Annotated in this window: 227 protein-coding genes, 5 tRNA genes and 7 pseudogenes (2 of these 239 only partly in view); 127 read left to right on the top strand and 112 right to left on the bottom strand. The window is 56.7% G+C overall.

Annotation, left to right across the window (positions count from 1 at the left end; all coding sequences use genetic code 11):
- Nucleotides 1-811: the 5' portion of a sterol desaturase family protein gene (locus tag ACZ1GS_RS11010; protein WP_472695233.1), read on the bottom strand. Its footprint begins 47 nt before the window's first position; only the first 811 of its 858 coding nucleotides appear in the window; the start codon lies at nt 809-811; the stop codon falls past the left edge of the window.
- A gap of 136 nt (nt 812-947) precedes the next feature.
- Here ACZ1GS_RS11010 and ACZ1GS_RS11005 point away from each other — a divergent pair, with 136 nt between their 5' ends.
- Complete coding sequence (locus tag ACZ1GS_RS11005) at nt 948-1580, top strand: Crp/Fnr family transcriptional regulator (protein ID WP_472695232.1); 633 nt, start codon at nt 948-950, stop codon at nt 1578-1580.
- Between the two features lie 33 nt (nt 1581-1613).
- On the opposite strand, the gene ACZ1GS_RS11000 is transcribed toward ACZ1GS_RS11005, so the two are convergent.
- Both ACZ1GS_RS11000 and ACZ1GS_RS10995 read right to left on the bottom strand, forming a co-directional pair.
- Nucleotides 1614-2561 carry a hypothetical protein gene (locus ACZ1GS_RS11000; protein ID WP_472695231.1) on the bottom strand — a complete coding sequence of 316 codons (948 nt, stop codon included), beginning with the start codon at nt 2559-2561 and terminating at the stop codon, nt 1614-1616.
- A 76-nt stretch (nt 2562-2637) separates the two neighbouring features.
- A complete protein-coding gene (locus ACZ1GS_RS10995) occupies nt 2638-3324 on the bottom strand; it encodes a TIGR02117 family protein (RefSeq protein WP_472695230.1) in 687 nt (228 codons plus the stop codon).
- A gap of 29 nt (nt 3325-3353) precedes the next feature.
- Here ACZ1GS_RS10995 and phhA point away from each other — a divergent pair, with 29 nt between their 5' ends.
- Nucleotides 3354-4250: a phenylalanine 4-monooxygenase gene (gene phhA, locus ACZ1GS_RS10990; RefSeq protein ID WP_472695229.1), complete on the top strand. Its 897-nt coding sequence runs from the start codon at nt 3354-3356 to the stop codon at nt 4248-4250.
- A 22-nt stretch (nt 4251-4272) separates the two neighbouring features.
- Here the strand turns inward: phhA and ACZ1GS_RS10985 are convergent, their stop codons facing one another.
- The 4 genes from ACZ1GS_RS10985 to ACZ1GS_RS10970 form a co-directional block, all read right to left on the bottom strand.
- Nucleotides 4273-4674, bottom strand: a complete 402-nt coding sequence (locus tag ACZ1GS_RS10985) for a 50S ribosomal protein L11 methyltransferase (RefSeq protein WP_472695228.1) — start codon at nt 4672-4674, stop codon at nt 4273-4275.
- Nucleotides 4675-4696: 22 nt separating this feature from the next.
- Entirely contained in the window at nt 4697-5257 is a 561-nt protein-coding gene (locus tag ACZ1GS_RS10980) for a 50S ribosomal protein L11 methyltransferase (RefSeq protein ID WP_472695227.1), read from the bottom strand.
- 27 nt (nt 5258-5284) lie between these two features.
- Nucleotides 5285-7159 (bottom strand): ABC-F family ATP-binding cassette domain-containing protein, encoded by a 1875-nt coding sequence (locus tag ACZ1GS_RS10975; protein WP_472695226.1) that lies wholly within the window; start codon nt 7157-7159, stop codon nt 5285-5287.
- A 70-nt stretch (nt 7160-7229) separates the two neighbouring features.
- Complete coding sequence (locus ACZ1GS_RS10970; RefSeq protein ID WP_472695225.1) at nt 7230-8390, bottom strand: JmjC domain-containing protein; 1161 nt, start codon at nt 8388-8390, stop codon at nt 7230-7232.
- A gap of 96 nt (nt 8391-8486) precedes the next feature.
- Between ACZ1GS_RS10970 and ACZ1GS_RS10965 the strand changes: the two genes are divergently transcribed.
- Nucleotides 8487-9038 carry a pseudouridine synthase gene (locus tag ACZ1GS_RS10965; RefSeq protein ID WP_472695224.1) on the top strand — a complete coding sequence of 184 codons (552 nt, stop codon included), beginning with the start codon at nt 8487-8489 and terminating at the stop codon, nt 9036-9038.
- 7 nt (nt 9039-9045) lie between these two features.
- Here ACZ1GS_RS10965 and ACZ1GS_RS10960 read toward each other — a convergent pair whose 3' ends face one another.
- The 3 genes and pseudogenes from ACZ1GS_RS10960 to ACZ1GS_RS10950 all read right to left on the bottom strand — a co-directional run bounded on the left by ACZ1GS_RS10960 (nt 9046) and on the right by ACZ1GS_RS10950 (nt 11924).
- Nucleotides 9046-10425 carry a peptide MFS transporter gene (locus tag ACZ1GS_RS10960; RefSeq protein ID WP_472695223.1) on the bottom strand — a complete coding sequence of 460 codons (1380 nt, stop codon included), beginning with the start codon at nt 10423-10425 and terminating at the stop codon, nt 9046-9048.
- Nucleotides 10426-10523: 98 nt separating this feature from the next.
- Entirely contained in the window at nt 10524-11207 is a 684-nt protein-coding gene (locus ACZ1GS_RS10955; RefSeq protein WP_472695222.1) for a spermidine synthase, read from the bottom strand.
- Nucleotides 11204-11924: pseudogene (locus ACZ1GS_RS10950) on the bottom strand (SDR family NAD(P)-dependent oxidoreductase). The gene ACZ1GS_RS10955 and the pseudogene ACZ1GS_RS10950 overlap by 4 nt, the downstream one beginning before the upstream one ends.
- A gap of 237 nt (nt 11925-12161) precedes the next feature.
- Here ACZ1GS_RS10950 and sdhC point away from each other — a divergent pair.
- The 4 genes from sdhC to ACZ1GS_RS10930 are packed head-to-tail and all read left to right on the top strand — an operon-like array spanning nt 12162 to nt 15641.
- Nucleotides 12162-12560, top strand: a complete 399-nt coding sequence (gene sdhC, locus ACZ1GS_RS10945) for a succinate dehydrogenase, cytochrome b556 subunit (RefSeq protein ID WP_472695221.1) — start codon at nt 12162-12164, stop codon at nt 12558-12560.
- Between the two features lie 4 nt (nt 12561-12564).
- Nucleotides 12565-12954: a succinate dehydrogenase, hydrophobic membrane anchor protein gene (sdhD, locus tag ACZ1GS_RS10940; RefSeq protein WP_472695220.1), complete on the top strand. Its 390-nt coding sequence runs from the start codon at nt 12565-12567 to the stop codon at nt 12952-12954.
- Nucleotides 12954-14786, top strand: coding sequence for a succinate dehydrogenase flavoprotein subunit (gene sdhA, locus ACZ1GS_RS10935; protein ID WP_472695219.1), 1833 nt, complete (start codon nt 12954-12956; stop codon nt 14784-14786). Before sdhD ends, sdhA begins: the two co-directional genes overlap by 1 nt.
- 39 nt (nt 14787-14825) lie before the next feature.
- Nucleotides 14826-15641, top strand: a complete 816-nt coding sequence (locus ACZ1GS_RS10930; protein ID WP_472695218.1) for a class I SAM-dependent methyltransferase — start codon at nt 14826-14828, stop codon at nt 15639-15641.
- Nucleotides 15642-15648: 7 nt separating this feature from the next.
- Here the strand turns inward: ACZ1GS_RS10930 and ACZ1GS_RS10925 are convergent, their stop codons facing one another.
- Genes ACZ1GS_RS10925 through ACZ1GS_RS10915 form a run of 3 tightly spaced genes read right to left on the bottom strand, consistent with a single transcriptional unit; the run spans nt 15649 to nt 17896 of the window.
- Nucleotides 15649-16188, bottom strand: a complete 540-nt coding sequence (locus ACZ1GS_RS10925) for a hypothetical protein (protein WP_472695217.1) — start codon at nt 16186-16188, stop codon at nt 15649-15651.
- Between the two features lie 52 nt (nt 16189-16240).
- Nucleotides 16241-16729: a hypothetical protein gene (locus ACZ1GS_RS10920; RefSeq protein WP_472695216.1), complete on the bottom strand. Its 489-nt coding sequence runs from the start codon at nt 16727-16729 to the stop codon at nt 16241-16243.
- Between the two features lie 15 nt (nt 16730-16744).
- Nucleotides 16745-17896 carry an alpha-hydroxy acid oxidase gene (locus ACZ1GS_RS10915; protein ID WP_472698124.1) on the bottom strand — a complete coding sequence of 384 codons (1152 nt, stop codon included), beginning with the start codon at nt 17894-17896 and terminating at the stop codon, nt 16745-16747.
- Nucleotides 17897-18025: 129 nt separating this feature from the next.
- On the opposite strand from ACZ1GS_RS10915, the gene creD reads away from it, so the two are divergent.
- On the top strand, nt 18026-19447 hold the full coding sequence (gene creD, locus ACZ1GS_RS10910) for a cell envelope integrity protein CreD (protein ID WP_472695215.1): 1422 nt from the start codon (nt 18026-18028) through the stop codon (nt 19445-19447).
- Nucleotides 19448-19453: 6 nt separating this feature from the next.
- Here the strand turns inward: creD and ypfJ are convergent, their stop codons facing one another.
- Nucleotides 19454-20359 carry a KPN_02809 family neutral zinc metallopeptidase gene (gene ypfJ, locus ACZ1GS_RS10905; RefSeq protein WP_472695214.1) on the bottom strand — a complete coding sequence of 302 codons (906 nt, stop codon included), beginning with the start codon at nt 20357-20359 and terminating at the stop codon, nt 19454-19456.
- 166 nt (nt 20360-20525) lie between these two features.
- Here ypfJ and ACZ1GS_RS10900 point away from each other — a divergent pair, with 166 nt between their 5' ends.
- From ACZ1GS_RS10900 to ACZ1GS_RS10880, 5 genes are all read left to right on the top strand, one after another.
- Entirely contained in the window at nt 20526-21854 is a 1329-nt protein-coding gene (locus ACZ1GS_RS10900) for an amidohydrolase (protein WP_472695213.1), read from the top strand.
- 4 nt (nt 21855-21858) lie between these two features.
- Nucleotides 21859-22260 carry a hypothetical protein gene (locus ACZ1GS_RS10895; RefSeq protein ID WP_472695212.1) on the top strand — a complete coding sequence of 134 codons (402 nt, stop codon included), beginning with the start codon at nt 21859-21861 and terminating at the stop codon, nt 22258-22260.
- Between the two features lie 162 nt (nt 22261-22422).
- On the top strand, nt 22423-22842 hold the full coding sequence (locus ACZ1GS_RS10890) for a rubrerythrin family protein (RefSeq protein ID WP_472695211.1): 420 nt from the start codon (nt 22423-22425) through the stop codon (nt 22840-22842).
- A gap of 108 nt (nt 22843-22950) precedes the next feature.
- Nucleotides 22951-24291 carry a (Fe-S)-binding protein gene (locus ACZ1GS_RS10885; protein ID WP_472695210.1) on the top strand — a complete coding sequence of 447 codons (1341 nt, stop codon included), beginning with the start codon at nt 22951-22953 and terminating at the stop codon, nt 24289-24291.
- Between the two features lie 2 nt (nt 24292-24293).
- Nucleotides 24294-24887, top strand: a complete 594-nt coding sequence (locus ACZ1GS_RS10880; RefSeq protein ID WP_472695209.1) for a DUF3501 family protein — start codon at nt 24294-24296, stop codon at nt 24885-24887.
- 33 nt (nt 24888-24920) lie between these two features.
- On the opposite strand, the gene ACZ1GS_RS10875 is transcribed toward ACZ1GS_RS10880, so the two are convergent.
- Nucleotides 24921-25292, bottom strand: coding sequence for a hypothetical protein (locus tag ACZ1GS_RS10875; RefSeq protein ID WP_472695208.1), 372 nt, complete (start codon nt 25290-25292; stop codon nt 24921-24923).
- A 317-nt stretch (nt 25293-25609) separates the two neighbouring features.
- On the opposite strand from ACZ1GS_RS10875, the gene ACZ1GS_RS10870 reads away from it, so the two are divergent.
- The 5 genes from ACZ1GS_RS10870 (at nt 25610) to ACZ1GS_RS10850 (ending at nt 34022) form a co-directional block, all read left to right on the top strand.
- On the top strand, nt 25610-27001 hold the full coding sequence (locus tag ACZ1GS_RS10870; protein WP_472695207.1) for a helix-turn-helix domain-containing protein: 1392 nt from the start codon (nt 25610-25612) through the stop codon (nt 26999-27001).
- Between the two features lie 131 nt (nt 27002-27132).
- Nucleotides 27133-28521: a TIGR03013 family XrtA/PEP-CTERM system glycosyltransferase gene (locus tag ACZ1GS_RS10865; protein ID WP_472695206.1), complete on the top strand. Its 1389-nt coding sequence runs from the start codon at nt 27133-27135 to the stop codon at nt 28519-28521.
- Between the two features lies 1 nt (nt 28522).
- On the top strand, nt 28523-30619 hold the full coding sequence (gene prsK, locus ACZ1GS_RS10860; RefSeq protein ID WP_472695205.1) for an XrtA/PEP-CTERM system histidine kinase PrsK: 2097 nt from the start codon (nt 28523-28525) through the stop codon (nt 30617-30619).
- 1 nt (nt 30620) lies between these two features.
- Nucleotides 30621-32000, top strand: a complete 1380-nt coding sequence (gene prsR / locus ACZ1GS_RS10855) for a PEP-CTERM-box response regulator transcription factor (protein WP_472695204.1) — start codon at nt 30621-30623, stop codon at nt 31998-32000.
- Nucleotides 32001-32003: 3 nt separating this feature from the next.
- A complete protein-coding gene (locus ACZ1GS_RS10850; RefSeq protein ID WP_472695203.1) occupies nt 32004-34022 on the top strand; it encodes a tetratricopeptide repeat protein in 2019 nt (672 codons plus the stop codon).
- Nucleotides 34023-34040: 18 nt separating this feature from the next.
- On the opposite strand, the gene ACZ1GS_RS10845 is transcribed toward ACZ1GS_RS10850, so the two are convergent.
- Together ACZ1GS_RS10845 and ACZ1GS_RS10840 are read right to left on the bottom strand one after the other, a co-directional pair.
- The gene (locus tag ACZ1GS_RS10845) at nt 34041-34385 is read right to left on the bottom strand and encodes a GntR family transcriptional regulator (RefSeq protein WP_472695202.1); all 345 of its coding nucleotides are present in this window, start codon (nt 34383-34385) and stop codon (nt 34041-34043) included.
- 80 nt (nt 34386-34465) lie between these two features.
- Nucleotides 34466-35056: a nitroreductase family protein gene (locus ACZ1GS_RS10840; protein WP_472695201.1), complete on the bottom strand. Its 591-nt coding sequence runs from the start codon at nt 35054-35056 to the stop codon at nt 34466-34468.
- A gap of 161 nt (nt 35057-35217) precedes the next feature.
- On the opposite strand from ACZ1GS_RS10840, the gene ACZ1GS_RS10835 reads away from it, so the two are divergent.
- From ACZ1GS_RS10835 to ACZ1GS_RS10825, 3 genes are read left to right on the top strand one after another with little or no spacing between them, the layout of a single operon-like run.
- A complete protein-coding gene (locus ACZ1GS_RS10835; protein WP_472695200.1) occupies nt 35218-36813 on the top strand; it encodes a peptide MFS transporter in 1596 nt (531 codons plus the stop codon).
- Between the two features lie 36 nt (nt 36814-36849).
- Nucleotides 36850-38256, top strand: coding sequence for an amidohydrolase (locus ACZ1GS_RS10830; protein ID WP_472695199.1), 1407 nt, complete (start codon nt 36850-36852; stop codon nt 38254-38256).
- Entirely contained in the window at nt 38253-39548 is a 1296-nt protein-coding gene (locus tag ACZ1GS_RS10825) for an amidohydrolase family protein (protein WP_472695198.1), read from the top strand. The genes ACZ1GS_RS10830 and ACZ1GS_RS10825 overlap by 4 nt, the downstream gene beginning before the upstream one ends.
- Nucleotides 39549-39550: 2 nt before the next feature.
- Here the strand turns inward: ACZ1GS_RS10825 and ACZ1GS_RS10820 are convergent, their stop codons facing one another.
- Nucleotides 39551-40543 (bottom strand): aldo/keto reductase, encoded by a 993-nt coding sequence (locus ACZ1GS_RS10820; protein WP_472695197.1) that lies wholly within the window; start codon nt 40541-40543, stop codon nt 39551-39553.
- Nucleotides 40544-40556: 13 nt separating this feature from the next.
- The gene (locus ACZ1GS_RS10815) at nt 40557-41948 is read right to left on the bottom strand and encodes an alanine/glycine:cation symporter family protein (RefSeq protein WP_472695196.1); all 1392 of its coding nucleotides are present in this window, start codon (nt 41946-41948) and stop codon (nt 40557-40559) included.
- 104 nt (nt 41949-42052) lie between these two features.
- On the opposite strand from ACZ1GS_RS10815, the gene glmM reads away from it, so the two are divergent.
- The 8 genes from glmM (at nt 42053) to ACZ1GS_RS10775 (ending at nt 49012) form a co-directional block, all read left to right on the top strand.
- On the top strand, nt 42053-43393 hold the full coding sequence (gene glmM, locus ACZ1GS_RS10810; protein ID WP_472695195.1) for a phosphoglucosamine mutase: 1341 nt from the start codon (nt 42053-42055) through the stop codon (nt 43391-43393).
- Entirely contained in the window at nt 43393-43620 is a 228-nt protein-coding gene (locus tag ACZ1GS_RS10805; protein ID WP_472695194.1) for a DUF1272 domain-containing protein, read from the top strand. Before glmM ends, ACZ1GS_RS10805 begins: the two co-directional genes overlap by 1 nt.
- Before the next feature lie 9 nt (nt 43621-43629).
- Nucleotides 43630-43824 (top strand): hypothetical protein, encoded by a 195-nt coding sequence (locus ACZ1GS_RS10800; protein ID WP_472695193.1) that lies wholly within the window; start codon nt 43630-43632, stop codon nt 43822-43824.
- Entirely contained in the window at nt 43821-44570 is a 750-nt protein-coding gene (gene thiD / locus ACZ1GS_RS10795; protein ID WP_472695192.1) for a bifunctional hydroxymethylpyrimidine kinase/phosphomethylpyrimidine kinase, read from the top strand. The genes ACZ1GS_RS10800 and thiD overlap by 4 nt, the downstream gene beginning before the upstream one ends.
- On the top strand, nt 44563-45132 hold the full coding sequence (locus tag ACZ1GS_RS10790; protein ID WP_472695191.1) for a ribonuclease HII: 570 nt from the start codon (nt 44563-44565) through the stop codon (nt 45130-45132). Before thiD ends, ACZ1GS_RS10790 begins: the two co-directional genes overlap by 8 nt.
- Nucleotides 45133-45361: 229 nt before the next feature.
- Nucleotides 45362-46519 (top strand): DNA methyltransferase, encoded by a 1158-nt coding sequence (locus ACZ1GS_RS10785; RefSeq protein WP_472695190.1) that lies wholly within the window; start codon nt 45362-45364, stop codon nt 46517-46519.
- Between the two features lie 34 nt (nt 46520-46553).
- Complete coding sequence (gene folP / locus ACZ1GS_RS10780) at nt 46554-47669, top strand: dihydropteroate synthase (RefSeq protein ID WP_472695189.1); 1116 nt, start codon at nt 46554-46556, stop codon at nt 47667-47669.
- Between the two features lie 59 nt (nt 47670-47728).
- Entirely contained in the window at nt 47729-49012 is a 1284-nt protein-coding gene (locus ACZ1GS_RS10775; RefSeq protein ID WP_472695188.1) for an FAD-binding domain-containing protein, read from the top strand.
- On the opposite strand, the gene ACZ1GS_RS10770 is transcribed toward ACZ1GS_RS10775, so the two are convergent.
- Nucleotides 48994-50154, bottom strand: coding sequence for a hypothetical protein (locus ACZ1GS_RS10770; protein WP_472695187.1), 1161 nt, complete (start codon nt 50152-50154; stop codon nt 48994-48996). The two genes, ACZ1GS_RS10775 and ACZ1GS_RS10770, sit on opposite strands and share 19 nt — an antisense overlap.
- Nucleotides 50155-50422: 268 nt before the next feature.
- Here ACZ1GS_RS10770 and ACZ1GS_RS10765 point away from each other — a divergent pair, with 268 nt between their 5' ends.
- A complete protein-coding gene (locus tag ACZ1GS_RS10765) occupies nt 50423-51190 on the top strand; it encodes a hypothetical protein (RefSeq protein WP_472695186.1) in 768 nt (255 codons plus the stop codon).
- A gap of 134 nt (nt 51191-51324) precedes the next feature.
- Here the strand turns inward: ACZ1GS_RS10765 and ACZ1GS_RS10760 are convergent, their stop codons facing one another.
- From ACZ1GS_RS10760 to ACZ1GS_RS10750, 3 genes are all read right to left on the bottom strand, one after another.
- On the bottom strand, nt 51325-53949 hold the full coding sequence (locus tag ACZ1GS_RS10760; RefSeq protein WP_472695185.1) for a putative bifunctional diguanylate cyclase/phosphodiesterase: 2625 nt from the start codon (nt 53947-53949) through the stop codon (nt 51325-51327).
- 73 nt (nt 53950-54022) lie between these two features.
- The gene (locus tag ACZ1GS_RS10755) at nt 54023-57034 is read right to left on the bottom strand and encodes a S8 family peptidase (RefSeq protein ID WP_472695184.1); all 3012 of its coding nucleotides are present in this window, start codon (nt 57032-57034) and stop codon (nt 54023-54025) included.
- A 372-nt stretch (nt 57035-57406) separates the two neighbouring features.
- Nucleotides 57407-58660: a threonine ammonia-lyase gene (locus ACZ1GS_RS10750; RefSeq protein WP_472695183.1), complete on the bottom strand. Its 1254-nt coding sequence runs from the start codon at nt 58658-58660 to the stop codon at nt 57407-57409.
- A 59-nt stretch (nt 58661-58719) separates the two neighbouring features.
- On the opposite strand from ACZ1GS_RS10750, the gene ACZ1GS_RS10745 reads away from it, so the two are divergent.
- The 4 genes from ACZ1GS_RS10745 to ACZ1GS_RS10730 all read left to right on the top strand — a co-directional run bounded on the left by ACZ1GS_RS10745 (nt 58720) and on the right by ACZ1GS_RS10730 (nt 62685).
- Nucleotides 58720-59598: an NAD(P)-dependent oxidoreductase gene (locus ACZ1GS_RS10745; protein ID WP_472698123.1), complete on the top strand. Its 879-nt coding sequence runs from the start codon at nt 58720-58722 to the stop codon at nt 59596-59598.
- An 8-nt stretch (nt 59599-59606) separates the two neighbouring features.
- Nucleotides 59607-61277, top strand: coding sequence for an amidohydrolase (locus ACZ1GS_RS10740; RefSeq protein WP_472695182.1), 1671 nt, complete (start codon nt 59607-59609; stop codon nt 61275-61277).
- 203 nt (nt 61278-61480) lie between these two features.
- Complete coding sequence (locus ACZ1GS_RS10735; protein WP_472695181.1) at nt 61481-61720, top strand: hypothetical protein; 240 nt, start codon at nt 61481-61483, stop codon at nt 61718-61720.
- A gap of 215 nt (nt 61721-61935) precedes the next feature.
- Nucleotides 61936-62685 carry an arginyltransferase gene (locus ACZ1GS_RS10730; protein WP_472695180.1) on the top strand — a complete coding sequence of 250 codons (750 nt, stop codon included), beginning with the start codon at nt 61936-61938 and terminating at the stop codon, nt 62683-62685.
- A 145-nt stretch (nt 62686-62830) separates the two neighbouring features.
- Here the strand turns inward: ACZ1GS_RS10730 and ACZ1GS_RS10725 are convergent, their stop codons facing one another.
- The gene (locus tag ACZ1GS_RS10725; RefSeq protein WP_472695179.1) at nt 62831-64258 is read right to left on the bottom strand and encodes an RcnB family protein; all 1428 of its coding nucleotides are present in this window, start codon (nt 64256-64258) and stop codon (nt 62831-62833) included.
- A gap of 162 nt (nt 64259-64420) precedes the next feature.
- Nucleotides 64421-64906, bottom strand: coding sequence for a GAF domain-containing protein (locus ACZ1GS_RS10720; protein ID WP_472695178.1), 486 nt, complete (start codon nt 64904-64906; stop codon nt 64421-64423).
- 228 nt (nt 64907-65134) lie between these two features.
- On the opposite strand from ACZ1GS_RS10720, the gene ACZ1GS_RS10715 reads away from it, so the two are divergent.
- From ACZ1GS_RS10715 to ACZ1GS_RS10705, 3 genes are read left to right on the top strand one after another with little or no spacing between them, the layout of a single operon-like run.
- Nucleotides 65135-66364, top strand: coding sequence for an efflux RND transporter periplasmic adaptor subunit (locus ACZ1GS_RS10715; protein WP_472695177.1), 1230 nt, complete (start codon nt 65135-65137; stop codon nt 66362-66364).
- Complete coding sequence (locus ACZ1GS_RS10710; RefSeq protein WP_472695176.1) at nt 66364-67074, top strand: ABC transporter ATP-binding protein; 711 nt, start codon at nt 66364-66366, stop codon at nt 67072-67074. Before ACZ1GS_RS10715 ends, ACZ1GS_RS10710 begins: the two co-directional genes overlap by 1 nt.
- Nucleotides 67071-68321, top strand: coding sequence for an ABC transporter permease (locus ACZ1GS_RS10705; RefSeq protein ID WP_472695175.1), 1251 nt, complete (start codon nt 67071-67073; stop codon nt 68319-68321). Before ACZ1GS_RS10710 ends, ACZ1GS_RS10705 begins: the two co-directional genes overlap by 4 nt.
- A gap of 41 nt (nt 68322-68362) precedes the next feature.
- Here the strand turns inward: ACZ1GS_RS10705 and ACZ1GS_RS10700 are convergent, their stop codons facing one another.
- The 3 genes and pseudogenes from ACZ1GS_RS10700 to arfB all read right to left on the bottom strand — a co-directional run bounded on the left by ACZ1GS_RS10700 (nt 68363) and on the right by arfB (nt 70251).
- A complete protein-coding gene (locus ACZ1GS_RS10700) occupies nt 68363-68749 on the bottom strand; it encodes a hypothetical protein (RefSeq protein ID WP_472695174.1) in 387 nt (128 codons plus the stop codon).
- A gap of 134 nt (nt 68750-68883) precedes the next feature.
- Nucleotides 68884-69636, bottom strand: a pseudogene (locus ACZ1GS_RS10695) (DUF1996 domain-containing protein); the annotation flags it as partial.
- Between the two features lie 213 nt (nt 69637-69849).
- On the bottom strand, nt 69850-70251 hold the full coding sequence (gene arfB, locus ACZ1GS_RS10690) for an alternative ribosome rescue aminoacyl-tRNA hydrolase ArfB (RefSeq protein ID WP_472695173.1): 402 nt from the start codon (nt 70249-70251) through the stop codon (nt 69850-69852).
- Nucleotides 70252-70611: 360 nt separating this feature from the next.
- Here arfB and ctrA point away from each other — a divergent pair, with 360 nt between their 5' ends.
- Nucleotides 70612-71319, top strand: a complete 708-nt coding sequence (gene ctrA, locus ACZ1GS_RS10685; protein ID WP_472695172.1) for a response regulator transcription factor CtrA — start codon at nt 70612-70614, stop codon at nt 71317-71319.
- Between the two features lie 82 nt (nt 71320-71401).
- Here the strand turns inward: ctrA and ACZ1GS_RS10680 are convergent, their stop codons facing one another.
- The 5 genes from ACZ1GS_RS10680 to ACZ1GS_RS10660 all read right to left on the bottom strand — a co-directional run bounded on the left by ACZ1GS_RS10680 (nt 71402) and on the right by ACZ1GS_RS10660 (nt 75338).
- On the bottom strand, nt 71402-72172 hold the full coding sequence (locus ACZ1GS_RS10680; RefSeq protein ID WP_472695171.1) for a metallophosphoesterase family protein: 771 nt from the start codon (nt 72170-72172) through the stop codon (nt 71402-71404).
- A gap of 108 nt (nt 72173-72280) precedes the next feature.
- The gene (locus tag ACZ1GS_RS10675; RefSeq protein ID WP_472695170.1) at nt 72281-73462 is read right to left on the bottom strand and encodes a saccharopine dehydrogenase family protein; all 1182 of its coding nucleotides are present in this window, start codon (nt 73460-73462) and stop codon (nt 72281-72283) included.
- Nucleotides 73463-73517: 55 nt separating this feature from the next.
- Nucleotides 73518-74072, bottom strand: a complete 555-nt coding sequence (gene dcd / locus ACZ1GS_RS10670; RefSeq protein ID WP_472695169.1) for a dCTP deaminase — start codon at nt 74070-74072, stop codon at nt 73518-73520.
- A gap of 76 nt (nt 74073-74148) precedes the next feature.
- Complete coding sequence (locus tag ACZ1GS_RS10665) at nt 74149-74805, bottom strand: GH25 family lysozyme (RefSeq protein ID WP_472695168.1); 657 nt, start codon at nt 74803-74805, stop codon at nt 74149-74151.
- Between the two features lie 50 nt (nt 74806-74855).
- Nucleotides 74856-75338 carry a UPF0262 family protein gene (locus tag ACZ1GS_RS10660; protein ID WP_472695167.1) on the bottom strand — a complete coding sequence of 161 codons (483 nt, stop codon included), beginning with the start codon at nt 75336-75338 and terminating at the stop codon, nt 74856-74858.
- A gap of 176 nt (nt 75339-75514) precedes the next feature.
- Here ACZ1GS_RS10660 and ACZ1GS_RS10655 point away from each other — a divergent pair.
- Nucleotides 75515-77015, top strand: a pseudogene (locus ACZ1GS_RS10655) (replicative DNA helicase).
- 2 nt (nt 77016-77017) lie between these two features.
- Here the strand turns inward: ACZ1GS_RS10655 and ACZ1GS_RS10650 are convergent.
- From ACZ1GS_RS10650 to ACZ1GS_RS10615, 8 genes and pseudogenes are all read right to left on the bottom strand, one after another.
- Complete coding sequence (locus ACZ1GS_RS10650; RefSeq protein WP_472698122.1) at nt 77018-77197, bottom strand: DUF1289 domain-containing protein; 180 nt, start codon at nt 77195-77197, stop codon at nt 77018-77020.
- A 68-nt stretch (nt 77198-77265) separates the two neighbouring features.
- Nucleotides 77266-78060: a phosphoadenylyl-sulfate reductase gene (locus ACZ1GS_RS10645; protein ID WP_472695166.1), complete on the bottom strand. Its 795-nt coding sequence runs from the start codon at nt 78058-78060 to the stop codon at nt 77266-77268.
- Nucleotides 78053-78478, bottom strand: coding sequence for a DUF934 domain-containing protein (locus ACZ1GS_RS10640; protein WP_472695165.1), 426 nt, complete (start codon nt 78476-78478; stop codon nt 78053-78055). Before ACZ1GS_RS10640 ends, ACZ1GS_RS10645 begins: the two co-directional genes overlap by 8 nt.
- Nucleotides 78471-80103 (bottom strand): annotated as a pseudogene (locus tag ACZ1GS_RS10635) (nitrite/sulfite reductase). The gene ACZ1GS_RS10640 and the pseudogene ACZ1GS_RS10635 overlap by 8 nt, the downstream one beginning before the upstream one ends.
- Before the next feature lie 2 nt (nt 80104-80105).
- Nucleotides 80106-80402, bottom strand: a complete 297-nt coding sequence (locus tag ACZ1GS_RS10630; RefSeq protein WP_472695164.1) for a DUF2849 domain-containing protein — start codon at nt 80400-80402, stop codon at nt 80106-80108.
- Entirely contained in the window at nt 80399-81202 is an 804-nt protein-coding gene (cobA, locus tag ACZ1GS_RS10625; protein WP_472695163.1) for a uroporphyrinogen-III C-methyltransferase, read from the bottom strand. The genes ACZ1GS_RS10630 and cobA overlap by 4 nt, the downstream gene beginning before the upstream one ends.
- 66 nt (nt 81203-81268) lie before the next feature.
- Nucleotides 81269-82717: a succinylglutamate-semialdehyde dehydrogenase gene (gene astD, locus ACZ1GS_RS10620; protein ID WP_472695162.1), complete on the bottom strand. Its 1449-nt coding sequence runs from the start codon at nt 82715-82717 to the stop codon at nt 81269-81271.
- Between the two features lie 141 nt (nt 82718-82858).
- Nucleotides 82859-84259, bottom strand: a complete 1401-nt coding sequence (locus ACZ1GS_RS10615; protein WP_472695161.1) for a protein adenylyltransferase SelO family protein — start codon at nt 84257-84259, stop codon at nt 82859-82861.
- A 61-nt stretch (nt 84260-84320) separates the two neighbouring features.
- On the opposite strand from ACZ1GS_RS10615, the gene ACZ1GS_RS10610 reads away from it, so the two are divergent.
- The 6 genes from ACZ1GS_RS10610 to ACZ1GS_RS10585 all read left to right on the top strand — a co-directional run bounded on the left by ACZ1GS_RS10610 (nt 84321) and on the right by ACZ1GS_RS10585 (nt 89199).
- Complete coding sequence (locus ACZ1GS_RS10610; RefSeq protein ID WP_472695160.1) at nt 84321-85184, top strand: alpha/beta fold hydrolase; 864 nt, start codon at nt 84321-84323, stop codon at nt 85182-85184.
- 27 nt (nt 85185-85211) lie between these two features.
- Nucleotides 85212-86351, top strand: a complete 1140-nt coding sequence (locus tag ACZ1GS_RS10605; protein ID WP_472695159.1) for a glycosyltransferase family 4 protein — start codon at nt 85212-85214, stop codon at nt 86349-86351.
- 89 nt (nt 86352-86440) lie between these two features.
- A complete protein-coding gene (locus ACZ1GS_RS10600) occupies nt 86441-87844 on the top strand; it encodes an NAD(P)H-dependent flavin oxidoreductase (RefSeq protein WP_472695158.1) in 1404 nt (467 codons plus the stop codon).
- 71 nt (nt 87845-87915) lie between these two features.
- Nucleotides 87916-88245 carry a PilZ domain-containing protein gene (locus ACZ1GS_RS10595; protein WP_472695157.1) on the top strand — a complete coding sequence of 110 codons (330 nt, stop codon included), beginning with the start codon at nt 87916-87918 and terminating at the stop codon, nt 88243-88245.
- Nucleotides 88246-88339: 94 nt separating this feature from the next.
- Nucleotides 88340-88795, top strand: coding sequence for a GNAT family N-acetyltransferase (locus ACZ1GS_RS10590; protein WP_472695156.1), 456 nt, complete (start codon nt 88340-88342; stop codon nt 88793-88795).
- Between the two features lie 80 nt (nt 88796-88875).
- The gene (locus ACZ1GS_RS10585; protein ID WP_472695155.1) at nt 88876-89199 is read left to right on the top strand and encodes a hypothetical protein; all 324 of its coding nucleotides are present in this window, start codon (nt 88876-88878) and stop codon (nt 89197-89199) included.
- On the opposite strand, the gene ACZ1GS_RS10580 is transcribed toward ACZ1GS_RS10585, so the two are convergent.
- Nucleotides 89192-89602 (bottom strand): hypothetical protein, encoded by a 411-nt coding sequence (locus ACZ1GS_RS10580; RefSeq protein ID WP_472695154.1) that lies wholly within the window; start codon nt 89600-89602, stop codon nt 89192-89194. The genes ACZ1GS_RS10585 and ACZ1GS_RS10580 overlap by 8 nt on opposite strands.
- Before the next feature lie 296 nt (nt 89603-89898).
- Between ACZ1GS_RS10580 and ACZ1GS_RS10575 the strand changes: the two genes are divergently transcribed.
- Entirely contained in the window at nt 89899-91059 is a 1161-nt protein-coding gene (locus tag ACZ1GS_RS10575; protein WP_472695153.1) for a PAS domain-containing protein, read from the top strand.
- A 49-nt stretch (nt 91060-91108) separates the two neighbouring features.
- Here the strand turns inward: ACZ1GS_RS10575 and ACZ1GS_RS10570 are convergent, their stop codons facing one another.
- Together ACZ1GS_RS10570 and ACZ1GS_RS10565 are read right to left on the bottom strand one after the other, a co-directional pair.
- Nucleotides 91109-92374, bottom strand: a complete 1266-nt coding sequence (locus tag ACZ1GS_RS10570; RefSeq protein WP_472698121.1) for an ammonium transporter — start codon at nt 92372-92374, stop codon at nt 91109-91111.
- Between the two features lie 167 nt (nt 92375-92541).
- The gene (locus ACZ1GS_RS10565) at nt 92542-93540 is read right to left on the bottom strand and encodes a 2-hydroxyacid dehydrogenase (RefSeq protein WP_472695152.1); all 999 of its coding nucleotides are present in this window, start codon (nt 93538-93540) and stop codon (nt 92542-92544) included.
- 148 nt (nt 93541-93688) lie between these two features.
- Here ACZ1GS_RS10565 and ACZ1GS_RS10560 point away from each other — a divergent pair, with 148 nt between their 5' ends.
- Nucleotides 93689-94147 carry an SH3 domain-containing protein gene (locus ACZ1GS_RS10560; protein WP_472695151.1) on the top strand — a complete coding sequence of 153 codons (459 nt, stop codon included), beginning with the start codon at nt 93689-93691 and terminating at the stop codon, nt 94145-94147.
- 352 nt (nt 94148-94499) lie between these two features.
- The gene (locus tag ACZ1GS_RS10555) at nt 94500-95192 is read left to right on the top strand and encodes a PEPxxWA-CTERM sorting domain-containing protein (RefSeq protein ID WP_472695150.1); all 693 of its coding nucleotides are present in this window, start codon (nt 94500-94502) and stop codon (nt 95190-95192) included.
- Between the two features lie 96 nt (nt 95193-95288).
- Here ACZ1GS_RS10555 and ACZ1GS_RS10550 read toward each other — a convergent pair whose 3' ends face one another.
- Entirely contained in the window at nt 95289-96479 is a 1191-nt protein-coding gene (locus tag ACZ1GS_RS10550; protein ID WP_472695149.1) for an acetyl-CoA C-acyltransferase, read from the bottom strand.
- 161 nt (nt 96480-96640) lie between these two features.
- Between ACZ1GS_RS10550 and ACZ1GS_RS10545 the strand changes: the two genes are divergently transcribed.
- From ACZ1GS_RS10545 to ACZ1GS_RS10530, 4 genes are all read left to right on the top strand, one after another.
- Nucleotides 96641-97438, top strand: a complete 798-nt coding sequence (locus ACZ1GS_RS10545; protein WP_472695148.1) for a prepilin peptidase — start codon at nt 96641-96643, stop codon at nt 97436-97438.
- Between the two features lie 140 nt (nt 97439-97578).
- A tRNA-Leu gene (locus tag ACZ1GS_RS10540) sits at nt 97579-97663 on the top strand.
- Between the two features lie 293 nt (nt 97664-97956).
- Nucleotides 97957-100488, top strand: a complete 2532-nt coding sequence (locus tag ACZ1GS_RS10535) for a TonB-dependent receptor (protein WP_472695147.1) — start codon at nt 97957-97959, stop codon at nt 100486-100488.
- 262 nt (nt 100489-100750) lie between these two features.
- Nucleotides 100751-103612: a TonB-dependent receptor gene (locus ACZ1GS_RS10530; protein WP_472695146.1), complete on the top strand. Its 2862-nt coding sequence runs from the start codon at nt 100751-100753 to the stop codon at nt 103610-103612.
- Between the two features lie 228 nt (nt 103613-103840).
- Here the strand turns inward: ACZ1GS_RS10530 and ACZ1GS_RS10525 are convergent.
- The 7 genes from ACZ1GS_RS10525 to ACZ1GS_RS10495 all read right to left on the bottom strand — a co-directional run bounded on the left by ACZ1GS_RS10525 (nt 103841) and on the right by ACZ1GS_RS10495 (nt 111296).
- Nucleotides 103841-103916, bottom strand: a tRNA-Thr gene (locus tag ACZ1GS_RS10525).
- A gap of 54 nt (nt 103917-103970) precedes the next feature.
- Complete coding sequence (locus ACZ1GS_RS10520; RefSeq protein ID WP_472695145.1) at nt 103971-104843, bottom strand: hypothetical protein; 873 nt, start codon at nt 104841-104843, stop codon at nt 103971-103973.
- A gap of 84 nt (nt 104844-104927) precedes the next feature.
- Nucleotides 104928-106175 carry a mechanosensitive ion channel gene (locus ACZ1GS_RS10515; protein ID WP_472695144.1) on the bottom strand — a complete coding sequence of 416 codons (1248 nt, stop codon included), beginning with the start codon at nt 106173-106175 and terminating at the stop codon, nt 104928-104930.
- Nucleotides 106176-106311: 136 nt separating this feature from the next.
- Nucleotides 106312-107301: an NADPH:quinone oxidoreductase family protein gene (locus tag ACZ1GS_RS10510; protein WP_472695143.1), complete on the bottom strand. Its 990-nt coding sequence runs from the start codon at nt 107299-107301 to the stop codon at nt 106312-106314.
- A complete protein-coding gene (locus ACZ1GS_RS10505; RefSeq protein WP_472695142.1) occupies nt 107298-108680 on the bottom strand; it encodes a serine hydrolase domain-containing protein in 1383 nt (460 codons plus the stop codon). Before ACZ1GS_RS10505 ends, ACZ1GS_RS10510 begins: the two co-directional genes overlap by 4 nt.
- 19 nt (nt 108681-108699) lie before the next feature.
- A complete protein-coding gene (locus ACZ1GS_RS10500; protein ID WP_472695141.1) occupies nt 108700-110013 on the bottom strand; it encodes a replication-associated recombination protein A in 1314 nt (437 codons plus the stop codon).
- 101 nt (nt 110014-110114) lie between these two features.
- Complete coding sequence (locus tag ACZ1GS_RS10495) at nt 110115-111296, bottom strand: glycosyltransferase family 4 protein (RefSeq protein WP_472695140.1); 1182 nt, start codon at nt 111294-111296, stop codon at nt 110115-110117.
- Between the two features lie 64 nt (nt 111297-111360).
- Between ACZ1GS_RS10495 and ACZ1GS_RS10490 the strand changes: the two genes are divergently transcribed.
- Nucleotides 111361-111648 carry a hypothetical protein gene (locus tag ACZ1GS_RS10490; RefSeq protein ID WP_472695139.1) on the top strand — a complete coding sequence of 96 codons (288 nt, stop codon included), beginning with the start codon at nt 111361-111363 and terminating at the stop codon, nt 111646-111648.
- Entirely contained in the window at nt 111552-112022 is a 471-nt protein-coding gene (locus tag ACZ1GS_RS10485) for an MOSC domain-containing protein (protein WP_472698120.1), read from the top strand. Before ACZ1GS_RS10490 ends, ACZ1GS_RS10485 begins: the two co-directional genes overlap by 97 nt.
- On the opposite strand, the gene ACZ1GS_RS10480 is transcribed toward ACZ1GS_RS10485, so the two are convergent.
- From ACZ1GS_RS10480 to ACZ1GS_RS10430, 11 genes and pseudogenes are all read right to left on the bottom strand, one after another.
- Nucleotides 112010-112969: a hemolysin family protein gene (locus ACZ1GS_RS10480; RefSeq protein WP_472695138.1), complete on the bottom strand. Its 960-nt coding sequence runs from the start codon at nt 112967-112969 to the stop codon at nt 112010-112012. The genes ACZ1GS_RS10485 and ACZ1GS_RS10480 overlap by 13 nt on opposite strands.
- A gap of 30 nt (nt 112970-112999) precedes the next feature.
- On the bottom strand, nt 113000-113500 hold the full coding sequence (gene ybeY, locus ACZ1GS_RS10475) for an rRNA maturation RNase YbeY (protein ID WP_472695137.1): 501 nt from the start codon (nt 113498-113500) through the stop codon (nt 113000-113002).
- Entirely contained in the window at nt 113487-114515 is a 1029-nt protein-coding gene (locus tag ACZ1GS_RS10470; RefSeq protein WP_472695136.1) for a PhoH family protein, read from the bottom strand. Before ACZ1GS_RS10470 ends, ybeY begins: the two co-directional genes overlap by 14 nt.
- Nucleotides 114515-115853, bottom strand: a pseudogene (gene miaB / locus ACZ1GS_RS10465) (tRNA (N6-isopentenyl adenosine(37)-C2)-methylthiotransferase MiaB). The gene ACZ1GS_RS10470 and the pseudogene miaB overlap by 1 nt, the downstream one beginning before the upstream one ends.
- Nucleotides 115854-115861: 8 nt before the next feature.
- Nucleotides 115862-116662 carry a lysophospholipid acyltransferase family protein gene (locus ACZ1GS_RS10460; RefSeq protein ID WP_472695135.1) on the bottom strand — a complete coding sequence of 267 codons (801 nt, stop codon included), beginning with the start codon at nt 116660-116662 and terminating at the stop codon, nt 115862-115864.
- Nucleotides 116634-117056 (bottom strand): Fur family transcriptional regulator, encoded by a 423-nt coding sequence (locus tag ACZ1GS_RS10455; RefSeq protein WP_472695134.1) that lies wholly within the window; start codon nt 117054-117056, stop codon nt 116634-116636. Before ACZ1GS_RS10455 ends, ACZ1GS_RS10460 begins: the two co-directional genes overlap by 29 nt.
- A gap of 111 nt (nt 117057-117167) precedes the next feature.
- Nucleotides 117168-117587 carry a Ros/MucR family transcriptional regulator gene (locus ACZ1GS_RS10450; protein ID WP_472698119.1) on the bottom strand — a complete coding sequence of 140 codons (420 nt, stop codon included), beginning with the start codon at nt 117585-117587 and terminating at the stop codon, nt 117168-117170.
- A 122-nt stretch (nt 117588-117709) separates the two neighbouring features.
- Nucleotides 117710-118210 carry a ribosomal protein S18-alanine N-acetyltransferase gene (gene rimI, locus ACZ1GS_RS10445; protein ID WP_472695133.1) on the bottom strand — a complete coding sequence of 167 codons (501 nt, stop codon included), beginning with the start codon at nt 118208-118210 and terminating at the stop codon, nt 117710-117712.
- Between the two features lie 3 nt (nt 118211-118213).
- A complete protein-coding gene (gene tsaB / locus ACZ1GS_RS10440) occupies nt 118214-118849 on the bottom strand; it encodes a tRNA (adenosine(37)-N6)-threonylcarbamoyltransferase complex dimerization subunit type 1 TsaB (RefSeq protein WP_472695132.1) in 636 nt (211 codons plus the stop codon).
- A 7-nt stretch (nt 118850-118856) separates the two neighbouring features.
- Nucleotides 118857-119450, bottom strand: coding sequence for a malonic semialdehyde reductase (locus ACZ1GS_RS10435; protein ID WP_472695131.1), 594 nt, complete (start codon nt 119448-119450; stop codon nt 118857-118859).
- Nucleotides 119451-119495: 45 nt separating this feature from the next.
- Nucleotides 119496-120068: a NifU family protein gene (locus tag ACZ1GS_RS10430; protein WP_472695130.1), complete on the bottom strand. Its 573-nt coding sequence runs from the start codon at nt 120066-120068 to the stop codon at nt 119496-119498.
- 124 nt (nt 120069-120192) lie between these two features.
- Between ACZ1GS_RS10430 and ACZ1GS_RS10425 the strand changes: the two genes are divergently transcribed.
- Nucleotides 120193-123120 (top strand): M16 family metallopeptidase, encoded by a 2928-nt coding sequence (locus ACZ1GS_RS10425; RefSeq protein WP_472695129.1) that lies wholly within the window; start codon nt 120193-120195, stop codon nt 123118-123120.
- On the opposite strand, the gene ACZ1GS_RS10420 is transcribed toward ACZ1GS_RS10425, so the two are convergent.
- The 6 genes from ACZ1GS_RS10420 to ACZ1GS_RS10395 all read right to left on the bottom strand — a co-directional run bounded on the left by ACZ1GS_RS10420 (nt 123113) and on the right by ACZ1GS_RS10395 (nt 126928).
- Nucleotides 123113-123742 carry a peroxiredoxin family protein gene (locus tag ACZ1GS_RS10420; RefSeq protein ID WP_472695128.1) on the bottom strand — a complete coding sequence of 210 codons (630 nt, stop codon included), beginning with the start codon at nt 123740-123742 and terminating at the stop codon, nt 123113-123115. The two genes, ACZ1GS_RS10425 and ACZ1GS_RS10420, sit on opposite strands and share 8 nt — an antisense overlap.
- A gap of 82 nt (nt 123743-123824) precedes the next feature.
- The gene (locus ACZ1GS_RS10415; protein ID WP_472695127.1) at nt 123825-124226 is read right to left on the bottom strand and encodes a GFA family protein; all 402 of its coding nucleotides are present in this window, start codon (nt 124224-124226) and stop codon (nt 123825-123827) included.
- A 33-nt stretch (nt 124227-124259) separates the two neighbouring features.
- On the bottom strand, nt 124260-125561 hold the full coding sequence (gene hslU / locus ACZ1GS_RS10410) for an ATP-dependent protease ATPase subunit HslU (RefSeq protein ID WP_472695126.1): 1302 nt from the start codon (nt 125559-125561) through the stop codon (nt 124260-124262).
- Nucleotides 125562-125615: 54 nt separating this feature from the next.
- Nucleotides 125616-126158 (bottom strand): ATP-dependent protease subunit HslV, encoded by a 543-nt coding sequence (gene hslV, locus ACZ1GS_RS10405; RefSeq protein WP_472698118.1) that lies wholly within the window; start codon nt 126156-126158, stop codon nt 125616-125618.
- Nucleotides 126159-126228: 70 nt separating this feature from the next.
- A complete protein-coding gene (locus tag ACZ1GS_RS10400) occupies nt 126229-126537 on the bottom strand; it encodes a putative quinol monooxygenase (RefSeq protein WP_472695125.1) in 309 nt (102 codons plus the stop codon).
- A 142-nt stretch (nt 126538-126679) separates the two neighbouring features.
- Complete coding sequence (locus ACZ1GS_RS10395; protein WP_472695124.1) at nt 126680-126928, bottom strand: hypothetical protein; 249 nt, start codon at nt 126926-126928, stop codon at nt 126680-126682.
- A gap of 256 nt (nt 126929-127184) precedes the next feature.
- On the opposite strand from ACZ1GS_RS10395, the gene ACZ1GS_RS10390 reads away from it, so the two are divergent.
- The gene (locus ACZ1GS_RS10390; protein ID WP_472695123.1) at nt 127185-127403 is read left to right on the top strand and encodes a hypothetical protein; all 219 of its coding nucleotides are present in this window, start codon (nt 127185-127187) and stop codon (nt 127401-127403) included.
- A gap of 34 nt (nt 127404-127437) precedes the next feature.
- Here the strand turns inward: ACZ1GS_RS10390 and ACZ1GS_RS10385 are convergent, their stop codons facing one another.
- Entirely contained in the window at nt 127438-128724 is a 1287-nt protein-coding gene (locus ACZ1GS_RS10385; protein WP_472695122.1) for an MFS transporter, read from the bottom strand.
- A 206-nt stretch (nt 128725-128930) separates the two neighbouring features.
- On the opposite strand from ACZ1GS_RS10385, the gene pgsA reads away from it, so the two are divergent.
- From pgsA to ACZ1GS_RS10370, 3 genes are read left to right on the top strand one after another with little or no spacing between them, the layout of a single operon-like run.
- Nucleotides 128931-129482 (top strand): CDP-diacylglycerol--glycerol-3-phosphate 3-phosphatidyltransferase, encoded by a 552-nt coding sequence (gene pgsA / locus ACZ1GS_RS10380; protein ID WP_472695121.1) that lies wholly within the window; start codon nt 128931-128933, stop codon nt 129480-129482.
- A gap of 9 nt (nt 129483-129491) precedes the next feature.
- Nucleotides 129492-129755 carry a molybdopterin converting factor subunit 1 gene (gene moaD, locus ACZ1GS_RS10375; RefSeq protein ID WP_472695120.1) on the top strand — a complete coding sequence of 88 codons (264 nt, stop codon included), beginning with the start codon at nt 129492-129494 and terminating at the stop codon, nt 129753-129755.
- Nucleotides 129752-130195, top strand: coding sequence for a molybdenum cofactor biosynthesis protein MoaE (locus tag ACZ1GS_RS10370; protein ID WP_472695119.1), 444 nt, complete (start codon nt 129752-129754; stop codon nt 130193-130195). Before moaD ends, ACZ1GS_RS10370 begins: the two co-directional genes overlap by 4 nt.
- Before the next feature lie 3 nt (nt 130196-130198).
- On the opposite strand, the gene ACZ1GS_RS10365 is transcribed toward ACZ1GS_RS10370, so the two are convergent.
- A complete protein-coding gene (locus tag ACZ1GS_RS10365) occupies nt 130199-131122 on the bottom strand; it encodes a hydrogen peroxide-inducible genes activator (protein ID WP_472698117.1) in 924 nt (307 codons plus the stop codon).
- A 153-nt stretch (nt 131123-131275) separates the two neighbouring features.
- On the opposite strand from ACZ1GS_RS10365, the gene epsC reads away from it, so the two are divergent.
- The 3 genes from epsC (at nt 131276) to ACZ1GS_RS10350 (ending at nt 133836) form a co-directional block, all read left to right on the top strand.
- Nucleotides 131276-131980 carry a serine O-acetyltransferase EpsC gene (epsC, locus tag ACZ1GS_RS10360; protein ID WP_472695118.1) on the top strand — a complete coding sequence of 235 codons (705 nt, stop codon included), beginning with the start codon at nt 131276-131278 and terminating at the stop codon, nt 131978-131980.
- Nucleotides 131981-132072: 92 nt separating this feature from the next.
- Nucleotides 132073-132348, top strand: coding sequence for a DUF2794 domain-containing protein (locus ACZ1GS_RS10355; RefSeq protein ID WP_472695117.1), 276 nt, complete (start codon nt 132073-132075; stop codon nt 132346-132348).
- A 129-nt stretch (nt 132349-132477) separates the two neighbouring features.
- Nucleotides 132478-133836: an OprO/OprP family phosphate-selective porin gene (locus ACZ1GS_RS10350; protein WP_472695116.1), complete on the top strand. Its 1359-nt coding sequence runs from the start codon at nt 132478-132480 to the stop codon at nt 133834-133836.
- Nucleotides 133837-133906: 70 nt separating this feature from the next.
- Here ACZ1GS_RS10350 and phoB read toward each other — a convergent pair whose 3' ends face one another.
- From phoB to ACZ1GS_RS10315, 7 genes are all read right to left on the bottom strand, one after another.
- Nucleotides 133907-134602, bottom strand: coding sequence for a phosphate regulon transcriptional regulator PhoB (gene phoB / locus ACZ1GS_RS10345; protein ID WP_472695115.1), 696 nt, complete (start codon nt 134600-134602; stop codon nt 133907-133909).
- Nucleotides 134603-134606: 4 nt separating this feature from the next.
- Entirely contained in the window at nt 134607-135332 is a 726-nt protein-coding gene (gene phoU, locus ACZ1GS_RS10340) for a phosphate signaling complex protein PhoU (protein ID WP_472695114.1), read from the bottom strand.
- A gap of 29 nt (nt 135333-135361) precedes the next feature.
- Entirely contained in the window at nt 135362-136192 is an 831-nt protein-coding gene (pstB, locus tag ACZ1GS_RS10335; RefSeq protein WP_472698116.1) for a phosphate ABC transporter ATP-binding protein PstB, read from the bottom strand.
- 53 nt (nt 136193-136245) lie between these two features.
- Entirely contained in the window at nt 136246-137514 is a 1269-nt protein-coding gene (gene pstA, locus ACZ1GS_RS10330; protein ID WP_472695113.1) for a phosphate ABC transporter permease PstA, read from the bottom strand.
- Nucleotides 137507-138889, bottom strand: a complete 1383-nt coding sequence (pstC, locus tag ACZ1GS_RS10325) for a phosphate ABC transporter permease subunit PstC (protein WP_472695112.1) — start codon at nt 138887-138889, stop codon at nt 137507-137509. Before pstC ends, pstA begins: the two co-directional genes overlap by 8 nt.
- Nucleotides 138890-138968: 79 nt before the next feature.
- Nucleotides 138969-140012, bottom strand: coding sequence for a substrate-binding domain-containing protein (locus ACZ1GS_RS10320; protein WP_472695111.1), 1044 nt, complete (start codon nt 140010-140012; stop codon nt 138969-138971).
- Nucleotides 140013-140165: 153 nt separating this feature from the next.
- Nucleotides 140166-141434 carry a sensor histidine kinase gene (locus tag ACZ1GS_RS10315; RefSeq protein ID WP_472695110.1) on the bottom strand — a complete coding sequence of 423 codons (1269 nt, stop codon included), beginning with the start codon at nt 141432-141434 and terminating at the stop codon, nt 140166-140168.
- Between the two features lie 258 nt (nt 141435-141692).
- On the opposite strand from ACZ1GS_RS10315, the gene ACZ1GS_RS10310 reads away from it, so the two are divergent.
- The 4 genes from ACZ1GS_RS10310 to ACZ1GS_RS10295 all read left to right on the top strand — a co-directional run bounded on the left by ACZ1GS_RS10310 (nt 141693) and on the right by ACZ1GS_RS10295 (nt 144428).
- A complete protein-coding gene (locus tag ACZ1GS_RS10310; RefSeq protein WP_472695109.1) occupies nt 141693-142136 on the top strand; it encodes a hypothetical protein in 444 nt (147 codons plus the stop codon).
- A gap of 107 nt (nt 142137-142243) precedes the next feature.
- Nucleotides 142244-142540, top strand: a complete 297-nt coding sequence (locus ACZ1GS_RS10305) for an HPr-rel-A system PqqD family peptide chaperone (RefSeq protein ID WP_472695108.1) — start codon at nt 142244-142246, stop codon at nt 142538-142540.
- Nucleotides 142537-143406 (top strand): HprK-related kinase A, encoded by an 870-nt coding sequence (locus ACZ1GS_RS10300; protein WP_472695107.1) that lies wholly within the window; start codon nt 142537-142539, stop codon nt 143404-143406. Before ACZ1GS_RS10305 ends, ACZ1GS_RS10300 begins: the two co-directional genes overlap by 4 nt.
- Nucleotides 143406-144428 carry a nucleotidyltransferase domain-containing protein gene (locus ACZ1GS_RS10295; protein ID WP_472698115.1) on the top strand — a complete coding sequence of 341 codons (1023 nt, stop codon included), beginning with the start codon at nt 143406-143408 and terminating at the stop codon, nt 144426-144428. Before ACZ1GS_RS10300 ends, ACZ1GS_RS10295 begins: the two co-directional genes overlap by 1 nt.
- A gap of 11 nt (nt 144429-144439) precedes the next feature.
- On the opposite strand, the gene ACZ1GS_RS10290 is transcribed toward ACZ1GS_RS10295, so the two are convergent.
- Nucleotides 144440-145129 (bottom strand): HAD hydrolase-like protein, encoded by a 690-nt coding sequence (locus tag ACZ1GS_RS10290; RefSeq protein ID WP_472695106.1) that lies wholly within the window; start codon nt 145127-145129, stop codon nt 144440-144442.
- 111 nt (nt 145130-145240) lie between these two features.
- Between ACZ1GS_RS10290 and glmU the strand changes: the two genes are divergently transcribed.
- From glmU to queE, 12 genes and pseudogenes are all read left to right on the top strand, one after another.
- Entirely contained in the window at nt 145241-146590 is a 1350-nt protein-coding gene (gene glmU, locus ACZ1GS_RS10285) for a bifunctional UDP-N-acetylglucosamine diphosphorylase/glucosamine-1-phosphate N-acetyltransferase GlmU (RefSeq protein ID WP_472695105.1), read from the top strand.
- 37 nt (nt 146591-146627) lie between these two features.
- Entirely contained in the window at nt 146628-146828 is a 201-nt protein-coding gene (locus ACZ1GS_RS10280) for a CopG family transcriptional regulator (protein WP_472695104.1), read from the top strand.
- On the top strand, nt 146828-147193 hold the full coding sequence (locus tag ACZ1GS_RS10275; protein WP_472695103.1) for a PIN domain-containing protein: 366 nt from the start codon (nt 146828-146830) through the stop codon (nt 147191-147193). Before ACZ1GS_RS10280 ends, ACZ1GS_RS10275 begins: the two co-directional genes overlap by 1 nt.
- A gap of 18 nt (nt 147194-147211) precedes the next feature.
- On the top strand, nt 147212-149035 hold the full coding sequence (glmS, locus tag ACZ1GS_RS10270; protein ID WP_472695102.1) for a glutamine--fructose-6-phosphate transaminase (isomerizing): 1824 nt from the start codon (nt 147212-147214) through the stop codon (nt 149033-149035).
- 70 nt (nt 149036-149105) lie between these two features.
- Nucleotides 149106-150335 carry a bifunctional alpha/beta hydrolase/OsmC family protein gene (locus tag ACZ1GS_RS10265; RefSeq protein WP_472695101.1) on the top strand — a complete coding sequence of 410 codons (1230 nt, stop codon included), beginning with the start codon at nt 149106-149108 and terminating at the stop codon, nt 150333-150335.
- A 7-nt stretch (nt 150336-150342) separates the two neighbouring features.
- A complete protein-coding gene (locus ACZ1GS_RS10260; protein WP_472695100.1) occupies nt 150343-150735 on the top strand; it encodes a GFA family protein in 393 nt (130 codons plus the stop codon).
- Between the two features lie 102 nt (nt 150736-150837).
- Entirely contained in the window at nt 150838-152025 is a 1188-nt protein-coding gene (locus tag ACZ1GS_RS10255; RefSeq protein ID WP_472695099.1) for an acetylornithine transaminase, read from the top strand.
- Nucleotides 152022-152948 carry an ornithine carbamoyltransferase gene (argF, locus tag ACZ1GS_RS10250; RefSeq protein ID WP_472695098.1) on the top strand — a complete coding sequence of 309 codons (927 nt, stop codon included), beginning with the start codon at nt 152022-152024 and terminating at the stop codon, nt 152946-152948. Before ACZ1GS_RS10255 ends, argF begins: the two co-directional genes overlap by 4 nt.
- The gene (hslO, locus tag ACZ1GS_RS10245; protein WP_472695097.1) at nt 152948-153844 is read left to right on the top strand and encodes an Hsp33 family molecular chaperone HslO; all 897 of its coding nucleotides are present in this window, start codon (nt 152948-152950) and stop codon (nt 153842-153844) included. Before argF ends, hslO begins: the two co-directional genes overlap by 1 nt.
- Nucleotides 153845-154004: 160 nt before the next feature.
- A complete protein-coding gene (locus ACZ1GS_RS10240; RefSeq protein WP_472695096.1) occupies nt 154005-154412 on the top strand; it encodes a hypothetical protein in 408 nt (135 codons plus the stop codon).
- A gap of 205 nt (nt 154413-154617) precedes the next feature.
- A pseudogene (gene queC / locus ACZ1GS_RS10235) lies at nt 154618-155308 on the top strand (7-cyano-7-deazaguanine synthase QueC).
- Entirely contained in the window at nt 155305-155949 is a 645-nt protein-coding gene (queE, locus tag ACZ1GS_RS10230) for a 7-carboxy-7-deazaguanine synthase (RefSeq protein WP_472695095.1), read from the top strand. Before queC ends, queE begins: the two are co-directional and overlap by 4 nt.
- 14 nt (nt 155950-155963) lie before the next feature.
- Here the strand turns inward: queE and ACZ1GS_RS10225 are convergent, their stop codons facing one another.
- Nucleotides 155964-156227 (bottom strand): hypothetical protein, encoded by a 264-nt coding sequence (locus ACZ1GS_RS10225; RefSeq protein WP_472695094.1) that lies wholly within the window; start codon nt 156225-156227, stop codon nt 155964-155966.
- A gap of 45 nt (nt 156228-156272) precedes the next feature.
- Nucleotides 156273-156920, bottom strand: a complete 648-nt coding sequence (lipB, locus tag ACZ1GS_RS10220; protein ID WP_472695093.1) for a lipoyl(octanoyl) transferase LipB — start codon at nt 156918-156920, stop codon at nt 156273-156275.
- Nucleotides 156921-157004: 84 nt separating this feature from the next.
- Here lipB and ACZ1GS_RS10215 point away from each other — a divergent pair, with 84 nt between their 5' ends.
- A complete protein-coding gene (locus tag ACZ1GS_RS10215) occupies nt 157005-157763 on the top strand; it encodes a hypothetical protein (RefSeq protein ID WP_472695092.1) in 759 nt (252 codons plus the stop codon).
- On the opposite strand, the gene ACZ1GS_RS10210 is transcribed toward ACZ1GS_RS10215, so the two are convergent.
- The 3 genes from ACZ1GS_RS10210 to ACZ1GS_RS10200 are packed head-to-tail and all read right to left on the bottom strand — an operon-like array spanning nt 157756 to nt 159807.
- Nucleotides 157756-158334, bottom strand: coding sequence for a GNAT family N-acetyltransferase (locus ACZ1GS_RS10210; RefSeq protein WP_472695091.1), 579 nt, complete (start codon nt 158332-158334; stop codon nt 157756-157758). The two genes, ACZ1GS_RS10215 and ACZ1GS_RS10210, sit on opposite strands and share 8 nt — an antisense overlap.
- A 4-nt stretch (nt 158335-158338) precedes the next feature.
- Complete coding sequence (hemF, locus tag ACZ1GS_RS10205; RefSeq protein ID WP_472695090.1) at nt 158339-159199, bottom strand: oxygen-dependent coproporphyrinogen oxidase; 861 nt, start codon at nt 159197-159199, stop codon at nt 158339-158341.
- Nucleotides 159196-159807 carry a tRNA (cytidine(34)-2'-O)-methyltransferase gene (locus tag ACZ1GS_RS10200; RefSeq protein ID WP_472695089.1) on the bottom strand — a complete coding sequence of 204 codons (612 nt, stop codon included), beginning with the start codon at nt 159805-159807 and terminating at the stop codon, nt 159196-159198. The genes hemF and ACZ1GS_RS10200 overlap by 4 nt, the downstream gene beginning before the upstream one ends.
- An 18-nt stretch (nt 159808-159825) precedes the next feature.
- Between ACZ1GS_RS10200 and petA the strand changes: the two genes are divergently transcribed.
- The 5 genes from petA to ACZ1GS_RS10175 all read left to right on the top strand — a co-directional run bounded on the left by petA (nt 159826) and on the right by ACZ1GS_RS10175 (nt 165269).
- Nucleotides 159826-160404, top strand: coding sequence for a ubiquinol-cytochrome c reductase iron-sulfur subunit (petA, locus tag ACZ1GS_RS10195; protein ID WP_472695088.1), 579 nt, complete (start codon nt 159826-159828; stop codon nt 160402-160404).
- Nucleotides 160405-160415: 11 nt separating this feature from the next.
- Nucleotides 160416-161687, top strand: a complete 1272-nt coding sequence (locus tag ACZ1GS_RS10190; RefSeq protein ID WP_472695087.1) for a cytochrome b — start codon at nt 160416-160418, stop codon at nt 161685-161687.
- Nucleotides 161688-161707: 20 nt separating this feature from the next.
- Nucleotides 161708-162562, top strand: coding sequence for a cytochrome c1 (locus ACZ1GS_RS10185; protein WP_472695086.1), 855 nt, complete (start codon nt 161708-161710; stop codon nt 162560-162562).
- Nucleotides 162563-162752: 190 nt separating this feature from the next.
- On the top strand, nt 162753-164534 hold the full coding sequence (locus ACZ1GS_RS10180) for a hypothetical protein (RefSeq protein WP_472695085.1): 1782 nt from the start codon (nt 162753-162755) through the stop codon (nt 164532-164534).
- 156 nt (nt 164535-164690) lie between these two features.
- The gene (locus ACZ1GS_RS10175) at nt 164691-165269 is read left to right on the top strand and encodes a PEPxxWA-CTERM sorting domain-containing protein (RefSeq protein ID WP_472695084.1); all 579 of its coding nucleotides are present in this window, start codon (nt 164691-164693) and stop codon (nt 165267-165269) included.
- Nucleotides 165270-165338: 69 nt separating this feature from the next.
- Here ACZ1GS_RS10175 and ACZ1GS_RS10170 read toward each other — a convergent pair whose 3' ends face one another.
- The 4 genes from ACZ1GS_RS10170 to ACZ1GS_RS10155 all read right to left on the bottom strand — a co-directional run bounded on the left by ACZ1GS_RS10170 (nt 165339) and on the right by ACZ1GS_RS10155 (nt 169928).
- On the bottom strand, nt 165339-166211 hold the full coding sequence (locus tag ACZ1GS_RS10170; RefSeq protein ID WP_472695083.1) for a DUF1295 domain-containing protein: 873 nt from the start codon (nt 166209-166211) through the stop codon (nt 165339-165341).
- A gap of 2 nt (nt 166212-166213) precedes the next feature.
- Nucleotides 166214-167443, bottom strand: coding sequence for an acetyl-CoA acetyltransferase (locus ACZ1GS_RS10165; RefSeq protein WP_472695082.1), 1230 nt, complete (start codon nt 167441-167443; stop codon nt 166214-166216).
- A 12-nt stretch (nt 167444-167455) separates the two neighbouring features.
- Nucleotides 167456-168913: a carotenoid oxygenase family protein gene (locus ACZ1GS_RS10160; protein ID WP_472695081.1), complete on the bottom strand. Its 1458-nt coding sequence runs from the start codon at nt 168911-168913 to the stop codon at nt 167456-167458.
- Nucleotides 168914-169019: 106 nt separating this feature from the next.
- Nucleotides 169020-169928, bottom strand: coding sequence for a winged helix-turn-helix transcriptional regulator (locus ACZ1GS_RS10155; RefSeq protein WP_472695080.1), 909 nt, complete (start codon nt 169926-169928; stop codon nt 169020-169022).
- 243 nt (nt 169929-170171) lie between these two features.
- On the opposite strand from ACZ1GS_RS10155, the gene ACZ1GS_RS10150 reads away from it, so the two are divergent.
- Nucleotides 170172-172382, top strand: a complete 2211-nt coding sequence (locus ACZ1GS_RS10150; RefSeq protein ID WP_472695079.1) for a putative bifunctional diguanylate cyclase/phosphodiesterase — start codon at nt 170172-170174, stop codon at nt 172380-172382.
- Nucleotides 172383-172412: 30 nt separating this feature from the next.
- On the opposite strand, the gene glpK is transcribed toward ACZ1GS_RS10150, so the two are convergent.
- A complete protein-coding gene (gene glpK / locus ACZ1GS_RS10145) occupies nt 172413-173894 on the bottom strand; it encodes a glycerol kinase GlpK (protein WP_472695078.1) in 1482 nt (493 codons plus the stop codon).
- Between the two features lie 145 nt (nt 173895-174039).
- On the opposite strand from glpK, the gene glpD reads away from it, so the two are divergent.
- The 3 genes from glpD (at nt 174040) to ACZ1GS_RS10130 (ending at nt 176457) form a co-directional block, all read left to right on the top strand.
- Nucleotides 174040-175548: a glycerol-3-phosphate dehydrogenase gene (gene glpD / locus ACZ1GS_RS10140; RefSeq protein ID WP_472695077.1), complete on the top strand. Its 1509-nt coding sequence runs from the start codon at nt 174040-174042 to the stop codon at nt 175546-175548.
- Nucleotides 175549-175601: 53 nt separating this feature from the next.
- Nucleotides 175602-175675, top strand: a tRNA-Gly gene (locus ACZ1GS_RS10135).
- A 215-nt stretch (nt 175676-175890) separates the two neighbouring features.
- Nucleotides 175891-176457 (top strand): hypothetical protein, encoded by a 567-nt coding sequence (locus ACZ1GS_RS10130; protein WP_472695076.1) that lies wholly within the window; start codon nt 175891-175893, stop codon nt 176455-176457.
- Nucleotides 176458-176901: 444 nt separating this feature from the next.
- Here ACZ1GS_RS10130 and ACZ1GS_RS10125 read toward each other — a convergent pair whose 3' ends face one another.
- Nucleotides 176902-177306 carry a hypothetical protein gene (locus tag ACZ1GS_RS10125; RefSeq protein WP_472695075.1) on the bottom strand — a complete coding sequence of 135 codons (405 nt, stop codon included), beginning with the start codon at nt 177304-177306 and terminating at the stop codon, nt 176902-176904.
- Nucleotides 177307-177555: 249 nt separating this feature from the next.
- On the bottom strand, nt 177556-177951 hold the full coding sequence (locus tag ACZ1GS_RS10120) for a hypothetical protein (RefSeq protein ID WP_472695074.1): 396 nt from the start codon (nt 177949-177951) through the stop codon (nt 177556-177558).
- Nucleotides 177952-178180: 229 nt separating this feature from the next.
- On the opposite strand from ACZ1GS_RS10120, the gene ACZ1GS_RS10115 reads away from it, so the two are divergent.
- Nucleotides 178181-178603: a hypothetical protein gene (locus ACZ1GS_RS10115; protein WP_472695073.1), complete on the top strand. Its 423-nt coding sequence runs from the start codon at nt 178181-178183 to the stop codon at nt 178601-178603.
- Nucleotides 178604-178669: 66 nt separating this feature from the next.
- Here the strand turns inward: ACZ1GS_RS10115 and ACZ1GS_RS10110 are convergent, their stop codons facing one another.
- Nucleotides 178670-179569 carry a LysR family transcriptional regulator gene (locus ACZ1GS_RS10110; RefSeq protein WP_472695072.1) on the bottom strand — a complete coding sequence of 300 codons (900 nt, stop codon included), beginning with the start codon at nt 179567-179569 and terminating at the stop codon, nt 178670-178672.
- Between the two features lie 110 nt (nt 179570-179679).
- Between ACZ1GS_RS10110 and ACZ1GS_RS10105 the strand changes: the two genes are divergently transcribed.
- Together ACZ1GS_RS10105 and ACZ1GS_RS10100 are read left to right on the top strand one after the other, a co-directional pair.
- The gene (locus ACZ1GS_RS10105) at nt 179680-180456 is read left to right on the top strand and encodes an aldo/keto reductase (protein WP_472695071.1); all 777 of its coding nucleotides are present in this window, start codon (nt 179680-179682) and stop codon (nt 180454-180456) included.
- Complete coding sequence (locus ACZ1GS_RS10100; protein WP_472695070.1) at nt 180453-180689, top strand: hypothetical protein; 237 nt, start codon at nt 180453-180455, stop codon at nt 180687-180689. Before ACZ1GS_RS10105 ends, ACZ1GS_RS10100 begins: the two co-directional genes overlap by 4 nt.
- A 78-nt stretch (nt 180690-180767) precedes the next feature.
- Here ACZ1GS_RS10100 and ACZ1GS_RS10095 read toward each other — a convergent pair whose 3' ends face one another.
- On the bottom strand, nt 180768-181220 hold the full coding sequence (locus ACZ1GS_RS10095) for a PaaI family thioesterase (RefSeq protein WP_472695069.1): 453 nt from the start codon (nt 181218-181220) through the stop codon (nt 180768-180770).
- A gap of 163 nt (nt 181221-181383) precedes the next feature.
- The gene (locus ACZ1GS_RS10090; RefSeq protein ID WP_472695068.1) at nt 181384-182031 is read right to left on the bottom strand and encodes a PEPxxWA-CTERM sorting domain-containing protein; all 648 of its coding nucleotides are present in this window, start codon (nt 182029-182031) and stop codon (nt 181384-181386) included.
- Between the two features lie 349 nt (nt 182032-182380).
- Between ACZ1GS_RS10090 and ACZ1GS_RS10085 the strand changes: the two genes are divergently transcribed.
- The gene (locus tag ACZ1GS_RS10085) at nt 182381-182602 is read left to right on the top strand and encodes a hypothetical protein (protein ID WP_472695067.1); all 222 of its coding nucleotides are present in this window, start codon (nt 182381-182383) and stop codon (nt 182600-182602) included.
- Nucleotides 182603-182702: 100 nt separating this feature from the next.
- Here ACZ1GS_RS10085 and ACZ1GS_RS10080 read toward each other — a convergent pair whose 3' ends face one another.
- Nucleotides 182703-183656 (bottom strand): glutaminase, encoded by a 954-nt coding sequence (locus ACZ1GS_RS10080; RefSeq protein WP_472695066.1) that lies wholly within the window; start codon nt 183654-183656, stop codon nt 182703-182705.
- Nucleotides 183657-184182: 526 nt separating this feature from the next.
- Here ACZ1GS_RS10080 and ACZ1GS_RS10075 point away from each other — a divergent pair.
- The 3 genes from ACZ1GS_RS10075 (at nt 184183) to ACZ1GS_RS10065 (ending at nt 187023) form a co-directional block, all read left to right on the top strand.
- Nucleotides 184183-184788: an EF-hand domain-containing protein gene (locus tag ACZ1GS_RS10075; RefSeq protein ID WP_472695065.1), complete on the top strand. Its 606-nt coding sequence runs from the start codon at nt 184183-184185 to the stop codon at nt 184786-184788.
- Between the two features lie 103 nt (nt 184789-184891).
- Nucleotides 184892-185608, top strand: coding sequence for a response regulator (locus ACZ1GS_RS10070; protein ID WP_472695064.1), 717 nt, complete (start codon nt 184892-184894; stop codon nt 185606-185608).
- Nucleotides 185605-187023, top strand: a complete 1419-nt coding sequence (locus ACZ1GS_RS10065; protein WP_472695063.1) for a HAMP domain-containing sensor histidine kinase — start codon at nt 185605-185607, stop codon at nt 187021-187023. The genes ACZ1GS_RS10070 and ACZ1GS_RS10065 overlap by 4 nt, the downstream gene beginning before the upstream one ends.
- Here the strand turns inward: ACZ1GS_RS10065 and ACZ1GS_RS10060 are convergent.
- The 13 genes and pseudogenes from ACZ1GS_RS10060 to flgB form a co-directional block, all read right to left on the bottom strand.
- A complete protein-coding gene (locus ACZ1GS_RS10060) occupies nt 186962-187882 on the bottom strand; it encodes a flagellar motor protein MotB (protein ID WP_472695062.1) in 921 nt (306 codons plus the stop codon). The genes ACZ1GS_RS10065 and ACZ1GS_RS10060 overlap by 62 nt on opposite strands.
- Before the next feature lie 2 nt (nt 187883-187884).
- Nucleotides 187885-188749: pseudogene (gene motA, locus ACZ1GS_RS10055) on the bottom strand (flagellar motor stator protein MotA).
- A gap of 87 nt (nt 188750-188836) precedes the next feature.
- Entirely contained in the window at nt 188837-189655 is an 819-nt protein-coding gene (locus tag ACZ1GS_RS10050; RefSeq protein ID WP_472695061.1) for a flagellin, read from the bottom strand.
- 14 nt (nt 189656-189669) lie between these two features.
- Entirely contained in the window at nt 189670-191001 is a 1332-nt protein-coding gene (gene flgK, locus ACZ1GS_RS10045) for a flagellar hook-associated protein FlgK (protein ID WP_472695060.1), read from the bottom strand.
- Nucleotides 190998-191165 (bottom strand): rod-binding protein, encoded by a 168-nt coding sequence (locus ACZ1GS_RS10040; RefSeq protein ID WP_472698114.1) that lies wholly within the window; start codon nt 191163-191165, stop codon nt 190998-191000. Before ACZ1GS_RS10040 ends, flgK begins: the two co-directional genes overlap by 4 nt.
- Before the next feature lie 106 nt (nt 191166-191271).
- Nucleotides 191272-192339, bottom strand: coding sequence for a flagellar basal body P-ring protein FlgI (locus tag ACZ1GS_RS10035; protein ID WP_472698113.1), 1068 nt, complete (start codon nt 192337-192339; stop codon nt 191272-191274).
- A 70-nt stretch (nt 192340-192409) separates the two neighbouring features.
- On the bottom strand, nt 192410-193069 hold the full coding sequence (locus tag ACZ1GS_RS10030) for a flagellar basal body L-ring protein FlgH (RefSeq protein ID WP_472695059.1): 660 nt from the start codon (nt 193067-193069) through the stop codon (nt 192410-192412).
- Between the two features lie 11 nt (nt 193070-193080).
- Entirely contained in the window at nt 193081-193869 is a 789-nt protein-coding gene (flgG, locus tag ACZ1GS_RS10025; protein ID WP_472695058.1) for a flagellar basal-body rod protein FlgG, read from the bottom strand.
- Between the two features lie 13 nt (nt 193870-193882).
- The gene (locus ACZ1GS_RS10020) at nt 193883-194629 is read right to left on the bottom strand and encodes a flagellar basal body rod protein FlgF (protein ID WP_472695057.1); all 747 of its coding nucleotides are present in this window, start codon (nt 194627-194629) and stop codon (nt 193883-193885) included.
- 22 nt (nt 194630-194651) lie between these two features.
- The gene (locus tag ACZ1GS_RS10015; protein ID WP_472695056.1) at nt 194652-195482 is read right to left on the bottom strand and encodes a flagellar hook-basal body complex protein; all 831 of its coding nucleotides are present in this window, start codon (nt 195480-195482) and stop codon (nt 194652-194654) included.
- Nucleotides 195483-195511: 29 nt separating this feature from the next.
- A complete protein-coding gene (locus ACZ1GS_RS10010; RefSeq protein ID WP_472695055.1) occupies nt 195512-196162 on the bottom strand; it encodes a flagellar hook assembly protein FlgD in 651 nt (216 codons plus the stop codon).
- A 2-nt stretch (nt 196163-196164) separates the two neighbouring features.
- Nucleotides 196165-196569: a flagellar basal body rod protein FlgC gene (gene flgC / locus ACZ1GS_RS10005; RefSeq protein WP_472695054.1), complete on the bottom strand. Its 405-nt coding sequence runs from the start codon at nt 196567-196569 to the stop codon at nt 196165-196167.
- A 3-nt stretch (nt 196570-196572) separates the two neighbouring features.
- Nucleotides 196573-196917, bottom strand: a complete 345-nt coding sequence (gene flgB / locus ACZ1GS_RS10000; protein WP_472695053.1) for a flagellar basal body rod protein FlgB — start codon at nt 196915-196917, stop codon at nt 196573-196575.
- 231 nt (nt 196918-197148) lie between these two features.
- Between flgB and ACZ1GS_RS09995 the strand changes: the two genes are divergently transcribed.
- The 7 genes from ACZ1GS_RS09995 (at nt 197149) to ACZ1GS_RS09965 (ending at nt 202507) form a co-directional block, all read left to right on the top strand.
- Complete coding sequence (locus ACZ1GS_RS09995) at nt 197149-197784, top strand: MotA/TolQ/ExbB proton channel family protein (RefSeq protein WP_472695052.1); 636 nt, start codon at nt 197149-197151, stop codon at nt 197782-197784.
- The gene (locus tag ACZ1GS_RS09990; protein WP_472695051.1) at nt 197784-198275 is read left to right on the top strand and encodes a hypothetical protein; all 492 of its coding nucleotides are present in this window, start codon (nt 197784-197786) and stop codon (nt 198273-198275) included. Before ACZ1GS_RS09995 ends, ACZ1GS_RS09990 begins: the two co-directional genes overlap by 1 nt.
- Before the next feature lie 24 nt (nt 198276-198299).
- Nucleotides 198300-198809, top strand: a complete 510-nt coding sequence (locus ACZ1GS_RS09985; protein ID WP_472695050.1) for a flagella basal body P-ring formation protein FlgA — start codon at nt 198300-198302, stop codon at nt 198807-198809.
- 74 nt (nt 198810-198883) lie between these two features.
- Nucleotides 198884-199171, top strand: coding sequence for a flagellar biosynthesis anti-sigma factor FlgM (gene flgM, locus ACZ1GS_RS09980; protein WP_472695049.1), 288 nt, complete (start codon nt 198884-198886; stop codon nt 199169-199171).
- 44 nt (nt 199172-199215) lie between these two features.
- A complete protein-coding gene (locus tag ACZ1GS_RS09975; protein WP_472695048.1) occupies nt 199216-199485 on the top strand; it encodes a hypothetical protein in 270 nt (89 codons plus the stop codon).
- Between the two features lie 146 nt (nt 199486-199631).
- The gene (gene flhA / locus ACZ1GS_RS09970; protein WP_472698112.1) at nt 199632-201764 is read left to right on the top strand and encodes a flagellar biosynthesis protein FlhA; all 2133 of its coding nucleotides are present in this window, start codon (nt 199632-199634) and stop codon (nt 201762-201764) included.
- 11 nt (nt 201765-201775) lie between these two features.
- Nucleotides 201776-202507, top strand: a complete 732-nt coding sequence (locus ACZ1GS_RS09965) for a sigma-70 family RNA polymerase sigma factor (RefSeq protein ID WP_472695047.1) — start codon at nt 201776-201778, stop codon at nt 202505-202507.
- Between the two features lie 236 nt (nt 202508-202743).
- On the opposite strand, the gene ACZ1GS_RS09960 is transcribed toward ACZ1GS_RS09965, so the two are convergent.
- Nucleotides 202744-203559: a flagellin N-terminal helical domain-containing protein gene (locus tag ACZ1GS_RS09960; RefSeq protein ID WP_472695046.1), complete on the bottom strand. Its 816-nt coding sequence runs from the start codon at nt 203557-203559 to the stop codon at nt 202744-202746.
- A 309-nt stretch (nt 203560-203868) separates the two neighbouring features.
- Between ACZ1GS_RS09960 and ACZ1GS_RS09955 the strand changes: the two genes are divergently transcribed.
- From ACZ1GS_RS09955 to ACZ1GS_RS09870, 18 genes are read left to right on the top strand one after another with little or no spacing between them, the layout of a single operon-like run.
- Nucleotides 203869-205161 carry a sigma-54 interaction domain-containing protein gene (locus ACZ1GS_RS09955; protein WP_472695045.1) on the top strand — a complete coding sequence of 431 codons (1293 nt, stop codon included), beginning with the start codon at nt 203869-203871 and terminating at the stop codon, nt 205159-205161.
- A gap of 8 nt (nt 205162-205169) precedes the next feature.
- Nucleotides 205170-205505: a flagellar hook-basal body complex protein FliE gene (gene fliE, locus ACZ1GS_RS09950; protein ID WP_472695044.1), complete on the top strand. Its 336-nt coding sequence runs from the start codon at nt 205170-205172 to the stop codon at nt 205503-205505.
- 3 nt (nt 205506-205508) lie between these two features.
- Nucleotides 205509-207245 (top strand): flagellar basal-body MS-ring/collar protein FliF, encoded by a 1737-nt coding sequence (fliF, locus tag ACZ1GS_RS09945; protein WP_472695043.1) that lies wholly within the window; start codon nt 205509-205511, stop codon nt 207243-207245.
- Nucleotides 207238-208266, top strand: coding sequence for a flagellar motor switch protein FliG (fliG, locus tag ACZ1GS_RS09940; protein ID WP_472695042.1), 1029 nt, complete (start codon nt 207238-207240; stop codon nt 208264-208266). Before fliF ends, fliG begins: the two co-directional genes overlap by 8 nt.
- Entirely contained in the window at nt 208259-208882 is a 624-nt protein-coding gene (locus tag ACZ1GS_RS09935) for a hypothetical protein (protein WP_472695041.1), read from the top strand. Before fliG ends, ACZ1GS_RS09935 begins: the two co-directional genes overlap by 8 nt.
- Entirely contained in the window at nt 208876-210207 is a 1332-nt protein-coding gene (locus ACZ1GS_RS09930; protein WP_472695040.1) for a FliI/YscN family ATPase, read from the top strand. Before ACZ1GS_RS09935 ends, ACZ1GS_RS09930 begins: the two co-directional genes overlap by 7 nt.
- Nucleotides 210204-210644 (top strand): hypothetical protein, encoded by a 441-nt coding sequence (locus ACZ1GS_RS09925; RefSeq protein WP_472695039.1) that lies wholly within the window; start codon nt 210204-210206, stop codon nt 210642-210644. Before ACZ1GS_RS09930 ends, ACZ1GS_RS09925 begins: the two co-directional genes overlap by 4 nt.
- Before the next feature lie 59 nt (nt 210645-210703).
- A complete protein-coding gene (locus tag ACZ1GS_RS09920) occupies nt 210704-212431 on the top strand; it encodes a flagellar hook-length control protein FliK (protein WP_472695038.1) in 1728 nt (575 codons plus the stop codon).
- Nucleotides 212432-212452: 21 nt separating this feature from the next.
- A complete protein-coding gene (locus tag ACZ1GS_RS09915) occupies nt 212453-213040 on the top strand; it encodes a flagellar basal body-associated FliL family protein (RefSeq protein WP_472695037.1) in 588 nt (195 codons plus the stop codon).
- A complete protein-coding gene (locus tag ACZ1GS_RS09910; RefSeq protein WP_472695036.1) occupies nt 213040-213927 on the top strand; it encodes a FliM/FliN family flagellar motor switch protein in 888 nt (295 codons plus the stop codon). Before ACZ1GS_RS09915 ends, ACZ1GS_RS09910 begins: the two co-directional genes overlap by 1 nt.
- Nucleotides 213924-214259, top strand: coding sequence for a flagellar motor switch protein FliN (gene fliN, locus ACZ1GS_RS09905; protein WP_472695035.1), 336 nt, complete (start codon nt 213924-213926; stop codon nt 214257-214259). Before ACZ1GS_RS09910 ends, fliN begins: the two co-directional genes overlap by 4 nt.
- A gap of 2 nt (nt 214260-214261) precedes the next feature.
- Entirely contained in the window at nt 214262-214519 is a 258-nt protein-coding gene (locus ACZ1GS_RS09900) for a flagellar biosynthetic protein FliO (RefSeq protein ID WP_472695034.1), read from the top strand.
- Entirely contained in the window at nt 214516-215277 is a 762-nt protein-coding gene (gene fliP, locus ACZ1GS_RS09895; RefSeq protein WP_472695033.1) for a flagellar type III secretion system pore protein FliP, read from the top strand. The genes ACZ1GS_RS09900 and fliP overlap by 4 nt, the downstream gene beginning before the upstream one ends.
- 13 nt (nt 215278-215290) lie before the next feature.
- Complete coding sequence (locus ACZ1GS_RS09890; RefSeq protein ID WP_472695032.1) at nt 215291-215566, top strand: flagellar biosynthetic protein FliQ; 276 nt, start codon at nt 215291-215293, stop codon at nt 215564-215566.
- 8 nt (nt 215567-215574) lie between these two features.
- Nucleotides 215575-216357 carry a flagellar biosynthetic protein FliR gene (gene fliR, locus ACZ1GS_RS09885; protein WP_472695031.1) on the top strand — a complete coding sequence of 261 codons (783 nt, stop codon included), beginning with the start codon at nt 215575-215577 and terminating at the stop codon, nt 216355-216357.
- Entirely contained in the window at nt 216357-217499 is a 1143-nt protein-coding gene (locus ACZ1GS_RS09880; RefSeq protein WP_472695030.1) for an EscU/YscU/HrcU family type III secretion system export apparatus switch protein, read from the top strand. Before fliR ends, ACZ1GS_RS09880 begins: the two co-directional genes overlap by 1 nt.
- 57 nt (nt 217500-217556) lie before the next feature.
- Complete coding sequence (gene fliD, locus ACZ1GS_RS09875; RefSeq protein ID WP_472695029.1) at nt 217557-218912, top strand: flagellar filament capping protein FliD; 1356 nt, start codon at nt 217557-217559, stop codon at nt 218910-218912.
- 38 nt (nt 218913-218950) lie between these two features.
- Nucleotides 218951-219331: a flagellar export chaperone FliS gene (locus ACZ1GS_RS09870; RefSeq protein WP_472695028.1), complete on the top strand. Its 381-nt coding sequence runs from the start codon at nt 218951-218953 to the stop codon at nt 219329-219331.
- 4 nt (nt 219332-219335) lie between these two features.
- Here ACZ1GS_RS09870 and ACZ1GS_RS09865 read toward each other — a convergent pair whose 3' ends face one another.
- The gene (locus ACZ1GS_RS09865; RefSeq protein WP_472695027.1) at nt 219336-219923 is read right to left on the bottom strand and encodes a DUF4126 domain-containing protein; all 588 of its coding nucleotides are present in this window, start codon (nt 219921-219923) and stop codon (nt 219336-219338) included.
- A 147-nt stretch (nt 219924-220070) separates the two neighbouring features.
- Between ACZ1GS_RS09865 and ACZ1GS_RS09860 the strand changes: the two genes are divergently transcribed.
- Nucleotides 220071-220835: an NUDIX hydrolase gene (locus ACZ1GS_RS09860; RefSeq protein ID WP_472695026.1), complete on the top strand. Its 765-nt coding sequence runs from the start codon at nt 220071-220073 to the stop codon at nt 220833-220835.
- A 39-nt stretch (nt 220836-220874) separates the two neighbouring features.
- On the opposite strand, the gene ACZ1GS_RS09855 is transcribed toward ACZ1GS_RS09860, so the two are convergent.
- Nucleotides 220875-220951, bottom strand: a tRNA-Arg gene (locus tag ACZ1GS_RS09855).
- A 105-nt stretch (nt 220952-221056) separates the two neighbouring features.
- Here ACZ1GS_RS09855 and ACZ1GS_RS09850 point away from each other — a divergent pair.
- The 3 genes from ACZ1GS_RS09850 (at nt 221057) to ACZ1GS_RS09840 (ending at nt 223038) form a co-directional block, all read left to right on the top strand.
- Nucleotides 221057-221794, top strand: a complete 738-nt coding sequence (locus tag ACZ1GS_RS09850) for a queuosine precursor transporter (protein ID WP_472695025.1) — start codon at nt 221057-221059, stop codon at nt 221792-221794.
- Nucleotides 221795-221888: 94 nt separating this feature from the next.
- On the top strand, nt 221889-222440 hold the full coding sequence (locus ACZ1GS_RS09845) for a redoxin family protein (RefSeq protein WP_472695024.1): 552 nt from the start codon (nt 221889-221891) through the stop codon (nt 222438-222440).
- A gap of 76 nt (nt 222441-222516) precedes the next feature.
- The gene (locus ACZ1GS_RS09840; RefSeq protein ID WP_472695023.1) at nt 222517-223038 is read left to right on the top strand and encodes a 2'-5' RNA ligase family protein; all 522 of its coding nucleotides are present in this window, start codon (nt 222517-222519) and stop codon (nt 223036-223038) included.
- Here the strand turns inward: ACZ1GS_RS09840 and ACZ1GS_RS09835 are convergent.
- Nucleotides 223031-224266 carry an NAD(P)/FAD-dependent oxidoreductase gene (locus ACZ1GS_RS09835; RefSeq protein ID WP_472695022.1) on the bottom strand — a complete coding sequence of 412 codons (1236 nt, stop codon included), beginning with the start codon at nt 224264-224266 and terminating at the stop codon, nt 223031-223033. The two genes, ACZ1GS_RS09840 and ACZ1GS_RS09835, sit on opposite strands and share 8 nt — an antisense overlap.
- 176 nt (nt 224267-224442) lie before the next feature.
- Between ACZ1GS_RS09835 and ACZ1GS_RS09830 the strand changes: the two genes are divergently transcribed.
- From ACZ1GS_RS09830 to ACZ1GS_RS09820, 3 genes are all read left to right on the top strand, one after another.
- A tRNA-Met gene (locus ACZ1GS_RS09830) sits at nt 224443-224519 on the top strand.
- A 244-nt stretch (nt 224520-224763) separates the two neighbouring features.
- A complete protein-coding gene (locus tag ACZ1GS_RS09825) occupies nt 224764-225831 on the top strand; it encodes a glucokinase (RefSeq protein ID WP_472695021.1) in 1068 nt (355 codons plus the stop codon).
- A 28-nt stretch (nt 225832-225859) separates the two neighbouring features.
- Nucleotides 225860-226064: the start of a hypothetical protein gene (locus ACZ1GS_RS09820; RefSeq protein ID WP_472695020.1), read on the top strand. Its footprint extends 224 nt past the window's final position; only the first 205 of its 429 coding nucleotides appear in the window; the start codon lies at nt 225860-225862; the stop codon falls past the right edge of the window.

Genomic DNA, 226064 nt, shown 5'->3' with positions numbered 1-226064 from the left:
CAAAGCCACCTTCCCGATTTTCAGGGAAGAGAGGCCAGGCAAGCTGCTGACCGAGGGTCGCGGGAGCCAAATTTTCAACGCCGTAGCTATCCGGATAACGGCGGGTAATTTTCGCGGTGCCAAAAAGGACATCCCAGAAAAACAGGAGATTGCCATAATTGCCCTTATAGTGGGTTGCGCCATCGGCGAGGTGCCGACCATGATGGGCGTGATGCGTAGCGGGTGTCGAGATTGTTCTCTCCACGACCCACATGATCGGCGAAAGCCATTTGATCTTGTATAGCGGCGCATCCCACGCCACGTCGCTATGGGCGCCGATAATGACCGCCATCTTGACGACGATATAACCGACATAGACCCATCCGAGTCCAAGATAGATGAGAATGCCGGAAAACCAGATGCCTGGCATGATCGAATAATAGAACAGGTTGTTCCGATAAACCAGGCGGATGCTCATGTAGCGCGCATTGTGATGGGCGCGATGGAGATTGTAGAGAAACGGAATGCTGTGCGACAGGCGGTGCCACCAGTATTGGGTCATATCGTCAAAAATCAGAAACAGCGCGATCGCCGCCAGCAGCGGGATATTGGCCAGCGCGCCGGCCCATTGCGGCGCAGCAGCACCCATCAGAAATTGAGCTGCAACAATGATCATCGGCTGCGTGAAGATCAGCAGGACCGCAGAGCCGATAATTTCGACAAAGGCATCGTTCCGGGTCTGTTCCGGCTTTTGGAACAAATGCGTGCGAATCAGCTCGAGCGTGCCGAACAGCGCAAAAATCCCAATAATGGCAAAAACTTCCGGACGCATTTCTTCTCTTTGGCAATTCCGTAAAACTTGATTTCGAAAGCCGTCTAACAGATAGCCGATAGTGCAAATGCTAAGAGGTTTACAATTGGCGGCATCAAATTCCAAAACTCGGTCTTTGTCGAGCGCGGCCGGCTTTGTGACTGCGCTTCCGGACGAAGTTCGCCAGCGGTTGCTGAGTCACGGGCGCGCCCGCGATTTTTCCAAGGGGGAGTTGATCCAGCAACGCGGCGATCCGGGCCATGCTTTCTGGTATATCGCGCGCGGAACGGTGCAGATCGGCCGTTTCTCGGTGGATGGAAATCTGAATCTGTTTGCATTGTTGGGCGTTGGCGACAGCTTCGGCGAACAAGCCTTTCTCGGCGAGTTCCCGCGGCTGGTCGACGCGATTGCCGGCAGCGATGCGACGCTTATCCGTATCGGAGAAACCGAATTGCAAGCGGCGATCACCGCAGATGTCACCGTCGCACGCATCCTGTTGAAAGCGATGGCCACCATGGTGCAACAAGCCTTTGATATGGTGGAAGAAGGGCGCAAGGTTTCAACAGTGGAGCGGGTATCAAGAGCACTGTCCCGTCTGCGCGCCACGGATCCGTCAGATCCTGTTGTCGCGGTGACGCAGCAGGAATTGGCCGATTTGGTGGGCGTCTCCCGGGTGTCCCTGGGAAAGGCTTTGGCCAAGCTGGAGTCCGCCGACATCATTGCCAGACGCTATGGCCGGATCAAAATTATCAACCCGGATCGCTTGAACGCCGGGTTGCCGCTCGACTAAAGTCAGTCGCTCGGCCCCTAGCCACCCGTTGGCCTATTCTTCCGGTTTCACCGCCAGGGTAATCTCCCGCACGAACCGCTGCTGCATGTCGGATCGTTGCAGGCCTGCGGAAACATCAGACGGTGCGCCGTACATGCTGCTGAGCAGAACCAGATCCCAATCGCTAATCGATGCTGGCGGGGTGTTGTCTGCGGCAAGGCTGTCAAACAGGGAGAGGATCGAAAAGGCCGCTGGCTTGGCGCCCGCGCCTGACTTGACCTCGAGATAGGATCGCATGGCGGCATAATCGGCAATTTGCACGGTCGTCAAACCGACCAGAGCATCCTGTTCCAGGACCAGATAGGAATGGCGCATCGCTTCCATGGTGGGCGTCTTGATTTTGGATTTTACCGTTGAATAAACCGGGGAAACCGTGGTTTTCGCCTGTTCCGTGGGCAAATCGACAACATCTTCGGTGCGATGGACGAAACCGGACGCCGCGGTGACCGTATCCACGCGCTTCCAGCTAAAAGCTGGTCCGTCCAGCTTCAAAAGCTGATCGCGCTGATAGACAGGCATGGTGCCGAAAATATTCTTGTGCTTTTTCCGCAGATCGGACACCGTCTTCGGACCATTTTTGACAATGGCGACGAATACGTTCGGTGTGCAATCCTGTTGGGCCACGCCCATGTCTGCGGTCCGTGCAACGGCGCGCATCCGCTGCTCAATTGCGCTGTTATTCTCTTTTGACAAACCGGAGACGAGGGGGCAGATGGCGTCCGAGAAGCGGGCATATTGTCCCTGGTGCCGGCCGCCGCGCGGCACCGCGATGGACGTGTCGATAAACTGCGCCACCGCTTTCTTCACATCCGCTGTTGTTCGCAATCCGGTCACGATAATATCATTCTCGCTCGACGGTTCGACCGTGGCGGTTGCCGAGGCGACGGTCGCGGGAAGGCTCAAAGTCAGAGAAGCGGCGGCGAGCGGAACGAGGAACTTCATGACAGGATGCCTTTCTTTGGAGATGGGCCGAGGCTAGCCCGGAAAACCGTCATGTAAAGCATCAAATGTCATAGGCTTAATCTGTTTCTTCCAGGAACCAGCGCATCACACCGCCTTGAAAAGGGGTCCACAGACCGGTCCGGATGCCCGACCGCTTCAGCACGTCATTGGTCCAGTTATTGCAGGTAAAAAAGGCGTTATAATGGCCTTTTGCATCGTAAAACAGATCATCCGCTCCATAACCGCGCGAAGGAATGGCGGCACCGGATGCGTCCCGGACGAACCGCGCTTCGATCAGTTCCACCATCTTCCGATATTCTTCGCGACTGACGGTGAATCCCCGGCGATAATGGGGATAAGCCTGTGGATATCTCAGGTGATAAACATGCAGCAAGACATGGTCGCTGCCAAATATGGCGCTGGCAGCGTCGCGAAACCGCAAGTCCTGCCAATATTCGGCGTTGCGATACACACCTTCATGGCCCCAGCCGATCAATATATGACTGCCATATCGCGAGGGGTCGGCGAGATGGTCTGCCCGGATCAGTGGGCTCCAATCATGAACATCACTTTGCAACGGCATCACAATTCCGGTGTGCAAGCCATTGGTTTCTATAAACAGTTCAATACCGTCTTCCGGACTTTTCCAATCGGGATTGGAGGGAAAAATGCTGCCAAAAAGCGCCGCCAGCAGATAAAGCGCGACAATCGCCAACAACCCTTTGGCGATGCGTTTTGGCCATTTTGTCGTGAAAGTTGCCATTGAAACCTTATCTGCTGTAGAGTCATCCCATGCTGACATCGCCCGACCCCGAATCCCATGTCTATGACAAGCCACCAGCGCACGCAAATGCCGACTGGACGATAGACCAGAACTGGTCCGCCTATAGTGCGGAAGAACATCAGACCTGGGATACGCTTTTTGCCCGCCAGCGAAAAATGCTTCCCGGTCGCGCGGCCCAGGCGTTTCTGGACGGGATGGATATTCTCAATCTGTCAGAGCCGGGCATTCCCGATTTCAACGAACTGAATCGGATATTGATGGATGCCACCGGCTGGCAGGTGGTCGCCGTGCCCGGACTGGTGCCGGACGACGTCTTTTTCGAACATCTCGCTAATCGGCGTTTTGTCTCGGGCAATTTCATCCGCAAGCCCGATCAGCTCGACTATCTGCAGGAACCGGACATTTTCCATGACGTATTTGGTCATGTGCCGATGCTCGCCGACCAACGCTTTGCCGACTATATGGCCGCTTACGGGCGCGGCGGTTTGCGTGCGCTAAAATTTGGCACGCTCAAGCAATTGGCGCGTCTCTACTGGTACACGGTCGAGTTCGGGTTGATCCAGGAGGCGGACGGCTTGCGGATCTACGGCGCCGGCATCGTGTCGAGCTATGGCGAGAGCAAGTTCGCATTGGATGATCCCAGCCCCAACCGGATCATGTTTGATCTCGAGCGGGTGTTGAGAACCGAATATCGGATTGATGACTATCAGCAGAATTATTTTGTCATTCCCAGTCTCGACGAATTGCTGCGGGTCACGGTCGAAACCGATTTCAAGCCGGTCTATGAAAAGATTGCCGCTATGCCCGATATCGCGATAGCCGAGATAGCGAACGACGATATTGTGCTGACAAAGGGCACGCAGGCCTATGCCGAGGGCCAGACCGGCAAGGCTGTGGTCATCTGATCAGCGACATTCTGGCGCAGAGTCAGCATTCACCAAAATAATCCGCGGCGAGCGGAGATTTGCCGATCATGGCTGTGCGCTTCGGTCCATATTGCCGAGCCTTGACCAGCGTCAGGCAGGGCCATTCCTGATCGCAATGAACCTTGCGCAGGCGAAAACCGAGCCGGATATAAGCGTGCAAGACATCCGATTGCTGCCGCTCCAGCAAGCCGGCCAGAATCAATCGCGTTCCCGGTGCGGCTGCAGCCGCCAATTGCGGCGCCAGCGCGACCAGCGGACCGGCGAGAATATTCGCGATGATCAGATCAAAGGGCGCGCGCTTTTGAATATCGCGGTGATCCAGTCCGTTGCTGGTGATCATCTCAATCGCATGGGGCATGGGGCCGGTCCGCAGGCCATTGGCCGCGGCATTGGCGAGGCTCACAGAGACCGCAACCGGGTCGATATCACTCGCCAGGATTCTGCGCGGTGGGCCACAAGTGCCGGGCGGCAATCGCCAACAGCCCGGTGCCTGTACCGATATCGGCAATATTGCGAAATTGCCCTCCGGTGCGTTTGAGGCGATCGAGCGTCTCGAGGCATCCCAAAGTGGTTTCGTGATGCCCGGTGCCAAACGCCTGGCCAGCGTTGATTTCAATATTCCGGACTCCGGTTTCGGTACTTGGCGCACTGTCGGAGGTGTGGACATAAAACCGTCCGGCGCGCAGCGGTTCAAGGCCCTGCTGACTCATCGCGACCCAGTCTTCATCGCCCAGTTTTTCGACCACTGGCTGCTGTTTCGCGGCGATCGCTGAAGGCGACCAGCCGCGCATCTCGCTCAGCAAGGCGCTGTCCGGTTCCGTGTCGCAATAGATATCGATCATCCAGTCGTCAGGCCGGTCGGCGCTGGCTTCGCGGGTGACGATTGTCGGCGCGCTATCCTCTCCGGGCCGGAGCAGCGCATCTTCGGGTATGGCTTCGGCTTCGGTCCGCGAACAGGGCAGGCTGATTTTCCAGCAATCGGTCATCGCACGACCCGGGTGGCTGTTGTGGTGTCAGGCATCGGCCTGTTCGAGGGCTTCATTGGCTTCCATCCACAGCTGTTCCTGTTCCTCCAGCGCGGTCTGCGCCTTGGCCCGCAACAGCATCAGTTCGGTCATGGTCTGGCCGCTATATTCGGCCTCGGCAGAAGCCGGGTCAAACATCGCACGATCAATCGCCGAAATCGTTTTGCCCAGCGCTTCGAGCTGTTTCTCGGCCTTGCTCGCGGTTTTGCGCAGTTCGGATTGCTGCTTGCGCCGTTCCGCAGCCTGTCGGCGTTCTTCCTTGCGGTGGCCGCCGCTGGTTGCGGCGCCCGGTTTGCTATCCTGATTCCGTCCGAGAACAAAATCGGTATAATCATCCAGCGTGCCGGCAAATTCCTCTGCCTTGCCGCTATCCACCATGATCAGCCGATCAGCGGTCAGTTCGAGCATGTGCCGATCATGGCTGACCAGCACGACCGCGCCATTATATTCATTCAACGCGTGGACCAACGCCTCACGCGCGTCGACATCGAGATGATTGGTTGGCTCATCGAGGATTAGCAGATGCGGCGCGTCGCGCGTGATCAGCGCCAGCGCCAGCCGCGCGCGTTCGCCGCCGGACAGTTTGCCGACCTTCACCGTGGCCTTGTCGCCGGAAAAACCGAACCGTCCCAGCTGGGCCCGCACCGCACCGGGTTTCGCATCCCGCATCAATCGCGTCATATGCTCCAGCGGGGTGTCGTCAACATCAAGTTCTTCGACCTGATATTGGGTGAAATAACCCACCGTAAGCTTGCCGGACTTGTTGATCGCACCGGCTTTGGGGGCCAACTGGCTGGACAGCAGGCGCGCCAGCGTGGTCTTGCCGTTGCCGTTGCGGCCGAGCAGCGCCGTGCGATCATCCGGATCGAGCCGCAGGTTCAGCCCGGACAGCACGATATTCTCTTCATAGCCGACAGCCGCCTCATCCAGCGTTACCAGGGGCGGCTTGAGCTCCGATGGGCTAGGGAAATGGAAACTGAGCGAAGGGTCGTCAATCGCCGCTGCAATCGGTTCCATGCGGGCGAGCGCCTTGATCCGGCTTTGCGCCTGTTTCGCGCTATGCGCCTTGGTCCGCCAGCGATCGACAAAGGCCTGCAGCTTGTCGCGTTCGGCCGTCTGCTTTTCGCGCGCCGCCGCCATTTGCGCCTGCCGTTCGGCCCGCTGTTTCTCGAACGCGTCATAGCCGCCGGGATAGAGCGTGGTCTTGCCATGCTGCAGATGCAAAATATGATCGACGACATTGTTGAGCAGATCGCGTTCATGGCTGACCACCAGAATCGTCGCGGCATAGCTGCGGAGAAAATTCTCCAGCCACAGGGTGGCCTCAAGGTCGAGATGGTTGGAGGGCTCATCGAGCAGCAATATTTCGGGTTGCGAGAACAGCAAAGCCGCAAGCGCGACCCGCATCCGCCAGCCACCGGAAAAACTGTCCATCGGCTGTTGCTGCGCCGCTTCGTCAAAGCCCAGTCCGACCAGGATGCGGGCGGCCCGCGCCGGCGCGCTGTGCGCATCGATCATGTTCAGCCGTTCGTGAATTTCGCCAATCCGGTGCGGATCGGAAGCGGTTTCGGATTCCGCCAGCAGCGCGCTGCGTTCGGTGTCGGCCGCCAGCACGGTATCGAGCGGCGATTCCGATCCCGCCGGCGCTTCCTGGGCGATATAGCCCATGCGCGCATCCCGCGGCATGTCGACACTGCCATCATCGGGATCGAGCAGCCCGGCGACAATTTTCATCAGCGTCGATTTGCCCGCCCCGTTGCGCCCGATCAGGCCGACGCGCGCGCCCGGGGGCAGGGCGGCGGTCGCCCCGTCGAGAATGACTGTGCCGCCAAGGCGCACCGTGATGTTGCTGAAGTTAAGCATCGGCTGCCGTTAGCGGAGCCAGAGAGATTCGGCCAGCCTTACTCGCTATGGCTACCCTGGTGGTCTGCGCTCATCCGTTGTCCCAGATCAGGCTGCCTTGATTGCACAGTTGCACGACCAGCGCCGTGATGGCGTCCGACCGGAGCAGGGTGGTATCGATCGGCGCGGTGATCGATTGGCACAGCTGTTCGGCAAAGGCGGCGCTGTCCGCGTTGCAGGCAAAGCTCTCACCATCGACAAACAGGGTGAGCGCTGCATCCGTGTCGCGGATAAAAGTGAACCGGCTGGCAGGATTGCGCTGCAACAACTGTCCTTCACCGATCTGTTGCCGCAATCGCGCGCGATCAATGGGCTCGTCCGTACGCCAGTCGGCATCCGGATATTTGGGGGTGCTGCTATAGGCGCCGAACCATCGGGCAAAGGCCGCGCGATCGCCCAGCTTCTCGGTCACCAGCGCGTGGAGCTGATCGAGGGCGGCGGGGGTGATTTCCCCGGGATTGGCCTGCGCGGGCAGGCCAGGATCGCCATAGCGGTCATCCTCGGTCATCCCGGCGAGCAGATCGTCGGCCCAATAGCCAATCAGTTCGCTGCGCGATGGCGCGCGAAAACCGATGGAATAGGTCATGCAGTCATCCCCGATGGCGCTGCCGTCATGGGCAATGCCGGGAGGAACGTAGAGAATATCGCCGGGTTCGCAGATCCATTCTTCGGTCGTCTGGAAATCGGCAATCTGCCGGACGTCGCAGTCGGGCACCAGGGCGGTGCTGTCATCGCACCGCTGCCCCAGTTTCCAGCGCCGCCGGCCCTGGCCCTGGACAAGGAACACATCATAATGATCGAAATGCGGCCCGACGCCGCCGCCATCCGCAGCGTAACTGACCATCACGTCATCGATCCGCCAGTCGGGAATGAAGCGAAAGGGGGCCATCAGCGCCGCGACTTCCGGGAGATAGTGATCCACCGCCTGGACCAGCAACGTCCAATTTTCGCGGCCCAGATCGGCAAAGCGGGATTCCGAAAACGGCCCGTTTTCAAGCTTCCATTCGCTAGGCCCCACGCCACTCTGACCCGTGATCAGCCGGGATTCGATCCCGTCCTCACACGCCAGTCCTGCAAGAATATCCGGTTCGACCGGGTTCTGCCAGTCTGCCCACGGATTGCGGATCAGCAAGGGTTTTTGCTGCCAATAGTCCCGCAGGAACATCTCATGATCGAAAGCTGTCAATTGCATGCGGCCCCTATACGAGATTGCGCTGCATATTCACCCCATAATCGCCTTTCCCGCAATGCCATTGCCGATTGCCTTGGGGGCTGCCAAAGAAGCGGCATGGCTTGCCTTGTCCTCTTTAACAAACCCTTTGGGGTCTTGTCGCAGTTTACCGACAAGGGCACGGAAACCGCGCGGCAGACCTTGTCGGACTTTATCGACATGCCCGGCGTTTATCCGGCTGGCCGGCTGGACCGGGACAGCGAGGGCTTGATGCTGCTGACCGATGACGGGAAACTGCAGGCGCGCATTGCCGATCCCAAACATAAAATGCCCAAAACCTATCTGGTTCAGGTCGAGGGGGATCCGCAGGACGCTGATCTGAAGCCGCTGCGGCAAGGGGTCCGTCTCAAGGATGGCATGACCCGGCCGGCCACAATAGACCGCATCGCCGCCCCCGATCTATGGCCGCGGGATCCGCCAATCCGGGTGCGCCAGACGGTGCCGGACTGCTGGCTGCAGGTGACGATCAGCGAAGGGCGTAACCGGCAGGTCCGGCGCATGACGGCGGCGATCGGATTTCCAACGTTGCGGCTGGTGCGCTGGCAGGTAGGCGACTGGTCGGTTGCCGGTCTGGAACCGGGCAAATGGCAGCGCGTGCCAGCCGGTTAGGCTGCGATCAGGGCGCTGTCTGTCCCTGATCCAGCTGGGCGATCTGGCGTTTCAGGGCCGGGCCAAGAAGCAAGAAAAGCACCGATCCGCTGATCGCGAACAGCGCGTTCATCACCCAGAATCCGGCGGCGCCCATCGTCTCGTAATAGCCGGCAACGAAGCCGGATCCCACACCGCTGACAAAAGCCGTGAGATAGACGACCGCGACCATCATTCCATTGACCGAATCCGGCGCGCAGCGAGAGACGAACGCCAGGACGGTCGGCCAGGTCCACATGAACGCAATGCCGGAGCAGGTGAAAGCGATCAGCGGAAAGATGATGTGAACCTTGCCGTCGCCCGCGAGAAACGACCCCAGCGCCATCATCGCCGGCGACACCGCCATGACGGCTGCGCCAATTGCCATTTTGCCGAAATCGCCGGGTTCTCGTCCGCGCCGGGCCTGCGCCCCCCACAACCCGATCAGCAACGGAACAATCAGAACCGACGAGAGCGAATCAAGAGACGAGAACCAGGGAGTCGGAACCGAATTTGAAAAGGCGTTGAGATCAACTTCTCCGGCAACCCAGATCAGGCCAACATTGAACATCTGATCATAAGCCAGAAACTGGAAAATGATGAGCACCAGCACAACACCGATCAGCATCAGCATCTGGCGTTGCTGCCGGTCTAGCGGACGACGCGGTTCGGCGCTTCGCGGCCCGGCAGAGGAGGCTGCAAAATGGCGCATGCCGGCGAAATAGATTATCGCTGCGACGATCATGAACAGTCCGGCCGTACCAAAGCCGACATGCCAGCCATAGATCTGCGCCAGCAGACCGCAAACCAGCGGCCCCGCGATCGCACCGATATTGATCCCGGTGGAAAAAATGGTGAAGCCCCGGGTTCGTCGGGCTTCGTCCTCTTTCGGATAGAGATGGCCGACTTGCGCGGCGATATTGCCTTTCAGACAACCCGATCCGAGCACCAGCAGCAACAATGCGACCAATACCGTCAGCTCAAACGCCATCGCAAAATGGCCGAGGGTCATCAGGATGATCCCGATCATCACCGTCTTGTTGGCGCCCAGCCAGCGGTCGGCAATCAGGCCGCCGAACAGCGGCGTGAAATAGACCAGGCCAGCATAAAGGCCAAAAACCTGACTGGCAAAAGCCTGGGTCGACAGCGGCCCGGTGACCGATTCCACCGCCGCCCGAAATCCGGCCATGCCGGCGACATTCTCGATATGACCGGGCAGCAACAATTCCTGCACCATATACAGGATCAGCAATGCGCGCATGCCGTAGAAAGAAAACCGTTCCCAGGCTTCGGTCGAAGCGAGAAAGATCAAGCCTTTCGGATGGCCCATGAACAGGTCTTCTGATGCTAGGCTTGCTGCGGTGCTCATTTATCGTCTCCCCCAAGACGGCCTGCTCGGCGAGCGGCTGCCTGCCTCTTATGGAACCGGTTGCCAAGAAGCAAGAGCGCTGCTGCTCTGGGGGCTGCTCAGACTTTTGTTGCCAGCCAGATCACATGATGGGCGCCGCGATCGCGATGCGCGCGCACCGGAACCACGTCCACCTGATAGCCGCACGCTTGCAGGCGGTTGGTGAACCGGTCATCCGGGGCCGACGACCAGACCGCCAATATGCCGCCAGAGCGCAGGCTGCGATGGGCTTGCCGAAGACCGGCCTTGCCATAGAGCCGGTCGTTGGCGGCATGGGTAAGGCCGTCGGGCCCATTGTCGACATCGAGCAGGATCGCGTCATAGGCGTTGCTGTCTCCGGTAATCAGATCGAAGACATCGCCGGTGACAATCTGCGTACGCGGATCGTCGAGACTGTCGCCGTAAAGCGCTTGCATCGGGCCGCGCGCCCAGTCGATTACGGCGGGAACCAGCTCCGCCACCACGATGGCCGCCTCGGGACCAAGCAACGGCAATATCGCGCGCAAGGTGAAGCCCATGCCCAGACCGCCGATCAGCACCTGCGGCGCTTTGCAAGTGTCGAGACGCGCGGAGGGCAGGGTTGCAAGCGCCTCCTCCGACCCGCTCAACCGGCTGTTCATCAGCTCGTTATTGCCGAGCATGATCGAAAATTCCGGGCCGTTTTTGAGGTCGCGCTGAAACAGGCGCAATTGTTCTCCGCTGCCCGGGATCGTCGCCGTGTCGATCAGGATCCTGGGGATCAACGCACGAAGCTCGCGCCATTGGCATCGAGCACGGCGCCGGTCATCGAAGCGGGCGCGTCGAGGGCGCAATATTTTGCCATCGAGGCGATTTCTTCGGGCTGTGCCACCCGGCCAAGCGGAATGTCCTGCAGCAATTTGTCCCCGCCGCGGCTTTCCAGATAATCTTCCGCCATGCCGGTCATCGTGAAGCCGGGGCAAATGGCGTAGGCCAATATGCCCTGTCCGGCATAGGCCCGGGCAATTGTCTTGGTCATCGCGACCATGCCGCCTTTCGATGCCGCATAATGCCAATGATCGGGGCTGTCGCCGCGATAGGCGGCGCGGCTGGCAATATTGATGATCTCGACCCGGCTGGTCCCGGTCCTGAAAATGGCGGACCGCTAGCCGGCAGAGTTGCGCGGATGCGGTCAAATTGATCTGCATCGTGCGGTTCCAGCTGTCGAGCCAGTCCGCTTCGCTGTCGCCCAGCGGATTGGGATCGAATATGCCAGCATTGTTGATCAGGATATCGATGGTCCCGTCCAGCCGGCTCAAGGCTTCTTCCCAGAACCTGGTGACCGCCGGAGCGGTGTTGAAGTCCGCGCCAAGCAGGCCGTCTTCTCCGCTTGTGCTGTGACCAATGGCCGTGGTGACCTGCGGATCAAAGCTTTCGAGTATGGCTTCACCGATGCCGCGACTGGCACCGGTTACGAGGATATGCGATTTTCTGTTTGTCATGCTGGTGCGAATAGAACGACCGGTGCAAAAGGTCCAACCCGCGATGCGATAACGGCTCACAAATTTGCTAGCAGTTTCGCGATTTGCACCGGCGATTGTCCTATTCGCATCATAAACTCGCCACTGGAGCAAGAAAAAGCGGCGCATCCTGTTTGCACTGGCGATTGTTTTCGCTAAGGGATTGGTTCGTTTACAAAGACTCTGCCGCGGGCCGAGTCTGTGATCAGGGGACTAACATTGGTACAGCCAAAGAACCGGCCACTATCGCCGCATCTGGGAATTTATAAGTGGGGCCCGCATATGCTGGTCTCCATTTTGCACCGCGCCACCGGCGACGGGCTGGCGCTGCTCGGTGCGCCGCTGCTGGTCTGGTGGCTCTACAGTATTTCGGCCGGACCGGAATCCTACGAAACCTTTACCGGCATCATGACTTCGGTGCCCGGTTTCATCGTCATGATCGGCATGACCTTCGCCCTGTTCGAACATACATATTCCGGCCTGCGCCACTTCGTGCTTGATGCCGGAGCGGGCTATGAGCTGCAGTCGAACAAGCTGTGGTCCTGGATCGTCCCGATACTGGCGATCCTCTCGACCGCCATTTTGTGGTTTGCCATTTACGCCAAGTTGATCGGATAAGACTATGGGATCAGGAACAAATATTGGCCGCGTACGCGGTCTGGGTTCGGCCAAAGAGGGCGCACATCACTGGATTTTGCAGCGGGTCACTGCGGTCGGCAATCTTGCGCTGATCGGCTGGTTGCTGATTTCGCTGCTGCGACTGCCCAACTATGATCACGAACTGCTCGTCGGATGGCTTTCGTCGCCACTGGTTGCGGTTCCGATGATGCTCATGCTGGTCAGCATATTCTGGCACTTGCGGCTTGGGTTGCAGGTGCTGATTGAGGATTATGTTCCCGATCATGGCCTGAAATTCGGCCTTATTCTCTTGCTCAACTTTTTCGCCATTGGCGCGCCAGCGATTGGAATTTTCGCGGTTGCCAAGGTCGCCTTTTCCGGAGTGGCTGCATAATGACTGATGAAAACACACAGCCTGCCTACAAGATTATTGACCATACATTTGACACCGTGGTTGTCGGTGCCGGCGGGTCCGGTTTGCGGGCCACCATGGGATCGGCTGAAGCCGGCCTGAAAACCGCCTGTATTACCAAGGTCTTCCCGACCCGGTCGCACACGGTTGCGGCGCAAGGCGGCATTGCTGCCTCGCTCGGCAACAACACGCCCGATCACTGGTCCTGGCACATGTACGATACGGTCAAGGGCTCCGACTGGCTCGGCGATCAGGATGCGATCGAATATCTCGTCCGTGAAGCGCCCCAGGCGGTGTACGAACTGGAGCATGCCGGTGTCCCGTTTTCGCGCAACGAAGACGGCACAATCTATCAGCGCCCGTTTGGCGGCCACATGCAGAATATGGGCGAAGGCCCGCCGGTCCAGCGGACCTGTGCGGCGGCTGACCGGACTGGTCACGCAATGCTCCACGCGCTCTATCAGCAGAGCCTGAAATATGACGCGGATTTCTTCATCGAATATTTCGCGATCGACCTGATCATGGAAGACGGCGAGTGCCGTGGCGTGATTGCCATCTGCCTGGAAGACGGTTCAATCCATCGGTTCCGCGCGCATGCGGTGGTGCTGGCAACGGGCGGCTATGGTCGCTGCTATTACAGCGCAACCTCGGCCCATGCCTGTACCGGTGACGGTGGCGGCATGGTCCTGCGCGCTGGTCTGCCGCTGCAGGACATGGAATTTGTCCAGTTTCACCCGACCGGAATCTACGGTGCCGGCGTGCTGATCACCGAAGGCGCGCGCGGCGAGGGCGGTTATCTGACCAACTCCGAAGGCGAGCGGTTCATGGAACGCTATGCGCCAAGCGCCAAGGATCTCGCCAGCCGCGACGTGGTGTCCCGCTGCATGGCGACCGAAATTCGCGAAGGCCGCGGGGTCGGGCCGGAAAAAGATCATATCTATCTCCATCTCGATCATATCGATCCCGGTGTGCTGGCCGAGCGGCTGCCCGGTATTACCGAAACCGGAAAAATTTTCGCTGGTGTCGATCTGACGCGGCAGGCGCTGCCGGTTGTTCCGACGGTCCACTATAATATGGGCGGTATTCCCTGCAATTATCATGGCGAAGTGATCAATCCGACCAAGGATGATCCGGACGCGGTTGTGTCCGGTCTCTACGCGGTTGGTGAAGCCGCCTGCGTGTCGGTCCATGGTGCAAACCGCCTGGGTTCCAACTCGCTGATCGATCTCGTGGTGTTTGGCCGGGCCACCGGCCTGCGCCTGAAAGACAAGCTCAAGCCGGGCACGTCACACAAGCCGCTGCCGCAGGATTCAGCGGATCTGTCGCTGTCCCGCCTGGATCACTTCCGCTACGCGAAAGGCGATACGACCACGGCAGAATTGCGCACCGAAATGCAGAAGACGATGCAGAAAAACTGTGCCGTGTTCCGCGACGATGAATTGCTGGCCGAAGGTGTCAAGGAAATGCAGGCGGTCAACAAGAAGTTGACCGATGTCAGCGTCACCGATCGCTCGCTGATCTGGAATACCGATCTGATCGAAACGCTGGAGCTCGACAATCTGATGGGCCAGGCGGTCGTCACCATGGAAAGCGCTGCCAACCGCAAGGAGAGCCGCGGCGCCCACATGCAGGAAGATTATGAAGACCGGAATGACAAGGAATGGATGAAGCACACGGTTGCGACATTTGACGGCTGGGGCGGCCCCGACAAGGCACGCGGCACCGGCAAAGTCGCGATCGGCTATCGCCCGGTCCATGATTTCACCCTGACCGACGAAGCGGAATATGTGAAGCCGAAGAAGCGGGTTTACTAGTTCCCGATCATCCCCGCACGCTGCTGGAGCAATCCTGTCATGTCCAATGAAGAGCAAATCGACTATTGGAACGACAAGGCGGGCCGGAAATGGACCGAGCAGCAAGCGGCGTTGGATGTCATGCTGGCACCGGCCGCCGATCTGCTGCTGCAAACCGCCGGAATCCAGTCAGGCGAGCGCGTGCTCGATATTGGCTGCGGGACCGGGCAGACCAGTGTCATGGCGCTCGACGGCGGCGCGAACGTCACTGGTGTCGATGTGTCCGAACCGATGCTGGCCCTGGCCCGCGAACGGACCGCCGGGCATGCGGAGATGGTGCTGGCCGATGCGGCGACTTATCAGGCTGGCGAGGGTTTTGACCTGATCCTGTCGCGCTTTGGCGTGATGTTCTTTGAAGATCCGCTGGCGGCCTTCACCAATATCAGATCCAATCTGAAACCCGGCGGACGGATGGTGTTCGTGTGCTGGCAAAGCCCGAAAATCAACTACTGGGTGATGGTTCCGATGCAGGCGATCAAGCCGCTCTTGCCGGAAGCGCCCGAAACCGATCCACATGCGCCCGGTCCGTTTGCCTTTGCCGACCCGGAGCGCTTGGCGCAGATATTGAACGACGCCGGATTCCGGGACGTCGCCATCAGCCCCCATGCGATTGACGTGGCCCTCACCCAATCGGGCGGAGTGGATGGGGCCGTGGCCTTTTCCTCGCAAATCGGTCCGGCATCCCGCGCGCTCGACGAAGTTGACGCAGCGCTCCGCGCCCAATTGCTGGTCGCGCTAAAGGCGGCGCTCGCGCCCTATGATAAAGACGGCCGGGTCGCGTTGGATGGTGGGATCTGGCTCGTGCAGGCGCGCTAAGCCGGCATCAGAAACCTCTGAAATTATAAGCCAATGTCAGTTCAACCGGTCGCGGCGGGGCCAGGCATCCCTTGGTCACGGCGACGCCTTTCAGAAAACTCCGTCGCGCATTGCCGGCCGCAATCGCCGCGATAAAGCGGCGCTGGGCGGCATTGGCTCCGGATAGTTCCCGCACCACGCCGCGAAACGGGATCAGACCGCCGATCAACTCTCCCGCCACCCGGCTGACGCCCTGTTCGCGTTTTTCGGTGCGGCTTTCTTCCTGGATCTGATTGATATCCGGACCCAGCACACCATCCAGTTCGGCAATCTCGATCTGCAACGCGCGGCAGCCGCGCAGATTTTCCAGATCATAGGGATGGTCCTGCACCAGCAGCAACTTGTCCGGAATCTTGTCCTGGCGCAGATTGACGTCCTTGACCGGCTGCATCACCGCGTTCTCGGCATGTTTCTCCATCGGACTGTCCTGATGCGGCATGGCGGCATTGGCCGCGCTGGTGAACAGGATTGCCATCGCGGACGCTATTGCGGCTTTGCTGACGGACATGGCTAGTCCTCCCTAGCTGCCCCCTAGGTTGCGATGCCCCGCTATGTCTGGCCTATGGTCGCGCCGGTGCCTTGCAGCCCCGTTCGCGGCCAATGCCTTTCAGAAATCCTCGCCGCACTGTCCCAGCATAAACCGCGCGATTATAGCGCCGGCGTTCTGCATTGGCGCCCGTGACTTCACCAATCAGACCGCCAAAGGGAATGATCGATCCCACCGCGCTGCCAGCGACACGGCCGGCGGTTTCTTCCCGTTTCTTGGCCTTGCTTTTGTCGACCCGCTCATTGACATCGGGGCCGAGCACCGCATTGAGTTCCCGCACTTCCTGCTGGATCGCGGCGCAATTGCGCATGCCGCGCGTGCTATAGGGATTGCCCTGAATAGCTTTCAGCTTGGCCGGGATTTCCTTGCCGTCAAACGGTTCGGTAATCGTGTTGGCGACTTCGACTTCGGTCGACTCTTTCTTGGCCCCTTGCTGCGCCAGCGCCGGAGCTGTGCAGAGCAGGGTTCCCAGAGCTGCCGTGACTATGACTGGATATTTCATGCCCAATTCCTTCCCCTATCGCCAGCGCAGATTGTCGCGGCTCAACTGATCCACTGAGGTGACACCCATCAGCTTCATGTCCCGTTCTATCTCAGACTGCAGCAGCGCGAGGATTCTTTCAACCCCGTCCTGGCCGGCCGCGGCAAGGGCATAGAGATACAGGCGCCCACCGGAACAGGCTTTCGCCCCGACGCTGAGCGCCTTGAGCACGTGACTGCCGCGGGTAATCCCGCCATCGCAAATGACATCGATCTTGTCGCCGACCGCGTCGCAAATCTCGGCCAGTTGATCAAAAGGCGCCCGTGATCCGTCCAGCTGCCGGCCGCCATGGTTGGAAACCATGATCGCCGTCGCGCCGATATCGACCGCCCGCTGGGCATCGGCGACCGACATAATGCCCTTCAGACAGAATTGCCCGCCCCAGTCCTTGCGAATATCTTCCGCCATCTGCCAGTCGAGTGTCTGGTCTAGCATGGTATTGAAATAGTCCGCGACCGACAGCGCCACGTTGGTGCCTTCGCCGACATGGTCCTTGAGATTGGACAGCTCGAATTTTTCCCGGAACAAATAGTTCAGCGCCCAGGCCGGTTTGGTTGCATAGCTGAAAAAGCTCGCCGGCGTGATTTTGGGCGGACTGGTAAAGCCGGATCGCAGACAGCGCTCACGATTGCCGCCGACAATCGTGTCGACGGTCAGCGTGATCGCATCAAATTGCGCGGCCTTGCAGCGTTCAACCATCGACCGGTTGAGGCCCTTGTCCTTGTGCACGTAGAGTTGAAACATTTTCGGCGTGTCAATCGCCGCACCAATTTCCTCGATGCTGACCGTGGCGAGAGAGGAGATTCCGAAGAACGTTCCGTGTTTCTGTGCCGCGCGCGCAACCGCTCGTTCGCCTTGCCAGTGAAACAGGCGCTGCAGCGCGGTGGGCGACAGAAAGAGCGGCAATGCCAGCTTTTTCCCCATGACCGTCGTGCTGGTATCGATGGATTCGACGCCCGCCAGGACATTGGGCACCAGATCGCAGCTTTCATAGGCCGTGGTGTTTCGCCGCCGGGTGATTTCGTCATCAGCAGCGCCGTCAATATAGTCAAAAATCGGAAAAGGCAGGCGTTTTTTTGCCAGGGACCGAAAGTCGTTCACATTGTGGCAATCGGTCAATCTGTTAATTCGTCGCACGTAAGCCTCGATTCGTCGCTCGGACGGTCGAGCTTGCAGATTATGATTAGAGCAATGTCCAACGCTTGCAAGAATTTGCGTCGGCGGACGGACAAACTGGATGAAGAGGGAAATACAGATATGACGGAGACTGTTCCGGATGAACCAGCACCCATGCGACCCGAACGGTCGCCCGGCGCTAAATTCCTATTGGTTTTGCTGACTGGCTTTTTGCTGGCCATCCCGCTCTTTGCGAGCTGGCTGCTGGTTTATGATCGCCAGAGTCAGAGCGAGCAGGCGGAACAGTCGATCGTGACCGGCTGGGGCGATAAACAGGTTTTTGCCGGCCCCAAAATTGTCCTGCCCTATAAGGCAAAGGTGACCGAGTCCGTCGAACAAGACGGCAAAACAGTCACTCGCACCAACCTGGTGACCAGAGAGCTCTATATTTCGCCGGAGGTGATGACCATCGACAGCGCGATCGCAACCGAAGTCAAAAGCCGGTCCATCTATGAAGTCGTAATCTACAATACCAATGTCACCGGTTCGGCGACATTCAAGCTGCCGGAAGATTTTGACCGCTCCGGTATCGATCCGGCGGATATTGATTTCGCGCGCGCTGAAATCCGGTTCGGATTGTCGGATGCGCGTGGGTTGTCAGCCGAAAACGAACTGGTTGTCGATGGTCAATCCCTGGTTTTGCAGCCGGGTAAGGGCCTGGGTGAAACCGGAAATACCGGCTTTTTCTCGTGGCTCGATGCGACCAGGCTGGAAACCGACAGCATGGCCGTCTCCTTTGATGTCAAATTTCGCGGTACGGAAAGCCTGACCATGGTTCCCGATGCCGGGCAGACCAACTGGACCGTGACTTCCGCGTGGCCGCATCCAAGCTTTACCGGCGGGTTCCTGCCGGACAATGAAGTGAGCGATGCTGGTTTCACCGCGAAATATGGTATTTCCAATCTGGCGCTGGGCACCAGCTTGACCTCCACCCAGGCCGGGCAGCAAGTCTATCCGCAGAGCGGCAGCCGTCCGTATAGCAGCTATGATGGCGGCGGTGCCGGCGTCAGCTCCAGCGTGACGGTGAACCTGATCCAGCCGGTCGATCTCTATGATCAGGTGAGCCGGGCGACCAAATATGGCTTTCTGTTCATCGGCTTCACCTTTGTCGCATTTCTGCTGTTCGACCTGATCGGCGGCGTGCGAATTTCATCGGTGCAATATATTCTGGTCGGCGTAGCACTGGTGCTGTTCTTCATCCTGTTGCTTGCCTTTGCCGAGATTATCGGCTTTGCGCTGGCTTATGTGGTGGCATCCTTTGCGACCATTGGCCTGATCACCGCTTATGCGGCCTCGGTCCTCTCAAGCTGGCGAAGGGCATCGATTATTGGCGGATTATTGGCTGCGCTTTACGGCGTGATCTATATCCTGCTCAGCCTCGAAGCCTATTCGCTGCTGATCGGATCGCTGCTGATCTTTGCCGCTCTGGCCGGGGTCATGTATGTGACCCGCCGGCTCGACTGGTCGAGCAGCTTGCGCAAGACGGGAACGGCGAAAGCCTGATCCGCGCTAGCGAACCGCGCCTCGTGCGAATGTGTCGCACGAGGCCGGGTCGCCGGTCTGCATCCCGCGTTTCAGCCAGGTCATGCGCTGTTCTGACGTGCCGTGGGTGAACATGCTTTCGACCGGACTGCGTCCGGCATTGCGCATGATGGTGTCATCGCCAATGGCATGGGCGGCGGTCAGACCTTCCTCGACATCACCGGGTTCCATCCGGCTGGCATTTTGGGCCGCCCAGACGCCGGCATAGCAGTCCGCCTGCAATTCCATCCGCACCTGCAGCGCATTGCCATCGGCTTTGCTCGAGCGGGCCTGTTGCTGGCGCACCTGACTGGCGACGCCGCTGAGATTCTGGATATGATGCCCGACCTCATGCGCAATGACATAGGCTTTGGCGAAATCGCCTTTCGCGCCCATCCGGGTTTCGAGCTCGTTGAAAAAGGAGGTGTCGAGATAAATGCCCTGATCAGCCGGACAGTAGAACGGACCCGCCGCCGAGCTGGCTGACCCACAGCCATTGGAGCTGACGCCGCCCTGATAGAAATTGATCGTCGTGGGACGATATTGCGAGCCATTGGCCTGGAACAGTTTCTGCCAGGTTTGCTCGGTTGATTTCAGCACCCGTCCGGCAAAAATCTCTTCCGGCGTGTCATAGGCTGTGGCTGCACCGGTCGGTGCAGAGGAACCGGAGCCGCCGGTCAACAGACTGGTGCCACCCCCAAACATCATGAACAGTGCGATCGCACCACCGATCAGCAGGACTGTGCCGCAACCCATTTTGCGTCCCAACAGCATCGGCAGAAAGCTGAGCAGCAAGCCCAGTCCGCCGCCACCGCCGCCACCAAATCCCCGACCGCCACCGCTGCGGCCATGGTCACGGGCATTCTGGCTCGGGTCGAGATCGTCTAATCGCATGGGTCATTCTCCTGTTGTGACCAAGAGTGCGCGAATAATTCTGAAACCGCAAGTATCGAACCGCAATCGGTTCGGGACAGCATTGCCCATTTTCCGACTGACAAGCGGCGCGGCAGCGGTTAGGTTCACAGCATTGTGTAATTTGTAGCATTGAACAGGGGATATTATGCGCAAGATTTCGACGGCCATCGCGATGATGGCAACGTCCATGCTTTGGAGCACGGCGGCGCGGGCAGATGATTTGAACGCAGCCATTCAGGCGGATTTGCCATCACTGATGGAAATTTACCGCGACCTGCATGCCAATCCGGAACTGAGCGGCGAAGAAGTCCAGACCGCAGCGAAGCTTGCCAAAGAGGCCCGGCGCCTCGGTTTTGATGTCACCGAAAATGTCGGCGGTACTGGTGTTGTCGCCGTCATGAAAAACGGGGCGGGGCCAACCGTGATGATTCGCGCGGACATGGATGGGCTGCCACTGGTTGAAAAAACCGGCTTGCCGTTCGCGTCAAAAGTCAAAGCGAAAACCCGCGAAGGCAATGATACCGGCGTGATGCATGCCTGTGGCCATGACACCCATATGACGGGCTGGGTTGGCACTGCCCGCCAACTGGTCGCCCGCAAGGACCAGTGGTCGGGCACCTTGGTGATGATCCTGCAGCCGGCCGAAGAAACCGGCGAGGGGGCCAAAGCGATGCTGGCAGACGGGCTCTATACCCGTTTTCCGAAACCGGAATATGTGCTCGCCTTTCATGACGCTGCCGGTGCGCCCGCTGGATTTATCGGCTATGCCCCGGGCTATGCGCTGGCCAATGTCGATAGCGTCGATATCGAAGTCAAAGGTGTTGGCGGCCATGGCGCCTATCCGCACACCACCAAGGATCCCATCGTCGTTGCCTCGCGCATCGTGGGCGCGCTGCAAACTCTGGTCAGCCGTGAAATTGATCCGCAAGACCCTGCAGTGGTGACGGTCGGGAGCTTCCAGGCTGGCTTCAAGCATAATATCATTCCGGACAAGGCGAACCTGTTGCTTACCGTGCGCAGTTATTCGGACGAAACCCGGGCCAAGTTGCTCGATGGCATCAAGCGTATCGCCAAAGGCGAGGCGGTGACCGCCGGTCTGCCCGAGGATCGCATGCCGACGGTGCGGGTGCGCGACGACGAATTTACGCCGTCCACCTATAACAGCCCCGAATTCACTCGGGAGATGGCCAAGCTTTTTGAAACCCGCTTTGGCAAGGCGCGGGTGGTGCAATCCAAGCCAGTCATGGGCGGCGAGGACTTTAGCCGCTTTCGCCGGGCGGATGAATCGATTAAAAGCATGATTTTCTGGGTCGGAGGCGTGCCTATGGCAGAATATCAGGACGCGAAGAAAAATGGCAAGAAACTGCCGTCCCTGCACAGTCCCCTGTGGGCGCCGGATGCAGAGAAAGTGGTGGCCACCGGCGCCGAAGCTTTAACCGCTGCCGCGTTGCAGCTGATGAAAAACGGCGGCTGAAGCCATGACGCTATCGGCAAGTTCCTCAGCTGGTGGCGGTCTGGCCGTCATGGCGGGCTTGCTGTTGGCGGCCAATGGACAGGTTGCGGAGCCTGCGGATAATCTGTCCGTTGCGGTCGACAGCAGCTATTTTGAAGGGCGCTGGGCGTTTGCCGAAGAGACCTGTGACCAGCCGTCCAACTGGACGATGATTGGCGGCGGCAATTTTGTGTCCGAGGATCTGATCGGCACCTGGCAATGGGATGGCGATGTACTGCTATTGAAATTGACTGATCTCGCGGTGGATGAAGAAACCGGAGAGGCCGGTGGTCGTTTTCAGATGGAAGGTCCGGTCGCAGTGGCTTCTCCCGATCGGTTTGTGTTCGCCATCGCACCCGACAAATATGAAATGAAGCGCTGCCCCTGACTTATCGCTATTGCGAATAAGTTGCAGAAATATAATCGTTTTTCTTGATCAACTATGATCAAAAAATCGAATGGAGACTGGCGCGCAATCGGCGTATCTAGGTGCCAGGCCGATTCACTTTTTCGGCACTAGAATATGTTCATTTCATCAAAGGAGAAGACCATGGGACTCGCAGGATCCAAAACAGAACAGAATTTGAAAGACGCTTTTGCTGGCGAAAGCCAGGCTAACCGGCGCTATCTCTACTTCGCCCAGAAGGCCGACATTGAAGGCTATAACGATGTGGCTGCCGTATTCCGGTCCACCGCAGAAGGCGAAACCGGGCACGCTCATGGCCATCTCGAGTTTCTCGAAGAAGTTGGCGATCCGGCAACTGGTGAGCCGATTGGCAGCACCGAAGACAACCTGAAGTCGGCCATTGCTGGCGAAACCCACGAATATACCGACATGTATCCCGGTATGGCGAAATCCGCCCGTGAAGAAGGGTTTGACGAGATTGCAGACTGGTTTGAAACGCTGGCAAAGGCTGAGAAAAGCCATGCCGGTAAATTCCAGAAGACTCTGGAATCAATGGACGCTTAAGCTGTTCTGACAGAATAGAAAGTGCCGTGATTGCTCTCTGTTTCGGAGATAGGTCACGGCACTTTCCTTGCTATCTTACCCCTCAACGTCGCCGAATTGGATAATGTCATGAAAGAAGGCAGTCTCGACGCTCCGACGCGCCACCCTATCGCTTGGCAGGAAGAGTCCTTTTACGACGAGGAAGCGCTCGACAGCGAGCTGCGCCGCGTTTTTGACATCTGCCATGGCTGTCGTCGCTGCTTCAACCTGTGCGACAGTTTCCCGCAATTGTTCGATATGATCGACGAGAGCCCCAATGAAGAGGTCGAGGATCTCAGCGCCGATGACATGGCCAAGGTCGTTGATGCCTGTACGCTTTGTGACATGTGCTTCATGGTCAAATGCCCTTATGTCCCGCCGCATGAATTTGATCTCGATTTCCCGCATCTGATGCTGCGCCATCGGGCGGTTGAACATCGCAAAGGCAAGACCGGGATGGTCGACAAGCAGCTCGCGAAAATCGACCGCAACGCAAAGGTCGCCGGCGTGTTTGCGGACGCTGCCAACTGGGCGACGAAAAAAGATAACGGAACCACGCGCGGCATGCTCGAAACCGTCGCGGGAATCGACAAGCGCGCGCATCTGCCAGAATTTGAAGATGTACCGCTGACCCACAAGCATCCCGGTCACGGCCCGGTGGCCAATGCAGCCGGGCCTGCCTTCGGTCGCAAGGCGGCGATTTATGCCACCTGTTATGGTAATTTCAACGATCAGACTTCGGGCAAAGCAGCCCTGGATGTCTTGTCCCATAACGGGGTGGAAACCCGCGTGGAATATCCCGCCTGCTGCGGCATGCCGCAACTGGAAAATGGCAACATCCCGGAAGTGGCGTCAACCGCAGAGAAAGTGGCTGCCCATTTCGCGCCGCTGATCGACGAAGGTTTCGATGTCGTGGCTCTGACGCCCAGTTGCGCGTTGATGATGAAGTTTGAATGGCCGCTGATCCTGCCCGACAATGAAGCGATTAAGAAACTCGCCCTGGCGACTCGGGATCTCAGCGAATATGTCGTGGAACTGGCCAAGGATACCGGTGTCATGCCGATCGAGCCGATGCAGGCCCAGATCGGCATTCACTTTGCCTGTCACAGCCGCGCCCAGAATATGGGGCCGAAGGCGATGGAGATGCTGAAGCTGATTCCGGACGCCAAGCCGACTATTGCTGAACGGTGTTCGGGTCACGGCGGCAAATGGGGCATTTTCAAAGAGAATTTTGACAAGGCCGTCAAAGTTGGTCGGCCGGCGGCCCGCGCGCTGGCCAAGGGTGATCCCGATTATATGGTCAGTGAATGTCCACTGGCGGGACCGCATCTCAAGCAGGTGATGGAAATGGGCAATCAGGCGAAAGTGCCGGAACGGATCGGCCATCCGATTGAATTGCTTGCCAAAGCTTATGGATTTGAAGGAAAATAACGATGCCGCGTGACGAACATGTCATAACCAAAGACGATATTATTGCGCTCAGCGACTATGAACTGATCCGCAACGAAAAGCGCCAGGAAAGCATCTTGCGCAAGAAATTTCGTCGCCTCGCCATCGGTCCTTATGCGACGATTCAGTTTGAAAGCTGGGACAGCATGTGGCTGCAGATTCAGGAAATGCTGCGCATTGAAAAAGGCGGCGATGAGCAGCTGGTCGACGAGCTGGCGGCTTACAACCCGATGATCCCGAACGGCGCGGAATTTACCGGGACCCTGATGTTCGAGATTGACGAGGAAGAGCGCCGCACGGCTTTTTTAAAGACGCTGGGCGGGGTCGATCAGCATATCCATCTCGTCATTGGCGATCACAAGATCACGGCGGAACCGGAACAGGATATCGACCGGACTCGCGCGGACGGCAAGGCCAGTGCGGTTCAGTTTCTCCACTTCCCGTTGACTGCAGAGCAGGTTCAGGCGTGGAAAAGCGGAGAGGGTCAGACGATGATCCAGATTGATCATCCCAATTACGGCCATGCCGCGATTATCGGCGACGAATGCCGCCGCGACATGACCCGCGATCTCGACTAAAGCGGACCAGGATGGGGTGCCATCCTGTAACTGTTACTTGCGACCACCTGGTGGTGTGAGATCAATCGGGCCGTTGGGGCCGCCGCGCCGTTTTGGTCCGGTGCGTTTCGTGGCACCCGCATAAGATGACGGCGCCGCCGGTCTGGCAACCGCTCGCTCCGCCGCTTCGACGTCATCGCCGACCGCATAGGTTGATTCCGCGTCTTCGCTATAGCCGAGCGGTTGGCCGAAGACGAATTCGCCATCCGCTTCATCATCGCCCCAGCTATCGTCAACCGGCGCGGGAGCCGGTTTTTTCGGGGCTTCCGCAACCACAGGCTTGGGCTCGGGTTCCTCGTCGACTGGTGCAATGAAATAGACCAGTACGCCAACGGATAATATCAACAGGCCTGCTTGCTTGATCATGACGGACACCAAAAGTAAAAAAGAGGAACCCGGGCGTTAGCTGATGAGCGTTAAGATACCCTTACGAGGGCTATTTTCGGGCTTGCACCCGATCAAAAAAATCCGCCGAAAACCCAGGCAAATGGGCTTCGGCGGATAGCTTTTCCTCCCCAGGAAAACTGGATAAATGGGCCTCAAAAGGCCGGAAACTTTCCTTTGTCGATAAGGCAAGACCGTCGCGGTGACACGCAGTAATTTACAATAAGCGTGTAAATCTAGCATATTGCCTAAAAATATCTTGTCATATTGTAAATATATTTACATACCTTCGTCGAGATATGGCCAATCAAAAACTCTTTGCCGGCGCGGCGATCAAGCGCCTTCGTCGCAGCGCAGGGATGACCCAGATCGCGCTGGCAACGGCGCTGGATATCTCGGCAAGCTATCTCAATTTGCTCGAACGCAACCAGCGCCCGGTCAGTGCGCGGCTTATGCTGCTGCTCGCCGACCGGTTCGATTTTGATCCCCGGCAGTTGGTTGCGGCGGAGCCCGGAGGCGGCGTGAGCGGAATCAGCCGCCGCTTGTCCGATCCGCTGTTCGACGCCATCGAGATTGACCGCACCGAGCTCGAAGACTGGCTGAGCGTCGCGCCCAACGCGGCCGAGGCTTTCGCCAAGCTGTTTGACAGCCGCACCACCACGCAAGGCTTGGATGATCACCGCATCATCGAGTCGATTGCGCTGGCGCGGAAAGAGATTGAGCGGTGGCGCAATCATTTTGCCGATCTCGATGCCATGGCTGAAAAACTGGCGGATGAATTGCGGCTGGGTTCGGCGGATCTGTATAACGCGATGACCGAGCGATTGCGGGTCAAGCATCAGATCATGGTCCGGATTTTGCCGGAATCGGTTCTCGAAGACAAATTGCGGCGGCTGGATCTGCATGCCCGGCAGTTGCAGCTGTCGGAAATGCTCGATCCGGCATCCCGGACGTTCCAAACCGCGATATTGCTGGGCCAGATGGAGGCGCAGAGTGAAATTGATGCGCTGACCACGGGTGGCTTTTTTGAGGATGCGACGGCGGAACAGCTCTATCGCCGGCACTTATGCGGCTATTTCGCGGCGGCGCTGATGATGCCTTATGTCCGCTTTTTGCGGGCCTGCGAACAAACGGGCTATAATTTGCCGGTCCTGATGCGGCGCTTCGGGGCGGGTTTTGAGCAAGTTGCGCACCGCCTGACCACGCTGCAACGGGTTGGTGCGCGCGGATTGCCGTTTTTCATGCTGCGGATTGATCGGTCCGGTCTGGTGTCCAAGCGTTTTTCCGGCGCCAGTAATGCCGCGTTGGTCGAGAGCGCCCATCGCTGTCCCAAATGGAATATTCATCGGGCGTTTGAACGACCGCAGGACATCCAGGCGCAACTGGTCGTGCTTGAGGATGCCAGCCGCTGGGTGACATTGTCACGGACGGTACAGGGGATCGGCGCAGGTATTGGAGGATTTAGTGCTGAATTCGCGATCGGACTGGGCTTGTCGGCAGATCTCGCTGGCTCGCTTTTCCACGCCCGCGATCTGGATATCGCCCACGCGCATGCGGAACCCATCGGTCTGGGCTGTCCGGCCTGCACCCGTCCCGGTTGCGCCCAGCGATCATCGCCACCCAAGAACCGCACATTGCTGTTTGACGACAATGAGCGCGGCTTGACCCCGTACGGGATCGTGCAAGACTGAGCGAAGACTGTCGGATAATTGAACATTCCAGTGAATTTTCAGGATTTTTTTGCTGATAGGGTGTAAAATTAACCGACAGCTTACGATTTTTAACTATCACACGCGTGCACTATGGAAAGACTGCGCGTTTCATGATCAGGCTGTTCAAACATTATATACCTTATCCGGTCCTTTTTCTGGGGCTATTGGATATTTTGCTGCTGGGTCTTGCGGCCGAGCTCAGCTGGATCCTGCGGGCGAACCAGATTGACATGGTCGTTGGCTCGATATTCGACCGCCCCGCGCCGATCATCAGTTTTGCAATTGCGCTCGAAGTGGCGCTGATTTCGGTCGGGGTCTATGGCACGGAATCGCTCCAATCCCTGCGCTTTGCAGCGGCCCGTATTCTGGTCGCGATATCCCTCGGGGTGATTTTCCTGTCGCTGATGGCGTTCATCATGCCGGGCATTACATTATGGCGGTCCAATTCGCTCTACGCGATGGTTTTGGCGATCATCATGCTTTTGGCGGTCCGCGCATTGCTTGGCGCGATGCTCGACATCAATGTGTTCAAGCGGCGGTTGCTCATTCTTGGTGCCGGTCCGCGCGCAAAACGGATCATGGAACTGGCTGCCAAATCTGAGAGCGGTTTTCTGATCGCCGGCTTTGTCGATATGAACGAGGGTCCGGCGATTGTTGAGGAAGCGGTCAAACGGACCGCCATCAAGGATCTGCCGCAACATGTCATTGATCTTGAAGTCAGCGAGGTTGTGCTGGCGCTCGAAGAACGCCGCAACTCGCTGCCGGTTGCCGATTTGCTGACGATCAAGACCACCGGGGTTCATGTCAACGACATGTCGAGCTTTCTCGAGCGTGAAACCGGCCGGGTGGACCTCGACAGTGTCAATCCGAGCTGGTTCATCTTCTCGGACGGCTTTTCTTCCGGCCGCCGGATATCGACGATGTTCAAGCGCAGCTTTGATGTCTTCCTCAGCCTTGCCTTGCTCTTGCTGACAGGACCGATCATCCTGCTATTTGCCTTGCTGGTGAAGCTGGAAAGCCGCGGTGGTGCCTTTTTCAAACAGGAACGTGTCGGGCTCTATGGTCAGAAATTCAGCATATTGAAACTGCGCTCGATGCGTGCCGATGCCGAGATACCGGGCGAAGCGGTGTGGGCCAGTGAAAATGATCCGCGGATCACCCGCGTGGGCAATTTTATCCGGAAGGTGCGGATTGATGAACTGCCGCAGGCCTGGAGCGTGCTCAAGGGCGAGATGAGCTTCGTCGGCCCCCGTCCCGAACGCCCGCAATTTGTCGACGATCTGCAAACCAAAATGCCCTATTATGCCGAACGGCATATGGTCAAACCGGGCATTACCGGCTGGGCCCAGATCAACTATCCTTATGGCGCCTCGATCGAGGACAGCCGGCACAAGCTGGAATATGATCTCTATTACGCCAAAAATTACACACCGTTTCTCGACATATTGATCCTGCTGCAAACCATTCGGGTGGTGTTGTGGCCGGAAGGAGTGCGCTGAGATGGAACAGATTTTGTCGCAAATCAGTCTATGGGGGCATGGCATTGCCGCGGCGCTATTTGGCGCGTTGACCATCTGGCAGGTGCAGCGTGACACTGACCGCAACAATACCCAGATTTCGATGATCGTTGCATTGGCGCTGACCAGCTTCTGGGGGCTCGCCGTAACTGTTGAAGGCGCCGCGTCGCCGATTGCGAATTTCAGTGAATCACTCCGCAATCTTGGCTGGCTGACCTTCATGTTCATTTTGCTGCGCACCGGAGAAGGGCGCAACGAACCGCGCGCGGTTTTTGTCATCTATCTGTTCCTGGCCCTGGTTCTGATCGGGCAGATGGTGGTGGATTCCCTTATCCCGGTGTTTGAAGGCAGCCCGCGGTTGAGTGGGATGGCGACTTATACTGCCTTGCTGCTGCGGATGTTGTTTTCCGTTGGTGGACTGGTTCTCGTCCACAATCTCTACTCGATTTCCGCGGCAGAAACCCGATGGGGAATCCGTTTGCCAATGGCTTCGTTGGCAGCAATCTGGACCTACGATCTCAATCTGTACACGATCACCTATCTGTCACAGCAACAACCGGTTGAACTGTCGGCGATGCGTGGCCCGGCTATGGCCTGTGTTGCCCCGATCATGGCACTGGCGTCGGCGCGCAACAGCGAATGGCAGTTGAAATTGTCTCGCAGTGTGGCCTTTCGCTCTTTGTCGCTGGTGGCCATTGGCGGCTATTTGCTGATGATGATCGTTATCGCGACCGCGCTGCAGATCATTGGCGGCGACTATGCTCGTCTGGCGCAGATCAGTTTCCTGTTCGGAACATCAATCGCCGCCCTGCTGTTGCTGCCATCCGGAAAATTCCGCGCCTGGTTCAAGGTCAAGCTGGCCAAGCATTTTTTCCAGCATCGCTATGATTATCGCGCGGAATGGATTCGCTTTACCGATACGATCGGTCGGCCAGGGGAGGACAGTGCGCCGTTTCATGAGCGGGTCGTCAAAGCGCTCGCCGATATCACGGATTCTCCCGCCGGTATTTTGTTGATGCCCAATGATGCGGGGCGGCTGGAATTGCAGTCGCGCTGGAACTGGCCAACCATCCAGGTTCCGGCCCGCGCCTGCACCACGCGCACGGTGCCGTTTTTTGAACAAACCGGTCATATCATCGAATTTGACGCGCTGCGCGCGGAGCAAGATGACCAGTGCGAGGCGCACGCGATTCCCGAGTGGATGACCAATGATCCCATGACCTGGGCGGCGGTGCCCTTGGTTCATTTCGACCGGTTGGCCGGCATTGTGCTGCTGGCCCGCCCGCGGATTGATCGTACGCTCGACTGGGAGGATTTTGACATGCTGCGCGTCGTTGGGCGGCAGGTTGCCAGTTATCTGGCCGAAGCGCGCAGTCAGGAATCCCTGTCGGAAGCCCAGCGTTTTGACGAGTTTAATCGCCGCATGGCGTTCATCATGCATGATATCAAAAATCTCGTGAGCCAGCTCAGCCTGCTCGCCCGCAATGCCCAGCGCCATGCGGACAATCCTGAATTTCAGGCGGACATGGTGTCTACATTGCAGGATTCTGCGGACAAAATGAACGGGCTGCTGGCGCGCCTGTCTCAGCATAACAAGGCGAAGCCGGAAGAGCCCAAGCCCGTGAAAGTCGCGGATCTGCTCCAGTCGATCATCCAGAAAAAGCGACTTCTCCATGCGATTGAGAGCAACCAGATTGATGATCTGACTGCGATGGCGGATCCGCCGCGCGTCGACCAGATTCTGGGTCACCTGATCCAGAACGCCATTGATGCGAGTGGCGATGGACAACCGATCCTGATCAATGCCCGCCGCCGCGACCTCAGCGTGGCTATAGAAGTGATTGATCGCGGGGTCGGCATGTCGAGTGAATTCATGCGCAGCCAGCTGTTCAAACCATTTGCGTCCAGCAAGGACGGCGGGTTCGGGATCGGAGCCTATGAAGCGCGATCTCTCGCCATGGCCATGGGTGGCCGACTGGAAGCGGAGAGCAAGGAAGGGGCGGGGAGCCGCTTTACCTTGATCCTGCCGCTCGCCAGCCAATTGACCGAAGACAATATTGAAGATGAAAGGGCCGCATAACATGGCTGATCAGGGTCAGACAAAACCAGAGAAACTGTTGATCGTCGAGGATGATCCGGGGCTGCAGAAACAGTTGAAATGGGCTTATGAGGATTTTGAAGTCCTGATCGCGGGTGATCGCGAAACGGCGATCAATTTGCTGCGCTCGGAAGAGCCGGATGTGGTCACGCTCGATCTCGGACTGCCGCCGGATCCGGACGGCACGACCGAAGGCTTTGCGACCATGGATGCGATCCTCAGCCTGAAACCCGACACCAAAGTAATCGTTGCATCCGGCCACGGCGAAAAAGAGAGCGCGCTGCGGGCCATCGCCAATGGCGCGTGGGACTTTTACCAGAAGCCGGTTGATATTGACGAGCTGGGGCTGATTGTCCGCCGGGCGTTTCATGTGCGCAAGCTGGAGCTGGAAAATTCCACATTGTCGGCCAAGCAGGAAGGCAATCGGGTGCTCGGCCAGATCATAACCGGCGCGCCGGAAATGCTGAAAGTGGCACAAATGGTCGAGCGCGTGGCCAATACCAATGCTTCGGTGATGTTGCTGGGCGCGAGCGGCACTGGCAAGGAGTTGCTGGCGCGCGGGCTGCATGACAGCAGCGACCGCCGGGAGAAATCCTTCGTCGCGATCAATTGCGCCGCGATACCGGAAAACCTGCTCGAATCCGAATTGTTCGGCCATGAAAAAGGTGCCTTTACCGGTGCGGTCAAGACTACCGAAGGCAAAATCGAGCAAGCCGATGGCGGGACGCTTTTCCTCGATGAGGTCGGCGATATTCCGCTGCCGCTGCAAGTCAAATTGCTGCGCTTCATTCAAGAGCGCGTGATCGAACGGATCGGTGGCCGCAAGGCGATTGCGGTGGATACCCGCATCGTCTGTGCCACCCATCAGAATCTCGAGGCGATGATCGCGGAAAACAGCTTCCGCGAAGATCTATATTATCGCCTTGCCGAGATTGTCATCAAGATCCCGCAATTGTCCGAACGCTCGGGCGATGCCAGTTTGCTGGCGCGGCACTTTCAGAAGAAATTTTCCGAAGAGATTAATCCCGCGGTCAAGGGACTGGCACCCGATGCGCTGGCGGCGCTGGAAGCCTGGGACTGGCCGGGCAATGTCCGCGAACTGGAAAACCGTATCAAACGCGCGGTGATCATGGCGGATGGCAAGATGATTGTCGCGCAAGACCTCGATCTCGACAATGATGACGGTGAGGGCAAGGATCTGCTCAACCTCAAGGCCGCTCGGGAAGCCGCTGACCGGGCCGCGATCATCCGCGCGATATCGCAGACCGATGGCAATATCTCCAACGCAGCAAAATTGCTCGGGATCAGCCGGCCGACGCTTTATGATTTGCTGAAACAATATCAGTTGCAGCAGGCGAGCTAAGCCATGCGCGCGCGCTTTCGCGAGACTCTGGGCCGCAACAGGCAGAATCGGCGGAAAAAACCGATCCTGACGGTTGCGGTCGTGATTGGCTTGCTCATTGGCATATCGTCAGCCCTGCACGCTGCAAGCGAAGGCAATGCAGACGCGCGCGGCGCTTTTGCGAAAGCCCAGACGCATAGTGCGGGCGGCGATATTCGATCGGCGAGAATCGAATTGATGAACGCCATCAAACAGGATCCGCAATGGCCCGCGGCGCGGGTGTTCCAGGCTGAAATATTGCTGAAGCTGTTCGATGGGGTCGGCGCCGAAGCGGAATTGCGTCGGGCGCTGGAACTGGGCGTGGAAGCGTCCAGCATCCGGCATCTCCTGGGGCATGCGATGCAGATGCAGGGGCAATCAAACAAAGCCAAGGCAGAGCTTTTCGCCGATGATATTCCGAGCGAACATCAAGCCTATGCAGCGCGCATATTGGGACGGTTAGGCCTGCAGACCGGAGATGATGCGCTGGCGACTCAGGCCTTTGATCGGGCGATCCAATTGGAGCCGGACAGCGCCGACCTGTGGGTTGATATCGCCCGGTTTCGGGCTGGATCGGGCAACCAGTCCGGCGCCATTGCTGCGGTAGACGAAGCGGTAAAGCTGGAACCGAACAATATCCGGGCGCTGCAATATCGCGGGGAATTGCTGCGGTTTCAATTTGGTCTCGCGGCTGCCTTGCCCTGGTTTGAGCGGGCGCTGCAAATCGATCCCAATGATATTGGCCTGTTGACCGAATATGGCGCGACCCTCGGCGATATGGGCCGGATGAGCGAGATGCTGATCGTCGCCCGCAAGATCCTCTCGCTGGATGGCCGCAACCCGCGCGCGTTTTTCATGCAGGCGGTTCTGGCAGCGCGCGCCGGTCGTTATGATCTGGCGCGTACGCTGATGCAGAAGACCGAGGGGCAGCTGGATCAGGTTCCGGCGGTCCTGCTGCTGCAGGGGATCATCGCCCATGGTGATGGCAATTATAATATTGCGGTTGAGAAATTCCGCCGTTTGGTGGCGATGCAGCCCCAGAATCTGCAGGCCCAGAATCTGCTCGCGCGGTCGCTCTATCTGGCCGGTGATGCCAGCGAAGCACTCGCCGTGCTGCGGCCGCAGGTCAGTCGCAGCGGCGCCGAACCCTATGCCTTGTGGCTGGCTGGCCGCGCGCTTGAATCCCTTGATGCGCGTGGAGAAGCCGTGGGTCTGCTCAACCGGGCGGCCCGCCATGATGTCGGCAAGGAAGCGGCTTTCGCGCCGGATGCGCCACTGTCGGTCTTGCAAGCCGAAGCGGGCCGGTCGCCCAACAATGCGCGGGTTGTCATTCCGCTGATCCGGGCGCTTTACGATCGCGGTGATTTCGCGGCGGCCTTTGCGCAGGCGCGGCGATTGCAGAATGGCAATCCCGGAGCGAGTGATGCCCATATTCTCGTCGCCGATACGGCGATGGCGCGCGGAGATTATGACGCAGCGCTCGCGGCGCTGGAAAAAGCCCGCCAGATCCGTTTTTCCGAACCGGTCATGTTGCGCATGATTGAAGCCTTGCGGGCGAAAGGCGCCTTGCAGGAATCCGGTGAGGTGCTTGCCCAGTTTCTGCGCTATAATCCCAGCAATGTCGCCGGCTTGCGGTGGATGGCCTATGCCCATCTTGAAACCGAAAACTGGGCGGTCGCCAGCCGCATCCTGGAAAACCTGCGGGATCGACTGGGCGAGAATGACTCGCTGATCATGGCGGGACTTGCACAGGCCTATACCGGGCTTGGTCAGACGGAAAAGGCGATCAGGGCAGGGCGCATCGCCTACCGGGTGCAGCCGTCAAGTCCGGTTGTATCGCATCTCTATGGTCTGGCCTTGCTCGCCGATGGCAAACGGATCAAGGATGCCGCGGACCTGATCCGCAAGGCGGTCACCATCCGGCCGCAGAACGCGACTTATCGCCGTAGCCTGCAAAGAGCGCTGGCTGCGCTGAAGGAAACTGAAAAAACCGCGAAAAGCTGAGCGGATAACATGCCTGGTTCAGGCATCGTTCTCCAGCAGTTCATCAAGCCGGATATCCAGCCGTTTCATCTGGCGCGCCACGGGCGGCCAGACATTTTTGATGAAGTCCGCGCGCTGGGCATCACGCAATTTGGCCCGGGCGCCGGTGGCGACGAACATGCCGACGCCCCGTTTGACCGTCACCAGGCCTTCTTCCTGAAACCCTTGATAGGCTTTGGCGACCGTCAGCGGATTGGCGCCCTGATCAACGGCAAAGGCACGGACCGAAGGGAGCATGTCGCCTTCGCTATATTCGCCATCGAGAATCGATTCGGCGATAATGTCCCGCAATTTCAAATAGACAGGTTTGCTTTGATTGTTCATGCTGCTTCACTGCCATAATACAGCGATGCAGGCAAGGGATAACACTTATTTTTCTGTTATTTAGTTCCAATAGATACCATCTATTGCGGTGCCGGGCCTTCCCATGTGCGCAATATTGTACCGAGATCAGGCCGGGCGCGCTCGGCCAGCTCGCTGCCCGCCGTGCCGGCAAAGAGAAAGCCGGCAATACGATCCGGCGCCTGGCCGAAGAGGTCGCGCACGGCGTCATTATAAGCCGGCCATCCGGTGATCCAGCCCCCGACAAAGCCGCGCGCATGGATCGCGTGCAACAGGTTCATGCAAAAAGCCCCACAACTAAGATCCTGTTCCCATTGCGGAATCTTGGTTGACTGAACCGGACTGGCGAGAACAACCAGCAATGTTGGCGCAAGATGGGCCATGGTGTCGAGCGCTTCGATTTCCAGTCGTCCGGCATTCGGTTTTTCGTTTTTATAAGCCCGGGTTATTGCCTCTGCGAGACTGTCGCGTTGGTCGGCCGCAACCGAAATGACCCGCCACGGCGCCAGCTTGCCATGGTCGGGCGTCCGCAAGGCGGTTTCGACAACCGCGCGAATATCGTCGTCGCCCAAGCCGGGTGCCACCATATCGCGGGGGCGGGACGAACGGCGGGTGGCAAGATAGCTGTCGAGCTGGGATAGGTCATTGAACATCCCAAATATCTCGGTTCCCCGGCTTGCAAATGCAAGCGCCTTTTGTGGATAAACTGCTCAACATTGTAACAATCTGCTTCACTTGCGATCAATTTTGATTAGGGTGCCGTTCAACTGGACTGCGGTAGACAGTCCCGATCACTACTAGGGAGGCCGTTGTAATGGCTAGCGCGTATCAAGAATCCGGCGATGCAGCCGGAACGTTTCTGGGACATCCCAAAGGGTTGTTCGTTCTGTTCTTTGCCGAAATGTGGGAACGTTTTTCCTACTACGGCATGCGCGCCCTCCTGATATTCTATCTCACCAAGCACTGGCTTTTTTCGGACAGCGAGTCCGGGATCATCTATGGCGCCTATACCGCGCTGGTCTATATCACCCCAGTGGTTGGCGGCTATCTGGCTGATCGGTATTTAGGGCAGAGGAAGGCGGTGCTGTTCGGCGCCGTGCTGCTCACGCTGGGCCATTTCTTCATGGCATTTGAAGGGGAGGCCGGGCTTGGCCATTCCGATAATCCGATCATCAGCGTGTTCTGGCTCGCGCTGGCACTGATCATTGTCGGGTCGGGCTTTCTGAAGGCGAATATTTCGGTCATCGTTGGCCAACTCTATCCCCGCACGGATGTCCGTCGGGACGGGGCCTACACGATTTTCTACATGGGCATTAATCTCGGCGCTGCCCTGGGTTCACTGCTTTGCGGATATATTGGCGAAACATATGGTTGGGCTTATGGCTTTGGCCTGGCGGGCATTGGCATGCTGCTCGGACTGCTGGTCTTTATCTGGGGCAAGCCATTGCTGCTCGGCCGCGGGGAAGCCCCTGATCCGGTGAAATTGCAACAGCCGGTTGCCGGTCTGAAACTCGAATGGTGGATGTATATTGCCGGCATTGCGATGGTCGGCCTTTGCTGGCTCGCGATTCAGTTCCAGGACATGGTCGGCTATGTTCTGGCGATTTTTGGTGGCGGACTGGTGCTTTATGTTCTGTTCACAGCCGTGACCAAATTGTCCTCGGAAGAGCGTGATCGCATCTTTGCGGCCTTGTTCCTCATTCTGACATCGATTATTTTCTGGGCCTTGTTTGAACAGGCGGGCTCTTCGCTCAATCTGTTTACCGACCGCCATGTCGATCGGGCGGGTGTTCCGGCTTCGACCTTCCAGTCGATCAACGCCATCTACATTATCCTGCTGGCGCCATTGTTCGCTACGACATGGACGGTTCTGGGGCGCAAGGGCAGAGAGCCTTCGGCACCGTTCAAATTTGGACTTGGTGTCATCCAGGTGGGTCTGGGCTTTCTGGTTCTGGTCTGGGGCGCGCAATCCGCTGGTCTGGAAAACGCCACGCCGGTCATCTTCATTTTCCTCATCTATCTGTTGCACACCACTGGTGAGCTTTGCCTGTCTCCGGTCGGGCTCTCGGCGATGAACCGGCTTGCTCCGGCGCATATGGCCAGCCTGATCATGGGCACCTGGTTCTTTGCATCGGCGACCGGCAATTTCGCAGCTGGCCTGATTGCTTCGGCAACCGGTGCCGAGGGTGTTGGCGAAGAAGCCGGCAAACAGGTTGTTCTGGACGTCTACTGGACGGTTGGTCTGGTCGCCGTCGGCGTTGGCATATTCGTGCTGGTCATTTCTCCGTTCATCAAGAAGCTGATGCATCTGGACACATTGCAGGATGACGATGCCGGCGATGAACTTGAAGGGCAGCGGGAGCTGGGTGAACCGGCCGCCGCTGGTATTCATCCCTCGACCAAATCCTGAAGGATTAGGAATGAAGCGCAATTGAAAGGTAGGAATATGGAGTTGAAAGCATTGCTGGCGGCGGTTGCTGCCGGAGCCCTGGCCACTGGCTGTGCGGCAACCGCTGCGGAAACCGGAACCGCCAGTGCTTCCTCTTCATCCTCGGATTCCACAAGCGCGCGTAACGGCGATGCCTTTCCGTCTACCTATGCGCCTTATCCCTCGCGGCCGACGATCATCACCGGTGTGACGATCTTTGATGGTGAGGGGGGCCGGATCGACAATGGCACGATCATGATGTCGGACGGCAAGATTGACGCGGTCGGGACCGACGCGGCCATGGCCACGGCAGATGCCGTTGTCATTGACGGCACCGGCAAATATGTGACGCCGGGCATTATCGATATTCACAGCCATCTGGGCGATTATCCGACCCCCAGCGTGGCCGCGCATAGCGACGGCAATGAAGTCACCTCGCCGGTGACGCCGGAAGTCTGGGCCGAGCATAGTGTCTGGCCGCAGGATCCAGGATTCTCCCGGGCGCTGGCCAATGGCGGCATCACCGCGCTGCAGATCCTGCCTGGCTCAGCCAATCTATTCGGCGGCCGGTCTGTGACGCTGAAGAACGTGCCGGCGCGCACCGTTCAGGCGATGAAATTTCCCGATGCGCCTTATGGCATGAAAATGGCCTGCGGAGAAAATCCCAAGCGGGTCTATGGCGGCCGCAATCGCAAACCGATGACGCGCATGGGCAGTCTGTCGCTGAACCGCCAGACCTGGATCAATGCCCAGGATTACCGCAAGAAAATGAAGGGCAGCAAACCGCCCAAGCGGGACCTGGCGATGGAAACGCTGGTCGGAGTGCTCGATGGCGACATTCTGGTCCACAACCATTGCTACCGTGCGGATGAGCTCAACCAGATCATCGATATGTCCAAGGAATTCGGCTATAAAGTCACCGCCTTCCATCACGCTGTGGAAAGCTACAAAATTGCCGATATTCTTGCCAAGGAAGAGATTTGTTCGGCGATCTGGGCGGACTGGTGGGGCTTCAAGATGGAAGCCTATGACGCGATCCCGGAAAATGCCGCGTTGCTGCAGCAGGCGGGCGCTTGCGTGGTCATCCATTCCGACGATGAAAACCAGATTCAGCGGCTCAATCAGGAAGCCGCCAAGGCCCAAAGTGATGGGCGCGCGATGGGCATCGAGATCAGCGATGCGACAGCCATTCAATGGATCACCTATAATCCGGCCAAGGCGATGGGCATTGCCGATCAGACCGGTAGCCTGAAGACCGGCAAAATGGCGGACGTTGTGTTGTGGAACGGCAATCCGCTCAGCGTCTACTCAAGACCGGACAAGGTCTGGGTCGATGGCGCCATGCTCTATGACAGCAGCGATCCGAAGCGCCGCCCGGTCAGTGATTTTGAACTCGGACAGCCCGGTGAAGGAGATGTGAAATGAAGCATTTGACCGCTCTCTGCGTCTCGGCGCTCGCGCTGATCGCAACACCCGCTGCTGCAGAAACCATCGCGATTACCGGCGGCAAGCTTGTCATCGGTGATGGCAGCGCGCCGATGGATGGCGCGACGGTTGTCGTTCGCAATGGCCGGATTGTCGCGGCTGGACAGAATGTCGCGGTCCCCGCCGATGCCCGCCAGATCGACGCCAGCGGAAAATGGGTGACGCCGGGTATCTTCGCCGGCTTCAGCCGGGTTGGCCTGGTCGAGGTTGGCGCGGTGCGCGCCACCAATGACACCAATGCCTCGGGCTCGGTCTTTTCGGCGGCGCTGGATGTGCAATATGCGGTCAATCCCTTCGCCGCTCCGATGGCGGTCAACCGCGCCGCAGGGGTCACCCGGGCGGTGGTTTCGCCGAGCACGGCGGATTCTATTTTCGGCGGCTATGGTGCGATTGTTGATCTCGGGCAGGACCGCAATCCGATCACCAAGGCCCGCGCATTTCAGTTTGTCGAGCTTGGGGAAACCGGCCATCGCCGGGCGGGCGGAAGCCGCGCCGCCGCGCATATCCTGTTCCGCTCGCTGCTCACGGAAGCGCGGACCTATGCGCGCAGTCCCGCCAGTTTTGATACAGACTTGCTCAAGGCAGCCGATGCCAAGGCACTGTTGCCAGTGATCAATGGCCAGACCAGACTGCTGGTGCATGTCGAAAGCGCCAATGACATTCTCAAGGTGCTTGATCTGCGCAAGGATTTTCCGGCGCTGAAGCTGGTGCTGGTCGGCGCGAGTGAGGGATGGCGCGTAGCCGATGCGATTGCGGCTGCCAAGGTTCCGGTGCTGGCCTCTGCGCTCAACGATTTGCCCTATACATTTGAAGCGTTGTCGGCGACCCAGTCGAATATCGGGCGCATGAAGCGTGCTGGCGTGGACGTTGCGATCGGCATGATCAATGACCGCGACGCGCATCAGCTGCGCTACTCTCCGCAATATGCCGGCAATCTGGTGGCCCTGGGCAAGGTCCCCGGTGCGTCGGGATTGACTTGGGATGAAGCTTTTGCAGCGATCAGCTCCAAGCCAGCAGAGATTATGGGCATGGGCGCGCAGCTCGGTTCGTTGAAAGCAGGGCGCCGGGGTGATGTGGTCATCTGGACCGGCGATCCGCTCGAGTTGTCGACACAGGTATCCACCGTGATTATCGACGGAGTTGAACAATCGCTGTCCAACCGCCAGGAACGGCTCCGCGAACGCTATCGCAATCCGACGCCCGGGGCTTTGCCAAAGGCGTATGACCGCTAGGGCTAGAGCCTGACCATCGCCATCATCGCGTCGCCATAGCGGGGCCCCGCGGTTCCGCCTACCGGAGCGGCTTTTTCGAGCTGATCCAGATCGGCGTCCACCAGATTGACATCGACCGCGGCCATGCTGTCTTCCAGCGTGGCGCGGCGCTTGGATCCCGGAATCGGTACCACGAAGTCTCCCTGGGCCATCAGCCAGGCCAGCGCGATTTGCGCCGGTGAGCAGCCATGCCGTTCAGCCACATCCTTGACCACGTCAACCAGCTTGAGATTCTGGTCAAAATTTTCTTCCGAATAGCGGGGATCGCGCAGGCGATAATCATCAGGATCAAGGTCATCGCGGCTGGTGATTTGGCCAGTCAGGAAACCGCGTCCGAGCGGACTATACGGCACGAAGCCGATATTGAGATCCTGGCAGAGCGGGAGAATCTCTTCCTCGATACTGCGTTCCCAGAGCGAATATTCCGATTGCAAGGCCGCGATCGGATGGGTGGCTTGGGCGCGTTTCAGCGTGTCGGCACCGGCCTCGGACAATCCGAGATAGCGGACCTTGCCTTCCTCGACCAGCCGCGCCATCGCGCCGACCGTCTCCTCGATCGGCACATCCGGATCAACCCGGTGCTGGTAAAACAGATCGATCACGTCAATGCCGAGCCGCTGGAGCGAGCCTTCGCAGGCGCGGCGGACATTTTCGGGAGAGGAATTGGTACCGATCTTGCCCGGATTGGACAGGTCAAATCCGAATTTGGTGGCGATGATCAGGCGTTCACGGCGACCCTTGATCGCCTGACCAAGCAGCTCCTCATTCTTGTAGGGGCCATAGACTTCGGCGGTATCGAAAAAGGTCACACCCAGTTCGATCGCACGATCGAGGGTGGCGAGGCTCTCAGTCATGTCGGCCTGTCCGTACATGCCGCTGCCAATGCCAAACATCGGCATGCAGCCAAGGCCGAGGGCAGATACTTCGAGTTCCTCGCCTAATTTGCGATATTTCATCGTGCTTCTCCGGCTAATTTTGCTCTGACTGGCGCTTCAGATATCCATATAGCTCGCGTTTGATCTCTGGTGCAAAGAGATAAAGGGCGATAACATTGGGTATCGAAGCCAGAAAGAAGGCGCTGTCGACAAGATCGATGACGGTTGCGATCTCCAGCAAGGCGCCCACCGGCAAGATACCGATATAGATGATCTTGTAGATCAGCGACCGGATCTTGCCCTTGCCGACCAGATATTCATAGGCTTGCAAGCCGTAATATCCAACGGAACACAGGGTGCTGTGAGCAAAGAGCAGCACCGCTATGGTGAGCAGCCAGGGCAGCCAGTCCGAAATCTGTGCAAAGGCGGTGGCGGTAATACGGATATCCTGATCCGCGCCTTGCCATGTGCCCGCCAGGACAATCGCGATGGCGCCAAGCGAACAGATAATCACGGTATCAAGCATCGGCTCCAGCAGCGCGACAATGCCTTCCGAGGCCGGGTCATGCGTGCGGGCCTGGCTGTGGGCGATGGCCGCTGTTCCGACGCCGGCTTCGGAAGAATAGACCGCTCGCTGCATGCCAACAATGAAAGCCCCGATCATGCCACCGGCGGCGGCTTCTCCGGAAAAGGCGTCGCTGACGATCAAGGCGATCGCTTCGGGTATCTGGGCAAAATTGACCGCGATAATGGCGAGAACGCCAAACAGGTAGACCAGCGCCATCAGCGGCACCATGATCGATGTAACCCGGCCGAGCCATTTGACGCCGCCAATCACCACCAGCCCGACAAAAAAGGCCATGATGACCCCGAAAGTGAGGTTGTTGTCGAACGTGGAGCGGAACCCCGACACTTCGCTGACCGTTGCGAGGCTCTGGTTCACCTGCACCATCGGAATGGCGATGAAGATGGTCAGCAGCGCATAGAGACCTCCGAGGAACAGCCCCAGTTTGGGCCAGCCTTTCTGTTTGAAGCCATTTTTCAGGCTGTACATCGGTCCGCCGCGCACCGCTCCGGACGGGTCGACTTCGCGAAACATCAGCGACAACGTGACTTCGACGCATTTCAGCGTCATGGCGAAAAAGCCGATGATGAACATCCAGAAGGCCGCGCCGGGACCGCCCGTGGCGATGGCGATCGCGACGCCCGCGATATTGCCCAGTCCGACGGTTCCGGAAAGCGCGGTGGTCAGCGCGGAAAACTGGGAAATGGTGCCCGGCGCACTGGGATCATCATAGCGGCCGCGGATAATCCGGAGCGACAGGGGCAGGGCGCGGATATTGATGAAGCCCATCCACAATGTGAACATGATCATCGGAACGGCCAGCCAGAGCACGATCCAAGGGATTTCAGCGCCGAAAAAGGGTATTTTTGAAAAAACCAGTGCCGCGACATTACCAATCTGCACACTCAAAAAATCTATCATCGACGCGTAATCCCCCTTGGACTTCACAGTGCCTAGTGTAAGGTTCTGCCGGAACCAAATTTTATTTCCTGAACGCGCTCGCGATATTTTTTGATCGGTAGGATATGACGAAGAAATTTTTTGGAACGGACGGCATTCGCGGGCGCACCAACACGCACCCGATGACCGCAGAAATCGCGATGAAAGTGGGGCAGGCCGCTGGCCGTCATTTCATGCGCGGGGATCACCGGCATCGGGTGGTGATTGGCAAGGATACCCGGCTTTCGGGCTATATGATGGAAAATGCGCTGGTCGCCGGCTTTACCAGCGTCGGCATGGATGTGGTGCAAGTTGGTCCGATGCCAACCCCCGCCGTGGCTTTGCTCGCCCGTTCGATGCGCGCAGATCTCGGCGTCATGATCTCGGCCAGCCACAATCCCTATGATGATAATGGTATCAAGCTGTTCGGGCCGGATGGATTCAAACTGTCGGACGCGGATGAGTTGAAGATTGAAAGCTATTTGTCCGAAGAAGTCCAACTGGCTCCGGCGGAAGATATTGGCCGGGCCAAACGGTTTGAAGATGCCAAGGGCCGCTACATTCACGCGGTGAAAATGTCGTTGCCCGATCATATCCGGCTGGACGGGCTCAAGATCGTTGTCGACTGTGCCAATGGCGCCGCTTACCAGGTCGCGCCCTCGGCCTTTTGGGAGCTGGGTGCAGAAGTGATCACCATCGGTGTCAATCCTGATGGCAAGAATATCAATCATAAATGCGGATCAACCGATGTCGCCGCGCTGCAGGAAACTGTTGTGGCCAGCGGTGCGCATGTCGGCATAGCCCTGGATGGCGATGCCGATCGGCTGATCGTGGTCGATGAAAAGGGCAAGATAGTCGACGGCGACCAGCTCATGGCGCTGATCGGGACAAGCTGGAGCCGCAACGGCCTGCTCCGCGGCGACGGCATTGTGGCTACGGTCATGTCCAATCTCGGTCTCGAACGCTATCTCACGTCGAAAAAACTCGATCTGGTCCGATCCAAGGTTGGCGATCGCTATGTTCTGGAAGAAATGAAAAAGGGTGGATTTAATGTCGGTGGCGAACAATCCGGCCACATGATCCTGCTCGATCATGGCACCACCGGCGACGGGACCGTCGCCGCGTTGCAGGTCATGGGCGAACTTGTGGAAAGCGGCCGGCCAGCAAGTGAATTGCTCCATTTGTTCGACCCGGTACCCCAATTGCTGAAGAATGTCCGCTATTCCAACGGCGCGCCTTTGGAAGACGCCCAGGTCCAGGCGGTGATCGCCGAGGCCGAGAAGGAATTGGACGGCGTCGGCCGTCTTGTTATTCGCCCGTCTGGCACCGAACCGCTGATCCGGGTGATGGCGGAAGGGGATAATAGCGATCAGGTCAACACGATCGTCGACCGGATTTGCGACGTGGTTGCAACGGTGGCGCGCTAATGCTCGAAATGCGCCCGGACTGTGAAAGCTGTGGCAAGGATTTGCCCGCATCCGAGCCGGGTGCGCTGATCTGTTCGTTCGAATGTACGTTCTGCATCGACTGCAACCGATCCAAGCATCACGATATTTGCCCCAATTGCGGCGGTAATCTGGTGGTCCGGCCCGTGCGATCGGCGGCCTTGCTGGAAAAATATCCAGCGTCAACAATCTCAAAATATAAAGGATAGGATAGCGATATGGGCAGTTTTTTCGCGATATTGGCGGCCATTGTGATCATGACCTTGTTCATTCCCGTCGCCATTGGCCTGGCGATCCGGCTGCTTGCGCCCGACTGGTTCCTGCAAAACCGCAAGGCGCTGATCCTCGGAATTGTGATCGCCGATTTCATTCTGTTTCTCGGCGTAGTCTGGCTGTTTTTCGGGTTTGCATGAGCTGTCCCCGTATTCTGGCGATCGCGGGTTCTGACAGTGGCGGCGGGGCCGGTATCCAGGCGGATATCCGGACAATCAGCCGTCTGGGCGGCCATGCGATGACCGCCGTGACGGCGATTACCGCGCAAAACAGTCTGGGGGTCTCGGCCGTGCAGGTCACGCCGCCGGAATTGCTCAAAGCCCAGATTGACGCGGTTTGCGATGATTTTGGTGTCGATGCGATCAAGATCGGCATGCTCGGATCACCGGAAAATGCCCGGGTGGTTGCTGCCTTTGTCGCTGACTGCAAGAATATCCCGATTGTTTTCGATCCGGTCATGGTGGCCACAAGTGGTGCGCGGCTGGCCGATGTCGAGACGATCTCGGCGTTCCGCGCGATTATCGACCACAGTATGGTTGTGACGCCCAATCTTGATGAGTTGGCAGAACTGGGTGGAGAAGAGGCCATTGCAGCTCTCGGGTCACTGTTCCTGATTAAGGGCGGTCATGGAGAAGGGGCGATCCTGACCGATCGTCTGGTCGGCGCGGATGGCGAGATCGCGCGCTGGGAAGGCGCGCGTATTGATACCAGGCACAGTCACGGCACCGGTTGTACATTGTCGTCCGCCATCGCGACCTATCTCGGGTCAGGCGATACGCTTGAAGATGCCATCGCGGCTGCGCGGGACTATGTCCGCGCGAGCCTGCAAGCCGCACCCGGCTATGGCGCAGGGCACGGACCAATGGGAATTCCCGCCCATGAGTGATCCGCAAGTTGCCGGTGTCGACGAAGCCGGCCGGGGGCCGCTCGCCGGGCCAGTGGTCGCAGCGGCAGTGATCCTGCCGGCCCATCATGGCATAGCGGGATTGGATGACAGCAAGAAACTGACAGCGAAAAAGCGCCAGAAACTTGAAGAAGAGATATTAGAAAAAACAATATATTCTATTGCTTTATGCAGTGAAGCGGAGATTGATTCTCTGAATATATTGCAGGCGACAATGCACGCCATGAGCCGGGCGGTCAATGGGTTAACCACGGTGCCGGGCCATGTGCTGGTGGATGGCAACCGGCTGCCGTCATGGCACTATTCAGCGGAGGCGGTCATCGGCGGTGACGCGATTCATCCCTGCATTTCAGCGGCTTCGATACTGGCAAAGGAATATCGCGACCGGATCATGATTGCCGCAGCCGAACGCTATCCCCACTATGGCTGGGAACGCAACAAGGGCTATGGCACCGCCGAACATATGGCGGCGTTGCACAAATATGGTCCCACGCCGCTCCACCGGACTAGCTTTGCGCCGATTGCGCAGCTGAATTTGCTGTAATCGCAATTAATTCAATTCCACGCGCAATCGAGTCCTTTGGGACACACCACTAGGGATTGAGTCCCTTGTCGACGCCAAGACTCCACATCTGGTGGCGGACTCGTTTCGTTCTCCCGGGCAAGCTCTTGTTAACCATAAAGATACGGCTTTAACCTAAGTTAACGGCCTTGACGGTTGGCGGCCGAGGACTCACCCTCAGCGCTTCAACAGACAAAAGGGCGAAGACATCATGGGTATTATCGAGCGCATTGACGCGCCCCAAGCAAAGGCAAAACCCAAGGCAAAACCAAAGGCAAAACCGGCGGTAAAGCCTGCGGACCTGCCATTGAACCAGATATTGAAAATGGACTGTGTCGAGGCGATGAAGTCGCTGCCCGACGAATCTGTCGACCTGATCTTTGCTGATCCTCCCTATAATCTGCAACTGGGCGGTGATCTCTACCGGCCTGAAGGCGGGCAAGTGGATGCGGTTGATGATGCGTGGGACCAATTTGACAGTTTTGCAATTTATGACTCTTTCACAAAGGCCTGGCTTAAGGAAGCACGCCGGATCCTCAAGCCCAATGGCTCGCTCTGGGTGATCGGAAGCTATCATAACATCTTCCGGGTCGGCGCTTCGCTGCAGGATCTTGGTTATTGGATCCTCAACGACATTATCTGGCGCAAGGCCAACCCGATGCCCAATTTCAAGGGCACCCGCTTCACCAACGCGCATGAAACGTTGATCTGGGCGTCGAAAAGCGAGAAGGCAAAATATACGTTCAACTATCGCGCGATGAAGACGTTCAACGACGAATTGCAGATGCGCAGCGATTGGGTGATGCCGATCTGCGGCGGCCAGGAACGGCTCAAGCGCAACGGCGTCAAGGCCCATCCCACCCAGAAACCGGAAGCTTTGCTGTATCGCGTCCTGCTGGCAACGACCAATAAGGGCGATGTCGTCCTCGATCCGTTCTTTGGGACCGGTACAACCGGCGCAGTAGCCAAGCGTCTTGGACGCAACTGGATCGGATGCGAGAAGGAGGATGACTATTGCGAGGTGGCGCTGGAGCGGATCGAAGCCGCGTTGCCGCTCGACGAGAGTTCTCTGAAAACCATGCAGTCTCCCAAGGCCAAGCCGCGGGTTGCTTTTGGGACCCTGGTGGAAACCGGCTATATCAAGCCGGGCACAACGCTGTTCGATAAAAAGCGCAAGATCAAGGCGGTCATTCGCGCGGACGGTTCACTGATCTGGGAAGGCCAGGAAGGGTCGATCCACAAGATCGGCGCGACCGTTCAGGATGCGCCGAGCTGCAATGGCTGGACCTACTGGTATTACAAGGACGCCAAGGGCCTCAAGCCGATTGACGATCTGCGTCAGACCTATTTGCTGGCGACGGAGCCCTAGAACGCGCCGTTTGTTGAGATAGCAGGAGGCTGCAATGGCCGGATCAAAAATCTATCTGAAGCCGTCAGGCTTTCTTGATCATCCACAATATCATGATGAAAAAAATCAGCAATTAAACAGCAGTTTGATTTGGTTTTCTCAGATTGAATATTGGATATTCAACGGCGACGGCCAGGCGGATCGCGGGCTGGTGCCGGTAGACCAATGGTCGGATTTTTGCGGCGGTCTGACGGGTGATCTGCAATCTCGCGCAGCGACGCAATATGACCATCTCCAGCGCCGTCACGACCCGCTAACCTGCGGCGACCGCATATTGCGTTTTGACCAGCCGCATGTGATGGGCATTCTCAACATGACGCCGGACAGCTTTTCCGATGGCGGCAAGCATGACGGCGATGAGCAACTGGCTGCGGACGCGGGTTTCGACATGGCGACAGCCGGGGCTTCGATCATCGATATCGGCGGAGAGTCGACACGGCCCGGCGCCGAAACGGTTTGGGAAGGTGATGAAATCAAGCGCGTCGTGCCGGTGATCGAGCGGCTGACCCAATGCGGCGCTGTTTTGTCGATCGACACCCGCAAGGCTGCCGTCATGGAGGCAGCGATTGCGGCGGGTGCCCATCTGATCAACGATGTTTCCGCCTTGCTGCACGACAAGCGCTCTCTGGAGGTCGCGGGCGTGTCTGGTCGGCCAGTGGTGTTGATGCATGCCCCTTCCAGTGGCAAAGATCCGCACAAGGGCGATGGCTATGGTCTGTCCGGCGGCAATGTCGTCACCGACACATTTGACTGGCTGGAACAGCGCATCGCAGATGTTGTCGCTGCCGGATTTGAGCGAGAAAAAATCATCGTCGATCCCGGGCTTGGCTTCGGCAAGTCGCTCGCCGACAATCTCGCGCTAATGAACAATATCGCGCTGTTTCACAGCCTCGGCCAGCCGCTGCTGATTGGCGCGAGCCGCAAGCGGATGATCGGCGCGCTGTCCAAGGAAGCACCGGTTGATCAACGGCTGGGGGGATCGATCGCTTTTGCCCATCATGCGGTGCAGCAAGGCGCGCAGATGATTCGGGTTCATGACGTGCCGGAAACAGTCCAGGCCGTGCAAGTCTGGCGCGGGATGCGCGACGCCGGAGTCACCGCGAAGGTCTGACGCAATAAACAGGGCTGCCCATGCCTGGCAATCTGCGCTAATCCTTTGCAATGGATCAAATGTCTTTTCTTTCTGATGATGGCGATGGAGCCATGATGTGGGCGCCGCAGCGCAAGGCCGGTCTCCAGCGCCTAACGCAATTTGCCCCCAAGGCTGGCCGCGCTTATGCGGGATCCCGCAATTTTGATTTCGGCCCGAGCAAGCGGGGCAATATCTCCGCCTTGTCTCCATGGCTGCGTCACCGCCTGGTTCTGGAAGAAGAGGTTCTGCGCGCCACCTTCGCAAAGCACAGCTATGCGGCGGCCGAGAAATTTGTCCAGGAAGTCTTCTGGCGGGGCTATTTCAAGGGCTGGCTGGAACATCGCCCGGAGGTTTGGCAACGCTATCGTACCGCGGTTGCGGAGCAGGTTGGTCAGCTGGAAGCCGACGCCGTTTTGGCTGACCGCTATCAGGCCGCGGTTGCGGGCCGCACCGGAATCGCCTGTTTTGATGCTTGGGCGGAAGAGCTCGTAACCAATGGCTATCTTCACAACCATGCGCGCATGTGGTTTGCCAGTATCTGGATCTATACCCTCCAGCTGCCCTGGGAACTGGGCGCCGACTTTTTCTATCGCCATTTGCTCGATGGTGACCCGGCTTCGAACACCTGTTCCTGGCGCTGGGTTGGCGGTCTGCATAGTGTCGGCAAAACCTACCTCGCCAGAGCCGACAATATCGCGCGCTATACCAATGCCCGCTTCCATCCGGCAGGACAGCTGGCGAGCGCAGCGCCGCCGCTGGGAGAGCCGCCCTTGGCCGCGCCTGATCTTAAATTGCCCGCCGATGCCGTCCTGGCTGCTGGTGACTATGGGTTGCTGGTGACCGAGGAAGACTGCGCACCGGAATCGCTGCCATTGTCGGCTCACCCCAAAGCGCTGCTGGGTTTGACCGATCCGACCGCGCGTTCGGTGTTGCCGCTCAGCCCGGTTGTTGCGAAATTTACACCACAGGCGGTCGCCGAGGCTGTTACGCGCGGAGGCATATATTTTCGTTGCGAAACCGTGTGTGATGACGGGACCGATTGGGGCGCTCTTATGGTTGATTGGGCAAAAGCAAAGGGGCTGCAAACCATCGTCGTGGCTCGACCACCGATCGGGCCCGTTGCGCGGCGTCTGCGCGAGGCATCAACCGCATTGGCAGCCCAAGATATTGCCCTGGTCACAGTCATGCGAGCCTATGATCGTACGGTCTGGCCGCATGCCCGGAAGGGATTTTTGCGCTCAAAAAGCAAATCCCCGCGATTCTGGCGGAATTGCAAATCGCGCACAGCTGACCGGGAAGATCCCTATTTGGCGCGGCGATAATCGTCGCCGCCAATCCACAAAACGCCATAGCGCCCGCCGCGTGCGCTGGCCTTGCGCGATGCGCTGTAAAAGACCGATGTGCGAACGGTTCTGCCATTATTGTAATTCAGCGTCAGCGTCGGGCCGTTGAGCGACCAGCGTCCGGCACTGCCGGATCGCGAGCCGCCGACACCGGCGCCCGAACTGGCGGATTTCTTGGTCGAATGGCTGAACCGGCCATCGCTGCGAAAATCAAACTGTTTGACCTGCGCGGTCAGGACGCCGCCGCCCATCGCCGTATTGCCGCCGCCGCCAATCGCCTGGAAGCGGCCGATGAGGGCGGATCGATTGGGCAAGGCACGGGGCGGACCAACAGTGGGACTCAGCTTGGAGCTTTTGCCATTACCCCATCGGACGTCAAACTTGCCGGCGGTCTTGCGCCATTGGCCGATATTGCCGGCGCTTTTGCGCCGGAGCGCGGACATATTGACAGAATCCACGGCATAGCCCCCGAACTTCGCTGCCGTCCCGTCGCTGTAAAGCGCAACCAGATTATAGACCGGATAAGCCGCCCCGCCGACACCATATTTATAGCTGAGATCAAACAGGATATTGCTCGGATGCTTGCCGCCGGTGGCGGGTTTGGCGACCGTTTGCGGCGTGGTTGTTCGCTTGGTATTTCGGGTGGATGCTGCGGGAGTTGCCGATGCAAGTTTGGCCATTTTTTGCGCGCTCGACTGCAGACGTTGGGCGAGACCCGGTTCTGTTTGCGGCGCGAGATGGGCCAGAACGAGGAAGGCACCATCGGCTTTGCGGACGCCAAAGACTTTCGCTTGCATCACGATATTGCGGTTCTCATAGATCGTGTCATGGATCGCAAGGGGACCTTGACGGCTGGCGGCGGACTGCACGATGCGGGTGCTTTTGCTGGACAGCCCGTCGGCAATGGTCTGCACGGTCAGCGCTGGATCGGTGACATTGTCGACCACGCGGAAGATCATCGCTTCGCGACCGGTTCCCGACCGGTAAACTGTGATGGCGCCATTTTCTGACCGCGCCCAGCCCGCTGGCGCCACTTGACCCGGATCCGCCCGCGCCGTCGCACTCAGACCCAGCGCCACGATCGCCGCCCCATACCAAAAACCCTGCGCCACAGACACCATCACCGCCTCCGCTTGTTTCGATGGATCGAACGTAACCGCTGCTCAATGAACCAGAGCCTAATGAATCATGCAAGCCTCGAGACCGCTGCCTCATTCACAACCGAATCCAGCGCGCATCCCATGAACTGGGGATGGCGGCGGCTGCCGTCATCGCACATCATGCTGGCAACAGAAGCAAGGGCATCAGGCGGACAATGTACCAATTTGGCGTGGCTCCGCCGGTCACAGACTTGAAACGGGGGTTTAGATGAAAACATGGATAAAGGTCGTGCTCGGCATGTTCGCGGGTTTGGCAGCCATTATTGGTCTTGTTTTCTGGTTGACCGGCGATGTGACCAAGACCGGAGACGCGTTTTTCGCCGCCGTACAATCCGATGATATGGACGGTGCCTATGCATTGCTGTCGGATGATTTCAAAGCTGGATTCAGCAAGGAGGAGCTAGCTCGCTATCTTTCAAACAATGCACTAGACAAGGCCACTGGGGTAAGCTGGGGCGGGCGATCCATTACCAATAATCTCGGCAAGTTGAGCGGAACCGTTGAAACCGAAAGTGGTGGTGCAATCCCGATCAGTTTGGAGCTGGTCAAGGGTGCAGACGGCTGGAGAATTTATGCCATTGCGAAAGAAATCTCCGGACTGAAGGGCAGCAATAATGTGCCACCTTTGCCTTCGCCGGCGGAGCAGCAGGAGCTGTTTTTGGAAACCGTGATGATTTTTGGCGATTCGCTTGCGGAAGGCGACATGCAGAAACTCTATGACCATAGTTCGGCTGCGTGGCAGAAGGAGTTCTCGGTCGAGCAGATAAATGCGGCCTTTGCCGACGGTTTCAATAATCCCGATATTTATGTTGAGCTACGCAATCGGCAACAGGTCATCGATCGGGCTCGTGTAAGCGAACGCAGCGGCGCATTGCTTCTCGAAGGCCATTCTCTGATGAAGCCGAAGCCTGTATATTTCAGGCAGCGCTATACCCTGGACGGTACAGGCTGGAAACTCGAGGGTTTCGGATTCAATGTTGGCGCACCCGTCGAATGATTCCATGAACAGAATCGCTCGTAGTGGCGATAAGGTCTAGTTTATTGCGACCCGAAACTAGATCGGGGCAGCCCCCTCAGGGCTGCCCCATTTTATTTGTGCCGTTTTTTTCAGGTTCGCGGCGGTGATGGCGATTAGCCGGCTTTACGGATTTCGCGCTCGCCATAGGCGTCAGAGATGGCGGGTTGGGCAACCGCGCCGTCGCTTTGACCGAGCACCGATTTGGTCGGTCGCGAGAATAGATAGCCCTGCAACTGGGTACAGCCCAGCTCTTGCATGATCGCCATTTCTTCTCTTGTCTCAATACCTTCTGCAGTTGTCTGCATTCCCAGTTCCTGCGCCATGGCGACAATGGCACGGATGATCGCGAGGCTTTCACTTGCGCCTTGGGTTGCTGACTTCACAAAGCTGCGGTCGATCTTGATCGTTGAAAAGCTGGCACGGCGCAGATAGCCGAGCGATGAATAGCCGGTTCCGAAATCGTCAAGAACCAGATTGATGCCAAGCGAGCGCAAGCTTTCGAGCGTGGCATCGGTTTTCTCGTGATTGTCGAGGAACACGCTTTCGGTAACTTCCAGCTCGAGCCGCTCCGGATCAAGGCCGCTGGCGGCAAGCGCGCCGATGATGCTGTTGGCCAGGCCATCGCCTTCGACCTGCAAAGCCGAGACATTGACCGACAGCCGTACATGATCGGGCCAGGTCTGCGCGTGCGCGCAGGCGGTCCGCAAAACCCACGATCCGATGGTCCCGATCAACCGCGCTTCTTCGGCAATCGGAATGAAAACGGCTGGTGAAATCTCGCCCCGGGTCGGATGATCCCAGCGGAGCAGCGATTCATATCCGATAATCTCTTCACTCTCGGCATCGACAATCGACTGATAGGCAACCGATAATTGGCCGTCTTCCAGTGCCGAGCGCAGGTCATTTTCGAGAATATGGCGCTCATCCGCTTCAATTTGCATGAATTTCTTGTAGCGGACGCACTGGCCGCGGCCGGATTCCTTGCCGTGATAAAGCGCGAGGTCGGCGCAGCGGGTCAGTTTCTGGAATTCGTCGCTGTCCGCTGGTCCGACGGCCGCTCCAATGGTGGCCCCGATATTGACAGACGTCCCGTCTATGCTGTGCGTGCCGCTGATCCGCTGCATCACGTCATCACCCAGATTCGTAAGCGCCTGGTCATCTTCGATTTCCGGGATCACCAAAGCAAATTCATCGCCGCCAAGCCGCACGGCATGCGCTTCGTCGCCCGCCGCCTTCTTGAGATGGCCGGAGACATGACACAGCAATTGATCGCCAATATTATGCCCGAGCGTATCATTGACCGTTTTGAACCGGTCGAGATCGATCAACATCACAGCACAGCGGGCACCGGTCTCGCGGGCATTTTGCAGCGCATCTGTCAGCAGACTGCGGAAATAACGGCGATTGGCCAAGCCGGTGAGAAGATCATGCCGGGCGGCATGCGACAATTTGGCATTGGCTGCGCTGACCGCTTTTCGTCTGCGCCGCACAGTGACAACAACTAGGAACAGCGCCCCGATCACCGCAAAGGCGACGGCCAGCAGCAGGCTGGTATAACGCAGCGTGGTCTGTGATTGTGCGAGCAGCAGCTCGCGTTGGGCTTCTTTCGCTTCGAGCTTGGAAATCTCGAGCTCGCGATTGGCATCATCAAATTGGGCAGCCAGCAAGGCGGAATTGGTCGATGCCGCCAAATCGCGTCCATTGTCATCCAGGCGCTTGAAGGCCCGGAGATGGTCCAGCGCCTCTTTGTGGCGGCCAAGCGCGCTGAAGATCTCATGCGCGGTAGCGTGATAGTCGCGATAGGACATGGTCGAACTGGTAAGGTCGACGCCGTCAAAGGTGCGGTTGATGAAATTTTCAGCCTGGGTCAGCCGGTTGTCGGCAACCGCGATTTTGGCTCTAGTGCCCCACAGAAAAGGCTCCCATTCTGCCGCGGCATCACTTGCCATGCCCAGGCCTGAAATCGCTGTCTTGTCAGCTCTTTTGAGATCACCCTGTGCATATTGCGCAAAGGCGAGGTTGGTCAATATCCGGGTCTGCAGCAGCGGGCTTTCCATTTCCTCTGCGACGGCAAGGGCAAGCCCATATTCCCGCTCCGCATCGGCATATTTGCCCATGTCGCGCAAGGCATTGCCGCGATTATTATGGGACGACAGGTTTAACGCAGGATCATCGGCATAGACCGATTTTGCCTGATCATAATAGCTCAATACCCGCGGATAATCGCGGGCTTCGTAATAGATTGAGCCAATATTGTGCAATATGATCGCCTGGCTGCGTTTCTGATCGAGCTTTTCATATATGCGATAGGCGGCATGCATCATCGCCAGTGCCTGTTCGACCTTGCCGGTCTGACTAGCAATTGCGGCGGAGGATTTCAGCAGGTCACCATGCAATTTGGTATTGGGAGCGACCTGATTGACCCGCTTCAGAGCGTTCGCAATGACCGGCTGTGCCTGCTTGGGTTTGTTCAACCGGGTCAGCGCTTCGCCTTCCAGCCACTGGCTTGTCGCCATAGCGATGGCCGCTTCGGCCTCCGGCATCGCTTTTGCCATATCCGCAGCCTTGCGGGCGGACTTCAAGGCCTGACCCGGATCGGACATCATCGATGATTTGGTTTCGCTGATCTGCGCGTCAAATAGCGAAGGCGCCGCCTCTTCTTCTGCCAGGGCCGGGGCGCTGGTGCCATGGCAGGCCGCGACGAGCAAAAGCGCCGCTATGATCTTCCGTTCCCGCATCCTGTCCCCCAAGTCAGCCTATGGCCTGTTCAGAGGTGCGCGTGAAACAACAGCCCATTCCCCAAAAAAGCTCTTAGAATGGGATGTTTAGCAAACCACCTGCTATTATTTGGTTAACATTATTGGCTGAATTTGAACCATATTCTGCCCGTCCGAAGAAGGAGAGTTCGCCACCGCCGACAATCGGGGTCGCATAAAGAAATTCTCCGGTGAACCGGCGGCTCTGATCGGCGATGCTGAACTCACGCGCCACATTGCCGATTGTGCCGGTCGATCGATCGATCACTTCAACCGCATTATATTCAACCACACCATTCTCGATATGCATGGGCTGCGTAAAGGACAGGCGGACCCGATCGTCTTTGCGCATCAAGCCCTGTTTGCCGATCGAAAAGGCATAGGCGGAGCTTCTGATATTGCCGTCGGTCCGCAAATTCTGGTCGCTGCCGCCGTTGGAGCGGGTCAGCGCGGCGGTTGCCGACGCGGCGATATTGACGCCGTGCGGCAGATCAAAACTGGCACCGACGGTCATCGTTCTGCTTTGTGAACCGTGGCGCAAGTCGCCATCCAGAGCGGATTGGACGCCCAGCAGGCCATCTTTTTCATTCAGGCTCGCAAAGCTTACACTGACCGTGGCCGCTTTCATCGGCTTGTGGGTCATGCGCAGGTTGAAAGCGCTGGCCTGATAGTCCCTTGCATCGCGCAGACGCGCGCGTTCCGCTTGCGTCAGCTCCTGGTTTTCCGAATGATCCAGGCGTCTGTTGGTCAAACCGAACGCGATTTTGGTGTTTTTCGAAATGGCAAATTCCGCATCGACAAAGCCGCCGCCAGAGGCGAGGGCAAGCACCGGGTTCAGGCCGCCCGTATGCGCGTCATAATCCGACGTCAAACCGAAGGATTGCTGGCCCAGCAAGGCGACCGCGCCTTCACCATAACCCGCGTTAAACGCAAATTTTCCTGCAGCATCGCCGAAGCGCACGGCGCTATGAGGAATTTCACCCTGGCGGCCGCTTTGCAGGTAACGGGTTGGATTGCTTGCTGAAATTGCAAAAGTCCACCCGTCCCGGTTGGGGCTTGCAAAGCTTGCAATATCGGTAAATCCACCGCTGGCCGTCAGGTTTGATGCACCCGTATTCCAGTCGACAAAACGATCGGTGATATAGGACTGAAAATATTCTTCCGAACCGGTCACGCTGGATTGCTGACCAATCAGCTGGTCTGAAAATGGTACGACAAAATCACGATAGGTATCGCCAATTGTTTCGAACATGGTCAGGAACACGCCGTCTGCATTCCACGTGTCGCCAACGCCCCCGGCCAAAATCTGTGCGGTGGTCTGGGTGGTCAGCTGGCCGCCACTATATTGATAGATTTCAAGCGTGCCGAAATCGAGCGGCGATTGGGAGGCTTCGACATCCAGCAAGCCGACACCGTAGACATCGTCCACGCCCGGATCACCTAAATCCCGTGCGGAATCGAGAATTATACTCACGGTTTCCTCGGGATGTTGTGCCAGCCAGGGCCAGCGGTCGTGCAGCAATGTGATCGCACCCGACACCAATGGCGCGGCAAAGGATGTTCCCGACCGGCGGGTCACGCCGCCGCTGCCATCGGCCAGCAATATAAGCTCGCCCGGTGCGACAATGAACCGGTCGCGCAGATAGTTGCTGTCCCGGCAGACACCATCTTCCAGCAGACAGGTCGAACCCGGACGGTTCGATATGCTGGAGATATTGCCGATCGGATCGATCGACCCGACAACGATCAACCCGGTGTCCTGGACCGCGTTCCATTCGATATTCTGCGTTTGTGTGAGACCGTCATTGCCCGCCGCAACAACAAAAACCGTATTCTTGCTGCTCTTGGCGACATCGGCGTCATTCAACACATTGTTCCACTCGGGATGCAGCGTCCAGCCGGACACGCCCAAGGACATGTTGATGACGCTGGCGTTCGCGCTCTTCAGCGAGACGATGCCGTCCTGAATATCATCCCAGGATGCGCTGCCGGTGTGATCAAACGGATTATAGGTTGCCACCGAGGCGTTGGGCGCAATGCCCATGACACCGCGGCCATCATGGTCGGCGATCAGCAGGCTGGCGACGCCGGTTCCGTGGCCACCAACATGGGCTTCATATCCACCGGAATGGAACACATTGCCCTCGAGGTCTGGATCATTGACGATGGAAGAATCAAGAATGCCGATGATGCTGTCAGCGCCGCTGCCCTGGATTTTGGTGAGTTCCGGCGTCCAGTTGATGGCTTTCATCCAGTGGTCCACCCGGTCATTGCCGGTATATTCCATTAGCCCGTCAAACCACTCGGTCACAAACTGGGCCCGCTGGGCCATGGTCAGGGCGCTAAAGCCTGCCGCGCGATCCTGCGAAATATCAAATTTCGTGAACAGTGGATTTAGAAACGCGGCCTCAAAGGATTGACCGGTACGCGCTTCTATTGCGGACCCCCAAACGGTTTTGGACTGATTGATCAGGTCCGTGATCTGAAAATCAAGACGCGTGGTCCGCCAGCGGCTCGTGCCATATTTGGCGATGTCATTGAGCTGCAAATTGGTGTCTCTCCAGCTGGCCCCAAACCGATGCCAGAAGCTGTTCATCGCGCTGTAGCTCGGCAGGATATGACCGGAATCGGGATCCTTGGCCCCCGCAAAAGGATCAATCGTTCCACCAAAAGGGTCGACATTGCCGGCAAAGGGATTGATCGCGCCCCAGAGCGCACGCACTTCGCCATGGAATGGATTGATATTGCCGGCGAAGGGATCGATATTGCCTTCGAACGGACTGATATTGCCAGAAAACGGGTCAATCGAGCCGCTAAACGGATCGACATTGCCCGAGAATGGGTCAATAGTTCCCGAGAAGGGATCAATCGTTCCGGAGAACGGATCGATGCTGCCGCTCATCGGAACGATAGGGCGCGCATGCTCGGCCGCAGCCGCTTCGTCCGTCACGGCAAATGCCGTTTCCGGCGCAGTTTCCGCAGCCTGTGCAGCAGATGCCAAGGCCGTACCAAATATAATGGTCGCAATTGCCAAACCGCTGGAGCGATATTTCACTGGTCGTTTCATTTGTTCCCCGTTCACCCACGAACTATGATGAATGAAATAGGGGTCAGTTGTTAACCAGCGCGCAAAAAAATGGATTAACTTCACCGTAACCACCGCCGGGCCCGATTTTCTGAGCTATTTCGTCTTCAGAAATTTTGACCGCAGACGGATTAAACCGCTTAAGGCACCGAAACATATGCAGATTTATCGCTCAAAATGGCACTGAAGACGAAAAAACTTAAGGGGTTGTCGCAGATTCGGAAATGGGTTTTTCGCCCGGTACATGGCGCTATATGTGGAAAGCTAGTTGGTAATTGCGGTCGCGCGAACCGAGTTGGCATCGCTATCAGACGGGCGACGCCATAGCGCGTTATGCGCGGCTCTGCCGATGGATCAGTCCGCCAGTTCTACCTGCCGGACATCATAGCCGGCCTTGTTCAGATCGATGATCAGACCTTCCAGCTGTTCCTTGTCCTTGGCTTCGCACTCGATATCGGTGATCAGGCCCTTGGCCGGCAGGTTGGTGAAGACGCGCTGGTGGTAGACTTCGATGATATTGACTTCATGCTCGGCAAACTGTTTGACGACATTGTAAAGCGCCCCGGGCTGATCGCGCAGATGCAGGCGGAGACGCGCCAAGCGGCCGGAACGGGCGAGGTCCCGGAGGAGGACGTTGGCAAGCAGCCGCGTATCGATATTGCCGCCACATAGCACCAGTCCGACCTTTTCTCCGGCAAATTTTTCCTTGTTCCCGAGCAATGCGGCCAGTCCAGCGGCACCAGCGCCTTCGACCACGGTTTTCTCGATCTGCAGCAAAAGGCTTACAGCCCCTTCGAGCTGCGCCTCTCCGACCAGCAGAATTTCGTCGACATGATCCTTGATGATGGCGGCGGTAAACTCGCTGGGATTGCGCACCGCAATACCTTCGGCCAGCGTATCACCGCCGGGGGTGACCTCCTTACCGTGCAGTTTTCCGTACATGCTGGGATAAAGCGCAGCCTGAACGCCGGTCATCTTGATGTCGGGATTGATGGCATGGGCAGCTGTTGCCATTCCGGAAAACAGGCCGCCGCCGCCAATCGGAATGATCAACCGGTTGAGATCCGGCACGTCCTCGAGCATTTCGATCGCAACCGTGCCCTGGCCGGCCGCCACGCGTGGGTCGTCAAAGGCGTGAATATAAGTCAGGCCGCGTTGTTCGGCCAGTTCGAGTGCATGAGAATAGGCTTCGTCATAATTGCCGCCCGCCATCACGATTTCGGCGCCATGGCCCCGGGTTTGTTCAACCTTCACCATCGGTGTCGTGGTTGGCATGACGATTGTCGCAGGGATGTTGAGGTTCTTCGCATTATAGGCGAGGCCCTGTGCATGATTGCCAGCGGATGCGGCGATCACGCCGGCTTCCCGCTTGTCCTCGTTCATGAGCAACAGCGCGTTGAGCGCCCCGCGCTCCTTGTAGGCTGCGGTAAACTGCAGATTTTCAAACTTCAGATAGACCTCTGCCCCCGCCAGTTCAGACAAGGTCAGGCTTTTCAGCGTCGGGGTCTGGACGATCCGGTCCCGAATGCGGGCATGAGCCGCCGTGACATCGGCATAGTCGAAAGACGGAAGCGCAGCAGGCGCACGGGCTGTGTTTTGATCAGTCATGGTGGATCAGGCCCTAACCCATCTGGCCAATCAGGGAAACAATGATTATGGCTCAAGCCATGGCAAAAATTGGATTTATCGGATTGGGAGTTATGGGCGGGCCAATGGCGGGGCATTTGATCCGCGCTGGGCATGACCTGACTGTTTACAATCGCACGCGCGCAAAGGCCGACAAATGGGTCGCAGATCATGGCGGAAAGGCCGCCGACAATCCCGCCGAAGCGGCGCAGGATGCCCAGATTGTCATAACCTGCGTCGGGAATGACGATGACCTCAGTTCGGTCACGATGGGACGAGAAGGCGCTTTTGGCGGCATGGCAAGCGGCAGCCTGTTCATTGACCACACGACGGTTTCTGCCCGGATCGCGCGCCAATTGTCAGTGGAAGGGCAGGGACGCGGCATTCATGTGATTGATGCGCCAATGTCCGGCGGCCAGGCAGGAGCGGAAAAGGGCGCGCTGTCGATCATGTGCGGCGGCAGCAAGGAAGCGTTTGCCGCGGCCGAGATCATCATGTCGGTCTATGCCGCGCGGATTGTGCATGTGGGTGGTTCCGGGGCTGGCCAAACGACAAAGATGTGCAATCAGATCGCGATTGCCGGCGTACTTGAGGGGCTGTCCGAAGCCCTGCGCTTTGCGCAGTCCAGCAAGCTGGACCTCGATAAGGTGTATGACGCGATTTCCGGCGGTGCTGCGCAAAGCTGGCAGATGGACAATCGTTGGGCCACCATGGCCAAGGACGAATTTGATTTTGGATTTGCGGTTAACTGGATGCGCAAGGATCTGGGGCTGGCTCTGGAGGAAGCGCGTTCCAATGGCGCGACTTTGCCCGTCGCTGCGTTGGTTGATCAATTTTATGCAGAGGTGCAGGCTGCCGGGGGTGGCCGCAAGGACACCAGTGCGCTGGTGTCACGCTTGCCGGGCAAAAAGGGAATATAGGGGATAATATGCAGTATATTTCAGGCAAGCTTGCCGGGATGGCGATGGCTTTGGCACTGGCGATCGGTGGCACACCGGTCGCGGCGGAGGGTTTGATCGAAAATGTCAACGGCCTGACGCTAAACGCCGATGGCGAGCTGGAGCGGTTCACCGCGATGGTCATTGATGATGACGGACGTGTCAAAGCATTGCTCGATCGCAAGGACAAGCGGCCCAAAGATGTCGAGTTTCAGTTTGACGGAGAGGGCAAAACCCTGATCCCCGGCTTTTTTGATGCCCATGGGCATGTCATGGGGCTCGGTTTTGGCGCCTTGACGCTGGATCTGTCGGCGACCCGGTCCTTGGCCGAAGCTCAGCAGGCGTTGCGCGAATATGCGACCCGATATCCCAACCGGCAGTGGATTATCGGCGGCGGCTGGAATCAGGAAACCTGGGGATTGGGCCGTTTCCCAACGGCGGCAGAGCTGGATGCAATTGTGCCTGATCGCCCCGTTTTTCTGAGCCGCGTTGATGGCCATGCCGCCTGGGTGAACAGCGCCGGCATGAAGGCGGCGGGTATCACTGCTGCGACAAAAGTTCCGTCCGGCGGGGCCATTGAAAAAGTTGGTGACAAGCCGAGCGGTATTTTCGTCGACAACGCTCAGTCCCTGTTTGACTCAGCGATCCCGGAACCGCGGCCGGTCGAGCGCGATCTTGCATTGATGAAGGCGCAGGAAATCCTCTTGTCCAATGGCGTGACAGCGATTGCTGATATGGGCACAACGATGCAGGACTGGCAAAGCTTTCGCCGGGCAGGGGACAAGGGCCAGCTTTCCGTACGGATTGTATCCTATGCCGCCGAAATCGACAATATGATCGCGATCGCGGGGCCAGGGCCTTCGCCATGGCTCTACGATGACCGGCTCAAGCTGGCGGGGGTAAAACTGTATATTGACGGGGCGTTGGGTTCGCGCGGGGCTTTGCTCAAAGCGCCTTATGCCGACAAAGCCGGATTGTCCGGTCTGGCACTGCTGACCCCCGCGCAGCTCAAGAACAAGATGAGCCGCGCGGCGATGGATGGTTTTCAAACCGCTGTCCATGCAATCGGGGACAAGGCGAATGATGACATCCTGTCCGCAATCGAAGAATTGCAAGGCAGCTACAAAGGGGATCGGCGTTGGCGCATAGAGCATGCGCAGATATTGGACCCGATTGATTTGCCTCGCGTTGCACAGACCGGCGCCATTGCCTCGATGCAGCCGGTGCACCAAACCTCCGATCGCTTGATGGCTGAAGCCAGGTTGGGCCCGGACCGGCTGGCAGGCGCTTATGCCTGGAAATCGATCTTGAATGCGGGCGGACGACTAGCCTTCGGGACGGATGTGCCGGTGGAATCGGTTAACCCCTTTCCCGGTCTTGCGGCTGCGATTACGCGCGAAGATGCCAATGGCGAGCCATTTGGCGGCTGGCTGCCGGCGGAGCGGCTTACCCGGCTGCAGGCATGGAAAGCCTATACGGTTGATTCGGCTTATGCCGCTTTTGCAGAGGATCGATTGGGGAGTTTGCAACCGGGCATGCGTGCGGATTTCGTGATCATCGACAAAGATATCATGCTGGTTCCGCCGCGCGAGATCCGTGATATCACCGTGCAGCAGACTTGGATTTCAGGCCGTCCGGCCTATGTAAGAAAAACGCCATAAAGAACGGGATAACTCGCTATAAAGGCAACTAAACAAGTTTTGTCGCTAAAAACTTGCGTTTCTCACTAGTTGGCCGTATTCGTCTACGAGATAACGGATGCAACCAAAGAAAAAGAGTCGCGCGGCGTTATTGGACTATCAGGGGGTGCTCAGTCATTTTTGGCTGGAACCTTGTGATGATAATATCCTGATTGGAGTATGAAATGAACTTTAAGAAATTGGCAGCTTCTGTTGCAGCTGTTTCCCTCATGACCGCCCCTGCAATGGCCCAGGCCGTGCAAAGCACAGCTCCTGTAGCTGAGCGCATTGGCGCAACTGCTGAAGCAGATGCTGAGAAACTCGAAGGTAGCTCCGGCATCATCATCGGTGTTTTGGCTGCTGCTGCAGTGATTGCAGGCATCATCATTATCGCTGACGATGATGACGATCCAACAAGCCCCTGAGGCCTGAATTCGAATCTATGAAAAACGGGGCGTTTTCGCCCCGTTTTTTTTGTCTCCAACAATGATGGTCGACGAATTTTCTGACCATACCCGCTATTCCGCGGGGCATTCCCATCCACAAAGGGTTACAATGTGGTAAATTGCCTTTTCATCGCCGCTGTCCCGAGGCATATAAATGTCAACGATTCTCAAACAGGCAATGAAAAGGTAGTTGTGTGACTGCTCCGGTTCGCTTTCCGCGTTTTTTTGTGACCAACCCCAGCCCATGTCCTTATCTGCCGGGTAAAAGCGAACGCAAGGTCTTCACCGAGCTGAGTGGCCCCCATACGGATGAACTGAACGATGCGCTGGGCCGGATCGGATTCCGCCGGAGCCAGAATGTTGCCTATCGCCCGAGCTGTCTTGATTGCAAAGCCTGTATTTCGGTCCGCGTGCTCGCTCACGAGTTCCAGCCCAATGCGACGCAGCGAAAATTGCTCCGGCGCAACCAGGACCTCGTCGTGGAGGCGTGTGAGCCTTGGGCAACCGAGGAACAATTTGCATTGCTCCAGAAATATCTGTCCAAGCGCCATCCGGGCGGCGGCATGACCGAAATGGACGAGATGGACTATTCCGATATGATCGAGCAATCACCGGTCAAAAGCTATGTCGTTGAATATCGTGAACCGCCCGTAGACGGTAAAAAAGGCCGGTTGGTTGGTGCCTGCCTAACCGACAAGCAGGGCGATGGCCTGTCGATGATTTACAGTTTTTTTGATGCCGACCATGCAGAGCGTGCGGGGCTCGGTAACTTTATCATCCTCGACCATATCCTGCGCGCCCGCAAAGCCGGTTTGCCCTATGTCTATCTTGGATATTGGGTCAACGGATCGCGGCGGATGGAATATAAGATCCGTTTTCAGCCACTGGAACAACTGGGCCCTGATGGCTGGCGGTTGTTCGATGCTGGCGCAGTCGGGAAATAGCGCTGCCTTAGTTTGAAACAATCGTACTAGCGGCCAATATTTTCCTAAAAACGGATTCTATCGCGTGCGCCTTGCCCTAACACCGCGCATAGAAAACCCGCCCTTCCGATCGGAAAGGCGGGGTTTCAGAATCTTACGTAATTTGTCAGTCCGGATAGAGGCAGCGTTCCTGCTGACATCCTTTCACCTGAGCTGGCGCGCGATATTTGGGTTTCGCTTTCCAGACCCGCTTGGGTTTGGGTGCCCAACGCTTCTTGGCCGGCTTGGCTTTCTTGTAGACAACTTCTTCATCAATATAGGTCGTGGTTGTCGTGGTGGTGGTTGTCACCGGCGCCGACTGGATCACGATTGTGGTCACCGCTGGCTGAACTTGCTGGTAATAGGCCGGATAATAATAGCCGCCCTGCCAGCCGCTCGGATAGCGATATTGCGGATGCTGCTGCGACCGGACCGGCGCGCGATAATGCGGCGCCTGTGCGTGCTGCGGACGGCCGCCATATTTCTTGAGCAGTTTGCGACAGCGATCAGATCCTTGATCGATGGCTGCTCCCGCCAAGGCGCCAACGCCACCGCCGATCAGCGAGCCGCCGAGACGATTGCCGCGCCCGGCGATACGATTGCCAGCCAGTGCACCAATTGCGCCGCCGACGACCGCACCACCAATGCCGCTGCTTTTTCTGCACCGCGCGAGATAGGCCAGTTCGTCATTGCGATCGTCATAGCGACGGTCATCATGGCGCAAAACCTGATCCTTTGCTGCACGATCATCGCTCCAGTGCGGGTTGCCATTGGCATAGCTCGCGCCAGCGGGGGCAACATTGGCATCGCCAACGAATGTTCCGGAATATTCGCCTTCATAGACTTGCCCTTCGGCGTCCCGATAGGTGCCCTGCCAATTGCCTTGATAGCTGCCATCATCGCGATAGGCGCCATTCCAGTCGCCTTGATAGGTTGATGATCCGCCATAGGCACCGGAAGGGGTGGCGACGACGCGGTCATCCTGCATCAGGACATTGTGATCATAGCTGGCCTGGGCTGCCTGATAGCCATCATTATAGCCCTGATTGTAACGATCCCAATCGACGTTTCTGACGCTGTCCCGGACAACACCGCGACGATCGGTCAGTACGGCATCGTCATAATAGCGTGACCAGCCATAGCCATAGGATGGCTGGCTGAGACCATAGGTGCCATAATTGGCGATGAAGAAACTCGGCTGGATGAAGGTGCGCGGCAATCTGAAGCCACGACGCGGTGCGACATAGCCCCGGCGATGGCCGATGCGGCCCATCCGGACCCGGGATCCGTCGCGAAAGCGCCGGCCATTCATATGATGGCGGCCCATTTTTCGCATCGTGTTCATGCGGTGACCGCCCATTTTATGACCGCCCATTTTGGACATCATCTTTTTCGCGCCCTGAATGCCGGATGCGAGCGCTTCGGGAGCAGCAAAACCAATGTCGACCGGCGTTTGCGATTGTGCAGTGGTTGCACCCGAGTCGATGGCGGCAATAGCCGTTCCGGGCGCAAAGGCTAATGCGCCCGCAAGGCCAGCAAATAGGACGGTCTTCATGGTTAACAACTCCCTGATTTGAAAGCAGCGACAGGGTTGACCCGCCGTGCAAAGGTTAACCAATGGTTACCATTTGCAGCGATATTTGGCCATTATGCAGTTGTAAAATAGGGTTGTTTCAGAACACTGTCTCGAAATGGGGCAGTTTGTCCAACCCGTCCGCTAGCCCAGTGCGGGCGCAATAGCGGTCACTAGATTGGCGAGACCGGACTCATCCGAGGCGGCAAAGCGGTCGGGAACCGGGCTGTCGAGATCCAGCACCGCGATGACTTTGTTGTCGACAACGACCGGAATCACCAACTCGCTGCGGCTGTCTGCATCGCAGGCGATATGCCCTGGAAAGGCATGGACATCCGCGACTCTCTGGATCCGGTTTTCGGCTGCCGCTGTACCACAGACGCCTTTGCCCATGGCGATGCGAATACAGGCTGTTTTGCCTTGAAACGGCCCGAGAACGAGCTCGTCTTCGATTACCCGGTAAAATCCGGACCAGTTGAGGTCCGGACAATATTGCCAGATGAGCGCGGAGATATTGGCCATATTGGCAATCGCATCCGGCTCGCCATCGACCAGCGCTTTGGCTGCCGCAGTCAGATCGTCATAAAACCGTTGTGGATTTTGGTCATTTGCTATCGAAAAATCATACATGCTGCGCCGCTATCAGGGATTATGTGTCGGGATCAAGAGCGCAAATTCGGTGTGAACCTTGGTGCGCGGAGATCGCGCTTCATTGACGCCCAGGCAGGAAGACAATGATTTGCCTATATCGGGTGTGCGTGGCATAGCTTCGGGCATAGGGTTGCGCGGAGAATTGTGATTATTGGTCGTATGTTAACATGGGGTCGTGCCCATCCTTGGTTTGCTGGCATTGGTGCGTTGATCGTCATTGCTATCCTGTACAAGCTGATTGTTCCCACCGCCCCGGACTATGAGTATATTGTTGCACCGGTTTCCGAGGGAGAGGTTGCGCGAATTGTTTCCGCCAGTGGTAAATTACGCGCGCTCAATACCATCAATGTCGGATCAGAAATTTCCGGTCAGGTCACTGCAGTCTATGTTGATTTCAATTCGCCGGTAACCGCCGGACAGGTTCTCGCCAGGATTGACCCGACCCGTCCGCAAGCCCGTGTCACCCAGGCGCGTGCCCAGGTCGAGCTGGCGCGGGCAACCCTGGCCCAAGCTGAAGCCGCCATCGTAAGGGCCAAGACCGATTTTGAAGTGCAGTCACGCGAGTTTGACCGACAGAAACAGCTGGCGGAAAAAGGCTTTGTATCCAAGGCCGGTATTGATCAGGCGGAAAACGCTCTGGCAAACGCAAGGGCATCCTTAAGTACGGCCCGCGCGCAAGCGCAGAGCGGGCGGGCCCAGATCGCCCAAAGCCAGGCGGAACTGTCATCAGCCGAGCTGGACCTTAATCGCACGACGATCATTGCACCAACTGGCGGCGTGGTTATCAACAAACTGGTCGAGCCGGGAACCACAGTAGCGGCCAGCTTTCAGACGCCTAATTTGTTCGAGATCGCGGCCGATACCAGTCGCATGCAGGTCGAGGCGTCGGTCGATGAAGCGGATATCGGGCAGGTCCGCGTCGGGCAGCCGGTGCGGTTCACGGTGGATAGTTATCCGGACGATGTTTTTGCTGCGAAAGTCGGTCAAATCCGGAAATCTGCGACAGAGGCACAAAATGTCGTCAGTTATCTGGTAATTCTCGACGTCGACAACAAACAAGGCAAGCTGTTGACCGGCATGACCGCCAATGTCGAGATCGTGACCGGCAAGAAAGCCAAGGTCATGCGAGTGCCGGCGACGGCGATCCGGTTTCGTCCGCGCAAAGAAGACCGGCCGGATGAAGACGAGAGCGAGCGCCTGCCGAATGGGAGCACCCTTGATCAAGCCAAACCGAAACAGCGGACAGCAACAGTCTGGGTTGCCACCGAAGATCCTTATGAACCGGTCAAAAAGACCGTAACCATTGGCTTGGCCGGTGAAGATTTTGTCGAGATACGCGACGGCCTGACGGAGAAAGACACGGTTCTGGTGCGGTCCCGCAATCTCAAGACCGATGACGAGGATGACGAGGATGAATCCGCCGTCGGAAATACCTGATGCAGCCGGCGCTGGTCGAAACTGTTGATCTGGTCAAAAATTATGAGCTGGGTGGCGAAACCGTGCGCGCCGTGGACGGCGTCAGTCTGACCATCGACCGGGGCGAATATGTTGCGATCATGGGAGCAAGCGGCTCCGGCAAGTCGACCTTCATGAACATGATCGGCTGTCTCGACGTGCCGACATCGGGCGACGTGCGGATTGATGGCATTGCGACACGGGACATGGACAGCGATGCGCTGGCGGCGTTGCGCAACCAGAAAGTCGGGTTTGTGTTTCAGCAGTTCAATCTGCTGGCGAGAACCACGGCGCTCGACAACGTCGCCGTACCGTTGATCTATGCCGGCATGAACCTCACGGATCGGCGCGCGAAGGCGCAGGCAAAGCTGGAAGATATGGGGCTTGGCGATCGCCTGGATCACAGCCCTGCAAAGCTCTCCGGGGGACAGCAGCAACGGGTCGCAATCGCCCGGGCATTGGTTACCGAGCCGCTGATCCTTCTGGCTGATGAGCCGACCGGGGCGCTGGATAGCAAGACGTCGGAAGACATCATGCAGATATTTCAGTCGCTAAACGATCTTGGCATTACTATCATCGTGGTCACTCACGAAACCGAGATTGCCGACCATGCCAAGCGCCGGATCGAGTTTCGCGATGGCAAGCTGATCGAGGACGCGCCGGTTGTGAATCGGCAACTGGTGGCATCATGAGGTTTAGTCTGATGCCGATATTGGCCAGCTGGATGGTGAATATTGCGATTGCCATGACGGCCCTTCGCACCAATTTGATGCGCTCTATTCTGACGACTTTGGGTGTGATGATTGGCGTTTTTGCCGTTACGCTGGCGGTGGCAGTGGGGTCGGGCGCACAAGTGTCAGTCATGCGGTCGATCAACGCATTGGGTTCAAATATGGCCTTGATCTTCCCGCAGCCAGAAGGGGAGGGCAGGCGCTCAACCTTTGACCGGGGCCGCCTGACGATGCGCGATGCCCGCGCGATTGAAAAGGAAATTGAAGGCATTACCGACATCGCCCCGCAATTGCGGACCAGCATTCAGCTGGTGGTGGCAGGCCGCAACGCTTCGACCGGCGCGATTGGTGCGACGCCGGGTTACGCAAAAGTTTCCAATGCAGCGGCGGACTCGGGGCGGTTCATCTCTGAAGCGGATGTGCGATCCGCCGCACGGGTTGTGGTGCTCGGGCCATCCGTCGCCCGAAAATTGTTTGGCGACTATGATCCTATTGGCGAGACTGTCAGGATCAATCGGGCGCCTTTTCGGATCATTGGTATTCTGGAATCAAAGGGTTCCAGTTTTGGCAATGACAATGATGATGTCGCGATCATGCCGATCACGACGACGCGGCAGCGTTTTTCCGGAGACAGTCTCGCAGGCCCTGATGACCTGCAAATGCTGTTCGTCGGTTTTGAAGATGGTGTTTCTCTGCCCAAGGCAAAGCGGGAGATCACCAAATTACTGCGCGAGCGCTATCGGGTCCGCGGCAAGGACATCAATCCCTTCACGATCCGGACGACTGAGGAGTTTATGAAGGAATCCGCCCAAGTCACCGGGATATTCCAGGTCGTGCTGGTGGCGATCGCCTCGATTTCGCTGTTGGTGGGCGGAATCGGAATCATGAACATCATGCTGGTGAGCGTAACCGAGCGTACGAGAGAAATTGGTTTGCGCATGGCACTGGGCGCCAAACGGAGTGATATTCGCAATCAGTTTCTGGTCGAAGCCGCGGTGCTCTGTGTCATCGGCGGCGGCATGGGGTTGGTGCTGGCCCTGGCTGCGGGCGCGGCTTTGACCGCTTATGCGGATTTCCCGGTCCCGATCGGTTTTGGCGTGGCGATTGGTGCCATCATTTTTTCCGCGCTAATCGGCCTGGCCTTTGGTGGATATCCAGCGATCCGCGCATCCCGACTGTCGCCGATCGAAGCGCTGCGCAGCGAATAGGCCTTGCCGGTCATCATGTGACAAGCGGCAAGGCCCTGAATTCAAACCCGTTTGGGCGCTGGCACAAGGCGCGGTTCGGCTTTCCATTTAAAGCCGTCAAAACGCTTTAGCTGTTTGCCATTGCCGAGATCACCGCCGGAGCAGTTCAGCAATTTGTTGATGCAATTGGCCGTCCACATCGCCATAACATCGTCATCCCAGGCGCCGAACCAGTCGGAGTGGAATGTGGAACCTGGCGTATGAGGAGCCATGCCCGCCATGCGATCTGACGAAAAGTGCCAGGTTTTGGCCATTGGATCCATATTGCCGGTGCGGTCGAGCGTATCATCGGTCGTCCACCACGCACCCAATGTGAAAGCGGGTAGGATATAGGGGTGGGTGTCCGGGCATTTGAGATAGCCTTCGGACCCTGAGGCCGCATAAGCCATATGGGACCGGTGATCAGGGCTGTCGAGATTGACGCCGTCCCAGCACCGCGGGCGCTAATCACGGCTCCCAGTTCGGCGCCGCTGGGGCAGTTTTGCGCGGCCTCCGGAATGTTTTTATATTGTCCGCCAATGGCACCTTCGCCTTGACAGTTGAAATGAAACTTCGCCTTGGCGGTTGAATCCTTCATGTTATAGCCGAACACATATCGCAGGCCGCGCGGGAGATCGACGCAGGCTTTGCCCATCTTCTGGCACCATGGATCGGAATCCGGAAGCCGCTTATAATAGACCGCGATATAGTTCGGCATCACCACTTGGCCTTCGCCATTCATCATCGACGGAATCCAGTAAGCAGAGCGGTTCAGCATATTCTCGCACGTGCTTTCGCCCGTTGTACGGAGTGATTCATAGGTGGAGTTGGCATCGGCTTTGGTGTTGCCAAAAAACGTATGAAGATGCGATTTTCCGGATTGCCCGGGATAGACGATCGGATCGTCATAGGCATTATGGCTGGGCGTGCACAGAAAACGGAATGCGCCCACTTTTTCGGGTGCTGCGCTTTTTGGAACGCGGCCGTGGCCCCAGGATGCAACCAGCCAGTCGTCGACATTAAAGTTGCTCGGGATAGATGCCAATCCTTCAATTGGACCGTCCGGATTGGGCGTCGGTGTTGGCGCCGGGCTCGGAGTTGGAGCCGGGGTCGGGCCAGATGTTGTCGGGGTTGGCGCGGACGTGGGGGGTGGTGCCGGCGTGTTTTGCGTCGGCGCAGGCAATGTGCTTGGCGATGTCAGCGGCAGAACGACCGAACCCGCGCTGGCAGCGTCGGCGCCTGTTTCACTGCCGGCTCCGCCACCGCCGCCACAGCCAGTCAAGATGGAAGTTAACATGACGGCGGACAGTAGCTTACCACCCGAGGTCTTAGAGAATGTTTGGGATATTTTGTTCATGGCGACCTCCCTAGGGCGGCACCATTTAAGTCGGCCTGTTGACCTATGGTTAACCAATATCAACCATCACGACGACATGGATGAGAGATCGGATCAACCGGATTGCATGGCGATCGGGCGTTATAAATCAGCGCCGAAACGGCAGGCTTTCAGTCATTCTATCGACGGCTTGCCACGCATTTTCTTGATCGATCCTTTCTTTTTCTTGCTTTCCATCCGGCGTGTTTTCGCGGCACGGCTTGGCCTGGTTTTGACCCGGCGTGCATCGCGTTGATGGGCCGCGGTCAACATGGCTATGATCCGGTCGCGGGCCTCGGCGCGATTGGCTTCGCGCGTGCGATGAGATCGAGCCGTGATAACAAGCTCTCCTCCATTGGTCATTTTTCGTCCTGCCAATTCCTTCAGTTTTCGAAAAGCAAAAGGAGGCAATCGGAGGGCGTAGATGTTCACCCGCATCTGGACGGCGGTTTCCACCTTGTTCACATTTTGACCGCCCGGACCGGATGCGGCCAGAAAGGTTTCGGTGATCGCGCTGTCAGGCAAGTCGATATGCATGACCATTTTGTAGAACAGAGTGATCACCTATGACAGCGTTGAATTTGAGATTGAAATCAGCGTTTTGGCGCACAAGAAATCGCATGGAAATTCAAAAAAACGCATCCGATGCGGATGAATATGTGGTTTTTGATCCCTTTCGGAGGAAAAATGTTAATTTTTTTTCGTCACACCTGAGAGTCATGAAACGACTCATTTCTGCGGCTTAGCGACTCATCTGCATGGCCGCGACTCGTGCTGAATCCTCGATTAATCGAAAATTAACCTTTTACGTTCATCTGTCTTATGGTTAATAAATGATCTGTGGGCATCGGGATGGGACCTGATGTTGGGCGGAATTTGGAAAAAAGGGGTTACCCGATGCGTGTGCTGTTGATTGAGGACGAGCCAACCACGGCAAAGGCCATTGAGCTGATGCTGACGACGGAAGGCTTTAATGTTTACACTACCGATCTGGGCGAAGAAGGTCTCGATCTCGGCAAGCTCTATGATTACGATATCATATGCCTCGACCTCAATCTGCCTGACATGCACGGCTATGACGTGCTGAAGAAGCTGCGTGTCGCCAAGGTGCAGACGCCGGTGCTTATTCTTTCCGGTATCAGCGAAATGGACAGCAAAGTGCGGTCCTTCGGTTTCGGTGCCGATGACTATGTTACAAAGCCTTTCCATCGCGAAGAACTGATCGCACGGATTCACGCCGTGGTGCGGCGCTCCAAGGGGCATTCCCAGTCGGTGATCCGGACCGGCAAGCTGGCCGTCAATCTTGATGCCAAGACCGTCGAAGTCGATGGCAACCGCGTGCATTTGACGGGCAAGGAATATGCCATGCTGGAACTGTTGTCGCTCCGCAAGGGCACAACCCTGACCAAGGAAATGTTCCTCAACCATCTTTACGGAGGCATGGACGAGCCGGAATTGAAGATTATCGACGTGTTCATTTGTAAGCTGCGCAAGAAACTGGCTTTGGCCTGTGGCGGCGAGAATTACATCGAAACCGTCTGGGGTCGCGGATATGTTCTTCGCGATATCGAAGAAGACAGCGGACCAGAAGCACAGGTCGCCTAACAGTTTACATCACTACCCGAGTTGTTTGATTAGTTAGTACACGAAATTTGACGGCGGATCCTTAGCTGGGTCCGCCGTTTTTTTACGCCGCCGTGTCCAAATACCAGCGCTCTGTTCCTTCCAGCGCGAGGGCAGTCAGTTTCTCCGAATAATAGGCCCCAGTGTCGATGCCGATCCGGTTGCCTTCTTCGACCACATCTTCGTTGATCGTGTGGCCATAGACGATCACTTTTTCATGATCTTCGCGCGAGGACAGAAACTGCTCGCGGATCCAGCGCAAATCTTTCGGGCGTTGCTCCGAAAGTGGGACGCCGGGGCGGATTCCGGCATGGACAAAGGCATAGTCGCCGATCACGATCTGATCTTCGAACTGTTCGACAAACGCAATGTGATGGGCCGGAATCAACTCAGGCAAGATCGCTGCGAGCTGCTCCATGTCCAGATCCATGAAATGTTTCAGCGTGATCTCATAGCTTAATATGGTCTCTTTGCCGCCGATCCGATTGAAGAACCGCGTGGCTTTTTCGTCGCCGGTTGCTGCGGCGAGATAGACTTCTTCGTGATTGCCCATCAGAAAACGGACATTTTTAAATTCTCGTTGAAGGCGGATTGCGGTTTCGATCACGCCGGCGCTGTCCGGACCCCGGTCAATAAGGTCACCGAGAAAAATGATTTCGGTATCCGCCGGACCTCGGGCGCGATCATCTTCGAGGATCTGAGCGATCAATTGCTGAAGCAGATCATTGCGTCCGTGAATATCACCAACCGCATAGACCCGTTTGCCATCAGGAATGGCCGCCATATCCAGCGGCCGCGCGGCGGGTTTTCGATTGAACAATCGTTTCAACATCATGTTTCTATATCTTGTTTGTCCCGATCCGTTTTCAAGAGCTCCGGCCATATGCTAGCCGGTATCAAACCGATCAGGGCAACCATTGACAATCCTGACGGAAAACCGGGATCAGCTCTCGATTTCGAACGTCAGTCCAGCCCTGGCTTCCAAGCGCTTGACCAGTTTCTTGCCCATCAGCGCTCCCGGGGTCCATATGCCGCCACCGCGCTTGTTTTTGTCCTGAGCGAGACAAAGGGCGGCTTCGGATATCATCTTGGAGGTCGAGCCATAGCCCGGGTCCTTGTCCCCTTTGACGCATAGATTGAGCGTTTCATCATCGGTGGTCGTGCCAAGGAACAGAATATCATAATGGCCGTTGTCGCGCTCTTCCTTGGTTGGGCCTTCGCCTGGCTTGGGCCCGTCTTCACTGCTCAGGGGATTGACCTTGGCCAGCATTTCCGCAGCCTTTTTACCCATTTCACCCGCGCTGGTGACGACCATTTCGTCATATTTAAAGTCATCGCCATAAGGGAAGTCGAGCAGGAAATTGGTCCGGTGCACATTTTTAGTGTTGATCGGAGCCATGACGAATGGCGCGACCCAGCTGCCGATGCTGCTGTCCATCTTGGGGATCATCATATTGGGCTGGTCCGGCCCTTCAAAACCGGGGGTCAGGCCAAAGCTGCTCGACAGAACCTTCAATAGGGACGGGTTTTTTGCGAGTGCTTTCATAGTCTCTTTCAAGCTGGCTGCGGTGCCGCCGGAGAAAGTGCCTTCCATCGCCCGGACCCGGCCTTTGACACGGGAGGCGGGCTTGCCAAAGCGCTTCTGGCTTTCCTTTTGAAGCATGAAAACGCCGAGATCGAACGGGATGGAGTCAAAACCGCAGGACAGGCAAATCTGTGCGCCGGAAGCCTCTGCGGCCTCCTGATGCTGGTCGATCATTTCGCGCATCCAGCCGGGTTCACCGCACAGATCGACATAATGGGTGCCATTGGCGACACAGGCGGCAACCAATCCGTCGCCATAGAGCTGATAAGGGCCAACAGTGGTCAATATCACGGTGGCTCGCTTGGTCATCGCGTCGATCGACTCCGCGTCATCGGAATCAGCCACGACGAGCGGGGTTTCTTTGGGCGCGCCGATCAGATCGCGGACTTCCTCAAGTTTCGCTTGAGAGCGTCCCGCCATCGCCCATTTGGGCGCATCGCCGCCGACGCCATATTGCTGCGTCATATATTCGGCAACCAGACGGCCCGTATAGCCGGTGGAACCGTAAATGATGACATCAAATTCTCGTGCGTCGGTCATGGAATGCTCCTCGGTAATCCGTTTGAATTCTCGTGTTTAATGGCGTGCTTATGGCTCAGAGCTTGGGGAGAGTCACACCTTTTTGGCCCATATATTTCCCCGCGCGATCAGCATAGCTGGTTTCGCAAGGTTCATTGCCCTTGAGGAACAGGAACTGACAGGCACCCTCATTGGCATAGATTTTGGCGGGCAGGGGGGTGGTATTGGAAAACTCCAGTGTCACATGCCCCTCCCAACCCGGTTCGAGCGGTGTGACGTTCACGATGATGCCGCAACGCGCATAGGTTGATTTGCCCAGGCAGATCACCAGAACATCACGCGGAATGCGAAAATATTCGACCGTTCGGGCCAAGGCAAAGCTGTTGGGCGGGATGATGCAGCAGTCAGTCTTGCGATCGACCAGGCTTTGGGCATCGAAATTCTTGGGATCGACAACCGCACTGTCGACATTGGTGAATATCTTGAATTCGTCTGAAACCCGGGCATCATAGCCATAGGAAGACAGCCCGTAGCTGATACAGCCATCGCGCTTCTGCGCTTCAACAAACGGCTCGATCATGCTGGTTGACTGGGCCTGTTCGCGAATCCATCGGTCTGACAATATGCTCATATCGGTCTTTCTCTCATTCCTGTCTCGTCATGGCATCAAGCTTAAGGCCGCACAACATTCCAGTGCACCGGACCGTCTATCCCGCTGACCCGGCGCATATCCGATGCCCGCCACATAACCCAGGGTTTCGTGGCATAGTCCGGGGAAAGAAATTGGATTCAAGCCAGAATGTGCGATTGATTCCGCTGCTGATGTTATAATCTTCCTCAAATTCCTGCGAGACGATGATAATCGCTGGCTTGCCCGCATGGCCCTCTATCTGATTGAGAAAGGTGTTGAGCTCGCTAAGCACCAGCGCCCGACCGGGGCGATCTTGGCAACCATTGTCATAGGCCAGCCGCACCGCCGGTGGCAGCATGGTGTCGTTACGCGGGACGGTCGTGACAAAGATGGTGGCCTGATCAGTGGCGAGACGGCAGAGCGTATATTCATGCACCGCGCCGCGTCGGATGCCCGCTTTCCCGGCTCCTCTGAGATTGATCGCAAAACTGGCATCCCGCTCTTCGGCGCCGTTGGTGGCCCGCAGATAGGCAAAGTCAACGCCGGTTGTACCGACAACATGCCAGGTAATCGGGCCGGTGTCCTGGCTCACCGCGATGCCCTGAACCGGATATTGATCCCGCGGTGGTGCCCATCCGACGGCAATATTGCGTAGCACAAAGCCGATCGCGAGCAATGCGATGACGATAAGGCTTATCCGAATGATGGTTTGTTTCTTCGATTGGGCGGCCACTTCAGTTCCCTGACATCCTACACTTCACTACGCGATTGACAGAGATTCGATCAATTCTTGATGTGCAATACACAGATCAAGGTGAAAAGGCGACGGGCGGTTTTAAAATCCACCTCAATCTTCCCGTCAAGCCGTTCGATGAGCAATTCTGCGCCATGATCATGGACGCCGCGCCGGGCCATGTCGATGGTTTCGATTTCCTGCGCCGTCGCCTTGCGGATGGCCTGATAATAGCTGTCGCAAATCGCAAAATAGTCCCGGATCGGACGGCGAAAACGCCCCAGCGCGAGGATCAGCGTTTCCAGCGGTTCGCCATCCTCCCGCGCAATCCCGATCACCAGCCGGCCTTCCTGTACCGCCAATTGCAATTTATAGGGGCCGGCATAACCATCATCATGTTCGCGCTGGGGCTTGAAGTGGTTTTCCTCGATCAGATCGAAAATTGCGATCCGGCGTTCTTGCTCGATATCGGCATTGCGCCACAAAATGGTCGCCTCGTCGAGTTCGATATGGATGATGCGCGGATCGGACATGCGAGCCCTGTTGCCGTAGCGCTCGCTTTTGGACAAGTTTTTTTACCCGGATTTTTTCAAGCTTTTTTGAGACGAGGCAAGCGGTTGCCGCTTTATCCACAATACTGTCCCCGCCTGATTCCAATAAAATCCGGAACGGCCTTGCCCTGAATCGCTTCTCAGTGGATGGTGGCACCATGGCTGAACTGATGCGCTTCGACAATGATGAGGGAAATGAATCCCGTTTGCCGCGGAATGTGGAGGCGGAGGCCACCTTTCTCGGTGCGCTGCTGATCGACAATCGGGTTGCCGAAGATGTCCAGATCAAGCTGCGGCCGGAGCATTTTTATGAACCGCTGCATGGCCGCATCTACGAACAGGCGCTCAAATTGCTCGATCGCAACATGGTGGTTACGCCGGTCACCCTGAAACCTTATTTCGAAGCCGATGAGGCGATGAAGGCTCTGGGCGGTCCATCCTATTTGGCGAAGCTGACCGGTGACGGCGCGGGTTTGATCGGCGCGCGTGATTTTGCCGATCAGATCTATGATCTCGCCTTGTTGCGCGAACTGGTGCAGGTCGGGCGGACTTTGGTTGATAACGCGCTCGATACCAGCGAGATCCGTTGATCCAAAGCTCCAGATTGAAGAAGCTGAATCCTCGCTCTATCGTGTATCAGAAGGCGAAGCCCAAGAGGGCGGCGTCAAATCTTTCCTCGCCGCATCAACCGAAGCGCTTAGCAATGTCGAACGGGCGTTCAATAGTGGCGGCAAGGTCTCCGGAATCACCACGGGTCTGACCGATATCAACGCTAAAATGGGCGGTCTGCACCGATCAGATTTGCTGATTCTGGCTGGTAGGCCGGGCATGGGCAAGACCTCGCTGGCGACCAATATCGCGTTCAACGCCGCCAACCGCTATCGTCGCGATATCGCGGACGGGATCGCGCCCGAAGATTCGCTTGGCGCGAGAACCGCTTTTTTCAGTCTCGAGATGTCGGCTGACCAGCTCGCCACCAGAGTGTTGTCGGAACAGGCCGAGATCAGCTCGGAAAAGCTCCGCATGGGCAGTATCAGCCGAGACGAGATGCACCGGCTCGCCCTCGCATCCCGTGAATTGCAGGACCTGCCGCTCTATATCGACGATACACCAGGCCTGACCATAGCGGCCCTGCGCACCCGGGCGCGGCGTCTGCAAAGGCGCAATGGCATTAATCTGATCGTCGTCGACTATCTGCAACTGTTACAGGGGTCGGGGCGTGCAAGCGACAATCGGGTGAACGAGATTTCGGAGATTAGCCGTGGTTTGAAGACCCTGGCCAAGGAACTGAATTGCCCGGTTATGGCATTGTCCCAGCTCAGTCGGCAGGTCGAAAGCCGCGAAGACAAGCGGCCACAGCTTTCCGACTTGCGGGAGTCCGGCTCGATCGAGCAGGATGCGGATATCGTGATGTTCATCTATCGCGACGAATATTATCATCTTGCGGTCAAACCGGATGATCCCGATGCCAATTCGACCGAGGAACAAAAGGCCAAATACGCCGCCTGGGAAACAGATCATCAGAGTAAGGTCGGGAAAGCCACTGTGATCGTTGCAAAAAACCGTCAGGGGTCGACCGGCAACATCCAGTTGAGTTTTCTCAGCGAGTTCACCAAATTTGGTGATCTGGCTTATGGAGACGCGCCGGAGGACTATTGAGCCTATTCAGGCTCCCTGACTTTGATTTCAACCATTCTGGCAGGCAGCTGTCGCAATATATCCTTTTGCCGGTCCTGCGTGGCAGACGGCCATTCGGTGATTTCAGCCATGGTCCGACCACAACCGATGCAATAGCCATTAGACGGGCTTAATACGCAAATATTGGTGCAGGGCGATTCCATCATCTGCGGGATGAGCAGATTATGCCGCGTTCGGCAAGCCGATCTTGCCCCCGGCAAAGCCTGACCGATCAGAAAATCGGATCATTGGCGCCATCGTCCTCGACATCCTTTTTGGCGATCGGCAATGGCGTGACATCGTCATGAATACCGCATTCGGTCTTGTCCCAGCCCCGCCAGCGCCCGGCTCGCGGATCTTCACCGGGCTTGACCTTTGATGTGCACGGCGCACAGCCGACCGAGAGATAGCCTTCCGCTTCGAGCGGATGGCGCGGCAGATCATGGTCCGCAAAATAGCGTTCGAGATCGTCCTTGACCCAGTCACCAAGGGGATTGATTTTGAGCCGACCATCTTCGACTTCAAACCGGGGCAGGTTCTGCCGGGTCACCGACTGAAACGCCTTGCGCCCGGAAATCCAGCTGTTCAGGCCCGCTTTGGCGCGCGCAAGCGGCTCGACTTTGCGAATGTCGCAGCATCCGTCGGGATCGAAGGACCAGCGCAAACCATTGGCGTCTTTCGCCGCCAGCACGCTGGCGTCCGGTTCAACGACCCCCGGGTTTTCGATTTTCAGGGCCCGGATGAGGGTTTCCCGATAGGTCAGGGTTTCCGGAAACATTTTTAAAGTGTCGACAAAAGTGACCGGTATGGAAGGATCCGCCGTTGCGACCAGATGGAGCAACACCGCGCTTTCCGTTCCGAACGACGACACGACCGCCACTTCGCCAAGCCTGTCTTCGGCAAACAGCGTTTTGAGCATTTCACCGGCTGGCACGCCGGCAAAACGCTCGTTCAAGGCGTCGGCATCTTCCTGCGTGAAGTCCGGACGCGCATCGATAATGTCAATTTCTCGGGCCGCTTCACCCATGACGCAATTTCCAGATCGGAGTCCGTTGATCGGCCGTGCCCTGATAGACATGCTCATAGCGATCAAATGCTTCCTGCATGGTTTTGGGATCAATCGGCGCGTCGGGCGCGAAGGCGTCAAATCCGCATCGTCTCAGATAGGCGATCTGGTCGACCAGAACATCGCCGCTCGCGCGGAGTTCTCCGGTATAGCCGGCCTCACGCAAAATCTGCGCTGCGGAATAGCCGCGGCCATCGCCGAACACGGGAAAGTCGATTTCAATCAATGCCAGCCGGTCCAGCATCGGCAGCAGCCGCCGCGCGTCTTCGCCGGCTTCAATCCGGACTGCGGTGGCATTGGACTGGTCGAGCACGGCATCGAGCGACACTGCGGGCTCTTCGTGCGCGTCATCTTCGCGAAAACGGATTGCTTCAACCATAAATAGCCTCCTTGAACCGATCCATGCCGAGCCGGCGATAGGTATCGATGAACCGCTCTTCACCCTGGCGTTCTTCCAGATAGACGTCGGTCACCGTCTCGATGGCATCGATGACACCGTCTTCATCGAGATCCCGGGCCGGTAATTTTCGCCAGACTGGTGTCTTCAGCGGCGGAACCACCCAACAGAAGCTGGTAATTTTCGGTCCCTTTGCGGTCGACACCCAAAATGCCGATATGACCGGCATGGTGGTGGCCGCAGGCATTGATGCAGCCGGATATCTTGAGCTTGAGTTCGCCCAGTTCCTTTTGCCGGCCGAGATCGGCAAAGCGTTCACTGATCTTTTGCGCCAGCGGGATCGAGCGAGCATTGGCCAGGCTGCAATAGTCCAGGCCAGGGCAAGCGATGCTGTCGGTGATCAGGTCGAGATTGGCGGGCGCCAGTCCGGCTTCGTCGAGCTTCTGCCAAAGCGCGTACAGATCGCTTTTCCGGACATGCGGCAGCACGATATTCTGGCTGTGGGTCACACGCAATTCATCAAAGCTATAGTGCTCTGCCAGATCCGCCATCAGATCGATCTGGGCGGATGAGGCATCACCCGGGATGCCACCCCGCGGTTTGAGGCTGATCGTCGCAATCGCATAGCCGGGCTGTTTATGGGCAACCACATTCTGATCGACCCATAATTTGAAGTCCGGATCGCTGAGATCGAGATCATCGCTGGCGCCGCTGTCAAAGGCCGGATCCGCAAAATAGGCGCTGATCCGGGCCAGTTCCTCAACCGGGGGATTGAGGCCCAGGGTCTTCATATGGGCGAATTCTTCTTCGACCTGGCGGGTATATTCTTCCTTGCCCAGTTCGTGGACGAGGATCTTGATCCGCGCCTTATATTTGTTATCGCGCCGACCATAGCGGTTATAGACCCGCAGGCAGGCCTCGGCATAGCTGATCAGTTCTTCGGCTGGGACGAAATCGCGGATTTCAGGCGCGATCATCGGGGTCCGGCCCATGCCGCCGCCGACGAAAAATTTCGCACCCAGTTCGCCATCTTTGTGCACCAGCTGGATGCCGATGTCGTGCAGGCGCATCGCCGCGCGGTCTTCTTCGCTGGCAATGACCGCGATCTTGAACTTGCGCGGCAGATAGGAAAATTCGGGGTGAAAACTTGACCATTGCCGCAGGATTTCGGCCCATGGACGCGGATCGGCAATTTCGTCAGCCGCAGCACCGGCATATTGGTCGGACGAGATATTGCGGATGCAATTGCCGCTGGTCTGGATTGCATGCATTTCAACCGATGCGAGATCGGCAAGCAAGTCCGGCGCTTCTTCCAGCTTGATCCAGTTATACTGGATATTCTGGCGGGTGGTGAAATGGCCGTAATCCCGGTCATATTTGCGTGCGATATGGCCGAGCATGCGCATCTGCTTGCTGTTCAGCGTGCCATAGGGAATGGCCACGCGCAGCATATAGGCGTGGAGTTGCAGATACAGACCGTTCATCAGCCGGAGCGGTTTGAACTGGTCTTCGGTCAATTCACCGGCAAGCCGGCGCTCAACCTGGTCGCGAAATTCAGCGACGCGTGTGTCGACCATGTTCTGGTCATATTGGTCATATTGATACATGTTCAGATCACCCAGTTGCCAGCGTCGGGATCGGCCGGCTTTAATGTCAAATCGGGACGGACGGTCGGGCCGAGCGCCCGGACGCGATCCTTGATGTGGGCAGGGCGAGGACCGTCGTCGGTTTGTTCGGCTTCGATCGCATAGGGAACGTTGACCCGCCGCGATGCTTCCTCTTCCTGCAGGATCGCTTCAAATTGATTGCCGACATCGACAGCATCCTCGACGTGACGCGACCACTCGCTGCCCGTCCACCAGACGACATCGCCTGTTTTCAGGTCATTTCCAGTAAGTATTTTCACGCCAAAGCTCCTGCCATTTGTGCAATTTCGAACAGTTTATTCTCGGCATCGCCATAATTCGCCACTTCGCCAACCACTAGCAGTGCCGGGCTTTTGACCTGTTCCCGCTCGACCATGTCGCCGAGATCGGTCAGCAATGTCCGCAAGGCCCGGAAAGTGTCGCGGGTACCGTTTTCAAGAACCGCCACGGGAAGGTCGGGCGCTGCACCATCGGCGATCAGTTTCTCGACAATCGCCGACGCATTGGCGACACCCATATAGATGACCAATGTCCGCCCCTTGCCGGCCAGGCCCGACCAGTTCTGATCCGACAGACCTTTGCACTGGCCAGCCACAAAGGAGACCGCGCTGGAGGCATCGCGATGGGTGAGGGGCATTTTTGCCTGTGCGGCGCAGCCGAGCGCCGCGCTGATTCCCGGTACGACATGCACCGGAATGCCGGCCGCAATGCAATCGCTGGCCTCTTCGCCACCGCGACCGAAAATGAACGGATCGCCGCCTTTCAGTCGCACGACCATCTTGCCCTTGCGCGCTTCTGCGATCAGCAAGGCATTGATGCCGTCTTGCGGCACGCTATGGCGGGATCGCTTTTTGGCAACCGAGATGCGGCGGGTGGCGGCGGGCGCCATGTCCAGTATATCCGCGCTGACCAGGCCGTCATGCACAATGACATCAGCTTCCTGTAAAAGCCGTGCGGCCTTCAGGGTCATCAGCTCCGGGTCGCCAGGACCGGCACCAACAAGGTGCACGGTACCTGGCCCGGGGGATGATATATTGCGATTGGAATTGTCTGTTTTCATGCTGCAAATATGCGCCGTCAAACCCATATTATCAAAGCAGAAGATTTTTCAGCGGCCTAAGTTCAGCTATTCACTCGCAGAGGCGGTCGATGCTGTCTCGGCTTGATCCTCGTCCTTGAGACCGACGCCGATCGAAGCGCGGGTTTGCTCCGCTTCCATCGAAACCACCGGATAGGCGCAATAATCGGCGGCATAATAAGCGCTGGGCCGGTGATTGCCGGACAGGCCAACGCCGCCAAAAGGCGCGGATGACGACGCACCGACGGTCATTTTGTTCCAGTTCACGATACCGGCGCGGCTGTTTGACCAGAATTCGTTATATTGCTCTGCCGTTCCGCCGATCAGCGCGGCGGACAGGCCGAAACGGGTATTATTTGCCTCGGCGATGGCTTCGGCAAAATCCTGCACCCGCAGGATTTGCAGGATGGGGCCGAACAGCTCGATATCCGGGCGCTCTTCCATCGCCGTGACGTCGATAATCCCGGGTGTCACAAAGGGGCGTTCATCAATTGGACGGACCATATGTTTGATCGGTCTTCCGCCATGGCTCATCAAGGCTAGGAAGCTCTCGGTCAGGCCATCGGCGGCATCATTGTCGATCACGGGACCCATGAACGGCGCCGGGTTGCTGAACGGTTCGTCGATGATCAGGCGGTCGGCGATGCGCTTCACTTCCTTGACGACCCGGTCATAGAGCGAGTCCTTGACAATCATCCGGCGCGCCGCCGAACAGCGCTGTCCGGCGCTCAGGAAAGCAGACTGGACCACGAGCACCGCGGCGCTGTGAATATCGTCCGTATCCCACACGATGATCGGATTATTCCCGCCCATTTCAAGCGCCAGGATCTTATCCGGTCGGCTTGCAAACTGACGGTTCAGGATGACGCCGGTATGGGCCGAACCAGTGAACAATAGCCCATCTATGTCTTCGCTGGCGGTCAGTTGTTTGCCGACATCAGGGCCGCCGTGGACGATATTGACAACACCAGCCGGCAAGCCCGCCTTGACCATCGCATCGATCAGATATTGGCCAACCGCTGGCGTTTTTTCCGATGGCTTGAAAACGATCGCATTGCCGGCGATCAATGCCGGAACAATGTGGCCATTGGGCAGATGGGCCGGAAAATTATACGGCCCTAGCACCGCCAGCACGCCATGGGGCTTGTGGCGCAGCGCGGCCCGCATGCCCGGCTTGCCCGGCAACTGGCGCTGGGAGGTCCGTTCGGCATAGGCCGAGACCGAAATATCGACCTTGTTGACCACCGATTCCACTTCGGTGCGCGCTTCCCAGATCGGCTTGCCGGTCTCGCGGGCAATCAGCTCGGCCAATTCATCGGAATGGCTCCGAATGCGATTGGCATAGCGGCGGACAATCTCAATCCGCTTGGTCAGCGGCATGGCTGCCCAGTTTGGCCAGGCCGAGCGCGCTGTGGCAATGGCTGCCCCCGGATCACCGGATTTGCCTTCCCAGAGGATCGCGCCGGTTGCGGGTTCTGTTGAAATAAGTTCGGTCACACTCAATCCGTCTCTTTATTCCGCAAAAAGGACGCGGCTTGGGGGAATAACTGAAGCTATAAATAGCTGGTACAATTTAATATTCTAGTAACAATAGGGTTAACATACAATCGCAATTGCATAGGCCTGAATCCATGTGGATCAAATCGCCCGTAACGCGTTCCCCACGGCTCTGATGGTTTCCACCTTCTTGTATAACGGCGCCCAGTCGTCTTTCTGCGCGATGGCTTCCCAAATGGCTTCGACTTCTTCGATATGCAGGGAACAGACCGGGTTGTTTCGCCAGAACTCATGCGCGGCCGACTCCGTTCGCGTCCGATTGGACATTTGCGTCCCGAGAGCACGGAACAAATCGGTTTCATAGGCTTCGCTGGCCGGGAGTTGGTCCTGAATCCAGTCATGGTAAAATTGATCGATGGTCACGGTTTTTGCGCCCAGCGCTTCTTCAACCGCCATCACCAACGGTTTGTCCTTTTCGAAACCCTCGCTCTCCACACCAAGTCTCCAGCAGACATGTGCGGTATAGGCTTCCCCAAACATTTTCGGAAAGCTTTCCAAAGTCGCAACCAGCGGGTCGCTTTCACAAATCAACCGCAAGGCACTGGCCAGCTGTGCGAGGTTCCAGTGCAAGGCCTCAGGCTGCCGGGCGAAGCAATAAAGGCCTTCATGGTCAAAATAGGCAGCAGTGAAACCCTGTTCCCAGGTCGGATTGAACCGCCAGGGGCCATAATCGAAACTCTCGCCGGTAATGTTGATATTGTCGGTGTTGAGGACACCGTGAACAAAGCCCGCCGCCATATAGCTGCCGGCCAATAGCGCGGCTTGAGCGGCGGTTTTCTGAAACAGCGTAATGGCAGGCGCATCCTCCGATTGGCAGCCATAGAAATGGGTCAGGCAATAATCGACCAGCGCTTCCATCAGATCGCTATTCTGCTCAAAAGCGATCCGTTGAAACGTCCCATAGCGGATATGGCTATGGCTCAACCGGGTCAACACGGCAGAGCGCGTAGGGGACGGTTCATCACCGCGATGCAGCTCTTCCCCTGTTTCGACCAGGGAAAAGGTCTTGGATGTCTCGACACCCAAGGCTTCGAGCATTTCGGTAGCCAGAATTTCACGGACACCGCCCTTCAAGGTCAGCTTGCCGTCACCGGATCGGCTCCAAGGGGTTGTGCCGGATCCCTTGGTGGCCAAATCCATCAAGCGGTTTTCATGGTCGCGCAGCTGTGCAAACAGGAAGCCCCGGCCATCGCCAATGTCGGGATTGTAGTTGCGGAACTGGTGTCCATGATAGCGCAGGGCCAGCGGCGGATCGAGATTGTCTTGGAGCGGTTTGAACTTTCCGAAATGGGCAATCCATTGTTCTTCGGTGAGGTCATCGAGGCCAACGCTTGGGCTCCAGCGATCATTTCTGAAGCGCAGAATATGCTTCGGAAAGGCCGCCGCTTGGACGGCGTCGCCGATCTGGTCACCAAGATCTGTGATCCGGACATCGGGACGATAAGGACTGCGGGCAGGTTCTGCTTGCGGTTTATGTGGCATTTTGTGGTTGTGACGACTAATCAGGCGAGCAGCAAGTCAGAACCGGGGGAAAAACAATTAAATGACCGCCCACGCCATCTATGAAGATCATTATTGGGAATCCGCAGACGGCTTGCGCTTGCATTGCCGTGATTATCCGTCGGCATCGCGCAACATACCGGTTATTTGCATTCCGGGACTGACTCGCAATGCGCGTGATTTTGCCCATCTCGGCGACCGTTTGACGGCGGATCGCCGCGTTCTTATGGTCAATCTGCGCGGGCGCGGCGCCAGCGAATATGCCAAGGACAGCGCATCCTATAATCCCAAAACCTATGTCGCGGACATTATTGGGCTGATGGATGATCTCGCGCTGGACACGGCGGTATTTTTCGGCACATCCCTGGGGGGTATTTTGACCATGCTGATTGCGGCATGGCATCCGGACCGCATAGCGGGTGCGATGCTGAACGATATCGGTCCGGAACTGGATCAGGCCGGGCTTGACCGCATAGCCGATTATGTCGGGCAGGGGCGTAGCTTCGATACATGGGCCCATGCGGCTCGCGATCTGGCGGCGACGGGCGGCGATATATTTCCCGATTATACGCTTAAAGACTGGATTGGTTTCGCCAAGAAACTGTACCGCATGAACAGTTCCGGACGCATCAAACTGGACTATGATATGAAAATTTCGGAACCATTTGATGGCAAGGGCGATGGTACGGCGGCGCTGTGGAACGCCCTGGAAAGCATGGCGGACATACCCACGCTTGTCTTGCGCGGCGGGTTGTCGGACCTGTTCAGCGAGCCGGTCGCTCGCAAGATGCTGAACAAGCTGAAGCGCGGAGAACTGGTCACAGTGGAGCGCGTGGGACATGCGCCGACACTCGAAGAACCGGCATCGCTTGACGCGATTGATCGATTGCTCCAACGCGTTGATTGATCCTCACGACCCGCAGCAATCGACCAGATGATGAAAACTTCAAAAATCCTCCATCTTCACAGCACCTTCGACCTTGGCGGCAAAGAGGCGCGAGCGGTGCGCCTGATGAACCATTTCGGCGATAAGGCCTCGCATGTCATCCTGTCCGCCGAGCCGGATAGTCTTTCGGCTCGCGATGCGCTCGACAAGCCGGTGAAGGTCAGCTTCCCGAAAGACGCGCCGTCTTTGGCAGGGAAACCATCGCTTCGCCGGTATCGCGAATTGGTGTCTTATTTTCGCCAGTTTGATCTGATCCTGTCCTACAATTGGGGTTCGATGGATGGGGTCATGGCGCGAACGCTGTTTGCCCGTGTCGAAGGCTTGCCGCCATTGATTCATCATGAAGATGGTTTCAACGAGGATGAACGGGTGAAACTGAACTGGAAGCGCAATCTCTTCCGGACATTTGCGCTCGGTGGGAGTCAGGCGTTGGTCGTGCCATCGGAGCGGCTCGAAAAGATCGCACAGGATGTCTGGAAACAGCCGGAAGGCAAGATCCAGCGTATTCCCAATGGTATCGATATCAAACGGTTTGCCAAGAAACCGCAACGGGGCGCAATTCCCGGGTTTAAAAAGCATAAGCAGGACATTGTTGTCGGCACCGTGGCCGGGCTGCGCACGATCAAGAACTTGCCGAAACTGGTGCGGGCCTGTGCGGCGGCCGGGGATAATGTCAGGCTGATCATCGCCGGTGATGGACCGGAAAAGGCCGCCATCCTGCAGGAAGCCGAACGCTGTGGGATGGCCGATCGCTTGCTCATGCCTGGATTTCTGCCGAACCCGGAGCGCTATGTCGGACTGTTCGACATTTTCGCCTTGTCCTCTGATAGCGAGCAATTTCCGATTTCACTGATCGAAGCCATGGCGGCCGGGGCGCCGGTTGTCGCCACCGATGTGGGCGATATCCAATCGATGGTCAGCCAGGCCAATCGCGGTTTTATCAAGCCGGCAGATGACGAAAAGGCCTTTGCCGACGCGCTGACAACATTGGTTCAACACACCCAGTTGCGGGAAGATATTGGCGAGCAGAATCGGATGAAGGCGCAGGCGGAATATAATGAAAGCAAGATGCTCGGCCGCTATGCCTTGCTTTACGGACATGCGCTTGGTCGAACCGATTTGCACTAGAATTCAGCGGACTAATTTGTTTTCGGAAATAGCGCGCATTTTTTGCACACGCTGTCTATAACGAAGACTGGGGAACACAGGAGACGATATTGTTTAAAGGGGTCAAACCAATCCAGTATAATGGTCGCGAAGTCTGGCCATTGATTGAGGGCGGCAAAGGCGTTGCCGCGACCAATCATGCGAGCTCAGGGGCTTGGGCCGCGGCTGGTGGCATTGGCACGGTGTCGGCTGTCAACGCCGACAGCTACGATGAAGACGGGAATGTGATCCCGCAAATCTACCATGGTAAGACCCGTGGCGCGCGCCATGAAGAACTGGTCAAATATGCCATTGATGGCGCCGTCGCGCAGGTCACGAAAGCGTTTGAGATTTCGAATGGCAAAGGCGCGGTGAACATCAACGTGCTGTGGGAAATGGGCGGTGCGCAAGAAGTGCTGCACGGCGTATTGGAAAAAACCAAAGGCATGGTAGCCGGCGTGACCTGTGGTGCGGGCATGCCCTATAAATTGTCGGAAATTGCCCAGCAATATGGTGTCAACTACCTGCCGATCATCAGTTCCGCCCGCGCGTTTCGCGCGCTGTGGAAGCGGGCCTATCACAAGGTCTCGGACCTGATGGCTGCTGTGGTCTATGAAGATCCCTGGTTGGCTGGCGGGCATAACGGACTGAGCAATGCGGAAGATCCCCGCAAACCGGAGGATCCTTATCCCCGTGTAAAGGCCTTGCGCGAAACCATGCGCGGTGAGGGGATTGCGGACAGCGTGCCGATCATCATGGCCGGCGGTGTTTGGGCGCTAAAAGACTGGAATGACTGGATCGATAATGACGAGCTCGGCCAGATCGCGTTTCAATTCGGCACCCGGCCCTTGCTGACCAAAGAAAGCCCGATCCCGGACAGTTGGAAGAATGAACTGACTAAGATCAAGGAAGGCGATGTGCTGCTGCACAAGTTTTCGCCGACAGGCTTTTACAGCTCGGCGGTGCGGAACGAATTTCTGCGCAGCCTTGAATCGCGGTCGGAACGACAGATTCCCTATTCCACCGAAAAGGCAGGGGAACATACCCACCAGCTCGATGTCGGCGTGAAAGGCAAGAATTTCTGGGTAACCCGCAACGACCTGCTACGCGCTCGAGAATGGGATGGTCTCGGTTTTACCATGGCGCTGAAAACGCCAGACAACACGATTGTCTTTACAACGCCGGACGAAGCCAAAATGATCCGCAAGGATCAGGCGGATTGCATGGGCTGTCTGTCCCACTGCGGTTTCTCGGCGTGGAAAGACCATGACAATTTCAGCACCGGGCGGCTCGCGGATCCGCGCAGTTTCTGCATTCAGAAGAGCCTGCAGGAAATTGTTCATGGCTCGCCGATTGAGGAGCATCTGATGTTCGCTGGTCACGGCGCTTATAACTTTGGTAAGGATCCGTTTTATTCCAATGGCTTCGTCCCAACCGTAGAACAGCTTGTCGATCGGATTTTGGCCGGAGACTAAGGCTTTTCGAGAGCCGTTAACTTCTCGGTACCCTTTTTCTGCTAGTGCCAAATCGGGACGGAGAACCGACAATGGCACTGAAATCCACACGCTATCGCAAGGTTGCACCAGCGGCATTGAACCGCCGTTCGCAAGCGCGCCACGCCGTGCGGATTACTGGCGCTGCGCTGAAGCGACGAGGAGCGGCTTCCGTCGATGCCAAATTGCTTGATATCTCCATCTATGGCTGCCGTTTCGAAGCCGATGCGCTGTTCAAGGAAGGCGAGCAAATCAAGATTACGCTCGCCGAACACGAGCCCGTTGTCGCAACGCTAATCTGGCAAAAGGCCAGGCAAGTCGGCTGTCGCTTTGCCCAGGCGCTGGACAGCGACCTGTTGCGGGCGCTCACACTCGCGGGCTGAATCCTGAAAGCACCATCATAGTCTTGCACTGCGGTCTGTCCAAAGCACATCCGCCATTCTATGGTTCCGTTCGATCGGAAAAGGGGCGGAGCGCATGGACATTATTGTGGATGATCTGAGCAGTGAAAAGGTACGGAAACTGCTCGCTTTACATCTGTCTGCCATGCATCAGAACTCCCCCGGAGGCAGCGTGCACGCGCTAGATCTTTCGGGCTTGCGTTCGGACGATGTAACCGTCTGGACAGCTTGGACTGGCGATACGCTTATGGGAGTGGGGGCGCTGAAGGAGCTTGATGCCCGGCATGGTGAAATCAAATCCATGCGGACCGATCCTGCGCACCTGCGCAAAGGCGTGGCCTTGTCAATTCTCAATCACGTAATTGCGGTAGCGAAACAGCGCGGATATCGCTCTGTCAGCCTTGAGACAGGATCAGGAGTTGAGTTTGAACCGGCGCTGCGTCTTTATCGCAATCACGGATTTGTCGATGGTCCCGCTTTTGGCGACTATAAGGCAACCGCGTTCAACCAGTTTCTCCACCTGCAATTGTAACTGTGATGCATGATATGCTGCCAAAGCTGAGTTGGATCGGTTTGGCGCTTGTTCATCTGGTGCCAAGCGCGGCTCTGTTCTTGCCAGATTTGGTATCCCGCCTCTATGCGATTGCGCCGGAAGACCCGCAGTTCGTGCTGCTGCAGCATCGCAGCGCACTTTTTTGCGGCGTCTTTGTCGCTTGCATCTGGGCGACTTTCGATCCCTCCGTGCGGAAACTGGTTCTGGTTGTGACGGCTATCTCTATGATCAGTTTTCTCAGTCTCTACTGGATGCATGATCAACCAAAGACCTTAAGATCCATCGCCATTGTGGACCTGATCGGATTGCCTTTGTTGCTCTATAGCGCTGGGCATGCGTTTGGCTGGTTCGGTCGATCGGTGACAACCGAAGGGCTTATGTAACCAACTCGAGGTTTCGCGTCGTGGCCGTTTGTTTCAAATAGGCGGTCATGGACTCCAGTCCTTTTGAACTGAGAATAACATATTTCCCGGGAGTTTGATTCGTCGCGCCCTGAATCTCGATCAGGCCTTCATTTTCAAGATAGCTGATCCAGCGCAAACCGGTTGGTGCCGGAACATCGTCTGCCACGGACAGGGCGGTTAGCGGCTGTTTGAGATTGCCGTTCTGGATCAGTTGCAGCATGATCTGCCAACCAGGCTCACCGAAAATGCTTTTGCTGAGGAAATCGTGACGCGCTTTGCGTTCCCGCAGTATCTGCGTCGCCAATGCAGCCAATGTTGTCGTTGGTCTTGAACCCGCCCCGTTGATGCGCGATCCGGCGTCCTCGACCATGTCGTTACTCATGTGCGTCTGCCCGCTTTCCAATCCAATTGATTCTTCCCCGTTCACGACGAACGCGCGTTCGTCGGTACACAAAATCAACCGATTAGCTACAATTATAAGCGATCAGGAGGCAATGAATAGTATAAAATTGCCATGATTTTTTGGCGGAAAACTTACGAATTTTGAAAAAAGCTCAGTTATAATTAGCTGTTACATGTAAATACATATCAGGATTTTGAATTGTGACGGATTTGTTGTATACACTGCGTTCATCACATTGGTTGTTGATATGGTGATCCCGCTAAGGAGCATGATGCGTGCGAAAACCTGACACCAATAAGCACAACGAACGCAGCAAACAAAGTGCCAATCCGTGGCATGGCGACGTTGAGTTCCGGACTTTGGCGGAATCCATTCCAGCGCTGGTTTTCGTCAGCGACGCCAATGGCGCCAATATCTATTCCAATGTTCAATTCCAACGCTACACCGGCATGGCCGCTGATGAGATGCTCGGCGATGGCTGGCTTGGTGCGCTGCATCCTGATGATCGCGAAATGGCCGCCGCCACCTGGCTGGAGAGCTGGGCCAATAAAGCGCCATATGACACCCGCTACCGCTTTCGCCGAAAAGATGGCGAATATCGATGGCACCTCGTCCGGGGTACGCCGGTTCGGGACGCGAATAATAATGTGGTGCGCTGGATAGGTTCGTGCACGGATGTTGAAGACCTCATCGCTCATATTTCCGTGCAGTCGGAAGCGCAGAACATCCTTAAAGCGCTCGAAAGCGCAGCCGATCTGATTGTCTATGCCAAGAATGCCGAGGGACAATTTATCTATGCGAATGACGCGGTTCTGGCCACGGTTCATCAAAAAGACGAAGCGGTAATGGGCAAGACAGCCAATGATTTGTCGGTTGAAAATTCGGAAGGCCAGGCGATCGAGGAAAATGACCAGTTGGTCCGCTCATCTGGTGAAAGGATCACCGTCAACGAACGATGGACATTGGCGGGCGGCGAGACGCGGCATTTCCGATCCACCAAAGTGCCGCTGCCGCTCCCCGATGGCACAACCGGGATTGCGGCGTTGAGCGTCGACCTTACCGAGGCGGTGCTGCTCAAAGAAAAAATGGAAGCGCTGGTCGTGCATGGGCGCAACCGAATAGACAGCTTGCCGGTCATCACCTGGGTTGCTGATAGCAGCGGCAAGCTGATCGAAGTCAATCAGGCCTGGCAGGATCATTCGGGATTAAGCGCCGCGCTGGGTATGCATTTCGAGGATATTGTAGCAGCCGAAGCGAAAGCGCGATTTGATGATCAATGGAGCTTCTGTATCAAGACCGGGGAATTGCTCGACGTCGACGTCATGTTGCAGGACGCGTTGACCGGTGCGACGATCAAAAAGCGGGCGCTGGCGATTCCGATGGATCGAACGGAGAACGGTTCATCCCAACGATTCTGGTATGGATCCTTTTCCTGACCCGAAGACGATCTGGCGCGACGCTTGATCGTCAACCAGCCAGAATCGCTTAGTCCAGATCCCAGGCGCGTTCGCCGTGACTTGCAATGTCCAGTCCGTCGCGTTCATCATCCTCATTGACCCGCATCGGCAGAATGAAGCTGACCCCGAAGCCCAGTATCGCTGTGGCAACAGCCGACCATATCGCCACCGCACCCACGCCGATGAGCTGTGCGACGAACTGGCTGCCAAAGGCCATATCATCGCCATATCCCGTACCACCGAAGCTCTCGCTGATGAACAGCGCGAGCATTAGCGAACCAAGCATGCCGCCAACACCGTGAACCGCGAAAACATCAAGGCTGTCGTCAATCTTGAACCCGTTTTTGACGAGACCAACGGCAAAGAAGCAAACCAGGCCGGCAGATGCGCCGATAATGATCGAGGCCCCGGTTCCGACGAAGCCAGCTGCTGGCGTGATGGTTGCCAATCCCGCAATTGCGCCGGTTGCAACGCCGACGGCGGTGGATTTGCCAACCTTGATGCGCTCGATCAATATCCACATGAGCGCGGCGACGGACGCGGCAACATGGGTATTGATTATGGCTTGTGCCGCATCGTCAGTCGCGGTCAGGGCAGAGCCTCCGTTAAAGCCGAACCAGCCGACCCAAAGCAATCCTGCGCCAGTGACGGTCAAGGCAGGACTATGCGGCAACATCAATGTCTTGGGCCAGCCCAGACGTTTCCCCAGCATGATCGCGACAACAAGCGCCGATACGCCAGCGGTCGTATGGACGACGATGCCGCCGGCAAAATCCAGAACGCCCAGGCCAGACAGCCATCCGCCGCCCCAAACCCAATGGGTGACCGGGGCATAGACCACCAGCAACCAGAGCGAGCAAAAGGCGATAACCCAGCCAAATCGGGCGCGTTCCACCCAGGCGCCGATCATCAGCGCTGGCGTGATGACGGCAAAGGTCATCTGGAACATCGCGAAGGCGGATTCGGGAACGGTTGTTCCTTCACGCACATTGGCGAGACCGCCAAGCATCCAGTTAATCCCGTTGCCGAGAAATCCGTTCGTGACCTGTCCAAATGCCAGCGTGTAGCCCACGACAACCCACAGCACGGAAGCCACGCCGGCGACCGCCAAGCACTGGATCAGCACCGAAAGAAAATTCTTGGATCTCACGAGGCCGCCATAGAATAGGGCAAGGCCGGGCAGGGTCATCAGCAGCACGAGGGCGGTCGAGGTCAAAATCCACGCGGTGTCACCGCTATCGCCGGTGTCGACGACAACAACATCCTGCGCAGCCAGCGGCGCAGAAAATGCCATGGTCACGATGATGAAAGCCCAAACTCTACGCAGATATTTCATCAAAACCCCCGGCAACGTTATTTTCTTGTGTTCATTCGCCCGCGCAGAATCATTTTTCGAGGCCGGTGTAGTCGAGAGCAGCAACGGACTCAACTGGTGAAGCGGATGAAAGTCGCGGCCTTTGATCAGGCCCATCCTTCGAGCACCTGGTCGGGAGGGCGGTGTCCGTCTGCCCACACGCGAATATTGGCGATGACCCGCTCTCCGGACGCTTCGCGGCCTTCAAAGGTGGCGCTGCCCATATGGGGCAGGAGCACGACATTTTTCAAACTGGGCAGGCGCGCATCAACCGTTGGTTCGCGCATGTAGACATCAAGGCCCGCGCCGCCGATTTTCTCGTCCTGGAGCGCTTCAATCAGTGCATTTTCGTCAATCAGCTCGCCGCGTGCCGTGTTGATGACATAGGTTGACGGGCCCATCATCGCGATCCGTTCGGCGTTGATCAACTGGTTGGTTTCCGGCGTGTGGGGGCAGTGGATCGTTATGATATCGCAGGACTGGATCAGGCTGTCTAGACTATCAGCATAGGTCGCGTTCAGCGACTCTTCGACCGCTGGCGGCAGCTGGCGGCGGTTGTGATAGAGGATGGATAGGCCGAACCCGGATGCGCGACGGGCAACGGCTTGTCCGATTCTGCCCATGCCAATAATGCCAAGCCGTTTGCCGCCAATACAATGGCCAAGCATGCCGGAGGGTTTCCAACCTTCCCATTCGCCTGAACGCATCAGTTTTTCACCTTCCGCCAACCGGCGTGGAACCGACAGGATCAAGGCCATGGTCATGTCAGCCGTGTCTTCTGTAAAGACGCCAGGCGTATTGGTGACCATGACTTTCTTGGCGCGCGCCGCGGCGAGGTCAATATGGTCGACTCCGGCACCAAAACTGGCAATCAGGCGCAGACGCTCGGGTGCATTTGCAATCATTTCCGCATCAATCTGATCGGTGACCGTCGGCACCAGTACATCACAATCCGCCATCGCTGCGATCAGATCGCCGCGGCTAAAAGCGCGATCCGTCAGATTGGGAACCACATCAAATAGCTCCCCCATCCGGTCATGAATCGCATCAGCCAGTTCACGGGTGACGATGACACGGGGTTTTGTTGGTCGGGAAGTTTCAGCCATGAGAATTGGCTATGCCTGAAATTTACATCAGGTCAAGCAGGTGACGCTTGATGCCGCTCTCGCTTTCAGTTTAAGGCTATCGATCATCACAGGATGAAGTCGGGAAACCATGCGCACTCCACAGTTGAAAAATTGGCAGAAAATAAAGATGCTAGCGCTGATTGGCGCGACGGTCGCTGCGTCGCCAGCGCTTGCGCAGCAGGAGCCGCCTTATTGGGCGTCAATTGACGAACCAGAGGCGCGGATGCGCACCGGTCCGAGCACCGAATATCCGACGATGTGGATCTACCAGCGGGAACGGCTGCCGATCAAAATATTGGCGCGCTACAAGGCCTGGCGAAAGGTCGAAGATCCCGATGGCACGCAAGGCTGGATGCATGCGCGGTTGCTCAGCGCTTCGCGGACCGCCGTCATTGTCGGGCCGAAAGATACCGTGCGCGCGCTGCGCGCCAATCCGGATGCAAATGCGAAAATTGTCTGGCGGGTGGAGCCCGGTGTCGTCGGCAAGATTAGCCAGTGTGAGCAGGGCTGGTGCCTGTTTGATGTGACCGGTCGACGCGGCTATGTGCAGATGGATGATATCTGGGGTGACGAGGCCCTGAAATAGCCGGAAGGCTCCAGAACGCCCGAGAAAGCCCCGGCGTTACCGGTGAAAAATATGGTTAACAGAATCTGTCCCGCATTGGCACAGCCCTTCCGGAATCCGCGCGGAACGCCCAGTTTTGAGCCCAAGACTTGCTGGGTTTTGTAAACTTTTCGTTCCAACGGGATTGGTTGATAGGCGCGACGGCCTTTCTCCTTTAAACAAGTCTCGGGTCGTTGTTCGGGATGAATGCCCGAACATGCGAGCCGGGGCACATGTCTTTGGCTGAATAGGAACAGATATCGCTTCCTCCCACTGGGATGGAGAAGGTGATTGTTGAAACTGATGGCGCTGTAGCGTTGTCAAAGGGGGTAGTATGAATTTTTTGAGTAAAGCTTTGGCCGTTTCGGCCATTTCGTTCGCGACGCTTGCGTTGCCCGTGCAATCGGCGTCGGCCGAAACACTGGTTTTTGACGTCACAAACTATACGACCGGGGCCGGCAAACATGGTTTGTGGACCAACAATACCGACCAGGGCGCCAATCGGTTCTATGCTTTTCAACTCGGCACGCTTTTTACGGTCGACACCGTAACCGGCACCGCCACGCTGAAAGGCACGGCGATCAATCCAGACAATGTTGTGGCGGATATCGATCTCAGCTTTGGCGGGTTTCTGGAAACCACGCTGGGATCCGGTTTTTCGTACAAGAAGCAGGGCGGTAATGTCTATGATGAGGTTGCCGATCTTGCGGATGTCGACTTTTTTACGACCGGAACCGGCACGATCATGCTCGACGCCTATACTTATAGCCTGCGGGCCGATCCGTTCGCTCAGGACACGGCTTTTCAATATGGCGAAGGCGCCAATGCGAAAAACGGCGCCTTTGGCGGATCTGCGTGGCTTTTGGTTGAAGGCGAGGGCGGTGAGCGGCCCAATCACTGGGATTTGAATTTCAATCTCTCAGCCGTTCCCGAGCCGACCACCTGGGCGATGATGATCATCGGCTTCGGCGCAATCGGCAGCTCCTTGCGGCGCAAAAAAGCCAAGACTGCGATGCAGTTTGCATAAGCTGTCGATCGACATCGGCTTTCGATAAAAAAGGGGACGGTCAGCTGAGCTTTCCGTCCCCCTTTTTGTGGCTTTTTCGCGCGATATTGCGCGGCGTTAGTCGATCAACTCAACCGCTACGGCCGTCGCTTCTCCGCCGCCAATGCACAGGGCTGCAACGCCCTTTTTCAATCCCCGCTGGCGCAGGGCCGCAACCAGCGTAACCATGATCCGCGCGCCGCTGGCTCCGATTGGATGACCCAGCGCCGTCGCGCCGCCATTGACGTTCAGCTTGTCCCGTCCGATGCCGATGTCCTGCATCGCGAACATGGCGACGCAGGCAAAGGCTTCATTGACTTCCCAGAGATCAACATCAGCGACGTCCCAGCCGGTTTTGGCGAGCAATTTCTGGATTGCTGATACCGGCGCGGTGGTGAATTTGGCCGGCGCGTGGGCATGGGCGGCATGTCCGACGATCCGTGCGACGGGCTTTAATCCCTTTGCTTCTGCCACGCTGGCGCGGGTCATCACCATGGCGGCCGCTCCATCAGAAATGGATGATGCATTGGCGGCCGTAATCGTGCCGTCTTTGGCAAAGGCCGCGCGCAATTGCGGAATCTTGTCGGGATTGCCCTTGAGCGGCTGCTCATCCTTGTCGACAGTGACGCTGCCTTTGCGGGTTTTGACTTCCACTGCGACGACTTCATCATCAAATGCGGAGCCTTCGACAGCGGCTTTTGCCCGCGCCAGGGACTCAATCGCATATTCATCCTGCGCTTCGCGAGTCAGCTGATATTCGCCGGCGGTTTCTTCTGCAAAGCTGCCCATGGCGCGGCCCTTGTCATAAGCATCTTCGAGGCCGTCGAGGAACATGTGATCCTTGACTTCTGCATGCCCCAGCCGCGCGCCACCGCGCATCTTCGGAAGAAGATAGGGCGCATTGGTCATGCTTTCCATGCCGCCGGTAACAATGATATCGACCGAACCGGCCGCCAGGGCTTCGGCGCCCATGATCGCAGTTTGCATGCCAGAGCCGCACATCTTGTTGACGGTGGTTGCTTCGACGGACTCCGGAAGCCCGCCGAGTATCGCGGCCTGCCGGGCCGGAGCCTGGCCTTGGCCGGCGGACAGGACATTGCCCATGTAGATGCGTTCGACATCACCGCCCGCCACACCAGCCCGTTCCACGGCGGCCTTGACCGCAACCGCGCCGAGATCAGGGGCGCTGACGTCGCTGAGCGCGCCTTGCATTCCACCCATTGGGGTCCGCGCGTAGGAGAGAATGACGATCGGGTCGGATTGTGTCATGAATTGTTCCTTCAAAGAAATTGCGCTCTTGCAAGCGGCAACACAGTTGCACGGGACATAGGCGGCTTGCTCCGACTTTTCAATTCCCGCGCGCGATCTCCAATTGAAACATTGGTCGGCGCGTGTCAGATCATCATTCCCGATTTGCTGGAGCCGCTTTGTTGACGCAATTTACGCCCGATATCCTGTTCATTCTTGGTGGCGCCATTTTGGGTCTGATTGCCGGCAGCTTTATCGCCGCGATCGTGGTGCGTTGGCCAGCCGGGGAATCGGTTGTTGCCGGGCGGTCGCGCTGCGACAATTGCGAAACGACATTGCGTGCCCATGAACTTGTTCCGGTTCTGAGCTATCTTACCCAACGGGGGCGATGCAGGACTTGCGCCGCGCCGATATCGCCGGTTCATCTTTTTATCGAGACGGGTGCGGCGCTGATCGGTGTCGCGGCGATGGTCGTTGCGCCAGGGCTGTTGGGCTTAAGCGGTGCGCTTTTTGGCTGGTTCCTTCTGGCTCTCGCGGTCCTTGATGCCAAATATCAGTGGTTGCCTGACCGCCTGACTTATGGCCTCGCGGCCTGCGGCCTGTTGACGGTCTTTGTGGTGCCCAATCCGGGGCTTCTGGACCGATTGCTTGGCGGTGTTATCGGTTTTGCGTCCTTGACCGCGGTTGCCTGGCTGTATCGGATGTGGCGGCACCGGAATGGTCTTGGCGGCGGCGATCCGAAGCTGCTCGGCGCGATTGGATGCTGGCTGGGATGGGTGCACCTGCCAATCGTCTTGCTCGTGGCAAGTCTGGTTGGATTGCTTGCGGCGGCTGTCATGGTGCTCCAGCGCAAGACAGTCGACCGATCAACCGCTCTGCCGCTGGGCAGTTTTCTCGCCATCGCGGCTTTTCCGCTCTGGCTTTTGCAGGCCAGTCCGCATCTGCCGGGCCCGGTGGAAGTCCTGCTGCTGGGATCATGAAAGGCGATGAATGTGATCTGGTCGAGCATCTAATAGGCATCCTTTTGGGTTTCCGTGAGCAAAACCATTGCCAGCGCAAATAGTCTTCGCTAACAGAGCGTCGATTTCAACGCTGCGAGATTGCGCAGCGTTTCGCAGGGGCCCCTGTGGTGGAATTGGTAGACGCGCTCGACTCAAAATCGAGTTCCGCAAGGAGTGCCCGTTCGAGTCGGGCCAGGGGCACCAAGCTTTGCTATATTGTTATTAATCTCTCGTTATTTGAAGTTTTTCCGAAGCGGTTCCAGGCGTAAAGTTGATTGGTGATTGGTGGGTTGAAAATACTTGTCCGGACAACTGGTTGCATTTGTGACTTTGTTGCAACGATTTCCGATTGGCCGCCAAAATAACGCTGGCAGAATCGGCCTTACAGACCGGATTTGCTGGACTTTTGGGCGATTTTTCGACAGGAAAATACGCAGTTGGAGGACAACTTTGCAAATAGACCGAAGCTGTTGAAGCTCGGCCTCAGGAGTATATTAATGAAATTGACTAAATTTTTGACTGCCACCGCTATCGGTGGTCTGGTTTCTGCTGTGCCTGCTTATGCCCAAGAGGTGCAGGATGAAGAAGCTTTTGACGATAACGTCATCATCGTGACCGCATCCAAGCGCGAAACGACTTTGCAGGAAATTCCGATCGCCGTTTCGGTGACCACCGCCGAAACCATCGAGCAAGCCGAAATCCGTGATCTGCTTGATTTGCAGACGGTTGTTCCATCCTTGCGGGTTTCCCAGCTGCAAAGCTCGGCCAATACCAACTTCGTCATTCGCGGCTTTGGTAATGGCGCCAATAACGCCGGCATCGAGCCATCGGTTGGCGTCTTTATTGACGGTGTCTACCGTTCGCGTTCCGCGGCCCAGATTGGTGACCTTCCCAATGTCCAGCGGATTGAAGTTCTGCGCGGTCCGCAGTCAACCCTGTTCGGCAAAAACGCTTCTGCCGGTGTTATCAGCGTCGTGACGCAAAAGCCCCAATTTGAATTTGGCGGTTCTGCCTCGCTGACTTATGGCAATTACAACACGGTTGTCGCCAAAGCCGATATCACAGGCCCGATTACTGATACAGTCGCGTTCAGCCTAGCCGGCAACTATAACCGTCGCGACGGCTATGCTGACGATCTCGCGCTCAATACGGACGTCAACGATCGTAATCGCTATGGCGCCCGGGCGCAGCTCTATTTCGAGCCGTCCAATGATCTTTCGGTTCGGCTGATCGCGGACTATGACAGTATTGATGAAAATTGCTGTATCGCAGCGAATGTGACCAACGGGCCAACCGGTGCGATCGTAAACGCGCTGGCTGGCGGCACTGGTATCGATGCTGAAAACCCATTCTCGTTTGACGTTTTCAACAACTTCCTGTCGACCAACGAGATTGAAAATTACGGCGTTTCCGGTCAGATTGACTATAGCTTCGGTGCCCTCAACCTGACATCGATCACCGCCTATCGCCGGGTTGATTCCCAGACCAATCAGGACTCGGATTTCACCGCTGCTGATTTGGTCGGTCGCAACTTTGCCGATGTCGGCATCAAGACCTTTACCCAGGAATTGCGTCTGGCGTCGGATTTTGACGGCCCGATCAACTTCCTGTTGGGCGGCTATTATTTTGATGAGAATATCGATCAGAATAATGAGTTCTTCTTTGGCAGCCAATTCCGCGCTTATGGCGATGCGCTGGTTCAAGCCGCATCCGGCGGCGGTCTGAACGTCGGACTGCTCGAAGGAACGCTCGGTGCGCTTGATGGCAATCCGGCACAATATCTCGGAGCGTTTTTCCGCGGCGGCGACGGACTGGTTGAAGGTTTCGAGTTTAGCAACGAAGCCTATTCGATCTTCGGCACCGTGGACGTCGAAATTACCGATTCCCTGACTGTCACCGGCGGCTTCAACTATACCAATGACAAGAAGCAGTTCTCGACCAATGTCGTGTCTTCGGATGTGTTCTCCAGCATCGATCTGGACGCGCCGCAATATACACCATTCCGGGAAGCTTTGCTGATCGGCGGTGGTGTTGATCCGGCAACGGCCGCGTTTCTGGCTGCCAACCCAACGATCACCTTGCCCGATGGCTCGAGTGCAAACCCGCTGGGTGGCTTGAAAGGATTTCAATTCCTTCCGCCATTTGTGAACGTGCCTAACTCGGTCGAGGATGGCCGCACCGATGATGACGATTTCGCATGGTCGATCCGGGCTTCGCTCGAACTGGCTCCAAATCTGAACGTCTATGCGACATATGCGACCGGCTTCAAGGCAAGCTCCATCAACCTGTCGCGGGACAGCCGTCCTTTGGCTTCCGATATTGCGGCGCTGACAACCGCGGGGCTCAATACGCCTAACCTGGTATCGGGCTCCCGTTTCGCAGGTCCGGAAAATTCCGAGGTCTATGAAATCGGTCTGAAGGCACAGTTCGACTATGCGGCGCTGAACTTTGCGGTATTCCAGCAGAGCATCCAGGGATTCCAAAGCAATGTCTTCACCGGCACCGGCTTTGCTCTGGCCAATGCTGGTGAGCAGTCGACCTTCGGTTTCGAGTTTGACGGCACCGTAACACCGGTTGATCCGTTGACACTGTTCCTGGCCGTGACCTATCTCGAGCCGAATTACGACAGCTTCGTGAACTCGACCTTTGGTGACATCTCTGGTGAAACCCCAGCCGGTATCCCAGGTATCTCGGCTTCGATGGGTGCGACCTATACGCACGAATTTGACAGCGGTTCGAAAGTGATCGCCCGTGGTGACTATCTCTATGAAAGCGCTGTCAATCTGGTGGACGGCTTGACCGGTTTTGCGCCAGGCTTTGCAGAGAGCTTCCAGCGGGAAGTCAATCAGGTGAACGCCTCGCTGACCTTCCAGCATGTCAACGGTTTTGAACTGTCTGTTTACGGACGGAACCTCACCAATGCGCAATATCTGACGACGATTTTCCCATCGGTTGCTCAGGCTGGCAGCATCAGCGGCTATCCGAGCCAGCCGCGGACCTATGGTATCACGGCGCGCTACAAGTTCTAGCGAACGACGGCAGCCGGGACTGTCCCGGCACCCAGAAAAACAACCCCGCCAGGCGACTGGCGGGGTTTTTTTGTGCTTGAGAACGGCTGACACCGGCAAGGAAATTTCAACAATCGGGTCGGTATAGGTGCAAAAATGTAACGTGCATGTGCATTTTTGTTATTTCGGTCTGGACTTAATCGATCGATTAGTTGACAGTCGGGGCAATGGAGAGATGAGCAAAAGCTTCACTGTCCATGTAAAAAGGGATTGGGAGAGAGAGATGCGTAAATCGTTATTATTAGCCGCCACAGCTATATCCGCCGTGGCTACACCAGCATGGGCGCAAGCGGAAGAAGAGGGCGTTGATGACAATGTGATCATCGTGACAGCCCAGCGCCAGGCGCAAAGTTTGCAAGAAGTACCTATCGCGGTTTCGGCCTTTGATTCCAAAGCGCTCGAAGCCCAGCAGATTGAAAATGCTTCGGATCTGCAGCTGACCTTGCCCAACGTCTCGTTTACCAAAAGCAATTTCACTGCATCCAGCTTTACCATTCGCGGCATTGGCGATCTGTGCGTCGGCGTGTCATGCGATTCTGCAACCGCGATCCACCTCAACGACGCCCCGCTGTTCAGCACGCGGCTGTTTGAAACCGAATATTTTGACCTCGAGCGGGTCGAGGTTCTGCGTGGTCCGCAAGGAACATTATTTGGCCGGAACGCGACCTCAGGTGTGGTCAATGTGGTCACTGCCAAGCCGGAACTGGACGAACTCAAAGCGTCTCTCGAAGGCGAATATGGCAATTTTCAGTCGATCAAGCTCAAAGGCATGATCAACGTACCGCTCGGCGATACACTGGGCGTCCGGGTCGCGGGCTTTTACCTCAACCGGGACGGCTATACCGAGAATCTGTTCGACAACAGCCGGATTGACGGTCGCGACATGTTTGCGGTTCGCGGATCGATTAAATGGGAGCCGACACCAGATACCACGATCGACCTGATGGCCTATTATTTCCGGGAAGATGACGACCGTGCGCGGATCCAGAAACAACTTTGTCAGCGCGACCCGACCGGCGTTCTCGGTTGTCTCAACAATCGGCGAGATTTTGACAAGGTCAATACCAACGCGACCTTTACCGGCACGTTGGGATCGTCCGAATTTTTTGCCATTAACGGTTTGCCCGGCGCGCTGGGCCTGAACAGCCTCTATGGTCCCGATGGCCATGCCGGCTTCGACGAACCCAATGATGTGCGTCAGGTGCGGACCGACTTCACACCGGAATATTTCACCGACGAACTGCAATTGCAGGCGCATATCGAGCATGATTTTGGCCCTGTCAATGTCGCCATTACCGGCACCTATCAAGAAACCGAGGTCGACTCTCGTCAGGATTATAACACGTCGGTCCTGACCAGAACTGATATTGACGCGGCACTGGCCACGTTCAACGCGCTGTCTGCGGGCGGAGCGGGGCCATTGGGTGCATTCCAGCCGGTTCTCGATGCGGTGACGTCCGGAACCCAGCTGTGTACGTCCGAGACCGACCCAACCGGACTGGGTAGCTTCGGCGGCAACCGGATTTGTGCCGACACGCCGATTTCGCTCGACCGTTCCGACCAGGACAACACCTCATGGTCGATCGAAGGCATTATCAGCTCCGACCTGGATGGACCGTTTAACTTCCTTCTCGGTGGTATCTATGCAGAGAATAATCTGGGACAGAATAGCTACTATGTGAACACCTTCGCGATTGACTATATTGCTGGTGTGCTCGGTGGCGGTGCCGGATATCTGGGCACGCCGTTTTTCCGCAACAACACACAGGACTTCAAACTGGAATCCTACGGTATTTTCGGGGAAGCTTATTTTGACATCTCGGACACCGTCAAGATTACCGGTGGCCTGCGCTACAATAATGACAAGAAGTCGATCACGGCGCGCTCGACGCTCGCCAGTTTCCTGGTGCCTTTTGGTCAGACCGGGAATGCCTTTGACTCACCATTTGTCGGGGCCTTTGATGCCGATCCTGGTACGCCGGGCAATCAACTGGTCCAATCGCGCAACGTAGCCTTTGACGAGATTACCGGCCGCTTCGTTATCGATTGGCAGATGACGCCGGATAATCTGCTCTATGCGTCTTATTCGCGCGGCTATAAGTCAGGCGGCATCAACCCGCCGCTGCAGCCGATTTTCCAGGTTTCGGAATCATTCGGTCCCGAGCAAATTGATGCGTTTGAAATTGGTTCGAAAAACGTGTTCGGCAATGGCGCGCTGGTGCTCAATGCAACCGCGTTCTACTATAAATATAAAGGACTTCAGCTGAGCCGGATCATTGCCCGGACCTCGGTCAATGACACGATCGATGCCGATATTTACGGTGTCGAACTGGAAGGCGTCATCCGTCCCGACCCGGACTGGTTGATCAACATGGGCTTCAGTTATCTGAAAACCAAAGTGGTTGGCGATCAGCTGTTCAGCAACCCGCGGGATCCAGGTGGTGGCCGTGCGGATGCCGTGATCATCAAGGATATCACCAATGGTGCTAACTGTGCTGTCGTTCCGGGTACTGCCGGGAATGCGGCTGGTGCCAACGCCTTTGTGAATGCAATTAATGGCGGTCTTGGGCTTCAAGGCACCACGGCATTCCCAGCCGATGGCGGAATCGCTTCGACCGGCGCGTTCGGCATCTGTGCGGTGCTCGAAGGGCAAGCAGCGGCGATTGGCGCTGGCTTCGATGCGGCCGGTCTGACGGTTCTGAGCCCTGGTGTTCAGGTTAACCTGCGTGGCAATGCACTGCCTCAGGCGCCGGTTGCGAAAGTGTCGGCTGGTGTTCAGTACACGCATAACTTTGATAGCGGCTGGACCTTGGTCCCACGCCTCGATGTAGCCTATACGGGTGATCAGTTTGGCAGCGTGTTCAACGGAAATGTCAACAAGATCGAAGGCTTTACCCAGGCCAATGCTTCGATCCAGCTGAACGGCAATGACGACAAGTGGTTTGTCCGGGCGTTCATCCAGAATATTTTCGACAGCAACTCGACCACGGGTCTGTATCTGACCGATGCCTCTTCAGGCTTGTTCACGAATATCTTTACGCTGGATCCACGCCGCTATGGCATTGGCGCCGGCATCAAGTTCTAGTTGGTTCGTCACCTTTGAAGAAAGCCCTGCCAGGCAACTGGCGGGGCTTTTTTTGAGCGGGAGGTGGGGTGGAAGACGCGTACCGCGAGGTTGCGAGAAGAGGTGCTGAGATATTGGTGACTGGTAGGGGATTGAAGCTGACGGCTAGCCCTATCGGCGATTACCCTTGCTTGCGCTGCGGGATTTTTTCGGTCGTTCGTCCCCCGGACGAACTTAGATCCGAAAAAATGGTGCCGAATATCCGACTCGAACGGATGACCTACCGCTTACAAGGCGGTTGCTCTACCAGCTGAGCTAATTCGGCGCTGGTTTTGCGGGCCTGTCGTGATGACAATCCCGATAACGGGCGCTCTTTGCGTCAAAAAACACCAAAGGTCCAGCCCTCTTTTTGCGCAACTTGTTGCGACATTGGGGCAGGGGACCATAATGCCGGATCAGCACTGGCCTGTTTCATCCATGCCGCCGTAATCAGCGCATCGGTGCTGTGATCATCATATTTGGACAGCGCTGCCGGCAGGGCAGTTCCAAGATGATTGAGGGCGGATTCCAATGTCTCGCGATCCCGTATTTTGCTGCGTCCCCTCGGTAGCCCGGCGGCCAGGGCCGCGATGCTGGTGTAGATTTCGATGATCATCGGTCCGCTGGCAGGGATCGGATCGAACGGCCAGATCGGGATCACACCGCCCAACTGGTGCAACAGGCGCATACCGGTCAGGCTCGACTTGCCGACCTGCGCTGCGCCGACCAGGTTAAAGCAACTCGCGCTATTGCCCTGTTTCTCGACGCGTTGATGATGTTCCACCACACGCAAGCGTCCGGTACCGCCGGTAAACAGGTCCCCGACCTGATCGCGGCTGTGACGGAAATGGCGGGATATCTCCTGATGCTGCAGCACGGAGGAGACGCTCAGATGGTCATCCTCCACCGCCAACCTGTCAACGGTTTGCCAGAGCTGTTTTGCGTTCCTCGGGCTGCCTTGCCATTCCGGGAAATAGCCGCCGATATCGTGAAAAGGGAGCGCGAACGACATATCAAAGCCGATCAATATGTCGCTTTGATCCGCATGCAGTCGCAGCAACCAGTCGCGGATATCTTCGCGCGACCAGCGGGGTTGCGGTTGTAACAGGGCTGGCGGGCCATCGCGCCCTAGGGTCGCCACCGCAATGCCAGGGGGGCGCTCAACCTTGGCACCGGACCAATCGACGCAGGCAAAATTTTCAAAGCAACGCATGATCAGAGCTCTACGCGATCACACCCGCAAAAGAAAAGGGCAGGCTTATCCAGCCCGCCCTTTCTTTATTCAGCTTGTGCAAGCCTATTTTTTGGCTGCTGGTTTCCGCGCCGCCGGCTTCCGGGCTGCTGGTTTCCGTGCAGCCGGTGCCTTTGGTTTCGGCGGATTGGCACGCAGGTCTTCAAGAACCTTGCCAGCCACGTCCCGGCCACCCCAGCCGAAGGCGAGCGCTGCTGCTGCCGCGCCACCAATGACCAGTGCCATGAAGGCGGTTTCGACGATTTCTGCGCCAACACCCATGAACTGGAGGCCCATGAAGGTGAACAGCACGATCGCTGCATAGCGAATGATGGATGCTGCCATCGTTCCTTCGCTGGTGCCGCCGATAACCCGTGCCAGAAGATTGGCAATCAGGAAACCAGCACCGATGACGACGCCGCCAAAGATGACCCGACCACCCAATTCAAGGATCTGATCAAGGATATTGGTCAGTTCGGCAAATCCCAGCATCCGGGTCGCTGCGATCGCAAAGAAGAGCATGATGGCGATCTGTGCGATACGCGCGACAATTGACGTCAGCGATGTACCGGCAGGCAGGATGTCCATAGCCGCGACCGATTGATCAACACCCAGTCCTGGCAGGATTTCCTTGACGATCTGAACCACGAACTTGCTGATCAGATAACCGATTCCGAGGATGATGGCTGCGCCAATAATATTCGGAATAGCGGCCAAAATCATCCGCAACATGTCGCTGGCCGGACCCGAAACCGATTCCAGTTTCAGCGCTTCAAGTGACAGGATCGCAATCGGAATGATGATCAGGACGTAAACGATCGTGCCCAGAGTCTTGCTGATCTGAGTGTTACCGGTAACCGTATCAACACCGCCGCGATTGGCCCATTTGTCGAAATCGACCGTTTGCAAGGCCGTGACAATCAGATCCCGGACAATGCGTGCGACGACCAGACCGATGAAGAAGATCATCGCTGCGCCGAGCAGGTTCGGAATGAAGGCCATGATGCTGTTGAGCAAGGTCTGGATCGGCGCATCGACGCCGCCAAGTCCGAGAACGCGCAGGATTACGAGCAAACCGAACAGCCAGATGAGTAGCGATACGATCTTGCCGAGTGACTCACCAACGGATGCACCTGACGAGGTGTCGCGCTGTAAAAAACTGACATTGTCGACCAGTTTGGCAAATGTCCATTTGGCAACTTTTGCCAGGATCCAAGTGACCAGAAGAACGGCCAGAGCGAGGCCTGCCTTTTCTCCCAATTCGACCATGAGCTCCATGTCGAGCGCATAGTCTCCTATTCGCATACCATCCATTTATTTTCCCCTATTGTGTTAAATTCAATTGTGCCCAAGGGTTACCATGTTCGGGAGATGATAAACAGGGTGCAGTGCGTGATAATCACCGCAAATATGTAATCTTGCGTAACGGCGGGTCACGAAATTCCGGATTCTAAAGGATGTTGATGACTGCGCGCCCAATAACCGCGCGTTTTTCGAGAACGCGGAGCGCATCGGCTGCCCGTTCGAGGGGAAATTCGTGCGAAATCGAAGGGCGCATCACCCCTTGTTCGGCCAATTCAGCAAGCGCATTGCCGGTAGCGTCTGCGAGAACCGGATCCCGGCGGGCGCTTTCGCCTGCCCGCAGGCCGATCAGGCTATAGCCTTTGATCAGCGCGTGATTGGCCGGAAAGGACGGGATATCGCCGCTCGCAAAGCCGACGATCAAATAGCGGCCACCCCAGCTGATCGCACGCGTACCGGTGATTGCGAGATCACCCCCAACCGGATCGAACACCACGTCCACGCCTTTGCCACCAGTCAGTTTTTTGGCCTTGGCGGCAAGATCGGGATCGGACGGATCGAGACAATGATCGGCCCCCGCATCCGCAAGCGCAGACCGCTTTCGGTCCGTAGAGCCGGTTGCGATAACGGTCGCGCCTTTGTGCTTTGCCAGCTTGACGGCCGCCATGCCGACACCGCCGCTTGCACCCAGGATCAGAATTGTTTCTCCGGATTGCAGATCGGCCTTGTCGTGCAGGGCATGCCAGGCGGTGACCGCAGCTCCGTGCCAACAGGCGCCTTCGGCAAAGCTGAGCGCAGCGGGAAGGGCTTTTACCGCAGCCTCGGGAAGGATGATCTGCTCGGCAAAGCCGTTGCCCTTGCTCCCGCCCATGACGCGATCGCCTGGTGCGACATCGGTCACAGCGGCTCCTACTTCGGAAACCACACCCGCAACTTCGAGGCCCGGAACAAATGGCGGATCCGGGCGGAACTGATATTTTCCGTAGGTCATCAGCAAATCGGGGAAATTGAGGCCGGTCGCATGGACCGCAATCCGGACCTCCTGCGATTGCAAGGGGCGTGCGACTTGCGATTCAATGCGGATGGAATCCGGTCCGGTCAGGGCGGTACAAATAGCGGCGCGATAGGTTGTGCTCATGGGTGCAGAGCCGTCACGATGTCGCGGGTGAAGGCGGCAATATCAAACCGGCTATCACGCGTGTCATAGCCGCGCCGGACGATGACAATGCTGCGCGATGGAATGATGACGAGATATTGCCCGCGATTGCCGAACCCGGCAAATGTATCGGCAGGAACGCCTTCGGTCTGGTTCATCAGCCAGAAGGTCGCGCCATAGCCAAATTCGCGATCCGGTTGGGGCCCCGATGGTGCGCTGACATAGGCGCGCCAGTCTTCCGGTAACAGGCGCTCGCCCATCCATTCCCCGTTGTTCAGATACAGCATGCCCAAGCGACCCAGATCACGCGCCGTGGTCCAGACCTGGCTGGACAGGATATAATTGCCCTGCCAGTCGGTTTCCGCATAGGTTCGGGTCATTCCCAGTTTCTCAAAGAATTCCTGTGGGTCGAGGCGTCCCGAACGAGCCGCATGAACCGCCAGCAGGGTGTCATTATTGGCATAGCGAAACCGTTCTCCGGGCTTGTACAGCAGCGGCCATGCTGTAGCGCGCTCGGTGACGCTGGCGCCGCCCATATAGATTGGGTCGGTTCGGTTGCCGGCGGTATCGCTGGTAAGGCCGCTGGCCATGCGCATCAGATGATCCAGTGTAATCTGGGCGCGCGGGTCTCCATATTGCATCCATTGGAGAATCTTGGCCGGGCTGTTCACATCAGAAAAACCTTGCTGGACGCCATGCCCGATCAACGTGCCCGCGATGGATTTGGCAACCGACCAGGTCCGTTGCGCAGTGTGGAGATTGTGACCGGTCTTATAATGTTCGGCGACAATCTGATTGTTCTGGATGATCACCACGGCGCTTGTCCTGCTGCCGGTTCCATAGGTTTTCGCATTAAAGGCCTGGCGGGCGATGGGACCCACTTTTACGGACAGCCCGCTATCGGGCGCCAGGGCATTCTGATCACCCATTGGCCAAGGGCGATCATCGGCAAATGTCCGCGGCGTGAAGGGATTACCAGTCTGGGTTCCGTCCGAACCAATGGGCAGGCCCACACATCCATTTTTTTGGTGCCAGACTGCAATCCGGGGGAAGGCTGTGTCGTCATAGGTTACGCGGACTTGTCGTTTCTGATCATCGATGCTGGTTTCAAGCGTCGGAACAATCGCGGCAATGCGGTCATAAATTCCAGTCAATTCATCGGCTTCGATATCGGCTAGAGTTTTGCCACCATTCCACAGTCCCGAGCAGATAAACTGCGCCTTGTAACCCGCCGCGAGAGCGCGATCATAGGTCGCGCTCTCGTCTGTCGACTGGGCGGAAACGGCCGGTGACAAGAGAAGCAGAGATATCATGCTGATCTTGGCCAAGCGCAACAACGGGACCAGGGGCTGAAGAGTCATACGCTATGTTCTCCGTGATTCATGTGACTTTCGCATCGCGCAATTTGTTCCAATAGGCGAGACGTTCGCGCACTTTATGCTCGAAGCCGCGATCGACCGGTGCGTAGAAGCGGGATGCCTCCATTTCCTCTGGCCAATAATTGTCGCCGGAAAAGCCGTCACCCTGATCATGATCATAGCCATAGTCTTTGCCATAGCCGATATCCTTCATCAATTGGGTGGGTGCGTTGAGGATATTCTGTGGGGGCATGAGTGAACCGGTTTGTTTGGCTGATTTCCAGGCCGCCTTTTGGGCCTTGTAGGCAGCATTGGATTTGGGCGCCGTCGCGCAATAGAGACAGGCTTGCACGATCGCCAATTCGCCTTCCGGGCTGCCGAGAAAGTCATAGGCATCCTTGGCGGCGATCGCCTGGACCAGCGCTTGCGGGTCGGCAAGACCGATATCCTCGCTGGCAAAGCGCACGATCCGGCGCAGCACATAGAGCGGTTGTTCTCCAGCCACCAGCATCCGCGCCAGATAATAAAGCGCCGCATCGGGGTCTGACCCGCGCATTGATTTGTGCAACGCGGAAATAAGGTTGTAGTGGCCTTCACGGTCTTTGTCATAGACCGCCATCCGGCGATGGAGCAGTTTCGCCAGCGCAGCGGGGTCGAGAGGATCGGCAATATCGAGATTGAACAGGGTTTCCGCCTGATTGAGCAGAAACCGGCCGTCGCCATCCGCACTGGCGACGAGTCCATCGCGTGCGGCTTTGTCGATCGGGAGCTCTTGTCCTTCCAACCGTTCGGCTTTTTGCAGCAATTGCTCCAGCGCTTCGCCATCGAGGCGATTGAGGATCAGAACCTGGGCCCGGCTCAACAGTGCGGCGTTTAGTTCGAAAGACGGGTTCTCGGTGGTCGCGCCGACCAGTATGACCGTGCCCTTTTCTACATAGGGGAGAAAGCTATCCTGTTGAGACCGATTGAAGCGGTGGATCTCGTCGACGAAAAGCAAGGTCTTCTGCCCCGTTCGCTCGCGTATTTCGGCTTCGGCGAACAATTTCTTCAGCTCGGCCACACCCGAAAATACCGCTGAGATCGCTACGAAGTGCAGATCGGTCTCGTTGGCCAGCAGACGGGCGAGGCTGGTTTTGCCAGTGCCTGGTGGTCCCCAGAATATGATCGAGGACAGTTTTCCGGCATCGACCATGCGCTTGAGCGCGCCATCCTCGCCAACCAGCTGATCTTGTCCGACTATTTCAGCAAGGGTCGACGGCCGCAACCGTTCCGCCAACGGCGCCGTTTCGGCGCTATCGGTTTTGTCGGCTGCATCGGAGAGGAACAGGTCGTTCATGCGGATAGACTATGCCGTTTTTCCCCGCGAAAGCCAGCCGGTTTTGTGCCGCCATCTGGTCTTTTCAGTGAACGGGTTGCGCGGTTTTATCTTTTGAGGGCTTATCTTATGGATGCCTGTTCGATTGGTCCGTGGCCGGACTGGCGCTGCCGGATCAGGCGCAAGTAGGTTTCCGCTACGGTCTGGTTGATTTGATCCCAGCTAAACTCGTCGGCACGGGCTTCTCCCGCCGCGCCATGGGCTTTTCGCACATTGCTGTTCTCACAATAGAGCTGAAGCGCATCGGCAAAATCCCGGATCGCGCCGGGTGTCACAAGCCGTCCGGATTCCTTGTCTTTGACCAGGCTTTGACTGCCGGTCGCCTTGGCTGCAACCACCGGTAGCCCGCAGGCCATCGCTTCCAGCGTGACATTGCCGAACGTCTCGGTAACCGATGGATTGAAAAGCATGTCCATGCTCGCAACGCCGCGACCGAGATCGCTGCCTTGCTGAAATCCGGCGAAGACCGCGTCGGGCAGACGATCTTCAAACCATTGCAGGGCGGGGCCTTCGCCAATGACCAGCACCCGGTGCTTGACGCCGCGTCGCTTGAGTTCGTCGATTGTGTCGGCAAAGACGTCGAGCCCTTTTTCCATCACCAGTCGGCCCAGAAAGCCGATCACCATTTCATCCTGATCGATGCCCAGTGATTGCAACCATTGCGGATCGCGCCGCCAGGGATGGAAAATGGTCTTGTCGACGCCGCGGGACCAGATACCGACATCATAGCTCATCCGTTGATCGCGGAGGACCTGAGCCATGGATTCGGATGGAGCCACCAAAGCATCGCAGCGGCGATAGAGCCGGCGCAGGATCGCTTCGATCACCGGCTCGAGAAAAGCGAGGTTATAATAACGTGGATAGGTCTCGAAACGGGTGTGCACTGATGCGAGGACCGGAATATCCTGTTTCCGCGCCCAGCTTACCATTTTGTGCCCCACCGGATCGGGGCTGGAAATCTGCAGGATATTCGGCGCAAAGGCGGCGAGATCCTGTTTCGCTTTGGCAGAAATATGGGTCGGAAAGCGATATTCGCCGCGTCCGGGAAAGGCAAAAGACGGGACGCTGATCAGATCGCCGGTCGGTTCAAAGGCCGGTGTGTCGGTGGTCGGTGAATAGACGCGGACCGCCGCACCCTGTTTCAGGAGATAGCCTGCCAACCGGTTTAAAGCCTGATTGGCTCCATCGCGGACAAAATTATAATTCCCGCTATAGAGCGCGATCCGAAGGTCTCGAATTTCCATCGCCGCCTTCAAGCATAATCAAACAGAAATTGCCATTGTGAACTTCGCCGGTTAGCGTTTGCCGATGATTAGAACGACACTGGAAAGCCTGCTGATCGGCAAGTCGAAGCCCTTTGGTGATGATGGCGAGCCGAGCGCGATCGCCAAAGCGGCGGTGCAGGGCCGGATAAAGCTCGATCATGCGGGGCTTAGAGGCAACCAGGTTGCTGACAAAAACATCATGGTGGTCTCGACAAGGCCGTTCATCTCTATCCGCTGGAGCATTATCCCTACTGGCGCCATCGCTATCCCGGGAACGCGGTTCTGGCTTCAGCCGGGGCTTTCGGAGAGAATCTCAGTTGTCTGGGAATGACCGAAGACAAGCTTTGTCTGGGGGATGTTTTTCAGATTGGTGATGCGGTCATCGAATGCAGCCATGCCCGACAGCCTTGTTGGAAGCTCAACCATCGACTGGGGCACAAGGATGTCATGAAAACGGTCATTCAAACAGGCTATTCCGGCAGTTATTTCCGGGTGACGCATCCCGGAGCGATCGCGGCTGGTGACGCGATTGTCCAGATCGACCGCCCCCATCCGGAATGGCCGCTGAACAGGCTGTTCGCCTTGCTGATCGGGGGCCAGAATAAGGGCGAGGGGCGCGCCCTAGATATCTTGTCCGAATTGCCGGTTCTGGCATCGACCTGGCGGGATCGCGCCGCGAAACTGGCCGCTGGTCAGCGCGATTGAGCCGCTTTGTCCCCGGGGGTTTCGTCCGGCGGTAGCAAGCGCAATTTTGTCACGCGGCGATCATCCGCTTCGAGGATCTTGATCTGCCAGCCGCTGGGATGGTCGAGCAATTCACCTTCCTTGGGAATATGACCGGCAAGAACAAAGGAAAGCCCGCCAATCGTATCAACATCCTCGTCAATCTCTGCCAGTGCCGGGTCGATTTCTTCTCCGACATCGTCAAGCTCGGCACGCGCGTCGGCCTCCCAGATCCCGTTTGCCTGAGGGCTCAGCATCGGCACGGGTTCGTCATCATGCTCATCTTCTATTTCGCCGACAATTTCTTCGACCAGGTCTTCAATCGTGACGAGGCCTTCGGTGCCGTTATATTCGTCGAAAATAATCGCGAGATGGATCCGCGTTGCACGCATCTCCGCCAGCAGGTCCAATACGCCCATCGATTCCGGTACAAATCGCGGTTGTCGTAAAAAAGGCGTAATATCAGTGGGGTGTGGGCCCCCTTTGGCGACAATGGCGAAGATATCCTTGATATGGATCATGCCAATGATCGTGTCGAGATTGTCGCGATAGACCGGAATACGGCTATGGCCATGTTCGGAGAAAATTTCGACATATTCGCTGAACGGTGCATTTTCCTCGATCGCGATTATATCCGCGCGGGGAACGGCGACATCATCGACGCGGTGATCGCCAAAATGAAGCAGATTGCGGAGCATTTCGAGTTCGACCGGAGAAATATCTTCGGTCCCGCTCTTGTCGCTATCCGCATCCTGTTCATGTTCGTCTATGACTTCTTCGAGTTGCGCGCGCAGGGAACTATCTTCCGCTTCCCCGAACAGCATCGCTTTCAGGTTGCGCCATATTCGCCCCGGTTCTTCATCCTCTTCGCGGAACGGGTTGGACGATCGCCCACCATTGCCGCTGCCTATATTATTATCGTCTGCCATTGGTCTAACTTTGGTTTTCCATTTCTTATGTTACGTTGCGTAGGGATTAGCAATCCCTACAGCTTTCAGCGCATTGGTTTCGATTTGCTCCATCATCAGCGCGTCGCTCTCTGTCTCGTGATCATAGCCCAGCAAATGCAGCGTTCCATGGACCAGCAGATGGCTGGCATGGTCCGCCATGGCTATGCCTTTCTCGTCTGCTTCGGCCCGACAGACCTGATGGGCCATGATGATGTCACCCAGCAGCACTTCGCCATCGTCGCTGTGTGACAGGCTATTCAAAAGGTCCGCCGGTACCATCGGAAAGGACAGGACATTAGTCGGCTTGTCCTTGCTGCGATAGGCTGCATTCAATTGTTGCACTTCGTCATTGGTGCCCAGTTTTATGCTGATTTCCACGGTGAAATCGCCATCGGCAAGGGTGGCGTGCGAAGAGGACCGCACCGCAGCCGCAACTGCAGCTTCGGATAATGTCTGCCAATCTGTTGCGCTATCCCAAACCGGATCGCTGTGCACTTCAGTCTGCAGCATCTTTGCCTTCATAGGCTTCGACGATTTTTCCGACCAGAGGATGGCGCACGACATCGGCCGCACCGAATTTGACCATGCTCACCGTATCGACATCCCGCAGCTTATGGACCGCATCGGCGAGCCCGGACACGGCTTCGCCTGGCAAATCGACTTGTCTGGGGTCACCACAAATAACCATGCGGCTGTTCATGCCGAACCGGGTCAAAAACATTTTCATCTGCGCGGGCGTGGTATTCTGCGCTTCATCGAGAATGACGAAGGCATCGGCCAGCGTCCGGCCGCGCATGAAGGCAATCGGAGCGATCTCGATTTCACCGCTCTCAATGCGCCGTTCCACCTGTTCGGCGGGCAGCGTGTCATAAAGCGCATCATAAAGCGGGCGAAGAAAAGGGTCGACTTTTTCCTTCATGTCACCGGGCAGGAAGCCGATTTTCTCGCCTGCCTCAACCGCCGGTCGTGACAGGATCAAGCGATCCACCGTGCCGGTCACCAGCTGCGACACCGCTTGTGCGACCGCGAGATAGGTCTTGCCGGTTCCGGCCGGACCAAGGGCGAAAATCATGTCGTCGCGGGCGAGCGCTTCCATATATTCGGCCTGGCGGACAGATCGCGGGAAAATGGTTTTCTTGCGGGTCCGGATCATCACCTTGGGTGGTTCCGAAACATCCTTGTGATTGGGCTTGGCAGGGGCGGCTTTTCGCGCTGCTTTCGCTGCTCTGGGGTCAGCGGCCATGCCGATAATGGCTTCAACCGCACCCGCGTCAATTTCCTGGCCTTCTTCCAACCGATTATAGATTCCGGTCAAAACATCATGGGCATGGGTCGCGGCTTCCTCTTCGCCCTCGATTTTCAGCTTTGTCCCGCGGGCTGCGATATACACGCCAAGCCGGTTTTCGATGGCGACAATATTGCGATCATATTCGCCGAACAGATCGCCGAGAATCTGCGGGTCATCAAATTCAATATCCAGAGTGACCAGATTGGGGTTGTTTTCCACCGCTTTCTTTTTGGCCATCAGGCAGCTTCTCTTTGCATGATTTGACCCTGCAAGCTGTTGGGGCCGGCGCTTTCGATAGTCACTTCAACCATATCGCCAATGGCCAGATCCGGCGCGATTACGTGAACCGACTGCAGCCAGGGAGTCTTGCCCACCAGTTGCCCATCGAGCTTGCCTTGCCGTTCGAGCAATGCCGATGTCCGCCGCCCAACAGTTTGCTTGTTAAAATCCCATTGCTGCTCGTTGAGCAAAGCCTGCAGCCGTTGCAGGCGCTCGTTCATCAACTCGGGCGCAATCTGTTCTTCCATCATTGCAGCCGGAGTTCCCGGACGCGGCGAATATTTGAACGAATAGGCCTGCGCATATCGGGTGTTGCGAACAATTCCCAACGTGGCTTCAAAATCGGCGTCGGTTTCTCCCGGAAAACCGACAATAAAATCGCCTGATATCGCGATGTCAGGGCGCACCTCGCGCATTTTATCCATGATATCGAGATAGCTGCGTGCGCTGTGGGAGCGGTTCATTGCTTTCAACACCCGATCACTGCCCGACTGGACCGGCAGATGGAGATAGGGCATCAGCGTTGCGACATCGCCATGCGCCGCGATCAGGCCGTCGGTCATGTCATTGGGATGGCTTGTCATGTAGCGGATCTCGCTCGAGTCCGTTTAAGCGATCAAGGGCCCGGATCAAGCCATCAAGTCCCTGATCCTTGCCGGTTTTGTCGACACCCGTCCATGCGTTGACATTCTGACCGAGCAACGTGATTTCCTTGGCACCGCCGTCAATCAGCGCTTTTGCTTCATCAATCAGATCGGACCACGGACGCGAAATTTCGGCGCCCCGGGTGTAAGGCACAACGCAATAGGTACAAAATTTGTCACAGCCTTCCTGCACGGTCAGAAAAGCATTGGGCCGGGCCTGTTTCTTGCGCGCGGGTAGGGCATCGAATTTCGAAGCCGCTGGCATGTCGGTATCCAGCGCTTTCTTCCCGGTTTTGGCCTTGGCAATCAACTCCGGCAACCGGTGATAGGCCTGAGGCCCGACGACGATATCAACACTGGGGGCCCGGCGGGAAATTTCTTTGCCTTCCGCCTGCGCGACACAACCGGCAACCGCAATCATTGGGCTGTTGCCTTGTTTGTCCCGCAACCGTCCGATGTCGGAATAGACTTTCTCAGCCGCCTTTTCGCGAATATGGCAGGTGTTCAGCACCATCAGGTCCGCATCCTCGCCATCGGCTGCTCCGGTCATGCCCTGGTCGATCAGCATTTCAGACATGCGATCGCCATCATAGACATTCATCTGACAGCCAAAGGATTTGATCCGAAATGTCTTGGGATTCTCTTTGTTCATCCGCTCGCCTATACAACGGGCTTGCCGGACAAGGAAGCGGAAAGCGCGGTCGAAATGCGCCGCTCCGCTTCTGCGCAAATCGCCTTGCGATCCCCGTAGGCGGCGGGATCAAACGGTTCCAGAAAGTGCAAGGTGGCGGGTATCACACCCCATCTGGAAAACAGCCGCTTGGCATTCTCGACGGCCGGCTCGTCGCCCACCCATGCAATATCCCTGCTAACCCGACCGAAGTCGAGCAGCATGGGTTGCACCATGATCGGTTTCGGCGGCGGTGCCATGGCTTCGAACAGCGATGGCTTGAACGGCAGCAGGCTATGGCCGTCCGTCGTGGTGCCTTCGGGGAAGACCGTGATCGGGTATTTTTCTTCAATCGCTTCCCGGATAATCTCGATCTGGCCGCCGACGTTCATCCGATTGGTGCGGGACACAAAAATCGTCTTGTTGATCCGGCATAACCAACCGATGATCGGCCAGCTGGCAATGCCGTCCTGCGCTACAAATGTGCATCCTGTGACACCGGCAATGACCGGAATATCAAACCAGCTAATATGGTTTGATACATAAAATACGTCTTCTTTCAGACGGTTACCATTGGTCTTTATGGTCGCGCCGCAATTGGTTGCCACGAGCCAGAGGAAAAAGCGCGGCCAGGGCGAGGGCAGGCGAAAGAGGCGCCAGAGATAATGGAACGGCAGGCAGGCCAGCAAGCTGATGACAATGCCCGTTGCCCGAATGCCAATGAGTATCAGTCCAAAAAGCGAATGACGTTTCGCGGGTGCGTCAGCGTTTTCGGTCAGAGGATACGCCATAGAGTTCCATGCGATGATCGACGAGTCGATATCCGAGCTTCTCGGCAATTTGCTTCTGCAGCGCTTCCAATTCGGGATCGACAAATTCGATGACTTTGCCGGTCTCGACGTCGATCAAGTGATCATGATGCGCCTCCGGAACCGCTTCATAGCGGGCCCGGCCATCACCGAAATCATGCCGATCCAAAATGCCCGCTTCTTCAAAAAGGCGGACCGTTCGATAGACGGTTGCAATGGAAATCCGGGAATCCACCGCAGAGGCGCGTTCGTGCAGGGTTTCAACATCAGGATGATCGTCTGCATCAGAAATTACCCGTGCAATCACGCGCCGTTGGTCGGTGATTCGCAGGCCTTTTTCTGCGCAAAGTTTCTCGAGATCAATTTTGTCCGGCATCCGCTCCATTCCAATTCGTTCGGTCGACTCTATTATCGACGGGCCATAAAGCAAAGAGAAAATTGCCAATCCTCGACCGAAAAAGAAAGCAGGTCGGAACCCTATGCTTGCTCAGGTCTTTCTGGCCTTTTTCTTCTTACCCAAACCAATGGCTTTGGCCAGCTTGCGCCGCTGTTCAGCATAATTTGGGGCGACCATCGGGTAGGTGGTTGGTAAGCCCCATTTGGCGCGATATTCATCTGGCGACATTCCATAGCGAGTCATCAGATGCCGCTTGAGCATTTTCAGCTTCTTGCCATCCTCCAGACAAACAATATAGTCCGGCTTTATCGACGCCTTTATCGAGACAGCAGGATCCAATTTCATATCTGCATCGTTCGCACTCGACAAGCCCGACAAAGCGTCGTGGACGCTCTTGATAATGACCGGCAAATCGGAAACGGCAACACTGTTGTTGCTGACATGTGCCGCGACAATATCCGATGTGAGGGTGATCAATGTCTCTTTGAGAGCGACTTCTTCTTCTGTCATATGAACCTCATTGCGCGACCAAATATGGTTAACAAGCCTAATTGCGGCTTCTATTTGCACGAATATTGGCGCTTATCAACCGTCAACCAGAACATCGGTGGGAAGCTTCTCTGCTGGCGGTGCTAGAGCATTTTTCTATAGGTAATAGCGTCGAATTTTTCTTTGTTCTGTCCGGTATAATAGTCTCTGCGCTGACCGATTTTCTTGAATCCCATTTTTTGGTAGAGCAGCTGCGCCGGATTATTCTCCCGGACTTCAAGAAATACGGTCGTGATCCTGTCGTCAATCGCCTTGGCGATGAACCGGTTCAGCAAGGCGAGGCCAATGCCGCGATGCTGATAACGCGGATGCACGGCGATCATCAACAGCTCGGCTTCCCCCGCCATTTTCCGGCCGATCGCAAAGCCGCATGGCGTGTTGCCATAGTGCGCAACGATAAGTTCGGTGCCGGGAAGTGCCAGCATCGATCGGCATTGTCGTTCATTCCAGCTTTCGCCATATTCACTCGAAAAGGACGCCGCCATAACCGCCATGACCACCGGCAGCCCCTCGAGATCCCGCTCTTCGAGCAATATGCCATCATCCACTGGCTGAGCAGGAATATCGCAGTGTTTCTTTGCCATCCTTCAGCCTTGTTGTGACGGTTGCGCATCCGGGGGGCGACCATAGACCGGAGATGCATCAATAAAGGGTCGATGGGCAAATAATAGCATAGATTGTGCCGCATCTGGCAAGAGGGCGCGCGATGAAGCGTGCGATATACTGTCCGCAAGATCGGCCGCCGCTGTTCCGGCGAGATGGTCGGACATGCAATTTTGGCGCGCGGCTTCCGGGGGCAATGACTGGAGCGCATCGCGGGCGATTCCGTTGTCGTCAAAATTCTGGACGAAATATTCGCCGTGCCCGGCCGTCATCGCGACATAGATTGGTGCGGGATCCGCCATTTTGGCTAGGGCTTGCGCGGCTATCAGATGCAGGCATTGATAGCCAAGAACATCCGCATTCCAGACCAGAGCCAGAGCCTTGGCGGCGGACAGGCCAATTCTGACTCCGGTAAAACTGCCGGGGCCACAATTGACCAGAATTTTTCCGGCCGCCCCTTTGTCGGGCAAGCTGGCAATCATCGGGATCAATTTCTCGGCATGACCGCGACCAATTTCGGCAAAGCCGCTGTCAACCAGTCGACCATCTTCAAACAAGGCGACGGAGCAGGCAGTGGTGGCTGTATCGATAGCCAAGGTGCGATCGGAAAAGGACGGCATCCGTCAGTCAGATGATGGTGTTGAATTTATCGAATGCCGGGCGAGGGCTGCGGTCAAAAATCGTGGAAGGATCGCCGTAGCCCAGGGTCGAGATGAAATTGGATTTCACATTGGGCTGATCCCGGAAAAAGGCCTGATCGACGGCCTGATTGTCAAAGCCGGACATGGGTCCTGTATCAAGACCAAGCGCGCGGGCGGCGATGATAAAATAAGCACCTTGCAGCGAGCTGTTCCGCATCGCGGCGTCGACACGCCCTTCCGGGTCTCCGTCGAACCAGCTTTTCGCATCGGTGTGCGGGAATAGTTCGGGCAGATGTTCGTGAAAATCCTGATCCATGCCGATGATCACAGCGGCTGGTGCATCCTTGATCTTCTGTTTGTTGCCTTCGCCCGCACAGTCCGCCAGCTTGTCCTTCGCGTCCTGGCTATGGCACCAGACGAGCCGGGCTGGCAGCATATTGGCGCTGGTCGGGCCCATTTTCAGGAGATCCCAAATCGCCTCCAGCTGGTCGGTGGTGACGGGTTTGTCGTGATAGCCGTTAAAGGTTCGGGCCGTGCGGAAAATCTGGTCGAGTGCCGCGTCGGCGAGTGGTGTGTTCATGAGATCCCCATTTTAGCAGAAGGCCGGGTGCAAGCATCGCAGTGGTCAGGCTGCGCGCACTTCCACCACTTCCGGTACATAATGCTTGAGCAGTGATTCAATGCCATGCTTCAATGTGGCTGTCGATGATGGACAACCGGCACAGGCGCCCTGCATCTTGAGAAACACGACGCCGCGATTAAATCCGCGATAGACAATATCTCCGCCATCATTGGCAACGGCTGGCCGGACGCGTGTTTCGATGAGTTCCTTGATCTGTGCAACAATGTCTGCATCTTCTGGATCGTCATGGACCTCTTCTTCAGGGGGAATTTGAATTTCGCCAGCAGATCCCGGCTTGAAGAGCGGCAATTCGGCTGAAAAATGATCGAGCAAGATACTCAGCACCTGGGGTTTCAGGTCCGACCAATCGGATCCCGGACCGCCGGTGACGGAAACGAAATCCGAGCCAAAAAACACACCGGTCACGTCACCCAAGGTGAAAAGGGCCTCGGCCAAGGGTGATATTTCGGCATCCTCGGGCGATGCGAAATCTCTCGTGCCATCGGTCATGACGGTCTGGCCCATCAAGAATTTGAGGGTGGACGGGTTGGGTGTTTTTTCAGTTTCTATCAGCATGCCAGATATGTGGGGCCATATGGGCATCCTATCAAGGCCAAAATCCATTATTGGGCGGAATTAATCGCGGATTCGCAAAGACTATTCACTGGTCAGTCAGAAAGGGGCTGTTTATAACCGCGTCATGATCAAAAAATTCCCAATTCCCGGTCGATTCCCCAAATTGTTCGTTTTAGCCGCGGCCCTGGTTATCGCTCCTCAGAGCACCATTGCGCAGACCACAGATGACGCGCCCGCCTCCACGCCGGCAACCGAGGAATTGCCGTGGCTGTACAAAGGGAGTGATGTCCCGGTCGACAAGAGCTGGACCTTTGGCGTCCTCGACAATGGCCTCCGTTATGCTGTGAAGCGCAACGGCGTGCCCCCGGGGCAGGTTTCGATCCGCGTGCGTATCGATGTTGGCTCGTTGATGGAACTGGATCACGAGCAAGGCTATGCGCATTTCATGGAGCATCTGTCGTTCCGCGGTTCGGAATATGTGCCGGACGGCGAAGCCAAGCGCGTCTGGCAACGCCTGGGCGCGACGTTCGGCAGCGACAGCAATGCGGAAACCACGCCCACGCAAACGGTTTACAAGCTGGACCTGCCCAACGCCAATCCGACCAGTCTCGACGAAAGCATCAAGATTATTTCCGGTATGATCAGCGCGCCCGGGCTGTCGGTCACCGCGATTGACGCCGAGCGTCCGGTGGTACTGGCAGAATTGCAGGAACGGCAGGGTCCCGGAACCAAGGTGCAGGATGCAACCAGCGCGCTGTTCTTTGCCGGGCAGCGTCGCGCAATTCGGGCGCCAATTGGAACACCGGAAACGCTGGCCGCCGCCACGCCCCAGCGCATGCAACTATTTCACCAACGCTGGTATCGGCCAGAAAATACGGTTGTTGTTATTGCCGGTGACGGTGACCCGGAAGAATTTGAAGCGTTGCTCAAAAAGCATTTTTCCGACTGGAAGGGAAAAGGCGAGGCGGGGGTTGCTCCGGCCTTTGGCGATCCCGATCCGGATGCGGACACCAGCCGCATCGTGATTGAACCGACATTGCCCCGCTTTATCTCGTTGGCGACGGTGAGACCCTGGCGGCAAGTCAATGATACGATTGCCTATAACCAGCAATTGTTGATCGATCTTCTGGCGCTCCAGATGATCAACCGGCGCCTTGAAACCCGCGCGCGCGGCGGCGGCAGCTATTTGCAGGCGAGCGTCAGTCAGGAAGATGTCAGCCGGTCCGTCGACGGCACGTTTATCAATATTGTTCCCTTGACCGAAGATTGGGCCGCGGCGCTCAAGGATGTGCGCGCGGTGATCGCCGATGCCACAACCCGGCCACCATCCGAAGCGGATATTGCGCGCGAAATTGCTGAATTTGATGCCGCTTTGGCCATTGGAGTCGAGGGCTATGCAACAGAGGCGGCGCGCAAGCAGGCCGATGACATTGTCAAAGCCGTGGATATTCGCGAGACCGTCGCCACGCCGCAGACCGCGCTGGACGTGTTTCGAGCGATGCGCGACCAATATACGCCCGAGCGGCTGCTTGCATCGACACAGAAACTGTTCGAAGGGGTGGCCACTCGTGCCTTGTTGACGTCCCCCACGGTCGTTGAGGATGGCAAGGTGCAATTGGCGCGCGCGCTGACCGAAAAAGTGAAGGCCGCCGATAATGCGCGAGTCGAGCAAGCCGATCTCGGCTTTGACGCGTTGCCGCGCATTGGCCGCAAGGGCAAAATCAAGAGTTCGCAGAAAATCGGTCGGTTTGAAATTGAAAAACTGGTGCTGTCCAATGGGGTGCGGGTGTTGCTGTTCCCCAACAAGGCGGAGCGGAACAAGATCATGGTCAACGCCCGGTTCGGAACCGGATATCGCGGACTCGACAGCGAAGACGAAGGCTTGGCTTGGTCAGGAGCCCTGGCGTTGATGGCGAGCGGTGTTGGCAAATTGGGACAGGAAGAGCTGGACCGCATCACCACTGGCCGGCGCATTGGTCTTGGCTTTGAGATCGACAATGATGCGTTTGAAATCAAGGCAGACACCCGCGCCGCGGATCTGAAAGACCAGCTCCATCTGATGGCTGCCAAATTGCAATATCCGCGCTGGGACAAAGCGCCTGTGTTGCGCGGGAAAGCGGCTTCTCTCATTGGCTATGACAGCTTCTCGGCGTCACCGCAGGCGGTGTTGCAACGCGATCTCGAATGGCTGGTCCGGGGCAAGGACCCGCGCTGGAAGACGCCGGACAAGGATGATTTCAACAATCTCACGACCAAGCAGTTCAAGAAATTCTGGAAGCCGATATTGAAGAGCGGACCGATCGAACTGATGCTGTTTGGCGACTTCGACCGGGACGAGGCGGTTGAAATGATTTTGGAAACATTTGGCGCGTTGCGAAAACGCAAAGAGCCAAAAGACTCGCAACCGGTGATATCTCCCGAATTTCCGACGGCTCAATCCGGTCCTGAAATCCTGGTTCACAAAGGCGATAGCGAGCGCGCAGCGGCCCTGATCGCCTGGCCGACCGGCGGCGGGATCGAAAATATCAAGGAAAGCCGCCAGCTGGAAGTGCTGGTTTCGATATTCAATGACCGGCTATTCGAGATTTTGCGCTCGAAGGAAGGCGCTACCTATAGCCCGCAGGTGATCAATAACTGGCCAGTCGCCTTTCCGACCGGGGGGTATATCAGCGCTTCAAGCCAATTGACGCCGGACAATATTGATCGTTTCTACGGTGTCGCAGAGCTCATCGCGAAAGATCTGCGCGAGAAACCGGTGAGCGAAGATGAGCTGAAGCGGGTGGTTGAACCGTTGCGGCAACTGATCGCGCGGGCCAGCAGCGGAAACAGTTTCTGGATGGCCAATATGGAAGGCGCAAGCTTCGATCCGCGCAAGCTGACGGTGCTCGGCTCCCTGCTGCAGGATTACACCGTGATCACGCCCGCAGAAGTGCAAAGCCTGGCGCAGAAATATCTCAAGCATTCCACCAGATGGAAGCTGGTGGTCCTGCCGGAGGGCAATAAGCGGGCCGCGACTTCATCAAAAGCCGCGGCGCCGTTAACGTCTAGATAGCGTCCACAATGGCGAGGACCTGTTCGTTGGTCGGGCGTTTCTTGTAATCACCCGAAACCGATTTGGCTGTGATCGTGCCATCCTTGTCGATAACCACGACAGAAGCATAAGGAACGCCAACCGCTTTGCCTTCGGTATATTGTGGGTCCCGCAATTCGAATGCGTCGATCGTTTTGGAGTCTTCGTCAGACAACATCATGTAGTCCAGCATCTGGTTCTTGGAAAACCGGTCCTGGCTTTCGACGCTGTCATAGCTGACACCATAAAGCTTGTAGCCGCGTTTTTCGAGATCAGGGACGATCGCGTTGATGCCCTTGAGCTGGGTTTGACAGAAGGGGCACCATTCCACTGATCGTGTAAAGACCAATATGGCCGGCCCATCTTCGAGGATCTGGGCCAGGGATTTTTCGGTTTCACCGGCCATCACTGTGGCCGTCAGCGGCGCCTCGGCACCCACTGCCAGGCCAGCATCAATAGTCTCCAGGGCTTCGGTCTCCGCCGGGGCGGCTGGTGTCTCGATATCATTGGTCTCAGCGGCTTCCTCCGATTGCGATGCGGGCTGCGAACAGGAAGCAATGGCCAGCGCAGGGGCCAGAGCGAGAAGAGGGGCGATCCGTTTCAATAGTTTACTCCTTGGAAATTGTCCGTTGGTATTCGGGGCAAGCCCGGTGAAGGTTACAGACGATTAAAATTTTTCTTGGGAATCAGTCCTGGGGTGGAAACCGGTCAAAGCCGGGCAGGCTGTGCGCTGCCTTTTCCCACTCGATTTGTTCGGCCAGTTGGACGTTCATTTCCGGTGTGTAGCCATCGGGCTCATCCAGCGTGACCGTCTGAATGTCGATCATTCCGGGCAGGATATTGGCATTTTTATAAGCGATGCCGGTACCGCAATCGCCGCAGAACAGCCGCTCTGCACCATTTTGCCCGCTGCAGGTTTTCAAGCTCCCGCTGGTGACCGAAAATTCGTCCTGATCGAGCATGATCCAGGCAACCGAAGGTGCACCACTGGATTTCTGGCAATCGCGGCAGTGGCAAATAGACTGATTGATCGGTTGGCCGCCAATCTCATATCGAACCGAACCGCAATAACATCCCCCTGAAGCCATGATTACCTCCCGCTAAGTGTCAAACCCATTATGTTATAGCACATATTTCGACAAATCGGTGTCTTTGGCAACATCGGACAGCTGACCATCGACATATGACGCATCAATGGTGATGGTCTCGCCCTTGCGATCCTCTGCTTCAAAGCTGATTTCCTCGAGCAGTTTCTCCATCACCGTTTGCAGGCGCCGGGCGCCGATATTCTCGACCGTTTCGTTCACATTGGCGGCGATTTCGGCAAGCTTGGCTACGGCATCTTCGGTGATCTCGATGGTGACGTCTTCGGTGCCCAGCAACGCGACATATTGGGTTGGCAGATTCGCTTTGGTTTCGGTCAGAATACGCACGAAATCCGCTTCGGTCAGCGCGCGCAGCTCAACCCGGATCGGCAGGCGTCCCTGCAGTTCAGGCAACATATCGCTCGGTTTGGAGATTGAAAAAGCACCCGAGGCGATGAACAGAATATGGTCGGTTTTCATCGGGCCATATTTGGTCGCCACGGTGGTGCCTTCGATCAGCGGCAGAAGATCGCGCTGGACGCCCTCGCGGCTGACCGAACCGCCGCGGACATCACTGACCGCGATTTTGTCAATTTCGTCGAGGAAAACGATGCCATTGGATTCGGCATCGGTAATCGCTGAACGGGCAATATCATCATCGTCGAGCCGTTTGTCGGATTCTTCCTCGATCAGCTTGTCCCAGGCATCGGCCACGCGCATCTTGCGGCGCTTGAGATTATTCTGACCCAAGGCTTTGCCCATCATGTCGGACAGGTTGATCATCCCGACCTGGCCGGACATGCCCGGTATATCCATCGGCATGCTGGGTGCATCTTCGACTTCAATCTCGATCTCGGTATCGTTCATATGATTGTCGACCACCCGCTGACGAAAGCTTTCACGGGTCGCTTCGCTGGCATTTTCGCCGCATAGCACATCCAGCAGCCGTTTCATCGCCGCATCGGACGCGGTTTCGCGCACCGCCAGACGACGGCGCTCGCGCTCAAGGCGCACGGCTTCTTCGGCGAGATCGCGCGCAATCTGTTCGACATCCCGACCGACATAGCCAACTTCAGTAAATTTGGTCGCTTCGATCTTGATAAAGGGCGCATCGGCCAGTTTCGCCAGCCGGCGCGAAATTTCGGTCTTGCCGCAACCGGTGGGGCCGATCATCAAGATGTTTTTTGGCGTGACTTCATCGCGCAGTTCTGCCGGAAGCTTCTGTCGCCGCCAGCGATTGCGCAGCGCCACGGCAACCGCGCGCTTGGCCTCTTTCTGGCCGACAATATGCTCGTCAAGCGCCTGGACGATGGCCTTTGGGGTGAGATTATCTAGCATGGGTGCCCTTTGGTGAAATCAAGATAGGTTATGTAGGAAAATGACGATCAGAGATTATGTCGCGCTGTCGAGCAGCTCGAGCGTGATCTGATCATTGGTGTAAACACACACATCGGCGGCAATCGCCATGGCTTTCTTGCCGAGTTTTTCTGCGTCTTTTTCATAGTCGATCAAAGCCCGGGCCGCGGCCAACGCGAAGTTGCCACCAGATCCGATGGCGGCTATGCCCTGCGTGGGCTCCAGCACATCGCCATTGCCGGTCAGGATCAATGTCACATCCTTATCCGCGACGATCATCATCGCTTCAAGATTGCGCAGATATTTGTCGGTCCGCCAGTCTTTCGCCAATTCAACGGCTGCCCGCATCAGCTGTCCATTGTGCCGTTCGAGCTTGGCCTCTAGCCGTTCGAAAAGAGTGAAGGCATCCGCGGTTGCGCCGGCGAAGCCGCCGATCACTGATCCGTCATGCAATTGCCGGACTTTGCGGGCATTGGGTTTCATGACCGTCTGGCCCATGGAAACCTGCCCATCGCCAACGACGATGACTTTGCCATTTTTGCGGACGGATAAGATGGTGGTGCCATGCCATTGCTGCATGCCATGCTGCTGATTTTCTGTCATAAAGCGCATATGGGAAATCGGATGCGCAAGTGCAAGCGCTGGCCGATCAGCTTTGCATCAACACCCGGACTTCTTCTCCGGCATAGAGGCGAACATCCATTGCTTCGATCCGGTGTTGCGTCAAAATGCTATTGAAGATTGCCATATGTGTGGTCTGAAAATGGGCTTCCAGAGCGGTTTCATTCTGCCACCGCTCGACAATATGAAAGAGATTGTCCGCAGAAATATCCTGAGCAAAACTGTAATGGAGGCAGCCGGCTTCCGCGCGGGTAGCTTTCGCCATTGCCGCAGCAGCATCGATCAGCGCCGCTGTGCTTTCCGGAGGCAGCTTGATCCAGCCTTGCACGAAAATCATCGTCTCTTTCCTCAGTGGTTCGCGGTTGAACAAGAATATGGCGCTGTCACATAGCCGAGTATCGAACCGATGATGCTCCGCTGACAGGCAAAAAAAATGGCGACCAAAAGGCCGCCATCTTTTACTAACCTAAAGCCTGAATTCAGGGGCTGGTTGGTGTGTCGTCGCTTCCGTCAGCTGCGACAATGATGCCGCCGATGACTGCAGCTGCAGCGAGAACGGCAATGATGATGCCGGATCCGCCAGCGAGCTGGCTTTCGTCTTCTGCGGATGCATCAGCACGCACAGCTTCGGAAACTTTAGCTACTGGAGCAACAGCTTGTGCAAGCACAGGTGTCGCAACCAAAGAAGAGGCTGCAATCGCAGCCAAACCGATTTTACCGAAACGCATAATAAGCTCCTTAAAATTTCGCATTTCACTCAATAGCTGTGCCACTGCCACAAAAGTTCTTTGAAATCAACCGGATTGAACGCATTTGGGCGATTCTTGAATGCTGTTGCAAAGATCACACAATGCTGTGGTCCCCGTACGGCCCTTTACCATGTTTGATCAGGACTTGCGGCGGGACTGTATCATCATAAGACAGCTTGGCTTTTTGGCGATTTGCCCGTGGATTTCATGGCTAACAAATTGTTAATGTTTGGGCATGACAAATCATCGCACCCGACCATTGAGCCTGCGCAACGAAGGCGCGCGGCATCCGTTTCGATTGACATTACCGGTCGAACCGGCGCTGCAGGCCCGCGAGGAGATCCGGGTGGAAGCCCTTGCACAACGCAAATCTGTTTGGCGAAACGAAGATGTTCACCTGTTCCTGCTGAGCTTCCTGGCGTTTTTCACCGCCTTTTACCTGTTCATTTTCTAGGCATCTGAGCGCCCCGCCTCCGGGTTGCCCCGCTTCAATCGCAGGCCAGATGGAGTTGCTGACCTAGCCAGGCCGCGACGACGCACATGGCCGCGACCAATAATAATTGCTCGGTGGTGGAAACACCCAGCATGCTCAATCCCAGCGCAGCCAAAGCGCCCAATACCATGCAACCGGAGTTGACGACATTGTTGGCCGCGATGGTGCGGGCGGTTTCGCTGATATCGACGGTGGTGGTCAGAAAGGCGTAGAGCGGGACGACGAACATGCCGCCAAAAATGGCAACACCGGCCAGGGTGCCGAGCAAGGCCCAGGCGCCGTCGTGCAGCATGAAGGTTTCAAACGTGTACAGATCGCCACCTTCCAGGCCATCCCACCCGCGAGCAATGAAATAGAGGATGGTAACGAATACCCCCATCGCAATCACGCTAATCGGCGCATAGCGCGCCGAGACTTCGGATTTGAGCAATCGGTTGATCAGGATTGAACCCACCGCGATGCCAATCGAGAAAACACCAAGGAACAAGCTGGCCACGGCCGGTGTTGCGGTCAGGACATTTTCGACCAGTGGCGGGAACTGGATCACCAGCACGGATCCGATGGTCCAGAAAAAGCTGATCGCGACGATAGCGAGATAGAGACGGCGGATATGGAGCGTGGCCGAAATCAGCCGGATCGAGGACCGGACGAAATTGAAATCGATTTTCTCGACATCCTTTTGCGGGGGTGCACTGGGCAGAAATTGTGCACCGAGTCTTCCGACCAGCGCGACGAAAAACACCGCAACCACTGCCAGCTCCACACCATTGCCGTTGCGGTCGATGATAATTCCCCCGAGAATCGTGCCGGCGAGAATGGCGATATAGGTTCCGGCTTCCACCAGTCCGGTGCCCGCCAGAACTTCGTCTTTCTCGAGATGTTGCGGAAGAATCGCATATTTAATCGGGCCGAAAAAAGTCGATTGCAGGCCGAGCAGGAACAGCGCCGTGAGCATGATCGGAATCGATTGAATCCACAGGCCGATACCACCGATGATCGCAATGGCAATTTCCAGATTCTTGACCACCCGGGTGATTCGGGCCTTGTCATAATTGTCGGCGAGTTGGCCGGCCAAGGAGGAGAACAAAAAGAAAGGGAGAATGAATATGCCGGACGCCAGCGCATTGAACTGAAAATCCTGTGCCGGGTCCTGATAGATTCCATAGGTCACCAAAATGACCATCGAAAATTTGAACAGATTGTCGTTGAACGCCCCGAGCAGCTGCGTCACGAATAAAGGCCAGAATCGGCGTTTGGCCAATAGTCGGAGGGCTGATGACATGTTGGATTTTCCTGTTGTTGCGCGCTGCCAGACAGGGGAAGAGGCGAGGGGGCACCCTAACAAGCTATTTAGGGAGCGCAAGGCGTTGCTTGCCGATCGTCAGAGAGAAACACCCGGTTTGGCGGCCTTGGCACGGTCGGCTTTGAAGGCGGTTGCGACAGTTAGGATTTAACTTTCGCGCAAACCCCGTTATGGCAACCGGCAATATGCTGAATCTTCCGAATATATTGACGCTGTCCCGCATTTTCACCATGCCGTTCCTGGTCTGGTTGCTGTGGGATCAAAGCTGGAAACTGGGGTATCTGCTGGCGTTCGGCCTCTATAGCCTGATGGCCATCACCGATTATTTCGACGGCTATCTGGCCCGCGCCCAGGGCACGGTTTCCAAGCTCGGGATTTTTCTCGACCCGATTGCCGACAAGATCATGGTGGCATCGGTGGTGCTGATCCTGTGCGCCACGCGCGATATTGAAGGCCTTCACGTGATCGCAGCACTGGTGATATTGCTGCGTGAAATCGCGGTGTCCGGCTTGCGTGAATTTCTGGCCGGACTGCAGGTCAGCGTGCCGGTGTCCAAGCTGGCAAAATGGAAAACCACGTTTCAGCTTTTCTCGCTCGGCGCATTAATCCTGGCCGGCGGTCTGCCGCAATTTGAGCTGATCAAGACCGCTGGTCTGTGGTCGCTGTGGGCGGCCGCGATATTGACGCTAATCACCGGCTGGGATTATCTGCGGGTCGGCCTCAAGCATATGGATTAGGATGCGATCATGGCGCAATCTCTGACGATACTCTATTTTGCCTGGGTCCGCGAAAAAGTGGGCCGGGACGAAGACCAGCTTGATCTTCCTGATTCGGTCCGGTCGGTCGGTGATTTGCTGGCGCATTTGTGCGCTTCGGATGGTCGATACGCGCAGGCTTTTGCCGATATGGAAAAGCTCCGTTTTGCGCTCGATCAGGACTTTGTCGGGACCGAACAGGCCCTGACGGGCGCGAAGGAACTCGCGATTTTCCCACCCGTGACCGGCGGATGATTACCGTAACGGTCAGCGGCGATGATTTTGATGCAGGTCGAACGATTAGCGAACTGGCCGCATTGGGCGGCGGCGCTGTGGCCAGTTTTGTCGGTCAGGTGCGCGGCGATGCGTCGCTGGTCGCCCTCGAACTGGAACATTATCCGGCGATGACCGAAAAGGCGTTGCGCGCTATTGCCGACCGGGCGGCGGAGAAATGGGCGCTCCACGGGATCACGATTGTTCATCGGATCGGCCGGTTGCGGGTTGGTGAGCAGATTGTAATGGTTTGCACCGGCTCCGATCATCGGCAAGACTCAATCGCCGCCTGCTCCTACATCATGGATCAACTGAAAACCGTTGCGCCGTTCTGGAAGAAGGAAATATCCGCAGATGGCGAAGAACGGTGGGTAAGTGAACGCCAATCGGATCTGGATGCCGCATCCGAGTGGGACCAGTAGGGCCTATTGCTCCTTGCTCATAACCCAATTCTGTCCCTCGCGCATGATCTCGGCGAGTAGCTTGAACTCATCTTTCCGAGGGCTGTTCTTGCGCCAAACCAAAGCGATATTGCGCGAAGCATGATCAGATTTAATCGGCCGGGCGATAATATCGGTATGATCCAAAATGCCGCTATCGATAGCCATTTTGGGCAAAAGCGTCAGGCCCAGGCCATTATCGACCATCTGTACCAGGGTATGTAGCGATGTGCCCATCATGCGCGCCGAAGCGCGCAGTTCCGGGCGGTTACACGCCGCCAGGGCGTGATCCTTCAGACAATGCCCGTCTTCGAGCAGCAACAGCCTGTTTTCATCAATAATCGCCGGATCGATCGTTGCCGGCGGATCGCGCGGATCATCTTTCGGAAAGGCGACAAATATCTCGTCGTCGAACAGCACCTCGGATTCGATATCCCCGCAAGGGAAGGGCTGCGCCAGGATCACGCAATCCACATGGCCATGGTGCAGGGAATCGCAGGCCGCCTGGCTGGTTTCTTCTTTCAGATAAAGTTTGAGCTCGGGCCGGTCCTTGCGCAGGCGCGGCAGCAATTTGGGCAGCAGAAACGGCGCGATCGTCGGAATGACGCTCATCCGGACATCGCCAACCAGGGGCTGTCCGGCGGAACGGGCCATTTCGGACAATTCTTCGGCCTCGCGCAAAATTCTGTGGGATTTCTCGACCATCTGGTTGCCGAGTTCGGTAAAGCGAACCACCCGTCGGGTGCGCTCGACCAGCACCACGTCGAGCAATGTTTCCAGTTCCTTGATGCCGGCGGACAATGTTGATTGAGTCACAAAACAAGCCTCTGCCGCCCGGCCAAAATGCCCGTGTTCCTGCAGCGCAACGAGATATTGCAATTGTTTCAGCGTCGGCAAATAGGTCGACATCATTCAGTCCTTCAATAATTGTGGGCTCAATAATTCAATTTGCAGATTTATGCGAGGGGGAAAACAGCCAGATTAAAACAAGTTGCAAGAAAGGACTGGATAATCCGTCACAGGAGCCTTAGCTTGAGACTTGTAAATTCTCCGGAGAAAAACATGTTTCGGGACCTTGGCCAATATCTGGATTCGATCAAAGCGCGTGACCCGGCGCCGCGGTCTCGCTGGGAAATTTTGCTTTATCCCGGGGTGCTGGCGGTCGGGCTGCATCGTATCGCGCACTGGCTGTTCAAGGGGGAACTGTACTTCCTCGCGCGGTTCGTTAATCATTTTGCGCGTCTGTTTACCGGGATCGATATCCACCCCGGCGCCAAGGTGGGCCGGCATCTGTTCATCGACCATGGTTTTTCTGTCATCGGAGAAACCGCGATTATCGGCGATAATGTCACTATCTATCAGTGCGTGACGCTCGGCGGAACCAATCCGACCAACGGCGTCGGCGGCAAACGTCATCCCACGATTGAAGATGATGCTATTTTGGGATCGGGAGCGCAGATATTGGGGCCCATCACCATCGGCAAGCGGTCGCGCATCGGCGCCAATGCGGTAGTGACGCAGGATGTGCCCGAAGGCGCCACCATGGTCGGTGTCCGGGCGCGGCCAACATTGGTGCAGGTCGAGGAGTATCAGCAGGATTTCACGCCTTACGGCACACCGTGCAGCGAGGTCTTTGATCCGGCTACGCAAAAGCTGGAAATATTGCAGTGTGAAATGGAACAGCTGCAGAAACGGATTGCTGCATTTGCAGAGCAGCGGGATTCCAGCCTGGATGACAAGTCGGGAAGCGAGCGAGACAGCGCTTGAAGCGCACGGATCAGCCAGATGGGGCCTCGAATGTTGCGATTTTCCCGAATCGGGGAAACGCGGTGCTTCAGGTCGGCTTTGAGCGGCGCGAAATGAATCGGATCATGGATCTCTATGGCCGGATGGTGGCGGCGGGCCATTGGCGGGATTATGCCATGGACATGGGCAAGGATGCCGCTATTTTTGCCGCCTTTCGTCGCGCTTCCGAGCGCCCCCAGATGCGCATTGAAAAACGGCCGGCCAATCGCAACAAGCAAGGCATGTGGACGCTGCACGGCGAACATGGCCAGATTCTCAAGCGCGGGCATGACCTGGTCCCGGTTTTGGCACCACTTGAACGGCAGTTGATGAAACTGGTTTCGGAATAAGCCAATCTCCGACCGATAGCGTCAGCCAGCCCTGTAAAAAAACTGACATAAAACTGACGTTTTTTCGAAACGAACACATCATATTGCCGTCATCATTCTTTCAGATCCTTTTTCGGGGACCAATTGATCATGACATTCAAATCCATTCTGGCAGCCGGGGTTGCAGCCACCGTATTTCTTCCATCGCAAGCGCTGGCCACACCGATTTCCAGTGAACAGGCGGCGGCGTTGCTGGACCGGCTCAATCAACTTGAACAGGAAGTGGTTAGTCTGCGGGCGCAGCTGAGTTCCGTGGAAACCGTGCAGCAGAAGCAGACCGAAACCGTTGCGGAAGTTCAGGAAACAGTTGCAGCCAATGACACGAACAAAATCACCTGGAAGGGCGCTCCAGAAATCAAGAGCGACGACGGCTGGAGCTTCAAGCCAAGGGGTCGGATATTATATGATTTCAATAATTTGACATCGGTTCCTTCCACCATTTCTATTCCCGGTGAAGGGTTTTCAAATGAAGCTCGCCGGGTGCGGCTTGGGGTGCAGGGCAAGATTCCTGGCGGCTTTGGATATAAGCTGGAAGCGGACATTGCGGATGGTGTGGAGCTGACCGACGCTTATCTGGATTACAAGACCGGTGGGCTTACGATCACGGTTGGACAGCATAATAATTTCCAGTCGCTCGAAGAATTGTCGAGCAGCAACGACACCAGCTTCATTGAGCGGTCGGCCTTTACCGATGCCTTTGGTTTTGAACGCCAGGTCGGTGTGTCGGCGGCTTATGCGACCGGTGACCTTCTGTTGCAGGGCGGTGTCTTCACCGACAATATCGATGATCTCAGCGCCGGTAATGACAGCATTGGGCTGGATGGCCGGGTGGTCTATGCGCCCAAAATCGGCGATGCGCAGTTGCATCTCGGCGGCTCGGTGCACTGGAAAAGCCTGGGCGACACGATCAATTCGGTGCGCTACCGGCAACGGCCGCTGATTCACAGCGTCAGCACGCGTTTCATCAACACCGGCAATATTCCCGGTGCCGAAGAACAATTGACCTACGGGCTTGAGGCGGCGGTTGTCTCGGGGCGTTTTCACGCCGTGGCCGAAACGCATTGGGCCAAGGTCAACCGTTCGATGGTTGTCAGCCCGACCTTTTTCGGCGGATCGATTGAAGCCGGTCTGTTCCTGACCGACGATCAGCGCGAGTATAAAGGCGGTGTTTTCAAGGGTGTTAAAGTCAAAAACCCGGTTGGTTCCGGCGGCAGCGGCGCCTGGCAGATCAATGTCCGTTATGACCGGCTGGACCTGACCGATTCCGGAATTATCGGCGGTACCCAGGATGGCTATATGGCGTCCCTGATCTGGACTCCGGTCAACTATGTTCGGTTCCTGCTGAACTACGGTCATCTGTCTTATGGCGATGCGTTCGGTATCGTGCCGGGAGCGCCGAATGATTATTCGGTCGATGTCATCGGCGCGCGCGCCCAAATCGCTTTCTGATCGGGCATCACCTGAAACCAAAAAGGCCGGGCTGCAAACCCGGCCTTTTTGTTGTCTGCAGGTTTAGAATTTAGGCGGCTTCGGTATCCAGAGCATAGCCGGCCGAGCGCACCGTCCGGATAATATCGGGGCGTTCGTTGGCATTTAGCGCCTTGCGCAATCGCCTGATGTGGACGTCGACGGTGCGCAGCTCGATATCACTGTCCTGCCCCCAGACGCTGTCGAGCAAGCGTTCGCGCGAGAAGACCCAGTTGGGATGTTCCAGAAAATGCCGCAACAGGCGAAATTCTGTCGGTCCAAGCGGAATGACGTCGCCACTGCGTTTGACCTTGTGACCGACGGTGTCCATTTCCAGATCACCAAAAGCGAGCTTTTCGCCGGCAAGGGCAGGGCGTACGCGCCGCAATACCGCCTTGACCCGGGCAATCAGTTCGCGCGGGCTGAAGGGCTTGGTGATATAATCATCGGCACCGGTTTCCAGCCCGCGAATCTTGTCTTCTTCCTCTCCGCGCGCGGTGAGCATGATGATCGGAATATTGGCGGTTTCCGGAGATCGGCGGAGCCGCCGACAGACTTCGATTCCAGAGAGATTCTCGATCATCCAGTCCAGCAGGATGACATCGGGCCGGTTTTCCTGGACCAGCAGCAAGGCTTCTTCGCCATCGGCCGTTTGAATGACCTCATACTCTTCCTTTTTGAAGTTCCATGACAACAGCTCAGCCAGAGCGGCATCATCTTCAACCAGTAACAGCCTTGCATTGGACATCTTGCTATCTCTCGTTTGTCGGTTCTTCCAGTAAGTCGGTGGGATTCTCGCCGCGATCACGCTCCGGCATAGGTTCACCCTTGGCCGCGAAATATACCATTTCTGCCACATTGGTCGCGTGGTCGCCAATGCGCTCGAGATTTTTTGCGATAAACAGCAAATGCGCCGCTTCGCCAATATCTTTCGGATTTTCGATCATATAGGTGATCACTGACCGGAAGATGCTGGTGTAAAAATCATCCACAACCTGATCGCGTTCGGACACTTCCAGCGCCAGGTCCGCATCCCGGCGCGCAAAGGCCTCGAGGGAATCGCGCACCAGTTGCGAGGCGATATTCGACATTGAAGGCAAGAGCGACGCGGGGCCGAGCTTGTGGGTGCTGGCAATCACCGGAACGCGCTTGGCGATATTCTTGGCATAGTCCCCAATGCGCTCGACCACGCCGGAAATCTTGAACGTTGCGATCAATTCCCGCAAATCATCGGCCATCGGCGCGCGCAGGGCGATGGTTTGAAAGGTCAGGTCATCAATCCGTTTTTCCAGATCATCGATGATCTTGTCTTCGGCAACCACTTCTGCGGCGAGCTTCAAGTCGTGCTTTTCCAGCGCGCGCATCGCTTTGGCGATCGCTTGTTCGCTGCGCCCGCCGATTTCTGCGACCATCCCGCGCAATTCGTTGATGTCGGTGTCAAAGGCTTTGACTGTATGTTCTGTGCCGCTGTTTGGCATGAGTGCCATCCTTTATTGTTTCAAGTGCGCTAGCCGTAGCGTCCGGTAATATAATCGCGGGTTTTGTCTTCCCGCGGATTGGTGAATATATCCGATGTTACGCCATATTCGACCAATGTGCCCAAATGGAAAAAGGCGGTCCGTTGTGAGACACGGGCGGCCTGCTGCATATTATGGGTCACGATCACAATAGCATAATTGCCGCGCAATTCATGGATCAACTCCTCGATCTTGGCGGTCGCAATGGGATCCAGTGCGGAGCAGGGCTCGTCCATCAATATGACCTCGGGGTCGACAGCAATAGCGCGGGCGATGCACAGACGCTGCTGCTGGCCACCGGACAGTGCGGTGCCGCTGTCCTGCAGACGATCCTTCACTTCCCCCCACAGACCGGCCTTTTGCAACGAGGTTTCGACAATGGCATCGAGTTCTTCCTTGCCGGTGGCGAGGCCATGAATACGCGGGCCATAGGCGATATTGTCATAGATGGACTTTGGAAAGGGATTGGGTTTCTGGAACACCATGCCAACCCGCGCGCGCAATTGGACAACATCCATTTTCTGGGCATAGATATCTTCGCCTTCCAGCGTGATATCACCCGTGACTTTGGCAATCGGAATCGTGTCGTTCATCCGATTGAGGCAGCGCAAAAAAGTCGATTTCCCGCAACCCGACGGCCCGATAAACGCGGTGACATTGTCCATGTTGACGTCAATCGACACGTCTTTAATGGCCTGTTTCTCGCCGTAGAAAACGTCGACATTGCGGGTGGTCATCTTTGGCGGGCCTTCACCAGCCGTGGGTTGATCCTTAGCCGGCTTTTCCTCCGGTGTCCCTGTGTCGATATCCGTATCAGTCATAATCTGGCCTTCTTCGAGGGTTGGCGCCTTTTCCATATCGTTCATCGCCTTGTTCACCAGCGGGTTTCAAATCGGTTGCGCAAATAGATTGCGAGGGCATTCATGGTCAGCAGGAACAGCAGCAGCACGATAATCGCAGCCGATGTCTTTTCCACGAAGCCACGATTGACTTCGTCGGACCACAGGAAAATCTGAACGGGCAATACGGTTGATGGATCGGTCACCCCATTGGGCGGCGTCGCGATGAAGGCGCGCATGCCGATCATCAGAAGCGGCGCCGTTTCCCCGAGCGCGCGGGCCATGCCGATAATCGTACCGGTCAAAATGCCGGGCAGGGCCAGCGGCAAAACATGATGGAACACGACCTGCATGGGACTTGCCCCGATACCCAAGGCCGCTTCGCGAATGGACGGCGGAACCGCCTTGACCGCGTTTCGTCCGGAAATGACGATCACCGGCATGGTCATCAGTGCCAGGGTCAGGCCTCCGACAAGCGCCGCGGATCGCGGCAAGCCGAAGAGGTTGAGAAAGACCGCCAGACCGAGCAGACCGAAGATGATCGAAGGCACCGCCGCCAGATTGTTGATCGAAACCTCGATCAGGTCGGTGAAACGGTTTTTTGGCGCATATTCCTCGAGATACAGCGCCGACAGCACGCCAATCGGGAAAGCGATCATCAAGGTGATGAACATGGTGATCAACGACCCCTTGAGCGCGCCCCAGATACCAACCTGCATCGGGTCGGTCGCATCGGAATTGAACAGGAAATTCTTGTTGAATCCTGTGCTCAAACTGTCTTTCATGTCGCTGACGATCTGCTCGGCTTCAGCAGATCCGTCGCCTTTATACGCCACATCAATTTCGGATTCGACCGGCAGATAGACCGTGGTTTTTGTTGCGACCACTTGCGGGTCACTCAGCAAGGCGTCATTGACGGCCTGCCAGGCACTGGCGGAGAATAACTCTGTGCCGGTCTCGCCATATTGGATCTGAATGCTCGCTTCGACAATGTCGCGCATGCCGAGGCTGCGGAGATTGGCGACCGCATTCGGGCCTTCAAACTGACTGGCCGACGCGCCTCCGGTCATCGCCGGGAAATCGATTTCCAGCGGCAGCTCGGTCTGGGTAAATCCGCGCAGACCATTGCCAATCATGACGATCAGCAGAAAGGCGAGGAAACTGGCGGACAAGATGATCGCGCCAAGGCCCAATGCCTTGAACCGGCGCTCCGACGCATAGCGCCGCTTGATGCGCTTTTGCATCGCATCGTCCTGCCAGTTGGTCGGCGTGCGCTCTTCCTGAAAGGCGAGGGTGCTATTCATAGGCCTCCCGATATTTCTTTACGACGCGCAAGGCGATGAGATTGAGCAGCAGAGTGACGATGAACAGAACCAGCCCCAGCGCAAAGGCGGCGAGTGTTTTCGGACTGTCAAATTCCTGGTCGCCGGTGAGCAGCTGAACAATCTGGGTGGTCACGGTGGTGACGCTGGAAAACGGATTGGCGGTCATGTTTGCCGCGAGACCGGCCGCCATCACCACGATCATGGTTTCCCCGATCGCGCGGCTCACGGCCAGCAGGACACCGCCGACGACGCCAGGCAGGGCGGCGGGGATGAGGACTTTCTTGATCGTTTCGCTCTTGGTCGCGCCCATGGCGAGGGACCCGTCGCGCATGGCGCTGGGCACCGCCGCGATCGAATCGTCGGCCATGGAAGAAACGAACGGGATGATCATGATGCCCATGACCACGCCGGCTGCCAGAGCGGATTCGGAAGACGCGCCGGAAATACCGATCCAGACCGCGAAATCCCGAAGCGCAGGCGCTACGGTCAGCGCCGCAAAATAACCGTAGACGACGGTCGGAACGCCCGCGAGGACTTCCAGAATCGGCTTCATCCAGGCGCGAAATTTGGGAGGCGCATATTGGGTGAGATAGATCGCGCTCATCAGGCCGAGCGGAATGGCGACAATCATCGCGATGATGGCGCCGATGAAAATCGTGCCCCAGAACAACGGAATGGCACCAAAACCGGTTTCACCGCGCGGACCGGCAACCGCCTTGGGATTCCATTCCGTGCCGAACAGAAACTCCAGCGGCGACACCATTGAGAAAAACCGCACCGACTCGAATATCAGAGAAGCAAAAATGCCGACTGTGGTAATCGTCGCGATCAACGATGCCAGCAGCAGCGTCATCATCGTGACCCGCTCGATCTTGGTGCGCGCTCTCAGATCCGGTTTGATCCGCAACCAGGCAAAGGCGCCAAATGCAAAGACCAGCAGCAGAGCGGCGACTGTGCCGATCATCTGATAATAGGATATCGCCGCTTCATAGGGCTCAACCATCGTCTTGGACAGCGGGTTGAAGGCCTTGACTTGCTGACCGGACGCAATGGATCGGGCTTCGGCCAGTATTGAACCACGGGCAAAGGGATCAGCGGGCAATTGCTCGGCTGCGGGACTGGACAAGGCCGCGTCGGTGATCAGCGCCGGACTGACCATGCCCCATATGGTCAGGAACAGGAGCGCGGGTCCGATCGCCCACAGTCCGACATATAGTCCGTGATAGTTGGGCAGGGAATGAATCGCATTGCGATCGGTTTTGGTAGCCCGGAATCCGGCCGCCTTCACGCGGCCAAAAAACCAGGCAATGGCTCCGAGGCTCACGATGAGCAGAAAGAGAATAGAACCTGTCACGATGTTTCGGCCAGTCCTTAGACGAAAGGGCAAGGGAAAAGGGGAGGCCGGCCACCGGACCAGCTTCCCCCTTTTAACATTAATTCAATTCCGCACCAGTAAGCACCGGCAAGTTTTTGGCAACATCTGTCATCGTCGCGCGGGCATCATCAGGCGATGCAATCAGACCGGCTTTGACCAGATAACCATCTCTTGTTCCGGCGTTCACAAATTCGACCAGATATTCCTGCAGCCCAGGAATAACGCCAACATGCTGTTTCTTCGCGTAGATATACAGCGGACGGGCGCCGGGATATTCACCCGATGCAATCGCATCATAGGTCGGAGCGACTCCGGAAACCGCAATACCGCGGACGCTGTCCGTGTTTTCTTCGAGGAAGCTATAACCGAAAATACCGACGCTATTGGGGTTGGCTTTCAGTTTTTGCACGATCAGATTGTCATTCTCACCCGCGTCAATATAGGCGCCATCGGCCCGAACATCGTGACAAATGGCATCATATTCGTCTTCGTCGGTTTCTTTGAGAGCCTTGGTAGCGGCATCGGTCTTGCATCCGACTTCCATGATCAGTTCGGTGAGCGCGTCGCGCGTTCCGGACGTCGAAGGCGGTCCGTAAACACTGATGGCAACATTGGGAAGCGCAGGATCGATGTCCGACCAGTTCTTGGTTTCGTTTTTCTTGCCGAACGGACGCTCCGCAATGGCTCGATAGACTTGAGTCGGCGTCAGCGTGATGGACGGCCCTTCATTGGCTTGCGCAATCGCGATGCCGTCAATGCCGATCTGCACTTCGACGACGTCGGTGACGCCATTGTCTTTGCACATTTCAAACTCGGTCGCCTTCATCCGCCGTGAAGCGTTGGCAATATCCGGCGTATCCGCGCCGACACCGGCACAGAATAATTTCATACCGCCGCCGGTTCCGGTCGATTCCAGAATCGGTGATGTGTTTGCGCCATCGGAGCTAAATTGCTCTGCCACCGCCTTGGCGAATGGAAATACGGTTGAGGATCCGACGATGCGGATTTCTTCGCGGGTACCGCCCTGGCCGCCGGAAGCCTGGTCCTGGCAGGCTGCAAGAGCGAGCGTGGATACCGCAAGAAGTGCGACTTTTCTAAACATTCATTGTCCCCGTTTGTTGTGGAGTATTGGAAAATTCAGCCGAGAATCGGTCATTCATCCCGGTCTTTCTGCGCCGTGTTTAGAAGGGCGCAATGTCCTATAGGTTACAGATTTGTTACAGTTATGTGACAGTCGTTCAGCGGTGGCGCGCTATCACAGGTTTGCCGGGGCCTGGATTGTTTCGCTGTCGGCCTGAATCGCGGGCAGAAAGATCGTGACCTGGGTTCCCGTGCCTTGCTCGCTGGTGACGACCATCCGTCCGCCGTGCCGTTCGGTGATATGCTTGACGATGGCCAGGCCGAGACCGGTTCCGCCAATGGATTTGCTTCGGCCCTTGTCGACTCGATAAAAGCGTTCGGTGAGCCGGGGAATATGTTCAAGCGCAATGCCTTCGCCCTGGTCCGAAACCGACAATCGCAGCATGGAGCCCGAACTGCTTGCTTCGACGGCAACGGTGACCGGTGATCCGCGCCGCCCATATTTATAAGCGTTGCTGACCAGATTGTGGAGCAGTTGGGACAATTGCGCCCGATCGCCGAGCACCATGGGCGTCTTTTCCGGCAGGCTAACGATAAAATCATGATCCTTCTTGCTGCGCCCGTTGAGAAACACCGCTTTGACATCGGCAACCAGCTCGGCGAGATTCACGGGCTCGGAAGGCAGTTCATATTTCTCCGCTTCGATGCGGGACAGGGACATCAGATCCTCGACCAGCCGCTGCATGCGATCCGCTTCCTGATACATGATCTGCAGGAACCGCGCCCGGGTATCGCGATCCTGTCCGGCTTCAGGATTTTCCAATGTTTCGATAAAACCCTTGATCGCCGCCAGCGGTGTGCGCAGTTCATGGCTGGCATTGGCGACAAAATCCGTCCGCATGCGTTCCGCTGCATAGCGACTGCTCTGGTCGGATAGCTGGACCAGTTTCAATCCGTCACCTAGCGCGTGAATGCGCAATTCCCAGCGTTGATCGGCGCTGCCGACCCCGACCAGCAATATCGGTTCGCCACTATGTTCTGCGTTGGGGTTGGCGAGACGGTCTGCAGCGGCGGGATGGCGAATGGCAACGCGGACATCCTCACCGACAATATGACTGCCGAGAAAATTCTGGGCGGCGGGATTGGCGGCGGCCACTTTCGCGTTGCGGATCAGCAAAATCGGGTCGGTAATCGGCGTGATGACATCTTCATAGGCATCGGCACGGCCCTGATAGAGCAGCCGCTTGCGTTGCCGTTCAACCGCGCTGAAATCCGGCGCCGGGGCCTCCCGTTCCTCCAGCGCAACGATGGCGACGGCGATCATGCCAAATAGCGAGGTGATAAAAATTTGCACCCCGGTACCCGAAGTCTGGGTCGCCATGATTGCCCCGAAACCAATCAGGATAAGCGCGACAAACAGGCGTAACGGAGAAAAAGGAATCATGCTGACCCTATTTGGATGACCGAATTAGGCACGCTTACGTGTTTAAACCGGATATCTGCAATGATTATGTCTGCAATACCGGCCCAAACCGGTGATATCCTGTTGCGATAGCCTTTGTATTTCGTCGTGCCGCTAGCGTGCGTTAAGGGTTTTTGGCGATTTGTCCCGAATAAGGACGCGCCATGCCAACCGTTCACTGTTTACTCGCCATTCACGGTTTTTCTTTCTAAGGACAAATTGCAGAGGAATTTCAGAACCATGACGAACAAACAGGATCATAATCAGGATTTATCCAACAGCGTTGAAAATGCTGATGATTCCAGCGCGGAAAAGGCTGGAATCGTAACCCGTCGCCGCGCGTTGATGATGGGGGCGGTGACCGCATCGGCCGTGGTCAGCATCAAGCCGGCTCTGGCGCAAACCACTGGTTCGGTGCTGAATTGCGAAATTCCGGTGCCTGGCAATCACGCGGGTGGCGGTTATATTGGCGCCGATGGCCGGATTGTTTCTCCCGACACGCCGGGCGCATTTCCAACGGCTGGACGCAATTTTACCGGCGAAGAAGTGCGCCGGGCGATGAACGGGCGGTCCTTGCCGGGCACATCCTATGACCAGTCCCGTGCCTATGTGAACTATATCCGGCGCCTGCAATCGGGCCAAAGCGGCTTTACCTGTTACGCATCCTTGCAGATGCCGCGCTAGACCGAGCGCCCGAGACGCCGCTTCGACCAACGAAAATTAACGCTTTGATGCTATGGGACCGGCTTGTTTCGAATGACTTGCCGCGAACAGGACAGTAAGACGCCATCATGAGCCCGTTATACCGAGCCTCTCCAGCCGATGCGCTGACTGTCCATCCGCTGGACAGCATGACGCTGATCTTCCAGAAAAACTCGGGCATCACGCATATCGTTGCAGACCCGGTGCCCGCCTTGCTTGAGGTGATGGCGGCGCGCACCATGTCGGTCGCAGATATAGCGGCGGCCATGACCAACCAATATGATCTGGATGATCTGGACGAAACGGCTGCGGTTGCCGATATTGTGTTGGCGCGACTGGAAGAGCTTTGCGCGCTGGGCCTGGTCGAGCGGATCGCGCAGCCTTGAATACGTCCTCGCCTCTGTTTCTCGGCATTGGGCCAGCGCGATTCCGGATTGTTTCGGCCTGGCCGCAACCCTTGCGTCAGCTGGCCTCGCTTTATGGCAGTTACCCGTCCGTCACCGACCAGCATGCTGATTTCACCGTACGGCTGGAATCGACCAGTTTATGGCGCCGTTTTGTCCGGCCTTCGGTGCATATTACCGGCGATTACTGGCTGCCCGACGCAGCGCCTTTGCCGCTGCGTCAGGCTTTGCTGGCTGCGGAAATGGGCATGAATTTGCAAATGGCCTTGGGCTGGCGGCGGCATTTGCTGCTGCATGCCAGCAGCGTCGAAAAAGATGGCAAAGCGCTGCTGCTGACCGGTCTGTCCGGTTCCGGCAAATCGACTCTTTCGGCCTTGCTTGGAGAACAGGGCTGGCGGTTCATGGGTGACGAATTTGCGCTGCTATGCCCGGAAACCGGCATGGTTCATCCGTTCCCACGGCTGATCAGCTTGAAAAACGAAGCCATCAAGGCGGTCGAGGACCAGGTCGATGAACACCGGTTCGGTCCGATCATGCGGGGGACACCAAAGGGCGACATCCGGCACTTGGTGCCGCACGGACAGGCCCTTGCGGCGATGACCGAACCCGCGAAGCCCGCCTTGTTGCTGTTTCCGCGGTTCGGGCACGCGGCCGCGGTGCGGGAAATCGGAAAAAGCGAAATATTCGTGCGACTGACCCAGGCTTCGACCAATTATGTTGCGTTGGGGGAGGCGGGTTTTCGATCTTTGACGGCATTGGTGGATTCGATTCCGGCGCGCGCGATAGATTTTGAATCCGGGAGCGAAGCCCAAGATCTGATCACCGGTCTGTGGGAAGATCTGGCATGATGCGCGATGCCCAGCCATTGGTCGACGCCTTGCGGGAGCCGGAGTCCGTTCTGGCACTGGACAGCGCGGGTTGGACCGATCTGGTCAGTATTGCCCGGGCTGAAGCCCTGATGGGGAGCCTGGCGCATCGGTTGCAGGGGTTGCCGGTGCCTGGCGCTGTTCGACCGATCCTGAAAGATGCGATTGAATCGACCGATTACGGGCATGTCCAGGCCCACTGGGAAGCCGATTGTGCGCGGCGCGTGCTGGAATCTCTCGATCTCAAGATCGTTCTGATGAAGGGCACCGCATATGTCGAAGCCGGCTATTCCGCCGGACAGGGCCGGAATATCGGTGATCTCGATATCATGGTCGACCGGGCGCAGCTGGCGGTAGTGGAAGAAGCCTTGCTGGATGCCGGATGGGAGTGGGTGAAGCCCGATCCCTATGATGATCACTATTATCGCGCGCATATGCACGAGCTGCCGCCGCTCATCCATCGCGAGCGCGATCGCATGATTGATGTCCATCACACGACCTTGCCGCTGACCGCCGGTCCGACCCCGGACCCTTTGGCGATGCTCGATGCGGCCGTCAAATTGCCTTCGGGACTTTATGTCATGGCACCGGCTGACATGCTATTGCATGCCGTCGCGCATCTGTTTGCCGATGGAGATCTGGCGGGTGGGTTGCGGAATTTGTGGGACATTGATCAGCTGGTTCGGGAATTTTCCGCTGCGGATGATGCGTTCTGGACGATGCTCGAACAGCGCGCGGGCCTCCATCAACTGAAGCCGCATCTGGCGCGCGCGCTGCGCCTCGCCGCGCGCCTCTATGGCACGCCGGTCAGTAAGCCATATACGGGTAGCAACCTGGTCAGCGATCGTTTCTATGTCCGGCGTCTGCTGGCCCGCAATGGTTACGGGCAGGAAACCCGCAAGATTACCCGGCAGCTCTTCTATATTCGGTCCCACTGGCTGAGAATGCCGCCGCTGATGCTGGCGCGGCATTTGTGGACGAAATGGCGCAAAGCGCCCGCTTAGACCATTGCTGATTACGTCTTGTGCAGCCCAATCAGAGCGGGCAGCAACTCATCATAATGATCGATCGTCGCATCGGCGGCAAGTTGCTCAACCGGCTGATGGAGAAAGCCAAAGCTGACGGCGACGGCCGGAATTCCGGCACTATGGGCCGCCTTGACGTCAAAGACACTGTCCCCGACAAAAGCCGCCGGAGTGGCGCCAATTTCGCCACCGCACCGCCGGATCATTTCATCAATCGGGTCGCGTTCCGGCTTGCTGCGGCCTTTGCCCATGGTGTCGCCGCCAATCACCGTTTCAAAGCGATCCAGCATGGCCACATTGCCGAGCAGCTTGATCGCCAGATGCTCGAATTTGTTGGTCACCACAGCCAGTTTTACACCCTGATGCTGCAACCGGTCCATCGCGTCCAGCAACCCGTCAAAGGCTGGCGCATTGGTTCCCAGATTGGCTTCATAATGGTCGATCAGCACCGGCATCAGTTGTTTGACCAGCGCCGGGTGCTTTTCCCCCGATTGCTCCAGCGCCATCGCCAGCATATGCCGCGCGCCCATCCCGACCAGGGAGCGGACCGAACCGGCATCCACTTGCGGGCGACCAACTCTATCGAGCGCATGGTTGAGTGAGGCGGCCAGTTCCATGCTGGTGTCGAGCAATGTTCCGTCGAGATCAAAGCCCACGATTTGGAAAGGAAATTTTGTCATATCCTGTCTCCATGGCCTGAACAGACTGGCATAAGCAAGCCTCTCATGGCATGGGGCGGAGCAACTGAGCCGAGGCCAGTATCGCTGCATGTCGAGTGTCGGAGTGAACCTATGAACAAACGCCCTTTAGCCGCTATCATCCTGGCCGCCGGACAGGGAACCCGGATGAAATCGGAACTGCACAAGGTATTGCATCCGATCGCGGGCAAGCCGATGCTGCATCATTTGCTGGATACCGTCGATGCTATCGGCGTTGAACGCACGGTTGTCGTCGTCGGCGCCCGGCGCGAACAGATTGAAGACAGCGTGGCCGGCCGGAATGTGGCGATCGCGGTGCAGGACGATCAGCTCGGCACCGGTCACGCCGTGGCACAGGCAAAAGCCGCGCTGGAATGCTTTGCCGGCGATGTGCTCATACTCTATGGCGACGTGCCGCTGGTCAGCGCCGAAACGATGCAGGCGATGATATTCCGGATGAACAACGGCACTGATCCCCGTGCTGTTGTGCTGGGCTTTCGCCCGGAAGATGCGGGCGCCTATGGCCGGATTATCGCCGATGACCAGGGCGAAATCGAAAAAATGGTGGAATATAAGGACGCCAATGACACGGAGCGGGCGGTCAATCTCTGCAACAGCGGGTTGATGGCGGTCCGTTCCACCGACCTGTTCATATTGCTGGACCAGATCAGCAACGACAATGCCGCGGGCGAATATTATCTGCCGGATATTGTCATGCTGCCGGGTCAGAACAGTGCGGTGATCGAAGTGGAGGACCCGGCTGAAGTCGCCGGGGTCAACAGCCGCGCGGAATTGGCCGCGGTGGAAGGGGCGTGGCAACAGCGCCGCCGGGCGCAGGCGATGGCAGACGGCGTCACCCTGATCGCGCCGGAAACCGTCTGGTTTTCCAGTGATACCGCCATTGCAGCGGATGTCGTTGTAGAACCCAATGTGATTTTTGGCTCCGGTGTGACCGTGGCTTCGGGCGCGACAATCTATGGCCATAGCCATATTGAAGGCGCCACCATTGGTGCGAAAGCCAGTGTCGGTCCTTTTGCTAGACTGCGTCCCGGTGCGGTGCTCGAAGAAGGATCAAAAATCGGCAATTTTGTCGAGATGAAAAAGGCCGTGCTGGGCAAGGGCGCCAAGGCCAATCATCTGACCTATCTCGGCGATGCGGAAGTGGGCGAGGGGGCAAATATCGGCGCGGGGACGATTACCTGCAACTATGACGGCTATTTCAAGTATAAGACCGTGATCGGCAAGGGCGCTTTCGTTGGTTCGAACAGCGCGCTGGTCGCACCCGTCACCATTGGTGACGGAGCAATGGTTGCGGCTGGTTCCGCGGTCACCAAGGATGTCCCGGCTGACGCTCTGGGGGTCGTCCGCGCCGAACAGAGCGAAAAACCCGGTTGGTCCAAGAAATTCCGTGACGTGATGGCGAAGAAAAAAGCGGCGCAGTGACTATTGACATGATATCATGATATGATATCAGAGCATCATGACACGGATACTGGCTGATCTTTCTGAAGACGACGTACAATGGCTCGATGCGCAGGCGGCAGAGCAGGGAACGTCGCGGGCGGCCTTGTTGCGTCAGGCGGTCACGGCCTTTCGCATGCAGGCATCCGAAGACTGGATCCAGCGCGGACTGGGCCATTGGCAGCATCCTGAGCCGACAGGCGAGGGGCAGGATCGTTAATGGCCGCGCCTTTTTTTGACACCGACATCCTGATCGACTGGCTCAAGGGCCATCAACCGGCGGCCGCGGAACTGGAGCGCTATCCCCAGCACCGGATCAGCCGGATCAGCTGGATCGAGATCGCCGCGGTCGATCCCTTGGAAAGGCGCAAGCCGGTGCAGGATTTGCTGGCCGCCTTCGAGATTGTGGAACTGGACGCCCGGATTTCCGATGCGGCGGCCGATATCTATCACCGGACCGAAATGAACCTGTCCAATGCGATAATCTTTGCATCAGCGCAGGTTAACGGTTCCATCCTGGTGACTCGCAATATAAAGGATTTCCCGGCGGCCATGCCGGGGATCCGGATTCCCTATACGCTCTAGCAGAAAGCCCGAAAAACCATGTGCGGAATTATTGGAATTGTTGGCAAGGAAGCCGTTTCGGATCGTCTGGTTGATGGTCTCAAGCGAATGGAATATCGCGGCTATGACAGCGCGGGTATCTGTACGGTTGCCGATAACCAACTGATCCGTCGCCGCGCAGAAGGCAAGCTGGCCAATCTGGTAAAGGTGCTGAAGACCGATGATGCGGCCGGCGACATTGGCATTGCTCATACCCGATGGGCCACCCATGGCGCGCCGACAACATCCAATGCCCATCCGCATGCCACGCCGGAAGTGGCGCTGGTACATAACGGCATCATCGAGAATTTCAAATCGCTGCGGGACGAACTCAGTGGACGCGGCCGGTCCTTTGAAAGCGAAACCGATACCGAAGTGGTCGCCCATCTGGTCAGCGAACAGGTCGAAAACGGAAAATCGCCGCAAGACGCCATCCAGGCGGTCTTGCCGACGCTGCGGGGCGCGTTTGCGCTGGCCATCGCCTTTCGATCGCACCCGGATCTGTTGATCGGTGCGCGGCTGGGATCGCCGCTGGTGGTCGGCTATGGTGACGGCGAAACCTATCTCGGGTCCGATGCGCTGGCGCTTGCACCCCTGACCCAGGAAATCGCCTATCTCGAAGAAGGCGACTGGGTGGTTGTCACGCGTGAAGGCGCTGAAATATTTGACAAGAATAACAACCCGGTAACGCGCGAAGTTACGACATCAGGTGTATCCGCTGCGACCATCGAAAAGGGCAATTATCGCCACTTCATGCAGAAAGAGATTTTCGAGCAGCCGACGGTGGTTGCCCAAACCCTGCGCAGCTATATTCGGCCGCTCGAGCAGCAAGTGGCTTTGCCGCAGATGGACTTCGATCTGCAGGATATCAAACGGATCACGATTGTCGCCTGCGGGACCAGCTATTATGCCGGAATGGTTGCAAAATACTGGTTCGAGACGTTTGCCCGGGTGCCTGTTGATCTCGATGTGGCGTCCGAGTTTCGCTATCGCGACCCGGTTCTGGAACCCGGTGGACTGGCTCTGTTTATCTCGCAATCGGGCGAAACCGCCGACACCCTTGCAGCCTTGCGTCATTCCAAGGAGCAGGGGCAGAAAATCGCCGTTGTCGTCAATGTGCCAACCAGTTCGATGGCCCGCGAGGCCGATTTGCTGCTGCCGACCCACGCCGGCCCCGAAATCGGCGTCGCGTCCACCAAGGCCTTTTCCTGCCAGTTGGCGGTTCTTGCTGCGCTCGCCGCACATCTCGCGGTGGTCAAGGGCAAGATGACCCGGGCGGAAGAACAGGAAATCGTCGAGCATCTGACCGAAGCCCCGGCGGCGCTGAACGCCGCCCTGGCGCATGACAAGGATATTGCCGACATGGCGCATCTCATCGCTCCGGCGCGGGATGTGCTCTATCTCGGCCGTGGTCCGGACTATCCGCTGGCGCTGGAAGGGGCTCTGAAACTGAAGGAAATCAGTTATATCCACGCGGAGGGCTATGCTTCGGGCGAGATGAAACATGGACCGATTGCGCTGATCGACGAAGCGGTGCCGGTGATCGTTCTCGCGCCATCGGGGCCGTTGTTCGAAAAGACCGTCAGCAACATGCAAGAGGTGCGGGCGCGCGGCGGCAAGGTTGTGCTGATATCCGATTCAGAAGGGCTCGCCGAAGCCGGAGAGGGCTGCATGGCGACAATTGAAATGCCGAAAGTACACCCGTTAATAGCCCCACTGGTTTACGCAGTGCCGGTTCAACTGCTGGCCTATCATGTCGCGGTCGCCAAAGGCACGGACGTCGATCAGCCGCGCAATCTGGCCAAATCGGTTACCGTTGAATGAGCATATAGTGTAACGCATCGGCTTCCGCGTACGAATGTTCCAATGAACCAAATGCGAAGGGGCCGCTGCCATGATGACCACGACCGAGAAATTTCAGTTTGCCGGCCCGAAAGGCCAGACCCTCGATGGGCGCCTCGAGCGGCCCAATACGGGGCCTGTCCGTGCCGTGGCTCTGTTCGCACATTGCTTTACCTGCACCAAGTCGAGCAAGGGCGCCGTCCGGATTTCCGCCGCGCTGGCGGCGAAGGGCATTGCGACTTTGCGCTTTGATTTCACTGGACTGGGCAATAGCGAGGGCGAATTTAAGGACAGCGGCTTTGTTTCCAATGTTTCGGATCTGGTTGCGGCGGCGTCGGCCTTGCGCGAGGGACCGGGGGCGCCTGCTTTGCTGATCGGCCACAGTCTGGGCGGTGCGGCGGTGATCGCCGCGGCCGAACAAATTCCGTCGGTCCAGGCGGTTGTGACCATCGGCGCGCCCTTTGAAGTGGATCATGTTCTCGGCCAGCTGGGTGATGATCTGAAAAAAGTCACTGCGGAGAAAGCGGCGGAAGTCACCATTGGCGGGCGGCCCTTTACCGTGGATCAGGCGTTTCTCGATGAAGCCTATGATCAACCGCAAGCGGATCGCCTAGCCAGGCTGGGCAAGGCGCTGCTGGTCATGCACGCGCCGGATGATGCGATTGTCGGGCTCGACAATGCCAGCGCGATTTTCACCGCCGCGCGGCACCCGAAAAGCTTCATTGCGCTGAACGGCGCGGATCATCTGCTGACCAGTCCCGGATCCGCAGAACAGGCGGCGGACATGATCGCGGCTTGGGCGACACCCTTTTTGCCGGCGACCGAGCAAGCGGACCCCAGCGCTTCCGAACGGCCGGCAAAAGGCCTTGTCACGGTGGAAACCGCCGGTGGAAAATTCACCCAATATGTCCGAACCAGCAGTCATGACCTGATTGCCGACGAACCGCTAGCCTTTGGCGGTGATGACCGGGGTCCGGCGCCTTATGACTATTTGCTGGCCGGGCTGGGCGCCTGTACGTCAATGACCTTGAACATGTATGCCGAACGAAAGAATATCCCGCTGGAATCGGTCCATATCACGCTCGAACATTCCCGCGAACATGTCGAAGACTGCGCGACCTGCAACAATGCGGATAACCGGATTGATGTTATTGACCGGACCATTGTGCTAGACGGCGATCTGAGTCAGGAGCAACGCGAGAAGCTGATGGAGATTGCTGACAAATGCCCAGTGCACCGCACATTGGAAAACCGGATCGACATTCACAGCATTTTGGCGTGAAGCGGCGATGACGGCAGCCGAGAAGACAATATCTGGCGGGTGCCATTGCGGCGCGGTCCGCTTTGAAGCGGTTGCCGATGCACAGCCGGATCTGCTCGATTGCAATTGCTTGATTTGCGCCAAAACCGGGCATTTGCATCTGACCGTGAAGCACCCGCTATTTACGCTGCTGTCGGGCGAAGATGCGCTGACCAGCTACAGATTCGGCACGCAGCAGGCGGATCATCTTTTCTGCCGACATTGCGGTGTGAAAAGCTTTTATCAGCCCCGGTCTCACCCGGACAGCTGGAGCATAAACTACCATTGTCTGGATGATGGCCATGGCCTGGAGCCCCATATCATCATCTTTGATGGTCAGAATTGGGAAAAATCCAAACAGGCATTGAACGCTACGGATTGACGGGACGAGTCCCGCAGGCGTATAGCTTGCTGGCTTGAAAAGGGCGGCCATTCCGGTCGCCTTTTCTGTTTTTTTATGTGCGAACCGAAGAAGGAATTTCCTATGACGATCACCCCGTTAATGCCCGTATATCCGCGCTGCGACGTTCGTCCGGTTCGCGGTGAAGGCTGTTATCTGATTGGGGAGAATGGCGAGCGCTATCTGGACTTTGCCAGCGGTATCGCGGTGAACCTGCTTGGCCACAGCCATCCGCATCTGGTCGGCGCGATCCAGGACCAGGCCGGGACCTTGATGCATGTGTCCAACATGTACGGATCCCCACAGGGCGAAAAAGTGGCCCAGCGCCTGGTCGACAGCACTTTCGCCGACACGGTCTTTTTCACCAATAGCGGGGCGGAGTCGGTCGAATGCGCGATCAAGACCGCAAGGGCGTACCATGCCGCCAATGGCAACGAGCATAAGAATACGCTGATCACCTTCAGTGATGCTTTTCATGGCCGGACAATGGCCACGATCAGCGCGTCAAGCCAAACCAAGATGCACAAGGGATTCAATCCGCTATTGCCGGGCTTCAAATATGTTACCTTTGACAATCTCGAAGAAGCGCTCGCAGCGGTTGACGACAATACCGCCGGTTTCCTGGTCGAACCGATCCAGGGCGAAGGCGGCGTGCGCCCGGCCAGCCAGGCCTTTCTGCAGGGATTGCGCGACTGTTGCGATGACAAAGACCTGATGCTGATTTTCGATGAAGTGCAATGTGGGGTCGCCCGCAGCGGTCGTCTGTTTGCCTATGAAGAATATGGCGTCGAGCCCGATATTCTCGCGTCCGCCAAGGGACTCGGCGGCGGGTTCCCGGTGGGCGCCTGTCTCGCCACCGAAAAGGCGGCGGTCGGTATGGTTTTTGGGACTCATGGATCGACCTATGGCGGCAATCCGTTCGCGATGGCGGCCTGCAATGCGGTGCTCGATGTCGTCGACAATGAAGAGTTTCTGACCCATGTCCGTGATACCGGCGACCGGTTGCGCGCCAGTCTCGAGCAGATGATCCCGAACCATGATGAATTGTTTGATCATGTCCGGGGCATGGGCTTGATGCTGGGTATCAAGATGAATGTCGAAAGCCGCCCGTTCGTGGCGCATTTGCGCGACAATCACGGGCTTCTCACCGTTGCGGCCGGCGACAATGTGGTGCGCATATTGCCGCCGCTGATCATCGATGAAACGCATATCACCGAAGCCATCGAAAAGCTGTCCGCAGGGGCCAGAGATTATCAGGTCCCGGCGTCATGACGCAGCATTTTCTCAACCTGTCCGATGCCGGCGGCGATGCGATTGCGGCGATGATCAACGATGCGCTCGACCGCAAGGCAGCGCGCCAGTCCTGGCCGAAAGGCAAGGCGGACCAAGACGCGCCGCTGGCCGACCATGTGCTGGCGATGATCTTTGAAAAAAGCAGCACCCGCACCCGGGTTTCTTTCGACATGGCGATCCGCCAACTGGGCGGCACGAGCATCGTCATGGACTCCGGATCCATGCAACTTGGCCGCGGCGAAACGGTGGCGGACACCGCAAGGGTGCTCTCGCGCATGTGCGACGCGATCATGATCCGGACCGATGATCATGCCAAGATTGAAGAACTGGCCGCCCATGCAACGGTACCGGTCATCAACGGCCTCACAGATCTCTCGCATCCTTGCCAGATTGTCGCGGACCTGCTGACATTGATTGAACGGGGCAAGGCGCTGCCCGGGCTCGAGCTGGCCTGGCTCGGCGACGTAAACAACGTCCTCAACTCCATCGTCGAAGCCGCAGGTTTGATGAAGTTTAACGTCCGGATCGGGTGCCCCGAAGGCTATGATCCCGACCCCCAGTTTATCGCTGCAGCTGAGGCGGCGGGTGCGACAATCACGGTGCACCGGGACGCAATGGAAGCCGTGGCTGGCGCGGATATTGTTGTCACCGATACCTGGGTCTCCATGGGTCAGGCCCATGCCGAAGCCAAGATGGAAGCGATGATGCCGTTTCAGGTTCATGACGTCGTGATGGAGAAAGCCAAGCCCGACGCGCTGTTTCTCCACTGTTTACCGGCGCATCGCGGCGAGGAAGTGATGCCGTCGGTCATTGATGGGCCGCAATCGGTGGTGTGGGATGAGGCCGAAAACCGCATTCATGCGCAAAAGTCGATATTGCGCTGGGTATTCGGACAGATCTGATGCCGACGCTTCTCGATGCCAATCTGTCCTTCGCCATTCCGGCCAAACATTGCCGCGGGCGCGGTGTGCGGCTGGGGCGGACGCTGGATGAAATCATGGACGCCCATGACTATCCTCCGCAGATCAAGACTTTGCTGGGCGAAGCCGTCTGCCTCACGGCCTTGCTCGGTGCGCTGCTCAAGGATGAAGATGCGCAATTGACGCTGCAGGCGCAAACCGAAGCCGGGGTGATCAGTCTGCTCGCCTGTGACTATAAGGACGGGGCGTTGCGCGGTTATATCCAGTTTGACCGCGAACGCCTGGCGCGCGAACCGCTGGAGCCCAGCCTGATGGCGCTGTTCGGCAAAGGCTATCTCGCGATTACGTTCGACCATCCCGAACCGCGCGGTCGTACCCAGGGTATTGTTCCGCTGGAAGGCGGCAGCCTGACCGAAGCGGTGCAAAGCTATTTCAGTCAGTCGGAGCAAATTCCAACCTTGATCCGTGTGGCGCTCGATCTGGATGCCCAGCCCGCGGTCGCCGGTGGCTTGCTGGTCCAGCATTTGCCGGAAGGCGAGGAAGGGCGCGAACGCTTGCATGTCCGCATGCATCATCCCGAATGGGAGCATGTCGAGATCATGGCCAATAGTGTTCAACCCGAAGAGCTGCTGGATGCCGCACTGCCGATTGAAGACATCCTGTGGCGTCTGTTCAGCGAGAGCGACGAAGTGAGGGTTTTGAGCGGTAAACCGCTCATTAAGGGATGCCGTTGTAATGAAGATCATATCAGGGACGTGATCGCGCGATTCCCGAAAGAAGATAAGGAAGAAATGATCGACGATGAGGGAATGATCGCCATTGATTGCGCTTTTTGCAGCAAGCGGTTCGCGATTTCGGGGCTAAGTTTAAACAACTGATAAATAAGTAATAATTTACTTTCAGTTCACCTTACTTGTCTAAAATATGCAATTATTCGCCGCATTTGGGTGCAATAACGGCCACATTCCGGGATTATTGGTCCACTATAGCCATAGCGAGATGGCCGGCCAGCAAAGGCGCGTAAAGGAGGTTACGGGAATGAATATGGGAACACTGATCAAATATGTCAGCGCAACTGCGGTTGCGACGTTCGCCTTTTCGGTTTCCGCTCCTGCGCAGGCGCCGGAATTGGCGCTGCTTGACGGGTTGCAGAAAGGTGAATGGACACTCAAGGCACGCGGAGCGCCCAATGGCGGCAAGAAAGTCTGCCTGGGCGATCCGAAACTGCTGCTCCAGATCCAGCATGGCAGCGCGAGCTGTTCACGCTATGTGATCCAGGATACGCCAAAAAGCATCCGCGTGAGCTATAAATGCGGATCTTCCGATCATGGTGTGACAACCATCAAGCAAGAATCCAGCGGCTTGATCCAGATCCAGTCGCAGGGCATCGAAGGCAATGCGCCGTTTTCCTTCACTGTCGAAGGCCGGCGAACGGGTAGCTGTTAGTTATCGCCCGTTAGCATTTTGTTAACCATGATGATGCTAGGACTATCTCCATCATGCTTTGGCATGAAATCCTCCCTTTTGGCTTGAACTAGAAGCCACACTGGGCCGCATTTCGTTGAAATGGCGGCCCACTTTTTTGCCCAAAATGCCCGATTGCTGTCGCTAGGACTTGCGTGCCCGGTCGAACCGGATTAGCGGGGCGCCTATGTCGGATCAGAGAAAAACTGCGATTGTGCTGCTGTCAGGCGGACTGGATTCCATGGTTGCCGGGGGCATCGCCCGGGAACAGGGTTTTGATATTATCGCGCTCACGGTGGATTATAATCAGCGCCACAAGATCGAATTGCAGTCCGCAGAATCTGATTGCCGAAAAGCTCGGTGTGAAGGAACATATCATATTGCCGCTTGATCTCGGCCGGTTTGGCGGGTCGGCTTTGACGGACAATATCGCCGTTCCCAAAACCGGCGTGACGACCGATATACCGGTCACTTATGTGCCCGCGCGAAACCTGATTTTCCTGTCGCTGACATTGGGGCTCGCCGAGGCGCGGCAGGCACGCGATATATTTATCGGTGTCAATGCACTGGATTATTCCGGTTATCCCGACTGCCGACCCGAATTTATCTCCGGCTTCGAAAAGCTGGCGGATCTGGCCACCAAAGCGGGAGACCAGGGGATGGGGTTTACCATTCAAACGCCCCTGCAACTCATGACCAAGGCGGACATTGCCAAGGAAGCCGCGCGTCTGGATATCGATGCCGGCATGAGCTGGTCCTGCTATGATCCGGCTCCCGGCAATATGCATTGCGGCCTGTGTGACAGCTGTCGTTTGCGCCAGAAAGGGTTTGAAGAAGCCGGACTGAAAGACCCTACGCGCTATGCGGAATCGCCATGAGCTACGCGATCAAGGAAATGTTTCTGACCTTGCAGGGCGAGGGTGTGCAGGCGGGACGGCGTGCGGTATTTGCCCGCTTCACCGGATGCAATCTCTGGACCGGCCTGGAAAAGGATCGCGCGACGGCCGTCTGCCAGTTTTGCGACACGGATTTTGTCGGTATGGATGGGGAAGGCGGCGGTCGTTTTGCCTCAGCCGACGCAGTGGCTAATGCCATATTGGCGACCTGGGGTGACGAGACCACTGACCGGTTCGTCGTCCTGACCGGCGGTGAACCCATGTTGCAGGTTGACGATGCCCTGATCGCAGCCTTGCATGCGAAAGACTTTGAAATCGCAATCGAGTCGAACGGAACCTTGCCGGTTCCCCGCTCAATCGACTGGATTTGCATCAGCCCCAAAGCCGGGAGTGAGACCGTTCAGCGGTCCGGGGACGAGCTGAAACTGATCTGGCCGCAAAGCGGCAGCGACTGGCAGGCAATGACCGCATGGGATTTTGCCCATCATCTGGTCCAGCCGATGGACAGCCGGTTTGATGACGCCGTGAACCAGGCGAATATCAAGGCCGCGATGGATTTTGTCCGAGCCCACCCGCAATGGCGTTTGTCGCTGCAGACCCACAAGATTCTCGGGATCGCCTGACCGTTACAGGGGGCTTATTCCTCGGCCTCTTCTGCCTCAGCAGATGCTTCTTGCGCATCATTCCCGGTGGTGGTTTCGCCTTCCTGTTCAGCCTCGGCATCGCCGGTCGCCTGGGTGTCGACGTCAACCATGTCGTCGCTGATCGTGCCGTCGATAACATCGACTTCATCCATCTGGGTTTCGGTAACGGCATCCGCTTCGGGGGCTTCGGGATCCCCCGAACAGGCTGCCAACAGCGCAGGTGCGATCACCATGATTGCGAGGGATAGCTTTCTCATGTCATTGTCCTTTGGTCAAAGAGGCTTGTTGATCCAGCGATAATATCATTTGCTGATCGCTGTCAAAAAAGAAGGCGCGGTTTTGCGCAAGGCGGCGTCGAAATCATGCAGTGATGCGGTTATGCCCAGTTGTTTCAGACTGGTGACCGGATATTCGCTAATGCCGCAGGGGATGATCCCATCGAAATGATCGAGATCCGGATCCACATTGACCGAGAACCCATGCATTGTGACCCATTTTCGAATGCGAATCCCGATGGCGCCGATTTTTGCTTCCTGCCCGGCGGGCGTGTCGCACCAGATGCCGACCCGGCCTTCAATGGCGCGCGCAGACAGGCCGAATTCGGCCAGCGCCGCAATCACCCAGTCTTCGAGCGCATGGACAAACCCGCGGACATCGGACCGGCGTTTCTTGAGGTCCAGCATCACATAGCCGACTCTCTGACCCGGCCCATGATAAGTATGCCGTCCGCCGCGTCCGGTTTTGAAGACCGGGAACTGGCCGCTGAGCAGTTCCTTGGGATCGGCGCTGGTGCCGGCGGTGTATAAGGGCGGATGTTCGAGCAGCCAGATCATCTCCTGCGCGGAGTCCTGGCGCACCGCCGCATTGCGCGCTTCCATCCGCTCCAGGGCGTCGGGATAGGAAACCTGCGTGTCGCTGACGCACCATTCGATGTCGGTTGGGGACTGCATAGAATTTCCGTGCACAATTGCCATCGTGGTGGCAAGAGCAGAACGGATGAAATTTGATCGCAATCGCTGCGAGAGGTGGGAATAGTGAAGCTGAATTATATGCAATGCTGGAATGGCGCGATGGCGATATTGCGCGACCATCTGGAAGGCATATTGGCCATTGCCGGCGTTTTTGTCTTTTTGCCAACGCTGCTAATGGCCCAATTTGTCGGGCAGCCTGCAGTCGAAGGCGTGACCGATATCAATGACGTCATGGCGGCCTACCAAACCTATTTCTCCAACAATGCCGGATCGGTCATCCTGTCCAATCTGTTGATCAGCTTTGGCGGACTGGCGGTGTTTTGCGTGATTGCGCCGGTTCATAACGGAACGGTCGCGGACAGTCTTGGCACTGCCGCGCGCTTGTTTCTGGTCTTCCTGCTGGCAAATATCCTAACCGGCCTGGCGACACTGGCAGGCTTTTTGCTGTTCATCCTGCCTGGTCTTTACATCGCCTGCCGCCTGGTCCTCGTGCCGATGATCATCGCGGATCAGGGTGAAAAAAACCCGATCACCGTGCTCAAGGCCAGTTGGAACCACACCCAGAATAATGGATTTGCAATCATGTTGCTGATCCTGATCATCGCCATTGTCGGCACCATCACGGTTGGCGTGGTCCAGATGGTGATTGGTGTGGTGACCGGACTGGCCACGGGCGGGGCAGGTTGGCCGCTGATTGAAAACACCATCTCCGCTCTGGGCGGGACCGCATTGCAAATCCTGATCGCCGTGGTCATCGCGTCGATCTACCGCCAGCTCACGGGCACCGGCACCGGAAAAACGGTTGAAGAGATTTTTAACTGATGATCGGAATATGCGGGCCCGCCGTTTCGGGCAGGTGACCGGTCAATCGAGGGTCAGGGTTCATCGAGACTTCGCGTTTGAAAGCGGTAAATCCGGCAGCGCAATAATAAGGCAACGCCCGCGGAGAATCCAGCGTGCAGGTGTGCAACCAGACGCGTTCGACATCCTGTCGCCACGCTTTGGTCAGCGTGACATCCATCAGCCATCGGCCATGGCCCTGACCGTTCAGTTCGGGGATGAGCCCTAGAAATCCAATTTCACATTGATTGGCCTCGCGAAAATCCAGTTCGATGAAACCGACAGGTTGCCCGTCCAGTTGCACCTGATAGATGGCGACGTCGGGATGATGGATGATCGCCGTCAGTTCATCCGCGCTGAGCAATAGGCGCGACAACCACATCCAACGTTCGCCAATCTTGCGAAACAACGCCAGATATTTTTCAGGCGCCGGCTTGCACCAGCGTTCCAATGTCAATGTCGATTCCCCAGCCGTGATGGCAGGTCTGCTGGTCATTTCCAGATGGGTAATGACATCGGCGACATGGCCATCAGGAACCGGCAATGTGGTCAAGATATCAGCTCCACTTGGCTTCCGGTGGCAGGCTCATCAGGATGGCATCGACATTGCCGCCGGTCTTCAGTCCGAACGTGGTGCCGCGATCATAGACCAGGTTAAATTCGGCATAGCGACCGCGCCAGACCAGCTGGGCCTCTTTTTCCGCTTCGGTCCATGGCAGGCCCATCCGGCGGCGCACCAAGGCTGGAAAGATATCGAGAAACGCGCGGCCGACATCCTGGGTGAACGCAAAGTGCCGATCAAAATCGCCGTCCTGTTCGATTTCCAGATGGTCATAGAATATCCCGCCGACCCCGCGATGGACATTGCGATGCGGAATGAAGAAATAGTCATCGGCCCATTTTTTGTAACGGGCATAATAATCATCGCCATGCGCGTCACAGGCCTGCCTGAGGCGCGCGTGAAAGTCCGCCGTGTCGTCATCATAGGGCAGCGCCGGATTGAGATCAGCGCCGCCGCCAAACCATCGTTTGGTGGTACACAGGAAGCGGGTGTTCATATGCACCGCCGGGACATGGGGATTGCGCATATGGGCAACCAGGCTGATGCCGGTGGCGAAAAAATGCGGATCTTCGGCAGCGCCATGAATGGCTTTGGCGAATTCCTCGCTAAACGTGCCATCGACCGTCGATATGTTGACGCCCACTTTTTCGAAAATCTCGCCTTTCATCAGCCCCTGAACGCCGCCGCCACCGGGCGAGCCATCGGGGTTCTTGCGGTCCCAGGGCTTATATTCAAAGCGGGCGGCGCTGCCGGCTTCCTGTTCGATGGCCTCGAACGCTGCGCAGATATTGTCTCGCAACTCCGCAAACCAGGTCTGCGCGGTGCGTTGTTGTTCATCAAGTTGAGTGTCCGTCATTCTGGAAATTGTCCTGTCTGTTTCAAGGCCTCGCCAAGCGCCATGCCTGCCGATACGGCAAGATTCAAGGATCGCATGCCGCTCTGCATCGCTATGGTGATTCTGTTGTCCACGCTTTGATGCACATCAACGGGTACCCCGGAACCCTCTGATCCGAACAGCAATATGTCATTTTCGCGAAAGACAAAGTCGTGATAACGCGTGGTGGCTTTGCTGCTGAACAGGATCAAGCGCCGGGCGGCAGATTCGCTGAACGTCACAAAACTGTCCCAATCGGCATGGCGGGTGAAGTCGACATGATCAAAATAGTCCATTCCGGCGCGTTTTAAGCTTCTGTCGCTGAACGGAAAACCGCAGGGTTCGATAATGTCCACAGCCACGTTCAAACAGGCGCATGTCCTTAGAATCGTTCCTAAATTTCCAGCGATATCCGGTTGGTACAGGGCTACTCTCATGGTCGGTGCAACATGGGGGTTAACAATATGTGCGGTCAATGGAAAATTGACTGTTGGCAAACCATATGGATCGCGGCTATCAGGCGCGCAATTATTGCCCGAAGATCGGTATTGAGAGATAGCGAGGATTCTGGCAAACGGGGTCGACTTCAAAGTTAAGGGCTTGTTTACATGGCAACAGCTGAAACCGCTATAGATCCGCAAGACGGTGAACCGAACGAACCATCCGATGGCGTGCGCCGTCGGGATTTCATCAACGTTGCGGCCGTGAGTTTTGCCGGCGTGGGTGCCGTTGCAACGGTTTTTCCTTTGGTCAACCAGATGAACCCCAGCGCCGACGTGCTGGCACTGTCTTCGATTGAGGTGGATATTTCCGCTATTGAAGAAGGGCAGGCGATCAAATCAAGCTGGCGCAAGCAACCGATTTTCATTCGGAACCTGACCGCTGCTGAAATAGAAGATGCGAACAGCGTCGATGTCGCCGAATTGCGCGATCCGGAATCATTGAGCGACCGGACATCGGCCGGCAAGGAAAACTGGCTGATTACATTGGGTGTTTGCACGCATTTGGGCTGTGTGCCGCTTGGCGCCGCACAAGGTGAGGTCAAAGGCGAATATGGCGGCTATTTCTGCCCTTGCCACGGTTCGCATTATGATACCGCAGCACGCATTCGCAAAGGCCCGGCACCTACCAATCTGGAAGTGCCGGAGCATGAATTCCTATCAGATACCGTCGTGAAAATCGGCTAGGGGCAAGATACATGAGTTTTCCTTGGGCACAGCAATATACACCAACCACCGCCTTCGGTCAGTGGATGGACGAAAAACTGCCAATCGGTCGTCTGGTTTATAACAGCGTCGGGGCGGGTTATCCGACCCCGCGCAACCTGAACTATTTCTGGAACTTCGGCTCGCTGGCCGGTTTCTTCCTGGTGGTTCAGATCGTTACCGGCATCATCTTGGCGATGCATTACGCAGCCAATGCCACCATCGCGTTTGACTCCGTTGAGCATATCATGCGCGACGTGAACAGCGGTTGGATGTTCCGCTATGCGCATGCCAATGGTGCGAGCTTCTTCTTCATCGCCATCTACCTGCATATCGGCCGCGGGCTCTATTACGGGTCCTACAAGGCCCCCCGCGAAATGATCTGGCTGCTGGGCGTGGTCATCTATCTGCTGGCCATGGCCACCGCTTTCATGGGCTATGTCCTGCCATGGGGCCAGATGAGCTTCTGGGGTGCGAAAGTGATCACCGGCCTGTTTGAGGCCATTCCGCTGGTCGGGAAGCCGATCCAGGAACTGCTGCTTGGCGGCTTTGCGCCGGATAACGCGGCGCTGAACCGGTTCTTCTCGCTGCACTATCTGCTGCCCTTTGTGATCGCTGGTGTCATCATCATGCATATCTGGGCGCTGCACATTCCCGGGTCCAACAATCCGACGGGTGTTGATGTGAAGGGGCCGCAAGATACGGTTCCGTTCCATCCTTTCTATACCGCCAAAGATGGCTGGACGCTGGGACTGGCATTGATTTTCTTCACCGCCGTGATGTTTTTTGTGCCGAACATGCTGGGCCATGCGGATAACTATATCCCTGCCAACCCGCTTTCGACACCGGCGCATATTGTTCCGGAATGGTATTTCTGGCCATGGTATGCGATTTTGCGGGCGTTCACCTTCGACTTCCTGTTCGTTCCTGCGAAGCTGCTGGGCGTGCTGGCGATGTTCTCGGCGATCCTGGTCTGGTTCTTCCTGCCCTGGCTCGACAAGTCTCCCGTGCGGTCCGGCAACCACCGGCCGAAGTTCAAGAAATATTTCTGGTTTGGTCTGATCCCTGCGATCATCATTCTCGGAATTTGCGGTGGTGCACCGGCGGAAGAGCCTTATGTCATGCTCAGCCAGCTCGCCAGTGCCTATTATTTTGCGCATTTCCTGATCATATTGCCGATGCTTTCCCGGTTGGAAAAGCCTGAGCCGTTACCCAATTCGATAACCGAGGCGGTCACCGGCAAGCCGCTCGCTCAAGTTAGCTAAAGAATTAAGGACTTAGAATAATGGTTAGATTTTTTGGCTTCTTGATCGGTATCTTCTTTGCTGGTTGGCTTCTTGTTTCCTTCGGTCTCGGGCTGAAGGAATATGTCACCAACCCGCCTGAAAAGCCGGTCTATTACGCGTATCATCAGGAACCCAAGGATGTCTCGTTTTCGACCGACGGCATGTTTGGCAAATTTGATCGGCAGCAATTGCAGCGTGGTTTCCAGGTCTACAAGGAAGTCTGTGCGGCCTGTCATTCAATCCGTCTGGTGGCGTTCCGTAATCTCGAGGAAATCGGCTATAACGAAGCCGAAGTAAAAGCGATCGCGGCGAACTGGATTATCGAGACGCCCGATATTGATCCGAACACCGGCGAAATGTCCTCGCGACCTTCCTTGCCGGCAGACAAGTTTCCGAAGCCTTTTGCCAATGACGTGGCAGCGGCTGCGGCGAATAATAACGCCATCCCGCCAGATCTTTCGTTGATCACGAAAGCACGGGTAGGCGGCGCGCCTTATATCTATTCGCTGCTGACCGGATATCAGGATCCACCGGAAGATCTTCCGGATGCCGCCAAGCCGGGCCCCGGACTGCACTATAATCCTTATTTTGCAAACCTGAACCTGGCGATGGCGTCACCGATTGTGCTGGATGACCAGGTGGCCTATTCGGATGGCACCAAGGCCACAATTGATCAGATGGCAAAGGACGTGACGGCTTTCCTGATCTGGACCGCCGAACCCACGCTTGAAAAGCGGCACCAGACCGGTTGGGCTGTGCTGGCCTTTTTGCTGATCGCCACGATCCTCGCTTATATGTCCTATCGGACGATCTGGGCCGAGGTCAAAGCCGAGAAGAAAAAGAAGGCTGAGTAAAGCCAAAGTTTTCTCGAAAAAGACTACAGAGAGCCCGCCATTTGGCGGGCTTTTTTGTGTTTGATTGAGCGCGCATCGGCAATCAGCGGATTTCAGGGATGCACTGGCCCGATATATTGGTCCGTTTCGGTTAAAATTCTGTTGGAAAAAACCGTTCTCAAAAGCCACGAAAGCAAAACATACCGGGAGTTTGGGTATTTCTTTTGTAGGCACTTTATTTGCGCGCTGGTTTGTCTGGCTGAGCGTCATCACTCTGTCGATCGGATGGGCGAGTGGCGCGCAGGCACAGATTAACAACTCCGCGCGGGTTATTTCCATTTCATCGACCAGCGTCCAGGTTTCGAGCACGGTCGGGTTTTCGGCCAATAGCCGGGCGCTGATCGTTCAGATGAATGGCGCTTCGGTGACCCGCAATGACGATGCCACCCATGGCGATATCACCGCCTATAACAGCGCCGGGCGGTTTGAATATGTCAAGGTTGTCGGCGTGTCTGGCAGCACCTTGACATTGGAAACAGCGCCGACCGTTGCCTTTGATACCAGCGCAGCGGTGCAGATTGTCAGCGTGCTGGTTTTTGATGGCAATGTGTCGGTTGGCGGAACGGTCAGTCCAGCGACCTGGAATGGCCAGACCGGCGGCGTTCTCGTGCTGGATGTGGTGGGGACGCTGACGCTGGATGCGGATATTGACGCCAGCGGCCGCGGATTTGCTGGTGGTGCGCTGGCATCCTCGACGCCGTTTGACAGCTGTGCGTCGGATCAGACCAATTACACCAGTGCGGTGCAAGCCGGCACCGGAAACAAAGGTGAAGGCGTGGTTCTGTCATCATCGGCGCATGCCGCCCGTCGCGGACATAATGGCAATGGCGGCGGCGGCGGCAATATCACTGATGCGGGCGGCGGCGGTGGCGGCAATGTCGGCGCTGGTGGTCTCGGCGGCCGCGAGCTCAGCATTTGCGATGACGGGCATTTTGGTGGTCTGGGCGGTCAGGCGCTCGATTATACACCGAATAACCGCTTGTTCATGGGCGGCGGCGGCGGTTCCGGATCGGAGGTTTCTCAGACGGCAACCGGAGGGAACCGCGCGGGCGGTGGCATGATCTTTCTGCGCGTGGGAACCCTGGTTGGCGCAGGTGGCCGGCTTTTGGCCGATGGTTTGTCGGCCGTACAAGACGATGCCAACGGCGCGGATGGTGGCGGGGCAGGGGGCTCGATTGTTATGTCGGTGGTGAATTCGGTTTCCGGATCGCCCGTGATCCGCGTCGCGGGCGGCGATGGCGGGGATGAAGCCAATACCGACTTTGCCCATGGTACCGGTGGCGGTGGCGGCGGCGGGGCCATTCGGCTGTTTGGAACCAGCTGCGCCGCGATCACGCCCGTCGTGAGTGGCGGCACGGCTGGGACCAGTTCGCTAGGCACCAGCGCTGGCGATCCGAACTGGGGCGCGATTGATGGCGATCCTGGCAATTGCCAGGGGAGCTTTTCCGCTATCGGACAACCCACCCCGATCAGCACCGCCCGGCTGAATGTCATGAAAAGTTCAGCGGTTTACACCGGGAGCGGGGCCAGCACCGGCTTTTCGATCCCCGGCGAAGATATTGTCTACACGATCGTCGTTCAAAATGTCGGTGATGGACCGGCGGGTGCGGACAGCGTTTTGCTGTTTGATGCGTTGCCCAGCAATCTGACCTTTTTCAACGGTGATATTGACGACGGCGGACCGGACACCTTCCCGGGTAACGATCCGATCGCCTTTGTCGACAATGGCAGCGGCCTGAGTGTTAACTATGCCAATGATGTCGCCTTTTCGAACCAACCCTCGATGCCGATCAGTTTCTCCAGTTGCACCTATACCCCGAGCTCGGGCTATGATCCGGATGTCACTTATATTTGCATCAATCCCAAGGGGGTGTTTGCCACGCCGGCCCCGACGTCGGAATTTACGATCGCCTTGCGCGCCAGAATAGACTGATCGCCCGATTTTGCCGATCCGGTTATCGGCCCGTGCCGGTGTCGGGCGGTGCAAACGGGGGTAAACTTATGTAAGAATAGGGTAAACAAGCTGGTCATTCTGTTGTCGGTGGGTTAGATATCGGGTCAGTATTTTAGTAATGTCCAAGGGGCTCCCATGAAGAAAATTTTGCTTGTTACCGCGGCACTGTTGGCGACCACGCCAGCCAGCGCTGCTACGTTCATCGTCGATGCAACCGCCAACAGTTTCAATGGTGGTGTTGCGCTGGATACAATCGCCGTGGGTGCCGGGGATGAAATCACGATCAGCTCGAGCACCGATGATTTGTGGAGCGCAGGCGCGCTGCCGCGGTTTTCCGATGCCGATGGTCTGATTGCCGACCGGTTCGCAACCGCCACCGATGATTCCGGCCAAGCGATCGGAACCCGGATCGGGCGTGACTTCGGCTTGTTCACGGATGACGGTTTCTCATCGGCCTTCGGTTCGCTGGTCGGTCGGATCAACGGTCAGTATCAAACTCTCGGTGCGAATTTCAATGGCGCGGCCTGGGATTCCGGCACACTCGAACTGTTCTATTGGGACAGCAACAATAACGACAATAGCGGTGCGATCAGCTTTGATGTCTCCGCCGTTCCGGAGCCAGCGACCTGGGCGTTCATGATCTTCGGCTTTGGTGCTGTTGGCGGTGCCCTTCGTCGGACCCGCAAAGCGAGTGTCAAAGTCAGCTACGCCTAAGGCGACAATCCAGGAATTCAAAATGCCCCGCCAGCGAAAATCTGGCGGGGCTTTTTTGTGCCTGTCGGTCTAGTTTGCTGATTTTGGCGGTTTCGGGATCAGGATCGGTACGTTGCGGAGATAAACCTGATAAGCCTGTTCCTCGCCCCATCTCTTCTTGGCATGGGCTTCGAGTTTCGGGACACCGCTAATCCGCGTGATCAACACCGCGACGAAAATCGGAGAGATGATCGTCACCCACTGCCACCCGACGAGCACCGGCAGCGACGCGACGGTTACGCCGGTCCACAGCAGGATTTCACCGAAATAATTGGGATGCCGCGACCAGGCCCACAGACCGGTGGAAATGAAGCGGTCCTTATTTTCCGGGATCCGGCGAAAAGCGCGCTTCTGGCGGTCAGCCACAATTTCGATCGCGAAGCCTGCAGCCCAGAGAGACAGTCCGACATAGGCGAAAATACCGAGGGGTAGCCGGGTTCCGCTGGTGATGATGGCCAGAGCACTGGCCGCAGTCAGCAGCACCCAGGTGCCCTGCAAGGTCCAGGTGACAAAGAAGCGGCCCGGCGAGGTCTTGATCTCGTCAAACCGCTGGTCACCACCGTCATCACGGATGCGCAGGAACAGGAAGGACCCCAGTCGGGCCGCCCAGACCACCACCATCGCCGCGATCAAAGTGGAACGGGGGTCCAGCGGCGCGGAAAACAGGCAGGCCACCACCATCAGCGTGAGATAGGTGAAGGACCCGGTCAGATCATAATATTTTTCGGTTTTGAAGATATTGGCGGGGATGAAGGCCAGCCAGTTCACGCCAAAGGCCAGCAGGCCGCAGAGCAGAAAAACCGGCATCGAACCGATGGCCGTTCCACCGTCGCTGCCCGCCACGGCAACCAGACCACCGATCGACACGGCAATAAGAACGGCAATCAAGACTTTTACATTCACAATCAGACCCCGATGACAAAGGAACAATTGGTTGTTCCTGAACCACCGACGTTAAAAGTGCCAACGGTTTTTGCGTTGGCAACCTGATAATCACCAGCGGTACCAGTGACTTGCTTGGCCCCATCCAGCATCATCCGGACACCGGTTGCGCCGACCGGATGGCCCATGCCGATCAATCCACCCGATGGATTGACCGGTAGCGAGCCGTCAAAGGCGATGACGCCTTCTTCAATCGCTTTCCAGGCCTCGCCCGGTGCCGTGATGCCAAAATGGTCAATCGCCATATATTCCGTCACCGAGAAGCAGTCATGGGTTTCGATCGCATCAAGCTGTTGCGGTCCGGCAATCCCGGCTCTGCGATAGGCATCGGTGATCGCCTTGCGGGTCCACGGCAGCACATAGTCCTGCTCCGCGCTGTCGACCAATTTGGTCTTCATCAGCATCGGGGCGGTGCTGTGGCCCCATCCCTTGATATGGGCGAGGCTGTCGAGCGCGATCCCATGGGTGTCCGCATAAGCCTTGGCCCGCGCCTCGGAGGCCAGAAAGAGGACGGCTGCACCATCGGATACCTGACCGCAGTCCTGACGCCGCATCCAGCCTTCGATGATCGGATTATGCGCATCATCGGCGGTGAAGCTTTGCTCCGTGAAAGTCCAGTCCCGGCTCTGGGCGTTGGGATTGCGTTTGGCATTGTCAAAATTGGTTTTCGAGATCGCCATCAGATGCGCGTGGTTGAGCCCGTACCGCCGGTCATATTCCTCGGCGAGATCGGAAAACATGGCCGGCCAGATATAGGTGGCGTCCTGTCCTTCTTCGCCGACGAAAATGGCCGCGCCGAGATTGTCGGCAGCCTGTCCGCCCGACACATTGCGCATCAGCTCGACGCCGGCGACACAGGCGAGATCATAGCGTCCGCTTTCAATATCGGTCATTGCGCCCAATATGGCGAGCGAGCCCGACGCGCAGGCCCCTTCATGGCGGGAAGCCGGCATGCCGGCGAAATCCTTGTGTACATGCCCGAAAAACCCGCCCAGCATGCCCTGGCCGGTAAACAGTTCCGCGACAAAATTGCCGACATGGCCGACGTCTATGTCTTTGGGATCGAGCCGGGTTTTCTCCAGTGCCTTGAGCACCGTCGTCGAAAACAGGTCAAACAGGGACAGGTCATTGCGTGTCCAATTCTCGGCAAAATCGGTCTGATGTCCGCCCAGAATATAGATTTTCTCCGCCATCACGCTCTTCCCCTATTTGAGTTCCCCGGCATCCGCCCAGACGGCGTGGGTCCCGCTGCAAATGCGATGCGGCAGAATGATCCGGCAGACCGGACCCGCTGCCAAGTCCTTGGCATCTAATAGGACGCATTCCGATCTGTCCAGTTTCATGTCGGTAATGAAGCTGACCAGATAGCCATCATCTTCGCTGGTGGCGTTCTTGCGCGCAATGAACGGCGCTTCTGATCCATAGCGTTCCGGACCAAATTCATAATGCTGGGTCTGGCCGGTTTCGAGATCATGCTTGATCATGCCGGTGAAGAGGAAATAGCCTTTTTCGCCGGTGACGCTATAAACATAGCGGTGCTTTTTCCCTGCCACAGCGGGGTTGATTGTACCAAATTCGACAATCTCGTCATCATAGAGACGCTCCTCGGCGGTTTCGCCGGTCTTGAGATTGAACCGCCAGCGATGCAAATGGGTCTGCAGGGAATGCAGATCGAGATTGGATCCCATGGCCTGATAGCCATCGGGCATGGTTTGCAGCGGGTCCGGGCGCGGATCTTCCTGGAAATAGCCGTCCATGATCACTTCGTCGCCCTCTTCATAGGCGTTCATGAAATGCAGGACATAGGTGGATTCCGCCTCGAACCACTGGACGTCGGATGGATTGCCGTATCGCGGCACAACCGCGAAGCGCGATTTCATCGTCTTGTCGAACACCGGAATATAAAAGCCATTATCGATCGCAGCCTGCGGCCAGAACATCGGGAAGTCGTTGAGGATCGAATAATTTTCGGAAAAGCACATATCATGGGGCAGGCGCGGGGCGGGCAATTCCACCGGTATATAATGTTTCAACCGGTTATCCGCGCCGACCACGCCATAATGCATATAGGGCGCATGGGTGGAATAGTTGAAAAAGAGCAGCTCGCCGGTCTGCGGGTCCAGCTTGGGATGCGCGGAAATGCCGTCAATCGGGGTCCAGCCTTCAATGCCCAGCGTTTCCAGAGTCTCGGGGTTGAGCCGATAGCCTTCACCGCATTGCCAGAATGTCGAGAGGATATTGCCCGCATGGACAACGACATCGGTGGAGGAGCCGTCCTTGATATGACCATGTGCGCCCCATCCGCTGCGCTCTGACTTTTTTGGATTGCCCATGCAGCCAATCCACAGCGAACGGCCCGCTTCCTGCTCCGCTTCAAAACCGCGGGTCCGGATGAAGCGGTTCTTATATTCTGCCTTGCCGTCCGCAAACCGCATCATATGGAGCATGCCGTCGCCGTCAAAAGGATGGTAGCGGCCAATCGCGTCGTGGACCGGGTTTTCGGTATTGCGGATATAGACGCCATCAATATCGTCCGGAATTTGACCGATTATTTCCATATCCGTTGCGTCATATTCGTCAAAATTAGGGGTCCAGGCGCCATTGAGATAGGGGTGATCATTGGCGGAAAGCGTCGCTTCAATGCGGTTGACAAGTTGCGGCATAGGGGACTCCATAAAACGGTATGGTTATAATAGTCACATGCCTATTGTAGATTCACCGGAACGGGTCAAGCGCTAATCCCGCTAACCGTCAGCGATATATCGCGCTTCAGATATCGGTTCCGACAATCGATACGGATTGCGGTCGCACCACTTGCTCGCAATGTGCACAAGCAATTTCGGGGATCAGCCGCGCCTGGCAGGTTTCATGGGTCAAGATGACCGGCGGGCCTTCCGGCGCACCATAATATTTGTCCCCCCAGAGCATCAGCATCATGATCACCGAATAATAATCAAATCCCTTTTTCGTCAGCTGATATTCGTTGCGGACCGGATGCTGTTGATAGGGAACGGGTTTCAGCACCGCGAGCTCCACCAACGATTTCAGCCGCTCCGACAAAATCGCTGGGGCCGAACCGATATCCGCCGCAATCGCGTCAAACCGCCGCAACCCGGTAAACACAGCGCGCATGACCAGCGCCGACCAGCGATCGCCGAGGATTTCAACCGACCCGTGCAGCAAAGAGGGCTGTTCCGACTGAAACCCGCCCCGGTTGCGGCGACGGCTATAGGCGGCCGGCATCGTCCCGAGGCCGGGCCCTTCGACAAAGGAGACGTCACGCAAGTGGAATATCTGTTTGCAGGCCCCGCAGACGGGCGCTGGAACAAGGATGTGGCCGCAGGGTTCATGACGCAATTCCAGATTGCGCCGCACTTCCGCGCTGCCCCATTTGCGCTCCCAGTCATACAGCATCAGGACGGTCGGAAACAGGTCGACCCCTTTTTCGGTCAAACCGTAACCAAATTGCTTGGCTGCGGTTGCCACCGGTGTTTTGCGCAGCAGTCCGTTATCAATCAGGCGTTTGAGGCGGTTGGACAGCAGTGCTTTTTGCAATCCGGTGCGCTGCTTGAGTTCGGTGAAGCGCGCCGCGCCAAGCCAGATCGATTCCAGGATGAGCAGAATGGGCGTGTCGCCCAATATTTCAAGCGCGCGCCAGATGGAGCATGTCTTGATCATCGGTAGTGACGGTGAAAGTTTTGGCGACGCAGACATGAAATCCAGGGACAAAAAGCAGGAAGGGACCGAACCATAGGGCCAAGGCAGCCGCTAATCAACATGGTGAGACAGACGTGCGATATGCCGCCGCGTACAGGCAGGCACGATATTTCTAAACCGTTAGCGCTATGTAAACCATAAGCGTTTAGGCTGATCGGACAAGCACGATGTGATGTTCATTCCTGATAAGCAAGATGTAGGTTTATGGCAGCAAAGAGTTTTCTGAAAGCGTTCTCGGGCAAGTCCTCCGAGGGGAGTGACAATGGCCCTAACGGGCTGACCGCCTCCGGCGACCAGGCGCGGCGCAACGAGATTCTGGACGATTTTGAACAGGCCGGGATCAACTGGCTCTGGGCCACGGATGCAGAAGGGAAATTCATCTATGTTTCCCAGAAAGCGGCCGAAAATCTGAACAGAACCGCCGAAGACCTGTTGTCCGAACCGTTTACCTCCTGGTTCGAAAATGATCCGGACAATCCGGACGAGAAATCGGATCGGCCGTTGCACTACCAGTTTAGCAAACGCAGCAAGATTAATGATCAGGTTGTGCGGCAGGTGTCTTTGACCCGCGGGCCGGACGACAAACCGACATGGTGGTTGATCGCAGCCCATCCAAAATTTGACTCGGCAGGCGAATTTCACGGCTATCGGGGTAATGCTAAGGATGTGACGGTTGAATATCAACGCAAGCTCGAAGATTCCCGGCTCGCCGAATTTGACTCGCTGACCGGTCTGGCCAATCGCCACCGCATGGACAATCGCCTCAATGCGTTGCTCGGTGCATTCAAGGCTGCCAATCGCAGCTGTGCGATCATGATGCTCGATCTCGACCGTTTCAAGCAGGTCAATGACACGATGGGGCACCCAGCCGGGGATGAATTGCTCAAACAGGTCGCCAAGCGGCTCAAGACCATTGTCGGGGACCGGGGCGAAATTGGCCGCTTGGGTGGCGATGAATTCCAGGTCATATTGCCCGATATTGATGACCGTGGGAAATTGGGAGAAATTGCCGAGAAAATTGTCAAGATCGTCTCGCAACCCTATCCGATTGAAGAGAAAAGTGCGATTATCGGTACCTCCATCGGGATCGCCGTGGCGCCCTATGACGGGGTTGAGAAAGAAGAGCTGATCCGCAGTTCCGACCTTGCGCTTTATGCCGCGAAAAATTCCGGACGTGGACAATTTCGCTTTTATTCGGCGGACCTCAAGGATGAAGCTGAAGAGCGCCGTCTGCTCGTCGAGGATCTGCGCGATGCGCTGATCAATGACCAGCTGGACCTGCACTATCAACCGGTGGTGCGCACGGATGACCATATGGTGGTCGGTTTTGAGGCGCTGATGCGATGGGTGCATCCCGAACGTGGCGCGGTCAGTCCCGGGGTTTTCATTCCGATTGCGGAAGAATTGAACCTGATCAATCAACTCGGCGAATGGGCGTTGCGGCAGGCCTGTCAGGATGCGATGCAATGGCCGAAGTCGGTGCGCATTGCAGTGAATGTTTCAGCCGTGCAATTTGCCAATAGCGGCTTTCCCGAGATTGTCATGAACGCCCTGGCGGCCAGTGGCCTTGAACCGGAGCGGCTCGAGCTGGAGCTCACCGAAAGCGTGTTCATGGGCGACAGCGAGACCATCGACAACACGTTCAAGGTCCTGAAGGAACTCGGCGTGCGTCTGGCGCTGGATGATTTCGGCACCGGCTATTCCTCGCTCAGCTATTTGCGCTCGGCCCCGTTTGACAAGATCAAGGTCGACAAGAGCTTTGTCGACAGCTGTACCCAGAAAGACAAGAACAGCGCCAAGATCATCGCCGCCATTGTCAGCCTGTCCGACGCGCTCGGCATGGAAACCACGGTCGAGGGGGTCGAAGCGTTTGACCAGTTCAGCCTCGTCTGTTCCAAGGGCGCGCGCTATATTCAGGGCTGGATCTATTCCAAGGCGCTCCGGCTGGAAGAAATTGCCGATCGGTTGGGCACCGGCGAATTCCGGATCGAACCGGATGGTCCGGAACTTTATCGCCCCGATCGCCGCACGGTGTTCCGGCGCATCGGCGCGATCCATGAAGATCATCGCTATGATGTGGTGATGCGCGATCTGTCGAAAACCGGGGCGCGGTTTGAAGGGATGCTCGGGGTTCCGGTCGAGACCAAGCTGGTGCTTGATCTTGGTGGCGGACAATTGGTGATCTGCACGGTCATCCGGTCCAAAGAAGCGATGGTCGCAGTGGAATTTGAAACCCCTCTGGTCAGCGACGGGGCCGGCGGGCTGTGCACGCGGCACCGGGTGTCGCCTTATGATCTTGCCGCTGCGGGCATGCCGCTGGCTGCCTTGCCGCCCGGGAAATATCCGCTGATCCAGGATTCGGGCAATGGCATGAGCAAACCGAAATTCATGCAGGTTGAGCCGGGTAAGTCCTGACGTTGTGCCTGCCGCAGCAGGGACAACCTGTCAGCTTGCGCTATCGGCCAATATCTTTTTGACCGCCGCTTGCCAGCCCGCCAGGCGGCGCTCCCGTTCGGACGATTCAATATCCGATTCATAGGTTTCGAGATCGGATATCATCGCGCTGGCATCGTCCAGGCTCTCGTATATGCCGCAACCGACCGCCGCCAGCATCGCCGCACCGAGGGCGGTGGTTTCGATGAAATCGGGGCGCTCGACCGGAATGGCGAGAATATCAGCGAGATCCTGAACCAGCCAGTCATTGGCCACCATCCCACCGTCGATGCGCAGGCTGTTCCAGTCGGTGCCGTCGGCCGAGAAGGCGGTTTTGAGATCATGGCATTGATAGGCCATGGCTTCGAGCGCGGCGCGCGCAATATGCGCCTTGTTGGCGGCAAAGCTCAGACCCGAGATGGTTGCGGTCGCATCGGCGCGCCAATGCGGCGCACCGAGACCGGACAGGGCAGGGACCAGATAGACGCCGCCATTATCCGGTACCGACCGCGCCAGCTCTTCGCTTTCGCCGGCAAATTTCAGCAAGCCGATTTCGTCGCGCAGCCATTGCATCAGGCTGCCCGCGACAAAGACCGACCCCTCCAGCGCGTAGGTGCGCTCGCCATTGAGCTGATAAAGCACCGTCGACAACAGCCGGTGGCGGGAGCGTTGCACGGTCTTTCCGCTATTGGTGAGAATGAACGCGCCGGTCCCGAATGTCGCCTTGGTCTGCCCGGGCGTCAGGCAGGCCTGACCGATAGTGGCGGCCTGCTGATCGCCGGCGGAGCCGCAAATCGCGATCGGGCTGCCGAACAGCTGCGCGGTGGTTTCGCCCAGAGCCCCGGCACAATCGACAATGTCCGGCACGGTGGACCGCGGAATGCCGAACAGCGCGAGCAGTTCATCATCCCAGTCCTGGCCGTCCAGGGCCATCAACATGGTCCGGCTGGCGTTGCTGGCATCGGTGACATGGCGGCCGCCGGTCAAGCGAAAGATGAGATAGGATTCGATCGTCCCAAAAGCGAGATTGTCGCCAGCGGCCCGGACTTCCGGCCAGTTTTCGAGCATCCAGCCGATTTTGCTGCCGGAAAAATAGGGGTCGAGCAACAAGCCCGTGCGGTCCTGGATCATCGCTTCATGCCCCTCCGCCTTGAGGCTGTCACAGCGCGCGGCAGTGCGCCGGTCCTGCCAGACAATCGCGTTGCAGAGCGGTTCACCGGTGCGCTTGTCCCAGGCCACAATGGTCTCGCGCTGGTTGGTGATGCCGATGGCCGCGATCTTGTCCGCGCCGCCAGCCTGTTCGATCATCTTGGTGCAGCAGCGCAGGGTTTTGTCCCAGATTTCAGCCGCGTCATGCTCGACCAGGCCGGGGGCAGGGTAATATTGCTGCAAATCTTCCTGCTGCGACTGACGCAATTTCCCGTCGCTGTTGAACAGCATCGCCCGGGTTGAGGTCGTGCCCTCGTCAATCACCAAAATTTGCTGCGCCGCCATGTCCGTCTCCACCCGATATTCTGGGCCCGAACCGGGCCCTTGATTGGCTGATCACGCTATTGGGTCCCGGAAAAAAGGCAAGCAAAAGCGGATTATATTGCAATGCAGCATTGATCAAATGCCGCGAATCTCTATGAGACGGATAATGTTTGATCTGGCAATAATTGGTGGCGGCATAAATGGCGTCGGAATCGCACGCGACGCGGTCGGGCGGGGCCTGAAGGTCTTGCTCGTGGAACGCGATGATCTGGCGGCCCACACCTCCTCGGCGAGCACCAAACTGGTCCATGGCGGCCTGCGCTATCTCGAACATTATGAGTTCAGTCTGGTGCGCAAAGCCTTGCAGGAACGCGAAGTGCTGCTCCGCAACGCACCGCATATCATCTGGCCGATGCGTTTCGTGCTGCCGGTCGATGAGGGCATGCGCCCAGCCTGGTTCCTGCGGCTGGGGCTGTTTCTCTATGACCATCTCGGTTCGCGGTCGCTGTTACCCGGTACCCAGAGTGTGAACCTGCACAAGGATGCGCGCGGGGTACCGCTGCAAAAGCGCCTGAAAAAGGGTTTTGCCTATTCCGATTGCTGGGTTGAGGATGCGCGTCTGGTGGCGCTGACCGCGCGCGATGCTGCCGAACGCGGCGCGGATATCCGCACGCAGACCGAATGTGTCGGGCTCGAGCGGCAAGCGGATCACTGGTCGATCGCACTGCAATCCGAGGCCGGACCGGTGACCGAGCAAGCCAAGGTGCTGGTCAATGCCGCAGGCCCGTGGGTGGATCCGGTCACGGCGCTCTATGATCAAAGCAGCAACGCCGCCAAATTGCGCCTGGTGAAGGGCAGCCATATTGTTATCGCACGGAAATTTGAAGGCGATCACAGCTATATTTTCCAGAACAAGGATGGCCGGATCATCTTTGCCATCCCCTATGAAGGCGATCATACGCTGATCGGGACGACCGACCAGCCGTGGAGCTATGCCGAAGGGCCAGCCAAGATCAGCGACAGCGAGATTGCCTATCTCTGCGCCGCGGCCAGCGAATATTTTGCCGAACCGGTGCAGCGCGCCGATGTCCAGTGGACCTATTCCGGCGTCCGGCCGCTGTTCGACGATCACAGCCAGTCGGCCTCGACCGTGACCCGCGACTATGTGTTCGACTATGACGATGACAGAGGCGCGCCGGTGCTGTCGGTCTTTGGCGGCAAGATCACCACCTATCGCGTGCTCGCACGCCAGGCGATGAAAACCCTCAAGAGGGCGCTCGCCGTCGAAACCGATGACTGGACCGACACCGCACCTTTGCCCGGCGGGGATTTTGCGGTGACCGGCTTTGATGCGTTGGTCGCCGATTATCAGACGCGCTGGCCCTTTTTGACAAGCACGCTGCTGTCCCGACTGGTCCGCGCCTATGGCACCGACACCGCCGTGATGCTGGCCGATGCCCGCACCGACGCGGATCTGGGCCCCAGTTTCGGCGCCGGTCTCTACGCGATCGAGCTGCAATGGCTGATCGCCAACGAATTTGTCACCACCGCCGAAGACGCGCTGTGGCGCCGTTCGAAACTGGGCCTGCACATGACGGATGCGGAAAAACAGGCGGTCGAACAATGGTTTGCCAAAGAAAGCGCCCAAACAGGCGCCGCCCAAACGGTTTCCTGATTGACGCGCCGCAACAGCGGTGGCAATAGCAGCGCTGCTTCAACAGGAGCGATGCGGGTGTAGCTCAATGGTAGAGCAGAAGCCTTCCAAGCTTACGACGAGGGTTCGATTCCCTTCACCCGCTCCAAATTATCGAACATTGAGAGCTTTACAGGATTCGTGCCGATTGGGGTTGGCGGGTTGGCGAAAGTGCGTCGCGATATGTGTGTGTTAGCCTCTCATATTGCCGCGCCAATGTCCGCTTGATCCAGCAAGAGAAGCTGACAGTATCTGTTCATTTTGAAGTCGGCAGTGGCCAAGAAGGCAGACATAGTCGAATTGTTTGGCTAGCAAGGATATTCTATGAAAAAGTTGGCCACTTTATTTGTCGGCATTATTGCTCTTGCGTTGATCACCCATGTCATCGGTGTCTTTACCTTTTACGCCACCGTTGTTCCGATCTTGGGGCCGATTTTGCCACGGCCCGACAGTGTGCCTCAGAATGCCGCCGCGTCTTACCATTGGAAAGGCGGTGGAATGTGGTGGAATTGGAACCGGCCGCTTTCGAACGGCTGTGCTGAGTGGCGTGCGACGGACAGTTTTACGATTTTCCATATTTCAGGTGGTCAACAGAGCTGTGATAGCGCGGATCGCAGGCTCCGCTATGCATCTTACAATGACCATATCATATTCAATGCCGGAGAGAATTGGCGTGGCGGCGAGCCTTGCCCTTACACGATTTCGGCGACACAGATTGCTGCCCTGTATCAGCGGATCGAAGAGGCCAGAAATGCTGCAGAAACCGAAGCAGAACGGCACATTCTGGATCGAATAGAGTTTCGCCTTGGAAAAACGGATGGGCAGTCATTGACGACAGATCACACTGGCGGCTGCAATGACTTGAAACAATCCGACTACAGAAAACCGTAGCCTATTGCAGATAATTCCCACAACGGCAGCATTTGCCTCCGGCGACGGTGTGGAAACTTGATGCGTATCTACGCGATATTTCAAATTTCGCTTTCGTGCTCCAAACAGTCACCGTCACCCGCTCCAAATTTTCCTTAATTGAGAGCTTTACAGGTTTCGCGCCAATTGGGGTTGGCGGGTTGGCCTAATTACGTCGTGGTCTCATTAATGAGGTCTCTGAAACAAATCCGTTGATGTCGGCCTTATGCCGAAAGCGAACATCATCGCACGCGCTCAAAAAACGGAGTTGCTGGTCCGGGATAATATTGGAACAGAGCAGCTGATCAATTTGCTCCTTGCTCGATCCCGAAAGCGGACGTTAGGAAGCAGAATTTCTTGGGCTAGGCTGGAGACGCCCGGACATTGTTCTTGCTGGAAGGGACGAATCAAGCCTGTATCTATATGCTAAAGTTTAAATTTCTGTCGGCATTTTCTCTTATTCAAAATATAGTCAACTGAGACGAGCAATTTCCCTTCATGAAGTTTGTCAAAATTGACGTCCTCAATGTAGAGTTTTTCTCTGGATCTCATAAACCATGAGTTAACTTCACCACCAATATCTCCGTTATAATCCAAAACAAACAAAACGGAATATTGGTTGTACTCAAAATCTACATCATAAAAGTAAACAGATTTTCCTCCCATATCCTGTGTTTTAATTAAACTTCCAATAGTAGTGAAATCATAGTTACTTATAACATCCACTTTTTCAGCGCTGATTGCATCACACTTCGTTTCTACGTAGCTCAATTCGTTCGCACTACCGAGTGCCAAAGAAGGTAATAAAAAAAGGGATATTGCTTTTGACATTCTACTACCTCCGACCCGATGTATGAATGTAAATTTGATGTGGCGCGGCAACGCCTGAAACTGACAAGCCTAAGTTAGGACCAGAACTTTAACCGGCAAATACCGGGAAGGACATGCTAAAAAAAGAGCGACAAAGATGCCACCAATTTCAAACAAAAAACCCGTCAATTCCAAGTTATCACCGCCAAGCCAATTTGGCGATTGCAATCTCTACAAAGGCCGATGTCCGTTTTATCCCGAAAGCGGACACTAGCTCGATCTTTTCAACTCCGACAAATCAAAAGCCTTTAGAAGATCAACATCATCCCTAGTCCAATCAAGATCAGGAATCCTTTCAACGCCCTTCAATTCATATAGATCGGCGATCTCCTCAAACTCAACCTTCAGCGCGCCGAATTGGCTGCTCAGTATTTTTGAGATGCTATGATCGAAGTAATTGGTCTCAGCCAAACTGTAGCAAGTGTGAGCGAAAGCTATCGGTATTATGCTGTCGTCATACTTCTTGATCTCATTTTCATACAATTCGAACAATCTTTGACGATAGTCATCTGAATCGATCGACAAATTCTGATCTTGCAATTTCGTATGCAAATCTTTGAAATTATTCAATATGTCGAAAAGAAAAGTAGCAGTATCTTGGTTCATGTGAGGTGTTCTTCTACTCAATTATTGAAATTTGCTTTTCGTAGTGGTCGTAAGCGTTATTTTCTGCGTACGCCTACTCAAGCATGCTTGATATTGTCTAACGTTTTGGCGGTCCAAGAAATACTTAGTGGCGGCTACATCCCGAAAGCGGACGTTAGGATTCACGTTTATTTGTTAGAGAATCGGATAATTTGAAGACCATCCTGTCAATTTGTGCAAACCATTGAGAATGATAAATGCCATAAAAGCCGCAATCTATTTTGTACGAGGAATAGACTTTCTGACCCAGAAAAATTTTATGGTCGCATTGGATTACTTTGAACAGTGTCGACAATTGATAGGGCAGAAAAAAGCCCAACTCCCTAGATGGTATGACCTCGATATTATGACTGCGGAATGTTTGTTTGCCGAGGGAGAAATAGAACTGGGTGAAAAGAAAATCGAAGTTGCTAGAGGCAAAATTGCGGAAAATCAAAAACTCAAACAAACGGAAAAAAGGTATCTTGAAGTCTTCTGTCAAATTCTGCTTTTTGACTATGGGTTGCCATCGACAGTAACCAAAAACTTAGTTAACGATTTACTTGTCGAGGGAGTGCGAAAATCGATTAAGCAACGGTTTCCCATAAACAAAAATAAATTCAGATTATCATAGCTTATTGGCTAAATGTCCGCTTCTGCGCCCATAGCGGTCACTAGGCTTGCGACCCGCAAGCCGACATTAGTTTAACGTCTCAAGCGATCGGGTTATCGCGGCCACAAATTTCTTCAATCGCGCGGTCTGACGGTTAGACGGTGCATAGGCAATATTGACCTGAAGATCTGGCGCGCGCCAGTCAGGTGCTGCGTTTTCAAGACGGCCGTTGATCAAATCCGCATGAACCAGCCATTCCGGCATAACCGCTACCGCATGGCCAGAAAGAAGCGATCTGTGAGCGGAAAATATGTTATTCGTCGTGAAAGAAACCGACGGCTTGAAGGCCTTTTTTGAACCCGCTGCGTTGGTCAAACTTATTTGGCCACCTTCAAAAGGTGACAGGGCTGCAAATGGCAATTTGGCTAAAGATTCAAGGGAATGCCGAGCGTCTTTCGTCACGAGCCGCGGCGAAGCGACAAGGATCCGTTTTACCGAAAGGATCGGTTTGACGATCAGCATATCATCCGGCACGGGCCCGACCTTGATCCACAGATCACATCCCAGTTCGGAAAATTTAATCTCTTCATCTTCCAATACCCAGTCGATGTGGACATTCGGATAATCACTCTGAAACGCCGCTGCCGTATCCGCCAGCAGCTTTTGGCCCAGCGCAATCGGTGCAACAACACGCAGCGGACCGCGCATCACATCGGCTTCATCCGCAAACGTCTCGACCAGCAGGGACCAGCTGGCAAGCTGTTCCCTTGCTTTCTCAAGACATATTTTTCCGGCAGCGGTCAGCGCCAGGCTGTGGGTTGTTCGGGTGATCAACTCTATGCCGAGCCGGTTTTCAAGGTCAGACAATTGCCGACTGGCTGATGCCTGGGACAGTCCCAAATCTCTTGCAGCGGCGGTGATCGAACCGCGATCCGCAATGCGAACAAATGTTTCTAACAGCGTCAGGCGATCGAGGCTTTTGCTCATACATATTGCGTATAATAGTTAGTCATGTTCTCTGTCTACCAAATAAACTTCTCGCTGGTCATAACCTTTCTATCGGCCACTACCGGCCATTTGACAGACAGGAGATAATCATGACCAATTCCACTGCACTGCATTTTGACCTGGAAGGTCAAACCACCGTCAATCGGCTGGGCTATGGCGCTATGCGCCTGACCGGTCAGCCCGGTAATTTTGGCCCCTATGCGGATTGGGAAGCGGGCAAAGCCCTGTTGCGGCACGCGCTCCGTTCGGGCGTGAATTTCTTTGACAGCGCGCGTTCTTACGGGCCGCTGACAGCGGATCAGATCGTCGGCGAAGCGCTGGAAGGCAGTCCTGCTTTCATCGCCACCAAGGGCGGGGTCGACAAACCCGCTGCCAACCGGATTATAGTTGATGGATCGCGAGACACGCTGCTCCGGCAGATTGATCAGGCCTTGGTCAATCTGCGCAGAAGCCAGATAGACTTGTTCCAACTGCACCGGATCGATCCCGATGTTCCGGTTGAACAGTCGGTCGCCGCATTGGCCGAAGCCAAGGCCGATGGGCGGATCAAGCATATTGGTCTGTCGAACGTGAACAGAGCAGAGTTGGACCGCGCGCTGACAGTCGCGCCGATCGCCAGTGTCCAGAACCGGTTCAATATGACCGAGACCGAGCAAGATGATCTGGTCGACTATACCGCCGAAAAAGGCATCGCCTTCATTCCCTATGGGCCGCTTGGTGCCAATCCCATGCAACAAGACGCGAAGCTGGAGCCGCGCGAAGCCTTGGCATGGTTGCTAAAGCGCTCACCCAACATCATTGTCATTCCCGGAACGACATCGATCGACCATCTCAGCCAGAATATCAGCGCATGGGAGCTGCTATGAAGAAAGAAGCGACCGCAGTTTCTCAAACCTCAGGGCAAGGCGGTAAAACCCGTCTTGCCATTCAGACATGGTTTGGCGTTTATCCGGTGTTGACCGCTATTGCCGTGGTCTTGGAACCGGTTCTAAGCGGTTTGCCCATCCCGATGCGAACGATGGTGATGAGTATCCTGATGGTGCCGATCATGGTCTTCTGGGTCATGCCGGTCATTGCTATGCTCGGGCCAAAATCCTGACACCCGCCCGTGCCCCCAAAAGCGACCATCATTGCGCCGGCGATTGATCAGCCCGGACCGACTGGCGGGACTCGCGGTCTATTTCTTGAAGCCGTGGCTCAGCAGCTTGACCGTTACCTTTGCTTCGGCCACCGGCATATTGTCCGCATCAACCAGCATGATCTCGGCGACATAGCCGGCAGAGCCCTTGCGTTCCAGACTGGCTTGTAAATCCGCAATATCCGCTTCGCTCAGGGAAAATTCGGCGAAGATGTCGCTCGTCGCCGGTTTGCGGAAATCCAGGAAGATATCCTTGATGATCGGGAAAAAGCGCTTTTTGTCGAGAAAGCCTGAAGCCGGTGTGGCCGCCGCCGCTTCCGCTGCCACGGCAAAAGCGGCCATGTACATGACGCCGACATGATTTTCATTGCCGGCCAGCGGCATCCGGATTTTCGCATAGCCCGGTCGCTGTTCCACCGTGCGCATACCGGTGCGCTCGATAAAGGGAACGGCATATTTTTCGGTTTGGACGGCATCAACATTGGTTTGCATCGCGGTGGCTCCCTTATGGACAGAAAGATAGCTTCGGCGATTCAATCCGAAAAGCAGAGTTTTGATAGGCGGTCGCGTGGTCGGCCGTCGCGGACAAATAAAAAGCCCCGCCAGATCGCTCTGGCAGGGCTTTGGGATAATCTTGGTGTCTAGCCTAATCAGCCTAAGCGTAGCTAACCTTGACGTTGGCTTTGCGGTTGCGACGAAGCGCTCCGCCAATGGCGCCAAAGCCGAAGATCATGAACGCCCATGTCGCTGGCTCAGGTACGGCTGCAACTTGATCAAACTCGACCGAAGGCGCGAAGAAATTGCCTCCATCAACAAACCCAGCGACGTCGGCGGGCGCGGTTGTGACTTCAAACCGTGCTGCGAAAAATTGCCCGGCTCCAAGCGCGTCGTTTACAAAAGACGTGACGTCGAAACTGCCAACCTCTCCGCCGGAATATACCGACGTATCGATCAAGGTGCCCATGAAACGATCTGACGTGCTGACGATTCCATCAGCATCATTTCCGACGTACAAAGAGATGGATGAGGGAGGAGAATCATCGAAAAGCGAATCGAAATTCCAGTTCAAAGTCGCGTTCGCAACTGATGTTGCGCCGCCAAAACTAAAGATTGCGTATGGGATATCAATGAAATTGGCATTATTGAGTGCAAAATTTCCACCACCCAGACCGTCCTCTGCTCCGACGCTAAAAAACGGCGCATTGTCGATAATGACGCGGTTGTCTTCGAGTATTGCCGTGGCCGCGTGTGCCGACGATGTTCCGACCAACATCAATGTGCTTGCAAGCAGAAATTTTCTCATAAATCCCCCATTTTGACCGGCAGATCATCACAAAATTGCCTGTCATCTCGATTATGCGACCCTTCGGCAAGTTAGCACGTGCATCACTCATGTCCAGTCGATTTGCCAGGCTGACGGAGCGCGATGTCCCGGACAGACACATTCCGGCGCGCTCTTCAATGCCCCAGTTAGACATCAGAAAATTTGCTAGAAACCCAATCCCACTTCTGTATTCAGGAGTAGGGGCACCCGGCCCATTCTCTCCACCCACTCGAGATAACTGACTAACAGAAACTGATATTGGGCTGTTGATAGACAAAGCCGGACAGGGTGATTACACCTGTGCGCAGATGTCAGTCGGGGGCAGAAAATGAGCGCATTTGCACAGGATGCGCGCTTCATGTGCGTGGTTGGGCTTGTTCTGACACTGCTCGCGTTTGCGCCGAAATATTTCCTGCCCCTAGCATCCGGAAGCTATCAAGCTCCCAGCCCGTGGATGCATCCGCACGCTGTTACCGCCTTGGCCTGGACCGTGATCTTCATCGTCCAGCGAGCCGGATTGGCGTCGGCCCCTTTATCGTCTTTCAGTTGATCGCGACCCAAATTGTGTTTTCACAATCCTGGATCGACTTTGCCAGTGGCGGATGAGCGTTGCTAATATCTGACGATATCACCTTGACTAAAGTTCCAGATCACACCCGCAATCCCTGACCCGGTTCAAACACCGACCAGCCGGTGCGTTGCACGAGCCGCTCTAGAGCCAGGGTGCCGAGTTTGGAATTGCCGCGTTCATTGAGGCCGGGGGACCAGACGGCGATCGCGGCGGTTTGCGGGACGATGGCGAGAATGCCGCCGCCGACGCCGGATTTTCCGGGCAGGCCGACACGGAAGGCAAATTCGCCCGAGCCGTCATAATGGCCGCAGGTCATCATCAGCGACAATATGCGTTTCGCGCGATCGGGCGTGACGACCGCCTGGCCGGAGTCGGGATTGACGCCGCCGGCCATCAGATAGCGGCCGGCGCGGGCGAGCTGGAGGCAGTTCATCGCCAGGGCGCACTGGTTGAAATAGACGCCCAGCGTCTCTTCGATCGGATGCTGAATATTGCCGAAGGCGCGCATATAACTGGCGAGGGCGACATTGCGGTAGCCGCTGGCCGCCTCGTTCTGCGCGACCTGTTGGTCGATCGCGACGCTGTCGTCATTGGTCAGCATCTGCAGGAAGCGAACGAACGCCGCGGTCACTTCCTCGGAGGCGCTGCCCGACAGCAATATGTCGGAGACGACAATCGCGCCGGCATTGATAAACGGATTGCGCGGAATGCCGCGTTCCCATTCGAGCTGGACGATCGAGTTGAACGCGCTGCCGGACGGTTCGCGGCCGACCCGCTGCCACAAATCGTCGCCGACCGCACCGAGCGCCATGGTGAGGGCGAAAACCTTGGTAATGCTCTGGATCGAAAAGCGCGTTTCGGCATCGCCGGCGACATGGCAATCGCCATTCCTGTCGACTATCGCCATGCCGAACTGTTCCGGGGAAACAGCGCCCAGATCCGGGATATAGTCGGCCACCGCGCCGCGATCCGAGGCCTCGGCCATTTCTGCCGCAATATCTGCAACGATCGCGCCGAGCTGCTGCTGTGTCATGGGTTTCTGCTTCCTCGTCGATGCTGCGGGCGGTGATCGCCTTTCCTGGCAGTGGTGTTTCGGTCATCTGAGTACGGATCGGCCGGATTTGCAACGTCTTTCCGGTCCATTCTTTCCTACACGGGGTGCCGAACCTATACTGGCTGACCGGGTTTATAGGGTTCGTTCGATAGGATGCCGTGCGACAACCGGTGGACAACGATGGACGAAAGGTCACACTAGATTCATAAGAAACGCGATATAATGTCGTAATAACAATGGGTTGAGATATTTATGAGGATGGAGCAGTGGGGTCTGGTATGTGATCTTTCGACGCTGTGGAACGGTTTCTGGAGGGCCTTTCTGCGGCATGAGATGGTCCGATCGCCATCACACTGTCCCGAAAATGAACGGCACAGCGGTCTTGCGACAAATTGCGACATTTTTGGCCCAATCTGACAAACTTGCGCGACATCTTGCGCCTAGAAGAGAGATCAAGGCAGTCGATAGCGACCGCCAGAAAGTAACAGTCAAGAAGGATGAACATATGAAAAAGGCAATTATTCTCTCCAGCGCAACCGCTCTGTTGATCGCTGGCGGCGTCGCTATTGCGGCCCCTGGTGGCAAAGGCATGATGCGGGCGGACGCCAATAATGACAATCAGATCACCCGGGCGGAACTGACCGCTTCGCTCGAAGAGCGCTGGACCAAGATGGACGTCAATCAGGACGGCCAATTGTCCAAGGCTGACCGGGAAGCCCGCCGGGCCGCGCGGTTCTCCGAGATGGACAGCAATGGTGACGGCGGTGTTTCCCAGGCGGAAATGGAAGCCTATCGTGCCACCCGCAAGGCCGAGCGTTTTGCCAAGGCCGATGTTGATGGCAATGGCACGCTGAGCCAGGAAGAAATGCAGGCCGTGCGCGGCAAACGGGGCGGCAAGCAGGCCCGCAAGGGCGGCAAGGGCCGTCTCGGCAAAATGCTGAAGCGTGCGGACACCAATGGCGATCAGATGATCAGCCGAGCCGAATTTGATACCGCGGCAATGGCCCGTTTTGACAAGGTCGATGCGAACAAGGATGGTGTTGTCACCGCCGAGGAACAACAGGCCGCGCGCGAGGCGCGTCGCGGCAACCGGAACAGAAAAGGCGGTTAATCCCTGAACCCCTTTCTGCGCGAACGGATCACCGGCACTTTCCCCCTCCCAATAGCCGCCGGTGGTCCGTTCCATTTTGTTAAACCCATGCTAGAGAACAGGAATGTCCGGAAAAACGCGCATATTGCTGGTAGATGATGAAGCGTCGCTGCGCGAGCCACTGGCGGACTATCTGACCAGACAGGGTTTCATCGTGGAGCAGGCCGACAATGCCAGCCGCGCGCGGTCTGCCCTTAACGCGCATCTGTTTGACATCATCCTGCTCGATATCATGATGCCCGGCGAAGATGGGCTGAGCTTTTGCCGGCATGTGCGGGACAAGACCGAAATTCCGGTGATCTTCATCAGCGCCAAGACCGAGGAACTGGACCGGATTATCGGCCTGGAACTCGGGGCGGATGATTATGTCACCAAGCCTTTCAGCCCCCGCGAGCTGGTCGCCAGAATTCATGTCGTCCTGCGCCGGGTGAGCAATCATAACGGCACAAAAGCCGGACAAGGCACAGTGTATCAATTTGCCGGCTGGACGGTACAGACCGATCAGCGCAGCCTGGTCGACCAGGATGGTGTAGCGGTGCCGCTGTCGACCGGAGAATATCGGATGCTGCTGGCCCTGCTGTCGCGGGCGGGCCAGGTGCTCAACCGCGATCAGTTGCTCGACATCACACAAGGCCGCGAATCCCATGCCTTTGACCGGGCGGTGGACAATCAGATCAGCCGTTTGCGCCGCAAGATCGAACAGGATCCCAAAAACCCGGAAATCATCAAGACCGTCTGGGGCGGCGGCTATGTCCTCGCCGGCGATGTCCAGACCCTATGAAGCGCATTTTGCCCAAAAGCCTGGTCGGGCAGTTGCTGGCGCTGGTTGCCGTGATGTTGCTGATTGCCCAGGCGGTGAACATGGTGCTGCTTTATCGCGGTGCGCAACAGGAAACCCGCTTCGAAGCGGCGGCCTCCGCCTGGAGCCGGATTTCGGGTGGTGTCGAGCGCCTCGAACGGCGTGAGCGGTTTGACCGACCGCCGCGCGCCGGCGAGCGGCCGCGGCGGCGCTTTCGCGGCCCGCGACCCGCGGTTTCAGAGCAAAGCCCGATAACCGATGGCATGCGCCGAAGCCGCAATTACGAACAGCGGTCGCTCGAGGTCTTTGACAATCTCGGCTACGATATTCAGGCGGTCGAGGTGGCTGAGATTGAAACCGTTCCGCCGGCGCTCGTCGACAGCGTCATTGGTCTCGGCCCGTCTCGGCGGATCGCCCGGCAACGCGGTGAAAGGATCAGCAAAGAGCAGGCGCTGCGCAAGGTTGACAGTTTCATTCTGATGTCTGCCCAGATTGCACCCGACCGCTGGATGAGCGTGGTTGCGGTGGTGCAGGATCGCAACAAGCGTCTGACCCGTGCGCTGATTTTGCAGACGGTCATTCTCTATCTGCTGTTGCTCACCCCGTTGATTTTGCTCGGTCGCTATATTTCCAGACCGCTCAAGACCCTGACCAGCGCGGCCCAGAATTTTGCGCCCGGGTCGTCGCAGCCTGTGGTCGAGACCGGCCCCCCGGATACCCGTCAACTGATCGCGGCGTTTAACGACATGAATGGCCGGGTCGATGCCATGCTCAACGAGAAAGATGTCATGCTGGGGGCGATCGGTCATGACCTGCGGACACCGCTGGCGGCCCTGCGGGTGCGCGTGGAGAGCGTTGAGGATGCGCAGGAGCGGGAACGGATGATCGTCGGGATTGATGATATTGACCGGACGCTGGATGATATTCTGTCGCTGGCGCGTTTGGGACGATCAGCCGAGAAATCGGAGCCGACAGACATGAATGCCCTCATTGAAACGGTGGTGGACGAATTTGTCGATCGCGGGGAGCAGGTGACATTTGAGCGCGGCGCGCGCGTGACGGCAAATGTGCGGTCCACGCTGATCCGCCGGGCGTTGCGGAACCTGATCGACAATGCTGTAACCTACGGGACGCGGGCTGCTATTACGGTCGAACAGGCCAGTGACCAACTGGATATTCATATCGATGACGAAGGCCCGGGTATTGCCGAGGATGCGCTGGAAACCCTGTTCGAACCCTTTGCCCGGGCGGAGACATCACGCAACCGACAGACCGGCGGAACCGGATTGGGCTTGACCCTGGCGCGCGCCATCGTTCGCGAGCAAGGTGGCGATATTATTCTGCGGAACCGCCCGGCTGGGGGACTGCGGGCGACGCTGCGGCTAAAGCCGGTTTAGCCACGGTCTGCCATCCCAATGTGATGGATATCCGGCGATTGCGGGGGTCGTAAATATCGTTCGGCGTATAGGGCTCGCGATCCGCCACGCCCTCGATACGGAAAAAGGCACCGGGGCGGATCCCGGCCTGCTGCATCGCCTTGCGCGTGGCTTCGGCGCGCGCGGTCGACAGCATCCAGTTGTTCATCGAACGGCCGGAAGAAAAGGGCAGAGCATCGGTATGGCCGCGCACCATCAACGGATTGGGCGCGGGCTGAATCGCCTTTGCCACTTCAATCACCAGCTGCCGTGCCTGGGGCAGCAGCTTGTCGGTGGCCAGTGCGAACATCGAAAAGTCGGACTCGTCGATAATCTCGATCCGCAAGCCTTCACGGGTCTCGGTAAAGCGGACATTCTTGTTCAGTTTGCTCAGCTCTGCATTTTCCGCCAGTCGCTGCTCGATCTGCTTCTTGATCTCCTCAAACTGCTCGCGATCCTTTTCCTTGTTCGCGCCCGCGCCAACATTGCTCCCGCCGGTGCTGTCCTTGGGAATGGTAATCGACCGGGTACCGGTCTGCGACGCGGCGCTGGGATAATTGTCTTTCGACGTGATCAGATCCCCGCCAAACATGCCGTTGGCACCGGCGCTGTTCTGGCGCATCTCGACCAAAGTGGGGGTGAAATAATCGGCCAATGCCTTGCGCTTTTTCTCGTCGGTCGAACCGAGCAGCCACATCATCAGAAAGAACGCCATCATCGCCGTCACAAAGTCGGCATAGGCCACTTTCCAGGCGCCACCATGGTGGCCGCCATGGTCATCGGCGATGATTTTCTTGACGATGATCGGCCGCGGTTCCGGCTCATTCTTGCCTCGTGCCATGCTTATTTCCCGCGCATGCCGTCAAAGACGTCGGCAAAGGCTGGCTGGTTGGCATGGGTCAGGCCGGAGCGCGCGGCTTCGATGATCAGCGGTTGCGGATGGCCGTGCAGCGAAGCGACAATGATCTGCTTCACAATGTGATAGATGGCACCGTCGCTCTCGATGACCTGCTTGGCGCGACCGGCCATTGGACCAACAAAACCATAAGCCAGATACACGCCGAGAAAGGTGCCGACCAGCGCCGAGACCGATCATCGCGCCGAGTACTGACGGGGGCTGATCGATCGCGCCCATGGTTTTCACGATACCCAGAACCGCAGCAACAATGCCGAGGGCGGGCAGGGAATCGGCAAGATTTTGCAGGTTATCTGCCGGTGCGATGGCTTCGTGATGATGGGTTTTCAGCGCGTTATCCATCACTTCCTCGACCGCATGCGGTTCGAGTGTGCCGGACGAAACGACCACCAGTCGCAAGGTATCGCAGATCAAATGGATCAACGTGTCATCCTTCAGCAGCTTGGGATATTCCCCAAACACCGCCGACGCCTTGGGGTCCTCGATATGCGGTTCGAGCGCCACGGGACCATCGGTCCGCAGCATTTTCATCAGCTTGGAAACAAGGAATATGCAATCAAGAAAGTCCGCCTTTTGATATTGCGGGCCCTTGAACACTTTCGCCATGCCGCCCATCAGCGCTTTCAGGCTGGCACCGTTATTGCCGAGAACCAGCGCACCAACCGCGGCGCCACCGATAATGCCCATTTCGACGGGCAGGGCGGCCACGACCACGCCCAGGTTACCGCCGGACAAGGCGAATACGCCAAAGACCATGACGATGAGAATGACGATGCCGATAGCTGCAAACATTGCGGGTTCCTGGGTTATTATTCGTTCAGGACCGACAGTATTTTACGATCAATCCCAACGATGAATACGGTTAACGAGGACCAAAGTTTAGCTGATCTGACTAAATAGCGTTGTCTGCTCGATGCGGGCGTAGGTAGCCTGCGCGGCTTCCAGGTTGATCAGCAGTCTTTGCATCTCGGTAATCGCTTGAGTGACGTCGGTTTCCTCGAGCGAGGCGCGGAATTCGCTCACGTCGATCTGGCGTTCCTGCAGGCGGGTTCGGCTGTCCTCAAGTCGGGCCCGCTCGATGCCATGCTGGCCGAGCACGTTGATGGTATTGTCCATCTCGAGCTGAAGCGGGTCCAGCAAAGCGCTGCGCTGCGCCTGATCTCCGGTTCGGACCGTCGATACGATATTCGCCATTAACGGCGCCAGCCCGTCAAAGTCCGATCGCTGAGGGGCGGCCCGGGCGGTGACATTGTCGTCAATCGGCACTTCCAGAGGGATGCCCCCTTCGAACAGTGGCCGACCGTAATTGTCGTCCTGCGTGACGAAATCAGCGATCTGCAGACCGATTGCCTCGAGCTCGAGCGCAATGGTTTCCCGGTTGTCCTGTGACAAAGCGTCGCTGCTCGCCTGGATGACCAGTTCGTTGACCCGCACCAATTGGGTGTTGATATCGGAAATAGCGGTTTCAGCCTGCGCCGAGATGGCTTCGGCACGATCAATATTCTTGATCCACGCCCCAATATTGGCCTGGACTTTTGCGACGTTCGAAATCTGGGCCCAGGCGGACGGGTCATCGGACGGACGGTCAATACGACGGCCGGTGGCAATCTGCTGCTGGCGAACTTCAATCGCTTTCGACAATTCCTTTTGCAGCGCGACTTCTATGGTCGGACGGAGCCGGTTAACCGATTGCATCATAGTCTCCTATCAATCTAGAATATCGCGAAGATGCGCTGCATGGTTTCGCGTGCCACCTGGATAACCTGAGCGGAGGCATCATAGGCCTGCTGGAACCGGATCAGGTCCGCCGCCTCCTGATCGAGATCGACCGACGACAAATTGTCCCGTGCCTCGCGCGCCGCCTGATGCTGCGATGACGCCGCGGCGGTCTCGCTTTGGGCTGAGGCGGTCAATATCGCCTGCGCACCAATCGTGTTGGTCCAGGACTGCTCGAAACCGGTGGCCCCGCGGAAATTGGAGAAATTGACAATATTGCCATTGGCGGGGCCCGCGGGCGTAGCGAGCGCCAGAGCCGCCGGGTCGGTTGTCAGCAGTGCCAGGGCGACAGCGCCTCCGGAAGCGTCCAGCAGCGGCGCGCCAGGAGCGCTGGCATCGGTTTCACCCGCCGCCTGCCATGCGTTGACATCATCGGCAAATTGCGTTGCAAAGCTCTCGATTTCCGATCGCCGTTGGGCATTTGTTGCGGCGCTCGATACCAGCGCTGACAAGGATCCTTGCGAAGGCGGTGGCAACAGGGTTCCGTCCGCATCCAGCGTAATCGTGCCGTCCGCCGCCGCGATGACCGACAAAGGCGTGACATCGCCGACATCGACCAGGTCTTCCCCGGCATAGCTGATATTCGCGACACCCTTGTCGCCAAAAGCGATGGTGACGTCCATGCGCTCGCTGAGGACGGCCAAGGCGGTGTCGCGTTGATCGAGCAGCGACGCCTGTTTGGTGGACCCATCGAGAGCGGTGCGGAGTTGGAGATTGATTTCACCAAGATTCTCGAGCGCCTGATTGAACGTGGTCACTTCCTGTTCGGTCGACCCGACGATCTGGTCGGATACGTTGACCAGATTTAGGGCGGTGCGATTGACCGAGGTCACAGTGGCATTGATATCGCTCAGAAACTGACGCCGGATAACCGTATCGAACGGCGCGCCGGCAAGCTGCTCTGCGCTGGCAAACATCTGGTTCAGTTTCGCGGTGGTTCCGGTGGCGCTGTCGCCCAATCCGCTTTCGATTGCATCCATCCAGGCCGACCGGGTTTCCGCGCCATAAAGCGAAGCCCCAGTCAGACGGACATTGGCTTCGAGAAACGGATCAGTGGCCCGCGCCACGCCGTTGGTCTCGACCCCACCAAAGAACAACTGGGCGTTCTGCAACGGAGTGAAGCCGGGGACGATGGCAAATTCATTGAGCCGCAGATCGCGGCGGACATAATTGGGGTTTTCAGCATTGCTGATATTGGTGGAAACGGTCGACAGCGCGCGCTGATACGCCCGCACTCCTTGCGATCCGATATTGAGCAGATCGGTCATAATTTACCCTTCCATTGTTCAACCAGAAGATCCGCAATGCCGAGGCCTTGCTTTTGTGCGATGTCATCGGCGATCCGGTCATCCATCATGTCGCGAAATTGCGCCCCACCGCTATTGCCCAGCAGATCTTCGCCGAGGCTTGATTTGCGCATCGCGCCAATCATGTTGCGCACGAAGATCGACTCAAAGCTTGTGCAGCCTGAACCAGCTGGTCCGACTGCACGTTCGGCTTTTGCGCCGTGAGTTTGGAAGAAGTGGGGTCTATCGGGTTCATTGGATTTGCAACTCCGCTTTCATGGCGCCGGCCTGTTTGAGGGCCTCGAGTATCGCGACCAGATCGCCAGGCGTGGCCCCGATCGCGTTGATCGTCTCGACAATTTCCGCCAGCGATGCGCCCCGGTCAAAGGTGAACATTGGTGCGGATTGGTCGGTAATCTCGATCTGGCTATTGGGTTCTTCTGCGGTTTGTCCTTCGCTAAACGGCGCCGGCTGAACGACCCTTGGCTGTTCGTCGATTTTGACCGTGAGTTTGCCGTGGCTGACCGCAGCAGGGGTAATCCGAACCATGTCATTGATCACCACCGTACCGGTGCGGGCATTGACGATGACGCGGGCAGGGGCCTTGGCCGGGCTGACTTCAATATTTTCGATCAGGCCCATTTGCATGATGCGTTTGGATGCACCGGGTTCGGTCTCGATCCGGATCGAGACCGCATCAATCGCCTCGGCCATGGCGACGCCGGTCTTCCGGTTGATCGCATCCGCGACGCGCAGCGCCGTGGTGAGATCGGGTTCGGCCAGATTGAAGGTCAGATAGGGCGTGTCGGCAAAACCGGTGCCGACACTGCGTTCAACCGTTGCGCCGCCGGGGATCCGGCCGGCGCTGGGAATATTGACCAATGTGCGGGATCCGTCTGCGGCTTCTATACCGAGACCACCGACCGCAAGATTGCCTTGCGCCATGGCGTAGATCTGGCCATCGGCACCAAGCAACGGCATCATAACCAACGTGCCACCGCGTAACGACTTGGCTTTGCCAAGCGCTGAAACGGTGATGTCCAGGCGCTGGCCTGGTTTTGCAAAAGGGGGCAGCTGGGCGGTGACAATCACCGCCGCCGCATTTTTGAGCGAGGGATTGATCCCGGGCGGCAAGGTGAGCCCAAATCGTGAGACCGTTCCTTTCATGCCCTGGGTGGAATATTCCAGGCTGTCATCACCGGTCCCCGCGAGGCCGACCACGATGCCATAGCCGGTCAACTGGTTCGCCCGCAGACCTTGAAAACTGCCAATATCCTTGATGCGATCCGCTTGTGCCGGTGTCGGCACCAGGACCAGCATCGCAGCAATTAAGGCGGCCAGCAGACGGAGAAATGAGGGAGATTTAAGAACAGTCATGATCGCTCTCCCCTCAGAATGGCGAGATGGAGGAGAAGAATTTCTGCAACCATCCCTGTTTGCTGGCCTGGGCGATTTCACCCGATCCGGCGTAGGTGATTTTCGCATCTGCAACCCGTGACGAGGAGACGCGGTTGTCCGTGCTAATGTCCGCCGCGCGCACAATGCCGGTCATCCGGATATATTCCTCGCCGCGATTCAGATTGATCAACTTCTCACCTCGCACTTTCATCGTGCCGTTGGGATAGACTTCCGCAATGGTCACGCTGATTTCTCCGGAGAGACTGTTCGCCTGCGCAGCCTGTCCTGAACCTGAGAACGACTGATCGCCGCCAATATTTATATCGCTGGGTACAAAGAGCGACAAAGGACCGGTTGTCGGAGGCGTCAAACCGAAATTGCTGTTCTTGCTGGTGGCGGCGCTATTGCTTTTGGATGCTGCGGTGCGTTCGACCAGCTGAATGGTCAGAACGTCGCCGACCATCGACGCGCGGGCGCCGCTGGTCAGCGCGGCATAGCCATTTGCAACCTGAAATATGGCGCCGTTTTTTGACTCCGAAATCAGCGGTATGGGCGCAGTGGCCGGAGCAAAGCCTGCCTGTGGTGCGGTTGTACCGCCGCCAAAACAGGCGCTTAACGCCAGGGCCGGCGCGATGACTAATATCATTCTCATGGGTAATCCGATCACAGTTGCTGGTTCACAAATTGAAGCATTTCGTCGGTCGCGGAGATCATCTTGCTGTTGACCTCATAGGCGCGCTGGGTCTCGATCATGTCGACCAGCTCTTCGACGATATTCACATTGGATTGTTCGAGCGATCCGGACCGCAGCGCGCCGCGTCCTTCGATCCCGGCGGCACCAACTTGCGGCGCTCCGCTGGCCGGACTTTCGGTCAGAATATTGTCGCCATTGGGTTTCAATCCGGCCGGATTGACAAAAGACGCCGTTTCAATCTGCCCGAGCTGGGTCACGTCGGTCGATCCAGCGAGCGTTGCAGAAACCGTTCCGTCGCTGCCAATCGTGACACCCGATGCGCCTTGCGGAATCTGGATTTGCGGAATGAGTGGCAGGCCGCCTGGGGTCACCAATGTGCCTTCTGCGGTCTGGCTGAAATTGCCGGCGCGGGTGTAGCCGGTTTGTCCGTCCGGCATTTCGACCTGAAAATAGCCATTCCCCTGAATGGCAATATCCAGTGCGTTTCCGGTTGTCTGCAACGATCCCTGCGTTTCAATTCGCGCGGTTCCTTGCACCGCGACGCCGGTGCCCAAAGACAGTCCAATGGCATATTGGTTCTGGCCAGTGGAGGGTGCGCCGGGCGTGATGTTATGCTGATAGGCCAGGGTTTCGAAACTGGCGCGATGGCGCTTGAAGCCATTGGTGTTCACATTGGCAAGATTGTTGGCAATGACGCGCATCTTGGTATTTTGTGCGTCGAGACCCGTGCGGGCGACCTGTAAGGCTCCATTACTCATTTTCTGTTCCTCTCTAGCTACCCGGCAGACGCATCAAATTGGTGCTGCTGCTGTCCAGTTCCTGTGCTGTTTTTAGTAATTTGACCTGGGTTTCCCAGGCTCTGCTGGCTTCGATCATATCGACCAGCGATGCGGTCATGTTGACGTTCGATCCTTCAAGCGACGCGGGCGTCAATTTGGCATCGGCATCAGCGGGCAAAGCGCCACCGCCGCGAACGCGGAAGAGATTGTCATTGCCTTTCACGATGTCGGTGCCGGTAAAGGATACCAGCGCCAGACGATCAACTTGCTGCATGATGCCCGTCGTATCGCCTTGCGGCAGGATCATGACGCTACCGTCACGACCAAAGCTGATCTGGTCGGCCGGTGGAATAACAAGCGGCCCCCCTTCTCCCAGTACCGGTTCGCCAGCTCCGGTTGTCACCAGGCCGGTTTCGCTAATCTGCAGGTCACCCCTGCGGGTATAGGCCGGTTCGCCATCGGGTCCCTGGACCGACAGCATGGCATCGCCTTTCAAGGCAACGTCCAGTGGTCGGCCGGTGGATACAACAGTGCCGGCTTGCAGGTTGGCAGAGTAAACCCGTTCGTCTGCTATAGCCCGACTGTCCAATTGATCACTCGTCAGATGCCGCGCTTTGGCGTTTACGATTTCGGCGCGAAATCCTGTCGTGTCGACATTCGCCATATTATTGGCGATGACGGTCTGCTTGGCCATGATCCCGCGCATGGCGGTCAGGCTGCTGTGAATCATTTTGTCCATGGTCGGGCTATCCCAGTCCTAATTATACCTGAAGGTTGATGATCGTCTGGGTCAGCGTATTGGCCGTTTCGATCGCCTGAGCGTTCGCCTGGAAATTCCGCTGGGCTCCGATCAGCGAGACCAGCTCCTCGGTCAGATCGACATTGGCGCGTTCAAGAGCACCGGACCGGATATTGCCCAGCGGGCCATTGGCAGCGCTGTTAATCTGTGGTGGCCCGCTTTCGCCGGTCGACTGCCAGTGCGCATCACCAATCGGACGCAGACCTTCGGAATTGGTGAAGGAAGACATTGCCACCGCACCGAGATTTTGCGTGTTGCCGTTACCAAAGGTTGCGACAACCAATCCTTCCTTGCTGACCGAAATATTGGCCAGAACAGCCGTCGGATCTGCCGGGTCGGAAACCGGCAGCACAAAGTCGGTCATGTCGGCAATTGCAGTGGATGTTACCACACCATTTGCGTCAACCGGCAACAGTTGGACTTTGCTGCCAATGGTATCGATCACTTCGCGGTCGGCATTGGTGCCAAAAGCGCCGTTACGGGTAAAGCTGAGATCCTGGCGTGGGGGTTGACCGCGAACGGCGAAGAAACCGTCGCCCGCAATCGCGAGGTCCAGTGTCTTCTCGGTGGCTTCCAGTGTGCCTTGGGTGAACTGCTGGGCAATTCCGTTCAAGCGCACGCCCTGACCCGCTACCGAGCTGGTGCTCTGGGTCGGCGCTGCGGCGAACAGGTCACCAAAAATTGCGCGGCTGCGCTTGAAGCCGATAGAACCGGCATTGGCAACATTGTTTGAAATCACGGAAAGGTCGGTTTGTGCGCCCTTAAGTCCTGATAGTGAGGTATAAAACGACATGGTAGTTCTCCTTCAAAATAGCGAATGGATTAGCTGAGGCGGATAGCGTCAGAGACGGTGAATTCGCCCAGCGGCGTGAGCAGGCTGGCATTGGATGCATCGGCCGGGGACTGAACCGCCTCAACCGTGGTCCAGGACGACAGACCGGAAACCGCTCCGCCATTGACGCGGACCTTCAACGGGCCGTGGGGCAGGGGCGCGCCCTGACTGTCTAAGGCATCCCACTGGAAGGCGATTGGACCGGCGGGTTGTTCGCCAAGCTCAATGGCCTGCACGATCTCGCCGCGGTCGTTGAGGAAATCAATCGAGAGATTGGATGATGGGGTGTCGAGGTTGAATTCACCAGCATATTGACCGAAGCCATTAGGCGCAGCGATATTGCCGGGGACGAGGATATTGTGGCCCAGCCAGCTGGAAGCATCGCCGACGCGATTGTCGGTCATGTTACCGGCAATGGCTTTCAACGACACGTTCATTTCAGCAATGCCGGCGACGCTGGAAAATTGCGCCATTTGTCCGACCATCGCCGTGTTGTCGAGTGGGTCAAACGGATCCTGGCTCTGCAACTGCGTGGTCATTAGGCGCAGAAAGGATTCCTGATTCAGGGTATCGTCGCCAGTGGCATCGATCGGTTGGGCGATGCCCAAATTCGCAGGCAGTGAGTTGGTAATGGTGGTCATTATTATTTACCCATTCTTACGGTTTCGAGGATTAAGGATTTTGCGGTCTGCAAGACCTGCACATTGTTCTGATATTGCCGGGCGGCATCGATCATCTCGATCATCTCGGTGGATTCATCGACACCGGCTTCCCAGACATAACCTTCGTCATTGGCCATGGGATTGGTTGGGTCATGGCGCTTTTTGGGTTGGGTGTCGGACTGGATAATCCGCTCGACATCGACCGTCGCCATCTCGGCGCTGTCCGAGTAGGTTTTGAAAATCGGCTTGAGGGCACGGAACGCTTCGGCTTCTGTCGGCGCGACCGAGCGCGCATTGGCCATATTGGATGCGGTCGTGTTGAGACGAGTCATTTGCGCGGACATTGCCCGTCCGGCGACATCGAAAATGTTCATTGGACCAGCCATTTGCTATTCTCCTTTCATGGCGCGCCGAAGCGTGCTGATGCGGCCTTCAAGAAAAGACAGCGTGGTGCGATATTGAACCGCGTTTTCGGCAAAGAGGGTTTGCTCGGTGGAAAGCTCCACCGTGTTGCCATCCAGAGAAGGCTGGCGCGGCACGCGATAGGCAATATGGTCATCGACATTGTTGGATGTCGTCTCGCCGTTCATCACCGAACCCATGGCACGGCTGAAGTCGAGATCGCGCGCCTTGTAATTCGGCGTCGCGGCATTGGCGATATTGGATGCCAAAAGATTCAGCTTTTGCGACCGCAAAGCTAGCGCGTCTCCATATATGCTAAAAACTTTATCCATCGAATATTACCCAGATTATGTTTCTGTTAAATCTGATGCCGGCTCATCCGTTCTGAATGATAGACATCGTGCCTGAGTGAATTCGCAAGCACTGTGCCAGATTCGAAATTCGTTGGAATTTGGCCATTTACATACGCGGAAGATGGACCATTCCCGTTGCACCGGCAAAATTTTGCCGGTCGGCGGCAGCCTTTTGCCGCGTGCTTTTTTGGTCAAAATGGGGAGAGTGACTTGCAACCGATTCTGGAACTTTTTGATCCCCTGGCCCTGTGTCTGGTCTGGTTCGGATCGATCCTCGTGGTCGGATTGCAAGAAGGCATTGCCGGCTTTAAGCGCAGTTTCTCAGCCTGGACGGTTTTGCTGCGCGCGGATCCAGTGCGCGATGCGCAGATCGCGCGTCAGGCGCTGCACCGGGTCGAAGCCATTATCGATGTCAAAGGCTTGCAATGCATTGACAGAGTGAGTGCAGATAACGGATTTGTATCCCGTGCGACCAGCCTGTTGGCGACCGACGGTGATGTCCGGTCTTTCGCCCAGTGGGCGGGTGCTAATCTCGATGACCGCGAAGCCCGGCACAATAGTGTTATTCGCTTCTGGATGACGGTGGCTGATATCGCGCCAGCGATCGGAATGGTCGGAACCATAATCGGTCTCGTTCGCATGTTCGTGAACCTCGGTGATCCGGAAAATCTCGGATCGGCGCTTGCGCTCGCATTGCTGACCACATTGTACGGTTTGATACTCTCCAATGTCATTGCAGCACCAATTTCCCAGCGGTTTTTGCGCTTGTCTTCGGAAGAGCTCAAGTGGCAACGGATACTCACGGACAAGTTGATCACGCTCGTCCAGAAGGAAAAGCTCGGATAATGCGCATCAGTCGGTCCAATCGCTGGTCACTGGCCTTTGCTGACTTGACGCTGTTGATGCTGGCGTTTGTGGTGTTGTCAATGGTGCAGCCAACTGCGGTTGCCGAAACGGCGACGTCATCACGGCAGATCAAGCAGTTCACGTTTCAATCAGCGGAAATATTTGATTCCGGCGAAGCGATGATCAACGCTTTGGGACAGAAAAAAGCAGCAGAAATCGCTGCATCCAATGCGACCGGAAAAACCGTGATCCGGCTCGCCATCAGCGGCCGGCCGGATGTTTCTGCACGCCTCGACAAATGGGAGCTTTCAGCCGCGCGAATGGCTGCTTTTGCGCGCGCTCTAAATGCGGCGGGTGTTGACAGCGATGCGATTGAATTTGGCGAACAGATTGCGGGAGAAAACGAATTGATCCAGGAATTGCGGATCGAAATATTGCGTGCTCCCGAAGAAGAACCAAACGGGGATGGCACGACCCTTGCTTCTCAATAAGGAAATTATTGCGAGGTTTAGATTATGTTCGTTACCGCTTTTCGATGTGCCGCCACGCTGGGCTTTGCTGCCATGGCGCTATCACCAGCCGCCGCTCAACTGCTGGAATCCTTACCGGATCTGGAGCAGAGATTGCTCACTCATCTTGCGGAATCGGGAGATTCGCCCCGATCGTCGCGTGACGTGATCGATCGTCGGCTACGGCTCAAGAAATGCCCGCAGCAAGCTGTTTTCGAACGGCGTAACAGCGGGTTGATCACGATCCATTGCGAAGCCTTGAATTGGCGGATATCGGTGCCGCTATTGGGTTCGCAACAGGGCGGTATCGCGAAGCGCGCCGATACCGTGGTGATCAAGCGGGGCCAACCGGTATTAATGGTCGCCAAGAAAAGCGGCTTTACGATTTCTCGCCAGATGACCGCAGACAAAAACGGTGCGATTGGCGATGTGATCCCGGTCCGCGCGACGCGCAAGTCCGCACCAATATTGGCGGAAATACAAGGACCTGGGCGGGTTACGCTGCCGTCATACTAATTATTTTTTAATGATCCTAAACAAAGTCTCTCACTATCCGTTCTTACAATCAGAAAGACTATAAGGAGTCTGTGATGATCAATATTACCAACCAGATCCAGGGCCGCACCGTCGGCGCCGGCCGGGTTGAAACAGCGCCGCAGCCGGACAATAAGGTGGCAGCGGAAAAAAGCCGTTCTCCCACCGTCAGCGCCGCGCTGTCGGGGGCTATCGATCACATGGTCAAACAGGGCATGCCGGTTGATCTTGACCGTGTCGTGTCCGTTCGTGATGCCATTGCCGATGGCCAATATCCGGTGGATCCAATGAAAATCGCGGCAAAAATCATGGAATTTGACAGCCCGGTGCGTCAATCGTCATGAGCGAGCATTTGATCGTACAGCTGGAGGCCGGCTTTGAAGATCTTGTGGCAGCGCTGGATGGCCAGGATGCTGACTCGATTATCGAGGCTGCGGCAGCCCTTCGACCGATGGTGGCCGAGATTGAATCGCAAGGTGTCTGGCGCCAGGAAGATGCCGTCAAAGGGCGTCTGGATCTGTTGTCAAAACATATTGATGCCGCTCGATTCCGGGTCAATAAATTGACGAACATGAATGAACAACGCGCCATGAATTTGGCGCAGGCAATGGGAACCCCCATGGCGCCGCTTTATAAAGACAGCCGCAAAGCAGGCTGATAGAAAATAATTTCGCCTCAGGGCTTTCGAAACCAAAACTGGCACGGCCTTTGCTGATCTAACCCTAAACAATGTTTGGGATTTAAGATGCAGCGCCGCCAATCACAGAAAATTGAACCGCAGAAATTGTATGGTGAAAATCCATGATGCAGTTTCTGTCGTCTCGCCAAGCACAGCTCGGCAACACCGCGAGGGCAGGCATTCTGCCACTGGCGACATTGTTGCTTGTGGTGTTCATGGTCTTGCCGGTTCCGGTGCTGGTTCTTGATATTGGCTTCATCATCAACATCACCATCGCGCTTGCGGTTCTGATGGTCGCATTGAACGCGGCCAAGCCACTCGACTTTTCGAGTTTTCCGACTGTGCTGCTTTTCGCGACGTTGCTGCGCCTGGCGTTGAACGTGGCTTCGACGCGCGTTGTGCTGGTTGAGGGGCATAATGGCCCTGATGCGGCCGGTGATGTGATCGAGGCCTTTGGTAACTTCCTCATCGGCGGTGACTATGTCGTCGGTATCTTCGTCTTTGCCATCCTGATGATTATCAATCTGGTCGTGATCACCAAGGGTGCGGGGCGCGTGTCCGAAGTGACGGCGCGTTTCACCCTTGATGCGATGCCCGGCAAGCAAATGGCAATCGATGCAGATCTCAATGCCGGTTTGCTAACCCCGGAAGAAGCGAAGGAACGGCGCCAGGAAGTTGCGACGGAATCAGATTTCTATGGCTCGATGGACGGTGCTTCGAAATTTGTCAAAGGCGATGCCGTTGCCGGTGTCCTTATTCTGGTCATCAATATTATCGGCGGCATCATCCTGGGCGTTGCCAGCCACGACATGCCAGTGTCCGACGCCGCACAGACATATGTCCTGTTGGCGGTCGGTGATGCGCTCGTGGCTCAGGTCCCGGCCTTGCTGTTGTCAATCGCGGCGGCAGCAATTGTGACACGGGTCGCTTCTCCGATGGATCTGTCCGGTCAGATTGGTAGCCAGTTCGGCAACGCCAAGGCCTGGATCCCGGTTGCGGCGATCCTCACCGTTATGGGACTGTTGCCCGGCATGCCGCATATGGTGATCCTGCCGATCGCGGCGGTTGCGAGCTTCTGCGCCTGGAAGCTGTCACGCAAGGCGCAAAAAGCGGCCGAGCCGGAACCCGTTGTCGAAACGCCGGAGCAGAAAAATCACATCGCCTGGAGCGATGTCACCGACGGCGCCGTCCTTGGCATTGAAATCGGCTATGGTCTGGTGCCGCTCGTCGACGACCGCAAGGGTGCACCGCTTATGCAGCGCCTGACAGGCATCCGCCGCCAACTTTCCCGCGAGCTCGGATTTGTTGTGCCGCTGGTGCGGGTCAAAGACAATATGGCGCTTGCCCCCAATTCTTATCGGATCCAGATTAACGGCGTAACGCTTGGAGAAGACCAGGCCTGGCCTGATGACCTGTTGGCGCTGGACAGTGGTGACAGTGATTCCAGTCTGGAAGGGCAGGGCTGCAAAGATCCGACCTTTGGTCTGGACGCGCTCTGGATATCTCCGGAAAAACGCAGCGAAGCCGTGGTCTCTGGCTATACTGTTGTCGATGCCGCCACCGTGATCGCGACCCATTTTAATCATCTGGTCGGACTCAATGCTTCGGAACTGTTCGGGATGGACGAGGCCCAGGGGCTGCTCGACAATCTCAAGGAGATTGCGCCGCAGCTGGTCGACGGCCTGACTCCAAAACCGCTCAGCCTGTTCCAGATCATGGCGATTTGTCGCTCGCTGTTGATTGAAGGTGTGCCCCTGAAAGACTTCCGCCGTTTGAGCGAAGCGATGGTCGAAGCGGCGGCCGAAGATGCGGCCAGCGAATTCCCATCACTCGACAATATTGTCGACGGTGTGCGCAAGCGGATCGGTTCGCTGATCATCCAGTCGCTCGTACCGATCAAAATGCCATTGCCGGTCGTCACTCTGGACGTCGAGCTGGAAAGCCTGCTCGCGCAAGCCATCCGGACCGGGGCAGGGGCCAGCCATCCGGTAGAACCCGGACTGGCGACGAAGATTGTCAGCGCGGTTCAGGACGCGACACGCCCCGTGCAAGCGGAGGCCCGCAGATTTGCGATCGTTACCTCGCCCTTGGCGCGCCGTACCTTGCTGAAACTGTTGAAACCCAGTTTCCCGGAAACCCCCATATTGTCGTTCGAGGAATTGCCAGATGACAAAGCGGTCGAAGTCGTCGCCGTCGTCGGTGGTCGTCCGACCCAGTTTCCTGGCGCAAACCCGTCTTCTCCAGAAGTTGTTGAATAGAAGGAGCCCGCATGAGTTATCATGATCCCAGCCTTGCCGGACTGACCTATGGCCCAAAACCTGCCGCTTTGTCACAGGAGCAGTTGATCAACAGTCACCTGCCTTTGGTGCGCAAACTGGCGTGGCATGTCCATGGTCGTGTCTCGAGCATGGTTGAAGTGGAAGACCTGTTGCAGATTGGAATGGTTGCTCTGGTGGAGGCCGCGCAAACCTATGAAGATCGCGGCCTTGGTTTCAGCAACTATGCAAAGCTGCGCATCCGCGGTGCGATGATTGACCAGCTGCGCAAGCAGAGCAATCTCAGCCGTTCTGCCATGGAGTTTCGCAAGAAGCTGCGTCAGGTCTCCGAAAAACTTTATCAGAAAAACGGCGTCGAGCCGAGTGAAGTGGATGTCGCCGCGGCGATGGGAATGGACCAGGAAAGTTTCCGCATTGCTGTTGACCATGCAGACGCCGTTGATCTGAAATCGATCGATGAAGTTTATTCGGATCAGAATATCTGGTTTTCCGATCGCGCCGATTCAGCGGATCAATCCGTGGAACAAAATCAGATGCAGGAGATGCTGGCGCAAGCGATCGGGTCCTTGCCGGAGCGCGATGCGATGATTTTGAAGCTTTACTTTATCGAGGAAATGAACCTCGAGGAAATCGGCCGGACACTCGATATCGGTGCGGCCCGGGTGTGCCAGATCAAAAAAGCGGCCCTTGAAAAGATGCAAAAGATTCTCGCCTCATATGAATAGTCTCTCTACCCTCGACATATTCACCATTTAGCGAGTGAACCTGGGCGGCCCATTTATTGGGCCGCTCTTTTTTTCATTCCGCCAAAGATCTGTGTCTCACTATGGCAATGTGCTCAGGTTCGTTCACCCCAAAAAATATCCCCCGGCGCCAATGTGGGGATTGATATGCGCCGGGGGATTAGATCGGTGAAGCAGGACCAGCCACTTCACCAATCAAACCGTTAGATACTTTACGCTTAACGGATCAGGCTCAGGACACCCTGCTGGCTCTGGTTCGCCTGGGCGAGCATCGCGGTGGATGCCTGGCTCAGGATCTGCGCTTTTGCCAAAGCAGTGGTTTCTGACGAGAAGTCGACGTCCTCAATGCGAGAGCGGGATTCCGTGATATTGGACACCCGGTCGCTCAGGTTGGATACGGTGGTCTGCAGACGGTTCTGCGATGCACCAAGCGTTGCCTGTGCGGTCGTTACCGTGTCCAGCGCCGTATCGAGCGTGGTCAAAGCAGCGGTTGCCCCAGCTTCGGTTGCAATCGTCAGGGCGTTTACACCCAGGGCGGTTGCGTCAACGTCGGTCAGAGCGATCGAAACCGTTTCACTTGCGTTTGAACCAGTTTGGATCGAAACCGAAGCGTTGGTACCATCAAGCAATGCAACTTCGTTAAATTCGGTCCGGGTTGCCACGTCGCCAATCTGTCCGATCAGCTCGGTAACTTCCGCCTGCAGATTGGTACGGTCATCGTTGGACAGCGTGCCGTTGGCAGACTGAACAGCCAGTTCCCGCATACGTTGCAGCATGCTTGTAATCTCATTCATGCCGCCTTCAGCGGTCTGGGCGAGGGAGATACCGTCATTCGCATTCCGGATCGCCATGTTCAGGCCACGGATTTCCGAAGTCATCCGGGTGGCGACAGCATTACCGGCAGCATCGTCGGAAGCAGAGTTAATCCGGCGGCCGGTTGAGAGACGCTCGATAGATTTAGCAAGGCTCATTTCGGCTTGGTTTGCAGCAAAGCCAGAACGCATTGCTGAAACATTTGTTCCTATAACAGTCATGTATTCGATTCCTTTCAAATTCGGGGTCGCCAACAAAGGGATCAACGGCGGCCTCGATTGGAAAGAACGGCGACCGTCCGAATTGATTTAGCGAGAAGTTAAAAACGTCATAAAATTGACGCTGCGTCATCGGTTTGACGGATTGCGCGTCGTAAGATTGACGCGGGTTTCGCCTCAGGCTGAAAAACCCCGAAAAACCGCCATTCATGACCCAATATGAAAACTGGCACAGCGCTTGCGATGATAAGAACGAAGCTGCTGCAAAAAATTTTAGCGACAGTTTCACAGGACCAGAATTTGGGGAATATTATGATAACAGTAGGACTGAGCGAAGGCGTATTGCGCGAACTGCCAACTTTACAAAATTGGCTAAACGGTTCGCGACTGCATACTGTTCGTATTGAGAAGGAAGCACGCAAAAACCGTTCCCACATCTGCGTGTTTCTGGACCATGAGATCGAGTGTGCCACGCATCGCGACATCATAATATCTCCCAATGCAAGCTCTCCCGAACTGGTCCGGGCGAGCCATGGCCTACCGCTGCGCATCGCATTCGGCTTTCAGGATATGTCCTTTGGATATGCCCTGATCGCCGAGGCGATCCGCAGCGGCACTGGCCTGGATGATGGCCATAATGCCCATCCTGCGGTCGGAGAACCAGAGAGCGCCGAGCTGATGACCTATGCTGCTCGGGTCGCCCAATCCAATGCTTCTGTGCTGATCACCGGTGATACCGGCGTCGGCAAAGAAGGCATGGCGCGTTTCGTCCATGACAATAGCAAACGGGCCGACAGAGAATTTATTGCGGTCAACTGCGCCGCCTTGCCAGAGACGATGATCGAAGCGATGTTGTTCGGCCATAAAAAAGGGAGCTTTACCGGCGCCCAGACCAACGCCACTGGATTGTTTCGTGCGGCCGATGGCGGAACGATCTTTCTCGATGAAATCACCGAATTGCCTCTTCCGTTGCAAGCGAAGTTGCTGCGCGTCATTCAAGAAGGGGAAGTCTTGCCGGTCGGTGAAACAGCACCGATCAAGGTCGATGTGCGTATCGTCGCGGCGGCCAACCGCAATTTTGAACAGGAAATTGCCGACGGCAATTTTCGCGAAGATCTCTACTGGCGGATCAACGTAATGGCGGTTCATCTGAAGCCGCTTGCCGAACGGCGTCAGGACGTCCGCGCGATTGCGGCGGCGATGCTCTTGCGCCTGCAGGACAAGGAGGCTCGTTTTGCCTGGCTCAGCAATGATGCTTTGCAAATGTTGCTGGCGCACCAATGGCCCGGAAATGCCCGCGAACTGAACAATGTTCTGCAACGCGCGCTGATCCTGAAAGCGGGCGACAATATTGAAGCGGACGATCTCGAGATTGATGCGCCGGCGCAAACGCAACCTTGCCGATTGCCGCGGGCACCGGTCGGACCACCCGATGCCGTCGTCACCGCAGACTGGAAAGCGGCCGCAAAGCAGGCGCAGCTGGATGCGGTGGTTGATGCCCTCAACAAAACCGGTGGCCAACGCCAGGAAGCCGCCCGTGCGCTTGGCATTTCGGAACGAACCCTGCGCTATCGGCTTGCCGAGATGCGCGAACTGGCAGCGTGAGATAGATCATGAAACCGATTGACACTTCCCAACTCATGGCGATGCGCAAGCAGATCATTTCTCAGAATGATGCGCTGCAGAAAGCCGCCGCGGCCAAAATGGACGAAACCGCGGAAGCGGCAAGGCCAGCATTCAGTGCGGCGATGACAAACGCCCTTGGAGCAGTCAATGACCTGCAGCATGATGCAGGGGACATCACCAAGGCCTATACGACGGGCGAGACCACCGACATCGCCGCGGTGATGATGTCGAAGCAGAAAGCCTCCCTGGGGTTCGAAATGACCCTGCAGGTGCGCAACAAGCTGCTCAATGCCTATCAAGACATTATGAAGATGCCGGTGTAAACCATGACCGAACTCAGCTTGACCTCTGATCAACAGATCAATGACCCATCGCCCAATCTGATCCCAACCGGGACGACGCCGTCTTATGCGGCTGCGCCCGGTATCGGGGATCAGTTCAAGGCCTTCTTTCAACAACCTGCTGTCAGCAAAGCGCTGCCGCTGCTCGCCATGCTTGGTGTCCTGGTGGCGGCTGGTGCGTTGTGGATGACATTGCGCGAGGCCCCACAGCGTGACCTGTTCCGCGGCCTTCCGGAATCGGACAAGGCGGCAGTAGCAGAAGCCCTTCAACAGCAGAATATCGGTTTCGATTTTGAAAGTTCCACTGGCGCTCTGACCGTGTCCGAAGATGATTATCATCGCGCGAAAATGTCTCTGGCGGCCGAAGGATTGCCCAAATCGGCGCCCGATGGTGACGCGCTGATTTCGTCGATGCCGATGGGCGCCAGCCGTGCCGTCGAGAACGAGAAATTGCGCTCTGCGCGGGAACTCGACTTGGCGCGCACAATCGAAGCCATTGACGCCGTTCAGTCTGCGCGCGTTCACCTGGCTGTCGAGCCACCCAGCGTTTTCATCCGCGACCGTTCCCAGCCTTCGGCTTCCGTGATGCTCAAACTGCATGGTGGCAGGCGACTGAGCGATGCGCAGGTTCAGTCGGTCGTGCATCTGGTGGCGAGTTCGGTACCCGGACTTTCCGCCGATGCGGTCAGTCTGGTGGATCAAAATGGGCGACTGATGTCGCGCAGTGCGATGGACAGCGCCTCGGATCAGGCGGAACAGCATCTGATGGTGCAGTCCCAAGTGGAAGAACGCTATCGGGCGACCTTGCAATCCTTGCTTACACCGATGCTTGGCGCGAATAATTTCACCGCAGAAGTGAACGCGGAAATGGATTTCTCCGAAAAGAGAGCGACCCGCGAAAGCTTCCCGGCCGATGACAAGCAGATCCGATCAGAGCAGGGGAGTTGGTCCAACGAACCCGGTCAGAATGCAGCCTATGCGCGCGGTATTCCTGGCGCCTTGTCTAACACCCCTCCTGCAGACCCGGAATTGACCGATGAATTTGCAGGCAATGATGGCCAAGAACAACAAGCGGATGAGCAGGAAACGACCCGCACATCAGAAAAATTTGCCCGCCAGTTCGAATTGGGCCGCGAAGTCTCCGTAACCCGCGAAGCCGCTGGCACGTTGCAGCGGCTGTCCGTGGCGGTCGCGTTGCGCTCGCCGACGGGAAAGACCCAAAGATCGCAAGAAGAAATTGCCGCGGTCGAAGCGCTCGTCAAAGGCGCGATCGGTTTCCAGGCGGAACGCGGTGACGTGGTCGCAATCGAAGCGCGCGAGTTCCTGCCTGTGGAAGAAGTCGTGGAAAACTGGTGGGAAGCCGGATGGGTGTCGCTGCTGGTTCGGAACGTTTCGGCCCTGTTGGTGGCACTGGCCATGATATTCGGCATTGGCCGTCCGTTGCTCAAGAAAATACGGTCAGGCAAGGCATCTGCCAAACTGTCGGGACCGGAGCAATTGCAGCTGGCATCAGAGATTAAAGGCGAACTCGGACGCAGTGGCAATAGCCCTGGGGCATCCGCTGCGCCCGTATCGCTCGACATGATCAGTTCTGCCAATGGCTATTCCGAACGCGCGGCTCTGATCCAGAATTTCGTGCGGCAAAATCCGGATCATGCCGCTCTGACGGTACAAGACCTTCTGGCGGAAGCCGATAGAGAACCGGAGACAGCCGATGCCTGACGCCGCGCCTGATGCCGCTGACATGCCCAAGTCAATGTCGGGGACAGAGTCCGCCGCCATCCTGCTGATGCTATTCGGGGAAGAAGAAGCCGCTGAAATATTGACGCGGCTGAAGCCTGCCGAAGTGCAAAGCATCGGCGAAGCCATGTTCGCCATCGCGAACGTTTCCGAAGATGAAATTAACGGTGTGTTTGACAGATTTGTCACCCGGGCTGGCAGCAGAACAACCATTGGTTATCGCGCCGATCAACAGATATCAGGCATGATAAACCGTGCTCTTGGTCCCGAGCGGGCGGCCAATATGCTCACGCGGATCGCGCCCCAGGAAGCCAGTTCCGATCTCGATCAACTGAGCTGGATGACGGCCACCGAAATTGCCGACATGATCAGGGATGAACATCCCCAGATCATGGCTGTCGTCCTGTCTTATCTCGAAGCCGAAATCGCCGGTGCGGTTCTCCAGAAACTGCCCGAACAATTCCAGGATGACGTGGTGTTTCGGGTCGCGACCATGGGCACCGTCAGCGCCAGCGCTATCGCCGATATTGAATCGCTTCTGTCTCGGCAGATCAGCACGCCGGAAGAAGGGGCAGGCCGCAAAAGTGGCGGCACCAGTGAAGCCGCCGCGATCATGAACAATCTCGACAAGGCGGCCGAGCGCCGGATCATCAAGGCGCTGACCAAACGCAACAAGGTCATGGCCAAATCGATCGAGGAAGAGATGTTCGTCTTTGCAGATCTGATCGAGCTGGATGACAAAAGTCTGGGTACGGTGCTGCGCGCTGTTGATAACGAGGCGCTGATTCTGGCGTTGAAAGGGGCTGAGCCCGAACTGGCCAGCAAGATGTTCGGCTGCATGTCCAGCCGGGCCGCGCAATCGATCCAGGACGAGATGGAGGATCTTGGTCCGTCATCCAAAGATGACGTGATCGCCGCGCAGAAACAAGTCGTGGCCCAAGCCCGAGCTCTGGCTGAGGACGGCACAATCATGCTGGGGGCGCAAGGTGATGACTTTGTCTGATGCTGTTTATTCCAACGAGGGTGGGGAATCTGCCTTTGTTGAAGGCGGTCCGGTTCCGGTACGCAAGACCGAATTTTTTCCCCATTTTCAGACCACCCATACCGGTGCGGCTGCACCGACTGCCGGTCCGCTTGCGGGTGAATCAGCGTCAGCCGATAGTGAAAAACGAATATCCGAAGCCTATGCGAAAGGATTTGCTGACGGTCAGGCAATGGCCTTGAAAAAAGCAGGCACCGATCAGCAGCAAAAGGACAGGCTGGCAACCGCTTTGGAAAAGCTGCAAATTTCGGATGGCAGCAAACTCAACACCGTTTTCTGGGAAACCATCCTGGTCTTGTTTCGCAAGGCGGTCGGTTCTGCCCAGATGGATGAAAAGGCGATGCAAGACCGATGTCGGGCAGCGGTCGATCTGATCAACGCCAATGCCCAGGGCGCCCAATTGCATGTCAGCGCAGCGGATGCGGATTTGCTTGCCGATGCCAATATTCCTGTGCCGGTTGTGGTGGACGGAGATCTGATGCCAGGATCCGTTTGCCTGCTCCACAAGGGCGGGGTCATCTTGTCCGGAACCGCCGCGATTGAAGAGGAAATCGAATCCCGGATCCAGTCATGCTGACTGCGCATGAGGATCATTTTTCCACTATTGCTGCCAATCCGGTGCAGTGGGCGTCAGAACCCCAGAAATGGGGAAAAGTGCAAGGCTATTCCAGCGGCATGCTGAGCGTCACCGGATTTGACGTCCCGGTCGGCAGCGGAGCGAAAATTCTCACCGAAAATGGCAGTGTTGTCGGCGCTGAAGTCACCGGTTTCCATGCCGGAATAACCTATTTGGCGCCCTTTGATCAGCATGCAGCGATCCGCGTTGGTGCCTTGGTCAAGCCAGTGGTCCGGGCGGCGCAGGTGCCCGTCGGCAATGGTTTGCTGGGTCGTGTCATCGACCCGTTGGGGGAACCCCTCGATGGCAAGGGCGCGATTGTCAGTGAGCAGGAATGGCCGCTCATGGGGCAGGCTGAAAATATTCTCAACCGTGGCCGGATAACTGAACCACTGGACGTTGGCGTGCAGGCGCTAAATGCGCTTTTGCCGATTGGATCCGGCCAACGGGTTGCGTTGGTCGCCGGTTCCGGTGTGGGCAAGACCGTATTGATGCGCCAATTGACCGCCGGATCAGAAGTCGATGTCATTGTTGTTGGGCTTATCGGTGAACGGGCCAGAGAAGTCAGTGATTTTATCGCAGCGAGCGCTGAAGCCGGGATCGCAGAGAAAATGACGATGGTGGCGGTTCCCGCCGATCATTCCCCCATTCTCCGCATCAAGGCCGCGCATCGGGCGGCTGCTATCGCGGAATATTTTCGCGCCCAGGGCAAATCGGTGCTGTTGATGATCGACAGTCTAACCCGGATTGCCCATGCGCAACGCGAAATCGGTCTGGGTGCGGGGGAACCGCCAACCATGAAAGGCTACCCGCCAAGCGCCATAGGCCTGATCCCGCAACTGCTCGAGCGGGCAGGGCGCGACAAGACCACCGGCGGGGCGATAACTGCCTTTTACACGGTGTTGGCCGATGGCGATGATCTTGATGATCCGATTGTGGATGCCGCGCGCGCCATTGCCGATGGTCATATCATCCTTTCCCGGGATCTCGCCGAACAAGGGGTCTATCCGGCCATCGATATCAGCAAGTCGATCAGCCGTGTGGCACAGGATATTACGGACCCTGATCATGCTCAGGCATTGCAGCATTTTCGCGCCTTGTGGTCCACTTATCAGGACAATCGCGACCTGATCACCATGGGCGCCTACCGAGAGGGACATAACCCGTTGCTTGATGAAGCGATTGTGAAGCGACCGGAGCAACTCTCATTCATCACACAACCACCCAACACGCGTCTGGAGCGGGCCATTTCAATCCAGGCGCTTTCCGAAGGATTTGGACAATGACCAGGCAATTACGGTCTCGAAAACGCATGCTGGCCATTAGCGAAGTGCAAAGCCGTCTGGCGGCACGCAATCATGCCGACACCCAGAAGAAGATCCAGCGCCTCGAGCATACCCGCGAACAATTGGACCAAATGGCGGGCCAGATGCTGGATGTCGAGGATTGTGCGCATTCCGGTGCCTTGGCGGCGCGCTTTGAGTTTGGACATCGGCTCATCTCTCTCGAAATGCGGCAGACCGTCGAATTGGAAGAGACCCATAGCGTCGCGGAAGAGCTCGAAAAGGCGGTGCGTCAATCCAACTTCAAACAGGATTTTGCCGAACGAAACCTGAAACAGGCGCGCAAGGATCACCAGCGGTTTCTCGAACAGAAACAATTTCACCAGGCGGAAGCTCGCCGATTCAGGGAAGAATATCTCGCGGAAGGAAACAAGCCATGATCGGTTTCGATCACATTCTACCACAAATGGGTAACAGCATCGCGGCGGGGAAAACGTCCGTGACCACCAAATTGGACGACGCGGATCAATTTGTTCTGCGGTTGAACGATGTGGTCATCCCGATCCTCAAGCCCCTAGACAATCCCGAACAGAACGGGGTTCCGTCCCCCTATGCTGCCGGGCGTAATGCCGATGGCGCGGCGCCAGAAATATCATTTGCAATCACCGGAGAAACGGATGCCGACCTCTCCGGGTCGAGCATGGCTACGCCCTTAAACACCACAATAGAGCAACAGGATTTACGGCCGAAACTGCTTGATTTCAGTCAGAATTACCCGGGTGTGGCACCCAAAAACCCCAATCATTCGCCGTCAGAGGAAGGGATTGCGGGCGAGGATCGGAATGGCTCAATATCTGTGGCCCAATCTGTCCCTCCTGGGAACAGCCGAGACGCGCTCCTCAATCCATCCCTGTTTCCTGATCTATATTCTAGGCCCGTGGACCCGCCAGCCGTTGGCACGGACGGTCCACTAGTGGTCGACGCGGCGGTGGATCGTTCGGGGCAACCGCCTCTTTTGAATCAGCCAATGGATGGACCGGAGCCGCAATCCCTGGTGAACGAAAATACCGGGCGGCAAAGTGATCGGCAAGAATTTGCCGGTGGCTTCCCGCCAGCAGCCGATAATTTGCCAGATCTTCCGACAATGACCAATTTTGGCGCTGTTGCGGGGGAAGGTGAACCCGATGGTGAGATCAGGGCGCCGCAAGATGTGCCGCAGACCATAGCTGTCCCGCAATCCAGCCGGAACTTGAACGTCCCCGCGGACAAGAATCTATCGACCAATACCGTTCAACCAGACATTGCTCGGTCACAGCCACAGGCTGGCTTTCCGCCGGAATCGGGTGCTGACCAGGATGTGAAGCCAATAACGAACTCTCCGGCTCCGCAGGTTGCCGGTGATTTGGCCAGGGCAACGGCGATGCCACCTTCCGCACAGCCGGCGCAAGATCTCAAGGCGATTATCCGCCAGGCCATGGGCCAACCGTCCGTGCCGGTGACGGCAGTTGAAGCGAAGGACCCCGGTTTAACGCGGCCGGAAGTCCAAAAGTCGACACCGCTGGACGGCCTGGTGCAGGCGGGATCACGAATTGCTCCGTCACCGGATACCCTCAAACCGTCCGGGGTAGTAGCGCCGGGACCGCTGATGACTTCCAGCGCTCCCAATATCATCCCTGAAAATGGGGCGCAGGGCGTGGCTGGTGTTCCAATCATCGCAGATGCGCCGTCGTCGAGCACCACAATCAGCACCGCTACCAACGCGCCCGCCGTTGTGAACCGGACGCTGGACATGGCGTCTGATGGCCAGTGGCTGGCCAAACTCAGTCAGGAAATCGGGCAGATAGCCAATAATAGGGGCAGCATTAATTTCCAGCTCAAGCCCGCTTATCTCGGCAAGATGCTGGTCGAAATCAAACAGGGCCCCAATGGTGATGTCGTTCATCTCGGAACCGACAACGAGCAAGCCAAATCGCTGATTGTCGCAGCGCAGGGACGGCTGGAGCAGGATATCAAGCTGACCGGCGCAAAGCTGGGGCGGCTTGATGTAACCGCTGATGCGCAGCCAGGATTTACGTTCCAGCACAGCAGTACGGGCGGCAATAGTACACAATCGGGTAGCCAATATTCGGGTCAGGACAAAACTGGCACCGAAATTGCAGATACTATTTCGAACACAGGCGAAACCGTGCCGACACGGCCATCCGGTCAGGGAGCACGCTATGCATAACCGCGATTGAGGAGAAAATATATGGCGGACGAAAAGCCACCCGAGGACGAAAAGCCCAAGAAAAAGGGCGGTATGGTCAAGAAACTGATCACCGGACTGATGCTTGTAGCCGTTCTTGGCGGCGGCGGCGCCGCTGGCGGATATTTTCTTGCGGGCACTGTTCAGGCGGAGGAGGGCGAAAAAGAAGATCCCAACAAACCAAAACTGGTTGCAAAAGACGGATCTGAAGTGTCGGTAAAAGACGCCAAGAGCGACGGAAAGCCGGGCAAGCCTAAATTCAACGAAAGTGCCTTCAAGGCGACCTACTACCCGATCGAGGCCCCGTTCACATCCAACCTCAAGAACAGCAGCAGTTTTGCGCAGCTGTCGATTGCGGTGTCCACATATTATGACGAACGGGTCATTGAAAATATCCAGGAGCATGAGACTGCGATCCGGTCTGCGGTCCTGATGACAATCGCGGAACAGGACTCGGAAGTGATTGCCTCGCAGCAGGGACGCGAAACCCTGCAGGGATTGCTGACCAGTTCGATCAACAAGGTGCTGAACGACAAAACCGGATTTGGTGGTGTCGACAACGTGTATTTCACTAGCTTCGTGGTTCAGTAATGACCGAAGTGATCGCGCATAAATTTGCCGAGAAGTCGGCGCATCGGCTGCAGGATGTCACCGCGCTGAAGCGGGTTTCCGACCGTTATGCTGACAGTCTGGCGGCGGTGATGGAAAAGGCCGCGGGCCAATCGGTGGAAATTCATCCCCAGGAAATCCGGTTTGTGCCCTATTCGGAATGGTCCAGCGGCTTGCCGGCCTTGTCCAGCCTTTCGATTTATCGGCTATTGCCGTTTAAGGGCGCAATCTTCCTGCGGATGGACGAAGCGATGGTGTCGAGCCTGCTCGAAGTCTATTTTGGTGGTACCCTGGGCAGCGTGATCACGCGGACCAAGGACAGCTTCCGTTCAACGGAAATGCAACTGATCCAGCGGTTGGCACAGTCTTTGCTGAATAAACTGGGTGATTGTTATTCAGAGTATTCCGAGATGAAGCCCGCCTTTCTGACCCATGAAACAAGCGTTTCCTATCTGACCTTATGTGATCAGGACGAACAGGTGATGTGTCATGCTTTTGACATCTGCCTGGAATCTGACGTCAAATGGACCGTCGAACTGGTCTATTCCGCCGATGCGGCGGACAGCGCGCTGGAACTGGTCCAGACAAAGACCACCGAACAGGCTGCTGCTCCGGATCCGCTCTGGCAGCAGCGCTGGACCAATAATCTCAAGCAGGTGCATTTGCCGTTGCGGACGATATTGGCGCAACCGACCATGACCTTGCCGCAGTTGTTTGAAATGAAAGTCGGCGATGTCATCCCGATCACGCCGCGGACCCAACCACCATTATTCGTCGCCAATCGAAAATTTGCTGCGGGTACGCTCGGCGAAAAAAACGGATGCGCGGCTTACAAGATCGAAAATATTGAACAGGGAATTGCATCATGAGTGATTTGAACGAAGCGCCATCGGCAGAAGCGGTTGCACAAGCAAAGCCCGCGGCCGACCCGCAGGGCAGCAATTTCAGACTGCTGGCCGACATTCCGGTGCGTCTGTCGGTTGAAGTCGGCTCGGTTTCGAAGCGGCTTGCGGAAATCATGGCCTTCCAGGAAGGCGAAGTGGTTGAGCTTGATCGGCAATCCGATGATCTGCTCGACATCATGGTCAACGGCACTCTGGTCGCCAAAGGTGAAGTCGTGACCATCGACGGTAAATTTGGCGTGCGGGTCGCGGAACTGGCCAATGAAGGCATCAGCTTCCCGGCTGTAGAACGGCGCTAGGCATGACCCTGTATATCGTAAAACTGCTGATTCTTCTGCCCGTCATGGGCGTGCTGATTTACGGTGCGCTGTGGCTCTATCGCAAATATCAGCCGGCGTTGCTCAATGCGCAAAAAGAACGCAGCGTCAAAATGCTCGAGACCATCCCGATGGGTAATTTCGCGAAACTGGCGGTGGTTGAATTTGAAGGTCGCAAGATATTGCTCTCGGTTTCCCGCAACCGTATCGATCGCATCGCCGAAGGCGAGCGCGTATCATGATCCGCACGGGTATTCTGTTTTTAACGTTCCTGATCCTTGTGATCGGAGGCACCGAACCGGCCTTTGCACAGGCCGAGAATTCGGCTGCGCTGGGGCAGGCGCTGGAAGATATTTCCGGCGATGGCCGTCCGTTGACATTGTCACTGCAGATTCTGGTTCTGATGAGCCTGCTGACGGTGCTGCCGTCGCTGGTCCTGATGATGACCAGCTTCACCCGCATCATCATCGTGCTTTCCATCCTGCGCCAGGCCCTGGGGCTGACCCAGACACCGCCCAACCAGGTGCTGGTCGGACTGGCGCTGTTCCTGTCGCTGTTCATCATGCGACCGGTGATCGATCAGGTGAATGAAAATGCCTATACGCCTTATGGAGAAGGCGAGATTACTATTGAAGAAGCCATAAGCCGATCCGGTGATGCCTTTCACGGTTTCATGGTCAAGCAAACCCGGCAGTCGGATCTGAAGCTGTTTATGGAACTGGCGGATGAACCGCCGGTGGCCAAGCCGGCAGATATTCCATTCTCGATTCTGCTGCCATCCTATGTGACCAGTGAACTGAAAACCGCGTTCCAGATCGGATTCCTGATCTTCCTGCCGTTTCTGATCATCGATCTCGTCGTCGCCTCTACGTTGATGGCGCTCGGGATGATGATGTTGTCGCCGACCATCATATCCATGCCGTTCAAGCTGTTGCTGTTCGTGCTGGTGGATGGCTGGGCGCTGACCATGGGCTCGCTTGCCGGTTCATTTGTGATTTGACGGAGGAAAGACGATGACAGGCAATAGTGATTTTCTGATCGGCATGGCCCAGCAAACGCTTTGGATAACCGCGCTTGCAGCGGCGCCTATCCTGATACCCGCGTTGCTCGGCGGTCTGTTGCTGGGCATGGTCCAGGCGGCCACGTCGATTAACGAGGCGACGCTGAGTTTTGTCCCCAAACTGATGATCGTGGCAACCATGCTGGGATTGTTCGGTGGTTCCATTCTCTATCTCATCGCCGATTTTACCCGCGATGTTTATGATAGAATTCCGTTGCTTCTGGCTTAGTCCGAGCGATGATTGCACCTGGATTTGACGGCGTAGAGGAACAGCTGTGGCTGTGCCTGTTCGCGATGATCCGTCCGGGCGCGGCCTTTTTTGCAGCTCCGGTGACTGGCGCGCGGGTCGTGCCGGTCCAGTTGCGTCTGGTTATTTCACTGGCGCTTGGCATTGCAGCCATGAGCGCTGCAGATTTCGAGCTTCCGAGCGCGGGCTTGATCAGTGTATCGGGCCTGATCATGATTGCCGGTGAAGTCATTATCGGCCTGGCGATCGGGTTTACCATTCAGATCGGCTATAGTGCCGCTTTTGTGGCTGGTGAAACGATCAGCAACGCGATGGGTCTCGGTTTTGCGTCCATGGCGGACCCGCAAACGGGGCAATCCACACCGGTCATCGGCCAGTTTCTCTCAATCGTTGCCACATTGATTTTCCTGGCAATGGACGGGCATCTCATCCTCGCGTCGATCATTGTCGGCAGCTACCAAAGCCTGCCGCCTGGCGGAGCAATGCTTTCGGCCGATGCGATGATCGGGCTTGTGCAGTTTGGCGGATCGCTGTTCGTTGCCGGCCTCGCCATCGCGCTCCCGGTTGGATCGGCGCTGTTGCTGGTTCAAATCATCATGGGGTTGCTGGCACGATCGGCGCCGTCGATGAACCTGTTTGCCGTCGGCCTGCCGGCCACACTGATATTGGGGCTGGTGATGCTGGCAATGGCCGCGCCATTGATGATTGACGGTATCGGCAAGGCGCTGATGCAATCGCTGGAACATAGCGCTTTGACCGTTGGGGTCGGCTGATGGCAGCAGAATCTCCCGGTGGCGGTGAAAAGACCGAAGCACCAACCCCGAAGAAGCTGAAAGACAGCGCTGAAAAAGGCGATGTCTTGCAATCCAAGGAATTGGGGGCAGCGATGGTTGTAATGGCTGGCACAGCGGCCTTCGCCATGCTGGGCAGCCAGTTGATCGAAGCCCTGACGCTGATGGTATCCGGCGGGCTCAGCTTGCAGATTGACGATATCGAGCAATTTAATCCGGCGGATCAAACTTTCCGCTTGCTGCAGAAGATAGTCGTGCCGTTTTTCTCCTTGTTCGGCATTACGATAATTGCCGCAATTGGCACGCCGATCCTGCTTGGGTCGCTGGGTTTTCGCTGGTCGGCCATGAAGCCCAAGCCGGACAAGATGAACCCGATTAGCGGAATCAAGCGGATTTTTGGGCCAAAAGGCCTGGTGGAGCTCGGCAAGTCGCTCGCCAAGGTCATTTTGCTCGGGGGGATCGGTCTCTGGCTGGTTTTTGAAAATCTTCCCAACATGTTTGCACTGGGCAACCAGGATATTGCGCATGCCGTTTCCAATTTCGGCGACATGTTCATTGTCATCATCTTGGCGATGACCGTCGGTTTGTTCGTGATTGCCGGTATTGATGTGCCGGCACAGATGTTTCAGCGTACGAAGCGCCTGAAGATGACCAAGCAAGAGGTCAAGGATGAGCATAAACAGGTCGAAGGGTCTCCCGAGACCAAAGCGGCCGTCCGCCAGCGGCAGCAGGAGACCTTGTCGCGGTCTGCACGCAAGGCGATGGAAGAAGCAACGGTGGTTCTGAACAACCCGACGCATTTCTCGGTCGTACTTCGTTATCGCCCTGGTATGGATCAGGTTCCGGTCGTTCTGGCGCGCGGCAAAGGGGCTACCGCCCATGCCATTCGTCAGCTGGCCGAAGAGAAATCCGTACCGATGCTCCAATATCCGCAACTCACCCGGGCAATCTACTTCACCACACCCGTTGGAGGATTGGTCGACGAGCGGCTTTATGTTGCGGTCGCAACCGTGCTTGCCTTTGTTTTCCGTCTCGATGCGCAGCTGGCAGAAGAAATGGATCGCCCGATTGTCGATCTGCCCGAAGATCTGCATTTTGACAGCGACGGAAAAGTCAAAACCTGATCTAAATAATCCGCTGCGATTGCCGTTCTGCTTGGTATGTTTAGTGCAATATCAAATTTGATCGGCTCCGGAACCGGAGTGAATAGCGGCCAGCTCATCAGCGATTTGCTGGCGGCATCTCGGGGACCGAAAGAGGCGCAACTGCGCAGCAAAGAACAACTCAACAGCGTCAGGATTTCCGCGCTTGCGTCGGCGTCGTCATCGCTTGATACATTCGCGACCGCTCTGACAGAATTGCTTGAAGGCCGTGCGTTCTCGGGTGATCTGGTATCCAGTCAACCATCCTTGGCGACAGTTGGCTTTACCGATACACAGCGGCCCCAGGGCTTGCCTGCTACACTGGAGGTCAATCAACTGGCGGCGTCGCGCCGACTGGTTTCAGCGGTGGTTGCAGATAGTGACGTGAGCGTCGGTACGGGCACGATGACGATTACGAGCGGCGCGGACAGTTTCGACATTACGCTCGATCCCGGTGCCGATACGCTGGCTGATCTGGCCAACGCTATCAACACCTCCGGGGCTGGTATTGCCGCCTCGATCATCACTGATAATGACGGCGCACGTCTGGTACTGGAAGGTGCCGAGGGAGCCGATCAGACCTTCACGGTGACGGGCGATTTTGCGGCCTATAATTATCCCGATACAGGCGGTTCCTCGATGACGTTGAACAGCGAAGCGGCCGATGCATTGGTCAGCATTGACGGCATCGATTTGCGCTACAGCAGCAATCAGATTGAAGACGCCATTCCCGGCATCGCGATCAGCCTGAATGCGGCGGATCCCGGGACCGAGATTATCATCAATGGCGATCAGCCGACCAGCACGGTTGCCAATCTGGTTACGGAATTTGTCGATGCTTATAATCTGCTCCGCAATGCCTTGAACGACGCAACCGCGCCGGGTGGGGCGGGGTCCAATGCTGGACCGTTGGCCGGTGACGCCGGCGTCCGCGACATGGTGCGTTCGCTGGGCCGGATCGGCTCGACCGCGCTTGTGGACAATGGCCCGTTTCGCGCCTTGTCCGACATTGGCGTAAAGACCAATACCGATGGCACTTTATCCGTTGATCGCACACGCCTTGATGCGGTGCTGGAAAACGACCCCGAGGCTGTTTCGAACATGCTCGATCCGGTTGTCAGCGACGATAACAACCCGGGCATTGCCGGTGTCTTGCAAGGCATTCGCGATCGCCTGCAAGGGGATGATGGCGCGCTTGAAGTGTCGGAAGGCCGTTTGGAGCAAATTCGCGAAAGCCTGGTTGAGGCCAGAGAAAAACTGGATGAAGATAGCAGCCGTTACGAAGAACAGCTGACCCGTACTTTTGCCAATATGGATCGACAGCTGGTGCAGTTGCAAGCGACCCAAAGCTATCTCACGCAGCAAATTGCGATCTGGAACGGCGACAATAATTAAGAATTTCTGATTTCTGTTACACCAAAAGGACCAAAGCCATGAATAACGCAGGTTTGGCGCGCTCGAGCTATGCCAATGTTGGTAAGGAAGCGCGTGTCATGAGCGCCAATTCTCATCAGTTGATCACTATTCTGTTCGAAGAACTGCTCAATTTACTCGACGAAATCCATCTGGTGAAAGCGCGCGATGCCAATCGGCAAACGGTTGACCAGCAAATGATGGCGCTGTCGATTATCGACTCCCTGTCGATGACCCTGGACATGCAAAAAGGCGGCGAGCTCGCGAAAAATCTGCACCAGATCTATGGCCAGGTCCGTCTTCTGATTGCGTCTCGCGATGTAGAGAATTTTACCCAGAACAATCGGGCGGCCCATCAGATCATGAGTGAAATTCACTCCGCCTGGGCGCAGATCGGGTAGCCCGTCAGTTCCCGCTGGACACCATTTTGCGCCACAGGCGATAGCCTTTATAGACCAGAAAAAGGCATAGCACGAGCAATGCCAGGGCTATGAACAGCGCCACCAACGGGTTGGTAAAAGCCAGCACCAGCAACCCGCCGGCGGCAATATCCTCGCCGGTTGATACGACGGCGTTGCTGACCGGTTCTGGACTGGTATTGACGATTGCCCGCGCGCCGGCTTTCGCCCCGTGACTCATCAATGCCGCCCCTCCGCCCAGCAGGAATATAATGACCTGCCAGGCCGGATCGCCGGCATCGACAACGGCGAGCGCAAGCAGGGCTCCGCCAAGGGGGCGAATGACGGTGTGAATCGTGTCCCATATACTGTCCAGCCACATGATCTTGTCCGCGAAAAATTCTGCAAGTGCGCCAAGCGCACTGATCCCTAGCACCCAGGGATTGGCAAGGGCATCGAGCATCTGAAGGTTTTCCGGTAGCGAGATCCACTGCAGTCGCATGGCCAGTCCGGTGACGAATATACTGAGATACAGGCGCCAGCCCGATAACAAGCTGACACTGCCCGCTAGGCCGAGGATTTCAACAATACCCATCTGCTGATTACTGGCATGAACCAGCCGCCTTGGCAAACAGGAAGGTGACCAAGCCTCTGTGCACTATGACTTTACTTATCCCGGCGAAGCTGGTCAAACGATCGTATGAATGATGACACAAAGATTGATGCATTGACGGGAAAACCGATGCCAAAGCCCATCCCGGCCGCTACATTAGTGATTTTCCGTGATCAACCCGATGGCCGATCTCCCGATCTGCTGATGGTCGAGAGGTCTGCGAAAATGGCATTTGCCGCTGGCGCTGCGGTATTTCCTGGCGGGCGCGTCGATGATCCAGATTATGTCTTCGCAGAGAAATTGGGTCATGCAGATACGCAGGAATATGGCGCCCGTATCGCGGCCATTCGTGAAACGTTGGAAGAAGCCGGGATCGCTGTCGCTGTGGAAGGCGATCTGGCACCCACGCGTCTGGTTGAAGCCCGGGCGGCGCTGCACGAGGGCACCGCGTTAGGAGAGATTTGCGGTCAGTTTGATTGGAGTTTGCAACTGGACGCGCTGGTGCCATTTACGCGCTGGTGTCCGCCTTTTGCCGAAAAGCGGGTGTTTGATACCCGCTTCTACATGGCCGTAATGGCCGATCAATCGGCGGTTGCCACAGTTGATGAGACGGAAAATTACAATCTCTTCTGGGCGGACGCACAGTCGGTTCTTGACCGGGCGGACGAGGGGCAGGTGAAGATCATCTTTCCGACCAAAAGAAATCTTGAGCGCCTGGCGCAATTTGCATCTTTTGAAGAAGCGCAGAAGCACAGCCTTGCGCATCCCGCCACGATGGTCTCGCCGACCATCGAAAAACGCGAAGATGGGGTGCATCTGTGTATTCCCGAAGGGATTGGCTATCCGATCACCTCCGAACCGATGGACGCAGTCCAGCGCGGGTTTCAGAAATAGCGCTGCCAGACCCGGGGTGTGAAAGCTGTTTGAGAAAAATGGCGCGCCCGACAGGAGTCGAACCTGTGGCCTCAAGATTAGAAGTCTCGCGCTCTATCCAGCTGAGCTACGGGCGCCTGTTTCGAAAAGCTCTTAGCGATGTTTGGGCATGCTGCAAACCGGGATTTACCGCGATCAGATATATTATTGCAGTTTGACGCCGATAAGGTAAGCCTTTGTCCATGAACGATGCTTCGATAAAGCGCAGCAGCGCAGCCAGTCAGGCGGGGCACAGTTTCCGCTATTTTGATTTCGTGATGGCGGCCTTTGTGACCATTTTGCTGCTGTCCAATATCATCGGAGCCGCCAAACCAACCTTTGTAACGATCAACGGCGAGCAATGGGTCTATGGGGCCGGAATCCTGTTCTTTCCGCTTGGTTACGTCATCGGGGATATTCTGACCGAGGTCTATGGCTATGCCCGCGCGCGCCGGGTGATCTGGGCGGGCTTCGGCGCGATGCTGTTCATGGCCTTCATGAGCTGGGTGGTGGTGTCCCTGCCGCCGGCTGATGGATGGGACGGGCAAGCGGCTTATGAGTCGGTTTTTGGCCAGGTGCCGCGGATCGTTGCGGCCTCGATCATCGCGTTCTGGGCGGGTGAATTCGTCAACAGCTATGTTATGGCCCGGATGAAAGTCTGGACCGCGGGCAAGAAGCTATGGACCCGCACGATCGGGTCGACGGTCGTGGGGCAGGGGGTCGACAGTCTGATCTTCTATCCGCTTGCCTTTTGGGGGGCTGCAGGGTGGTCGACGCAACAGATCATCACGGTGATGATCACCAACTGGCTGCTGAAAGTACTGTGGGAAGCGGTTCTGACGCCCGTTACTTATCTGGTTGTTGGTTGGCTGAAACGCCGGGAAGGCGTCGATATCTATGATGAAACAACCAATTTCACGCCGTTCAGCACGTCTACTTAATCGGTTTAATCTATAACAAAGACAAATATAATCTGTTTTCTAGATGAGGACAAAAGCCTTATCGGGCGGCCATCAATTCAAGATGGAGAAAAAAATGATTGATCGAAATATCCCCCAAGTCACCCTGAAAACCCGGGTTCGTGATGAAAATGTCGAGGGGCCCAACCCGTTTCGCTGGCAAGATGTCAACACGAAAGACCTGTTCAGCGGTAAGCGGATTGCGGTCTTTTCCTTGCCCGGTGCATTCACTCCGACCTGTTCCAACGAGCAATGCCCGGCTTTTGAACGCCTCTATGACGAATTCAAAGCGCTCGGTGTCGATGAAGTCTATTGCGTCTCGGTCAATGATGCGTTCGTGATGTATCAATGGGGACAGTCTCTGGGTTTGAAAAACGTCAAATTGTTGCCGGACGGTTCCGGTGACTTCACCCGCCGCATGGGTATGCTGATCAAGAAGAACCATCTCGGTTTCGGTGATCGCAGCTGGCGTTATGCGATGATTGCTGATGATGGGGTTATCAGCGCCTGGTTCGAAGAACCTGGTATCAATGACGAAGGCATTGACGACGATCCCTATGGCGAAACGGCGCCGGAGAAGCTGCTCGAATGGTTGCAGCCGGGCGAGGCCACGCGCAAAGCAGCCTGAACGTTATTGCAGAAACATGAAAGGCCGCGGGCGATTATTCGCTCGCGGTTTTTTGATTCTCGGATAAGCTGGTGCGATGAGCGATCTGAACAAGCCGATCATTATGACCGCCATGCTCGGCAAAGCGGACTTTGCCTGGGCCAATGGATTGCGGCGTGCCCATTATCCGCCTGAGCGGAATGTGGTTGCGGCCCATTGCACCTTGTTCCATCATTTGCCGCCGCGGGAATTGTCGGAAATCAAGCGTGCGGTCGTGGAAATGACGCAATCCGCACCGCCTCCGCCAGCCGCATTGCAACGCTTGATCCATCTCGGTCGCGGGGTTGCTTATCAGATTCATGCGCCGGCCCTAGTGGATATGAGAATGGATCTGGCCAACCGGTTCCACGGCCTGCTGTCAGCCCAGGATCAACAGGTTCCACGATTGCATATCACCATCCAAAACAAAGCAACGCCCGCTGAAGCCAAGGCCCTGCTGGACCGCCTCTCGGTCGATTTTGAACCGCGGCCGATCATGATCAAGGGCTTGGAATTGCATTACTATCTCGACGGCCCATGGCAATTGATCGGGCAATGGCCGTTTCGCGGCGCTAGATAACGCCAACCTCCTTGATCGGGATATCGCTGTTCGCGAGTTCCGTCGGATCCAGCGCGAGATTGCCGATCACCGCTTTGCGCCCCTGGACATAGTCCTTGGTCGCGTTGACACAGTCGAGAGCGATCACCTTGCCATCTTGCAGATAGACGATCGAGAAGCTGCGGTCGTCGGGATTACCACGGACGATATATTCATCATGACCGGTCGACAGTCCAACCGTTTGCAGCTTGAGGTCATATTGGTTGGACCAGAACCAGGGTACAGCGTCATATTCGCATTCCTCACCCATGATATCGAGCGCAGCGACTTTCGCCTGGTCATTGGCATTTTGGACCGATTCCAGCCGGATATGAGCGCCACCGGCAAAGCGGTTGCTATGCGCCGCGCAGTCGCCAATCGCATAAATGCCTTCCAGGCTCGTTCGGCAATGCTGATCGACGTCGACGCCATTGCCGGCGGCCGCCCCCGCCGCGACCAGCGGGCCGGTCTCCGGAATGATTCCGATACCTACGATGATCATGTCTGCCGGAATGCTGCGGCCATCGGCGAGATTGACCGCAGTGGCCAGGCCGTCGTCATTGGTTTCGAAGCTTTCCGCCTTCACCTCCAGTTCCACCGTCACGCCCTTGCTGCGATGTTCCTTCTCGTAAAAGCGCGACAATGTTTCTCCTGCCACCCGCGAAAGCACCCGGTCGAGGGATTCCAATATGGTCACGCTCTTGCCCAGCTTGTTGAGCACGGCCGCGGCTTCCAGACCGATATAGCCGCCGCCAATGACCGCAACATTTTCCGTTGTGGGCAGGGCGGCTATGATTTTGTCCACGTCCGCGCGAGAGCGCACAGCGTGGATATTACGCGCTTGACTACCGGGACTGGACAACATCCGCGGCGTTCCACCGGTCGCCCAGATCAATTTGTCAAACGCGATCTCCTCGTCAGAGCTGAGGGTTACCGTCCGGTCCATCGGATCCACCTTGGCCACCCGGCAACCGGTCAATAGTTCGATATTGCGCTCGGCCCAGAAGCTCTCCGGACGCAATAATATCCGTTCAAACGGCTTGTCGCCGGAGAGATATTCCTTGGACAGCGGCGGGCGCTCGTAAGGCGGGTATTTTTCATTCCCAAGCAGGCCGATGCTGCCTTCGAATTTCTGCTGTCGCAGGGCGATGGCGGCCTGGGCGCCAGCGTGCCCCGCGCCCACTATCAAAATATCATAAGACTTGTTCATATAACGCCCCTTCATGCCTTTATCGGCAAGGCGCCGAGTGTTAGCGCGGAAGACGCGCCCGTGGCAAGTATTAGCAGAAAATCCACGGCAGCTTGTTGACCCTGACCGACGCTGTGACTATAGCGCCGCGATCCAAACTATTTCGACACGCGATCCCGGTCCGCGTCGAATGGGCTGGCGGAGTAGCTCAGGTGGTTAGAGCAGTGGAATCATAATCCATGTGTCGGGGGTTCGAGTCCCTCCTCCGCTACCAATTACGATCGAAAATGAAATGGCCCGACAAGGGGCTTGTGAGGGGTTTTGATGGTCGCAATCGTCCGTCGATAATTCCGTTGCTATCGCAATCGACCGGGGGCAACTGTCTGCGTTTGCCGGTATTCTGTTAGCGGCGAAACGTCATCAGCAGCTTCATGGGTACATTATTCGTCTTTTGTTTGACAAACGGATTAGAAAAATTCGATATGATTGAGTGATTTGAAGTAATATCGAATACAGCAATGCTGTGGGGGGGGGCTATGTATCTATGTTGCGATCTGGGAGGCACTACCTGTGATTGGGGTGTATTTGATCCCGGCATCGATGCTTTTGTTTTTACGAAAACATTGCAGACTTCAGACTATGAAGACTTTTATCAGATGCTCGACGACATTCTGAGCGATTATGACAATCGCACAGAAAAGTCTCAGATAATTACAAATGCAACCTTGGGCATTGCTGGCCCGACTGACTATAAAACAGTGACGCCGACAAATATTGAAGGTTGGCAAGTCAACGTCGAAGCCGTGAACGCGTTGCTGCAAGATTATGGTCATGAAGGCTATTCGTCAATTTTGAACGATTTTGAGGCTCTGGGATATGGCATTCATTTTTTGACAGACCGTGGTCTCACCGCTGAAGACTATGTTGAAATTCATGGCAAACTAAAGGTACGGCGCGCGCTCGTCGAGGAAGACCGCGGCACGCGCGCAATTATTTGTGGGCCCGGCACGGGCTTGGGAATAGCATGTATTGTGGATGGACTGCATCGCAACGGTTTCCCATTCATTTTCAGTTCCGAAGGAGGGCACCAAAGCCTTGCGCCTGAAACAGCGTCTCAATTGCGCCTGATCACGAAGTCGAACGGCTTTCTCGAGCCAAAATCCTATGAGGAGGTGCTGTCTCATGCTGGCATCAAAGAAACCTACAATCATTTTCTGAGGACCGACTATTCATCGGAACCCAATTATAATGCGTCCGCAAGGGAAATCGTGTCCTATAGCAAGTCGGGCAAAGACCATGCAGCGATTGACGCAATTGAATTGTTTACAGAAGTGCTGGCGAACTTTTGCGGAAACTCCGTGCTGAATTTCAACTGTGACAAGGTCGTATATTTGTGGGGTGGGGTTTTGCTGGAGATTCCAGAAGATCTGCTAAAAGCAAGATTTAGCAGGCATTATAGCAATCGCCGGACCTATGGCGGACGAACAAAGCGGGTTCCTGTGGTGCTCCTCAAAAACAAAAACATACCCTTATTGGGTTGCGCTTTGCGTTCTCGATTTGAGATTGAGTATCTCAAGAATAATTGAGCCGTTTTGCAAGATAGTGGTGTGATATATGGATGTTCAAGACGTTCGCAGAAGAGCGAAGCTGTCACAGGTCGAGTTTTATGAAAAACTCAAACCTGCGTTCCGCAAACGCGATGTAAATTTCCCGTTTGTGGCTCTGGTCAGTGTCGAGGAAAAACAACCAATTACCGAAGCGAAAATGGAGGCGCTACGGTCAGCAATTGCAGAAACTTTTCCCGACGAATTCCAAATAT

The organism is Parasphingorhabdus sp. W113, assembly GCF_055693205.1.
Note: the sequence above shows the minus strand (reverse complement) of the source record. Positions and strands in the feature narration are given on the sequence as shown.

Coding starts and splice junctions, on each gene's coding strand:
- ACZ1GS_RS10760 (WP_472695185.1), bottom strand. CDS start 53,949: ATGCGGGAACGGAAGATCATAGCGGCGCTTTTGCTCGTCGCGGCCTGC.
- ACZ1GS_RS10970 (WP_472695225.1), bottom strand. CDS start 8,390: ATGCAATTGACAGCTTTCGATCATGAGATGTTCCTGCGGGACTATTGG.
- ACZ1GS_RS10415 (WP_472695127.1), bottom strand. CDS start 124,226: ATGGCTTCAGGGGGATGTTATTGCGGTTCGGTTCGATATGAGATTGGC.
- ACZ1GS_RS10555 (WP_472695150.1), top strand. CDS start 94,500: ATGAATTTTTTGAGTAAAGCTTTGGCCGTTTCGGCCATTTCGTTCGCG.
- sdhA (WP_472695219.1), top strand. CDS start 12,954: ATGACTGATGAAAACACACAGCCTGCCTACAAGATTATTGACCATACA.
- ACZ1GS_RS09870 (WP_472695028.1), top strand. CDS start 218,951: ATGAATAACGCAGGTTTGGCGCGCTCGAGCTATGCCAATGTTGGTAAG.
- ACZ1GS_RS10565 (WP_472695152.1), bottom strand. CDS start 93,540: ATGGCTGAAACTTCCCGACCAACAAAACCCCGTGTCATCGTCACCCGT.
- ACZ1GS_RS10105 (WP_472695071.1), top strand. CDS start 179,680: ATGACCAATTCCACTGCACTGCATTTTGACCTGGAAGGTCAAACCACC.
- ACZ1GS_RS10680 (WP_472695171.1), bottom strand. CDS start 72,172: ATGATGTTGAAACGATTGTTCAATCGAAAACCCGCCGCGCGGCCGCTG.
- ACZ1GS_RS10965 (WP_472695224.1), top strand. CDS start 8,487: ATGGCTTGCCTTGTCCTCTTTAACAAACCCTTTGGGGTCTTGTCGCAG.
- ACZ1GS_RS10305 (WP_472695108.1), top strand. CDS start 142,244: ATGAGCCCGTTATACCGAGCCTCTCCAGCCGATGCGCTGACTGTCCAT.
- ACZ1GS_RS10800 (WP_472695193.1), top strand. CDS start 43,630: ATGGGCAGTTTTTTCGCGATATTGGCGGCCATTGTGATCATGACCTTG.
- ACZ1GS_RS10430 (WP_472695130.1), bottom strand. CDS start 120,068: ATGCTGATAGAAACTGAAAAAACACCCAACCCGTCCACCCTCAAATTC.
- ACZ1GS_RS10320 (WP_472695111.1), bottom strand. CDS start 140,012: ATGTTTAGAAAAGTCGCACTTCTTGCGGTATCCACGCTCGCTCTTGCA.
- ACZ1GS_RS10865 (WP_472695206.1), top strand. CDS start 27,133: ATGATCAGGCTGTTCAAACATTATATACCTTATCCGGTCCTTTTTCTG.
- flgM (WP_472695049.1), top strand. CDS start 198,884: ATGATCAATATTACCAACCAGATCCAGGGCCGCACCGTCGGCGCCGGC.
- ACZ1GS_RS10790 (WP_472695191.1), top strand. CDS start 44,563: ATGAGTGATCCGCAAGTTGCCGGTGTCGACGAAGCCGGCCGGGGGCCG.
- ACZ1GS_RS10120 (WP_472695074.1), bottom strand. CDS start 177,951: ATGAACCAAGATACTGCTACTTTTCTTTTCGACATATTGAATAATTTC.
- hslU (WP_472695126.1), bottom strand. CDS start 125,561: ATGCTAGATAATCTCACCCCAAAGGCCATCGTCCAGGCGCTTGACGAG.
- ACZ1GS_RS10750 (WP_472695183.1), bottom strand. CDS start 58,660: ATGACTGATCAAAACACAGCCCGTGCGCCTGCTGCGCTTCCGTCTTTC.
- ACZ1GS_RS10165 (WP_472695082.1), bottom strand. CDS start 167,443: ATGGCGGAGAAAATCTATATTCTGGGCGGACATCAGACCGATTTTGCC.
- ACZ1GS_RS10455 (WP_472695134.1), bottom strand. CDS start 117,056: ATGCCGGACAAAATTGATCTCGAGAAACTTTGCGCAGAAAAAGGCCTG.
- ACZ1GS_RS10850 (WP_472695203.1), top strand. CDS start 32,004: ATGCGCGCGCGCTTTCGCGAGACTCTGGGCCGCAACAGGCAGAATCGG.
- ACZ1GS_RS10155 (WP_472695080.1), bottom strand. CDS start 169,928: ATGATCAAGACATGCTCCATCTGGCGCGCGCTTGAAATATTGGGCGAC.
- ACZ1GS_RS10740 (WP_472695182.1), top strand. CDS start 59,607: ATGCAGTATATTTCAGGCAAGCTTGCCGGGATGGCGATGGCTTTGGCA.
- ACZ1GS_RS10065 (WP_472695063.1), top strand. CDS start 185,605: ATGAAGCGCATTTTGCCCAAAAGCCTGGTCGGGCAGTTGCTGGCGCTG.
- ACZ1GS_RS10035 (WP_472698113.1), bottom strand. CDS start 192,339: ATGCTGGTCCTGGTGCCGACACCGGCACAAGCGGATCGCATCAAGGAT.
- ACZ1GS_RS09955 (WP_472695045.1), top strand. CDS start 203,869: ATGATAACAGTAGGACTGAGCGAAGGCGTATTGCGCGAACTGCCAACT.
- ACZ1GS_RS10700 (WP_472695174.1), bottom strand. CDS start 68,749: ATGGCTTATGCGGCCTCAGGGTCCGAAGGCTATCTCAAATGCCCGGAC.
- ACZ1GS_RS10960 (WP_472695223.1), bottom strand. CDS start 10,425: ATGAGCACCGCAGCAAGCCTAGCATCAGAAGACCTGTTCATGGGCCAT.
- ACZ1GS_RS10645 (WP_472695166.1), bottom strand. CDS start 78,060: ATGGGTGAAGCGGCCCGAGAAATTGACATTATCGATGCGCGTCCGGAC.
- ACZ1GS_RS10775 (WP_472695188.1), top strand. CDS start 47,729: ATGTCTTTTCTTTCTGATGATGGCGATGGAGCCATGATGTGGGCGCCG.
- ACZ1GS_RS10495 (WP_472695140.1), bottom strand. CDS start 111,296: ATGGAAATTCGAGACCTTCGGATCGCGCTCTATAGCGGGAATTATAAT.
- ACZ1GS_RS10580 (WP_472695154.1), bottom strand. CDS start 89,602: ATGAGTAACGACATGGTCGAGGACGCCGGATCGCGCATCAACGGGGCG.
- argF (WP_472695098.1), top strand. CDS start 152,022: ATGACGCAGCATTTTCTCAACCTGTCCGATGCCGGCGGCGATGCGATT.
- flhA (WP_472698112.1), top strand. CDS start 199,632: ATGCAGTTTCTGTCGTCTCGCCAAGCACAGCTCGGCAACACCGCGAGG.
- ACZ1GS_RS10020 (WP_472695057.1), bottom strand. CDS start 194,629: ATGGACAAAATGATTCACAGCAGCCTGACCGCCATGCGCGGGATCATG.
- ACZ1GS_RS10900 (WP_472695213.1), top strand. CDS start 20,526: ATGCGCAAGATTTCGACGGCCATCGCGATGATGGCAACGTCCATGCTT.
- flgB (WP_472695053.1), bottom strand. CDS start 196,917: ATGGATAAAGTTTTTAGCATATATGGAGACGCGCTAGCTTTGCGGTCG.
- ACZ1GS_RS10085 (WP_472695067.1), top strand. CDS start 182,381: ATGAGCGCATTTGCACAGGATGCGCGCTTCATGTGCGTGGTTGGGCTT.
- ACZ1GS_RS10840 (WP_472695201.1), bottom strand. CDS start 35,056: ATGTTCAATGACCTATCCCAGCTCGACAGCTATCTTGCCACCCGCCGT.
- ACZ1GS_RS10920 (WP_472695216.1), bottom strand. CDS start 16,729: ATGAAATATCCAGTCATAGTCACGGCAGCTCTGGGAACCCTGCTCTGC.
- flgG (WP_472695058.1), bottom strand. CDS start 193,869: ATGAGTAATGGAGCCTTACAGGTCGCCCGCACGGGTCTCGACGCACAA.
- ACZ1GS_RS10825 (WP_472695198.1), top strand. CDS start 38,253: ATGAAGCATTTGACCGCTCTCTGCGTCTCGGCGCTCGCGCTGATCGCA.
- ACZ1GS_RS10100 (WP_472695070.1), top strand. CDS start 180,453: ATGAAGAAAGAAGCGACCGCAGTTTCTCAAACCTCAGGGCAAGGCGGT.
- ACZ1GS_RS10705 (WP_472695175.1), top strand. CDS start 67,071: ATGAGGTTTAGTCTGATGCCGATATTGGCCAGCTGGATGGTGAATATT.
- ACZ1GS_RS10295 (WP_472698115.1), top strand. CDS start 143,406: ATGCGCGATGCCCAGCCATTGGTCGACGCCTTGCGGGAGCCGGAGTCC.
- ACZ1GS_RS09990 (WP_472695051.1), top strand. CDS start 197,784: ATGCGCATCAGTCGGTCCAATCGCTGGTCACTGGCCTTTGCTGACTTG.
- lipB (WP_472695093.1), bottom strand. CDS start 156,920: ATGCAGTCCCCAACCGACATCGAATGGTGCGTCAGCGACACGCAGGTT.
- fliE (WP_472695044.1), top strand. CDS start 205,170: ATGAAACCGATTGACACTTCCCAACTCATGGCGATGCGCAAGCAGATC.
- creD (WP_472695215.1), top strand. CDS start 18,026: ATGACGGAGACTGTTCCGGATGAACCAGCACCCATGCGACCCGAACGG.
- ybeY (WP_472695137.1), bottom strand. CDS start 113,500: ATGCTGCAGACTGAAGTGCACAGCGATCCGGTTTGGGATAGCGCAACA.
- fliG (WP_472695042.1), top strand. CDS start 207,238: ATGCCTGACGCCGCGCCTGATGCCGCTGACATGCCCAAGTCAATGTCG.
- ACZ1GS_RS10930 (WP_472695218.1), top strand. CDS start 14,826: ATGTCCAATGAAGAGCAAATCGACTATTGGAACGACAAGGCGGGCCGG.
- fliN (WP_472695035.1), top strand. CDS start 213,924: ATGAGTGATTTGAACGAAGCGCCATCGGCAGAAGCGGTTGCACAAGCA.
- ACZ1GS_RS10995 (WP_472695230.1), bottom strand. CDS start 3,324: ATGGCAACTTTCACGACAAAATGGCCAAAACGCATCGCCAAAGGGTTG.
- ACZ1GS_RS10190 (WP_472695087.1), top strand. CDS start 160,416: ATGAGTTTTCCTTGGGCACAGCAATATACACCAACCACCGCCTTCGGT.
- glmU (WP_472695105.1), top strand. CDS start 145,241: ATGAACAAACGCCCTTTAGCCGCTATCATCCTGGCCGCCGGACAGGGA.
- ACZ1GS_RS10650 (WP_472698122.1), bottom strand. CDS start 77,197: ATGGAATCGCCCTGCACCAATATTTGCGTATTAAGCCCGTCTAATGGC.
- ACZ1GS_RS10110 (WP_472695072.1), bottom strand. CDS start 179,569: ATGAGCAAAAGCCTCGATCGCCTGACGCTGTTAGAAACATTTGTTCGC.
- ACZ1GS_RS10490 (WP_472695139.1), top strand. CDS start 111,361: ATGATTAGAACGACACTGGAAAGCCTGCTGATCGGCAAGTCGAAGCCC.
- ACZ1GS_RS09840 (WP_472695023.1), top strand. CDS start 222,517: ATGAGCGATCTGAACAAGCCGATCATTATGACCGCCATGCTCGGCAAA.
- ACZ1GS_RS09910 (WP_472695036.1), top strand. CDS start 213,040: ATGACCGAAGTGATCGCGCATAAATTTGCCGAGAAGTCGGCGCATCGG.
- ACZ1GS_RS09900 (WP_472695034.1), top strand. CDS start 214,262: ATGACCCTGTATATCGTAAAACTGCTGATTCTTCTGCCCGTCATGGGC.
- sdhD (WP_472695220.1), top strand. CDS start 12,565: ATGGGATCAGGAACAAATATTGGCCGCGTACGCGGTCTGGGTTCGGCC.
- ACZ1GS_RS10735 (WP_472695181.1), top strand. CDS start 61,481: ATGAACTTTAAGAAATTGGCAGCTTCTGTTGCAGCTGTTTCCCTCATG.
- ACZ1GS_RS10355 (WP_472695117.1), top strand. CDS start 132,073: ATGAATCGGATCATGGATCTCTATGGCCGGATGGTGGCGGCGGGCCAT.
- ACZ1GS_RS10435 (WP_472695131.1), bottom strand. CDS start 119,450: ATGAACACACCACTCGCCGACGCGGCACTCGACCAGATTTTCCGCACG.
- hemF (WP_472695090.1), bottom strand. CDS start 159,199: ATGACGGACACTCAACTTGATGAACAACAACGCACCGCGCAGACCTGG.
- ACZ1GS_RS10365 (WP_472698117.1), bottom strand. CDS start 131,122: ATGTCGACCTATTTGCCGACGCTGAAACAATTGCAATATCTCGTTGCG.
- ACZ1GS_RS10080 (WP_472695066.1), bottom strand. CDS start 183,656: ATGACACAGCAGCAGCTCGGCGCGATCGTTGCAGATATTGCGGCAGAA.
- ACZ1GS_RS10510 (WP_472695143.1), bottom strand. CDS start 107,301: ATGAGCACAACCTATCGCGCCGCTATTTGTACCGCCCTGACCGGACCG.
- ACZ1GS_RS09850 (WP_472695025.1), top strand. CDS start 221,057: ATGAACGATGCTTCGATAAAGCGCAGCAGCGCAGCCAGTCAGGCGGGG.
- ACZ1GS_RS10975 (WP_472695226.1), bottom strand. CDS start 7,159: ATGCTTAACTTCAGCAACATCACGGTGCGCCTTGGCGGCACAGTCATT.
- ACZ1GS_RS10805 (WP_472695194.1), top strand. CDS start 43,393: ATGCTCGAAATGCGCCCGGACTGTGAAAGCTGTGGCAAGGATTTGCCC.
- ACZ1GS_RS10265 (WP_472695101.1), top strand. CDS start 149,106: ATGATGACCACGACCGAGAAATTTCAGTTTGCCGGCCCGAAAGGCCAG.
- phoU (WP_472695114.1), bottom strand. CDS start 135,332: ATGCCAAACAGCGGCACAGAACATACAGTCAAAGCCTTTGACACCGAC.
- ACZ1GS_RS10130 (WP_472695076.1), top strand. CDS start 175,891: ATGAAAAAGTTGGCCACTTTATTTGTCGGCATTATTGCTCTTGCGTTG.
- ACZ1GS_RS10075 (WP_472695065.1), top strand. CDS start 184,183: ATGAAAAAGGCAATTATTCTCTCCAGCGCAACCGCTCTGTTGATCGCT.
- ACZ1GS_RS10595 (WP_472695157.1), top strand. CDS start 87,916: ATGGCACTGAAATCCACACGCTATCGCAAGGTTGCACCAGCGGCATTG.
- glpK (WP_472695078.1), bottom strand. CDS start 173,894: ATGGCGGCGCAGCAAATTTTGGTGATTGACGAGGGCACGACCTCAACC.
- ACZ1GS_RS10040 (WP_472698114.1), bottom strand. CDS start 191,165: ATGATTGGCGCGATGCGCAAATCAAGCCTCGGCGAAGATCTGCTGGGC.
- ACZ1GS_RS10450 (WP_472698119.1), bottom strand. CDS start 117,587: ATGACAGAAGAAGAAGTCGCTCTCAAAGAGACATTGATCACCCTCACA.
- hslO (WP_472695097.1), top strand. CDS start 152,948: ATGCCGACGCTTCTCGATGCCAATCTGTCCTTCGCCATTCCGGCCAAA.
- ACZ1GS_RS10225 (WP_472695094.1), bottom strand. CDS start 156,227: ATGAGAAAGCTATCCCTCGCAATCATGGTGATCGCACCTGCGCTGTTG.
- glpD (WP_472695077.1), top strand. CDS start 174,040: ATGTTTGATCTGGCAATAATTGGTGGCGGCATAAATGGCGTCGGAATC.
- ACZ1GS_RS10010 (WP_472695055.1), bottom strand. CDS start 196,162: ATGACCACCATTACCAACTCACTGCCTGCGAATTTGGGCATCGCCCAA.
- ACZ1GS_RS10160 (WP_472695081.1), bottom strand. CDS start 168,913: ATGCCGCAACTTGTCAACCGCATTGAAGCGACGCTTTCCGCCAATGAT.
- arfB (WP_472695173.1), bottom strand. CDS start 70,251: ATGCATATCGACTTGCCTGACAGCGCGATCACCGAAACCTTTCTGGCC.
- ACZ1GS_RS10830 (WP_472695199.1), top strand. CDS start 36,850: ATGGAGTTGAAAGCATTGCTGGCGGCGGTTGCTGCCGGAGCCCTGGCC.
- ACZ1GS_RS10570 (WP_472698121.1), bottom strand. CDS start 92,374: ATGGCATTTTCTGCGCCGCTGGCTGCGCAGGATGTTGTTGTCGTCGAC.
- petA (WP_472695088.1), top strand. CDS start 159,826: ATGGCAACAGCTGAAACCGCTATAGATCCGCAAGACGGTGAACCGAAC.
- ACZ1GS_RS09865 (WP_472695027.1), bottom strand. CDS start 219,923: ATGGGTATTGTTGAAATCCTCGGCCTAGCGGGCAGTGTCAGCTTGTTA.
- pgsA (WP_472695121.1), top strand. CDS start 128,931: ATGCTGAATCTTCCGAATATATTGACGCTGTCCCGCATTTTCACCATG.
- ACZ1GS_RS10175 (WP_472695084.1), top strand. CDS start 164,691: ATGAAGAAAATTTTGCTTGTTACCGCGGCACTGTTGGCGACCACGCCA.
- glmM (WP_472695195.1), top strand. CDS start 42,053: ATGACGAAGAAATTTTTTGGAACGGACGGCATTCGCGGGCGCACCAAC.
- ACZ1GS_RS10640 (WP_472695165.1), bottom strand. CDS start 78,478: ATGGTTGAAGCAATCCGTTTTCGCGAAGATGACGCGCACGAAGAGCCC.
- ACZ1GS_RS10610 (WP_472695160.1), top strand. CDS start 84,321: ATGACCGCCCACGCCATCTATGAAGATCATTATTGGGAATCCGCAGAC.
- fliR (WP_472695031.1), top strand. CDS start 215,575: ATGATTGCACCTGGATTTGACGGCGTAGAGGAACAGCTGTGGCTGTGC.
- ACZ1GS_RS10480 (WP_472695138.1), bottom strand. CDS start 112,969: ATGGCAGACGATAATAATATAGGCAGCGGCAATGGTGGGCGATCGTCC.
- ACZ1GS_RS09890 (WP_472695032.1), top strand. CDS start 215,291: ATGACAGGCAATAGTGATTTTCTGATCGGCATGGCCCAGCAAACGCTT.
- ACZ1GS_RS10505 (WP_472695142.1), bottom strand. CDS start 108,680: ATGACTCTTCAGCCCCTGGTCCCGTTGTTGCGCTTGGCCAAGATCAGC.
- ACZ1GS_RS09860 (WP_472695026.1), top strand. CDS start 220,071: ATGCCAAAGCCCATCCCGGCCGCTACATTAGTGATTTTCCGTGATCAA.
- ACZ1GS_RS10240 (WP_472695096.1), top strand. CDS start 154,005: ATGAATATGGGAACACTGATCAAATATGTCAGCGCAACTGCGGTTGCG.
- ACZ1GS_RS10385 (WP_472695122.1), bottom strand. CDS start 128,724: ATGTCATCAGCCCTCCGACTATTGGCCAAACGCCGATTCTGGCCTTTA.
- ACZ1GS_RS10535 (WP_472695147.1), top strand. CDS start 97,957: ATGAAATTGACTAAATTTTTGACTGCCACCGCTATCGGTGGTCTGGTT.
- ACZ1GS_RS10835 (WP_472695200.1), top strand. CDS start 35,218: ATGGCTAGCGCGTATCAAGAATCCGGCGATGCAGCCGGAACGTTTCTG.
- ACZ1GS_RS10615 (WP_472695161.1), bottom strand. CDS start 84,259: ATGCCACATAAACCGCAAGCAGAACCTGCCCGCAGTCCTTATCGTCCC.
- ACZ1GS_RS10880 (WP_472695209.1), top strand. CDS start 24,294: ATGCCGCGTGACGAACATGTCATAACCAAAGACGATATTATTGCGCTC.
- phoB (WP_472695115.1), bottom strand. CDS start 134,602: ATGTCCAATGCAAGGCTGTTACTGGTTGAAGATGATGCCGCTCTGGCT.
- ACZ1GS_RS09915 (WP_472695037.1), top strand. CDS start 212,453: ATGGCGGACGAAAAGCCACCCGAGGACGAAAAGCCCAAGAAAAAGGGC.
- ACZ1GS_RS10885 (WP_472695210.1), top strand. CDS start 22,951: ATGAAAGAAGGCAGTCTCGACGCTCCGACGCGCCACCCTATCGCTTGG.
- ACZ1GS_RS09925 (WP_472695039.1), top strand. CDS start 210,204: ATGACCAGGCAATTACGGTCTCGAAAACGCATGCTGGCCATTAGCGAA.
- ACZ1GS_RS10425 (WP_472695129.1), top strand. CDS start 120,193: ATGATCAAAAAATTCCCAATTCCCGGTCGATTCCCCAAATTGTTCGTT.
- ACZ1GS_RS10470 (WP_472695136.1), bottom strand. CDS start 114,515: ATGGCCAAAAAGAAAGCGGTGGAAAACAACCCCAATCTGGTCACTCTG.
- ACZ1GS_RS10390 (WP_472695123.1), top strand. CDS start 127,185: ATGACAAATCATCGCACCCGACCATTGAGCCTGCGCAACGAAGGCGCG.
- ACZ1GS_RS09880 (WP_472695030.1), top strand. CDS start 216,357: ATGGCAGCAGAATCTCCCGGTGGCGGTGAAAAGACCGAAGCACCAACC.
- fliP (WP_472695033.1), top strand. CDS start 214,516: ATGATCCGCACGGGTATTCTGTTTTTAACGTTCCTGATCCTTGTGATC.
- ACZ1GS_RS09845 (WP_472695024.1), top strand. CDS start 221,889: ATGATTGATCGAAATATCCCCCAAGTCACCCTGAAAACCCGGGTTCGT.
- dcd (WP_472695169.1), bottom strand. CDS start 74,072: ATGAGCATATTGTCAGACCGATGGATTCGCGAACAGGCCCAGTCAACC.
- ACZ1GS_RS11000 (WP_472695231.1), bottom strand. CDS start 2,561: ATGAAGTTCCTCGTTCCGCTCGCCGCCGCTTCTCTGACTTTGAGCCTT.
- ACZ1GS_RS10515 (WP_472695144.1), bottom strand. CDS start 106,175: ATGGATGGTATGCGAATAGGAGACTATGCGCTCGACATGGAGCTCATG.
- ACZ1GS_RS09985 (WP_472695050.1), top strand. CDS start 198,300: ATGTTCGTTACCGCTTTTCGATGTGCCGCCACGCTGGGCTTTGCTGCC.
- ACZ1GS_RS10980 (WP_472695227.1), bottom strand. CDS start 5,257: ATGACCGATTGCTGGAAAATCAGCCTGCCCTGTTCGCGGACCGAAGCC.
- ACZ1GS_RS10875 (WP_472695208.1), bottom strand. CDS start 25,292: ATGATCAAGCAAGCAGGCCTGTTGATATTATCCGTTGGCGTACTGGTC.
- ACZ1GS_RS10395 (WP_472695124.1), bottom strand. CDS start 126,928: ATGCGTTTCGGTAAAATCGGTTTGGCTGCGATTGCAGCCTCTTCTTTG.
- ACZ1GS_RS10710 (WP_472695176.1), top strand. CDS start 66,364: ATGCAGCCGGCGCTGGTCGAAACTGTTGATCTGGTCAAAAATTATGAG.
- ACZ1GS_RS10845 (WP_472695202.1), bottom strand. CDS start 34,385: ATGAACAATCAAAGCAAACCTGTCTATTTGAAATTGCGGGACATTATC.
- epsC (WP_472695118.1), top strand. CDS start 131,276: ATGTTTCGGGACCTTGGCCAATATCTGGATTCGATCAAAGCGCGTGAC.
- phhA (WP_472695229.1), top strand. CDS start 3,354: ATGCTGACATCGCCCGACCCCGAATCCCATGTCTATGACAAGCCACCA.
- ypfJ (WP_472695214.1), bottom strand. CDS start 20,359: ATGCGATTAGACGATCTCGACCCGAGCCAGAATGCCCGTGACCATGGC.
- ACZ1GS_RS10095 (WP_472695069.1), bottom strand. CDS start 181,220: ATGCAAACCAATGTTGATGCCGTCCAAACCGAAAAATATGCCGTTCCC.
- ACZ1GS_RS10060 (WP_472695062.1), bottom strand. CDS start 187,882: ATGGCACGAGGCAAGAATGAGCCGGAACCGCGGCCGATCATCGTCAAG.
- ACZ1GS_RS10090 (WP_472695068.1), bottom strand. CDS start 182,031: ATGAGAAAATTTCTGCTTGCAAGCACATTGATGTTGGTCGGAACATCG.
- queE (WP_472695095.1), top strand. CDS start 155,305: ATGAGCTACGCGATCAAGGAAATGTTTCTGACCTTGCAGGGCGAGGGT.
- ACZ1GS_RS10720 (WP_472695178.1), bottom strand. CDS start 64,906: ATGTATGATTTTTCGATAGCAAATGACCAAAATCCACAACGGTTTTAT.
- ACZ1GS_RS10350 (WP_472695116.1), top strand. CDS start 132,478: ATGACATTCAAATCCATTCTGGCAGCCGGGGTTGCAGCCACCGTATTT.
- ACZ1GS_RS10590 (WP_472695156.1), top strand. CDS start 88,340: ATGGACATTATTGTGGATGATCTGAGCAGTGAAAAGGTACGGAAACTG.
- ACZ1GS_RS10290 (WP_472695106.1), bottom strand. CDS start 145,129: ATGACAAAATTTCCTTTCCAAATCGTGGGCTTTGATCTCGACGGAACA.
- ACZ1GS_RS09825 (WP_472695021.1), top strand. CDS start 224,764: ATGCTGTGGGGGGGGGCTATGTATCTATGTTGCGATCTGGGAGGCACT.
- ACZ1GS_RS10925 (WP_472695217.1), bottom strand. CDS start 16,188: ATGTCCGTCAGCAAAGCCGCAATAGCGTCCGCGATGGCAATCCTGTTC.
- glmS (WP_472695102.1), top strand. CDS start 147,212: ATGTGCGGAATTATTGGAATTGTTGGCAAGGAAGCCGTTTCGGATCGT.
- pstA (WP_472695113.1), bottom strand. CDS start 137,514: ATGAATAGCACCCTCGCCTTTCAGGAAGAGCGCACGCCGACCAACTGG.
- flgK (WP_472695060.1), bottom strand. CDS start 191,001: ATGACCGATCTGCTCAATATCGGATCGCAAGGAGTGCGGGCGTATCAG.
- ACZ1GS_RS10890 (WP_472695211.1), top strand. CDS start 22,423: ATGGGACTCGCAGGATCCAAAACAGAACAGAATTTGAAAGACGCTTTT.
- ACZ1GS_RS10785 (WP_472695190.1), top strand. CDS start 45,362: ATGGGTATTATCGAGCGCATTGACGCGCCCCAAGCAAAGGCAAAACCC.
- ACZ1GS_RS10030 (WP_472695059.1), bottom strand. CDS start 193,069: ATGAGAATGATATTAGTCATCGCGCCGGCCCTGGCGTTAAGCGCCTGT.
- ACZ1GS_RS10820 (WP_472695197.1), bottom strand. CDS start 40,543: ATGAAATATCGCAAATTAGGCGAGGAACTCGAAGTATCTGCCCTCGGC.
- ACZ1GS_RS10675 (WP_472695170.1), bottom strand. CDS start 73,462: ATGACCGACGCACGAGAATTTGATGTCATCATTTACGGTTCCACCGGC.
- prsR (WP_472695204.1), top strand. CDS start 30,621: ATGGCTGATCAGGGTCAGACAAAACCAGAGAAACTGTTGATCGTCGAG.
- ACZ1GS_RS10260 (WP_472695100.1), top strand. CDS start 150,343: ATGACGGCAGCCGAGAAGACAATATCTGGCGGGTGCCATTGCGGCGCG.
- ctrA (WP_472695172.1), top strand. CDS start 70,612: ATGCGTGTGCTGTTGATTGAGGACGAGCCAACCACGGCAAAGGCCATT.
- ACZ1GS_RS10755 (WP_472695184.1), bottom strand. CDS start 57,034: ATGAAACGACCAGTGAAATATCGCTCCAGCGGTTTGGCAATTGCGACC.
- ACZ1GS_RS10150 (WP_472695079.1), top strand. CDS start 170,172: ATGGCAGCAAAGAGTTTTCTGAAAGCGTTCTCGGGCAAGTCCTCCGAG.
- prsK (WP_472695205.1), top strand. CDS start 28,523: ATGGAACAGATTTTGTCGCAAATCAGTCTATGGGGGCATGGCATTGCC.
- pstB (WP_472698116.1), bottom strand. CDS start 136,192: ATGACTGATACGGATATCGACACAGGGACACCGGAGGAAAAGCCGGCT.
- moaD (WP_472695120.1), top strand. CDS start 129,492: ATGGCGCAATCTCTGACGATACTCTATTTTGCCTGGGTCCGCGAAAAA.
- ACZ1GS_RS10520 (WP_472695145.1), bottom strand. CDS start 104,843: ATGCGTTGCTTTGAAAATTTTGCCTGCGTCGATTGGTCCGGTGCCAAG.
- ACZ1GS_RS10895 (WP_472695212.1), top strand. CDS start 21,859: ATGACGCTATCGGCAAGTTCCTCAGCTGGTGGCGGTCTGGCCGTCATG.
- ACZ1GS_RS10050 (WP_472695061.1), bottom strand. CDS start 189,655: ATGATGCAATCGGTTAACCGGCTCCGTCCGACCATAGAAGTCGCGCTG.
- ACZ1GS_RS10745 (WP_472698123.1), top strand. CDS start 58,720: ATGGCAAAAATTGGATTTATCGGATTGGGAGTTATGGGCGGGCCAATG.
- ACZ1GS_RS10310 (WP_472695109.1), top strand. CDS start 141,693: ATGACGAACAAACAGGATCATAATCAGGATTTATCCAACAGCGTTGAA.
- ACZ1GS_RS10315 (WP_472695110.1), bottom strand. CDS start 141,434: ATGATTCCTTTTTCTCCGTTACGCCTGTTTGTCGCGCTTATCCTGATT.
- ACZ1GS_RS10770 (WP_472695187.1), bottom strand. CDS start 50,154: ATGGTGTCTGTGGCGCAGGGTTTTTGGTATGGGGCGGCGATCGTGGCG.
- ACZ1GS_RS09930 (WP_472695040.1), top strand. CDS start 208,876: ATGCTGACTGCGCATGAGGATCATTTTTCCACTATTGCTGCCAATCCG.
- flgC (WP_472695054.1), bottom strand. CDS start 196,569: ATGGCTGGTCCAATGAACATTTTCGATGTCGCCGGACGGGCAATGTCC.
- rimI (WP_472695133.1), bottom strand. CDS start 118,210: ATGGCAAAGAAACACTGCGATATTCCTGCTCAGCCAGTGGATGATGGC.
- tsaB (WP_472695132.1), bottom strand. CDS start 118,849: ATGCCGTCCTTTTCCGATCGCACCTTGGCTATCGATACAGCCACCACT.
- ACZ1GS_RS10500 (WP_472695141.1), bottom strand. CDS start 110,013: ATGAACGACCTGTTCCTCTCCGATGCAGCCGACAAAACCGATAGCGCC.
- ACZ1GS_RS10530 (WP_472695146.1), top strand. CDS start 100,751: ATGCGTAAATCGTTATTATTAGCCGCCACAGCTATATCCGCCGTGGCT.
- folP (WP_472695189.1), top strand. CDS start 46,554: ATGGCCGGATCAAAAATCTATCTGAAGCCGTCAGGCTTTCTTGATCAT.
- ACZ1GS_RS09835 (WP_472695022.1), bottom strand. CDS start 224,266: ATGAACAAGTCTTATGATATTTTGATAGTGGGCGCGGGGCACGCTGGC.
- ACZ1GS_RS10185 (WP_472695086.1), top strand. CDS start 161,708: ATGGTTAGATTTTTTGGCTTCTTGATCGGTATCTTCTTTGCTGGTTGG.
- ACZ1GS_RS10015 (WP_472695056.1), bottom strand. CDS start 195,482: ATGTCGTTTTATACCTCACTATCAGGACTTAAGGGCGCACAAACCGAC.
- ACZ1GS_RS10870 (WP_472695207.1), top strand. CDS start 25,610: ATGGCCAATCAAAAACTCTTTGCCGGCGCGGCGATCAAGCGCCTTCGT.
- cobA (WP_472695163.1), bottom strand. CDS start 81,202: ATGAAAACAGACAATTCCAATCGCAATATATCATCCCCCGGGCCAGGT.
- ACZ1GS_RS10370 (WP_472695119.1), top strand. CDS start 129,752: ATGATTACCGTAACGGTCAGCGGCGATGATTTTGATGCAGGTCGAACG.
- ACZ1GS_RS10550 (WP_472695149.1), bottom strand. CDS start 96,479: ATGACACAATCCGACCCGATCGTCATTCTCTCCTACGCGCGGACCCCA.
- ACZ1GS_RS10255 (WP_472695099.1), top strand. CDS start 150,838: ATGACGATCACCCCGTTAATGCCCGTATATCCGCGCTGCGACGTTCGT.
- ACZ1GS_RS10125 (WP_472695075.1), bottom strand. CDS start 177,306: ATGTCAAAAGCAATATCCCTTTTTTTATTACCTTCTTTGGCACTCGGT.
- ACZ1GS_RS09965 (WP_472695047.1), top strand. CDS start 201,776: ATGAGTTATCATGATCCCAGCCTTGCCGGACTGACCTATGGCCCAAAA.
- ACZ1GS_RS09960 (WP_472695046.1), bottom strand. CDS start 203,559: ATGACTGTTATAGGAACAAATGTTTCAGCAATGCGTTCTGGCTTTGCT.
- ACZ1GS_RS10275 (WP_472695103.1), top strand. CDS start 146,828: ATGGCCGCGCCTTTTTTTGACACCGACATCCTGATCGACTGGCTCAAG.
- ACZ1GS_RS10605 (WP_472695159.1), top strand. CDS start 85,212: ATGATGAAAACTTCAAAAATCCTCCATCTTCACAGCACCTTCGACCTT.
- ACZ1GS_RS10280 (WP_472695104.1), top strand. CDS start 146,628: ATGACACGGATACTGGCTGATCTTTCTGAAGACGACGTACAATGGCTC.
- ACZ1GS_RS10560 (WP_472695151.1), top strand. CDS start 93,689: ATGCTAGCGCTGATTGGCGCGACGGTCGCTGCGTCGCCAGCGCTTGCG.
- ACZ1GS_RS10725 (WP_472695179.1), bottom strand. CDS start 64,258: ATGAAGACCGTCCTATTTGCTGGCCTTGCGGGCGCATTAGCCTTTGCG.
- ACZ1GS_RS10660 (WP_472695167.1), bottom strand. CDS start 75,338: ATGTCCGATCCGCGCATCATCCATATCGAACTCGACGAGGCGACCATT.
- ACZ1GS_RS10115 (WP_472695073.1), top strand. CDS start 178,181: ATGATAAATGCCATAAAAGCCGCAATCTATTTTGTACGAGGAATAGAC.
- ACZ1GS_RS10400 (WP_472695125.1), bottom strand. CDS start 126,537: ATGATTTTCGTGCAAGGCTGGATCAAGCTGCCTCCGGAAAGCACAGCG.
- thiD (WP_472695192.1), top strand. CDS start 43,821: ATGAGCTGTCCCCGTATTCTGGCGATCGCGGGTTCTGACAGTGGCGGC.
- ACZ1GS_RS10460 (WP_472695135.1), bottom strand. CDS start 116,662: ATGGCGTATCCTCTGACCGAAAACGCTGACGCACCCGCGAAACGTCAT.
- ACZ1GS_RS10070 (WP_472695064.1), top strand. CDS start 184,892: ATGTCCGGAAAAACGCGCATATTGCTGGTAGATGATGAAGCGTCGCTG.
- hslV (WP_472698118.1), bottom strand. CDS start 126,158: ATGCAGCAATGGCATGGCACCACCATCTTATCCGTCCGCAAAAATGGC.
- fliF (WP_472695043.1), top strand. CDS start 205,509: ATGACCGAACTCAGCTTGACCTCTGATCAACAGATCAATGACCCATCG.
- ACZ1GS_RS10815 (WP_472695196.1), bottom strand. CDS start 41,948: ATGATAGATTTTTTGAGTGTGCAGATTGGTAATGTCGCGGCACTGGTT.